Genomic DNA, 230,686 nt, shown 5'->3' on the forward strand with positions numbered 1-230,686 from the left:
CGCTGGATAGCGGCAGGCCGGATCATGATCGGGTGGTCCTGTACCTGAAGCCGGAGCTGTTCGCAGGCATGGGCGTGCCCGCAGATTTGGCCGCTGGTTTGATGCAGCTGTTTCGCGGAAGTCCGCCCGTGCTGCGGTTTCCTTCACGCGTCCATGCTCAGGTGGAACGATTGGCTGTGGAGATCGTGGACGAGATGGTGGACCCGCAGCCGGGCAGCGAGCTGCTGCTCCGCCACAGGGCGGTGGAATTGCTGCTCTGTGCCTGGCGCAACCGGCACCTGGCCGTAGCGGATGCCGAAGATGCAGAGCCGGTCCTTCATCCCAAAACGCAGGCCGTCGTGCATTATTTGAACGAAAACTTTCGCGAATCGCAGTCCCTGACGGAAGTGGCGGACATGTTCCGCATAAGCCCGCACTATTTGAGCCGATTATTTCGGCATACAACCGGATTTTCGTTCAGCGATTATCTGAACTTGCTGAGAATCAAGGAAGCGCAGCGTTTGCTGCGGGAAACGGACGATCCCATTACGGACATCGCTTTGCGATCCGGGTTCGGGAACTTTTCCCATTTCGGCAAAATGTTCAAACGGATGGTGAATGCATCGCCAAGGCAGTACCGCCAGCAGCATACAAAGCAGGATCGAAGGCAGCCATAAGCGTGAAAAGCCCCGGAAACGACGCAGCGATGGCTGCCCATCATGCATTTCCGAGGCTCATTGCTTTCTTCGAGAATGTAAACCTGTTTTACGAGCTGTGCATCGGCGATTCGTTCTCCGGCCGCAACTTCATCCGAAGCTCTTCGTTCCGCGGGCAGATCATGATCCCGTCCACGACGTCGAGCCGTGCTGCCTGAATGGAGCTGCGGCGTGCAGGTTCGCTGGCATGATCCACGCCTTCCCGTCGATCCGGATGCGTGAAATAAAAAATATAGGCCTGATCGTCCTGTACGACGACGTCGGCATGCAATCCGATGACGCCGTCATCCTCCCGGGTGCCCGGCTGATCCAAAATGAGGCTGTTCCACGCCCAGTGTTCCAAATCGTCGGAACGGTAAACAGCCTGTCCTCTCCATTCGTCCACGATCATCCAATAGCTGCCCTTAAAACGAAATACGTTCGGGCCCTCATGAGGTCGACCTGTTATGACGGGACCGATCACTTCCCAATGATAAAGGTCCGCGCTATCCGCGGCATAGGTATGGGAACCGTTCGCTTCATCCTTGTACCACATGCGGAAACGGCCATCCGGCAGCGGGTAGACGCAGGCATCGATCACGTAGTCCGAGCTGAGCTCCAGCGTGCCGTGAAACGTCCATGACAACAAGTCGGGGCTTGTATAATGCAGGATATTCCGCTTATGCCCCGGCCAGTCGTGCGGGACGCCTTGGATGTAGCTCACGTACATGTGGTACGTGCCCTCATGCCAGAAAATTTCCGGTGCCCAAAACGTGTTATGACCCCATTCGTGCTCCAATCCCGTCAATGTGCCGCGGTACGTCCAGGTGCTGCCGCCGTCAGTGGAAGAAGCAACGCCAAGATCGGTGCCGTGCACCCAGGCGAACTTCGGTCCGCCCGCTGTTGCGCGGCGGTTGGTATATACCATCCACCAAGCCTGTTCGGCGTGGTTCCATATCAATACCGGATCTGCTGCACCATCAAAGATGGGATCTCGAAATAAAGGTGCGCCCATGAAACTTCCTCCCTTGTTTTTGTCAAAATGGAAGCGTGTTCTACTATCGTAAAAGAGTTTGATTGAAATTACAATATTATGTTTTCTTATGATTTGAATTCGTATATATATTAATCCGAAGATGTTATAATACGCCCAGCAGTTGACGCATGCCGACCATCGAAATTAAGATTAGGGAACTGAAACCAAACATACCCAAAGAAGGCAGGAGAGCAGAATGTATACATACAAGCCGATGTCGATTGAACACTATGACCAGGCTTTGCTGTTATGGGCCCGGACACCGGGGCTCGGCATCAGCATGGAGGTGGATTCGGAAGAGGGAATCGCGGCATATTTGAAACGTAATCCGGGAATCAGCCACGTTTGCGTGGACGATGAAGATCAGTTGGTCGGTACTGCGCTGTGCGGACATGACGGCAGACGCGGATACATGTATCACGTAGTTGTAGATACGGCCCACCGGGGGAATCAGGTGGCGACGACCTTGGTCAGGCATTGTCTGGAGCAGCTGAAGAAGGCAGGCATATTCAAGTGCCATCTGATGGTGCTGGACAACAACGAGACCGGCAAGCGGTATTGGTCGGAGCATGGATGGCACTATAGGGACAACATATTGCTTTATTCGGCCAATACGCAAACCTTTTCGGAAGCCGGGGCGTAGGGGAAGTGGCGGCAGCGAGCAAATATATAGGTTGACTATATATACCGCAAAAGATACACGCGTTCACGGAGAGGGCAGAAACAAAACGGAGAAGCGGAGCGTTCGCTTCAAAGCAAAGGGGAAGATCTCGATGATTGAACAGCGACTGGAACAGCTTGGAATCGTATTGCCGCGGGCCAGCGCGCCGGCGGCCAAATATGCGAATGCGGTTATTGTGAACGGCATGATGTACGTATCGGGCAAAGGGCCGAATACGGCCGAGCGCGGGAAGCTGGGAGACCCGTTCACGACGGATCAAGGATATGCATTTGCCCGGAATGCAGGCATTGAAGTGCTGGCCGTTGTGCAGGAGGTGCTCGGTTCACTGGACAGGGTGGAACGTGTGGTCAAAATCCAAGGGTTTGTTAACGCTACCGCATCCTATGACGAGCATCACAAGGTGCTGAACGGCTGCTCCGACCTGATGCTCGACGTGTTCGGCGAACGCGGAGTACACGCCCGATCGGTGTTTGGCGCGGCATCGGTCAGGGATGACCTGCCGCTCATCATCGATTCCATTTTCCAAGTAAAGGAGTAGAGGACAAATGACGCAACCCGATCATTCAATCGACCCGATTATGCTTGAATTTCCCGAACGTTTCGAAACGGAGCGGCTGATCATTCGTGCTTCGCAATGGGGAGACGGCCGGATGGTGAACGAAGCCGTCCACGAAAGCGCCGACCAGTTGGCGCCATGGCTGCCTTTTGCCAGAACGCTCCCCACGCTCGAACAATCCGAGATCCGCGCTCGCAAAAACAGGTTGAACTTTATGGAACGCACCGATATGGTCCTTTATTTGCTGGACAAGGAGACCGGCGAATTCGTGGGCAGCAGCGGTTTGCATCGCATGAACTGGGAAGCCCGTTCCTTCGAAATCGGTTACTGGATCAGAACGTCGCGTTCCGGACAAGGATTAATGGGCGAAGCCGTTAGAGGCATCGAGCAGTTTGCCATTCGGCATCTGGACGCCAATCGCCTTGAAATCCGCTGCGATGCCCGCAATCGAAAGAGCGCCAAAGTCGCCGAACGGGCCGGATACACGCTGGAGGGCATTTTGCGGAGAACCGGACGCGATCCGGACGGCGTGCTGGTGGACACGATGGTTTTTGCCAAAGTAAGAGGTGTCGAATTCAACTGATTCCCAATCCAATGGGGGAGGAAACGTTTTGAGGCTGATCGGGCAGGGAAGAACCGCGGATATATATGAATATTCGCCAGGGGAGATCATGAAGCTGTACCATGCGGATTTCCCGGAGGCTGTCGTGCGGCACGAGTTTCGGATCACGGAGATGGTCGGCAGCAAAGGTTTGCACATCCCCGAGGCTCGCTTATTACATAAAGAAGGAAACCGTCTTGGCATCGTTTTTGAACGGATCGAAGGGCAAACGCTGCTTGCTCTGCTGCTCGGACAGATCCTATCTGCGGAGGAGACGGCCAGAATGATGGCGGAATGCCATTACGGGCTGCATATGCAGAAGGATGAAGAACGGGCCCTGCCTGGGCAAAAACATATTTTAGAACAGGCGATGATGCGTGTGCCCATGCTTGGGGAATCGGAAAAACAAAAGGTGCTGGCCGATCTTCGGGCGCTGCCGGAGCACAGCCAAATCTGCCACGGCGATTTTCATCCGGACAACGTCATGCTGGAACGGGTCGGCGGGCGCTGCCGGGTCATCGACTGGATGACAGGCATGTCCGGGGACCCGGCAGGGGATGTGGCGCGGACATGGGTCATATTGAAGAGCGCCAGCCTGCCGGAACAGGCGGCTGCAGAGCTGCATCAGGCGTTCGAGACGGCGCGCAGCCTGCTGCTGGACGGCTATATTGAGCATTACTTACGTTTGTCCGGCATGACATGGGAGCAGCTGGAAGCTTGGATTTTGCCCGTTGCCGCCGCGCGGCTGGACGAAAATTTGCCGGAAGGGGAAGCAAGGCATGTGCTGCGTTTCGTGAGGGAGCGTCTGGCGTCCCATTGAACCTGGATGGTCATGTAAGAATTGGAATAGGTGAATGAGGTGGATGCCGTGTTAAAAGCGTTGAAGGCGATTCAAACTTGGAAATCGGGGGACCTGTCTGTAGCGGGACAGTCTCCGTCGTGGCTGCAATTATTGTTGGCCGCCGAAAGGCCGAACATCAATCTGGAGCGTGTCCGTGCCATCGCCGAGCTCGAAACGAATAATCCGGTGCTCGACTATGTGGAGCGAACGCTTCAGGTGCTGGACGGTTTGCACGTTTCCTTTTGGGTACGCGAGATCGTGGAGGAAGTGCTGGCCTGGTCCGAAACGGCGAAGGCAGGAACATTGCAGCAGCGCAGGATGTGGCTGTCCGAAGGCATCAATTTGTTTGTGCACAACATCGGTTCCGCCCAACTGTACGTTCGGTATGCCGCAGCGCCAAACGCCGGTTCTGCGGTTCTGCGCGAAAATGAGGATGGGGGCACATACGCCGGAGTTCCGGGCGATTCAACGATCCTGGGAACTTCGGGTTCTTCAGCCCAGCATGAACTAGGAGACGATGTCCCGGCATTGTCGCCAAGGCAGGAAATGGTTCGCACGCTGATCGCGACGCATGGTTTGATCGGGCAGTACATCCGCGGGGAAATTCCTTTTGCCGAGAACCTTCCGGTACGTCGACTGTTTGCGGCAGGATGGGTGGACAAAGACGAACTCAGGACACTGCTGCTGGCGCTGAATGAATGCGTGATTGCGGGTGTCGATCCACAGCTTTGGCAGGACGTGCAATCCGAGGTGCGACGTATTGTCGGCTGGATCATCGAAGAGCCTGAACGCCATGAATGGACCTTGAGGGAACGGCTGTCCCGGCTCAGAAGCGCCTCCGTCAAACAGGGCGAACCGCTGGACGAGGCTTATGCACGATTGGAAAAGTCGCTGGACGTCGAGACGGAACTGGCGCCTCTCGCGGATCGCACGTTATGGTACGTGGAGGCAGCTTTGCAGCACTTTTCCTTCAATGAAATGGTGCAGATTTTCCGGCTCGCCCTGAGGGACCTGGAAATGCACAAGTCTGACGGCGGCAGGACGGCTGGACGCGTGCGTCATATCAGCTTCGAACCCCTGATGAACACGATGTATTATGACCACAAAGGTGCCAAAAAGCTGAATGTGTACAAAAAGCGCATGATTGAAAAGTATTTGGAGCAGTGGTCCTGGGAGCAGATGGCATCAGGGGAGGCCATAGACTATCCGCATTTGACCCATCGCGTGCAGCGATACGAGGACGTGCCGGATACGGCGTTCGTGACGTTCGAATTTTCGCCGGCTGCGGAGAAGCTGATCGCTTTCTGCATCGAAGCCGAGAAATCGCCGCTGTACGAACGGGCTGTGCTGATGCTGTTTGATTTGTTCGGCTTAAGGCGCGATGCTTACGACCGTTTCCATAACGAAGAAGCATATCTGGCCGACATGAACGGCTCGGGGGATTACAAAAAAGTGCTGCTGGACTATATCGCGGGCCGGCGGGTGCTGGACATCGGGCCCGGCGGAGGCGTGCTGTTGGATTTGATCGAGCAGGAGAAGCCGGATGTAGAGCCGATCGGCATCGATATTTCAGCCAATGTAATCGAAGCGCTTGAACGCAAGAAACAGCGCGAAGGCCGCCGCTGGCAAGTGATGAAAGGAGATGCTCTGCAGCTGGATCAATACGTGCAGCCTGGCACGGTGGATACGGTCATTTTTTCATCCATATTGCATGAGCTCTACTCCTATATTGAACACGAGGGCAGACGATTCAACCCGAATACGGTGGCGACAGCGCTTCGCAGCGCCTTTGACGTGCTGACTCCGGGGGGCCGGATTCTGATTCGCGACGGAATCATGACGGAACCTGAAACGCAGAAACGGCGCATCCGTTTCATGGAGCCCGACGGGATGCAGTGGCTGGAGCGGTATGCTGCCGATTTTCAGGGAAGGTCCATTGCATTCGACCGGATATCCGATAACGAAGCGGTGCTCAACGTGAATGATGCGATGGAATTTCTGTATACGTACACCTGGGGGCCGGATGCTTACGTCCATGAAATCCAGGAGCAATTCGGCATATTTACTCCGTCCGCCTACGAACGCTGCATCAAAGAAACGCTTGGCGACCAGGCAGACATTATCCTGTTGAAACACTTTTTGCAGAAAGGGTATACGGAAGCGCTGAGCGATCGCATTGTTTTCATGGACGAGGAGGGCATGCCTGCTTCGCTGCCGGACAGTACCTGCTTGATCGTGATCGAGAAGAAGGAGCGTGCAGAGTCGTGAACCCAAATAAGGAAGCATTCAACACAACGTTATATTTTGTCCGGCACGCGGAGTCGGTCTATGTGGAAGGGCAAGAGCGGGAACGCGGGCTCACGGAACGTGGCATGCTGGATGCGGCGAAGATTGCCGATGTGTTGGCCCAGGAGCGAATCCGCCGCTTCTATTCCAGTCCCTATAGTCGTGCGGTGGATACCTTGCGGGTACTGGCCGGCCATTGCGGATGCGAAATCACGATGGAAGAAGATTTGCGGGAGCGAAAGCTGTCGGGAAAGGATTTGGGGAAAGAAAACTTTCGGGAAGCCAAGCAGAGGGTGTTTCTTGATCCCGAATTTGCTTTCCCGGGCGGCGAATCGAGCGTGGAAGCAGGCAAGCGTGCCGTGGCCGTGCTGGAACGGATCTTGCAACAGCATGCGGGAGAAAAGGTGGCCATCGGCACGCACGGGGATATCATGACCCTGATGCTTAACCATTACGATCCCGCCTACGGCTATGAGTTTTGGGAAAGCACCTCCATGCCGGACATATATAAGCTGGAAATGGATGCGGAACGTCGGTTGGTTGGCATCGAACGGTTGTGGGTGAGCTCATGAACATTACGTTTATGCAGGATCGGTATTTCATTGAAGGGCTTCAGGTGTTGGATCTGCAGCGGCAGAAGTATTGCATTTTTGATTTGGAAGGCACGGGCATACGCCCGGAAACGGAAAGCATTACTCAGTTTGGAGCGCTTCATCTGGAGTTGGGGTCGACGGAGCAAGCGGAGTTTACCTCCCTTGTTCGGGCAACGAAGCCCATTCCGGATGCTGTCGCCCGATTGACCGGCATTTCTAATGAGGACATGTGCGGCGCTCCCGGGTATAAGGACGTTTTTTCGTCCTTTTTGCATTTTGTTGGTGATCGAGTGCTGGTTACTCAGGCAGGATATGAGTATGATGTGCCGATGCTAAGACGCCATTGCGCAATGAATGGCTTGCCGATGATGACGAACAAGGTGCTGGATACCAAAGCATTGTTTACCTACATTCATCCGGAGATCGATGCTGTTGTTTCCACTGATTTTCTGGTGAGTTACTACGGCATCGACACGGCGGGTTTGCAGCGGCATGAGGCATTAGCGGATTGCCGCTTGATCGCCCGCATTTTCGAACAGGTGATGACGGAATACGAGCAAATGGGGAAAACGCATTTTATCGCCGATCCGAATGTTTCCATGAGGAGATTTGTTATACCCGCTATGTATCAAGCAGAGGGGAAAGAAGGGGTTGACCTTGAGTAAGGCAGAAGCTGAACGTTTTTTGTCCAAGCTGAAAGAAGGTACACTGATTACGGAACAGACCTTTGCAGAACTGGATGTGGACGATTATTTGGCAGAGAGGGAGGACGATGAGTTCTCCGGACAGTGGATGCAGGCGTTCGAGCGTGTGCAGGGGAGCGGCACCGAGGCAGAAGCTGAGGATATTCGTTCCGGTCGGGAGATGGCGTTTAAACAGGTATTTTCGCTGACAGGTGATCCTGATTTGGCGGGTTACGTGAGCGATGACATCGGTTTGATCTGTACGGCGCTTGCGGGGGACGAGGTGCATGACGGCTTTGTGCACACGTTGCAGGAAAGCTATTTGAGTGGCAGATTGCCTTTGAGGTAAAGGGGGGGCTTGTCTTTCTGTACATGTCGGATGCTCGTTTGTATAAAAAAATGGCTGCATCTGTGCATTGAGACCATGCCTGAGATGCCGTAAAATTCACCTTAGCGACAAATGAGAATGATAATCATTATGATAGAGACATTCTCAGGTCACATACTACAAAGATTACATAGGGGTGAAGGGGATCATGGCAAGACCAGGCAAAGGATTAAAAGGGTGGTTGATTTTGGCGCTGCTGCTGACGACCGTTATTGCAGGTTGTGGAGCAAAGGCCGAACCAACCGCGCAGCAGAATACAACGGCAGAACAGAACACGACGACGGAAAATACGGCTTCAGAACCACAAGCGGCAGCAGTGAATGAGCCAGAGACTCGGGTAGTAAAAGATGAGTTCGGAGAGGTCACCATCCCGACGAAGCCACAGCGAATTGCAGGCATCTACGTGGAAGATTACTTGAAGGCATTGGGAATTACGCCAGTGATCCAGTGGTACCATCCGAATTGGGGAATCCAGGAATACCTCAATCTGGACGTTCCCCAGTTTGACATCACGGGTAACATGGAAGTGCTGCTGGAGTATGACCCGGACCTGATCATCGTAGACGGAGGGGTAAATGCCGAGCAATATGAGATGTACTCTAAAGTGGCGCCTACCTACCGTTTGCCGGAACGTGTGCTGCAGGATTCCAAACAGATTTTGACGACGATTGCGGACGTTGTTGGACAGCCCGAGAAGGGAGCCGAGGTGCTGGCGCAGTTCGAGAATAAAATCGAAGATGCCAAAACGAAGTTGAAAGAAACGATCGGGGACGAGACGGTTGCGGTTGTACGCCTGGATGTACAAGATAAAGGGCTGGCACTCTTTGGCGTGAAGAACCGGTACACCGGGTTTATCTATTCCGATCTTGGATTGAAGCCGCATCCGCTGGCAGCGGATATGGAAGAATATCAACAGGTGATTTCCGAAGAAGCAATTCCAGATCTGGATGCCGACCACATTATTATTTTCCCTTCCAACGGGCACTGGAACTCGCCGGAAAACCAGGAAGCGCTCAAGATGCTGGACAATAAGTTGTGGAAAAACCTGCCGTCTGTCAAAAATAACCATGTGTACATGATGGAGAGATCACACTGGCAATCCGGGGCCGTGACGGCCAACTCGATGAAAATGGACGATTTGCTGCAAAAAATGATGCCGTAATTACGGATCATCAAAAAGAAAGTTCTTCAACGAGGGTTGAAGAGCTTTCTTTTTTCGTTTACACTCATTTAAATGATAACAATTCTCAATTGAGGGCGATGAAATATGAGTTTTACCATGGAACAACGATTGCCCGAGCCTTGGCTCTGCTTACTGGAGCATTTGCAGGAAGTGGACCACGGGCAAGACGAACTAGGCTTCTGCATGAAATACGATGTACTGAATGCACATCAGTTATTTGTGATTACTGCAGGCGAGGGAGCGGCCGTCTGCCCCGATCGATCTTGGAAGCTAAAAAAAGGCGTAATCCTGCTGGTTCCGGAAGGAATAACGATTACGATGGAATCGTCGCGAAAACCGAGGAAGAAGCTTCAATATTTCAAGCTGGATCTGGCACGATCCGGTCAAGCGAGCAAGTCGGAGTCATTCGTTCCTTCGCCGGGCTCCCGTTCAGGAGTCGGTGCCGTGACAGAATTGTATTATAGTCCGTGGAGTTCTTGCATCCGTGCTTTGGAACAAATGCTTGGCAGGCAACAAACGTCTGACTCGTGGATGGCACGTTGGGAACAACAGCTTGCGTTCCAGAATTGGTTCAGCATGCTGATCAAATATAACGAATCATCCCACGAACAACCGGACAGCCGCAGGCGAATCCAGACATCCGTACGTTATATCCACGAGCACTTTGACCAACCTATGACGGTGGATGAACTTGCCGGCAGCATTCAGCTTAACCGCGCCAGCTATACTCGGCAATTCAAGGAAGCGACGGGTCAACTGCCGCTGGACTATGTGAACGAAATTCGGCTGGAGCGGTCCAAACAGCTGCTGCAGATGACGGATGACCGTCTGCATGACATCGCGCAGAACGTCGGTTTCAGCAATGAATACTACTTTAGTCGCCGCTTCAAACAATATACGGGGGTTTCTCCGGGCGTGTACAGGCGACATCAGCGCCAGGACGTTCGCGTGTTTGCGCCATTTCTGGAGGACTTCGTGCTGGCGCTCGGGATCACTCCCGTGATGCAGTATTCGCATCAAATATGGGGCAAACAAGGTTATCTGGAGCTGCATCATGTGCCCGAATTTGACGTAACCAGCCAGGATGCCAAGCTGGATGAACATGAACTACCGGATTTCATTATGTTGGACGATGGTCATGTTCGTTGGAACCTGGAACGTTTGGAGCGGCTCGCACCGACATATTACTTGAAACATCAGGGAGAGGACTGGCGCGGTATCCTGAAATCAACAGCCGATGTTCTGGGTAAGGGCAATCGTATTCAGGAAGTCATTGGTACATACGAAGAGAAGGCATATGAAGCGAAAACAAGACTGCAACGGAAAATAAAAAGTCAAACCGTGGCCTTCCTGCGTATTTCGGCAACGACCATTGCTCTTTATGGTGCAGTCAACGGGTATGTGGGGCCGATTATGTTTCAAGATCTTGGTCTTAAACCGGATTCATGCGTTAGCCAATGGGCCGGACAGCAGCGCCGAATTAACATTGAGCTGGAACAACTACCCGGTTTGAATGCTGATCATCTTTTCGTGACGTTTGACGGGGAAAAGTCGACGTTCCCTGGCGAAGAGCGGGGAATCATGGACAGCAGGGAGTGGAGCCAGCTTAAAGCCGTTAGAAACGGCTGCATATACGAGGTCGATTTCTTGACATGGATGAATTACGGAATCCTTTCGCATGGCAAAAAAATTGACGATATACTGCGATATTTGGGATGAGTGCTGCGCAGGGCGGATCTCCCATAATACCGATGAACGATATCAGCAAATCCTTCTGATCCCCGCAAGCTCATTCGGGACCAATCAGAAGGTTTTTTCATATTTTGAGCCGGCGCAGGGAAAGACCGAATATTGCCAAAGAACAGTCCTTGAGCCGGAGAGTGCGACATACGATAAGAGAAGGTGTGATCATCTACCAAGCACCTTGTCTAAAGTACAGCCATGATGTCAATGGCAGATGGGAGAGCGGCAATGACGAAACGGATCATTCTGCTGGAAGAAGGTACGGCAGCGTTAAAAGAGCTTATGGGCCCGAAGGCGGCGGGACTCGCAGACATGGTACAGGCAGGTTGGCCCGTTCCGGCAGGCTTCGTAGTGGCGGCGTCAGGTTGCGGGCCGGCGTGCGCTCACTCTGGGCAACCGTCCAGCGACATGGACGATGAACTTGCTGACGCCATACGTTACCTGGAGCAGCGCTCCGGTAAAAGGTTTGGTCATGCTGCCAATCCGCTTCTGCTCGCCGTAAGGTCGGGGGGGACGCTAAACGGCCAAACGACGCCTGCCCCGCTGCTGCATATCGGGCTGAACGACTCGACGGTTGAAGGGCTGGCCAAAGCGGCAAACCATCGAATGTATGCGCTTCAATGTTACCGGAATGTGCTGCTGCAGTACGGAAGAACGGTGCGAGGCATCATGGACAAAAGGTTTGAAGAAGAAGCAGGCAGCGATGTCATGCAGGATGAGGCTGAGCTGGAACGGAGCATTGCACGATGCAAAACGTGGATTGAAACGCTGGGAGGAACGCCTTTTCCCCAAAGTCCGGAGGTGCAGCTGGAGGAAGCGCTGCATGCGATGCAAAATTTCGTGCAGGAATCAGGGGAGCGTTTTGCAAATGATGGGAACCAGGCTCTTCCGGATCCTTTCAACAAGAAAAATCCTGCTCTGATTCAAGCTATGGTTTATGACGGACTGGACGTACAAAGCGGCAGAGGCATGCTGTTTATAAACCAACCGGATCCAGGACGGAAAGAAATGCAGGGATTCTATCTGGCGTCGGACGCCGATCGATCGGACAGTACGGCATTGGAGGAGTTGTGCGGGACAAAACCGGACGTATACCGGATGCTGCTGGAGATGCGCAGCGAGCTGGAGCAGGGAGGCGAGTCCGAGCAAGCGGTCGAGTTCGTCGTAGAATCAGGTCAGCTTCATGTGCTGCAAAAGAGCCGAGTTAACGACGCCAATGACGCTTTGGTGAAAATGCTGGTTGAAATGGTTAAACAGGGAAGCATGACAAAGGACGCAGCCCTTCGGTGCGTCAATTCTGTTCAAACGGCGGAGATGCGTAATCGCAACGATACCATCGGGAATATTCCACTTTTCCTGAATCCGAATTGGCGGATCCTGCTGGGTTGGGCTGATGAAATAAGGGAACAAGCGGTGTTTGCGCATATCCGGCACCCGGGCGAAGCCAGGCTGGCCAGAGAGTATGGCGCCGACGGGGCCTTTTGCCGGATCGAAGATTGTCTCCGATCACCGATGAGATGGCCATATGCGCAGAAATGGATACAAGCGAACAACGGCATACCGGATCGCAGACAGGGCATGTGGCGGTTGCTGCCGATGCTGCAGGCCGATCTGGAACAGGTATTGGAACCGATGAACGGTCGCCCTGTCGCGATTCAATTGCTGGATAGAATGTGGATCGAGCAACAAATATCCAACCTGGAGAGCGTCAGCGAGCGTGATGAACAGGGGCGGACTTCGAATGTGCCGGCCATGGACGAGGAATGGTTCCGCGAATGGACGGATATGCAGCTGGAAGCGGTTTTCCGCGCCGCACTAAAGATCATACGCGAGAATTGGTGGGCCAGGCCGGAAATCTTGCTCATGTTCGCGAATCATCATGAAGAAATCCGGGCTATGGCGGAACTGGCTGATGATGTCGCCGAACAGATTCTGGGTATGGAGAAGCGCCACTGCCGATATCGGCTTGGTCATGGCCCGGAGCATGCATCCCAAACCGCCGGCTCGGAAAAACGATCAAACCTGTATTATGGATTGGGCCTGGATCACGACCGGCGGAACGAAACGAATGTTGTAAATAGTCCGGTGGAGCAGCTGCCCTTTACCCGGATCGCGGCTGCCCAAACTACCTTGGCAGAAGAGGCCGCGAAACGATTGTATTCAAACGGTAATATAACGACAACGGCGTAGCAAACGCAGATCGATCTGCTGGATGGAAGTCTCAGCACGACTTCATGGAATAGAGGTCGCGAAACTGTTATACTGGAATATGCGTTATGTAAAATGAACGTAAAATTTCAGATAAGGGTTGAAAGCGACCATGTTTACATTCAAGAGCGAACGGAACTCTTCACGGCTTTTATTTGCCGTATTATTTGTTCTGATGCTGCTGAAGCTGACGCTTCTGCGGTATTTCTTTTTCCAGGGTTTGTCCGGAGTAGGTTTGGTGACGGACGCCCTGGCTGCGCTGGCCTTGGTATGCGTCCTTGATCTCATTGTGCCGAAAAGGTGGAAATGGGTCGTATACGGCGGCTTTAACTTGTTGTTCTCTTTTTTATTATTCGCAGCCACGTTATATAACGTGCATTTCAGTTCCGTGCCGACGTATACGGCGCTGAGCGAATTGGGACAGGTGGCACAGGTGCGCGGCAGCATTGGACCGCTGGTGCGGCCTGCACATTTCCTGTTCTTCGCGGATATCGTGCTCGTGCTGCCGGTCTGGCTGCTGACGCGCCGCCGCCGTTCGGCCATGGGCTATGGCATCCGCAATACCGACGGACTCACGTTTGGCAGCAACCGAAAAAAATATTGGGGCAAGTTGGGCGTGGTCGTTACCGCCGCGTTCTGCATGGTGTTGTCCGGTACGTTTATCGTCAAGGGCGAATCGATCGACAATGAACTGGTGCGTGCGGAGAACCTTGGATTTTTGAATTATCAAGTCTCGTCGGCCATTCTGACCAGCAAGGAAAACGAAGCCATCGCGAATGGCAATATCCAGGATACGATTGCTCGCGTCAACGAATTGGTGAGCCGGTATGGATATCAGAATCCAACGAAACAAGGGCAGGCGATCCAACCGCGTTATTTCGGCCAGGCCAAAGGCAGTAACCTGATCGTGCTGCAGCTGGAATCGTTCCAGAACTTTCCGATCAATGCTTCTCTGGATGGCCAGGAACTCACGCCGGTCCTGAACGATTTGGCCAAAGAGAGCTATTATTTCAATCATTTCTTCCAGCAAATCGGTCAGGGCAACACGTCGGACGCAGAGTTCATGTCCAATACATCGATCTATCCGACAGGGGTTGTTCCGATGTCCGCGGGATACAGCGACCGCGATCTGCCGTCTTTGCCGAAATTGTTGAGCAGCGAAGGCTATCAGTCCGAAACGTTCCACGTCAATGACGTATCGTTCTGGAACCGGAACAAGATGTATCCCGCACTGGGTTTTGACCGTTATTTCGACAGAGCCAGCTTCGAGAATGACCGGTTTAACGATTTTGGCGCATCCGACGAGGAACTGTACCGGGTTGGCGTCGAAAAAATGGTTGCCCATCAGACGGCTAATCAGCCGTTCTATGCGCAGTTTATTACAGCTTCAAGCCACTCGCCGTTCAAAATTCCGGAAGATCGCGCCCGGATCACGATTCCGGCTGCGATCACCAATACGCTGCTGCATGATTATTTGCAGGCGATCAACTACACCGACTATGCCGTCGGCCAACTGATCGAGCAGTTGAAGGCGAACGGTCTGTGGGACAATACAACATTGGTGATTTACGGCGATCACTTCGGTCTGCCTGCCGAGGAAGAGATCACGCAGCAGATCAGGGATAACTTGAACGTGCCTTATGACGGCAACGTGAGCCGATTCAACATCCCGCTCCTGATCCATACGCCGAAACAGGCCAAAGGCCAGGTGATCGAGCAACCGGGAGGCCAGCTTGATATTTTGCCGACTGTCATGAATCTGATGGGCGTCTCGCTATCGGAAGAAAAATTCACGGCATTTGGGCACGATCTGCTGAATATGGACCACAACGCTTTCGGGATTCGGTATTACCTGCCTACCGGCTCGTTCGTCAATAACGAGATTTTGTTCATCCCGGGTGCCGGCTTCGAGGACGGTAAGGCGTATTCGCTCAAAACCTATGAGCCCGTTACCGATCTGGAGCCTTATCGTGCAGATTACGAGCATGTGCTTCAATTGATGAAATTGTCCGACGAGTACGTAAAACTGCTGCCGAAACGGGCACCGTAAATATAGCTCCTTCCATACAGGCTTTCGGAAGGAGCGCGGTTGAAAAATAACGTCATCCTGCGAAACGAAGCATGCAGGCTGGCGTTATTTTTTTCGATTTTGAAACTGTAATCAATAATGTTACAATGGAGGGAAGAGCAAAGACAGAGAGGATGGATCGACGACATGAAGCTTAGCGTATTGGAACACGGCCACATTAATGAAGGAAGAAGCGTACAGGATACGCTGCAGGAGACGGTGACCCTTGCAAAGCATGCGGAGGAGCTCGGATATTCCCGTTTCTGGATGTCAGAGCATCACGGCGGGGGAGCGCTCTCGTTTTCCAGCCCGGAAGTGATGATTGCGCACGTTGCCGCGCATACGGCGCGCATCCGGGTCGGATCGGGCGGGGTAATGCTGCCCCATTACAGCGCCTATAAAGTGGCCGAGAACTTCAGATTGCTGGAGGCGCTGCACCCCGGCAGAATCGACCTCGGCATCGGGCGCGCGCCGGGAGGCATGCCGCTTGCGAGCCGGGCTTTGAATGAAGGCAAGGCATCGAACGTACAATTTTTCCCGCAGCAGATCGCGGATCTGGGCGGATACTTCCACGAGCAATTGCCGGAGGACCACCGTTTTGCTTCGCTCGTGGCAGGTCCCTCCGTCCCAACCGTACCTGAGGTATGGCTGCTCGGTTCCAGTTCCGAGGGAGCCAGAATTGCGGCTGCCCAGGGAACGTCCTATGCATTTGCCCAATTTTTCGGCACGCCTGGCGGAGAAGAAGCCATGAAATACTATCGGAGACACTTTAAACCGTCCATTCATGGAGATCAGCCCCACTCGATGATCGCCGTGGCGGCATTCTGTGCGGATACGGAAGAAGAGGCCGCCGAATTGGCGCGCAGCAACGAACTGTTTTTCCTGCGGCTTGGACGAGGGCTGGAGCAGCGTTCCTTTCCGTCGCTTGAAACGGTGCGCAGCTATCCGTATACGGCTATGGAGATGGAGCAGATTCGCCAGCGCCGCTCCTTTTCGATCATAGGCACGCCGGAACAAGTCAAGGAGAAAATTGAAGCGCTGGCGGAACGGCATGAAGCCGACGAAGTTATCATCGCCTCGGCCATTCATTCGTTCGAAGCGCGCTTGCGCTCATTTGCCTTGATTGCCGAAGCTTTTGGCCTCAAGAAGGAATAATGCCGACGAAGCGGGAATAAATACGATGAACCAGGCCGGAGTCTTGCCAGACGGGACTCCGGTTTTAATTTGGAAACATGTCTTCGTTTTCGGAACGAACTGCCATTGATGCATGAAGTAGCGGGATACGTGTTTATGCATGCAGGCATAAATCCCGAGATCCAGGACCGAGGCAACCCGTGGACCATGTTGAAGATGACACGATTTGAATTGCGCAACCCGTGACGGTGTGCTAAGTTATATTTTTCAGCAGTATTGCAGGAAACGCTCGGAGAAGCGGTTCTGGCGTGCTTATACATACGATTTTTAAGGATAAGGGGATGGACGGACTGGCTATTTATAATTTGGATCATCTGCAGCATCATATATTGCTGTGCAACGGCGGTTCTTGCATGCGTAAAGGCGGAGAAGAGGTTACCCAGGCCGTGCGCGACGAGATTGCGAAGCAGCAGGCCGGCGAATTCATCCACACCACGCGAACGCGCTGCAACGGACGGTGCGATGATGCTTGCGTGACCATTGTGTACCCGCAGGGAGATTGGTACGGGAACATGACGCCCGAATCCGGCAGAGAGCTTGTACGTGCGCTGTGCAGCGGCGAACAATTGGACCGCCATCGGATCGCCAACGTCACAAAAACAGCAGTGAATTAGCACGGTTACTCCAACATTTTTTTTTGGAAAATGAGCATTTGAGAATGAATTGCATTGAATTCGTTGTAAAGGGATTGGAATGAACTCATATTGACGCTATAATCAGTAAAGGTATGATACCTTATAGAATATGGTTATAACGACAAACCATCATTGACGGAGGGCTATGAACATGGAAAAAGCGTTAATCTTCGGACATAAAAATCCGGATACGGATACGATCTGTTCTGCGATCGCTTATGCCGACCTGAAAACAAAATTGGGACAAAACGTCGAAGCGGTGCGCCTGGGAGAAGTAAATGGCGAAACGCAATACGCGCTTGATTTCTTCAAAGTGGATGCTCCGCGTTTGATTAGCACGGCTGCCAACGAAGTGAACAACGTAATCCTCGTCGACCACAACGAGCGCCAGCAAAGCGTTAGCGACATTGCGGACGTTACCGTGGTTGAGGTCATCGACCATCACCGCATCGCGAATTTCGAGACAAGCCAGCCGCTTTATTTCCGTGCAGAGCCTGTCGGTTGCACCGCAACCATCCTGAACAAGCTTTACAAGGAAAACGGCGTGGAAATCAGCGCGCCGATCGCCGGCCTGATGTTGTCCGCGATCATTTCCGACTCGCTGCTCTTCAAATCGCCGACTTGCACCGAGCAGGACGTTGCAGCAGCTCGCGAACTGGCAGCCATCGCTGGCGTGGATGCGGACAGCTACGGCCTGGATATGTTGAAAGCCGGCGCAGACCTGAGCCAAAAAACGATTGCCGAGCTGATCTCCCTCGATGCCAAAGAATTTTCGATGGGACAAGCCAAAGTCGAAATCGCTCAAGTCAATGCGGTTGACGTGAACGACGTGCTCGTGAAGCAGCCTGAGCTTCAAGCTGCGATCGAGGCGATCATTTCCAGCAAAGGGCTGGACCTGTTCGTATTTGTCGTAACGGATATTTTGAACAACGATTCTGTTGCCCTGGCATACGGTGCTTCCGCCCATGCTGTCGAGAAAGCATACAATGTCACGCTGAACGACAGTAAGGCGCTGCTGAAAGGCGTTGTATCCCGCAAATCGCAAATCGTACCGGTGCTGACCGAAGCGTTCAACAACCTGTAATCGGATTCGGTACAAGCGCGATCTGTCGCGTATTTAAGCCTGCTCTGATCCTCAAAGGGTCAGGTCAGGCTTTTGTTTTCATTTCATGAATGATAAGGAGGCTGGACAGGCATGATCAAAAACGAAAAAATCAAAGCAACCGAAGTGGCGTTGACCGGGCTGAACGGAGAAGACCTTGGCATCGTATCCACTCGGGAAGCCCTCGCACTGGCTAAACAGCATAAAGTGGACCTTGTCTGCATGTCGCTGATGACAAGCCCCCCGCCTTGCCGGCTGATTGGAGCAGGCGCGGCCAGGCAGGAAGCTGAGCAAGAGAAGAAAAAGGCCGGGAAATCACCGGATAAACGCAAAGTAAAAGAGATCCGGCTCAATCTGCAGATGGAGGACCATGACCGGGACGTAAAACAGACGCAGGCGGAGCGGATTCTTAAAAATGGCGATTCGGTCAAACTGGTCATTCAAGTGAAAGGCGGAAAGGAAGGTACCGCCGGCAAGGAATGGGCAGAGCAGTTGTGCAAGTCATTGGCAGAGTTTGGCAGCCCGGCAACCGGCATTCAAGTCAGCGGCAAGCAGGTTGCCGTCCAGATCGACCCCCGAACGTAATGGGAGCATTGTGCGAGGCATAACGGATCAACCCCCGGAGGAAGCAGTCGTTTTGCTTTCCGGGGGTCTTTTTCAATATGAACTTGCATCACGTATGCTACACTCTCAAATAACGGCTTCTACCCACGCGTACGTACAGCTGCCCAGGCAAGACCGGGGTGGTTGCCTCCTGGGCGTTGTTCGACGGGTTGCTTTTGGCAAAGCGCGAAAGGTACAGGAAATCCGGATAAATAATCATATCCATCAAATAGGCGGAGGTTCTGCTGCCGGGAACACGGTTCTGGTTCAAAATGTGAATGATGTCTTGGCCCGACGCGATGCCGATGCCATGTCCATAATACCAGTCCTCTCGAAGCATGATGGTATTTTCGCCTTGCCACTCCGGCGTTTCCGGAGAAACATCGGGATTTTTGAAGTATAATACGTCGCCGGGGAGAGCAAACTGCTTGCCGTTTTTTTCGGTCAACCGCAGGTCGCTGTCATAATGCCAGTCGAACAGGAGCAGATCGTGAAATAGCGAATTGAAAGCGTCCTCCCGTATGCTGCCCAGTACCCCGCCATAAAGGACGATAACGGCAGCGGTCGCGCATTCAAATCCGTACAAGTGGCCATTCTGCCAAATATCCCGAATACCGGCGGCAGGGGTCACGTTTGGTTTCAGCTCAAAACCACCTTGCCGGGTACGATTCCAAAACATCGGATTACATCGCGAATTTTCGAACGTGGAGAAGCTGGCGCCGCTGGCATTCAAGCCTTCTGCGGCTTCTACAAGGGAGGATCTGAGGTCCCATTCAAAGTGAAGATGCTCCATGGACTGATAAGCATAGACGTGGGGGCTGTCTTGGAGCTTCTGAAGCCAGTGCCATTGGAAATCCGTCCATTCCTGCCGATCCAGATGGATGGGCCGATTGGCTACGAGAATCATGCGCTTTAACCTCCTTCAATCCCGTAATGTCGATTCATGCAAAAAAAATGCCTTCTGCTCGTTTAAGGACAGCCAGGGATGGGGTACTACTCTATAGATAATATACATACAGGCAAAAATAAATGTGTAAACCGTGTGTTTACAGGGTTTTTATATGACTATTGCAAGTTTAAAATCACGAAAAAATCACAATCTCTGCAAAAATTACATCTGTAGAACACTTGAGAAATGTTCCATGATTTTCTCAGTAGCATTTTTCTTCATGTCTCGAGTAACGTGTGTATAGATCTTTAGAGTTGTTTTAACGTCATCATGCCCAACTCTTTCCATGATTGTTTTCAAATCTACACCAGCTTCTGCCAACATACTGACATGAGTATGGCGAAAAATATGAGGAGTAGCATCCTTTGTAATGGATGTGTGTTTGAGTATTCGTTTCATTCGTTTAAGTATATTTTGAGTGAAAAAAGGATATCCATCAACATGAGAAAAAACAAAATGCTTATCATGATAATCATCAAATTTTTTTATATATATTAGCCGCTGTGAACGCATACGTTCTATGTAACTTTCAATCCCTCGCATAACGTTCTCAATCACATCAAATTCACGAATCGACCCTGTTGTTTTTGGAGGTGTTAACTTATATCCCTTTTTGTTGTTTTTAGGGCTATACAACGTTTTTGTAACACGGAGTTCGTTCGTTTCGAAAAAGAAATCCGTATGGGCGAAGTCGGCCTATGAATGTTACAAGGAATACATTTCAGACACCACTGGCAGTTACGATTCTGGCGGCAACTCGTGATCTCATACCGCAAGGAAAAGGGTATCAAACCCTATAATTTACAAATTCGTATTCATAGTGTAAGATAAAGGAAATTCGGGAGAATCGGTAAACAACCTCACTGCCATTAACAGTGAGGTTGTTTTTTTTGTTTTATAGGAGTAATTTCTTGTCCCGAGTCAAGGATAGGAATTATTCCGATTCCCGAAATGGACTAATAACATGTTCCGATTAACAATTTGATAAACATCTGATTGGAATGCACAAATGGAGGCGGTTGCCTATATATTGTTGTAAAAAAGGAGTTGACGGATGATGTTTAATTATGTTCCGACGTACTATTATCCTGACTTTCGAAAAGCTGATCCCTTGAAATGGACGCCAGCCAGCGTAGATTTAAACAGGAAGCTCAGGTCATTATGGGAACAGCATGTGTTCTGGACGAGATTAACGGTGAATAGTATCGTCGATGGACTTGGTGACGTCCAACCGACAACCGCAAGACTTCTGCAAAATCCAAGTGATTTTGCAATGGTGCTTGCACCGATTTATGGGACTGCTATTGCCAGTCAATTTGAAAAACTGCTCAGAGAACATTTAACGATTGCCGCAGAGCTTGTTACTGACTTAAAGTCGGGTAGCAGTGCAGCAGCAGAAGATGCCCAGAAACGGTGGTATGCCAATGCAGATGCGATTGCAGCTTTTCTGGCACAAATTAATCCATATTGGTCTAAACTGGAATGGCAAAAAATGATGTATGAGCATTTACGTCTCCTTACTGAAGAGGTTGTAAGTCGCATTGCGAAAGATTACGTGAGGAATGTTAATACAAGTCGTTTCATTGAACAACAGGCTTTGGATATGGCTGATTTGATGACAAGTGGAATTGTCCAACAGTTTCCGTCGATGTTTCAGGCTTAAGATCATTCAACTTAAGTTCAGTAAAACTTGAGGGCTGCCATTCAGCTTTAAAAATAATTTTTTTGAAAACGTTAATCTAAAAAATGATTGACGTTTTTTGTGTTTAAAAAACTGATCCTAAGTGTAAGGGCACGATTAACATACTGGGACTTTTGCGATGATTAGCGTTTACTAAATCAATAAATTACGCATAAAACAACTAAAAAGCACACCCTTCAGCATATTGGACCAAGCGTAGGTCATATATTCTGCGTATAATGTGGTTCTTTAGTCATTGATAAGGAGTGATATATTTGCCAGACGTATTTGTAGAACGATCATTAGACGAAATTCGATTCTGGTCACGTATCATGAAGGAACATTCATTTTTCCTTCGATTAGGTTTTAGAAGTGAAGATACACAACTGATTAACGAAGCCAACCAATACCAAGCCATTTTTGAAGATATCGAGGGGAGAGCCAATTCGTTTTCTGTAAACACAGATCCTCAAATCATTAGGGAATTTAATGTAGAGGTACACAATGCAGCGGCTCATATTTGGGCTTTTAAAAGAAAGGTTTTGGGCCTGATCTTGCAGTGCCAGCTGCCAGGACAGAATAATTTCCCTTTGCTTGTTGATCATATCAGCCGGGAAGCCAACTATTTTAGAAACCGATTGGAGGAACTGAATTCCGGAAGGCTTGAACCTATACATGATGCTATTATTGATGAGAATGTTTTCTTCCTCAAAATAATGGCTGACCATGCAAAGTTTATAGGCCACCTTTTAGATCCTTCAGAAAGGAAGCTTGTTGAGCAAGCTAGAGAGTTTAGTCATGAATTTGATACCCTTTTGTATCAAGCGATTGATTTAAGCTCAATGCGGCCTCAATCCCAGACAATTCCATTATTGAGTCAGTTTGTAGATGAGAACCGGGTTTCTGTGAGGTCATTACGGGATTTTAAGAAGACAGCCCGAGATTTAATCGAAGAATGCCGGATAAAAAGCATCATCCATCCTCTATTGGCAGATCATGTATTTCGGGAAGCTGAAAGGTTTTTGTTTATTCTGGATATGTTTGAACGGTCGTTATCCGGAGAGAAGGTAAACAAGAGGGAAATATTGTTCTAACATAACGGTTTGATCAAACAAAACATACAAGATTAATTCTAGGGAGGGAAATATACTGGAAATACCAATCACAGGATTACTGCTTCGTTCTGAAGGTTCTGGCTCTGAACATGCCCATAGTCTCCTTATTACTTCATGGGATGGACAACCGGTTAGGCTTCATGTTCACCCGATTTCGGGGGATACTTCGTTTGATGTCGGACACTTTCATCATTACGCAGGAACCACAGACCCTGCCCCCAGCGGTGTTCCCCATGTCCATTACTACAATGTGGAAACTTCATTTAATGACCAGCATATTCATTATGTTCGAGGAAGAACAGGACCGGCAATCCCCTTACCGACTGGTGGACATTATCACGATTTTGAGGGTTACACAACAGTAAACGGTAGAATTCCTCATTCACATCGATATAAGGGTAGCACAGGGAATGAGGAATAAATTAAAGGTTAAAAATGGTTGTCTCTCCCCTAGTTTCTGTCCCTATCAGCGGTAAGTATTCCTCCATACACTATATTATCTTATTTGAAAGGGACGACAGTAATGAGTGAGGTCAGTTACGGCGGTGGAGGAATGTTTACCAGTGTTGGTGTCATTCTGGTTCTCTTTATTCTGCTTGTTATTGTAAGCCGTACTTGGGGCGTTTAATGATTGATGCGTGGTCCAATTTTTTCGAAACATTTTAAGGCGATCAGTAGTTAGGGATAGTGGCAATCAATAAGAAAATTGAGCAAAAAAGAGAATTTCAGAACTTGGTATTATCCCCTTCATGTAGACATACGAAAAGGGACAACGATAAGATGATCTTAACGTCGTCGACTGGAAGGGGATTTTGCTATTTCACCAGAAAGGGACAATATGATTGGGTATTTTTTCTGCTAAATAATGAACGTATATTCGCATACAATAATTAAAAACAAACAAACGTTCTGTTTATTGGAGGGATGAACATGCCAGTTAAATACTTAGGGTGGTTGGTTGAAATCAATTATCAGGACCAATCGGGCAAAATTACGAAGAGACACATCCAAGTCAAAAGCATCCGATCCGGGCTCATCAAGGCGGACGATTTATTATCTGGCCAGTCGCGTACTTTCCGTGAATCGGGGCTGCTGGCATGGCATCCTATCCAGACAACAGGATAGGGGAGGCAACGGAATGCTGAACGATTATGAACGGAAAGTGTTGAGAATCTTGTATAACTACAGCAACGTGCGGCGAAGATTCCCCACGCTTCAGGAGCTGACCGTAAAGACTGGAAGGAGCAAGGTCGATATTATGGCAGCTCTGGACGGTCTAGTTGCTGCGAATTACATAACGTGGGAAAAGAAGTCGGGCGGCCAAAATCATCATAGTGGAGGGCTGGGAACGTGAGACCGAGAAGCCGAAGCTTCCAAAGGCACCGTCGCCGGAGCGTGGAAATGACTTGAGTTACTGGACCGAATATTAGGGAGCACAAATCGATGGGTAAAAAATTAATAGGTAATGGAATTATTGAATCATTCCGGATGATCCTGCCGGAATTCCGAGAAGCTTATCTGGAAGAAAAGAGGGAACAGGAACGACGTGGCAAACGCAAAACCCACCGCTAAAGATTGACCGCCTGCGGTGGGTTTTGTTGTACATTTACAGATGCGCGCCGTGAGGCACTTTGTTGTCCAAGGTCATACTCATTATTTAGAACTCCTTCTATTTGGTTCAGGTGATATAAATACGTTTAAAAAAATCACAAATAAATCACGATCTCTGCGAATACAGGTGAATGCTTGCGAATGAAAATGCTAAAATCGAAACCGTATAAAGGCTTTGATTAAGGGAAAACGAACGTAGGCGTACGCAGACGAATCGAAATATAATATTCTATAGATGATGTTATGTTTGATCCTGACAGTTGATTACGGAAAAACCGATTCGGAAAGAAGGGGGATGAGCAATGTCGAATTCGATTAGCGAAAACCGTTCGCTCTTTGAGCAGTTATATACGCATGCACCCATCGGCATTGCTGTGGCATCACATGTGAATGGACTGTGGCTTCAATTGAATCCCGCATTCTGTCAAATGCTTGGATATGAGGAAGCGGAGTTGACGGATACTCCGGTTACTGATCTGTTGTTTTCTGAAGATGTCGACATGGAGCGCTTTCGCTGCGAATGCTGGGACATGGCGAACGGACTCACGCAAATGTTTGAAACGGAACTGCGATTGATCCGAAAAAACGGAAGCTTGGTATGGGCGACGGTTCGTGCCTGCATCGTCAAAGATGAAACATCCGGCAAACCGCTCTATTTGCTTGTGCAGGCTGTAGATATCACCAAGCAGAAGGAGGCGGAGAAGCGAATGTGCGAACAACGTGGGCAGCTGGAAGAGAGCGGTCGAATCTCCCGTATGCTCACGGAGGTTTCGCCAGACCTCATTGCCATTCATCAAGCCGATGCACAGCGGACCTTCAAATACGTATCGCCAGCCTGTCGGCATATGCTCGGATATGAACCTGAAGAGATGGTGGGCATGCCCGGCATGTTCTGCATTCATCCGGAGGATATATCGCTTGTGCAAACGTATCTTAATGCGCAAATTCAAGGCCTGGTTCCCGAACGGATTACGTATCGCCTTGTCCGAAAAAGCGGAAGCTGTATTTGGGCGGAGACCATCACCCATTACGTCTACGGTTCAAACGGGGAGCTGAAGGAAATTATAGCGGTGACTCGGGATATTACGGCGAGCAAACAACAACAGCTCAGTCTGGAAGAATATCGGTCCTTGTTCGACTGCAATCCGCTTGGCGTCGCCTCATTGGACTTGGATGGCAAACTGCTCAAAGCCAATATGGGGCAGGAACAGTTGACAGGCCATACCCGCGAGGAATTATTGATGAGCTCTTTCGAACAACTGATCGATCCCGCTGACCTGGACAAGACGAAATACCATTTTGAAGAGACCGTAAAGGGAAAGGCCCAGCGCTATGAAATCGGCTTGATTCACAAGGATGGCCACCGGATTGAAGCGAGCGTGATCAACTTGCCGATTGTGATGGAAAACAGGGTGGTCGGCGTATACGGCATTACCAGTGACATTACCGAATCCAAGCGGTATGTGGAAGAAATCGAAAATTTGAGCTATGAACGGGCGTTGATCCTGAATGCGATGTCTGAAGGGGTCATCGGCCTGGATCAGGATGGGCATTTGATTTTTGCGAATCCGGCCGCGGTTCAAATGATGGAATTTTGCCCCTCAACGCTGAACGGCAGACCGCTTGAGGAAATTATGCTGCAGATGCAAAGCGCGGGCATTCCGTATTCGTCACGCTCCAACCCGATCTTGCAGGCCGTGAAGAACGGCCGGAGCCTGCCTCGGTCGGAGGCGATATTTTGGAGGCAGGACGGGTCCAGTTTCCTGGCCGAATTCCAGTTGAAGCCGATTATGGACCAAGGAAAAGTTCGCGGAGGCGTGCTCGTTTTTCGCGACATGACGTCGGTGAACGAGATTATTCGCGCCAAGGAAGCGGCCGAGCATGCAGACCGGGCTAAATCGGAGTTCCTGGCCGTGATGAGCCATGAGCTTCGAACACCGCTTAACGGAATTATGGGCATGGCCCATCTATTGAAAGACACGGAAATGAATGAGGAGCAGCAAGGCTATGTGGATATTATGATCCAGAGCGGGGAATCTTTGCTGCACATTCTTAACGAAATTCTTGATTTCAGCAAAATCGAGGCAGGTCGGATGGAGCTGATCCACGACGTTGTCGACATTCGAGCGATGCTTCGGGGCGTCGTGAATCTGTTCACTCCCAAGGCGGCCGAAAAGAAAGTCGCCATCGGTTATGAGATCGGGGAGGACGTTCCGGATGCCATGTTCGGTGACGAGACGCGCATTAAACAAGTGCTGATCAACCTGCTCGGCAATGCCGTCAAATTTACGGATCGAGGTAACATTCAAGTGAGCGTAGATCTGCATGGTAATGGCTCGGATGGAAGCAAGGCACGGCTTGTCTTTAAGGTCAAGGACACGGGCATCGGCATTCCGCTGGACAAACAGCACCAGTTGTTCCAATCCTTTTCGCAGCTGGATCCGGCCATTAACCGGAAATACGGAGGAACCGGACTCGGGCTTGCGATCAGCAAAAAGCTGGTGGAATTGATGGGCGGCGCCATCGGCGTGCAGAGCGAAACCAACAAAGGAGCCGAATTTCAATTCACGCTGGAATTGGAGCGAAGGTCCGACGACCACTGCGAAACGGAATCCGTTTCAATAGGTGCGAAGGAATCTGAAGCAGATCGACGGCAAGCTGCTTTGCCTGAGCAAAAGCAAAAATTGGAGTCGCATGCACCCGAACTCCATATCCTTGTTGCGGAAGACCAGTCCTTGAAACGTCCGTCTGAGGAAGAAATGCTTCCCAAACCCGGCGGGATGTATGACATAGATGCAGAACAGCTTTAAGGCACATATGCATATCTGCGCAATCAAAAACCAAGCCGATCGCTGAGGAGATCGGCTTGGTTTTTGCGTGGTCAGTCCGGCATGCAGAATGACGGTTTGGAAGTCAGGATTAGCGCCGCATACGGGCTGCATTGCCCAACGGATCTTGCATATCGTTTGGATAAAGGGACATTGTCCGGCAGCATCTCTCAGGATGCGATCATCGTGGATTTAGGACCAGCCTCCGATAAGCCCGGAGAGCGTTACGCATTCGTCGTCCTCCAATTCCGCGATGAGAGTAAGCTCGTCCTGGTCGTCCGGATCGACTGCAAACAATTCGCGTCGTCCGTCTTCATGTTTGATGATGACCAGCTGGTTGCCGCTTTTGGTGGAGAATTGATACTTTACTCCAATGCCAGGCAATGGGCATTCCCGGATGTTCATGAAAAAGGTTCACCTCTTTTTAACGATTCCTTCATCGATTGACCGTTCACACAGTACGGGTGTATTCTACTATTCCTTACAACGTTTGGCAAGTCGCAAATCGAATGCTGTCATTCTCTTGCATTTTTCGGTTAACCTAGCTTTGATGCCGGCCCTTGTTTCGTTTGCGTCGAACCAGCCACCACGTGAGCAGTCCTGCGATCAGAGCCAAGCCGATGGCGGTGATGATGATGATATTGCGGATGTTCGGGACCTGCACGGTCATGTCCAGTGTATTCGTTCCAAGGGGATCGACGTGCCAGACCAGTGTCTTGCCCCGATCTTCGACTTCATCGGCATTGGAATCCTTGGCTTTGATCGGCAGGGTTAACTTGAAATCGAAGTTGACGTCTTTCAGCAATAGCTTTCTCAGAAATTCGGGCACTTTGCTGATCTGATCCTTGATTTCTCCGTCTGGCATGGATTCCATGGGGTCAGCAACCGCGGAGATATGATAGCTGTTAAAGAAGAAGCCGGGCGTTACGGAATAGTCAATCTGAATTCCGGCAGGCAGGTTCGACAGGTCAAAGTCGGTCGAGCCTTTGCTCTCGTAGTGGGCCTTGGCCGTTAACTGGCTGCGTTCCTTCTCGGTAGTGACTTCGGTGGTGAAACCGTTCCGTTTCAGTGCATCTCCGAGCAGGGGCAGCAAATTGTCCTGTCCGATCTTTCCAAGCGCGGAGTCGGTTACCCCAAGCTTCAGGGTCAGGTCGGAGGAACCGTCCAGATTGACGTTCAAATGAGCCTCGCCGTCGGCGCAGGCCGACAAAAGGATCACCGTCATGGAAAGCAGCATTGCAAAACAACATTGGCGCAGTGATAAGCGAATCGACATTGCATTCACCTTTCTGATAAAATCATTCGTATATAAGTTCGGGGATGAGGAAATGGCCATTTCCCCGATCCAGACATCCAGTATACACCGTTCACGGACCGTATGGAAATTCGCGCATGATGCCGATTTGCTTGAAAACAGGGTAGAATTCCTGCGAAAAGGGAAAGATACATCACGGTCTACCGCATTTTTGCAGCGGATTTTCCGTCTGATTTTTAATAAAATTGCAGATGTCGCATTTTTGTCAATGTTCGGTTAAGCCAGATGTCGTTTCCCCGTGTAAACTGATACTATGTATGTTGAATAAACGGATGCAAGGAGGGTCATTCATGGGTTACATCATTTTTTTGGTTGCCATTATGGTCGTGGGCATGGCTGGTATGGGCTGGTTCTTCCAGATGGTCGACAAGGAGAAACACTAGTGTTATCTGTTTGAAAAGTTGAAACAGGGACAAGCTTATAAAGCCGGCTTCGCGATTCATGCGAGGGTGGCTTGTTTGCTATGCGAAAAGTGCGGGTCTATCGATGAATCTGACATGAAAGCGTAAAAGAAATCACCCTGCATGTCCGAAGATTTGACCTTTGGATAAATATTTTTCGTAAAGATGGGATTTTTAGGTTTCTCTTTTGTATAATAGGGGGAGTCACTCGGGGTTTGCCCGAAATATTCCCATTTGGAAAGGGTGTACATAATGAAATTCAGTGAATATACGTATACACGTCCCGATCTCGAGCAGATCAAAGAGTCCTTTCGGGAACTGTTGAAAGGGTTTGAACAATCGGAATCTTTCGAAGAACAGAGCGGCTACATGGATCGAATCAATGCATTGCGCAGCGATTTCGAGACGCAGGCACAGCTTGTTTACATCCGTCACTCCATTGACACCAATGATGAGTTCTACAAAGCCGAGCAGGATTTTCTGGATGATAGCGCACCGATCATTCAGGAGTATGTAACCGATTTTTACCGCGCATTGGTGAATTCCAAGTTCCGCAGCAAGCTGGAAGAGAAGTGGGGCACGCAATTGTTCCGCTTGGCCGAGCTTTCGCTCAAAACGTTCAGCCCGGAAGTCATTGAAGACCTGCAGAAGGAAAACAAGCTTTCGACCGAATACAACCAATTGATCGCGTCGGCGAAAATTCCGTTCGAAGGCGAAGAGCGCACGCTTCCGCAGCTGCTTCCGTTCGAATTGTCGACGGACCGCTCCATGCGCGAACGCGCTTCGGCAGCCCGCTATGCTTTCATGGCCGAGCATGAATCCGAATTCGACCGCATCTATGACGAGTTGGTCAAGGTGCGGACGCAGATCGCCAAAAAGCTCGGATATCCTTCGTACGTCGAGATGGGATATGACCGCATGAACCGTACGGATTACAATGCCGACATGGTCGCGAATTTCAGAGCCCAGGTCCGCGATTACATCGTGCCGGTGGCTTCCAAGCTGAGAGAGCGCCAGCGCAGCCGGATCGGCGTGGATACGTTGTATTTCTACGATCAGGGATTCAGCTTCCCTACAGGCAATCCGACGCCGAAAGGCGACCCGGACTGGATTATCGAAAACGGCAAAAAAATGTACAACGAGCTGTCGCCGGAAACGGGTGGATTTTTCGAAATGATGACCGAGAACGAACTGATGGACCTGGTCAGCAAAAAAGGCAAACAAGGCGGCGGCTACTGCACGTTCCTGAATGACTACAAAGTGCCGTTCATTTTCTCCAACTTTAATGGTACATCGGGCGATATCGACGTGTTGACCCATGAAGCGGGCCATGCCTTCCAGGTATATGAGAGCCGCAACTTCGAAGTGCCGGAATACAACTGGCCAACCTATGAATCCGCAGAAATCCATTCCATGAGCATGGAGTTTTTCACCTATCCGTGGATGGAATCGTTTTTCAAGGAAGATACGGACAAATACAAGTTCGACCACTTGTCCTCCGCGCTGCTGTTCATTCCGTATGGCGTAGCTGTGGATGAGTTCCAGCATTTCGTGTATGCGAACCCGGACGCTACGCCTGCCGAGCGCAAACAGGCGTGGCGCAATATCGAGAAAACGTACCTTCCGCATATCAATTACAAGGATAACGAATACTTGGAGCGCGGCGGATTCTGGCATAAGCAGGGCCATATTTTCGCCTCGCCGTTCTATTACATCGATTACACGCTTGCGCAAATTTGCGCGTTCCAATTCTGGAAGCGCAGCAACGAGGATATGGCTTCTGCATGGGCGGATTACCTGACCTTGTGCCGAGCTGGCGGCAGCCGTTCCTTTACAGGTCTGGTCGAGTTGGCCGGATTGATTTCCCCGTTCCAGGACGGATGCGTTTCCTCCGTCATTGGCGATATCGAAGCTTGGCTCGATGGAGTCGACGACAAAGCGTTGTAAGGTAATGGAATGCCGAATGCGGCAAGTTGAATGGACGATTATCCCGTATAAAGGGGTGAACGGATACGAAAGATAACACGAAAGCATTCTGAGGCATAGACGGCTGATCAGCCTTTTTTATCCCTGAAGCAGCTCATGCAAAGAATGCGAGGTTATTCGAATGTTAGTTGAATTGATGACTCCTGCCGACCGGACACGGGTACTGCCGCTCATATCGAACACTAATGGTCAAGTGGTCATGGGCGGTGTGGCGTCCGGGTTACAGGCCGGCCGGGTCTATGTGGACGATGCCAGAGCCCCCCAAAGCGCCTTGGTGTGGGCGAGAAATGAAATGTTTTACCTGGTGGGCCGATCTGGTCACGAACGCTTTAATCGGCTTGCAGAACAAACGATCGTATCCAGGCTTTTGCCGGAAGCTCTGCATGCCGGTGAAGATACCTTGAATCTGGAAACATATCCGCTGCCCGGACAGGAATGGGACGCTGTGGTCGGCAGAATGTTCGGGGGAGCACTGCGGCAAGGATGGAGGATCCCGTTTTGTTTCCGTGAGGAGATGTTCGAGAAATTTAGCCATGATTATGAACACAGTCCTATCGAATCATCCCCAAAATACCAGCTTCGCATGGTTGATCCAGAGAGCGTTCGTCAGGATGCTGGTGGTGTGATCGTGACGGAGATCCTGAAATTTTGGCACTCCTTGGACGATTTCTATCGCTATGGATTCGGCACTTGTGTGTTATATCGTGATCAGGTGGTGGGCACCTGCATTTCGGTATTTGTTCACGAAAGCAATCATGAGGTCGGCATTGTGGTGTACGGTACGGAACATCGGGGGCAGGGGCTTGCTACGGCGATGGCTCACGAGTATGTGCGGACTTGCCTGAAACATGGGTGTACGCCGCATTGGACGACAGAACATTTTCGTCACGACTCTGCCGCGATAGCACGCAAATTGGGATTTGAGCAAGGAGCGTCATATCCTGTGCACTATGCGCCGATCCGAGAGTTGTTGGCAAAATAAGAACAGTATTCATGATGGTTTAGCGGCATGGAAGCATAGTCTTCGGTGCCGCTTTTTTCGCGTCTATAAAAACCACAAAAACATAAACACGTTAACGGAGAGGCAGAACCAATCTGGGGAAGCGAAGCGTTCGCCTAAAAGCTTTCTGAAAGAAAGCTGCATCGGAAGAGGGTACTGCACTCGCCAGTGGCCTAGTGTAATTTATGATTGCGGTTTATATAGTACCCATAATTCCCGAAAGTGTAACATTTGCAGCAATGGTTGTGATTTATTTCACTATAGTTGAAAACGGATTCAGGTACAATGAAAACAGTAAATCAGGGGATACAGGAGGCTGGTTCAGATGGCAACCCATGCATATTATGTTCCGCCCGTGAACTTGATGGGCAGAGGCTGCTTGCAGGATGCAGGCAACATGATTCAGGAAATGGGAATTCGGAATGCGCTTGTCGTAAGCGATCGCGGGCTGATGTCTTCCGGCGTAGCTGATCAGGTGCTGTCTATATTAAGAAAAGCCGGGCTAAACTACATCGTATATGATGCAGTTCAGCCCAACCCGACATGTCACAATGTGCATGAGGGGCTGAAAGTGTACCAGAAGCATGGGTGCGATGCCATCATTTCGATCGGCGGCGGCTCCCCGCAGGACGCAGCCAAGGCGATCGGCATCGTGGCAACCAACGGCGGGCATATTCGGAATTATGAAGGTATGCACCAATCGAAGCACAAATCCGTGCCGATCGTGGCGATCAACACAACGGCCGGCACGTCAAGCGAGGTGACGATTAACTACGTGATTACAGATGAAGAACGCAAGGTTAAAATGGTGATGGTGGACCCGAACTGTCTTGCCTCCCTGTCGGTGAACGATCCGGAACTGATGCTCAGCAAACCGTCCAGCCTGACGGCCGCCACAGGAATGGATGCATTAACCCATGCCGTCGAGGCGATGGTCACGCCGGGGGCATTTACGGTCACGAATGCAACCGCTGCTGCGGCAGTGGAACTGATCTTTGAATATCTTCCCCGTGCAGTGAGGGACGGTAACGATCTGGAGGCGCGCGAGCATATGACCTATGCGTGTTTCTTGGGAGGCATGGCCTTCAACAATGCGGGTTTGGGTTACGTTCATGCCATGGCTCACCAGCTTGGAGGCGTATATGATTTGCCTCACGGCGTATGCAACGCCATGCTGCTGCCTTACGTGGAGGAACTGAATGCCAAGCATGTGCCGGATAAATTTCGCCATATCGCCAAAGCGATCGGCATGGATGTGAGAAACAAATCGGACGAGGAATGCTCCGAATACGTGATCGAGGCCATAAGGCAGTTGTCCAGGGAGGTTGGCATTCCGGAAAAGCTCTCAGAACTCGGAGTGAAGGACCCTGATATCGAACTGTTGGCCGATAATGCCATGAAGGACGTTTGCGCACCGGGCAATCCGTACCAGCCGAGCAAAGAAGAAGTGATGGAGTTGTTCCGCAAAATTGTATAAGTGACGCAAGAAAGCTGCCGGGAGAAATCCCGGCTTATATTTTTGGATTACTTATTTTTCCAGTTCAGTTTCAGGATGAACCAAAAGGATTTTGAAATTCCTTACCGAATACTTACATTAATCACCATGGCAAGAAGAAGGGAGTGATCCTGACTGACCCAAACGATTGCCTGATCATCCATCTGCATGTTTATCCTCTGCAAGTCCGGTTTAATGTTGAGAAAGCAAACATCGCGATTTCCCACAATGCAACTACACCTTGTGCTTTGCTCCCCTTTTCTATTTTAAGCGAGTTTCTGTTCCAGGTTTGCTTACCCGATTTTATTCATCCCGATCCACTACAGTCACAAACGCAAAATGGTCCCGCTTTTCTTTGAACTCTTCGCATGGATTATAGACTGCACGGCTCGTGCGGAAAATTCAGATCATCACATCAGCGTCCACACATCGGAAAAACGTAGCAAGGCTTGAAAGATGCGTAAAAATGAACGTGGAGGAGGCTGAACGATGGCAAAAAAAGAAGTTGTAGCCATGCTGCTCGCCGGAGGGCAGGGCAAGCGTTTGAAAGGGTTGACGAAATCTTTGGCCAAACCGGCCGTGTTTTTTGGCGGAACGTACCGGATCATTGATTTTCCCCTGAGCAATTGTTCCAACTCGGGCATTGATACCGTCGGGGTGTTGACCCAATATGAGCCCATGGTGCTTCATTCATATATAGGAATCGGCAGCGATTGGGACCTGGACCGAAAAAACGGCGGCGTCTACGTTCTGCCTCCCCATGAGCGTGAGAACGGCAGCAACTGGTATCGCGGCACCGCCGATGCCATTTACCGCAACCTGAATTTCATCGAACAGTTCGATCCCGAGCACGTGCTGATCCTGTCAGGCGATCATATCTACAAAATGGATTACGAGCGCATGCTCCAGTATCACAAAGAAAAGAATGCCGACTGCACCATCTCGGTGATCGAAGTGCCTCTTGCGGAAGCGAGCCGCTTCGGCCTGCTCAATACGGACGAGACGTATCGCATCCATGAATTCGAGGAAAAACCGCCCGTGCCGAAAAGTACCCTGGCTTCCATGGGAATCTACCTGTTCAAGTGGGACGTGCTGAAACGGTTTTTGATTCACGATGAACAGCAGCCATCTACTTCCTATGACTTTGGCAAAGACATCATTCCATTGCTGCTTGCCCATGATAAATCGTTATACGCCTACCCTTTTAAAGGCTATTGGAAGGACGTCGGTACCATTTACAGCCTGTGGGAGTCCAACATGGATTTGTTGCATGAAGAAGCGCCGCTGAATCTGAATGATCCCGATTGGCGGATTTATACGCGGAATCCCAATCAGCCGGCCCAATACATTTCTCCATCGGCGAAATTGCGCAGCTGCATCGTTAGCGAGGGCAGCGTTGTGCATGGAGAGATCAACCATTCCGTGTTGTTCTACGGGACAGAGGTGGGAGAAGGCAGTTTGATCGTTGATTCCGTAGTGATGCCTGGAGTTCGGATCGGACGCAATGTACGCCTTCACAGAACCATTGTTGCCGAAGGATTGGTCATTCCTGACGGCGCGCGGCTGTCTCCGGAGGATGAGAGCGACGTGCTGCTCGTCGACCAGGAAGAGCTGGAACGACGTTTACGGATAAGCATGGCAGGCAAAGCCTAATTTGATGACAGGGGACGGTGCAAGCGATGAAACCATTGATCGGCGTTATCAATCTGGACCACGAACTGGAAGAGCTGAAGGAATTGACGTACTTTCGCTGCGGTGCCGCGGTACCTTATGCCGGGCGTTACCGTCTGATCGATTTTGTGTTGTCCAACATGATGAATGCAGGCATTGAAAGCATCGGCGTATTCGTGCGCCGCAAATACCGGTCACTCATGGATCATTTGGGAGATGGCAAACCGTGGGATCTGGACCGCAAGCACGGAGGCATGTTCATCCTGCCGCCGGATTGGAACGATCCAACGGACAGCTCGCTGGGCGATTTGCAGCATTTTCACAACAATCTGGACTTCTTCCGTCGGGGAGCGGGCCAATATGTCGTTCATGCCGGCAGCCGGCATGTCACCAAGGCGGATTTGCAGGATGTTTATCAATTTCATATACGCAAAGGCGCAGACGTTACACTGGTTTGTAAAAAAGTAGACCGGCTGCTGCCTGAACACGAAGCTTGCATCAAGGTGGAAGATGACGGGGACGGCAATGTGCTGGACATTCACCAAGAAGCTGGCCACCCGAATATATATACAGAAATTTTCGTCATGGAAAAGGAGTTGTTCCTGCGCCAGGTGCAGCGATGCATCGAGCATGGCGAGAGCCATTTCTTCCGGGACGCGATCCAGAGGAATCCGGATGGCTTGAGCATTGCAGCGTACGCCTATGAAGGCTATCATGCCGTAATCAACTCCGTGGACAGTTACTACCGGAACAGCATGGAATTGCTGAATAACGGGCTGTATGAGCAATTGTTCAAGGAACAATCGGTGCATACCAAAATCAAATACGAAGCGCCTGCAAAATATTTGGATACCGCAGAGGTGAAGCATTCGCTGCTTGCGAACGGCTGCATCGTCGGCGGCGAAGTGGAGGATAGCATACTGTTCCGTGGCGTACATGTGGCCAAGGGGGCAAAAATCAAGGGTTCCATCATCATGCAGAAATGTTATATTGGTGAAGGAACCGTGCTCGAGAACGTCATTCTGGATAAAGACGTCAGGCTCAGCGGAGGGCAGACGTTGATCGGCAACGAGAATAGTCCTTACGTTTTGGCGAAAAGCACCAGCCTTTAAAATTCAGGCCGAACTTGCTGAACCTTTACAAAATAAAATCCTGCATATGCTTGGGAAAGACGAATGGAGGGCGGAGTTCATCCGGCGCACAGCGAGGCGAACCCCCTCCGCATATACAGGGTTTCACCGGGAGGAACCTACTTTTGTTTGACAATAAGGAAGCATTCAAAAGCATTTTTCAACGGAATCTGATCAGCAAATTGGGCAAACTGCCAGAAGAGGCAACGTTGGATGACGTATACCACGTGCTCGGGAGCATGATCCGTGAATACGCAGGCCATGATTGGGCGGCGTCGAATCAGGGATTCAAGCAGCGTCAGGATAAACAGGTGTACTACTTCTCGCTGGAATTCCTGATTGGACGTCTGCTCGGCAACAATTTGCTCAACGTGAATGAATTGGAGCTGGTACGCAGCAGCTTGGCCGAGCTGGGAATTTCGCTCGAACAGGTGGAGGAACAGGAGTCCGATGCAGGGCTGGGCAATGGCGGTTTGGGAAGACTCGCGGCCTGTTTCCTGGATTCGCTGGCTTCGCTCGGTTATGCGGGCCATGGATGCGGCATCCGATATAAATACGGTCTGTTCGAGCAAAAGATCATCAATGGCAATCAGGTCGAACTGCCGGACAATTGGCTGGACAAAGGCAATGAATGGGAAGTGCGCCGTCCGGACAAAAAAGTGGAGGTTCAGTTCTGGGGTCGGGTGGAGGCGTACGAACAGGATGGCCGCATGCAGTTTGCCACCAGAGACGCGGAATCGGTCGTAGCCGTGCCTTACGATACCCCTGTCATCGGTTACGGCCAGCCCCATGTGAATACGCTGCGGCTCTGGAGCGCCGAACCGAAGCGCGAAACTTCTTTGGATACGCCGTCGAACTACTACGGCTATCTGGATTACAGCCGGTCCGTCGAATCGATCTCGGAGTTTCTGTATCCGGACGATTCGCAGTACGAAGGCAAATTGCTGCGGCTCAAGCAGCAATACTTCATGTGTTCTGCCGGAGTGCAGAGCATTTTGCGCACGTTTAACAAACTAGATCTGCCGTATGACCGCTTGCCGGACAAAGTCGCCTTCCATATTAACGATACCCATCCCACTCTGGTCATCCCGGAGTTGATGCGCATCCTGATCGATATTCAGGGTTACGGCTGGGATGAGGCATGGGATATTACAGTAAGGACCGTTTCATATACAAATCATACGACCCTGAGCGAGGCGCTGGAAAAATGGCCGGTGTCCATGGTCAGCAAGCTGCTGCCACGCATTTACATGATCATAGAGGAAATCAACAAACGGTTTTGCGCCATGCTGATCGAGCGTTATCCGGGAGATCAGAACCGCATCGAGCAGATGGCGATCATCGCGAACGATCAGGTACGCATGGCCAACCTGGCCATCGTCGGCAGTCACAGCGTGAACGGGGTGGCCGCCTTGCATACGGAAATTTTGAAAGAGCGCGAGATGGCCCCGTTCTATGCGCTCTATCCCGAGCGGTTCAACAACAAGACCAATGGCATTACCCATCGCCGCTGGCTTATGCATGCGAACCCGAAACTGTCCGCCCTCATTACGGATACGATCGGAACGGACTGGATCACGCAGCCGGGCTTGCTGAATGAACTGGTGCCTTATGCCGGGGATGCGGCTTTTCAGCAGCAATTCCATGCGATCAAGCGGGCCAACAAGGAGCGGCTGGCAGCATACATTCTGGATCATGCGGGAGTTACCGTGAATCCGGATTCGATTTTCGATGTGCAGGTCAAACGGCTTCACGGATACAAACGTCAGCTGCTGAACATTTTGCATGTCATGCACTTATACAATCGTTTGAAGCACGATGCTTCGTATGATCTCGTACCGCGCACGTTCATCTTTGGAGCGAAGGCAGCGCCGAGCTATTATTTTGCCAAAAAAATCATCAAGCTGATCAATACGGCCGCCGATACGATTAATCAGGATCGTTCGGTTCAGGACCGTTTGAAAGTGCTGTTTCTTGAAAATTATTCCGTCTCGTTGGCCGAAAAGATCATACCGGCTGCCGATGTCAGCGAACAGATTTCGACCGCAGGCAAGGAGGCCTCGGGTACGGGAAACATGAAATTCATGATGAACGGGGCGCTCACGATCGGTACGATGGATGGCGCCAACGTGGAGATGGCGGAGCAAGTCGGGGAAGAGAACATGTTCATCTTTGGTTTGCGTGCAGAAGAAGTGTCCGAATATTATCGTTCCGGGCAATATCGGCCGCGCGAGGTGGCACAACAGGACGAACGTCTCGGCCAAGTGGTGGAGCAGCTTGTGCATCCCGGTGCGTTCTGCTGCCGGGACGGCGAATTTTGGGATATCTACGACTCGCTGCTTGCCCATGGCGACGAATACTTCGTGCTTCGGGATTTCGCTTCGTACGCAGACGCGCACGCAGCCATTGATGCGGCATACCGGGATGTTCCTGCATGGACCCGCAAAGCGGTGTTGAATACGGCGAAATCCGGCATCTTTTCGAGCGACCGCACGATCAGCGAGTATGCCACCGATATTTGGGGCATTGAACCCGTGTCCGGATTTTGGAGAGGCTGATGCTAAGCGGTCCACATTGTTGAATGATGGAGCGTATGTCTAAATGTGGTGCATGTTCATATCCCCATATTCCAGCACGCGTTGTTATCGTGTACAGGAATATGGGGATCTTTTTTGCCGGTTAACACGGGGAGGATCGGGATTCGGGTCGCCGGAATCATTTGAAGGTATTGGCAGGTTGATGAGCTCGTTCAATTGGAAAGCGTGTCCCTTTTGCATCCACCTTTTGCATCAACGCAAAAAATGCTCTCTAAGCACGAGTGCATTTTCGTTTCCGATAGGGTGGATTGACTCAGTCATTCATCTTTCACCACAAGGCCAAAGATTTTGGTAAAAAGGATGGCCTGCGGGGGCGAGATGATGCAGCCTTGCAGATCTTCCAGCGTAATGCCGAGATTGTGGAATTCGCAGGTGCTGATGTCGATGTCCCGCAGCGGGGTGCTGGAAAACTGGGCTTTGTCGATATTGATCTCGTGCAGCCTGACCTTGCTCAGCGTGGCACTGTAGAAATCCGCTTGGGTAAACGAACTGTTTTCCATGGCGACCTGTTTCAGATTGGCAAAACGGAAGGTCGAATAATCGGCCAGGCAATGCGTGAACCGGATGTTGCGGAGCGTTGAACCCAACAGGTCGAGCCCGACCATTTTGCAATGGATGAAATGGGTGCGATGCATGATCGCATCGGTCAGGTTCACGTTGGACAGGTCGCATTGCTCAAAGATGACGTCGGTGATCTCCGCTCCGGGCAGGGAAACGTCGTCGAAAACGATATGTTTGAAATGCGTTTGCTCCAGCATCACTTTACCCGCTTCGCCCCCGGATATCGTTCCGTTTTCATACAAGCCAGGCAGGATGGTGCCTTCGTCATGAAGAATAAGTGAGTCTAAGGAGCGCGGCTCAAGCTGGCGCGGCAGTTTGGGGCGCTGGATTTTCATTTCGGCTGCTGCCGCTGCCGGCGAGGCGAGCGAAGTCGATGGTGGACGGGATTTTCGGCTCATGTCGGACTCCTTTGCATTGAAATAGAATTCGGACGCGCGATACATATCCTGTTATTACCATAACAGCAGAACGGATGTTTGCCAATACAGGTTCGCACGCAAAATCAAAAAACGCGTTAAACCATCGGCCATAATGATGTAGAGATCGTTAAACCCATTCGTCCGATACAGAAAGGAACCAATTTGGTATGGACCATTACACCAGAATTCAGCTCGCCATTCACTATTTGGAGCAGCACTTGCAGGAGGAATTCGACATACGGGCCACGGCTGCGGTTGCCGGGTTCTCGGCCTTCCATTTCCAGCGGCTGTTTCAAGCCATTACAGGGTTCACTGTGCTGGAATACGTTCGCAGGAGGCGCCTGTCCGAAGCGGCACGCCATTTGCGCGAATCGGAGCACGGGATTCTGGATGTTGCGCTTGCATGGGGGTATCAATCCCAGGAAGCATTCACGCGTGCATTTGCAGGACATTGGGGGATGACACCTGCGCGGTTTCGAAAAATGCAGGAGGAGCCTTGTTCCTTGAAGAGCCAGTCGGTCATTGATTTTAACGATTATCGCTCACGGCTTGGAGGAGATATGTATATGAGAGCACCCCGTTTATTAACGCTGAATCCGATCCGGATTATCGGCTACGAGTACATGACCAACCTGAACAATGACCAGCATTATGCGGAAATCCCCGGGTTCTATCAGGAGTTCGGCGCATCGCAGAAATTTATGGACATCCCCGAACGGTCGCGTCCCGATCTGGCGTATGGCGTTGCGTGCCGCTTCGCTGACGATGGCGGGTTCTCGTTCATCGTCGGCGAGGAGAGCGGGGCAGCCGATGGGCAGAACCTGAAACCGGGTTTCACCTGGGTAGAACTTCCCGGGGGCCTATATGCCGAATTCACGGTCGAAGGGTCGGGACAGGATATCCGCAAAATGATTTATGGCAGCTGGCTGCCCCAATCCGGTTATGAACGCAGGGAGGGGCCGGACTTCGAAGTGACGGATGTATGGAAATCCACGCCGCAGCAGTTGGACATGAAAATCTATATTCCGCTAAAATGAAGTCAACGGTTTGTTGAAAATTCAGGCAGAAAGGACTTCGCCCCATGCCAAAGAAAACATGGACAGGCTCACGGAGATGGACGCTTTGCGTTGCGCTGTTTGCCGCTGCCTACCTGCTGTTCATGGGCAATCTGCTGTTCGCGAACGGAAGGCTGCCGGGAGAAAGCTATCGATACAATCTCATTCCGTTTGAGACGGTCAAGCCGCTGCTGCTGGAAAAGCATAAATTTTCGACCGAAGCTTGGGTGAAAAACCTGTTCGGCAACATCGTATTATTTATCCCCCTCGGCTTATGGATTCCTGTTCTGTTTCGCAGCTTCCGGACGTTTTTCCGGTTCACGGCAGCGGTGATCGTGCTGCTGCTTGCGGTAGAATTTACCCAGCTGGTCACCCGCGTCGGGACATTTGACGTGGATGATCTCATGCTGAATACGCTGGGTGCTTGGCTGGGCTATGCGATGTGCAGAGGGTGGGTCAGATTAAGGTTCGGCTCGCGGTGATGAAATACCGAAATTAGGCCTCTGCCCGGGAGGTCTTTTTTTCATGCATTCATAAGGGGGTGTTTATACACCAGGCATTTCGGCTAAAACATAATCAAGGGCATCCGATCAGCTCGCGGAGTTCACGCTCTTTTGTTGATTTGCAATCGTTGAAATGAGGTGGCGGTTATCGTTTGGTGGAAGGAAAGCGTCGTATATCAAATCTATCCCATCAGCTTCAAGGATTCCAACGGAGATGGGCAAGGTGATTTGCAAGGCATCATTGAAAAAATGGACTATTTGGTTTCGCTCGGCATCGACGTCATCTGGATCTGTCCGATCTATGAGTCGCCGGGCCACGACAATGGCTATGATATCAGCGATTATTATTCGATCATGCGCAAGTTCGGAACGATGGACGATTTCGATCGTCTGCTGGAGAAGGCCCATCGCCGCGGGCTCAAGATCATGATGGACCTGGTGCTCAACCACACGTCGGACGAGCATCCCTGGTTCGTGGAATCGCGTTCCTCCAAGGAAAATGCAAGGCGCGACTATTACATTTGGCGTTCAGGCAAAAACGGGCAGGTACCGAACAACTGGGAATCGTATTTCAGCGGTTCGGTGTGGAAGCATGATCCGGAAACGAACGAGTATTACCTGCATCTTTATTCCGAGCATCAGCCCGACCTGAACTGGAACAATCCCCAGATGGCACAAGAGATGTACGAAATGGTGCATTGGTGGCTGGAAAAAGGGGTCGACGGCTTCCGCTTCGACGCGGTTGCCCATATCGCGAAGGCCGAAGGATTGCCCAGCGCGCACAATCCCGGTAATCTGCCGGTCGTCCCGGCATACCAACTGTTTTCCAACCTGGAGCAGGTGCATTCCATCCTGAAACAGTTGAACGACAACGTCCTCAAACCTTACGGCCCGATGACTGTTGGCGAAACGTCGGGGCTGGGACCTGAGCAGGCTTTGGCGTATGTGGGCACAGACCGGGACGAATTGAACATGGTGTTCCAGTTCGAGCACATGTTCGTGGACGCCCAATCCTCCGGGACGGGAAAGTGGGAGTACCGCAGCTGGAAGCTGCCCGAGCTTAAAGAAATCATGAGCCAGTGGCAGACGGTGCTGCACGGCCGGGGATGGAACGCCAATTATATGGGCAATCACGACCAGCCGCGGCCGGTTTCGCGTTTTGGCGATGACGGCAAGTACCGGGTTCGATCAGCCCAAATGCTGGCTGTCTGGATGCTCACGCTGGAAGGCACGCCGTACATCTTTCAGGGCGAAGAGATCGGCATGACCAATATTCGGTTTTCCGAGATCGACCAGTATCGCGACATTGAAACACTGAATTATTATCGGCAGCAAATCGGTCAGGGCAGGCCGAAGCATGAGGTCATGGAGGCGATCTGGCGCAAAAGCCGGGATAATGCCCGCACACCCATGCAGTGGGACGATACGGAATATGCCGGGTTTTCGGAAGCGGAGCCATGGATTCAGGTCAATGACAATTACAAGGAGATCAATGTGGCAGAGGCGGAGCTTGATCCGCAATCTGTTCTGCATTTTTACCGCAAAATGATTGCGCTTCGAAAAAAGCACCGCGTGCTGATTTATGGAGAATACGAACTCCTGCTGCCTGATCATGAGCACATTTACGCGTATACCCGCTCGTTGGAGAACGAGCAGATGCTGATCATCCTCAACTTCAGTTCCGAGGAGCCGGTCATGCAATGGCCGGAAGGATGGAGCGAAGGAGAAGCCAAGCTGCTGATCAGCAATGTCGGCAAACGCTATTCCACAGAGGAAGGTGCCATCCTGCTGCAGCCTTACGAGGCCAGGGTATATCGGATGAACAAGGCATGAAAGGTGCCGGCGTTGTCGCTTTTGCGCTTAAAAGGCGTTTTGCACTATAATAAGTAGTGAGTTTGCCGCAAATGTGGCGACAGCGTTGGGTACTGGCCCGCAACTCTCAAATTCACTCAGGTCGGGAGGCTTCAGCAATGTTAAACATTACTTATCATGGACACTCCAGCGTTCAACTGGGCACGGAAGGGAAGTCTTTGCTCATCGATCCGTTCCTGCGCGGCAATGAACTGGCCGTTACGAAGCCGGAGGACGTCAAAACCGATGTCGTTCTGCTGACTCATGCACATACGGATCACATCCTGGATGCAGAACCGATTGCCAAGGCCAATCAGGCCAAAGTGGTGGCGATCGTGGAGCTGGCTACATACATGTCATGGAAAGGGCTGGACACGATCGGCATGAACATGGGCGGAACGGTGGATCTCGGCTTTGCGCAGGCGAAAATGATCCAAGCTTTCCATACGTCGGGCATTGTGCTCGAAGAGGAGCAGCGGATCATGTATGCGGGCGTTCCCGCGGGTTACATCATCAACATCGGGGGCAAAACGGTCCTGCATGCCGGCGATACATGCCTGTTTGGCGACATGAAAATGATCGGCGAGCGCCACTCGATCGACGTGGCGTTTATACCGATCGGCGGCCACTACACGATGGGGCCGGAAGATGCCTTGCAGGCTGCGGAGTGGTTTAATGCCAAGCTGACCATTCCGGTGCATTACGATACGTTCCCGGTCATTCGCCAGGATGCCGAACGCTTCGTGCAGCAATTGGCTGCCAAAGGACGGGAAGGACGCGTCATGGCACCGGGGGACTCCATCACCTTGTAAGGGCTGTAGAATGGATTCGGGTGAACATCCCCAGAATGCGTTTAAAAGGCGAATATCACGTCAGCAATTTTGGCGGATGTTCGCCTTTTTTTCGGATTGAGGTGCCAAAATGAGCATGAAGGAACGGCAACAGCAACATCGAGCGGGCTGTTCAACGGTTGCCTTTTCTCACGCTTCTATGATCATGCGAAAGGGTGGCCATCTCCGGGATCGGTCCGTTCCTAAAGTGCATCTCCGTGCTTGATCCATACTTGAGACAGGTCGATCAGGCCGAAAGAGTCCATTTGCAATCCTTGCAGCGCAGGATGCAGATGGTTTTTTTTGTGGGTATGGCTTCCGTGCAGCAGCCAAAGGTTTTCCTTTAATAGCTGCTCTGCGCGCAGCAGGATGTTCCAGCGTTCCTGCTCGCCTTGCTGCACGAATCCTTCGAGGATCGTTCCCAGCTGCCGCAGTTGTTCCGCCTCCAATAAATGATGGATGTAGTTGGAGCGGTTCATGAAGAAGCTGAACATTCCCCACTGCAGATCTTTTTCCAACAGTTCGTCCGCCTGCATGATGTCCGCCTCCTGCTGAATCCATGATGAATCCACTTGCTGCATGGGATGGAGCGACAGGTGGATGCCCATGTCGGCGCAGCGCTGCCTAAGCCACTCTGCCTCGGAAGTTTCCTCCTCTTTAGCCAGAAAAAAGAGACGGATTTCCTGCCCGTTATACCCGCTTTGTTGAAGTAATTTGCGTGCCTCGTCGGATGAAAAGGTTGGAAATGGCGCCGTTTCGCTAACTTCCGGCAGGAAGCTGTCGGCAGGGCGCATCGTATTTTTTCTTAACTGGCTAACCAACGCTTTCTGATCGTACAGCATGCGTATCACCTGCCTGAATGCGCGGTTATGCTGGATGCCCGGCCTGTTGAAATTAAACAGCAGATAGCGGGCACCGTGGGCTATGGGGAGCATGGTGCGCTGCCATTCCGTCGTTTGCGGCCAATGAACGCGCTCAGCTTGTTTGCCCGAAGTTTCCAGGCTCGTGCCGGGGCCCGGAGTCCGGGGATCGGGCAGCATGTAGTGTCGTTCGTTCGTGTACACATCCGGCAGGAACCAGAGTTCTACCCGGTCGAGCAGCGGGCGAAGGCCGTAATAGCCGTCAAAGGCGTCCAGGCGCAGCATTTGCTTGTCCTGCTCCGCGATGCGGTATGGCCCTGTTCCGATCAACCGGCTTTCCCCGGGCATCCAATCGGAAGGCAGGATGGACATCTGTATGGAGCCTGCGAAATGAAGCCAGAAGCGATTGCTCCGGTGGAAGCGGAATTCAACGGCATAATCCCCATGCAGCTGAACGTTTTTCACGTATTGGCTCTCCGTATACGGCCCAGGCAATGCATCGCACAGCCGTTCCCAGGTGGAACGTACATCTTTCGAAGTCAATTCATGGCCGTGGTGGAAGGACACCTTTTTACGCAAGTAGAACGTCCATGAGGTGTAATCCCCGTTATGTTCCCAGGCATGGGCAAGACGTGGAACGAAGCGTTGTACGTCGGGTTCGTATTCCACAAGCGTGCTGCATATATTATCGATCAGGTAGGCTTCGAATACGGTAAACACCGCGTGAGGGTTCAGCGATTTCAGTTCCCGGTTCTGCATGACCCGCAGCACATCGAGCGGTGCACCGGCCGCGGTTTCTACCCGCAATCCCAGCTGGCGGGCAATTGTGGATTGCGCCATTTGCTTTACGGAGAGAGGGAGCGTCGCATCGGATGCAAGCGCGAAGGCGTCTTTGAAACGAGAATCCAGCAGCAGGGAATGCAGCACGGGAAGGACTACGTCTGCGGGTTCGCCAATCAGGGCAAGCCTCGACGAATTTCCCCTCCCACGGCCGGGCTGCCAACGGATATATTGCTGCTGCTCAAGCTTGCGCAGCACAAGCTTGACGTTTCGCGGCGTGCAGTGAAACAGCTTGGCAAGCTGTTCAATCGTGACGGCATACGAGCCGTCCGGAGCAGTATCGCTATGCTCCCGAAGCTGATGAAGCTGCATGTAATATTCATGAATTTGCATGGATAGATCTCCTGTTATGGGATAAAAGGTGAAATTACGTTGCAATAAGGTACACTTTTTATTCTCCTTTTGCCAGATACAATTATACATTAGAGCGCCACGATGCGCTCGACCTTGTATGTACTTGGCAAAGGAGACTGAACATGAGCTTGAAGCAATTGCACCCCACGATACGTATTCGGATTTTGACGGTATTCATGACACGAACGATCGAAGCGATGATTTTTCCGTTCATGGCCATTTATTTTTCGGAAAAGCTGGGGGAGAAAACGGCTGGCCTGCTGATGGTCTTGCTCATCGTTTTGCGTATAGCCGCAAGCTTCTGGGGTGGGTACCTGGCAGATCGATATGGACGGAAAAAAGTACTGATCTATGCCGAAGGCGTGCTGTTTGCGGCCGCTGTGCTGATGGCGGCAGCCAATGCGCCGGGGATCGATTCGGTCTGGCTGACCTTTGCCATGGTCATGCTGCATGGGGCAGCGAACGGCATTGGAGCTCCTGCGGCGGATGCCATGCTGATTGACGTCAGCACGCCGGAAACGAGAACGCTGATGTACAGCATCAATTATTGGGCCATCAACCTGTCGATCACGCTCGGCACGGCCATCGGCGGATGGATGTTTAAGGATTACCGGTATGAGCTGTTTATGGTCATGGCTTTGGTGAGCCTGTGCATCCTTCTGTTGACCGCGTTTCGGGTGAAGGAGACATATCAACCTCGACCGATGCAGGGAAAGCGGGGAATGCGCTTTGGAGGGGCGGCAATGATGCTCCAAACGTACCAGTCCGTTTACAAGGACAAACGTTTTATGGCATACAGCCTTGGCATGCTGCTGTTGTTATCGACCGAGTTTCATCTCACCCAATATATCGGCGTCCGATTGGAACGAGAGTTTGTTCCCCTTACGGTAGATCTTCCTTTCCTGCCTGCGATGGAACTCCATGGCATCCATATGTTTGGGCTGATCCAAATGGAGAATACGATTCTGATCGTGGTGATGGCGCTGGGCATCAATGCATTGCTCAAACGGTATGACCGGCCATGGCAGCGGGTGAAATGGCTGACGCTGGGTTCGGTGGCGTACGTTGCGGGTTTTGCGGTCATCGCCTATACAAACGAGCCGTTGCTGCTCGCGTTGTTCATGCTGGTTGCCACCGTCGGAGAGCTGATTCACACGCCCTTGCGCCAGCGGGAGCTGGCTGAAATGGTCAGCGTGGAAGCACGCAGCTCCTATATGGCCGTGAACGGCATGATGATGCAGGGTGCGCGCATGATTGCCGCAATGGGCATTACCGTCGGCGCTTTTCTGCCGTCCGCCGGCATGGCTGGGCTCATATTTGCCATCGGTATGACGGGTACGTTGTTGATTAGGCGAGTTGTTGCCAAGCCGCTGAGGGAGTTTTCCCAACCGGAGAAGACGATGCGGAAATATGGAACTTAAAAGTCTCGCTGCATTAATCAAAGGGGACCGGCGTAAATTCCGATGACTGCGGGCTGCGATGCCTTCCATACGAGGAGGTTGGTGTTACGGTTGCCCGGTTTTTGGGGTAAGGGATACCAGAGGCGGAAAATATAACACCCCCACACGGAAATGGAGGCGGCAGCATGAGTTCGGAAAACACAGCACTCTCATCGTGGTGGAGAACGTCCACGGTGTACCAGGTATATCCCAAAAGCTTTAAAGACACCACAGGCTCTGGCACGGGAGACATCCCCGGCCTGATCGAAAAATTGGACTATTTGCACGATTTGGGTATCGATATCGTCTGGCTGCAGCCCGTATACATATCCCCGCAGCGGGATAACGGCTATGATGTAGCCGATTATTACCGAATCAATCCCGAATATGGCAGCATGGAAGATATGGATGCGCTGCTGGAAGGGCTTGACGCACGGGGCATGAAACTGATGATCGACATCGTGGTGAACCATACGTCTACAGAACATGAATGGTTCAAACAGGCCCGCTCGTCCCGGGACAACCCGTATCGGGACTACTACATTTGGCGTGACCCTGCGCCGGACGGCGGCGTGCCGAACAACTGGCAGTCCAAGTTCGGGGGCCCGGCCTGGCAGTATGACGAACAAACAGGGCAGTATTTCCTCACCTTGTTCGACAAAACGCAGGCGGATCTGAATTGGGAAAATGAGCAGGTGCGTTCTGAAGTGCGGAAAATGCTCAAGTTCTGGGCGGATAAGGGTGTGGCCGGTTTCCGCATGGACGTGATCAACCTGATCTCGAAGGATCAGCGCTTTCCCGACGATGACGGCAGCGTGCCGCCCGGGGACGGACGCCGTTTTTACACGGACGGCCCAAAGGTGCACGAGTACATTCGCGAAATGTACGAGGAGGTGTTCGGGCCTTACCAGCTGGTTACGGTAGGGGAGATGTCATCCACGACGCTGGAGCATTGCATCCGGTATTCCAGGCCGGAGTCGCGCGAATTTTCGATGACGTTCAGCTTTCATCATTTAAAGGTGGACTATCCAAACGGGCAGAAGTGGGAGCTGATGCCTTACGATTTCGAGGCGCTGAAGCGACTGCTCAGCGATTGGCAGACAGGCATGCAGGCGGGGGGAGGCTGGAATGCATTGTTCCTGAACAATCACGATCAGCCCAGGGCGTTGTCGCGCTTTGCCGACGATGGCGAATATCGGACGGAAAGCGCGAAGATGCTGGCGACGACCCTTCACGGACTGCAAGGAACTCCATACGTTTATCAAGGGGAAGAGATCGGCCTGCCGAATCCGGTATGGCAGGATGCGAGCGAGTTCCGGGACATCGAGTCCACGAATATGTTTAAGCTGCTGCAGCAAGAGGGCGGCAAGTCGGCTGCCGAGGCGTTCGAGATCGTAAAAAAGCGTTCAAGGGACAACTCGCGCATACCGATGCCATGGGACGACACCGAGAATGCGGGATTCACGACAGGCACGCCTTGGATCAAAATCGATGAACGATACCCCGAGTTGAATGTGAAAAGACAATTGGCCGATCCGGAATCCGTGTATTACCACTACCAAAAATTAATTGCCTTGCGCAAGCAAGTGCAGGTGCTGACGGATGGATTGTACGAACGGCTGGATGAAGGGCATTCGGAGGTGTTTGCCTATGCCCGCTCGAACGGGAAGGAAACGCTGCTGGTCGTTTCCAGCTTCAGCAAACAGGAATCCCGCTTCCGGTTTCCGGAGGAGGTCTGGCAGGCGCATGTGGCAGACAAGCGGCATGAACTGCTGATCGGCAATACGAAAACGATTCCCGAACTGGAACCAACGCTTTGCCTTGAGCCTTTTGCATCTTACATGTGGCTGATTTCCCAAGAGGAACCGCCCACGAATCACGGCACAGGAAAGGAGCGAAGCTGATGGATCGCAAACAAGTCGAAGATATCGTGAAAGCGGTCGGTGGCAAGGAAAACATCGAAGCGGCCACGCACTGCGTGACGCGATTAAGGTTTGCCCTCGTCGACGAAAGCAAGGTCGACAGCGAGGCGCTTGACCGGAACGACCTGGTCAAAGGGCAATTTTCCTCGCAAGGCCAATTCCAGGTGGTCATCGGGCCCGGTCTCGTAGACAAGGTATACGATGAGATGATCGGGATTACGGGCGGCGACCGTGCTTCCAAGGACGACGTAAAAGCCGCCGCGGGCAAAAAACAGCATCCGATCCAGCGCGCCATCAAAACGCTGTCGGACATCTTTATCCCGATTCTGCCGGCCATTATTACGGCAGGTTTGCTGCTCGGGATCAACAACATTTTGACCGGCCCCGGCATCTTTTTCGATGAGCGTTCGCTCGTTGACGTTTATCCGGCCTGGAAGGATCTTGCATCGATCATCAACACCATCGCAAGCACGGCGTTTACGTTTCTGCCTGCGTTGATCGGATGGTCGGCCGTGACGAGATTCGGCGGAAGCCCGCTGCTCGGGATCGTGCTGGGTTTGATTCTGGTGCATCCCGACCTGCTCAGCGCTTACGGGTATGCCGATGCGGTCAACGAAGGCACCGTGCCGACCTGGAACCTGTTCGGCTGGGAAATCGAGAAGATCGGCTATCAAGGTCAGGTGCTGCCTGTGCTGGTATCGGCGTATTTGCTGGCCAAGCTGGAGACGTTCCTGAACAAAAGGGTTCACGATTCGGTGAAACTGCTCGTCGTTGCGCCGGTTACGCTGCTGATCACCGGATTTCTTGCGTTTACGATCATCGGTCCGGTCACGTTTGCGATCGCAAACGCGATTACGGACGGACTCATGTATATCTACAATTCGTATGCGGCCCTTGGCGGATTGATCTATGGCGGATTGTATGCGCTGCTGGTCATTACCGGCATGCATCATACGTTTCTGGCCGTGGACGTGCAGCTGATCGGCAGCCAAGGCGGTACCTTTCTATGGCCGATGCTGGCTTTATCCAACATCGCTCAAGGTTCAGCCGCATTGGCGATGATGCTGGTGCTGCGCGAACGTAAAATGCGCGGCCTTGCCGCCACGTCTTCGATCTCTGCTTTCCTAGGGGTCACCGAGCCGGCAATCTTCGGCGTGAACATCCGTTACAGATATCCGTTTATTTTCGGGATGGTCGGTTCGGCCATCGGCGGCGTGCTGCTGACGATGAACGACGTTCAGGCCACGTCGATCGGCGTGGGCGGCGTGCCCGGATTTCTATCCATTTTTCCGAATAAATGGGGTGTGTTCTTCATTGGCATGGCGATCGTGCTGATCGTGCCGTTTGCGCTCACGGTGGTCTTTGGCAGGATGAAGGTCCGAAGGGAAGGGCGTGTCGCGAACGCTTCGGCAGCTTCGGAAGCGCAGGCAGAAACGGCAACCGCGCCGACAACCGAAACCGGGCGGGCCGAGGTATCGCAGGCCGCGGCAAACGGCGGTGAACGCGAAAAAAACACAAACGACGAATCGATTAACGTGCTTGAAGTACGTGCACCGCTAAGCGGTACGGCCGTGCCGCTGGAACAGGTGCCTGATGCGGCATTTGCGGAGAAGCAGATGGGAGACGGGGTCGCGATCGAACCTTCCGGCAGCAGCGTGGCAGCTCCGTTCGATGCGCAGGTCGCCCACGTCATCAAGAGCAAGCATGCCGTCATTTTGGAGCATGCGAGCGGGGTGCAGATGTTGGTCCATGTCGGCATCAATACCGTTTCGCTCAAGGGCGAAGGCTTCCGAGTGCATGTCCAGGCAGGAGACCGCGTCAAGGCAGGACAAACGCTGCTGGAATTCGATCGCGATGTGATAGAGGCTGCCGGCTATCCGCTCATTACCCCGATCATCGTGCCGGATGGACAGGATATGGTGGAGCGGGTAGAGTCGTTTACGGGCAGTGTCGTTCACAATCGTGAAGATGTACTCCATATTCATCTGAAAAAATAAAAGAGTTTAACCGCAGTCGTACGCAGGCGAACCGGATGGGAGCATATGATTCCCAAGCCGGTTCGTTTTGCGTTGCAGGCATGGTACACTTAGGAACAAGGATGAAGAATCACGAAGGTTCGTCCAGCTTCTCAGCAAGGACCGGAATGTCATTCGGGGCGGAATGTGCATGTTTGTCCCGTTTCGCTCATAAGGTTCAACAAACGCCGATCAGGACACATGAATCGATGGAATAGCGGAGGAGGAGTGCCATGACACGCGTGGCGGTAATGGTCATTCACGGACTGGGCATGCAAAAGGAGGATTATGCCGATACCTTGATCTCCCGGCTGAACAAGGAATTCGATCAGGTCATGGTATTGCCTGGGGCGGCTGCCGCCTGCCTCGATATCGAGCCGGTGTTTTGGGCGGATGTGTTTGCCGAAAAAGAGGAGGAGCTTTACCAAAAGCTTGTCAAGGACCAAGGGTTGAATTATCAGCTTTTGCGCCGCTTCATCATTCACTATCTGGCGGACGCCGTGGCTTATCAGCCTGTAGAAAACCATGGGCATCATTACGATGCCGTACATGCCACGTTATCCAAAGCCATGCACGCCTTATCCGGCCGCAATGGCCCGGAAACGCCGCTTTGCGTCATCGCACACAGCTTGGGGGCGGTGATCGCCAGCAATTTTTTCTATGATCTGCAATTTCCTTCCGGCCGGGTGCCCAGCATCATTGATCCCAATTCTGCGCTGGAACGCGGAGATACGTTAACCGCCTTTTATTCCTTTGGAACAACGCTGCCGCTCTGGAGCCTGCGATATCACGAATTCAATCGGCCCATTGCCGTGCCGTCTCCCCTGGCGGATACCTATCTTCCAGGCATATCAGGGGAATGGGTGAACTTTTATGATCGGAACGATATTTTGGGTTATCCGCTCAAACCGATCGATCCTGCCTATGAAGCGGCAGTCAAGGAGGACATCGAGATCCATGCGGGAGGATGGCTTGTCCAATGGAGTCCGCTTAGCCACAGCGGTTATTTTGACAGCAGTACGATGAATCGCAGGATTGCGCAAGGATTGGCACGGATCTGGACATGGGTGAATCGATCGTAGCCCCTGACGGGACGGTTGACGGTTGACGGTTGATCGACATATGAGGAGAAAGCAGGTACAGCAAACATTTGAAGGAGGCGAGATGATATGGAATGCAGGACAGGTTGTGCCGCATGCTGCATCGCTATTTCCATCAGTTCACCGATTCCAGGTATGGAAGGCGGCAAACCTGCGGGGGTACGCTGCGTGCAGCTGACGGATGACAACCGATGCCGCTTGTTTGGGCGCGAGGAACGGCCTGCTGTATGCGGCGAGCTGCAAGCTTCGATGGAGATGTGCGGCAGTACGGACCAGGAGGCATTCGACATTTTGACCTGGCTGGAACGGGAGACGTCCCCCATCGGACAATAGGACTGAAAACACTCCTATAATGATCATGACCAAAGAGCATCCTTCGGCACGTTCCGGGGATGCTCTTTGGTTATGCCTGAACAATAAAACGGATCGTCACGCCGGGTGTGGGTCTGTGGATCTCTTCATTTGGCGTGACTCCCATGGTTAGTTACTACTTCTGACTGGAAAATGGCCCATGCATTGTTTATGTGTTGAATTTGTACAGGCTCTTGGCCGAAGGTTTGGGCTCTCTGAACATCATGAAGTATAGCAAGGACGAGAGCACGTATAACCCGCCCGTAATGCTGAACGTGACGGCATACCCCCAGTATGTTCCGTACGTGGTGACCAGATAAGATTGCACAGGGCCCATCGTGGCCCAGCCGATCATAAAGGCGGTTTGCATCAGGGAATTGGCAATGCCGCGCCGCTCGTCGGATACTTTGTCCACAAGGATCGCCGAGTGGATCGGGTTGGCCGCATTCATGAGCGCTTGCCGGAACAAGAAGCTCACCGAAGCAACGAACAGCAGGTTGGTGAAACCGGTCAGCAGCAGAAACGGCAGCGACATGACCTGAAAGAGCACGACGGCACGCACGCTGCCAACTTTGGCTGCCAGCGTTGGTCCGATGAGCATCGACACAATCGTCATGATCTGCCCGAGCGAAATAAGCAGACTCATGCCGCTCACGGATACCGAGAAACGGTTGGTGAAATACAGGTTCAGGTAAGGCACGACAAGTCCGGAGCCAAAGCCGATCAACAGCTGCGTAACAACAAACTGACCGATCAGTCGAGAATCCTTCTTGAGCATTGCCTTCTCAGGGTTGATCGATGCTGGATGACGATCCTTGTATCCGGACGTGTCCGGTCCAGCTGCAGAAGAAAGCGGCTCAGGCTCGGAAGCCGAAGGCAGCTCCTTGTTTTCCGTGACAAATAACAGCGGGATGAACGCAGCAAAGGTGGCGATGCCGCCAGCGATCAGCACGGTCTGCAGACCGGCGACCTTGGCCATGCCCATGGAATGAAACAGATCGGCGAGCACTCCGCCGCCCAAGCTGCCGAGCACCTGTGAAGCCAGAACCAAGGATGAATAATAACTGAACATTTTGAGCCGTTCGCTCTTTTTCACGTTTTCGGCCAGAAAAGGAATGGCCAGCACCTGAAACACGGCTGCGAACAGGCCGGAGCATACCGCGAACCACATCAGGCCGCTATCCGAGTAGTCGAACGAGCGCCCGACCAAAAAAATGCCGCTGAACAGCGCGCCGGCAATCAGCAGCAGCTTGCGGCTGAAGCGGTCGCCGCACAGCCCGATCGGCACGAACATGATCGCCGTTGCGAGCGATTGCACGCTAATGATTTGGCCGTTCATCGTATCGTTGTAGCCAAGCCCCTGAATATATAAGTTATACAGGACGGAAAACATGCCGTTTCCGATCTGGTACAGCAGGCTTGCCAGAAAAAAAAGCTGGATGTTGCGGGGCCAACCCCGAATTTCAGATGTAATTTGTCGTGGAATTCTCAAGCCTTCTCCCCCAGTCATCTCCCATGCGATCATTCAAGTGTAACAGGATTAGGGGGATTTCGGAACAATTGACCGGTGTTTATTTTTCGGGGCGGGTCACGTCATCAGATTACGCGTGCTATGACAAAGCCGTCATATCCTTTGCTGCCCACGGTTTGCAATGCCGTTGCTTCCAGACGGGGGTGATTTCCGATCATGTCCAGGAAGGTACGCACGCCTTGCACGCGCGGATCGGTACTGTGTTTATCGGCAACTTCGCCGTTTCGGACGACGTTGTCTCCAACGATCAGGCTGCCCGGACGGGTCATGCGCAGTGCCCACCGGAGATAGTCCGGGTTACTCGGTTTGTCCGCGTCGATAAAAACGAAGTCAAAGGGTTCGCGGTAGTCTTCGCACACGTCCGGTAAGGTCGTTAGCGCAGGTCCGACGCGCATGTCAACTTTGCCTGCGAGTCCTGCACGCTCAAGATTGGTGCGAGCGACCTCGGCGTGATGGGGCTCCGATTCCAATGTGACGATCCGCCCATGCTCCGGCAGTGCCCGAGCCATCCAGATCGTGCTGTATCCGCCCAACGTGCCGATTTCCAGCACGCGTTCGGCATGCTGAATGCTCAGCAGCAGCTGCAGCAATCGTCCCTGATTCGGGGTTACGTCAATGGTCGGCAAGTCGGCCTGGGCATTGGCAAGCAGTGCTTTTTCCAACAAAGGATCAGACGGGATCAGGATATGATTGAGATATTCGTCAACTTGCGTCCAGGTTTGCTGTGAGACAGATTCATGCGGATGGTTCATGGCTCATCTTCCTTTCTGCGAGCAAAGAAGTTGTTTTTGTTTTCCTGATACCACTATATCGCTTGATTGAATATAAATAAAATATATATTATATATGTAAACATATATTAAAGTTATGGTTAAAAGGATGTAAGGAGGCCCAAAGGATGAATCTGCACGGGTTGCGATTGTTTCATGCTGTCGTCAAGCACGGCGGCATTACGAGGGCGGCGGAGGAACTCAGCATTAGCCAACCGGCCGTTTCTTCCCAGCTTCGGAAGTTTGAGCAGGAACTCGGAGTTACGCTTTTTGTTGCCGTAGGCAGAAAGAGGGAGGCCAGCGACGCGGGAAAACAACTGATGGAGTATGCGGAACGGCTGTTCAAGCTGGAGCAGGAAGTGGACGGCTATGTTGCGGGTATTCGCTCAGGCAAAAAGGGACTCGTCCGGATTACGGCAACGTATCTGCCTTCCAATTTTTTGCTGCCGGCCTGGATTGCCCGTTTCAAGCAATTGTACGAAGACGTGGAATTGGTGATCAGCACGACCAACACCCGAAAAGCGTTCGACGAGCTTCTCAGTTATGAAGCCGAAGTAGCGCTGTATGGCGGAAGCGGAATTTCGCAACCAGGCGTGCATTGGGACGAGTTGTTTGAAGACGACATGTGGTTCGTGGTCCATCCGGATCACCGGTATGCCGGGCAGGAGGTGGAGCTTGGCGATATGGTGGCAGAGCCGTTCATCATGCGCGAGGAAGGCAGTGCGACGAGGGAGCGTTTATTTTCCCTGTGCAGTACGTTTAATGTGGCGGCGCCCCGCATCGCGCTGCAGTTCAACGGACTCAACGAAACCATCAGTGCTGTCAAAGCGGGGTACGGAGCCAATTTCATATCTTCACTGGTGGTGAAGGAGGATGTGAGGCACGGGAGGCTGGCCCGCGTGCGGGTAAAGGGCGTACATTTGAAAAACAAACTGGCCGTCTGTACCCGGGCCGGGGAGAAGCTGTCTCCCGCCGCCCAACATCTCGTGGAACTGATCCGGCAGGAGGCAGCCAAGCTGCATCGGAAAGAGTGATGAACCCCGGCATTCTTATGCCGGTGGAATCCAACCTCGTGCTTGGACTGTATATGCCAGCTGCTTCATGCGTAGTCCGTTAGTTGCCCGAACCGGATGGTTGCCGCCGATCCGAGCCAAAGCCCGTTCGGGCCCGGATCGCCACGCCGCCGACGAGCAGAACGGGCAGCCAGACTGCCACTTTTGGAACATGGTGGAACAAAAATGCTGCGATGATGACGCCTGTCAAATAAATGGCTACAGCCATAACGCGCAGGCTGTCGTCTCCTGACAGACGGTTTCGCGCAGTCTCTCTGTCCACCTTGCCGAAACGCCGGAACATGTTGGCCGCATCTTCGACGACCGCAGCCAAATTGTTGGTCAGCACCGTCGTCGAAATGCCGGCCATGCCGATTTTGCGGGCTGCCGTCGTCTGCATGCCCATGGCTGCGCCGAGCACAACAATGACCAGGCCCGGCCAGTGTATGCTGAAATGAGTCGTCATAACGATCGCAAAGAAAAGCAGCAGCAGGCTTTCCGCGATCAATACACGCGTAACGCGTTTGGACCAGCCGCTTTGGCCCGGACCGATCAATTTTGCCGCAAATGCGTTGCCTGCGATAAAACCTGCCAAAGCGAGCAGGGAGCGGATCACGACGATTTCCTGGGCATGGGCAATCGCGATGCCGAGCAGCACGATGTTGCCTGTCATGTTTGCCGTGAGCACGTGTCCAAGTCCAAGATAACCGATGACGTCGACCATCCCGGCTGCCATACATAGGGATAAAAGCGCGAATTTTTGCTGAGCCGTTCGGGACATGCCAATCTTCCTTTCCTGAGAAGCGCTAACCATTCAAGTATACCGCAATGATGCCCAAAATAAAGGCTGGTGCAAACTGTCGGTGATCTCTCTAAAGCAGGACAGGGAGGGCGCATCATTGGCCTTGGCGGGGAGCTGGATGACGCTGTAAATTCGTTTATTGGCTCAAGATGTTTTATAATAGAGCGGGAGAGAAGCGTGCTGGCTTGTCTCCAAACCATTTTGCGTGCTTAGAGAAAGGAAGAGCTATCATGATGAACGCTCCAAATCCGATTGACCAGTTCAAGAAGTTTAAATACGAAATTACGAGATTTATGATGATCTATAAATTCGCCCTGGATCAGATGGAAACGAAAATCGAGGTGCTGAAGGAAGAATTCCAGTCGCTGCATGACTACAGCCCGATTGAGCACACCAAGTCCAGACTGAAATCGCCAGAAAGCATCATGAACAAAATGTTCCGCAAAAATCATGAGCTGACGTTCGAAAGCATCAAAAAGAACATCAAGGACATTGCGGGGGTGCGCATTACCTGCTCGTTCATTTCCGACATTTACCGGATCAAAGATATGTTATGCAACCAAAGCGATCTGCGCGTGCTGGAAGTAAAGGATTACATCAAAAACCCGAAACCGAACGGCTACCAAAGCTTGCACCTGCTGGTGGAAATTCCGGTCTATATGTCCAACGGGGAAGAGCGCGCCTGCGTGGAAATCCAGATTCGTACCATCGCCATGGATTTCTGGGCCAGCCTGGAGCACAAAATTTTTTATAAATACAACAAAGAAGTGCCCGAGCGTCTGCTCAAGGAACTGAAAAGCGCGGCCGATTCGGCGAATGCCCTGGATCAACAGATGGAACGGCTGCATAACGAAATCCAGGAGATCAAGGATGCCGAGAGCGAACGCGACGAAGAACAGATGCGGCGCATCATCATCAACAATCAGCAGTTTACGCTGCCTTCCAATTTGCTGAGATTGCTCGGAGACGGGGAATAGCACAAGCAAGAATGGTGACCGCGGAAAGGAATTTGTAACAATTGATGAAAAAAACGTTGGTTTCATTAGCTCCCCAGCCTGCGTCGCGGGTACGCATGGCACTGATTTTGGGAACCTTGTCCGCCTTTGGACCGTTGTCCCTCGATATGTATTTGCCTGCGCTGCCCGTGCTGGCCGAGGATTTTCAATCTTCGCCGTCCTATGCCCAGCTTAGCCTGACGGCCTGCATGGTAGGTTTGGCCGCAGGGCAGCTGCTGGCCGGACCGATGAGCGACGTTCGCGGACGACGCACGCCTCTTATTTTCGGACTGATTCTATATACGCTCGCCTCCGTGCTGTGTCTGGTTAGCCCAACGATGGGTTCGTTCATCGTACTGCGGTTCATCCAGGGAGCTGCCGGGGCTGCCGGCATCGTCATCTCCCGCGCGGTGGCCAGGGATGCTTACGAGGGACCGGAACTGACCCGGTTTTTCTCGCTGCTGATGCTGGTTAACGGGGTGGCTCCAATCGCGGCGCCTATTATCGGCGGGCAATTGCTCGCATTTACGTCATGGAGAGGCGTATTCATATTGCTGTCGCTGATCGGAGTCCTTACGCTGCTTGCCGTCATTTTCGGTTTGGGCGAAACGCTGCCGGCCGAACGCAGGTCGAGCGGCGGTCTGAAACAAACGCTGTCGACCTTCGGCAATATTACGCGTGACCGCCTGTTTATGGGTTATGCCTTGACGCAAGGTTTCGTGGGTGCAGGCATGTTTGCGTACATATCGGGTTCGCCGTTTGTCCTGCAAAAGGTGTACGGCATTTCTCCGCAGATGTTCAGCCTTTGCTTCGCCGTTAATGGGCTTGGCATCATCATCGCCAGTCAGGTGGCCGGCCGTTTGGCTGGAAAGGTGAGCGAAACGCGTTTGCTCGTCGCCGGATTGGCCATGGCCGTGGTCGGAGGGATTTCCCTGCTTGTGGCGATATTGCTGGGTGGACCGCTGTTCAGCGTGCTGATCCCGCTGTTTTTGGTCGTATCCAGCGTCGGGCTTGTCAACACCGCTTCCTTTGCGTTAGCCATGGCCAATCAGGGGAAATCCGCAGGCAGCGCTTCAGCGCTGATCGGCGTCATGACGTTTTTGTTCGGCGGGCTTGTGGCCCCACTCGTCGGTTTGGGCGGGGAAGGAACGGCGGTGCCGATGGCGATCGTCATTGCCTGTGCGGATCTGGGCGCATTGCTGATCTATGCATGGATGGTCGGTGCTCGCAGCAAGGTAGCGTCCATCCGCTAAACGAAAAGCGTTCCAACTGGCAGCCTGGTCTGCCTGTCGGAACGCTTTTTTTCTCGGCAAAGCGCAAACAAAACCTGCGTGTTGGGCAGCATACCCGTTGTCGGGAAAAGACGGAAACCGAGAACAAAGCCGAATCGATGGATCAACGGCCTTCTCCCCGGACGCCAATGGAGCGGGATTGACAATTCAGTTGATAACAATTATCATTGTCAATGGGTTTGGACAAGAATGATGTACATATAGGAATATATGTGATTAGAACAATCCTGTCCCAATTTCGCATAATCACATTCCAATTTTCGGGGTCATATAGAAGGGGGTCACTACCTTGTTCGGAAAAAAACAAAAGATGATCATGCTGCTGATTACGGTCATGGTCATGTCCATCTGGCTGGCAGCATGCGGGTCGAAGCCGGCAGAGAACGGCGCGGCAACCGGTGAAAATTCGTCGACAGCCACAGAGAACAATACCGCTTCCGAAGGAGAAACGAAGACTGAAGCTCCTGCAGAAAAAACGATGACGGACGCCATGGGTCACGAAGTCGTCATTCCGGCCCATCCGGAGCGCATTATCGCCTCTTATCTGGAAGACCATTTGGTAACGCTTGGCGTGAAACCTGTTGCTCAATGGTCCGTGACCAATGGCACCCAGGATTACTTGGCCAAGGATCTGGACGGCATTCCGACGATATCCTTCGATCTTCCTTTTGAGGAAGTAGCGGGTTACAGCCCGGATCTGATCATTATCGGTTCGGAGAGCCAGGTTGAAGGCGGCAAATATGAACAATACAGCAAAATCGCTCCGACGTATGTGCTTGGCGACGAAATCAACAGTGATTGGCGCAAAGCGCTGCTGAAAATCGGCGAAATTTTGAACAAGAGCGCTGAAGCTCAAAAAGCACTTGATGACTATGATGTGAAAGCCAAAGAATACAAAGAAAAAATCAATGCGGTAACCGGGGGTACGAAATCTGCTGCAGCAGTTTGGCTGGTGGGCGGCAAGTTCTTCATCGTCAGCGACAATGTATCCAGCGGTGAAGTGATGTACAACGAGCTTGGCCTGTCCGAGCCTGACGTGGTGAAAGAAATTTCGGCTACGGCTACAGGCAACTGGTCCTCGATTTCGTTGGAGAAGCTGGCAGAGATGAACGTGGACTACCTGTTCTTTGTGAACAGCGACAAGGATGCGGGGGCAGAAGCGCTGAAAGATCCAGTGTGGCAGAGCATCCCGGCGGTGAAAAACGGCAATCTCTTCGAATTTACGCGTTCCAGCAGCTGGCTGTACAGCGGTTTGCAAGCCAACACGCAAATCATGGAAGATATTCAAAGCAGCATCGTAAAATAAGATGTGTTTCCTGCATGAACGGAACAAACAAAGCGAACTCCTTGGCGCATGACGCCAGGGAGTTTTTTGCGCGAAATGGCCGAATCCGGGCAGCTGCATGTATAATGGTGAGACCATCACTACATAGGCCAAGAAAGGAAGATCACATGACACATACTTTAGATCCACAGCAATTGACGCAGAAGGAAAATTACAAACTGATGAGCGGATCGGTCGTGCCTCGTCCCATTGCCTTTGTCACGACGAGGACAGAGGACGGGCAGACGATCAATGCCGCGCCGTTCAGCTTTTTTAATGTGGTGAGCTCCGATCCGCCGATTCTGTCCATATCGATTCAGCGCAAGGCAGGGGGCATGAAGGATACGGCAAGGAACGTGCTGGCTGGCAAGGAACTCGTTGTGCACATTTGTGACGAATCGATCGTCCCGGATATGAACGAAACGGCAGCGCTGCTCGAGCCGCATGAGAGTGAGCTTGAGCGGACCAGCCTGACGACCGTGCCGAGCAAGGCTGTAGATGTGCCCGGCATCGCCGAGGCATTGATCCGCATGGAGTGCCGCCTGCATCAGCACATTCCGATTTTGAATGATGAAGGCACAGTGGTCACTGACCTGCTGCTTGTGCGGATCGTTCAATATCATTTTGACGAGAAGGTATACGATCCGTCGACCGGGTACATTTTGATGGACCACTTGAAGCCCGTGAGCCGGCTAGCCGGAAACGATTATGCCAAGCTTGGCGAGCGGTTTACGGTGGTAAGACCGGTATAGTTTCAGCGTTCGGATCATGCATCCGAAACGAGAAACAGACTATCCGCATATTAGTTATTGAAGGGGGGAAGCACATGCCGCAAGGCATGTGCTTCCCCCCTTTTTGCGCTGGAAACATAATACGGCTCAAACGCGAATAGACTTGTACCATATCTTACGCACGAGTGATCTATATAGGTTGAACTAGCATTTACACGATAACGGAGAGGACAGAAAGAATCTGGAGAAGCGAAGCGTTCTAAAAGCTTTCTGAAAGAAAGCTGCTTCGGAAGCATAGGCTTATCACCGGATTTTACCCTTGAAAAGGGATTAAAAAAATCTGGGGATAAGGCCGATCGGAAGATGGTTCTGACCACGTAGTAGCTCCGTGTAAAAATCATTGGTTGAACTTATGTGTCAGAATAAGGCGGAATGAAGGGGGACAAGCGACATGAACCAGCATGCAGGGACGGCGAGCGCCGGAATTCTGGGCATTGGGACGGCGCTGCCGGAGCATCGCATCGAACAGAAGGACGTTGCGTCAAGGTTAGCCGTGGCATTGGCGGACGAGCCTGATTCCAGAAGGTGGGCGAAACGGATTTTCAATCAGTGCGGCGTTGAAACGAGGTATACGTGCGAGCCGAATTTGCTTGAACCGGTGGAGGGGTGCCGGTATTTGTATTCAACCTCATCAGAGAACGTTCCGCTGACCCGGGAACGCATGGACAAATACAAGGCGGCGGCCATTCCGCTTGGGATGGAGGCTGCCACCCGCGCGCTGGAGGACGCCGCGGTGGCTCCTGCCGAGATTAGCCACCTGATCACGGTGAGCTGCACAGGGCAGTTTCTGCCCGGCCTGGACGTACGGATCGTTCAACAGCTGGAGCTGCATCCCGGCGTACAGCGCATTCCGCTTGTGTTTCAAGGCTGCGCTGCCGGACTAAAGGCCATTCAAATGGCCAATGCCATCGTAAGATCAGACCCGAACGCCAAGGCGTTGATCGTGTGCGTGGAGCTCTGTACCTTGCATTTTCAGCCATCGGCCAAGCGGGACGACCTGTATGCGGCATCGTTTTTCGGCGACGGCGCATCGGCGTGTATCGTGGGATCAGCGGACTTCGGAAACGGCGACCTGTTCGAATTGGGCGAGGGAGACTCCGTGCTTCTTCCGGCCTGCTCCGAAGAAATGATATGGGAAGTCGGCAATACCGGCTTTGATCTGTATCTGTCTCCGCAAATTCCAAGGCTGTTGGAACATCATCTCGCGAAGGCTGCGGAACGTGTGCTGGCGAGGGGTGAACGACCGGACATTTGGGCGATCCATCCGGGAGGCCGGGGCATCGTGGATGCCGTGCAGAAGCTGTACGGCTTGTCGGACGAGCAGGTTTCGTACAGCCGGAGCATATTGCGGGATTACGGCAACCTGTCGTCGGTCACGATTATGTTTGTACTTCATGCGATCAGAGAGGGCTACAGAAATACCCTCCAAACCTCCCGCGGCATTGCGCTTGCGTTCGGGCCGGGAATTACGGCCGAAATGTTGCCTTTTACCTACGTTCCATCCCGAGTGCCCGAACCGGAGCCTGTCCATCATGGCCGGCTTTAACTGGTTGGCAGAAAGAGCGACCCGACCGGAACTCATGGATGAACCGGCCATGGATGCAGGAACGGAACTCAGGCAGGCTCACCGCCATCTGCGGTGGCTGAATCACATTTTTGCCGCTTCGCGCCCCACCTTGTACGGCATACAACGCCTTTGGGTGCATGCTGGTAAACCGGAGACGTTGTCCATCGCAGATATCGGCGCAGGTGCCGGAGACATTAACCGCCGCATCTTGCGCTGGGCAGACGGCAACCGCATTGACATGACCATCGAGTTGATCGATTTGACCATGGAGGCCTGTGAAGAGGCGAAGGTTTTATTCGCCGATGAACCGCGGATCAGGGTCAGGCAGCATGACGTTTTCGAGCTGGACAAAGGCAGTGCCGATATTGTGACCTGTGCGCAATTTCTGCATCATTTTCATGAGGAAGACGTTCCGCGCGTAGTCACTCGTATGCTGGACATATCCCGGATCGGACTGGCCATCAACGACATTCATCGCCACTGGTTGGCGTGGGCCGCCGTATGGATGACAACCAGGCTGATTTCGCGAAACCGCTATATTCGTCACGACGGTCCGCTATCGGTGGCCAAAGGGTTTCGCGGAAGCGACTGGGAACGATTGCGTGCCGCCATGCCTGACGGTCAAGCCATGCAATACGCTTGGCGGCCGTTGTTCAGATATGCGGTCATTCTGCCAAAGATGAGCACAACATGGGGGAAGGGAGCCGAAATTCAACAGTGAAGGGCGAAAGAAGGGAACCTGGATGACAAAACAGGTGGACGCGGCCATCATCGGCGGCGGCATTGCCGGCAGCAGTCTGGCCATCGATTTGGCTCGCAAAGGCTGGAGCACTATAGTGCTGGACCAGAAGGTGTTCCCCAGACACAAATCGTGCGGGGAGTTCATGAGCCCGGAAACCGGGCAGATGCTGGCCATGCTGGGGCTGGCCGATCTGTCACGAGAACTGCAGCCGGCCATCATTCGGGAGGCTGCCTTGATTTTCGAACATGGAGCCCGCGTCAGCATGCCGCTTCCCGGGAATGCATGGGGCATAAGCCGCTACGCCCTTGACTTGAAGCTGCATGAGGCTGCTTTGGAGGCGGGTGCGGAGATATGGGAAGGATGCAAGGTAGAAGGCATTGCCGAAATCCGGAGCGAACGGAGCAGGTATCCTTTGGAGAATATGGCGTATCGGTTGAACGTTCACCATCATGGACAATCGTGCATCATCGAAGCGCGGGCTGCATTCGGTGCGTGGGGCTCCCGCAGACCGAGCCGTCTGCTTCCGGCCAATGATAAGAACGCCGTAAAGGGAAAAACGGCCCGCAGAACGACAATGGGCCAACATCCCGACCAGGTTGGGGTAAAACTCCATTATGAAGGGATCACGGGCGGCGAGGCCGTCGAATTGTATTTCTGCGAGGGCGGTTACGTCGGAATTGCTCCGATCGAAAAACAGCGGCTTAACGTCGCCGCCCTGCTGGATCTGCGGACCGTTCAAAAATGGGGGAAAAGCGTGGCCGAAATCATCGATGCGGCAGCATCCACGAATAAGGCCCTCGCCAACAGGCTCGAAGGAGGCATTCCGATTGCGGACACGTCCACGGCCCAGGCTCCTGTCCGGATCACCTCCCGCCCGGAGCCATGGGGAACCGTGCCGCATATCGGTGATGCCGCCATGGTCATCCCGCCGCTGTGCGGGGACGGGATGTCGATTGCGCTCCGCTCGGCGCTTCAGGCAAGCAGCATCGCCGAGCTGTATTTAAACGGAAGCATTTCGCATGACGGTTGGAAACGAAAGCATATCAGCCGATTGCAGCGCGAGTTTGGAAGGGTGTTAAAGGTTGGCGGACTGCTGCAAGCAGCTAGCCGGGTGCCAATTCTAACAAAGATGGCTCCCGGAGCCCTTCGGCTGTTCCCGCCTCTGCGCGGCTGGATGGTGAGGGCAACACGTCTGAAAGAAACGGAACGATGAATCTGATCATGAAGGAGCATGGATATGGTTTATCGCCGCCTTGCTTTCTTGATATGCCGATATCCGTGGTTCATCATGGTCTGTTGGGCATTCATTATCGCGATGTCAGCGGTCTGGGCGCTGCGGCTGCCGGACGTTGTGCAGGATCACGGGTTGAAGGTGGTTAATGGTGAGGGGGAACGTGTGCAGCGTGCTTTGAAGCAGGAGTTCGGCATGCCGATGGAGCCCGTCATCGTTGTGTTTGATAAAAATGTCCATACGCCTCATGCCGAATTCGTGGAATGGATCAAGCAGCATATCGAGCGAATGCGCGCTCTGCCGGACGTAAAATCGGTCATTTCGCCTTTCGAGCTTGGCAGGAACCGGATGTTTCAGGAGCACATGGCAGTGGTCTTTCTCGACTATGGCGATCTACCTGCCCGGCAAATGAAGGCACCGCTGGCCGAACTTCGCTCGGTCATGAAACAGGATGCGCATGGAACGATCAGTCTCACCGGCAAAAAGGTGGTGCAGCAGGACGTAAACGCCCTGAGCTTTCGTGATCTGGAGCATGCCGAGTGGTTTGGGCTGCCGCTTGCCTTGCTTGTTCTGTGTTATGCATTCCGTGGACTGCGTGCAGCTTGCTTGGCCGTATCCATGGGGATCGCCGCCGTCGTTGTTGCCATGGGAGCTCTGGCTTTGCTGGGTCATTGCATGGAATTATCGAATTTTGTCATTAACGTCATTCCTATGGTCGGCATGGCGCTGAGTTTGGATTTTGCGTTAATTCTGCTGGGACGGTTGCGGGAAGAGTGGCGCGGGGATCGAGGGCAAGGGCAGACAGACATGGAGCAAATGATGCAGCAGACGCTTCGGACCGCGGGAAGAGCCGTCCTGTTTTCCGCGGCATGCGTACTGCTCGGCCTGATCGGATTGTTATGGATCCGGCTGCCGATGTTCGCAAGTGTTGCCCTTGGAGCCATCGCCGCGTTGATTGTATCGGTGCTGTTGAATTTTACCTTGCTGCCGGCGATCGCATGTTTGTATGCGCGGCATATGTTTGGCAGTAAACGCGGCGTAATCGTTCCTGATAAAACGGCTTCCAAATCCGCATGGCAGCGCTGGTCCGGTTATGTCATGAAACATCCTGTTCGCATGGCGCTGCTTGGCTCGGGCGCGCTGCTGCTGTGCGTGCTGCCGGTTCGGCACATGGAGCTTTCGGTACCCGATGCCGCCTCGTTGCCCGCATCAGCGGAATCCCGCATCGCGGCAGAACGTTTGCAGCAGTCATTTTCGGATCCGGATGTCTCGGTAATCGATATTCTGATCGGAGCAAGGGAAGAGAGATTGACCGCGGCGGACTGGAGGGCAGCTGCGGAGCTGGTGCAGCGGCTCTCCCGGGATCACGGCGTGGTTGAAGTCGAGAGCGCGTGGGGGAAATCGGCCGTCGATTTTCCTGAATACATGACCGGGAAGCCGGGGGTTGCAAGTTCGCGGGAAGTGTCGGCGGAGCAGCGGAAAACTTGGCTGCGCAGCCATGCCTCGACCCATGCCATCCGTATGTCCGCCGTGATTCGAGGAGCGCCCGGTTCCACGGAAGCCACGGATTGGATCGAGCGGATGAAAACGACGGATGCGCAGGGGATCCCCGCAAACGTTAACGTTCTTTACGGGGGAGAAGCCGTGTACCAGGCGGAGATCATGCAGCAGGTGAAGGCCGGTTTGCCCAAGGTGCTCGTGTTTGTCGTCGTTTCCAATTACATCGTGCTGCTCGCGGCATTTCGTTCATTGTTGATTCCGATCAAAGCGATCCTGATGAATTTGCTTAGCCTGGCCGCATCCTTCGGGATTCTTGCCGTCGTATTTAATCAGGGACACCTTGGTATAGAGGCTACGCCGATTGCCATCATGATTCCGGCATTCATCGCCGGCCTCGTGTTTGGCATTTCCATGGATTACGGCGTGTTCATGCTCTCGCGAATCCAGGAAACCTACCGGCTTACAGGGAACAGCGACCTGGCGGTACAGCGCGGACTGGCTTCTTCGGGACGCCTGATTACGTCGGCCGCGACCATTTTGCTGGCGGTGACGATTCCGTTTGCCTTCGGGGACGTGTCGGGCGTGAAGCAATTGGGCGTCGGCATTACGGCCGCGGTAATCATCGACGTTACCGTCGTCCGGCTGATCCTTGTTCCGGCGTTGATGAAACTGATGGGCAGATGGAACTGGTGGCTGCCTGGTCGTATCCCGGGACGTTAAGCTGAATTTTTCATGCTGCAAGGGGAGCTTGGAACAGGAACAAGGATGATTTACGAGAAAAGGCATGGAGTTATGTTGGGGGAAAAGGAGCTGTGTCCAGGCAAGGACATCAAGCTCCTTTTTGCGCGGGATTTCGGGAGAAAAGACGGTGATGGAGCAAAGTGCGTTCCGATGCCATCAGCTAACTTGAATTTACCGGACAAGAGGGCAACGATGTTCAACTTCCGCCGCCGACATCTGTTCTATAATGATTGGAAAAAGAGGGTAGGCCCATGTCTTGATGTTCAAAGAGGGCTTCCGGCCGACCTGAGGAGGGAATGAAAAAACGATGTCGGATATTGAAGCTTACTTGCAAAGACACACTCGTTCAAGCGGACGATTATCTTATCAACCCGAACAGCCGGTTCAACGTTGGAGCAGCCTGCTGCGCGAAAGCCTGGTAGCGAGGCTTGGCGGATTCCCTGCGGTTCACGCCGAGCTGGACCCTGTCCTGCTGGAACGCACGAAGTGTGACGGGTATACGCGGGAACGCATCGAAATCACGACGTTTCAAGGCCTGCGCATGCCGCTGTATCTGTTGATTCCCGACGAAGCCGTCGCTTCCGGTACCCCGCGTTCGGCGATCGTGGCGTGCCACGGGCATGGATACGGGAGCCGTGAAATATCGGGACTGGAACCGGATGGGTCCGATCGGGCGGGGGACCCCGGGCTGCACAAAGATTTTGCGGTTGCATTGGTGCGCAGAGGGCATGTCGTGGCTGCACCGGAGCTGCTTGGTTTCGGCGATCGCAGACTGAAGGAGGATCGGGACGCGCCGCCGGGAACGAGTTCCTGCACGCGGATTGCCCTTCATCTGCTCATGGCCGGTCACACGCTTGCAGGCCATCGGGTGTATGAAACGAGCCGGGTGTTCGATTACTTGTCTACCCGTTCCGAGGTGGATGACCGGAGAATCGGCAGTATGGGCATATCGGGCGGCGGATTGGTCACGGCTTTTACGGCGGCGGTGGATGAACGATGCCGCGCGGCCGTTGTGAGCGGGTATGCCAGCACGTTCCATGGCAGCATCCTGGACAGAAACCATTGTCTGGACAACTATATTCCGGGCATTTTGCAGGATGCGGATTTGCCGGACTTGATCGGCCTGATTGCGCCAAGGCCGCTCTTCATTGAATCGGGCGACGAAGATCGGGTATTTCCGCAAACGGCCGCAAGGGAGGCATATGCAAGATTGAAAGAAATCTATGGTCAGGCGGGTGCCGAAACCGTGCTGGATGCGGATTTTTTTGCGGGCGGGCATGAAATCGGCGGGACAAGGGCATACGACTGGCTTGATCGCGTTTTATGATGCTGACGTGAAATGGAAGTGGAGCAGTCGCGTTATAACGAAAAAATGAGGGGAGATGTTTGGATGAAACGGTTCCGTTGGAAAACATGTTTGCTTGGCGTGGCCATGGCGGCTGTCATGTTAAGCAGTCCATTTGGTGCAGGCAGATCAGGCATTATGCACGCGGCAGCGGGCGAGTACAAGTTCGATTTCGGCGCAGGAAGCGTTGAGAACGGTTACATTGGCGTGTCGGCGACAGAAGCTTATACCGCCGCTAAAGGTTACGGATTCAATACGCCCGGGAATATGCGCAATGTGTCCGCATCCGGAACAGGCGTTGCGAGCGATGCCGTACAGTTCCTGACGTATGGTACAAAGAGCACGAATACGTTTAACGTGGATTTGCCGAATGGATTATATGAAGTAAACGTCGTATTGGGTAACACGGCCAGAGCAAGTGTGGCCGCCGAAGGCGTGTTTCAATTGATCAACATGACGGGCAACGGTGCTGCCGATTCATTTCAGATCCCGGTGACGGATGGCCAGCTTAATCTGCTAGTGACGGAGGGGAAGGCAGGAACGGCGTTTACGCTGAGCGCATTGGAAATCCGGAAACTGTCCGACCAGGCCGTAACCAACCGGACCATTTATATCGGCGGGGATTCGACCGTTGCCAATTATTATCCGTTGGACACCAGCGTGCAGGGCGGGTGGGGACAGTTATTTCCGGCGTATGTGGACGAAAATGTTCTCCAGGTGCGCAACTTGGCCTCAGGGGGACAGATTGCGAGAGGTTTCCGGGATGATGGACAGATGGAGGCGATTCTGCAATATTTGAAGCCGGGCGATGTTTTTATTTTGCAGCTGGGCATCAATGACACCAACGCCAAAAACAATACGACCGAAGCCGAGTTTAAGGAGATCATGCGCGACATGGTGCAGCAAGCGAAGGGCAAGGGCGCAACCGTGGTCCTTTCGACGCCTCAGGGACGTGCGACTGACTTCGACGCGAGCGGCGTGCACAGAGCGGAGGGCCGCTGGTACAGCAATGCCACCCGTGCGTTGGCGCAAGAGGAAGGCGTGATGCTGGTGGACCTGAACAGGCTTAGCTCGGCATATTTCACGGCCATCGGGCCGGATGCCACGCTGGCTTTGTACATGGCCGGAGATACGCTGCATCCGAATCGCGCAGGCGCCGCCCAGTTGGCACGGATCGTTTCGGAGGAGCTGGCTAGGCAGGGGCTAAACGGATTTTAATTTTTATCAACATCGTACCCTTGAAATTTGAAGCACCGGTCACCACCTATCCTTAACAAAAAAAGCTCCAGCCAAGTACCGACGGTTCGTGTCGGCATCTTGCTGGGGCTATCTGTATGACGGAGACTTTACTGCAATTGCAGTATTCCGTTCACTGCGAAATATGGAGATACTGGCCTTGGCCGGGGATGATGGTAAGATGGTCAATCCGGACGTAGTAATTCCAGTGAAAGGGTACGTTTGCGGGATAAACGGTAATGTATTCAGGATGTTCGGCAGCGTAACGTTTATGCAAAATAGCGTTAATCGTTCCGTTGGAGATGCTTAATGCGGTCACAAACAGAATGACAAGCATGACAGCGATCGTGGCGGCAGGAGGTCTTTTTTTCCATATCACCATGCTAATGACCGCAATACCAAACAATATGGAGATGATAAGTTCGTTCATTTCATTCAAAATGCTAAAGTTCTGTTCTTCGTGAACGAACGGATACAACAAATTGACTCCATTACCGAGAAAGTCGATCAACAGATGGCCGATGAACAAGGCAGCCATGGCGCTGACCCAAGCCGCCATCCAGCGGACGTGCAATGTTTTTCGGATAACCCATGCAAAGGCTGCACCGACGAAAGGCACGGTGATCAGCGAATGGAGGTAAACGTCTCCGAAGAACTTTGTGATATCGGGAGTAATGGAAATAAGCGCGCCAAGCATACCGGCAATGATGTACGTTTTGAGTGAGGACAACCATTTATCAAGCGTGAGAAGAAGGATTGCAGCACCCGTAATCAAATGTACTCCCATGTGAAGAATGATGCTCATCGTATTACATGCCTCCGAATATTAACGATATCGAACAATGGTATGCCTCTATCGTACTATACAATTATTCCAAAAGATAGATGATTTGGGATTTATCCTATTGAATCCATATCTCACTCTATCCTGTCTTTCGCTTCATGATTCATCTTTTTGCCTTTGAGCAAAGGCTCCAGTTCATCCTGTACGCTTTGTTCCCATAACGGCACATCGGAGCGGTATGCTGCACGTCCATTCAGATGCCCGGCAACAGGGGCTGTAATGAAAACGAACACGATGCCGAGCACTACACGTGCACTGATGTATCCATCGTAAAACCAGAAGAACAGGAACGTGCCGCCAAGCACGCACAGCACGCCGAGCGTGGTGCTTTTGGTCGCCGCATGTGCCCTGAGATAGACATCAGGCAGACGGATGAGGCCAAAAGCGCTGAGCGCACTGAGAACTGCACCAAGCAAAACGAGAAACCCGATGACGAATCCGGCTATTCCGTTAACGATCCCGTTCATGTTTGAACACCGCCCCTCGTTCAATGTAACGCGCGAAAGCTACCGTGCCGAGAAAAGCCAGAATGCCGATCAGCAAAATAATGTCCAGATATGCCTGCGTGTGCTGCATCATGGACAGGACGGCAACCATGGCGATGACGTTGATGCCGATCGTATCCAGGGCGGTTATCCGGTCTGCCATGGAAGGACCGCGCAGGACACGGTACAAGCATCCCAAAATCGCGAGCGACAGGATAAGCAGCGATATAAATAATACCATCGATAACATTAGCGCGTCACCTCCATGATGGCTTTTTCGAACGTGTCCCGAATGTTTTCTCTCAGCTGCTGTTCGTCCTGAATATCCAGGGCGTGGATGAACAGGGTGCGCTGGTTGCCCGAAATTTCGAGCGGAAGGGAACCGGGAGTCAGCGAAATCAGTAAACAAAGCAGTGTAATTTCCCAATCGGAAGTCAGCTGTGTCTGGTACGTGAAAATCCCGGGTTGGATGCTTAACTTCGGTTTAACGATTTCCCGGATCACCCCATAGCTGGCCCGGATCAGCTCCCTGAGCAGCAGGAACAACAATTTGACGATGGCCCATACCCGCACGATGTAGAAGCGTTGGGGAAAGAAACGGCGCATGCTGCCGATGAGCAGTAGACCGAGCAGGTAACCAGCGAGAAAGCCAACCCCGCTCCAGGAATTGTTGAGAAACATCCATACAAAGGCAATGATCAGGTTTAGTACGATTTGGAAGGCCAATGGCATCTACTCCTTTGCCAGTACGGCATCGATGTAAATATTCGGATGAAGCAGAATGTCGCCTGCGCGTGCCGTCAATCGAAACATGCCTTCGGCACCAATGCCCATGGACAGAATAAACACGAACAGCACCCCTGCAGGAATCAGCAGTCCGTTCACGGCGTAAGGGCGCCTGATGGATCCTTTGGGCGGCTCCCCCCAGAAGGCCTGAATGAAAATGCGCAAGACGGAGTACAGCATCAGCAGGCTGGAGAGCACCGCAATTCCTGTCAAGCCGTACAATCCGGCTTCCAGCCCCCCTTCGAACAGCAGCAGTTTGCCGGGAAACCCGCTAAAGGGCGGAATGCCCGCAAGTGCCAGCGCGCTGACAAAAAACATCCAGCCCAGCAGCGGATAACGACGGATCAGTCCGCCCATGCGGTCAAGCCTGGATGTGCCCGCCACCGCAATCAACGCGCCGCCGAGCAGGAAGAGCAGCGTTTTGATCAGCATGTCATGCAGCATGTAGAACAGCAGTCCTTCCAGCGCCGAGCGGCTTGCCGACGCCATGCCGAAGGCGACGAAACCGACGCCGGCGACGACGTTGTAGATCAGGATTTTGTTGACGTCCCGGTAAGAGATGGCACCGATGACGCCTAGCAGCATCGTTGCTCCTGCCATCCATCCGATGAGGGCATTGAAAAAATCCGGGTCATGGTAAAAAATGAGCGTAAACGTACGCACGATGGCGTAAAGCCCGACTTTGGTGAGCAATCCGGCGAATAACGCCGTGACGACAGCCGGCGGGGCAGCATACGAACCCGACAGCCAAAAAAACAGGAACAATCCGGCCTTGATGCTGAACACGATCAGAAAGAGTACGCCGATGACCGTAATGATGCCGCTCTGGCCGATTTCCACGATGCGATTGGACAGGTCGGCCATGTTGAGCGTCCCCGTGACCGAATACAGGAACCCAATGGAGGCCACGAACAGGGACGAAGAAACGATGTTGATCAGCACGTATTTGATCGTTTCGCGCAGCTGCCTTTCCGTTCCGCCGAGCACGATCAGGGCATACGAGGAAATCAGCATCAGTTCGAAGCAGACGAACAGGTTGAAGAGGTCTCCGGTGAGGAACGAACCGTTTACGCCTGCAACCAAAAATGCAAAGAACGCATAGAAATGGTGCTCCTCCCGTTCCTCGTTCAAGCTCCGGAATGCATAGAGCAAACAAGCCAGCGCGATCACGGAGGCGGCGACGACGAGCAGTGCTGCAACCATGTCCGCGACAAGCACGATACCGTAAGGGGGCTTCCATCCGCCTACCGCGAGAGTCTGCACGCCATGCTTTGCAACTTGCGTAATGAGCATGAAGGAAGCGACAGTCGTCAGGAGCATGCCCGCTGCGCTGAGTAATTTTTGAACGCGAACGCTGCGAAAGCATAAAATGACGGCGATGCCAGTCAGTAATGGCAGCAGGATCGGAAGTACGACGGCATTATTCATAGGCCCGCCCCCTGACCTCTTCCAGGTCGTCCGTTCTCAATTTCAAATAGGATCGGTAAGATAACACAAAGAAAAAGGCGGTTAAGCCGAAATTGATCACGATCGAGGTCAGAATCAACGCCTGCGGCAGCGGATCTACGTATCGTTCCGCTTGCTCCCCAAGCAGTGGGGGCGCCCCGGTTTTGAGGCTCGGCATCGTGATCAGCAGCAGATGCACGCCGTGCGTCAGGACGGACATGCCGAGCACGATCCGGAGCAGGCTGCGCGACAAGATCAAAAACACGGCAACCGCGAACAGAATGCCCACGGCAACACACATCAATAGTTCCATATCAACGGTCCTCCCCAATCTGCAAAATGATGGTCATTGTGACTCCGAGTACGGCAAGGTAAACGCCAAGATCGAATAACATCGCGGTAGTGAGCTCGGTTTCGCCGAGCAGCGGCAGTTCGAAATATCCGAAGGTTTGGCTAAGAAAAGGCGCGCCGAACAGGAAAGAGCCCGTTCCGGTCAACGCGGCGATCCCGAGGCCAATGCCCGTCAACGTCCGAAAGTCGATGGGCAGCGCTTTGCGGATCGTTTCGGTACTGAAGGCAAGCGCAACAAGCACGAGGGCAGCGGCGGTGACCAGCCCGCCAATGAAACCTCCGCCCGGATTGTGATGGCCGGCAAAGAACAGGTGCAGCGCAAACGTCAAAACGATGAATGTCACAACTTTGGTCGTCGTTTTCAATAACACGTCATTGCTTTGCAACGGAACGGTATCCCAAGCTTGGACCCGCTTGTGTTCGTGACGCCCGTATTTGCGAGCTTTGCGGTGTTCTTCTTTGTTCCCTTCCGACGGTTCAACGGTTCTTGTTGCTTTTTCTTTTTTGGGAAACGTGAGTCTTGCCCCAAGGTCCCTTGCTTCCAGATTCAGGTTGACCATGGCATAAATGGCCAAGGAAGCAACACCAAGAACCATGATTTCGAGCAGCGTATCGAAGCCGCGGAAGTCGACCAGCAATACATTGACCACGTTTTTGCCGCCGGCAAGATCGTAGCTCTCCCTGATGAAATAATCGGCGATGCTTTGCGGGGAGGCCGTGCCGCTTGCCGCGAGTGCAACAAAGGTCATCGCCACGCCGACGGCGGCGGATACAAGCAGATTGACCCAAAGATAGCCGCGGCTTGACTTGCCTCGCTTCAGTTCGGGCAAATGATAGAAGCAGAGCAGAAACAACGCGACCGATACCGTCTCGACGATCATCTGCGTAAGAGCAAGGTCCGGCGCCCTGAACAGAACGAACAGCAGCGTGACGAGATATCCGACGGCACCGGTCATAATGACTGCCGAGAGTCGGTTTTTGGCAAAAGGAATCGTGACTGCGGCTGCGATGAGCGCGATAAGCAAAACGGCTTCATAGAAGGAAAAAGGCGCATTTCCCTTGAGATTCCAGACGATGTTTTCACCCGAGCGGAAAAATGCATAGCCGAGCAAAGCGACGGTAAAGGACAAAATGTAAACGAGATAATTTCTGACCGAACCGTTCATATAGGTTTCCGTCCACCGGCGCGCGTAATGCTGCAACGTATCCAGTACGACGCGATATATATGGTTTATGGTCAGTCCTTGAGGATAGTGGTCGTACACGGCGCGCCATCTCGGAAGCATGCTGTACAATATCACGCCGGACCCAATGACGCCGATCGTCATAAAGAGTTCGGGAGTCCAGCCGTGCCATAAGGAAAAATGTACGTCAAACCGCTCCCGCCCTTGCAGAAGGGAAGGGAGTACCGAAGCCAAAGCCGGTTCGATCAAAGGCCCGCCAACGAGGTTTGGAAGCAATCCGCACAGAAGGACCGGGACACCAAGCACCATCGGAGGGACAAGCATGCCCACGGGAGCTTCGTGCAGCTTTCCGGACGGCATGTCGCTGCGAACGCGACCCAGAAACGGTTTGAACGTCAGGATCATTGCGTAAATCAACGTAAATACGCTGGCCAGCCATGCCAAGACAGGCAGCAGCACAGCCCACTCACCAAGCCCGAAAATGCGCAAGTGCGTGACTTCAACCATCGCCTGGAAAAACAACTCTTTGCTGATGAACCCGTTAAACGGGGGAAGCCCTGCCATGGAAAACGCACCAACCAACGCGATCGTAAACGTTACGGGCATAAAGGAAGCGAGCCCGCCCAGTTTGCGGATGTCTCTTGTGCCCGTTTCGTGATCCACAATGCCTGCTACCATAAACAGGGCAGCTTTGAACGTCGCATGGTTGAACAGATGCAGCAAAGCGGCAGAGGTCGCAACCACATACACTGCGGACGAATCTCCTTTTCCGAAATACAAGGCTGCCGAGCCGATTCCGAACAGGGACATGATCAGCCCGAGTTGCGAAATGGTGGAATAGGCGAGGATGGCTTTAAGATCGTTTTTCTTCACGGCGAGAAACGAACCGTAGCACAGGGTAAGCAGACCCACGCCAGTGACCAGCCAGAACCATACGGCCTCCCCGCCAAAAATGGGCGTGAACCTGGCCACGACATAGAGACCGGCCTTGACCATGGTCGCCGAATGCAAATATGCGCTGACGGGCGTCGGCGCCTCCATCGCATCCGGGAGCCAGATATGGAACGGGAACTGCGCCGATTTGGTGAATGCGCCAATGAGGATGAGGACCAAGGCCGGCACAAACAGGGAGCTATCTTGGATATTGCCCCATTCCGAAAAAGTTGCCCTGATGCTGAAGGTGCCTGTCATCAGATACAGCATCATGAATCCGGCCAGCATGGCAAAACCGCCGAAGACGGTAATCAGGAACGATTTTTGCGCCCCGGCGGTGGAGGCTTTGCGTTTGTGGTAGAAGGCAATCAGGAGAAATGAAGTAATGCTGGTCAATTCCCAGAAACCGTAGAGCACGATCATATTATCCGACAGCACCACGCCAAGCATGGCTCCCATAAACATGAGCAGGTACAAATAAAAACGGCTTAGCGCATCTTTGCGGTCCATATAATAAATCGAATACAGCACAACCAGCGTTCCGATTCCGCTAATCAGCAAGGAAAGGAGCAGGCTGAGCCCGTCCAGGTACAGATTCAATCCGATATCGAGCGAAGGAATCCATGGAAGAGACCCGGAAACCGGATTTCGGTTCGATACGTCGGGAACGCGGCTTGCGAAATAAGCAAATAAACCGAGCGGGACGAACATGACCGGCCATCCCGGATGTATGCTGCGGATCAAACGGTAACAAGCGGCAAGCGCAACGCCTGCGACGAAAGGGAATAAAACGGCGATGTGAAGCAGGCTCAAAGTTTGCACCTCCAAATCTGGTATGGGACATGTTCTCAGGGCAACCTGCTGAAGGATCGCATGGAAGGCAGGTTGCTTTCTATATTCATAACCAGGTGGGGCGATACAGAATCTTTTCCATGATCTGCATGGGGTGACCTTTACTTCGGATTTGCATGCGGAGGATCGAGCATAATAAAATCAGGGGAAGATGGAAATATGTTCAGCAAAGGAGGAAAGGGAACATGACAAGCACGTACAAGACGGTTCCTTTCGGTTATGAACCGCCCCCGGCCAGCCGGAAAGGCACGCTGGTGTTTTACGACTCGTTTGAACACATCACCGATGAACAGTTGGAGCGGGCCGCACAACTCGCCGAATCACGTTCGTTCCAGCAGCTGGTGCTGTATCCGCTGCATGAAAGCACCGTTAAACGATGGAGCAAGGAAGAAGTGCGGCCGTATTACAAAAGGGAAGATCGGCTTCACGGCTGGAGAGTTGAGCATAATGACTCCAGCATCAAAGTGGAGGGCCTCGAAGGCAAGCGGAAAAAATATACGCCTATGGATACGGCATTGCGCCATCTGACGGATCTGTATCCTGCGCCGATCTTTTTGATATTAACCACAGACATGGCCAATCGTTTTGCGTCATTTGATTCATTTGAGGAATGGATCAAGCGGCTGCGCATCATCATCGACGGCTCTCCCGAAACGGTTCATCCGCGGCTGGAGCAGTTTCGGAACCGATGGGAATGGGCGGAACCATAATCGGGAAGAGATTCAAAACAAAAAGTTGTGCTGCACACCGTTATTACGGCGAGCATCACAACTTTTTTTGGTGAAAACATTTATGCGCTTTCCAGCGAAGTAACGGTTTTGTTCTTTCCCGTCCGCTTGGCGATGTAAAGGCAGGCATCAACCTCCTCGAACAGCTTGTCCTTGGTTAATTGATGATTATAGCTTTGCAGTCCGGCGCTAACTGTGACGTAAGCTCCTCCGAGTTCCGTGAGAACCATTCTGGCCACGCCCTTGCGGATTTTCTCGATGACCGCATAGGCCTGTTCGAACGATTGCTCGAACATCAAAACCGCAAATTCCTCGCCGCCGTACCGGGCAGCAATATCGCTGGAGGTGATATGTTCCTGAATAACCAGCGATACCTTCTCCAAAATGATGTCGCCGACGCGATGGCCATATGTATCATTGATGGATTTGAAATTATCGATATCGATCAGTGCGAGATGAAGACTCATGCCATCGTTGGCATATTCATATGCTTTTTCGAAATAATCTTTGAAAGAACTTTGATTGTACAGCTTGGTCAATCCGTCCGTCTTGGATTGTTTGGCCATGATGGCATTTCTTACGATCAGTTCCTGCTTGGCGAGCATGCTTTGCCTGAGGTCTTCCAGCACCTCCATTTGACTGGTCACGATCAGTTGGGCCACGTAGGTGCCGATGATGAGGAAGGCAGGTATCGAAACCATGTCAAACGACGAGAGGTACGCTCTGTATCCCGGGTCGAACAACACGATAATGTATCCTGTCAATTGCATGAGAAAAGTTGTCCAGACTCGTTTCTTGCTCAGAAAAAGGACGGAGGAGAGGATCGGCAGCAAACAGATCGCCAAAATAATCCGAATGTCATAATTGACGCGAATAATGGTCCAGGCGACCACCGTGCCGGCGACAGTCATTGCGTAGAACGAAAAGGTTAGCGTTTTGAAACGCCGATTGACCCAGGCGGCCAGCAGATTGGATATACCTCCCGCAAGGGTGGGCCATATCAGCACATTAAGGATGAAATCTTCGGGTGTGCGATCATAGACCATGAACAGATAACATGCTACCTGGATTACCGCATGGCTAATGACGACTACCCAGTAGGAACGCAACATCCTTTTGATCCAAATGGCATGTTTGAATTCGTACTCCGCGGGTATGCGGCTGTTACGCGTATTGGGTTTTCTCAATATATCACCGCTGACTGCATCATAATGATACGACAGAATGGACTCTCGTATAGAGTAATTATAAAGCACAACCGAAGAAACGCAAATGATTATATTTCTTCGTTCGAAGATCGATCAGGGAGACAATTCTCCACGTTCTCATAAAGGACAGACAAAAATCATGATTACCGTCATAACCTAAGATGTAGGCTCCAAGACATGATGATTCCAATTAGATGAAGGGGGGTGGATTCAATTCCTCTTATCGTCCGTTCAACAGTCAATGCAACAGGAGCGATTACATTTACGGGAAATACCCTTGGTCTAAGCCGGTCCGATACGGTTGCGGTTCCAGGTACCCAGGATAGCATCGGCGCGTTTACGACCGTGAATACCAGTTTAACCTATGGCACCTATCCGGCAGGCACGACAAGCCAGTACCAGAGCAACAGCTCTTCTGCAACCCTTGTCCTCCCCGCAGGCAGCACGGTGCTGTACGCCGAGCTCATCTGGGGCGGAAGTTACATTAACGGAACGATCAATCTTAGCGCATTCATCAACAACCCCGTCACCTTCACGACCCCTGCAGGCACAAGCAGCGTCACTCCGGACCCAGCCACGTACAATCAGTTTGATCTTGGAAACGGCGCCTCCGGCTATGTGCGTTCCGCCAACGTAACGACGCTGGTTCAGAATGGCGGGGCGGGTACATATACGACAGGCGGGGTCGTAGGTACGATCGTCGTTGCAAACGATCCGACGGCCAACCATGCCGGCTGGACGCTTGGCGTCATTTACCAGAATCCGAATCTGCCCTTCCGCAACATGTCATTGCGAGCCGGGGGAGTACTGGTTCAATCCACTTCCGCACCTGTAGTAACGACCATTACCGGATTTGCAACGCCCATATCCGGGACGTTGGGCGGAAGAGCCTTGTTTAGCGCACAGGAGGGGGATGCGAACCGAACGGGAGATCAGGCACTGTTCGGTCCGACATCGGCGACTTCCGTTGCTTTGTCAGGTCCTAATAACTTTGCCAACAACTTTTTCGCTTCTCAGATAAATGGGGATACGGGAGCTTTAAACACAACAGGAACGTTCGGAACGAGAAACCAAACCAATGGTGCGCCGGGCACCAATATCATCGGAGGCCGGCAGGGCTGGGACATTACGAATGTGGATGTGTCTGCCCGGCTGGTCAATAACCAGTCGACCGCAGTCCTGACGCTGACCACGTCCGGGGATGCTTACATCGTCAACGGTAACGCCATCCAAGTGGACATCAACGCACCGAGGATCACGCTTTCGAAATCTACGGCAGCGACGGGTGCGGCGGCCGGAGACAGCATACTGTACACCGTGACGGTCAACAACTCGGGAACGGCCAATGCGGCCAGCGTTGTTTTGTCGGATTCGCTCCCGTCCGGACTCACCTTTATCCCTGGAAGCGTTACTGTAGCGGGGGTATCTCGACCGACGTATGACATCAACGCGGGGGTTCCGCTCGGTTCCTTGAATCTGTCCGGCAGCATCGTAGTCACGTATCGCGCGCAAATTGCTTCGGATTCCAGCATCTTGCAGCTGGTGAACACCGCGAACGCGGCCTTCACGTTTCAGAGCGTTGCCGGGGGATCCATCATCACAGGGGTGATCCCGTCCAATGCCAATACGCTTACGGTGTATTCCCCGAACTTGGCGCTGATTAAATCAGCAAACACCACCAACGCAACGGTGGGAGACCAAGTCACTTATACCATCCAGGTCAACAATGCCGGGAATACGGCTGCAACGGTGACCCTGACCGACAATATTCCTAGCGGGAGCTCATACGTCGCGGGAAGTTTTCGCGTCAATGGGACGGTCGTCCCGGGAGCCAATCCCGCGACGGGAGTTAATATCGGCAGCGTTGCGGCCGGAACGACGAGCACGGTGACGTTTCAGGTTCTGGTCACTTCCCTTCCCACACCGCCCACGCTTACGGATCGGGCAACGGCCGCTTATTCATTCACTACACCGGATAGCCGCACCATAACAGGCTCCGTTTCTTCCAATACAATTACCGTTCCAGTAGCGTTGCCGAATGTAACTGTGAGCAAAACGGCGAAAGAGACCGATGTAGCGGTAGGAGAGACGTTTACGTATAACCTGAGCGTATCCAACGCCGGCATTCAGACCATCAACAATGCAATCCTGACGGACAGTCTACCTTCCGGTGCTGCGTTTGTTGCAGGCAGCGTCGTGGTGAGGGGGATTGCAGCTCCTTCGGCCAATCCAGGCAGCGGCATTTCGCTCGGAACCATTGCTGCCGGTGCTTCAGTCGCCGTTTCCTTTCAGGTTGCCGTACAATCGTTGCCTGCTTCGGGCTCGCTATCGAACCAGGCTTCGGTGTCCTATAGCTCTGGCGCGTTCTCCGGAATTTCAAATTCGAATACGGTAAGCACTCCGGTCTATCAGCCGGTCATCAATGTAGCCAAGTCTGCAAATGAAACAAATGCCACATTGGGCGATCAGATTCAGTATACCTTCGTTGTTACCAATAGGGGCAATATCGCAGCGCAAGTTACCGTGACGGATACGATTCCCTCCGGGACGTCGTTCATTACCGATTCGGTGACGGTCAACGGGACGGCCCGTCCGGGCAGTTCGCCGCTTACAGGAATATCTTTAGGGATCGTAAACCCGGGCTCGACGTTTACGGTTACTTTCCGGACGTCGCTTACGTCAATTCCCGAACCGCCGATCCTGCGCAACCAAGGGACGGCCGATTACACGTATCAACTCCCAAGCGGCAGAAATTTATCGGGCAGCGCCGTTTCCAACACCGTTGTCATTCCTGCTTCTGCGCCGAACGTTACGATTGCCAAAACGGTAAATGCCGCAGATGCCACTGTAGGTGATGCACTTACATATACGGTTAACGTTACGAATGCAGGCTCCGGCGCAGTCCAAAACGTCATCCTATCGGATGTGCTGTCAGAAGGCCTTCAGTTCATTTCGGGCACGGTGACCGTCAATGGGGCATCGGTAAGCGCCGCCAATCCGATATCCGGCATTACGCTAGGCACCTTGCCCCCTCCAGCCCAGACTACGGTAACGTATCAAGCCAGGGTTACGTCTGTGCCCGGTACGGGAAACGTTAGCAATCGCGCCAGCGCCGCGTTCACTTCGGGCAGTTTCAACGGTACGTCGTCGTCGGTCGTCGTCACCACGCCCGTGTATCAGCCTGTCATTACGTTGGCCAAGTCGGCGAGCACCACGAATCTGACCGTAGGAGATACGTTCAACTATGCGATCCAGGTCAGCAATACGGGGAACATCGCTGCCAACGTCACGTTGAATGATCCTGTTCCCGCCGGAGCGATCTTCAACACGAACAGCGTGATCATAAATGGCGTTCCGACACCCGGCGTCAGCCCGAACACGGGAATCCAGGTTGGAGCTGTTACGCCGGGAGCAAACGTAACGGTCACTTTCGTGGCAACGGTAACGAGCCTTCCGGCTGCTCGCCAGTTGGTGAATCAGGCTGCGGCAGGATTTAATTACACATTGCCGAGCGGCAGGACTGCTGCAGGAAACGCTATCTCCAATACAGTAACGACCCCTGTATCGTTGCCGGACGTATCGGTCCTCAAAAGCGTTAATGTGAGCAATGCGGTAACCGGTGACGTCATAACGTACACATCGGTGATTCGCAATAACGGAGCAGCGGGAATCGGCAGCGTTGTGCTCGCCGACCCACTGCCAGCGAATGCTACGTTCGTATCCGGGAGCGTCATTGTGAACGGGGTTTCAATCCCGCATTCCAATCCGTCCGCCGGCATTCCAATCGGTACGTTGGCCTCAGGAGCCACGGCTACCGTAACTTTCGAGGTGAGGATAACTATGCCCGTTCCTTCACAGATCAACAACCAATCGACGGTAAGTTTCACGTCCGGCGTATTTTCTGGAACGTCGTCGTCCAACACAACGACGACCCCGGTCATTCAACCCCAGATTTCGCTTGCCAAGACGGCAAACACGAACAACGCTACTGTTGGAGATACGGTTGTCTTCACGGTAAACGTCAGCAACAGCGGAAATTTGGCGGCCAATCTTACATTGACGGATGCTATTCCTTCCGTAACCACGTTTGTGCCCAACAGCGTCGTTGTGGCAGGAACACCATTGCCAGGGGTATCGCCGGTAACCGGCATTCCTGTTGGAACGGTGGCGGCCGGCGCCACGGTGGTGGTGACCTTCGCTGTCGTGGTGGATTCGCTGCCTTCTCCGCAGCAGATCAGCAATCAGGCCACATCCACGTATACATTCACCCCGCCGGACGGGCGGACGCTGACGGGTACGGCTACGTCCAACACGGTGACGTTCCCGGTATCGTCCCCGAACGTTGCCGTGGTGAAGAGTACGGCCTCGACGGCTGCCGCGATCGGCGACACGGTCACGTATTCCATCGTTGTGACGAACAGCGGCATCGCGCCGATCAACAACATTCAACTTTCCGACCCCGCCCCTGCAGGCTCGTCTTTTGTCGCAGGGTCCGTGACGGTCAACGGAACGCCTCAGCCTTCGGCGAATCCGATCGGCGGCATCGCACTTGGATCGCTGGCTCCGGGAGCTTCAACGACGGTTACCTTCAGCATCACGGTCGATGCCATTCCGCCGAACGGCCAGCTGAGCAACCGTTCTTCCGTGACGTTTACGTCAGGGGCCTTCTCGGGATCTGCCTTCTCGAATACGCTCATTACGCCAGTTTTCCAGCCGATTCTTACGGCGCAGAAACGTGCCAGCACAAACCATGCAACGGTAGGTGATACCGTCAGCTATACCATTACCGTAAACAATCAGGGGAACTTTCCAGGCACGATTACGGTAACGGATAATTTGCCGGCCGGCACAACGCTTGTACCCAACAGCGTCATCGTGAACGGCCAACCGCAGCCGGCAGCCGACCCAAGTACAGGCATTCCGGCAGGAAGCGTTGCCGCCGGAGCTGCGACGACCGTGACGTTTTCCGTCGTCATTGTTTCATTGCCAACGCCGCAGCAGCTGGTCAACCAAGCAAACGTAGCCTATTCGTTCACGCTGCCGGACGGAAGAACGTTGACGGGAAGCGTGCAGTCCAATACGTTAACCATTCCCGTATCGGCCCCTGACGTCGACGTCGTCAAATCGACGTCCTCCACGGCCGCATCTATCGGCGATACGGTCGCCTACACCGTCACTGTCACGAATAACGGGATCGCCGCCGTCAACAACGTGGTTTTTACCGATGCGCTTCCGCAAGGCACATCCCTCGTGCCCGGCAGTGTATTCGTCGATGGCGTTCAGCGTCCAGGCGCGAATCCTTCGACGGGAATTATCCTGAATTCCATTGCAGCTGGAGCCACCGTCACCGTTGCCTTTAGTGTTAACGTCAATGCGCTTCCGCCTACGGCAACCATCAGCAATCAGTCGTCGGTCAGCTTTACATCGGGTTCATTCTCCGCTACCGCGTTTTCCAATACGGTCACCACGCCGGTATACCAGCCTATCTTATCGGCAGCCAAAAGCGCGAATCAAACGCTCGCCACGGTGGGAGACACGATCGTTTATACGATCCTGATCTCCAATGCCGGGAATTATGGTGCTTCCGTTACATTGACCGATACCATTCCGGCGGGCACGGAACTGGTCCCGAACAGCGTCATCGTGAACGGGGCTCCCGTTCCCGGGGCCGATCCGGCATCGGGTATACCGCTTGGCACAGTAACCACCTCCGCTACCGTGACGTTCTCGGTGGTCATCGTCTCTTTGCCGTTAAACCAGCAGCTGGCAAACCAGGCGACGGCGACGTTTACGTATACGCTGCCGGATGGACGGACATTGGGCGGCACGATCTCGTCCAATACACTGCTCATCCCGGTGTCTGCACCGGATGTCGAGATTGTCAAAACGACGGCTTCTACGGATGCGGTGGTCGGGGACACGATTGTGTATCAAACGGTGGTTACGAACAGCGGCATCGAGAATGTGGATAATGTGGTGCTGACGGATCCGATCGATCCGTCCACCAGCTTTGTCGCCGGAAGCGTGCAGGTGGACGGAGTCCTGCGGCCTGAGGCCAATCCGGCCCTGGGTATCGCGCTTGGCACGATTGCTCCCGGCGCTTCGGTTACCGTATCTTATGCGGTCAGAGTTAATGCGCTTCCGACCCCGCCGCAAGTCAGCAGCCAGTCGGCAGTCAGCTTTACTTCCGGCGCGTTTTCGGGAACGGCGTATTCCAATACGGTGATCACGCCGATTTACCAGCCCATCGTTGCAGTAACCAAAACAGCCAACACCTCGAACGCCACCATCGGCGATACCATCGTATACTCGTTCACCATCACGAACACGGGCAATTTGCCTGTTCAGCTCACGTTAACCGACTCCATTCCGGACGGGGCCGTGCTGGTCCCGAACAGCGTTCTGGTCGACGGCGTTCCGCAGCCGGGGGCAGATCCGAATACGGGCATCGTCGTGGGTACCATTCCGGCAGGAGGTACAGTCAACGTCACCGTCACGCTTCAGGTTACGGTGGATACGCTGCCTCAGAACCAGCAGCTGACCAATCAGGCGGTAGCCAGCTACACGTATAGTCCGCCGGATGGCCGTCAACTCACGGGTACGGTATCTTCCAACGTGCTTGTCATTCCGGTATCCGCTCCGAACGTGGTTGTCAGCAAAAGCACAAGCGCCGTAGACGCGGTCGTGGGGGATGTCATTACGTATACGATAACTGTAACGAACAGCGGAATCGAAGCCGTCAACAATGTGGTCATGGTCGATCCGATACCTGCGGGAGCGGTGTTCGTGGCAGGCAGCGTAACGGTGGACGGTACGCCTCGTCCGACAGGCAATCCGGACACCGGCATCACGCTCGGCACGATTCAGCCAGGCGCATCCGTAACGGTTACCTTCCAGGTCCGGGTTGTTGTCATATGAGTCCGGAATCCAGATCGTTGTCCTTTAATCTGCAGAACCGCTCGCTCGTTCGTTTCAACACGGATGTGGACGATCCGGAGCAAATTTCGTATTCCAATACCGTGGTTACGCCTTGGATCGGTCCCAAATTGATGATCCGCAAACGGTGCAACTTGTTCAAGGCTGCTCTAGGTCAAACGTTGATCTATGACATCGAGATCGAGAACGAAGGCAATCTTGATGCGAGGGTTCGGGTCATTGACCCGCTGGCCCCGGGTATCGCGTTCCTTCCCAATTCGGTATTGCGGGACGGGGTGCCGCTTCCCGGCGCGTCGCCGGCGGAAGGACTTCCATGGTTGGAGATCGCTGCAGGGGCGCTGCTGCGGCTCCATTTCCAGGCGATCATTGTGGCTGTTCCCCCCGACTTGAAGCTGGTTAACCAGGCACAGGTGCAGTATGTCTTTTTGACGCCGGAGGGCAGGGAAGGCACGGGGGAGGAATACTCCAACACCGTCGAGGTCATGTTGGTTTCGGCAAAATTGCTGATTGCGCTGCAGGTGGACCGCGCCCAAACATTTGTCGGCGATATCGTGAAGTACAGTGTTTCGGTGCGAAATCCCGGATTTGTAGCCGCACAGCAGGCAAGGGCAATCGTTTCGTTGGCACAAGGATTGTCTTTCATTCCGGGGAGTGTCGTGATCGATGACATGTTCGCGCCCGAGGTGACACCTGATGGCGGGATCGATCTCGGGGAAGTGCTGCCCGAGGCCGCCGTCATCATTCAATTCCGCGTGCAGGTTACCGGGGCCGGAACGGATGGGAAACTTAGTGCGCAAGCCATCCTTCACTATGCATCGGGTGGGGAAGCGGAAGCTTCGGATTCCAATGTGGCAGTGCTGCAGGTCGTGAACCCTCACATTTCGTTCAGCAAAAAGGCAACGCCGGCAATTGCCACCTTCGGGAGCAAAGTCCAATATGAGTTGATTGTATCCAATGAAGCTTCGCTCGCCGTAGATGCCTTTATCACCGACGCGCTTCCGCCCGGCATGATTTATGCGGAGGGAAGCACTCGCTTAAATGGCGTGAGACGTCCAGGGCTCGACCCGGGAAGAGGCATACATCTGGGCACGCTCACCGCCCATTCCAACGTGCATGTGGAATTCGAGGCACGGATTGCGGCTGAGCGTCAAAATCCGATTCCGTTCGAGCTGAGCAATCAGGCTCGATTGAATTATACGTTTCGTTTGCCCGATTCCCGTTCCGTTCGCCGGCTGCTAACCTCCAACGAAGCCGTGGTTGAGCTGAAGGGACCGATCATTGGCGTTCATGTGGACGTAGTGCCTGATTTGGTTGAACTGGGAGGAATCGTAACCTTCCATGTAGGTGTGGCTAACCGAGGCAATGTGGCTGCCCGCGTGCAATTGTTCGACTTTCTTCCGCCGGAATCGACCTGGCGCCTTGAACTTGGTCCTAACGAAGGAGGCGGTCCACCCAAACATGTTGCGCCCAAATTTCTGCATGTGGGCGAAGTGCAGCCGGGTTCCGAACGACGCATCAGCTACAAAGTCCAGATGTCTGCCCGTACGCAGCCGGGCTTGGTGCAGGGCGTGCTGCTCGGAGCCTACACCTACGAATGGAACGGGGAGCGGCATGCAGGAGAGGAAACGTCCAATGCGTATTCCATACAGATCGAAGACATGGATGAGTAATCGGTAGGTTTGCATGGGAAATTTGGGAAAAAGTTCATCTCAGCATTACAAGAATCGGGAATGAATGGTATACTTGTACCATATGTCCTCGGCATGTCATTGCAGATCGGGACGTCTGAATAGCTCTAGAGGAGGCTGCATATTGGCAAAAGCAAAAGTGGCAAAAAGACCTACCCGCGATGAATTCGAACTTGAGGAACTGGGCAATCAACTGGTGGAAGCCTTTCGTGAACGGTCGGTCGTGGTGTTAACGGTGTGGGGAAAGGAAGAACAGCTGCAGGGCGTCATCGTTAAACTGGACTCGCGCACAAGGCTCGTGCATGTGGAAGACTTGGAAGAAGAGTTCATGCCGAAGGTGGCCAAAGTCCCTTTCCTTGACATCATGCGTGTGGACTATCCACGGTATTGAAACGACATTTATTTGAACGAATTCCAAACATCTTTTGAACAAATAGGGCATCCGCCCTGTCAACGGTATCTCTCCTGCATATGATAACCCATACCTGTTGCAGAGGAGGTACGTTGAATGAGCGAAGTATTGAGCGGAGACACAAGAGGCTACGGCTATGGTGGTTTCACTTCCGTCGGAGCGATTCTGGTTCTTTTCATCCTGCTGGTCATCATCACCAAAGCGTTCTTGGTATAACGGCCTGTAAACGTAGATGAGGAAGCTGTTACGCCTTGCCGAATTTGTCGAATAAAGCATTAAGGAAAGCGGTGTTCGGGAGAAATGTCCCGGCATCGCTTTTTCTCGTTCAGCAATAAGCAGAATAGGGTAGAATTTACGAACGAATAGTCTTTTTTTGTTATAATATGGTATGGGAGCGCGAGAAAGGAGATATCACCGCAGATGGACGATTCATTGAAAATGCACATTGCGCCCCGCAAAATGAAAGCGTATAATAACTCACAATCTCAGCATTGAAAGCCGTTACATAACCCTGTTGAAGACGTCGTCATGCAGGGAATCCATGAAGGAATGAGGAGTACGAATGCGGCCGGTTACTGTATACGATATTGCAAGAGAAGCCAACGTTTCTGTTGCCACGGTGTCCCGGGTGCTGAACAATACCGCTCCCGTCAAGAAGGAGACGCGCGAAAAAATCGACGCGTTGATCCGAAAACACCAGTTTCAGCCCAATGCGCTGGCACGCAGCCTGCTCCGAAAGGAAACGGGAACGATCGGGTTTATCCTGCCGGACATTACGAACCCTTTTTTTCCGGAAGTCCTGGCGGGATTTGATCGGGAAGCAGGCAAGATGGGGTACACGTTCTTTTTGTGCGATACGATGTCCTCGGATCGGGAAAGTCATTTGCAATACGAACGCGAGTCACGATACCTTAATCTGCTGATGGAAAAACAGGTCGACGGCATTGTCATCATTGGAGGACGGGTGGACCTGGCGAAGCCGGGCCAGACCCTCGTCGACGAAATCCAGGAGGCGGCCAAGCGGGTTCCGGTATTGCTGTTGAACGGCTCGCTTCCCAAAACCAAACTTCCACGGGTGGCCGTAGACCAGAAACGGGGCATGGAGCTGGCCGTTCAGCATTTGATCGACCTGGGGCACAAGGATATTGCCTTGATCGGCGGTTTTGAACAGATGAGCAATACCCAGCAGCGGCTGCAAGGATTTCGTTCAGCGATGAAGCAGGCCAATCTTCACATCCGGAAGGAGTGGATTCTGGTCGGCGGATTTTCGGTCGAACGCGGTCTGGAATTAACCCAAAGGCTGCTGCAGAGGGCCGAGCGTCCCACGGCCATTGTCTGCTTGAACGACCTGATCGCCATCGGGGCGCTCAAAGCCGCACACCAGCAAGGAATCGCCGTTCCTCACGAGCTGTCGATCGTGGGGTATGACGACATTCCGCTTGCTTCGTACAGCATCCCTGAATTGACGTCGGTTTCACTGCGTTCCCAAGAGCTGGGGCGCCAAGCTGCGCATACGCTTGACCGCCTGATTTCCGGCAAAAAGGTGCCGCAGCTGCAGACGATCCTGCCAGAGCTTATAGTCAGGCAATCGACCGCACCATTTACAGGAGCGGGAAATAAAACTTGAATAAAAGTGATTGACAACGGACGCGTGAGGGCTTATTCTCATTTCAAGAAAGCCCTTACATTTTTGACCTCGAGTGAAACCCGTTTCATAAATGGGTGTGGTTTTTGGACGAAATCCGGCAGAGGTTACCTCATTCACTCATTCATTTCCAACGCTGCGCAGACCGAATGATCTTCCTGTTGGCATTGTTGATCCGCCCATTCATGAAATCGGTTTCATTTGTGGTTGCCGTGCAATTACAGAAGGAGGGGAATGCGATTGTCCACAGTATCGGAAAGGGAAATAGGGGTTAGCCGGGAAAGCGTAATGCAGCGACGTTGGAAAAAATGGAGAAACAACCGGACGCTGCTGATCATGTGTTTGCCGGCGATTGTCTTTTTTATCATTTTTGCTTACCTCCCCATGCCGGGCATTTACTTGGCATTCGTCAAGTACAACTACACCGACGGCATCTTCAAGAGCCCGTTTGTCGGCTTGGAAAACTTTCGCTTCCTGGTGATGACCGGAGACCTCTGGCGATTAACGTTCAACACGATCGCGTACAATCTGGCATTTATCCTGCTCGGAAACGTGCTTCAAATTTTTTTGGCGGTCTTGCTCAATGAACTCCGTTCAAAGTGGTTCAAAAAAGTTTCCCAAACGATCATGTTTCTGCCCCATTTCGTGTCTGCCGTATTGATCGGCCTCATCGCGTACAACATTCTGAGTTATGACTATGGTCTGCTGAACTCCTTGCTTCGCACGCTTGGTTTCGAACCGTTCAAAGCATATTCAAGCCCTGAAGCCTGGCCGTTCATCATCGTACTGACGTATCTCTGGCAATCGACGGGTTATGGTTCCATCGTATACTTCGCGGCGATCATGGGACTTGACAACGAAATTGTGGAGGCTGCCGAAATCGATGGCGCCAACGCTTTCCAACGCATTCGATACATCATCCTTCCTTGGTTAAAACCAACATTCATCATTCTGCTGCTGTTCTCGCTTGGAGGTATCCTGAAAGGCAACTTCGGCCTGATCTATAACTTGGTCGGCGCGAACAACACCGCGCTGTACGCAACGACGGACATCATCGAAACCTACGTATTCCGTTCACTCATGACCAACTTCAACTTCTCGATGGGCAGCGCGGTCAGCCTGTACCAGTCGTTGTTTGGATTCTTCATCGTCCTGGGCGCCAATTGGCTGGTCAAGAAGCTGTCCCCGGAAAATTCCTTGTTTTAAATCGATGGGAGAGAGGAGCGTTGTTTCATGGATGAACAGTTCGAGCATGATCGCCTGCGGTCGGATCGCAGCAGTATCTTCCTTCGTTGGTTCAGCTATATTTTCATCGGAGCGTTTGCCCTGTTATGTTTGTTCCCGTTTTTGCTGGTCATAGGGACGTCCTTCACTTCCGAGAATGCGATTAAACAATTCGGGTTTAACATCTGGCCGAAAGAATTCAGCCTGTTTGCCTACAAAATCATTTTCGAGAACCCTAATTTGATTATCGGCTCTTATCTGGTCACGATCGGAATTACGGTGGTCGGTACGGTGATCGGTCTGCTGATTGTATCCATGACGGGATACGCGCTTCAGCGTCCGGATTTTCAATACCGCAACAAAATTTCGTTTTTTATTTACTTCACGACCCTGTTCTCCGGCGGATTGGTTCCGTTCTACCTGCTTATCACCCAATACCTGCATCTAAAGGATAATTATCTTGCCGTGCTTCTTCCCGGCTTGCTCAGCCCGTTCCTGATCATTATGATGAAAAGTTTCGTGCGTTCCATTCCCCATGCCATCACGGAATCCGCGAAAATCGACGGGGCCGGCGATTTCACCATTTTCGTCAAATTGATCCTGCCCATGGCCACGCCTGCGCTTGCCACCATCGGATTGTTCATTGCGCTCGGCTACTGGAACGAATGGTACAATTCGATGCTGTTCCTGTCGGCGGACATGAAATACCGCCCATTGCAGCTTTTCCTGTACAACGTGGTCACAAGCGCCGATTTTGTACGCAACTCCGCAGCGGCCTCCAACGTGCAGCTTCGCGACGTTCCGCTCGAATCGATGAAAATGGCCGTAGCCGTCGTGGCGACGGGACCGGTCATCCTGTTTTATCCTTTCGTTCAACGCTACTTTATTAAAGGCATTACAGTGGGAGCGGTGAAAGGCTGATGCATCGCAGCCGGCAGTCGCCTTGCTTATGCATAGGATTTTCAGGTCATCCATAATAAAGGGGGAGTTCAAATGGGTAAATCCAAAACGTTGTTATCCATCCTCATGGTTGCGGTGCTTTGCCTTCTGGCCGCGTGCGGAAGCAGCGGAACAAGCGACGGCGGGGGCGAGGGGGCTTCAGGCGGAGCCAAAACGTACAACGGGATCGATGTCTCCAAATTTGTGAAGATCAGTTATGTCGTTTTGGGCGATAAGCCGAAGAACGATCAGTTCGACAAGGTGCTCGCCGAAGTCAACAAACTCATGAAAGAGAAGATCAACGCCGAGCTGGAGTGGAAATGGGTGGAGTGGGCAGACTGGCAAACCAAATACAATCTGCTGCTCGCATCCGGCGAACCGGTTGACCTGATTACGATCGGCACAGACTGGCTGGATACATGGGCCAACGCGCAGCGCGGAGCCTTCATGAACCTGGACGAACTGCTGCCGACCTATGCGCCGATCACATGGAAAGAAGTAACTGAAGACCATTGGAACGAAAGCAAATATAACGGCAATATCGTGCTGATTCCGGAAGACCAGTACACGCAATGGGTTAACCATGGCTTTTTCTATCGCGGAGACTGGGCGAAGGAAGCAGGGTTGACGGAACCGATCAAAAACTGGGAAGAAATCGGCCAGTATTTGCAATACATCAAAGACAACAAACCTGATGTCATCCCTTGGGATATGGCTTCCGGCGCAATGACATGGGGCGGTTATGTCCAATCCTACACGGATAATCTGGAGCTTCCGATCTCGACGGGTTACATGCCGGTATTTACGGCCAAATCGGATGCCGAGAAATACACGGTAGCCGAGCCGGTATTCGACGATACGTTCCTGAATTATGCCAAACTGATGAAAGATTGGGCAGATCGCGGCTTCTGGCGCGAAGACGCGCTCAACAACAAAAACAACAACCGCGATGCGCTCAAAGCAGGGCTGTCCGGACTAGACCAGCATCATACCCAAACTTTCTCCGGCCTGCGCGTAGACATGGATAAAGCACAACCGGGTTCCGAGCTGCAAATGTTCCCCTTCAACCGTACGCGCGGCACCAACCTGATGGAGCTGTCGATCACCCATGGCGGTACGTCGGTCGGTTCCCACAGCAAAAATCCGGAACGGGCGCTGATGGCGTATGACCTTATTCGCAACGATGAGCAAATCTATCACCTGATCAACTACGGCATCGAAGGCGTGCAATATGAAATCAAGGACGGAAAACGCACTCGACCGGAAGGCTATGACGAGACCCGCGACAATTTCTACTCCGACTTCTGGGGAGGACGGGTCGACAAATTCGAGATTCCAAGCGATACGACTTGGGATCAAATCGATACATTATACGACGAATACGACAAAATCAAAATTGCGTATCCGTATGGACAATTCGTATTTGACAAAACGCCGGTGGAAAGCGAATTGACGGCGATTTCACAGGTTGCAGGCGAGCTTGGACCGGCGATCAACTTCGGTAAAGTCACCGACCCCGAGCAGGCCGTGAACGAATTCCGCGAAAAGCTGAAGCTGGCGGGGTATGACAAGGTCAAAGCCGAGCTGCAAAAACAACTGGATGCCTACAAGGAAAAAATGGCGAAATAAGCATGCATGAAGCACTCATAACGATTTCTTCAGCCTAACAGCGATCGGAAGATGGTACTGCACACGTAGTGGCCTTGTGTGATTGATTAATGCGGTTTCTACAGATAACCAGAGAAACGGTTCCCGCGAATATGGAAGACTTGTCTTTCATGCCGCATGGGAAACCGTTTCTTTTGCTTTTGAAGGGCATGATTATTTATGCGGTTGCCCAATTGCCCAATATATGAATCCACGGTCAGTCTCCATTGGCGAAATCCATATATAATCCATGTCCGCATGACAGCCGATATGATATGATGTAGCTATTATTACAGAAAGCATGAGGTGTATCTACAAAATGAGCAAAGAGTTGACGGATACTTTGATTGAGCAGATGAACTTTGAGTTTTATTCGGCCCATGTGTACATGGCGATGGCGGCTTATTGTTCCGGCGAAAGCCTGGACGGGTTTGCTAACTTTTTCCTCGTGCAAGCAGAGGAAGAACGTTTCCATGGCATGAAAATCTATAAATTCCTGAACGATCGCGGGCATCGTGCCACGTTTGCCGCACTGCCCGAACCGAAAAACGAGTATGCTTCCATGCTCGACGTGTTCGAACACGGTTTTGCGCATGAGCAGCAAAATACGAAAAGATTTTACCACCTTGCCGATCTGGCGCTGAACGAGCGCGAGCATGCCACGATGTATTTCCTGAAATGGTTCATCGATGAGCAGGTGGAGGAAGAGGCATTGTTCGACAACATCATTCAAAAGCTGCGCCGCATCGAAAAAGACAGCAACGCATTTTACATGCTCGACGCGGAGTTTGCGCAGCGTTCGTTCACTGCGCCTGCGGAGTAATTTCGCGCCTGCAGACGGAAGGGCGCAGCGATCTTTTCCTTTGATAGGGGATCGGGTCGCATGATAGATAAACCGCAAAAAGATACACACGTTAACGGAGAGGCAGAACCAATCTGGAGAAGCGAAGCGTTCGCATTTATCACCGGACTTTCCCTTTGAAAAAGGGAATTTGAAAAAATCTGGGGATAACAGCGATTGGAAGATTGTACTGCACTCGCAGTGCCTTGTGTGATTGTTTAGTGCGGTTTATATAGATACATATGTAAGCAGTGATTCGAACCTTTCATTTCAATGAACAGGAAGCCTGCCTCGCGCAGGCTTTTTTCGTTGCCTGCCATAAATCTCACCCGTGAATCTATCAAAGGACGCCGAACGGGTTAATAAGGATTATGTCAAAATTGATTTATCCTCAGTGAATGTACTTTCGGACAAAATCTATCAAAATCGTTTTATTTTCAGTGCTATTCTGACAAAAGTGTAACTCGAACGTAGCCTTTGAAGCTAGAATGTGGAAAATTCGATTTGCTAGAATTAGGATTATCGCCGAAGGATGCATGACGTGAATTGCAGACAGCTGGGGAAATACACCAACAAGGGAGCTTTATTCTATGCAACAAATCCGCAAATCTTTGATGATCACACTCGCTATTATACTGATGATTCCATTGCTTCTGCCGCAGTCGGTTTCGGCCAAAGCCGCATCCAGCACCAAGCAAGCGAAGACCGGTGCCAAAGTCATCTATCTGACCTTCGATGATGGACCGACGGCTCATACAGGCCAATTGCTGGACATTCTGGACAAATACAAGGCAAAAGCAACCTTTTTCATGCTTGGACCTGAGATGGAGAAATTCCCTAAAGCAACCAAACGCATCGTTGCGGACGGACACGGATTGGGACTTCACGGCGTGACGCATGTTCCTGGCAAGTTCTACCTTTCCGCCTACAGCGGTCTGAAAGAAATGCAGCAGGCGAACAACAGCCTGAATAAAGTGGCTGGCGTCAAAACAACTCTGATTCGAACGCCTTATGGCAGCAAACCTTATTTGAAATCGACTTATCGGGATGTATTGCTGGGTCAGGGCGGGTTCCATTTGTGGGACTGGAATGTGGACTCCGAAGACTGGAAATACAAAAAAGATCACCAAAAAGTGTATAACAGCGTCATGAAGCAAATTCATACCGTGCAAAAAAGCGGCAGAACGCCGGTTGTCCTGATGCATGATCAGGAAGCCACGTTGAAAGTGCTGCCGATGGTATTGAAATCGCTCAAGGCGGAAGGATACAAGTTCGAAATTTTAACCAAACAGGTAGAGCCGGTCAATTTCTGGAATGACAAACGTTAAACGACCAACATCAAGGAGGACGACAACATGAAAAAACAAAAGGTATGGGTAACCATCCCGGTCACAACGGCGGTTCTTCTCGCTCTCGCCGGTTGCGGCGGACAGGATACGAAGCCCGCCGAAGCCAACTCGTCTTCATCTGCTGCGGCAGGACAACAAACATCCGAATCGTCAGCCAATCCATCCGGCAGCTCGGATTCCGGTGCGAAGGATGCCGCGTCGACAAACACAACAGGCACTGCGGGAACAGTGGTTTCGTCAGGCAGTGCCAATACCGGAAAAGGAGAGAGCGGCAGCGCGGGACAATCCGGCGGGAATGCATCGTCTTCCTCCGAGTCAAGCCAATCGAAGGTGATCAAGGAAGTGCGCAGCCAGTTGAAGCTGAACGGTGCGCTGCTGCCGACTTCTTTCCCGCTCGACAAAGGAAAAACCTTGGCGGCTTCGATCGATTCCAATACGTCAAATGCCTTCCAAGTCACGTTCTATGCCGTGGATCAGCCGGTGGCCCTGAACGATTCGTCCCTGACAAAATCGGGCAGCAAGGCGGCTGTCATCGCAACGTTTGAGGTAAACACATACAAAGATCCGAATAGCACGGATATCTTCCCGGATGAGGAAACGGGTAATGTGCCGGACGACATGAAAGTGGATTTGGGGCACAGCATTCAAGGCGTTGCCGAAGGCGCGGCCGGTTCCCAATATTTGACCTGGAATGAGGGCAGATGGACGCTGCGCATCCAGTCGATCTCCGAGGATCAAATGAACAACCCGGGCATTGCGAAAAAAATGGTGGAATTTTTGGAAACGCACAAGCTGCCTGCTCCCAAAGACAAAGGTTTTGTAGACGTACACTATCCAAGCGGAGGCAAGTCCGTAAATGTCGCCATCTCCTGGCAAGCGGGCAAACAGATCTATCAGCTCAAAACCAGTCAGGTGCCGAACGAAGCGCTTGGCATGGTAGCGTCCGTTAAATAGACTTGAGTCGAGTTTCTATGACAGTCGGGTCGCAACGAAAAAGCTTGGCCGGAACATAAACCCCGGCCAAGCTTTTTTTTGGAATTGCATTATTTGAACCAGCCTTTTTCCTTCGAGCGCGTGATGGCTTCGATGCGATTGCTTGCACCAAGCTTACCCAGAATGATGGAGATATAGTTGCGAACCGTGCCTGTCGTAATGAACAAGTGGCCCGCAATTTCCTTGGTGTTTTTGCCGTCGGCCATCAAACCGAGTACGGCATGCTCGCGTTCGGTTAAAGGGTTTTCCTCAACATAGGCTTCGTCTACCAGATCCGGGGCAAAAATGCGCCTGCCGTTCATGACCTGGCGGATCGATTCGGCAAGTTCTTCGATCGGACTGTCCTTCAGCAGGTATCCGCGCACGCCGCCCTTCAGGGCGCGTTCGAAATAACCGGTTCGGGCAAACGTGGTCAGAATGATCACCTTGCAGCTCATGCCTTTCAGTTCCTCCGCAGCTTCAAGGCCGCTTTTCACGGGCATTTCGATGTCCATCAGGCAAATGTCGGGAGCATGCTCGCGAACAAGCTCGAGCGCTTCTTGTCCATTGCTTGCTTGTCCGACGACCTGCATGTCATGTTCAAGATTGAGCAGGGAGGACAGGGCGCCAAGCATCATGCGTTGGTCCTCGGCGACGACGATTCGTATCATGTTTCTTCCTCCTTCATCGGTTTGCGCGTCAGTTTCGGGACGCGGATCACGAGTGTGGTCCCGTCCTGATCCGCACCGGATTGAATATCCAGGCAGCCGTTGACGAATTCAAGCCGTTCCTTCATGCCGAGAATGCCCGTGCCTCTGCGGTCCTTGCTCATGGTGCGTTCGATGCCGACACCATTGTCCTGCACGCTGAGCAGGTTATCCGACGGCGTTTCGTCAAGCCGGATGCGGCAAACGGTGGCCTGGCTATGTTTGACGACATTGGTTACGGCCTCTTTGAGGCACATGCCCATGACGTTTTCGTTGAGTTGAGACGTATCCTGCAATTTGGGATTCCCTTCAAACACATACGTGATCGAAGCGGCTCTCAATATTTGCTCGGCACGATGCAGCTCATCGACCAGCTGTGTGCCCCGCATCGTGGTAACCATCTCGCGCACTTCCTTGAGTGCGGTCGTCGCGGTTTGCCTCAGGTCGTTCAGCTCCGATTCGGCCTGATCGGGATTGATGCGCAGCAGTCGTTTGGCCAGATCGGTTTTCAGGCCGATCAGGGACAGCTTTTGACCGAGCGTGTCGTGCAGATCCCTCGCGATGCGCTGCCGCTCTTCCATTTTCACCAGCTCATCCAGCCGTTTATTGGCGCTCTCCAGTTGATCTTCGAGCTGTTCGCGCTTGTTTTTGTTATACATGTTGATGGGCAGCAGGATGGAGGCCACGAGACTGATAAAGACGAACGGCAGCTGGCTGAGCAGCAGGGTGCTGCGGTTGATAACCGCATAGTTCACCGTCATGAACATGGTCACGAGATGAATCAAATAGAGGGAAATGAAACCGGCCCTGTTTTTGATCGATCCGATAAAAAAGGCCAGAAACAGCGAGAAATACGCATAATCGTAAACAATGGTCATCGTGATGGAGATGGCAATCAGCAGTCCGATCCACATGTAAACCTGCCATCCCCGAGTGATGGAGGCCAGCAGATAACAGGCAAAGAAAACCAGAATCATCACAATGCCCGTAATCATCGTCCATAGCTCGGAATATTGCGATATATAATAGAAGGGTAGGATAAAAAAGACAAGCCAGACGTACGGGTTCAAGCCGGTGTTTTTATAAAAAAGCTGCGTCCACTTCTGAATGAAACTCTCCTCCTCGAAACGTTAAACTGCATCAAACGCAACCGAACTTAGCCTGACTGTAGCATGACTCGGCCTCGAATACAAGCAAACGAAACGGACAGAGATTAGGATTTCTCTGTCAGACTCGCTTGCGTGGTTACGCGTATGGTGGAAGTGGAACGTGCCGGGAGAGCTCGGTTGTTTCGCTTTAGATCGGCAAAGGTCATGAAACGTTTGCTGTCCTCGTCCCATAGACGAAAGCGCAATGCGGCCAGGCTGGTGCGCAGGGTGATCGTTGTTGCTTGCTGCAGCGGCGGCGTGGCATTATGCGCGTCTTCCAGGTAATAATTGGGGACGCGCGGACTCAGGTGATGGACGTGGTGGAATCCGATGTTTCCGCTGATCCACTGCAGCAACCGCGGCAGCTTGTAGTATGAGCTTCCTTCAACAGCGGCCTTCACGTAGCTCCATTCATCCTCATGCTCGAAGTACGTATCTTCGAATTGATGCTGAACGTAAAACAGCCAGATGCCGAAGAAACCGGAAAAGAAAAAGATCGGAGCTTGGACAAGCACAAAAGCCTGCCAGCCGACGGCCCAGCACATCAGCGCGTACAAGGCCACAATCAACACATTGGTCAGATACGTGTTCATCCGCTCTTTGCGGCGGGCCCCCTTGCGATTGAACCGGTAGGACAGCAGAAAGACATAGAACGGACCAAGTCCAAACATGATGAGCGGGTTACGATAAAGGCGGTAACGCAGCCGCAGCCACGGGGAGGCCTCCCGATATTCCTGCGTGGTCATGACCCAGATGTCGCCGATGCCGCGTTTGTCCAGATTGCTGCTGGTCGCATGATGGATGGCGTGCGTTGCTTTCCACTGCTGGTAAGGGACATGGGTTAATACGCCGGTGATCGTTCCGAGCCAATCGTTGGCGCGTTTGTTTTTGAAAAAGGAGCCGTGGCAGCAATCATGGAAAATGATGAATGTCCGCAGCACGAAACCGGAAGCGACGATCGCGATCGGCAGCGTCAGCCAGTAGGACACGGACAGGCTGAAGTAGGCCGCCGCCCATAATAGAAAGAGTGGAAGCAATGTATTGAACAATTGGCGAATGCTTAGATGCATATCATGCTTTTCAAACGGAATGACTTCTTTTTTCAATGCAAGTTCTTTGGTTCTGTTCATGATGAATGCCCTCCTTGAATCGAATCGCTTTCATTGTAAAGGGAAAGGCGTATCATGGGTAAGTCATAAACGTCAGCGCCTGATCATGATAAACATCAAGGACAGAGCATGACATTTGTCATGGGTAGAGGGTTAATAAGAGAAATCCTTTGCACAAATCGCGCAACATTTTGTATTTTGTATACAAATTTTGCGCGGGACATGATAGAATCAATGCTTGGGTATACGTGGTAATATGACAATGGATTAAAAATAACATGACAGCGAGAGCTGATTTTCTGATGATTGGAAGGAATGTTGGATGAAAAAACGAATAACGGATATCGCTTATCTGATGGTCGGTGCTTTCTTGTTTGCGCTGGCCGTAAACCTGTTCATTATCCCGAATGATTTGGGCGAAGGCGGCGTAACCGGAATTACCATCATTTTATATTACTTGTTCGAATGGTCGCCGGGGTTGATGAACCTGATTCTGAACGGCATTTTGCTGGTCGTTGGTTATAAGTTTCTGGACAAAACGACGACGGTGTATACGATTATTACCGTGCTGTTCAACTCGTTGTTTTTGCATCTCACGGAGAGCTGGACGATCGATTCCAACGAGCTGTGGATTAATACGATTTTTGCAGGGGTATTTGCCGGTCTCGGCATCGGATTGATCGTACGCGTGGGCGGCACGACGGCGGGAACGGTCATTCTGGCGCGGATCGCCAACAAATATTTGGACTGGAGCATCAGTTACGCATTGTTGTTTTTTGACCTGATCGTGGCGTTTTCGTCGTTCTTTATTATTGGGGCCAAAGGTTTGATGTGTACGATCGTTCTGCTGTTTGTCGGGACAAAAATGATGGAATTCATCATTGAAGGACTCAATCCGAAAAAGGCGGTAACGATCATTTCGACCAAACAGGACAATATCGCCCGTCAGGTCATCGAGAAAATGGACCGCGGGGTTACGGTGCTTTCCGGGCATGGGTATTACACGAAAAATCCAAAGGAAATTTTGTATATCGTCATCAGCAAACAGGAAGTGCCTATGTTGAAAAAGATCGTGCGGGCAGAGGATACGGATGCCTTCATTACGATCCATGACGTGCGCGACGTATTCGGGGAAGGCTTCATTGAGTTGTCGAAAACGTAAGTGGAACGAAATATAAGTGGATTTTAAGGAAGCCCTGGCGCAATAACGCCACGGCTTTTTTGCTTAAGGGATAGATGGATACGATAATAGCTGCTTGCGGCGTTTTGGGGATGTTTTTTCGCATGATGGCGTCCATTTGTATTATCAATTTCGCCGTTATTCGTTACAATTGTAGCTGTACCGGACTCATCGGCTAAAAACCGCAAAGGACATACACATGTTAGCGGAGAGGCAGAACCAATCTGGAGAAGCGAAGTGTTCGCCTTTATCCCCGGATTTTCCCCTTAGAAAAGGGGGATCAAAAAATCCGGGGATAACAGCGATCGAAAGATGGTACTGCCCTCGCAGTGCTCTTGTGTGAATGACTAGTGCGGTTTATACGAAGGGTCTGGATACGAAGCCCGGATTTTAACCGTAGAGGGGAATGACAATCATGGCCGAGCGAACGATGGAACGGATGTCCAAGGAACAGCAGTATTTGGTGAAACAGTCCATGGCGATGATGGACCGCTTTTATGACGAACAGGCAGGGCTGCTGCGCAGTTTTGAAGAGAATTCCGCGCAGTACAGCACGCGTGCCAGCGCGCATTATGCGCTGGGTTTGCTGATACGTAATGAAACAGCCGACTTGGACCGTGCGATTCGTCTGCTGCATAACGTACTCGATATGCAATTCGATGCTCCCGAAGAAATTTATCACGGAACCTTTCGGACGAGGCCGGATGCGGCAGACCCGCCAAAGGGCAATTATCAATGGAAATCCTTTGCGCCGGGAACAGCACATTTTCTGGAGCAAACGTTCGATCGAATATCGGCGAAGCTGGCTCATGACTTGCAGGCAGAGGGAGTCATCCACGCTGACGCGGCTGATGCCAAACGCCTGAAACAGCTGTTCAGGAAGGCCGTGAATCAAGTACTGCCGCCGGTTTGGATCAGCTATGACCCGAACTGGAGAGAGTTCATTGCCTGCGTCTGCGCGGTCGCGACGGCGGAATTTGCCGATGTGCTGCCTGAATCGCTTTTGCAGCGCATGGACCATGCGATGGAACTGGCTGTGCAGGGTTCCATCGATCGCAGATTGTCCGATGCGATCCCGATGAACACCAACATCGAACTTATGCATATGTTCATCACCCATTATTACGGACATCGCTTCCAGCGGGAAGATTGGATGGAACACGCAGACAGGCAAGCAGAGGCGCTGCTGCGGGAATTTGATCAATACGGATCGTTTGCCGAGTTTAATACAACGACGTATTACGGGGTGGATCTGACCGTGCTGGGCATGTGGAGAAGATACGGGATCACCGAACGTTTCAGAGGGATTGGCGCCAAGATGGAGGCAGGACTCTGGAACAATATCGCGCTTTATTATAATGCCAACCTTGAAAATTTGTCCGGTCCCTTTGCCCGGGCGTATGATATGGAGATGAGGGAACATAGCTCCATAGGCGTATTTTTATATATGGTGCTTGGCGAAGGCTACGAATATCTCGCAGGCATGAATTGCGAATCAGGGCATGATCCGTTAATTGCGCTGGTTGGGGTGAACGTCCCGGATGAAGCGCTTCCATTTCTTCGGTCCCATCCGGGAGACCGCTTGGTGGTCAAGCAGTTTTTGGAGTTATGCGAGCGCAACGATCCAACAGACAATCGCACGCTTTGCACGGCCAAGGCCTGGATCGGCGCAAACCGCATGGTCGGAGCGATGTCCGGGAGCCGCAATACGAATGGCCAGATGCATCCGGCCACCGTCCATTGGCGGACGGATCAGGGCGAGAAATATTATTTGCGACTGATCCGGCGCGAGGTCGGCGAAGGATGGAACACCCATCTCCGAGGCATTACCTTTGATGCCGATGTCAGCGATAGTGCGCTGACGGTCGAGGTCGCGCTGGACACGACGGAGGAGATCGAGGTGTACTTCGAGATCCGAGGTCCCAATCTTCGTCCTGAGGACTTTACGCCGGCACGGTGGAATATGCCTGGCTTGAGCTGTGAGGTGCAGGCGGCCGCACCGGAACCGGAGATGTTGTTTTTTACGGAGCATGCCGAGATTGTTTACAGGTATGTGCCTGGAAAGACAGCGAATCGGATGAATTTTGCATTGAAGTTTTGTTGAGCGAATGGAATGATGTGAGAAACAAGTATGCCAAAAGGGGATGCTGCTGTCTTGATATGTTCAGCACATCCCCTTTTTGGCGTTTACGCATACATGCTGCGTTCAACCTCGTTCAACGCGATGGAGATATCCTCGTTTGAGTTATCGATGTAAGCTACGGAAGAGGAAGGAAGCGGCCATGCAACCTGCTTGCGCGCCAGCGAGGCTGCAAACTTGTCCCAGTTGGCGAGTTTCCATTCATCTAGAGGAGATTGCCTTGCTCTAATCCGTTCTTTGTATAACGCTTCGCTGTTCAAATAAATGTATGCTACGCGCACGTCGGTATCTTGCAGCGAACGCCCGATGCGAGCCAATTCCTGTTCGATCCAGTCCGGAGTCTGTGTTTCTTTGGTAAATGGTCCGACAACGATGGTGTCGATGCCAAGCGCTACGTTGTCTAGAGCGGCATCCATCGTGATGCGATAGCCGAGATCCCGGCAAAGCCGTTTGTATTCCGGCGAATCGCGGTCTGTCGGGTCCAGTCCCTGTAATGTCATGATCGCTTCGGCTGCTGGGCGCAGCAGGATGTCCATATCGAAAAATGCAGCTTTGCGCTGGCGGGACAACGCTTTGGCGAGCGTTGTTTTGCCGCTTCCGGCACCGCCGAGGAAAAAGATCAGTTTGCTCATGGGCATAGGCCTCCCTTATGAATCACACGCGAAGGCACAACGCGAGTTCAGTACCATCTTCCGATGAAGCTTTCGTTCAGAAAGCTTTTAGGCGAACGCTTCGCTCTTCTTCAGATTGGTTATGCCTCTCCGTTAACGTGTGTATGTTTTTTTGCAGTCTATATAATTCGTTTATTATATCAGGACAAAAAGGGGATAGGGTAGTTTTCATGGGGGGCGCGCTGGACAGAAAAGGGAGAATCAGGTAATATCATACCTAGAATATCTATGCATAGTTTTCCGAGGTATATATTTTGGAACTCACTCTGATGAAAGAAGGAACAGAACAAGTGGAGAAAGGGACGTGTGCATACGTTGAACGTAAACAAACAGATGATCAAAGGCAGTACGGAAACGCTTATTCTGACATTGCTGCAGGATAAGCCCTTGTACGGTTACGAACTGATCAAAGAGCTGCATCGCCAATCCGATGGCGTATTTAATCTGAAGGAAGGCACGTTATATCCGATTTTGCACGCGATGGAAATCGCAGGTTGGGTGGAGTCCTATTGGCAAGAGGTCGAGGGCCGCAAACGCAAATACTACTCGATCCGCAAAGAAGGCATTCAGGCGTTGGAGCATAAAAAAGCGGAGTGGCGTCTGTTCCGGCGCGCCGTCGATCGGGTGCTTGGAGAAGGAGGGCTGACATGAGCCATAGAGATGCGAGAATCGAGCATTATTTGGATCAAGTCTGCCGGCAGGTCAAGGCTCGCGAGGTTCATCCGGATCTAAGGGATGAGATCGGCAGCCACCTTGACGAGATTTTTTACGAGCGGCAGCAGGAAGGGGACACGCCGGAGCAAGCGGCAACGTATGCGATTGCACAGATGGGAGACCCGTTGACCATCGGCAAAAGCATGCACCGGCTTCATCGGCATCGCATCCATTGGGGCGTGGTGTTGGGGGTGCTGGCCTTGTTTTCGGTGGGATTGCTGTTAATGTGGATTTATGCAACACGTTTGGCGGTACCGACGTATGAGGGGCTTTACGTTAATTATCTTGCTTATAGCGGCATTGGGATCATTGGATTGTTTTTCTGCATGTTTTATGATTACCGGAAGTGGAAAAAAGCGGCCTGGGGATTGTACATCTTGATCATTGTGCTGTTATGGATAAATCCCTTTGTAACTACTGTTATCAATAGTTCACGATTTGTTATTCTCCCGCTGGGTTTTTCCATAGATCTTTCAACGGCTGCATCATGGATTTTACCGCTCAGTATCGGGGCAATCATGTTGGATAAATTGCAAACTAACAGAAACATAAAAAATATTATTCTATATGTGGGGCTTGTGTCGGTACCTCTTTTTTTATTCGTGCATATGGATGATTGGGTGCGTGCTGGATTATTTGGTGTAATCTCTCTAGTATTATTCGGATGGATCACAAAAAAATGGATAATGAGCATGCTGGCAGGATTACTCTCACTCGCAGCGATAGTCGTTTATTTACTTCATTCCAATTTGTTCAGGCGACTTGAACGTTTTATGGTAGTTATGGATTTACAAAATGATCCACTAGGAAATGGTTATTTTAATCGCTCTATCATTAACATTGTGCAATCCGCAAGTTGGTGGGGGAATGGGATAAACATTGCTTTCGATCAATTTAAATTAAGATTATATGAATACCCCGGTGTTTTGCTTATTCATACATTTGGCTGGATCGCAGGAATTGCATTGTTAACGGGAATTGTTTGGTTGTTGGTCAGTATGCTAAGAGCTAGTTTGCAGATAAAAGATAGGTTTGGCCAAATGATCATCGTAATGGTCACGTTAATGTTTGCAATACAGATGCTTTACTCGCTTGCCTTAACCACAGGATGGGTGCCTATTTTTAGTATTACGTTCCCGATTATCGGTTATGGTGGGAGTCGGTTGATTTTTGAATACGCCATGATTGGCTTGCTGCTCGGCGTATATCGTCGCAAAGACACAATTCCTCTGGTTCAAAGCGATACGAGAGGGTTAACCGAAAGCAAGTAACATTGATGTGAATATTTAGCGTTACATAAGAACATGCGGGCGATGCCAGCTGCAGCAGCAGCGGCTTCACCCTTGCGTCGATGTAGACGGGAACCAAATGTGCCTCAAATTCACCCAGCCTTGGCTGTTAAACGACAACCCTCGTACTGAGGGTAGATAAGCCGTTTCCATTGGTTTTTCGGAAAGGGTGATGAGTAAATGTTCTTTGGCGAGCTCTTCCTCGATCTTATCCAGAACGGACATGCGTTCATCTCCTTCCGGTGAGGTCATGACGAATCGCAGCATGTTCTGGATAACGTGTTTGGCCGTATCGTGCAAATGCTCCGACAACGTGAGGTACAGGTCATACCTGCGCAGCTCTTCGTCCCGGTCGCGGATCAGCGAAAAGAGGATCAGATCCGATTCCAGCCGCAGTTCTCCTTTGAATTGTTCCATGGGCGCGGAACGAACGGTACAGTTGAAACCATGCTGCTGCAGCTTCTCCGCAATGATCGCAGCGTTTTGCCTGTACTGCGGAATGGTTGCAATGACGAGTAGGGGTGCAGAGCCATCGGCAGCATCTTTCGCTGAAGGGAGCTCATCCATGAACTTGTGCGAAGCGGAAGACGATGCTGTCTGAATGTCATTTCTCTCGGATAGAACGCCTGTAAGGCAAGCGTATACGCGTGCCCGTACGGCCGGATCGCGAAGCGGTCCGGTTTTTTGCGTATTGCAGGTCATCAATTTGCGCACGGTTACGCCTGCTCCAACTTGACTCCATTCGTTCCCGGAAGGGTTGGACGGATTATGCACCAGATGGAAAAATGGGGTTTCTTCGTTATGATGCTCTGCCAGTTCATGGCGCGAACTCCAAGGAATTTGCAAGATTTCAACCCGGTCCAGATGCGCCCTGCCTTGAAAATAAGACGGGAATGCTTCCAGCATGCAAACATGCCGGTCCCAGCGGGTGACTTTGAATGGTCCGGTTCCGATGGGGATAGACATGGCGGTCGGATCATCCGCCGCAGTCTCCGCATCCGATGGAAACTGCCCGGAAGGCACGATGGCAGCCCGACTCGTCGATAGAAAGGGCAGGAACAGTTCATGCGCCGTATGTAACTTGAAGCGCACGGTTAAGGGATCAAGCGCATCGATCGTCTGAATCTGCCTGCTCACATCCCGGTAAAGAGTGCGGCGTTCGGTACGCTTTAGCCGTTCGAAGGTAAACACCACGTCGCTTGCGCCAAATGTCCGGCCGTGGTGGAACGTAATGCCTTTGCGCAAATAAAACGTCCAGGTTGTCCGATCCGCGCTCACATCCCAAGTATGGGCAAGGCTAGGAGAGATTTCCCCCTGTTCCCCACGCTGCACGAGGCCATCAAAAATATGGCTCGTCACAAACGATTCGGCCAGCAAATTGATATAGAGCGGATCGAGTGCGTGCAATTGCTGCCTGAGCGGCAGTCTCAGCGTATCAATCGGTTGGTTGTTGCTGCCCGCCTCGGTGTGGTGGCCCAAATAACCGAGCAGCCACTGGTTCAGCTGTTCCTGCAGCAGGCCAGAATCGACAAACGTGCCAATCTGCTCGGCAGCCTGTTTTACATCGCGGCGGTTCATCGCTTGCAGCATGTACTGGGAAGCGATTTGTTCCGCAGGTGCAAGAAGGGTGAGCGTCGATCGTTGTCCACGGCCACGGCGGGAGGCCCAGTCGATCCAGCCGGCGGCTGCCATTTTCTTGACGATCGTCAGGGTGCTCCGATGCGTACAGTCCAGCAGCTCGGCCAGCTCGGCGAGCGTCACTTCATTTCTTGCCGCGTGACCATATCGATGATGCAGCTGCAAATACTGTTGCTCGAGTTTCATGATGGAATGCCTCCAGTCCGAGAAATAGTAGTTTATAAAATAGGAAGTTTTCCGAATCGAATTTTCTATTTATCTTCTTATTTTACCATCTAGAATGGAGAGAAGAACATCTAAATGGAGGGCATTTCCATGATTGAGAACATGTTGTCGTCTCCCAAAAGGGCGCCGATTACGCTATTGGCAGCGATCGTGCTGGCTATACTACACCAGTATTTGTTTTTTGAGAAAACGCCGGGGATATCCTATCCGCTCTTTGTCATCCTGTTTTACGGCTTTATGTTGTCCTTTGCCAAAGACCGGTTGCGGGCGAAGACGTATATGGACTTATTTTTCGCCGGGAGTATTCTACTTTTATCGCTAACGCTTGTGTTATTTGATAACCCGCTGTTCCGCATTTTTAATGTTATGGCCGTACCTGGGCTTGTTTCTTTACATATAGCATATTTGCTTGGACGAAAAAAGCGGAATTGGTGGGAGCCCGGCTTGATCGGAACGGCTTTGGACCATTTGCTGCCGCAATCCATCCGGCACTGGAAAACGCTCGTCCTGATGGCATCCAAAACGGGCGGTAAAGGTAAAGGCATAAACCGGACGCAAAAAGCGATTGTGCTGAAAATATTGGCAGGGCTTGCGATATCTTTTCCGATCCTGATCATCGTATTGTCATTGCTCAGCTCGGCGGACGGCATTTTCAGCCAACTTGTTTCCGGCATTCCGCAATGGCTGGATCAATTATCGTTTGGGGAAGGTTTCCCGAGAATCGTATGGGTGGTCGTTGCAAGCTTGTTGTTTTTCGGATACGTATGGGGATTTGTGCAGCCTATGACGTATGAGGCCGAGAAAAGAGAGAATGCTCATTGGAAAAACGGAATGAAGGTTTACGGACCAATGCCGCTTGAAACGGGAACGGAAACGGATCCAGCGGGAGACGCAGCTACTAAAAAGGCAGTGGCAGGCCAGTTTTATGGAGCTCAGTCAACCAATCCGCAGCCCGTGAAGCTGGATCCGCTGATCATGGGGACAATCCTTGTGGTTATTAACAGCGTGTATGTACTGTTTGTGTTCGTGCAGTTTGCGTACCTGTTCGGGGCGGGGGAAGGGAACCTGCCATCGGGAATGACGTACGCGGAATATGCTCGCAGCGGCTTTGCGGAGCTGGTATTGGTCACGGGCATCAATTTTGTCATTTTGACGATCGCTTTGCAGTTCACCAATACGGTTGGAAGCGTGGGCACGCGTGTCCATCAAGTGCTGTTGTTTATTACGGTTGGATGTTCAGCCATCATGCTCTACTCGGCCTTTGCGCGTCTGCTGCTTTATGAGCAGGCTTACGGCTACACCTACATCCGTTTTCTGGTACATGCGTTTATGATCTTTCTTGCGTTTCTATTGCTGATTGCCAGTTTGCGTATTGTACGCACAACGTTTCCGATGTGGCGCTGGGTTCTGGCGCTCTCCTTGACGGCCTATGTCGCAGTCAACTATGTTGGCATGGATCGAATCATTGCCGAGCGGAATATCGAGCGTTACCATCAGTCCGGGGACGTGGATGCATCTTATCTGGCAGGATTGTCTGCCGATGCCGTTCCGCTGCTGAGTGACTTTGCAAGGAAAGAAAACGAGGAATTGAAAGCATTGCTGCTGGAGCGGCGGCAGCAGCTGGAGGCGGATGGCTCGGTTCATTCATGGCCTTCGTTCAACATTGCCAAATATCGGGCCCTGCATGAATTGCAAACATTGGCAGCAGAAGAGTAACACAAATGTTGTCATGATTTTATGCAAAATCGATATGTAAGTGTTATAATGTAAAAACGAATATATGAAGGGGGTGAATCTCTTGTTTGAGCTTCACGAATGGTTGCCGTATATTTTCTCCATCGGCCTGATCGTCACGGTGAGTTACGCATATATTGCGCATTTGCACTGCGGACTGGCCGAGTTCTGGGTGAAGGGCGGAGCCGGTGATTATTGGGGCTCCGGCCCGCCGGCGATGCCGATCGAAACGCAGCATAAGCCCGAAAGTTTTTGTCGCAAGGTCAGACGCAGACAGGCCCCGGATGACGATGAACCCGATTGTCACTCCTCGTTGAATGGACGGATGGACAACACACAACGAGGAGGATTTAAATGGAGCATCAATCGAACAAGAGATTCACGCTTAATACGGGACGGTTACGTATACTTGGTTTAATGGCGGCGCTGCTGGCGGTATTGGTATTATCCGGCTGCAGCGGCAACGTGACGGAAATCAACTCATCGACGCCTGGCTTTTTCAATCACTACGTGGTCTTCCCGCTGTCCTATCTCATTCAGCATATCGCCACTTTTTTTGACGGAAGCTATGGGGTAGCGATCATTCTGCTTACGCTGGTCATTCGTCTTGCCCTGCTTCCGCTTATGATGAGACAGGCCAAGTCCCAGCAGGGGACACGGGCGATCATGAACAAAATGAAGCCGGAGCTGGACGCCCTCAAGCAGAAATACGAAGGCAAGTCCGATGCGGCCAGCCGCCAGAAGCTCTCGGAAGAAACGATGGCCTTGTACAAAAAGCACAATTTCAATCCGCTGAATATCGGCTGCTTGCCGCTCTTGATCCAGCTTCCGATCTTGTCAGGCATCTATACAGCCATCCGGTTGACGCCGGAGCTGTCGTCGCATTCGTTTCTCTGGTTCAAGCTGGGGTCGCCGGACATTGCGCTCGCCATCGTGGTAGCGGTCATTTATTTGATCCAGTCCAAAGTATCGCAAGCCAACATGCCGCCTGAGCAGCGAAAACAGTTTGCGATCATGGGATACATTTCTCCGCTGATGATGGCCTTCTTTTCGTTCTCTGCTCCTGCCGCAATGCCGCTATATTGGACAGTCGGCGGATCATTCCTGCTGCTGCAGACACTCCTGTTCCGCAAGCTGTATCCGGTGGACGTTCCGGAAGAGCCGGCAGAGGTGCCAACGAAAAAGGTCAAATCGGGAAAAGCGAAACCGGCGAAATCCTAAGTTGTTTGGCATAGGCGCAGTACAATATGAAGAACAAGTAATCCAATGGCTATAGCAAAAAAGCCTGGTCCGTGATGGATCAGGTTTTTTTTGTATCCCCTCATTGCCACCTGGTTTGACTGAAGAATCAGGATCGATGGTTTCGGGATAACATATGTTTCTGGCAATTGACCATCATGAAGACCCGTCGGATAACTGGAAGCGGGAGACAAAATGCCAAATCAGCTCCCGCCGCGAGGAGACGCCCGTTTTGGAAAAAATCGATTTCAGATGATCCTGCACCGTGTATGCCGATATGTGCATGGCTGCGGCAATGTCTTTGGACGAATAGCTGCGCAGGACAAATCCGAGCAGCTCCCGTTCGCGGGTTGTGAGCCCATGACGCTCCGCCAGCAAAGGCAGCAGTTCCTGCGGCATCGCCTGCTCCAGCCTAATGGCAACCTGGTCAGGACCGGACGACGTTTGCATACGGCTTGCTTGCAGCACCAAATAACGTCCGTCCGGAAGCTGAAAACAGGTTTTGGAAGGGGAGGCAGCGGCCTCACGGCAAATGACGTGGGAGCTGACGGCCCGAACCGGGCGAGGCAGGACGTCGGGGCCAATCTGCTCAAGCAGCCGCATCTGGGTTAACCAGTATCGGGCGGCCATGTTAATAGACAGCAGGTCGAGTTTATGCGATACGATCATCAAACCCGGCTCGACGGGGCTTTCACTACGGATTTCGTCCAACAGGGTCAGGCTGGTCAAGCGCAGCATGCGCGCCATCGATTCTGCCGCTGCCGCGATGAACTGTTGTTCTTCTTCGATAAACCATGGTTGACCCGCTCTGCGATAAAGGGTCAGATATCCCCAGCATGCGCCTTCGCTGACCAGTACGGTGCGCAGCTCGTCTCCGAATCCGGCAGGCAGCAGAATGCGGTCATAGCGGGGACTGTATTGCGATCGTTCGTGAACCGCTTCACTCAAGCGGGCCGCGTGTTTCCCCGTACGGATCATATCCGCGTATTTATGGTGGTCCTCTTCGGCATATTCGTTCAGAAACAGTTGGTTATGGATCGATTCGATGCCGGCTTCCGTCACCGCCCCTGTGGACAAAAGCGTCTGGGGATCTACGGTCGTAAAACAGTAGGCATCATAGGGAACGATGTTTTGAATTCGATGCAATACGGTTTCCCGATAGGTGCGCGATGTCCAGGTTTCTTTTTCGAGAGAGGTGATGCGATTTAAACTGCGGTCCGGGTATGCGATCAAACGAAGACCTCCTTTATCGGAAATATCCCAGCCTTCTGGGATGGTTGTTCATATGCATCCTTCTATAATGAATTTAGGGCATATAGCCGTCAAGCCGAACTTACAACCGAAGGAGGGTGACACCCATGAAAGAACAATCTGCCCCGATGAGTTGGGATACCGTTGACGGACGTCGCTACGAGCAATCGATCGCGCATAAAATACCGGGGTACGACCGGATGCATCAGCTGATGGAGCGGCTGCTTGCCGCAACGCTGGAAAACCAAACCGCTGCCAGACTGCTGGTAACCGGAGCGGGAGGAGGGAAAGAAATCACGCTGCTCGGGAAACGGCATCCAGGCTGGACGTTTGTCGGCGTGGATCCCTCGGCTCCGATGATTCGCCTTGCGCAGCAGCGGGTTCACGAAGCAGGCTTGGAATCCCGGGTTCAATTGCACGATGTGACGCTGGAGGAACTGCAAGCGGGCGATCGGTATGATGGGGCAACAAGCATGTTGATGCTGCATTTCATCCAGGGCCTGGAAGCGAAGCGACGATTTTTGAACGAGGTGGCGAATCGGCTTAAGCCAGGTGCACCCTTGATCGTTTCCTCCGTGAATGCAGATCTGGCCTCGCCAGCCTACCCGGCCGTCATGAATGCCTGGAAAAGGCACATGCTTGAAGCAGGTGTTCCCGCCTCGGATTGGGAGCGTTTTGCTGCTTCATTAGGTCATGAATCCGATCCCGTCTCGGGCGAAGAGCTGGTTCGCTTGCTTAGGGACTGCGGATACAAAAATAGTACACGCTATTTTGGAGCGTTCTGGGTGGAGGGGTACTATGCCATCCGTGCATGATTATCAGGCCGAAAAAGATCAAATTTGGGTCATCGGCGGTTATGGCCAAGTCGGCAGCATGGTTTGCACTGTGCTCGCCCGTTCGTTTCCAGGCAAAGTATGGGCGGCAGGCACGCGGCTGGAAAAAGCCATAGAATTCAGCCGCTCCACGGGCGGAGCAGTTCAGCCTTTGCTGTTGGACGTAAGAAAGGGAGTCGATCCCGCCAAATTAAAAAACGTCAAGCTGGTGGTCATGTGCGTCGACCAGATGGATACACGATTCGTGGAAGCCTGCGCGCAGGCCGGGACGGATTATATGGACATATCGGCAAAAGGAGATTTTCTGGCTTTGGTGGAGCCTTTGCACCAAAGATTGCAGAAAGGCAAAGCGACCGCGATGCTCAGCGTCGGGTTGTCGCCGGGGGTGACCAATTTGCTGGTGCGCGCAGCCGGAGCCCATATCGACGAAGTGCTTGAGGTGGATATCACGGTCATGCTTGGTCTGGGGGAGAAACACGGCAAAGCAGCCGTGGAATGGACCGTAGATCAGTTGAATGCCTCGTACCAGGTTATGGAGAACGACAAACTCGTGCTTGTTCGCAGTTTTATGGACGGCAAATCCATTGATTTCGGGCCAAAGCTCGGGAAGCGCAAAGCCTATCGCTTTAATTTTTCCGACCAGCACACGGTTGCCCGCACGCTCGGAATTCCGACGGTATCTACCCGGCTGTGCCTGGATTCCCGCTTCATGACCGGATTGATATCTTTGGCGCGCAATATTGGCATGATCCGTTTGCTAAGCGTACCGTCGATCCGTAACGGCACGGTCAAAGCGTTTGACCTGCTGCCCGGCGGTGAAGAGATGTACGCCGTCAAAGTCGATGCCAAAGGCAAGCTGCACGGGAAAGACGTTCAGGTGGAGCAGCTTCTGGTCGGACGCCGGGAAGCGGATGCGACCGCAGCCGTGGCAGCGGCCGTGGCCGAACGCATGTACAGGGAGAGAGCGCCGCATGGCGTCTATCATCTGGAGCAATGTTTTACGCTGGATGACATTCAGAAGGAGCTTGCCGAACCTCTAGAAGTCACGACTAAGGTAATTTAAGCGCAAACATGTTTTTGCCGCCGTTCCCGATCTGTTATGATGGGACAAAGAAGACAGGGGACGGGGGGAGAACGTGGAACCCATTGCGGTATTGCCGTATTACAAAGTGCAGCGCGAGGTGACGGGCATCTCGCAGGAGGTGCTCCTGAGCCATCGTTCCATGGTGTTATATGCTGATCGAATCGTGACGAAATACCGGGAATTCGACCTCGTCAACGTGTTCGATATGTCTTTCCGGCGAATGGGAAAGGAAGGCGGTTTCTTTTATTTGCACACAAGCACGGGAGTGTATCCCTACATGGTGCATGTAGACCCCAGACCCTTCATTCAACGGTTTCATTTAATCAAAATGAAAAAGCGCCCTTGACCTTTCCGCTGCGTCAAGGTTTATCCTCGGTTTAGAGCATCGACATTCTAAACTAAAGGAGCCGTGAAACGATGGGGATATTGATCAGGCAGGTCAACATTCTGAGCATGAAGGATGAGGAAAGTGCCTATTTGGGAGATATCCGTATGGAGGGAGAACGGATTGTCGCGATGGGTTCACAAGTCTCCGCCGAGCCGGGAGACGACATCCTGGAAGGGAACGGAATGCTCGCCATGCCGGGATTGATCAACGCGCATCAGCATACGCCGATGAGTCTGCTGCGGGCGTTCTGCGACGATTTGAAGCTGATGGACTGGCTGGATCGCAAGATGCTGCCCGCGGAAGCCCGGATGACGCCGGAAGACATTTACTGGGGCGCCAAGCTGTCCTTGGCCGAGATGATCCGGTCGGGGACGACGGCTTTTGCAGACATGTACATTCATATGGACGAAATTGCGGAGGCGGTTGCCGAGACAGGCATGCGTGCTTCCCTTACGCGGGGCATGGTATTTATGGAAGACGATGGGGGAGCCCGGCTGCGGGAGGCGGTGGACCTCGTACAGCGCTGGTCCGGCCAGGCAGAAGGCCGCATTACGACAATGTATGGCCCGCATTCCCCGTACACTTGCCCGCCCGGGCCGCTGCGCGAAGTGATTGAAATGGCGGAGAGCGAACAGGTGCCGATCCATATCCATTTGGCCGAAACCCGGGAAGAAACGGTCAAGATTCGCGAAAAGTATGGCATGACGCCTGCCGAGTATCTGGAGAACACAGGTTTGTTTGAAAAAACGCATGTGCTGCTCGCCCACGGGGTGCACTTGAACCGCCGCGACATCGCCAGGTTAAAGGGCATGCGCGGCGGCGTCGCCCATAACCCGGTCAGCAATTTGAAACTCGGATGCGGCATCGCTCCGATCACGGACATGGTGGCCCAAGGGGTTGCCGTGGGGCTGGGCACGGACGGTGCCGGAAGCGCAACGACGGTGGACATGTTCGAAGGGATCAAGGCTGCGACGTGGCTGCAAAAGCTGGACCATGGCGACCCTACGAAGCTGCCGGCACGGGAGGTGCTGCGGATGGCGACGAGCGGCAGCGCCTATCTGCTCAACCTGCATGAAGACGTCGGCGTGCTGGACGTTGGCCGCAAAGCGGACCTGATCCTGATCGACCTGCGAAAGCCGCACCTTCAGCCGATGCACAACGTCGAATCGCTGCTCGCTTACAGCGTGAATGGAGCCGACGTGGACACAACGATCGTGAACGGACGCGTGTTGATGAGACACCGCGAGCTGCTGACGTTGGACGAAGAGATCGTGCTGCATGAAGCGAGAAAACGGGCAGCGCGGATCGTCGAAGGAATATGATAGAATCATCGTTATGGTGCAATTTCCTATTGTCGCAGAGTATGCTCCGGGCCTTAAAGGCTCGGAGTTTTTTGGTGTTTCAAGTCATAAGCGTTTCAGCGCGAGGTTTGAATGCGCCACATCATGATTTTTTATGCAGGATATATCCCGTTTGTCGAAGCAGAGGATCATCTGATAATATAGATGTGATGTGATGTTGAAAGAATCGTCAGAATGCAATGATATATAAACCGCAAAAACATCCACACGTTAACGGAGAGACAGAACCAATCTGGAGAAGCGAAGCGTTCGCATTTATCACCGGATTTTCCCCATTGAAAAAGGGATTCAAAAAAATCCGGGGGTAATAGCGATCGGAAGATGGTACTGTACTCGCAGTGGCCTGGTGTGATTGATTATTGCGGTTTATATTGATAAAATATTCAATTTCGCAGGACAAGGTTCGTCTGGCGAATGACCGCATCGATAACGCAAGTGATGCACCTCTATGTGAATCGTTGAACATGTTTTTCAAGGCAACCAATGAACACTATTTTATCAAGAATGGAGTTATCCGATGAAATATCGCAGCATGGAAGATTGCATTATCGATTTGGAGCGGCACGGGCATCTTGTCCGGGTCAAGGAAGAGGTTGATCCCCATCTGGAGATGGCTGCCATCCACCTGAAGGTTTACGAGGCGAAAGGGCCGGCGCTGCTGTTCGAAAATGTGAAAGGTTCCAAGTTCCCGGCCGTATCGAATTTGTTCGGCACGATCGAACGCAGCAAATTCATGTTCCGCAGCACGCTGGACGACGTACAGCGTGTGATTGGCGTAAGGAACGATCCGATGAAGGCGCTCAAGTCGCCGTTTCAACACGTTCGCACAGCCCTCGCAGCTTGGCAGGCGCTGCCCAAAGAGAAGTCGATCAGTTTGCCGGTGGCCGCACAAGAGATCCAGATTTCCGATCTTCCGCTGATCAAACACTGGCCCATGGACGGCGGGGCGTTTGTCACGCTCCCTCAGGTGTATTCGGAGGATCCGGACAAGCCGGGCATCATGAACTCGAATCTTGGCATGTACCGGGTGCAGCTGAGCGGGAACGAGTATGAGATGAACAAGGAAATCGGACTGCATTACCAGATCCATCGCGGCATCGGCATTCATCAGGCGAAGGCCGTGAAAAAGGGAGAGCCGCTGAAGGTCAGCATTTTTATCGGCGGTCCGCCTGCGCATACGCTGTCGGCCGTGATGCCGCTTCCGGAAGGGCTCAGCGAAATGACCTTTGCCGGCCTGCTTGCCGGCCGACGTTTCCGCTACAGTTACAAGGACGGGTATTGCATCAGCAACGATGCGGACTTTGTGATTACCGGGGAGATCCACCCAGGTGAGACGAAACCGGAAGGCCCGTTCGGTGACCACCTCGGCTATTACAGCTTGACGCATCCATTTCCGCTCATGCGGGTGCACAAAGTATATGCCAGACCAGGCGCAATTTGGCCATTCACGGTGGTTGGCCGTCCGCCGCAGGAGGATACGTCTTTCGGAGAATTGATTCACGAAATAACGGGCGATGCCGTCAAACAGGAAGTTCCCGGCGTCAAAGAAGTCCATGCGGTGGATGCCGCAGGGGTTCACCCTTTGCTCTTTGCCATCGGAAGCGAGCGTTATACGCCGTATCAGAAAGTGAAGCAGCCTACGGAGCTGTTGACCATCGCCAACCGCATTCTGGGTACAGGGCAGCTTAGTTTGGCGAAGTATCTTTTCATTACGGCCGAGGACGAGCAGCCGCTCGATACGCATCGCGAGATCGAGTTCTTGTCCTATATTTTGGAACGCATGGATTTGCAGCGCGACATCCATTTTCAGACGAATACTACGATCGATACGCTCGATTATTCCGGGACGGGACTGAACAGCGGCAGCAAAGTCGTGTTTGCGGCATATGGGGACAAGCGGCGCGAATTATGCAGAGAGGTTCCCGAATCGCTGAAAGAGATTCGCGGATACGAGAACCCGCGACTCATCATGCCGGGAGTGGTCTGCATGCAAACGGACGCATTCGTCGATTACGCAGACGCGGAGCAGCAAATGCGGCAATTGACCGATGCACTCCAGGAACGGGGAGCGGAAGACGGCTGTCCCATGATCATCCTGTGCGATGACAGCACCTTCATGAGTGCGAATCTGAGCAATTTTTTATGGGCTACATTTACTAGAAGCAATCCTTCCCATGACATATATGGTGTGAACAGCAGATATAGCCACAAACATTGGGGCTGTGATCAGGTCATTATCGATGCACGCGTCAAACCGCATCAAGCTCCGCCGCTGATTCCGGATCCCGCCGTGGAGAAAAGCATTGAACGACTTTTCGCCAAGGGTGGAAGCCTGGCTTCGGTCAACATTTGATTCCGCGAAAAAGCCCAGACATTTAGGTTTGGGCTTTTTCCTATGGTCCCAATGACCTGTGTAGACCCGGGATTTATTTCAAATTCGAAATGAGAATAAAGTCTTACTCGTTCATATTTCCCACCGTGATTAAGGTCATTAGAACTATGGAGAAACCTCGCTGAATATTCGATATTAAGTAATATAGATGTTTCGAGGCCCTGTTGCATTGGGGACTGTACTATAATGATCGTTCAGGGGGAAGCGGATTTGAGAATACATATTTTGAGTTTGCAGGATGGCGATCGTCTCTCTGCAGATACATTTAGCGATGCAGGACTGCACGTTCTGGGCAAGGGGACGGTTCTCAAAAGCGATGACATCACCCTGCTGATGCAGCATCGGGTGGAGTACGTCGACATTGTGGACCGCGAGCAAGGAGAACCTGTTGCAAATGGCGATACAGCAGCTGTGGATGTCCCTGGAATCAGCAAGGAAGAACCGCCGGAAGAGGAAATGAAGCCCCAATTTATTCAAACCGTACATAACTATCAAAATGCTTTTTTGGAAGCACTCACCGTAGGCAAATTCAACGCCACGATGGTGGACGATGCGCTTCAACCCATGGTCGACGGATTGGACGAGCAGAAGGATGTCGTTCATCTGCTGATGATGCTGGAGCGGGATGACGTCAACAACTATACGCACTCGATTCAGGTTGGACTGTTGTCGTTCTATATTGCGACCTGGCTTGGCTATTCGCAGGCAGAGAGCTATGTCATCAGTCGCGGCGGGTATTTGCACGATATCGGCAAATGCAAGGTATCCCACCGGATTCGCAACAAGCTGGAACCTTTTACGCTTGAAGAGCAGCTTGAATACCAGCGTCATACGATCTACGGGCACGATATTATCAAAAGCTCCATGACCGACGAAACAACTGCGCTGGTAGCCCTTCAGCATCATGAACGTGAGGATGGCTCGGGTTATCCGCAGATGCTTGACCACAAGGACATCCATCCATACACTCAAATCGTATCCGTGGCCGATGTGTATATCGGCATGAGATCCGGCAAACACGGCAGCAGCAATCCAAACCTGATCAACAATTTGCGTGATATCTATGCGATGGGTTTCGGCAAACTGAACGGGAAGGCCGTTCAAGCCTTGATGCAGCACTTAATGCCTAATTTCATCGGCAAACAGGTGGTACTGAGCAATGCGGAGAAAGGTGTTATTATCATGAATAACAGCTCAGATATTTTCAAACCGCTTGTCAAGGTCGAATCCGGCCAATATCGCGACTTGTCCAAGGAGCGTAATATCGACATTAAGGAATTGAAGATCTAGCAAAGGAACGCTTCTCGGCACTGGCTACTTGCTTCATATGAAACGGGACTCCTGCACCAAATCAGGAGTCCCGTTTTTGGCTTGCGTGCCTGGGGTTCATTGTGTTTGCTTCAGGGCAAGCACTATACTAGGAGAAACCAGGAAATGGAACCGGTGGAGGGAGTTGTTCCGATGATTGAAGTCCAGACAGAAACGATGATCCATGCTCCGATGGAGCGTTGTTTTGACGCGGCCAGAAACATTGACTTGCATACCCGAACGGTCTGGAAACATACGCGGGAACGAGCAGTCGCAGGAGTGACCACAGGCCTGATCGGCGCAGGGGAGAGCGTCACGTTTGAAGCAACCCACTTCGGCATCCGGCAGCGGCTGACTTCGCGCATTGTAGAATTTGACCGGCCTTTTCTATTCGTGGACCAAATGGAGAAAGGAGCCTTTAAGAGCATGCGCCATGTGCACTCGTTTGAACAACGGGATAATCAGGCCACCTGCATGAGGGATACGCTAATATTTGAGGCGCCTTTAGGCGTTCTGGGTATGATCGCCGAGCGATTGGTCCTTCGGAAATACATGCATGCCTTTCTGAAAAGCCGAAATGCCCGGCTGAAAAACGTTTTGGAAAGTGAATGGTATATTACGTCAAATGATTGAAACGGAGGCTAACCTATGGAAAATGAATATTTCGTCGGTTGGGGTACGTAGCTTTGATTAATGCAGGGCTCGCACAAGGCAAAAACCGAAGCGGTCTGAACCGGTTTCTGATCTCGCGGCTGTGCGGCCCGCTCGCAACACGGTTTATCGTGGTGTGGAACAAACTTGAGAAGCAGGTATGACATCGCATGATGGAGAATGCAGAGCCGTGTTACTATTTTCGTTGGCGTATGCGCTCATAACCCCATACGAACAAGGCTAGGCCGCTTACGGAAGCGCCAAGCCAACTAACCCCGCTCCATCCTGCCCATGCGTACATTTGCGTAGAGGCGATGGAGCCTGTGGCGCTGCCGATGGAATAAAACACCATGTATGCGGCAGTGAGGCGGCTTTGGGCTTCGGGGCGCTCCTTGTAGATCAGGCTCTGGTTCGTCACGTGAATGGCTTGTACGGCGAGGTCCAGGAGCACGACGCCGACAATGAGGTAGCCAATGGAGTGATACAGCAGACCTATTGGCAGCCAAGAGGCCAGAAGAATGAGCACCGCGATCAGCGTGACGCGCTGGCCGTATCCGGCGTCCGCCAGTTTGCCGGCCTGAGCCGCGGCGAAAGCTCCGGCAGCACCGGCGAGGCCGAAGGCGCCGATGGCCGTATAGGATAAAGACAGCGGTGCCGTGCTCAAAGGCAAAACCATCGAAGTCCACAGAATGCTGAAACACGCAAAAATAAGCATGGCGAGCAGAGAACGCACGCGCAGCACCGGCAGTTCGCGATACAGCCGGAATACGGAACGAACCGTCTGTACATAACTCAGCTTTGACTTGGGGAGCTTGTGTTTTGGGAGCAAGACAAACAAAGCGATGCCGCATACAATCGTGAAACCTGCGGAAAAAAGGTAAACCGACCGCCAGCCCAGCCAGTCGTTCAACGTCCCGGCAACGGTGCGTGCCAGCAATATGCCGATGACGATGCCGCTGGTCACCAAACCTACCGTGCGTCCGCGTTTGGCTTCCGGGCTAAGCGTCGCTGCGGCAGCAACCATCGTTTGTGCAGCGACGGCAAGCGTGCCGACCGCGGCGATGCCGATGAGCATGGCGGTTATGGACGTAGAAGCCGAAACCCACACCAGGGCCAGAGCCGATATGCCCATTTGAACGGCAATCAGTGTGCGTTTGTCAACCAAGTCGCCGAGCGGTACCAGCAGCAGCAGACCTGCAGCATAACAAACCTGGGTTACGGTAACAACGATACCGATCGCGGAAGCCGAGACATGAAAGTCGCTGGCAATGGAGTCCAACAGCGGCTGGGCATAATAAATGTTTGCGACGGAAAGGCCGCTGCAGAGGGCTAACAAAAGAACGACGTATCCGGGCAAAGCAGCAGGGGTTTCCCTGGAAATACGAACTTGTCGCACCGAATTGCTCATGATCAAGCTCCCTTCAGGATGTGAAAATAGTAAGGATTCACCTCATAATGTACCGATCGATACATAATAAAGCTGAATAAAACGATAAGGCATGATCGGATATAATGTCAATAAAAATCTAGGTAACCAGTTCTAATCATCAAAAATGGATGGTAAAGACTTGACGGTGAACGTCAAAATTTTTAAAATATGAATTATACTGAACGGTAATAAAAGGTGGGTTGTCAATGGTTAGAACACGCGAGTTTGATACCGAAAAAGCGTTGGATGCGGCCATGCATGTGTTTTGGGAAAAAGGATTCGAAGCTGCATCGCTGAGCGATTTGACCAGCAGCATGGGCATTCAGCGTCCCAGCCTCTATGCGGCTTTCGGGGACAAAAAAGAACTGTTCGAAAGCACGCTGCGCAGATATAACGCCCTGCATGCATCCCGAATCAAAGCCAAGCTGCAGCAGGAGTCCTCCGTTCGAGCTTCGTTCCGCACCTTGTTCGAAAGCATCGGGACTGCTGAGGAAGAAACGGGGATAAATAGAGGTTGTTTTTGCATTAATACGATGGTTGAACTGGCTCCGCATAATCCGAGGTTTGCCGTGCTTACGCGTGAGCATCAGATGTATCTTGCCGCCATTTTTAAAGAAGCGATCGCGAGGGGGCAGGAAATGGGGGAACTATCCGGGACGCTGGATGCACATGCCGTGGCTCAATCGCTCGTCGTTTCGATGATTGGTCTGACGGTCATGATGAAATCCGGACCGGATCAGACGTTTATTCGGCAGAGCATCGATATGGCGCTGTCCGTGCTGGAAGGTGGGGAGCGATGATCCAAACGACGAGCAAGCTGCTTGAGCGATTGAAATCAAACACAGCCCCGGATGCGGCGATCATTGACGCCCATTGCAAAGTGATTTCAAGTTACGGGGATCGGTCGGACGCTGCCGCATTGCTGCGAGTTTTTATGGAGCGGCCCGAGGATTATCGTTATACCGCGCTGCTTGGACCAGTGATGCGATGTGGTGACCGGGATTTGGCGGAACAATTGTACCGATTCGCGTTCGAACACGGAAGATTGAAACCGGAGATGCCGTCGGAGCTTCTGCATGTTCTTGGTTATATGGAATATCCCCTGGATACGAATTACCTGGTAGATTGCGTACTTGAAGGGGATTGGTACCTGTCGAAAGATGCGTGCCTTGCTTTGCTGCATTTGCCTTGCGAAGAGCAACACCACCGGCTGGAAGAGGCGGTGGAACAAGTGGTCGGGCAGGCGATTTTCTCGGAATTTTTGCCTGCATTGTGCGTGAAGTGGGCTCCTGCGGCGAATATGGTTCCCCGACTTGTCGAGTGGGGGAATCGTGCATCGACCGACTGCAATGCAGGATTGGTTCTGGGAATTGCCCTGTACGGCCCCTCCCAGAAAGAGGTGCTTAAACGTCTGTTGTTGGAGCCTGGCTGGGATTTGTGCCAGAACGGAACAGGCAGTCATTGGTGGGCATATATGGCGATGCCATTGACAGGATTGAGTGTTCGTGAATTGATCGCCGAGCTGCGGCTAAACGAAACGAACACGGCCTCAGATCATCCGGCGTCTGCACCCTGTGCAAACAGGAGCGATTCTGCCCAATTTTCGGCAGTGCACCGATATCAGGTGCTTCATGATTTGTTGCAATTCACAATGGAAGCTCCGGATCATCCGCTTCGGCATGCACAAAAGCTACAGGAATCGATGGAAGATCTGTACCAGCAGTTGTTTGCATGGAGCACGCCGCATGAAGATGATTCCATTATGGGCCGGATTGGATTCGATTTGGGCATAAATCATTTCATGATTGACCGTTATAGCGATCTTCGTTCCAAAATGGAAATGTGCATAAGCCGAGAACTGGAACGGGGTGAACGCCGCTGACGCTCTTACCCTTAATCTGTAACTTTATGAAACTTTATGTATATTCAAACGTATGAAAGGCAAAGACGTGTATCTTTCCCGAATAACGTTGAATGCAGATAAGGAGGGGGAACATGCGGCTGGTACTTAACCGAATCATGTTGATTGCATTTTACTTGGTAGGCGTGCTTTCCACGACGTTGGGCAATACGGGCATGGTCACTTTTGGGCTGGTCACGCTGGGCGTGCTGGCGCTTGTCGTGATTGAGGCAACCTTGAGAATGACCGACCAATCCAAACAGGATGCTTTGTATGCCAAGGTTCGTGCCATCGTTCAGGTACTGGTGGCCATACTCGTTACGGCAGCTTTGTTCAAACTGGTTTGGTATTTCTTTTAGATCACAGCAGAACGTTGGAGCAATGCCGATTGCACGACGATCACAGACACAGACCGGGTAGAGCTCAAGTTTTCAATCATTACATAGGTACGAAGGCAATTGCTGCTTTTCAAACGAGTTGGCAGGGGGCCAAGAGAACGCCGTAAGGCATAGCATTTCAAAGTAGAGAGAACGACAAACAAGGTGTTCTTCGACGGGTTGACCCGCGTCGGGAGCACCTTGTTTGCGTGATGACCGGCGTTTTGCCGGGAAGGGCAGCATGAACGCTTCATGCCTTCATCCCCTATTCCCTCAGCGTCGAACGTGTCATGCTGACGCTTGACTCGCGTACGATAAGCCTGGGCTCGAACTGAATCCGTTCGTAGTCGCTGGAGCTCATGTCCCGAATGCGTTTAAGGAGCAATTCCGTTGCCAGCCTGGCCACTTCTTCGCCCATGATCGACACGGAACTGATCTTCGGCGAGCTGACCGTGGTCCATTGGTTGTTATCCACGCCAACGACGGCCACATCCTCCGGAACGCGAATGCCCAATTCCTTGAAACGGTTGACCAGGCCGATGGCCACCATGTCATTGATGGCATAGACGGCGTCCGGCATACGGGTCAGGCCGTAAAAATAGTCCGCCGCATTTGCGCCGGTCTGCAATGAAAAATCCTCCCCGAAGTAAACCAGCGAGATGTCGACATTCCCCAATGCTTGCTCGTACGCCCGATAACGTTCCTCGATAATGTCTTTGGGAGCGCCGGCATAAGCGATGCGGGTCCGGCCGATTTTGATCAGATGGTCCATGATCAGTTTGCCTTCAGGTTGGGAAAGGGAGACGATATCCGCATGAATGCCCTGTTCCAGTTTTTTGCCGTAATTGATCAGGGATATGGGTAATGGCGCTTTGTTGATCAGGGACGGCAATGTTTTGGGGTAGGCCAGGGGCATCATGATCAGCCCGTCGACATGCAGTTTTTTAATATGACGGATCGTTTCCAGCTCCGTGCGTGCATTGCCGGCGGTGTTAATCTGTACCACATGGTAACCATGCTGTTTGGCGGTCTGCTCGACCGACCACGAAATTTCCGGAATAATGGCATTGCGTATATCGGGCACAACGAGCGCGATTTGGTTGGTTTGGCGAATTTTCAGGCTTTGCGCGGACGTATTGGGAATAAAACCGAGTTCTTCAATCGCGAGCATGATTCGTTCCCTCGTTTTGCTGCTGATGCCCTTCGAGTTGTTGATGGCGCGGGAGACGGTGGCGATGCCTACGCCAGCCCGCTCGGCCACATCCTTGATTGTCACTTTATGTTCTTTGCTCACGTTAAAATCTGACCTCATTTCATCGGAAACGATTCCGATTTTTGGTTCGAAGTAATATATGGAACGATGGATATATATAGATTATAACACTTGCCGCGCGAATGTATCCGCATAAATATTGCAGCTGTGGGGAAAATGAATAGGCTTCAATGAAAGTGCTTTATTTCACATGGAGTTCATCGTGAGAATGGTTCAACTTTTAATTAAATAAAAGGAAATTTAAGTTTGACATGTTATCTAAAGTGTGACATATTTAACTACGGAAACGTTTCCGGAATTAATTTAAAACAAATCATCTGGGAGATGAAAGAAATGAAAGCACTTCGTTGGCATGGAGTTAAAGATTTGCGTCTCGAAAACATTGAAGAACCCCGCCCTGTCAAGGGAAAGGTTAAAATAAAAGTAGAATGGTGCGGGATTTGCGGCAGTGATTTGCACGAATATACAGCCGGGCCGATTTTCATTCCCGCGCAGGATCCGCATCCGCTAACAGGGGAGAAAGCACCGATCGTTATGGGCCATGAGTTTTCCGGTCAAGTGGTGGAGGTTGGCGAAGGCGTTACCCGCTTCAAGGCAGGCGATCGCGTAGTCGTTGAGCCGATCTATGCTTGCGGACACTGTGAAGCCTGCAAACAAGGACGATACAATCTGTGCGATGAGATGGGCTTCCTGGGTCTTGCCGGCGGCGGCGGGGGTTTCTCCGAATATGTGACGGCATGGGAAAACATGGTCCATCCGATTCCCGACTCCATTTCGTACGAACAGGGTGCCCTGGTTGAGCCTTCAGCCGTGGCGCTGCACGCAGTACGCCAAAGCAAACTGAAAGTAGGAGACACCGCAGCCGTGTTTGGCGCAGGTCCGATCGGTTTGCTCGTCATCGAGGCACTGAAAGCATCTGGCGCTTCCGAGATCTATGTGGTCGAGCTGTCTGAAGAGCGCAAAGCGAAGGCAGAAGAGCTTGGCGCAATCGTCATCGATCCAACCAAGTTCGACGTGGTGGATGAGATTCATCAACGGACGAATGGCGGCGTCAACGTAGCTTATGAGGTTACAGGCGTTCCTCCTGTTCTGCAGCAGGCGATTAACTCCACCCGCATTGGCGGCGAATTGATGATTGTCAGCATTTTCGAAAAGGAAGCGCCGATCATGCCGAATTCCATCGTCATGAAAGAACGTACCGTAAACGGCATCATCGGTTATCGCGACGTGTTCCCGGCCGTCATCAGCCTGATGGATAAAGGGTTCTTCCCTGCCGAGAAGCTCGTTACCAAACGGATTTCTTTGGATGAAGTCGTGAGCGAAGGGTTCGAAGCGCTTTTGAAAGAGAAAAACCAGGTTAAGATTCTCGTAAAAGCAGAGTAATGTCCTTGCAAGACGGGAATGACGGGGTACAGCTGTCTATCAAGTAGGCGGGTATCACGTATATTGCAATCGTTACAAGAGGCAAAGCTATCGGCGGCAGCGGATAGTTTGCCTCTTTTTTGCGCATCGTGGGCGGACTTTGTTGCAAGCATGTACGGTTTCACATAGTATAAAAGGATACAAAATGTATCGTTTATAGCTCGGAATCAATGAGAATACGCAAGAAGGAGGAAGTGGACATGCAGAGCAATAGCAAGTGGATTGCGTTCATGTTGACCATTGCCGCGGGCTTGGGATGGTTGGCGGCAGGGAAATTTCAGACGAAATCACATGTACCGCAGGAACTGCCGCCGCAGGGAGAGCAGGTAATGGCTAAGGCAAAGGTATCCAGCATTCCGGGGCCTTCGTCCGACGTGACTTCCAAAATCGAATTTCTGGGCAAACCGTTCAACAAAGCGCCTTATGCCAACAACGTTTGGGATATGCAGCTGTACAACGGGAAAATTTATTTGGGCTTTGGGAACAGCAGCAACACTGGTCCATCTCCGAATGCGGGGCCCATTCCCATCATCTACTATGATGCTGCAGGTTCGTCGTTTACGACCCAATCGGTAAAAAGCAGCAACCCGTCCCTGAAGTCTGCGCCCAAAATGACAGTCGACGAAGAGCAGATTGACATATTCAAAGTGCTTGACGGCAAACTGTATATTCCGGGAAATGATTCGGACGGGGAAGAATGGTCATTAGGCAATTTCTATCGATTGGACGGGGACGTTTGGACGAAATACCGCAATTTGCCTTCGGGCATTCATGTATATGACATGGCATGGTATCAAGGAAAATTATTTGCCGCCATCGGTACGGATCGTAAACCGACAGTGCTTGTTTCCCACGACATGGGCGAAAGTTGGCAGGTGTTTGCAACGATGAATGCGCTCGGAATGCGTGCCTATTCGCTATTCGAAATCAACGGCAAGTTGTATGCTTCCGCCATGTTGTATCCGGACAACAAAATTTGGGGCGACAAAACAAACATTCTGGAAATCAACGCAAAGCTGGAAAAGAAAGAAGTGGTGGTGTACGGGAAAAACCTGCTCCCTGGGCTGACGTACCAGCAAGGGACAGTTCCGTACAACAAAATCGGCAAAAAGGTGAATTTCAACGGCAAACTGGTCTACATTATTGGCAGCGTATTCAACGACCATCAACTGCTGCCCAAATCGTTGAACGTTATGACGGATATCCATCAGGCCCGAAGGGTTGCGCTGCCTGATGCAAAAGCTTTGCCGACGGATGTGCTCGCTCGCGACGGCAAAGTGTACGTTTTGACGTATACGCGGTTAAGCGCCAACTCATATATCAACCGGGTATACCAAACGACCGATTTGGACACATGGAACGAGGTGCTGCGTTTTAAACAGGACACGTACGCCAAATCGTTCGAGGAATATGACGGTGATTTCTACTTCGGTCTGGGCACGGATCCGGATGTGCTCTCTCCCTCGTCGGGAAAATTGCTGCGGGTTCGAAGCCAGTATATTCCGAAGATATAATTTAACCCGGATGAAGGATTACGATGGAATTAAAGGAAAACCAACGTACAGCCGCCGTATTGGCGGCTATTTTACGAGACTATAATGATAATTTCAATATATGAAAAATTCATAATAGTAAACCAACCTCCCGCGCACGCTCTTGCCCACATTCCGCCAGGGATCGGTTCCCGCGCTTCGAATAACGTGAATGTCTGCCAGACCGTTACACCCATGCAACGTGTTGGTCAGGTGGAACAAGGGAGATTCGTTTTGAAAAAACGGATACATATGATATGGTAGGCCTGAACCTTTGATTCGCTTCACGATACGCACAAGGAGGCAAACATACATTGAATATGAAGCAAAATGAGCAGAACCACCGCACGAGACAGAGATACAGGGGTTTCGTTCTATTCCTGCTGCTGGGCACGATGATTATGCTGGCAGCTTGCGGACAATCCGGGCAACCCAATCCTTCGGCCAGTCCCGATGCCGGTACAGGCCAGGAAGGAACCGGGAACAGCATCGGCCAAGCCGGATCTGCCGGGAGCGGCTCCCAACCGGAAGCGGGGAACTCGCCCGGGAACGAGCCAGAGGAAGGCACGACGCCATCCCAGGAGAACCATGATCCCGTTCAGGAGCAGTTGGACCAAATGACCCTGGAGGAAAAAGTGGGGCAAATGATCCTCGCCGGCGTTCAAGGCACTGTGCTGGATGACCAGGCTCGCCGCATGATTGCCGACCAAAAGGTTGGCGGCATTATTTTATATGCGAACAACGTGACAACGCTGGATGGAACGGCGAAGTTTGTGCAATCCATTAAAGAAGCGAATCGCTCCAATCCTGTTCCCATTCTGATGGGTGTAGACCAGGAAGGCGGCAAGGTAAGCCGCATGCCCGATGAGGTGAAGTCGATTCCTTCCAATGGAAAGGTGGGCAAAACCAAGGACGCAGGCCTTGCAGAAGAGATGGGCACGCTGCTGGCAAGGCAGGTGAAGCTTGCCGGATTCAATCTCGATTTTGCCCCGGTGCTGGACGTAAACAGCAACCCGAATAACCCGGTCATTGGCGACCGTTCATTCGGCAGCACGGCTGAGCTGGTGTCCCGTCTGGGCGTGGCCGAGATGAAGGGGCTGCGCAGCGAAGGCATCATTCCGGTCGTGAAGCATTTTCCCGGTCACGGGGATACGTCGGTCGATTCCCATTTGGAGCTGCCTGTGGTAAACAAAACGGAGCAGCAATTGGCAAAGCTGGAGTGGATTCCTTTTGAAGCGGCGATCAAGGAGAACGCCGAGGCGGTCATGGTGGCCCATATTTTATTTCCGAAGCTTGATTCCAAGTACCCGGCATCGCTCTCTAACGTCATTATCGGCGAACATTTGCGCGGCAAATTCAATTATCAAGGCGTCGTCATCACGGATGATCTCAGCATGGGAGCCATCGCCAAAAACTTCAAGCTGGATGAAGCCGCCCTGGCAACTGTCCGTGCAGGCAGCGATATTTTGCTCGTCGCCCACAGTTACGAAAGCGCAAAGACGATTTTTGATACGCTGATCGATGCGGTAAAGAAAGGCAAGCTCGACGAATCCCGCATCGACGAGAGCGTCTATCGCATTTTGGCATTGAAACGGAAGGCGGGCCTGTCGGACGAAAGGCAGGCTTCCGGCGATCTGACCCAGTTGAATAAAGACATTACGAACTGGCGCAAACAGGTGGAAGCACGTTGATGTAACATTTGAGGCAATCCGATGAGGATATGGAACGAAGGCATTCGTGCCGGGCAGCTTTCCGCGTGCATGGGGGGCTTGTTCGGCACTTTTTGTTATGCGCACAGGGCTCCTTCGCTTATTTATTTGCGCTGTTAGGTTGCCAGCTGGGACAGTTGTGATATGATTTGTGCTGGAGTGGATTGCGAAACATCTTCCGATCGCTATTATCCCCAGATTTTTTTGATCCCCTTTTTCAAAGGGAAAATCCGGTGATAAACACGAAGCGTATGCTTTCGATGGAGCTTTCTTACAGAAAGCTTTTAGCTCCGCTTCTGCAGATTCTTTCTGCCCCCTCCGTTTTCGTGTAAATTTCTGGTTCAACCTATATAGATGATATAAGTTAAAGGTGGTACTGCTTGATGTATACCATAATGGTTATCGAAGATGATCCCAAAATTGCGGGTTTGTTATGTTCGCATATTGAACGATACGGGGACAGGGCCGTAAAGGCGCTGGATTTCGAAGGAATATTGCAGCAGTTTGAGCAGCTGCAGCCCCATCTTGTGCTGCTCGATATCAATTTGCCAAGCTATGACGGGTTTTACTGGTGTCGGCAGATCCGCACGGTTTCCACATGTCCGATCCTTTTTATTTCGGCCCGGAGCGGCAAAATGGACCAGGTCATGGCGCTCGAAAACGGAGCTGACGATTATATCACCAAACCTTTCGAGCATGAGATCGTCATGGCCAAAATTCGCAGCCAGCTGCGGAGGGTCTACGGCGACTACGCGGCAAGGCATGAAGAACGCACCGTGGAGCTGGACGGTCTGAAATTGTACCTTGAAAGCATGGAGATTCAGTGGGGCGACGCCAAAGTCCAGCTCACGAAAAAAGAAACGATTTTGCTGGAGACGCTGTTGCGCCGCAGTCCCAAACTGGTGAGCCGGGAGACGATTTTGGAGAAGCTGTGGGACGATTCCTTTGTGGACGACAATACGCTTAGCGTTAACGTTACGCGTGTTCGCAAACGCTTGGCAGAGCTTGGCATTTCGGACGCGCTGGAAACGGTAAGGGGTTCCGGTTATCGGTTAATCAACCATTGGAAAGCGGTTCAGGAACCATGAGGCTGTTCATCCGGGAACATATCGCGTTGACGGTTTGGATATTTGCCATATTGCTCGCCGTCATCGCCGTATTCTGGTATGACGGGTATGATCACTGGCTTACCGCTGCATATGCGGCTTTTCTGGGTTTGTTTCTGTATGCGGGCTATCTGTGCTATCGTTATTTATCGCATCGCCAGTTTTATCGGCGCATGTCCAGACCGATGACTTCCTTGCAGGAATTCGTCTCTCTAAACGAAACCGCCCCGTTGACGCAGGCATTGGACCGACTGATGGACTCCCAATACGGCCATTACCATGCAAGGCTGCACGGGATGGAGCAAAGACAGCAAGAATATTTGACGTTCATGAACCAATGGGTGCATCAGATGAAAACACCGCTGTCCGTCATCGAGTTGACCGTGGAGGGTCAGGAGGATGACGATCTGCGGCTTGCAAGCATTCGCGAGGAAGCCGACCAACTCCGGCGAGGATTGGAGAACGTATTGTATGTCGCGCGTTTGGAGACGTTCGAACAGGATTTCAGCGTCGAACCCGTACGGCTGAAGGCGGTGGGCGAAGACGCTGTTCATGAACTGAAGCGTTTTTTTATTCGCAGCCATGTTTATCCCGACATGCAGATCGAAGACGATCTGGTCGTACAGTCTGATGCCAAATGGCTGCGCTTCGTTCTGGTCCAATTGTTGTCCAATGCCATTAAATACTCCGCAGGCAGCGAACAGAAAATAAAGCTGCGAGCTTACCGGGCGGAGCATGCCGTGATTTTGGAGGTGCAGGATCGGGGCGTGGGCATTCCGAAATCGGACCTGAACCGGGTGTTTCAACCTTTTTTCACAGGGGAGAACGGTCGGCACTTCAAGGAATCTACCGGCATGGGATTGTACATCGTCAAGGAAGTGCTGACCCGCATGAATCATTCGGTGGAGCTGGAATCCGTCCGGGGGGAAGGTACATTGGTACGGATTCGTTTTGAAAGTTAAAGCGGTTAGGAAACACGCTGTCCAAGAAGACGTCAGTGCCTATACAAGGCGCGGACGTTTTTCTTTTGTGGCAACCTTACAACAATGTCATGATCGTGAAAGGTTAATCCATAGGAGAATAGCGGAAACTTCGATAGACTGGGATCAGCAAAGAAAACTGCGTTTCGATAAAACGGCGGTTTGAGTCAAGCCGATTTTTGGAATGAAAGGGGTTCTAAATCATGGAAATTTGCTCGGTCAAGCAAATCAGCAAAATTTATAAAGGCATCGTATCTCACGAAGCGTTATCCGGAATCGATCTGAGCATTCAGGAGGGCGAGTTCGTAGGCATTATGGGGCCGTCCGGCAGCGGCAAAACGACGCTTCTGAACATGATCTCGACGATCGACCGTCCGACCTCGGGCGAACTGAACATTGGAGGACGTGATCCGTTTGCGCTGCATGCCGATGAACTTGCCTTGTTCCGGCGCAGGGAATTGGGATTTGTATTTCAATCGTTCAACTTGCTCAATACGCTCACGGTGAAGGAAAACATCGTATTGCCGCTCACGCTGGACGGAGTATCCGTCCAAGAAATGAACGAACGTGCGGCGAGGTTGGCTGACAAGCTGGGAATCGCGGACATTCTCGATAAGCGTACTTTCGAAATATCGGGCGGGCAAGCCCAACGGACGGCGATCGCGCGTGCGCTGATTCACGGGCCCAAACTGATTCTTGCGGACGAACCTACCGGAAACCTCGATTCGAAGGCCGCCCGCGACGTGATGGAGATGCTGGAACGCCGGAACCGCGAGGACCGGGCCACGATGCTGCTGGTTACGCATGATGCGGTGGCCGCGAGTTACTGCAGCCGGGTCGTGTTCATCAAGGACGGGCAGCTATACAACGAAATTCATTACGGGGACAACCGGCCTGCGTTCTACCAGCGAATCATCAATGTGTTGTCTTTGATGGGGGGAACGGGACATGAATTTTCGCCAGTTCGCCATTAACAACGTCGTTCGGAACAAGCGCATCTATCTCGCTCATTTTCTCAGCAGCACGTTTTCCGTCATGATTTTTTTTACCTACGCGCTTTTGTTGTTTCATCCGGACTTGAAAAGCGGATTGCAAGGTTCGAACAGCACGGTTACGATGCTGGCGAATCAGGGAATGATCGTAGCGGAGATCGTCATCTTTGTGTTTTCGTTTCTGTTTTTGTTATATTCGGTCGGCTCATTTCTGAAAACGCGCAAAAAGGATTTTGGAATTTTTCTGATTCTGGGCATGACCAAAAGGCAGATGAATCGGTTGCTGTTTTTGGAGAACATGTGCATCGGGGCAGCGGCTACGGTGGCGGGCATCGGTTTGGGTGTGATCTTTTCCAAGTTGATTCTGCTCATTTGCGGCTCCATGCTGGCCGTGGAGAACGGTCTGCCCTTTTATTTTCCAGGCAAGGCCATTCTGCTCACCGCATTTGCCTTCCTTGCTTTGTTTGCGGTGATTGCGCTGTCCTCTTCGTTGTTGATCCGTAAGGGGACGTTGATCGACCTTGTCAAATCGGAAGAAAAACCGAAACCGGAGCCAAAAGCATCGCCTTGGTTAGCATCACTATCCCTAATGGCCATCCTAGCCGGTTATGCGGGGGTATTTGTTTTCGTATGGGACAATCCTTCCTTCCCGCTGCTGCTGGGCAGCGTGGTGGCCGTAATTGTCGGTACGTATCTGCTCTTTACGCAGCTCAGCGTATATGTGATTCGTGCGTTGAAAAGACGTCCGGGCCTGTTTTTTCGCAAAACGAACCTGCTCTTTCTGTCAGAACTGACCTACCGCATGAAGGATAATGCAGTCATGTTTTTTATGGTGACCGTCATTTCGGCGTCTTCATTTACGGGGATTGGTACGATGCTGGCTTTGGCGGATCCTGGACTGTCGGCCATGACCAATCCATATGGATTCAGTTATGAGGCGGCCGGCGATCCCGCGGCGGAAGCGAAACATATCCGGATGGTAGAGGAAGCGCTGGTGGATCATGAACTTTCTTATGAAAAGGGAAGTTACGTACCTATGTATACGTATGATGGGGAGATCTTTATCAAACTTGAGGATTATAACCGACTATCTTCCGCGCTTGGGTACGGGGAAAGGCAGTTGGGGGAACAAGAGGCATTTTTGACGCCAGGCAGCTTGCAGCAGCGGAAAAAAATTCGGGCTGGTGAGAACAGCTTTACGGGCGAAACGCTTGAATTCAATGTGGAGGACGTTTGGCAAAAAGTAACGTTAACGCTGCCCGGCACGGAGATCGTGCTGCCGTTTGAGGGCAATTCGTCCATCTATGTCATTTCGGATAAGTTATACGACAGGTTGTTCCCCATTTATATTGGCGGCGATTCCAGCGAATATAACGGGGTGACCATCACGCAATTCGTGGTCAAGGACTGGATGCGTACACGCAGCTTTGCAGCAGAATTGCTGGAGCAAATCCAGAACACGCCAACTTCCGAGGGGTACTTCTATCCGACCTCGCTCGTGTTGAATTGGCTTCATTCGAAGCAAACGAACGGGATCATTCTCATACTTAGCAGCCTGGTTGGCATCGTGTTTTTCACCTTTGCGGCCAGCTTTACTTACTTCCGGTTGTATGCGGACCTGGATCGGGACGAGCAGCAGTATCGTATGGTCGGAAAGATGGGGCTGAGCCGTCCCGAATTGCGAAAGATCGTGACCAGTCAGCTCGTATTGATGTTTTTCCTGCCATTACTGGTTGCTGTGTTCCATAGTTCCGTCGCCTTTGTGGCATTGCAGCAGCTGGTCGATTTCTCGGTGCTGGGACACAGCCTGCGCATTTTCCTGGTGTTTGCGTCCATGCAGCTCGCGTACTTTGCGGTTGTGCGCTGGCGTTATTTGAGAAACATGTACACCAAACTGGTTTGAACCCGTCGGGGCAAATGCAGTTGGTAAAGAAAAACATAAAAGGCGCCCATCATGTCATGGCTCTACGCCGCGGCAGAAGTGGCGCCTTTTTGGTTTGCCTTTGAATGGGCGATGGGGATCGGTTTGGGGAAAAGGAATTTGCTAGTGGATTATGTTACAATTATTGGGGAGTTCCGGATATGTTGATCATGATGCCGCTTCATCCAAATACATATAAAAAAAGTAGTAGAATCAAGAAAAAATGAAGGTGAATTCGAACGAAATGGAGAGACTGTCGTGTGAAAATAGGATATTTCAATATTGACACAAAAAAAAGAGAGACCAGACGGACGTTCAAACGTAGAAGACAAAAGACCCGAATGGGATAGGTAAAAAGGATAGATATATAAACCGCAAAAAACATCCACACGTTAACGGAGAGGCAGAACCAATCTGGAGAAGCGAAGCGTTCGCCTAAAAGCTTTCTGAAAGAAAGCTGCATCGGAAGCATAGGCTTATCACCGGATTTCCCCTTTAAAAAAGGGATTGGAAAAAAATCCGGGGATAACAGCGATCGGAAGATGGTGCTGCACTTGCAGTGGCCTAGTGTGATTACTATTGCTGTTTATATAGGAAGGCCATACAGAAAAGAAACGCATTGGCCGATAACCATAAAAAGGATAGCTGGAGGGGAAATGTTTGTTTAAAGGAAATTCATTCGTTCGTATCAGCATCGGACTTGCCCTGGTGCTCATCAACATCTACCTGTTGTCACGGGTGAGCTTTATTTTTCAGCCGCTCGTCACCATGGTGACGGTCATTACAATTCCGATGATGCTGTCGGTATTCTTCTATTATTTGCTGCGGCCGCTGGTGAATTATATGGAGAAGAAAAAGATCAACCGTACCGTCAGCATCCTGCTGATCTATCTGGTCTCCGCAGCCATTCTGGCCTTGTTCATCGTTGGATTGTGGCCGTCCTTAAGGGATCAGCTGAAAAATCTCGTGGACAACGCGCCTAACATGATTAATGCGTTGAGCGCACAATTAAAGGAACTGGAGCAGAGCGGGATATTTACAACCCTGTTCCCTGAAAGCTCCAATCCGTTGTCCCAGATTACCGAATATGTAAACAAGGGATTCAACTTCGTCACCGATTATGTTTCCAGTGCGATCTCGCTCATTTCGAGTTTTGCGATTATTTTGTTTACGTTCCCGATCATTCTGTTCTACATGCTGAAGCAGGGGGAGAAATTCGGGCGCAAGCTGGTTCATATCGTGCCGAAACGGTTCCAGAAGGACAGCCGCGAAGTGGTATTGGAAATCGATCAGGCTCTAAGCGGCTTCATTGTCGGCCGAGTGATCGTGAATCTGGCTCTTGGCGTGCTGATGTATGTCGGGTTTTTGTTCATCGGTTTGCCGTATGCGTTATTGTTGACCGTCATCGCGGTGATCATGAACTTCGTTCCGTTCATCGGGGCGATTGTGTCGGCGATACCGATCGTCATCATCGGTCTCATCCAGTCGCCTTCAGTGGCGATCTGGTCGCTTATCATTATTTTGGTCGCTCAGCAGATTCAAGATAATCTGGTTGCACCTTATGTATTTGGCAAGAAGCTGGACATTCACCCGCTGACAACCATTATTCTGGTGCTGGGCGCCGGGGATCTGGGGGGCATCATCGCCATTCTCATCATCATCCCGGTCTACATGACTTTCAAAATTATTCTAGTTCGCATCTATCAATTATTCTTTAAAGACAAATGGGAAAATGCCTAAACGCAGAAATGGAGTGGATAATCATGAACGAATTAACGCAATCGATCCTTAGCGAAGAAGAGAATACGAATGGACTGGCGGCACAGGAAACACAGCCTTTAAAGGCGGGTACGATCCATGTCACGAATGACGTCGTATCGAAAATAGCGGCCATGGCCGCACAAACGACGGTTGGCATCGCATCGATGTCGGCCGGTTTGTCGGAAGGCATCGCCAAGAGCGTTCTGGGCAAAGGCCTGCAAAAGGGAATCGACATTAAAATGGATGAATCCGGCGTCTCCATCCATCTGCGCGTCGTTGTCGCTTACGGTTGCAAAATGCACGAGGTATGCCGGAAGCTGCAGCAAAATGTCTGCGAGCAGGTTCAGGACTTCACCGGGCTGCACGTAAACGAAATTCGGGTACATGTCGTGGGCGTGTCCATGTAATCTTTCAACTATTCATCAAAGCAGCACCTCCCCGTCAACCGTTTCGTTGGGGGAAGGTGCTGCTTTTTAGTTCACGGTAGCGCGAAGGGGCGCTGCCCATTACTTTTTTGAACATTTTCGAAAAAAGCAGCTGATCGTTGTAACCGACGGAACGTGCGATATCGCCGATCGTGAATCCTTGATCCAAAAGCAATTCCGCCGCCCGGCGCATGCGATAGTGGACGAGGTAAGACTGGATGCTGCTGCCCATTCGCTCCTTGAACAAGGAGCACAAATAACTTCGCTGCAGGCCGACTTGGGAAGCGATGGATTGCACGGTAACAGCATTGGCATAATTCGTTTCAATGAAATCGATGACCTGCGTGACGTAAGCGTCTTTCGTAAAAGGTTCTATCTTGCTCTCATGGCGTTGTTCGGAAGACGCGGCCAAGATGGAGAACAATTGGTAGAGCAAACCAAGCATGCCGATTTCCCAGCCTTTTCGGGTGTCGCGGGCGTGCACGATCCGATGCAGGCAGGAGCGCATTTCTTCATCATGCTCCAGGCTGAACACGGGCTGATGCTCGGAGAGCCTCGCTTGACTGAGCAGCATTTCGCAGGCATTTCCTTCGAAAGCAACCCAGCTGTACTCCCATGGATCGTCGGCATCGGCTTCATAATAAACGACCGAGTGAGGCACGATGAGGAACCCTTGTCCTTTGCGCAGCTCATGGGTTTGTCCGTTGACTCTGAAGATCCCTTTGCCGCCCAGGATGTAATGGATTTTATAATAATCTCTCATCGCCGGACCGAAGTGATGGCGGGGAGTACAAGGTTCTGTTCCGTAATGGAGCAGCTGGAGATCCTGAAATTGATCGTTTCGAAACATGTACGTAATCAAGGCTGCACGCTCCATTATAAAAGTAGTCATCTTGCATTTTGACATATGTATTATCATATAATGTTTATCATTTATCGGTATTATAGTACTTTAACGATCATTTTTCCATATGAATATAGCGTGATGCCATACCGTTGTCCCGGGTGGAATGTCTAAGATAAATAGGTGGCTTCCATTCCGAAAAGAAAAGAGAGATGCTCATGACTTATATTGCCAATGAACAACGATACGATGAAATGAAATACGCCCGCTCAGGCAGAAGCGGCATCCGATTGCCCCAGATCGCGCTTGGATTATGGCAAAATTTCGGCGGCAACCGCACCTTGGATATTCAGGAAGAAATGATTTTGCGTGCGTTCGACCTGGGCATCAATCATTTTGACCTGGCGAACAACTATGGTCCGCCGCCCGGATCGGCTGAAGAAAATTTCGGCATTATTCTCAAAAAGCATTTGCGGCCTTATCGCGACGAATTGCTCATCTCTTCGAAGGCTGGTTATTATATGTGGAAGGGGCCTTACGGCGAATGGGGGTCGCGCAAAAATTTGATTGCGAGCCTTGATCAAAGCTTGAAACGCATGGGCCTGGATTATGTGGACATCTTCTATCATCATCGACCGGACCCGAATACGCCGCTTGAAGAAACGATGGCTGCATTGGACCATATCGTCAGACAGGGCAAGGCGCTGTATGTCGGGTTATCCAACTATAATGCGGAGCAGACCAAGGAAGCGGTAAGCATTCTGCGTAGTCTGGGAACGCCATGCCTTCTGCACCAGCCGAATTATTCCATGCTGAACCGCTGGATCGAGGATGGCCTGCAGGATGTGCTGCACGAGCAGGGCGTGGGTTCAATTGCCTTTTGTCCGCTGGGACGGGGGCAGCTGACGAACAAATACGTGGACAAACTGAAAGAGGAGCGAGCAAACCCGTCGGGCAGCCTGCGTCCGGAAGCGTACACGGATGAACGCATTGCCAAATTCGAAGCGCTTCAGGCTATCGCTGCCCGCAGAGAACAAACGATTTCGCAGCTTGCATTGAACTGGGTGCTGCGCGGGGACCGGGTCACGTCTGCCTTGATCGGCGCGAGCCGTGTATCGCAGATCGAAGAGAACGTGGCTGCCTTGCAGGCGCCGGAGCTGACGACGCAGGAGCTGCAAGACATTGAAGCGGTATTGGACGGAATCGGAAACTATGCATGGTAATTAGAATGACGTGCGTCTAGAACGATTTTGGCGAGATGAATGAGTATTTATCAGAAGCGGCCTGTAACGGCTGCTTCTTTTATGTTGAAACGATGGTTTTCAAATGAATTTCTCTAACATGGCTTTAATATCATTCTTTTCGAAACCATATTTGTAAGATCATGCAGGCATGTATTTGACCGGTGTTTATTTTTTTGCGGATTAGGCACAGTTCATGGCACCAGGTCCTAGCATTTAGGGTATAATGGAACAATGTACACCGATTCATACCACGGAATTACAAAGGAGTGGCTTCACCATGAATTTTCAACAGTGGATTTCACCGGAAATCTATAACATGACCTCGGAGATGGAGAACCACCCGCAGGATCGGGTTGCCCTTCGCTGGATCAGCGATCAGGCTGAAATGGAAGAGATCACGTATGGTGACCTGCTTAAACAGGCGAACCGTCTTGCAGCCGGACTGAGCAGCCTGGGTCTCGTCAAAGGCGACCGGGTGCTCGTCATGGTTCCCAGACGGATCATCGCATACGTTATATACATTGCTTGCCTGAAGCTTGGCATTGCCATTATTCCTTCTTCGGAAATGCTGCGTGCCAAAGATTTGGAATATCGTCTCCGCCATTCTGAAGCCCGCGCCGTCATCGTGTGGAACGAAACGACGTCAGAAGTGGAGAAAATCGACGCCGACTTGCCATCGCTCGCACACCGTATCGTTGCCGGACCGCAAGGAGACGAAGCTGTGCCTGGCGAAGGCTGGCTGCATGTTCAGCAGCTGATGCAGGGGCAGCCGGATGTGCTGCCTGCCGTGGAGACGCATCGTGATGATATCGCGATTCTCGCATATACTTCCGGAACGACAGGTAACCCGAAAGGTGTCGTTCATAGCCATGGCTGGGCATATGCCCACTTGAGGATTGCGTCAACGCTCTGGCTGGACGTGCAGCCTTCGGACGTTGTCTGGGCTACGGCTGCGCCAGGGTGGCAAAAGTGGATTTGGAGCCCGTTCCTGTCCGTCTTGGGAAAAGGCGCTACCGGATTGATCTATAGCGGATCGTTCCATCCGCAGCGTTACTTGCAGTTAATGCAGCAGCAGCGCATCAACGTACTCTGCTGCACGCCGACCGAATATCGGCTGATGGCCAAAACGGATGACCTTGGACATTTCGACTTGTCCAGCCTGCGCAGCGCGGTATCGGCAGGCGAACCGCTGAACCAGGAAGTGATCGAAATATTCCGGCGTCATTTCGACTTGACGATTCGCGACGGGTACGGGCAAACCGAAAGTACACTGGTGATCGGCAGCCTTTCCGGGGCTCCTGTCCGGATTGGCTCCATGGGACAATCCATCGCGCCAGGTTTGGTCGTGGTCGTTGACAAAGACGGCCAGCCGCAGCCAGCCGGCGAGGTAGGGGACATTGCTGTACATAAAGACATGCCTGCATTGTTCCGTGAGTATTATAAAGATGAAGGCCGCAAGGAAGCGAACCTGCGCGGGGACTACTTCGTAACCGGGGATCGCGCGAGCGTGGATGAAGAGGGTTATTTCTGGTTCGAGGGCCGCAGTGACGACATCATTATCAGCTCAGGATATACGATTGGGCCATTTGAGGTGGAGGAAGCACTCATGAAACACCCGAGCGTGAGGGAATGTGCCGTGGTGGCGAGTCCGGACGAAATCCGCGGCCATGTGGTCAAGGCGTTTGTTGTGCTGAAAGACGCTTCCCAATCCTCGCTCGAGCTGGTGAAAGAGCTGCAAAATCATGTGAAGACATGGACGGCCCCTTACAAATATCCGCGTAAAGTCGAATTCGTGGCCGACCTGCCCAAAACCAATTCAGGCAAAATTCGGCGCATCGAGCTGCGCGAGCAGGAAAAACGCAACGGTTAATCTGTAAACAAACCTACACACGTTAACGGAGAGGCAGAACAATCCGGAGAAGCGAAGCGTGGTTTCTATAGACGCAGTTTTTGGGTGTCTTAGCAGCCCAGACTACTACCATCAGGAGTGAAATGATCATGAGTACATTTGAACAAAGCTTTGAACAATCTTTGGAACAATATGCGGAACTCGTCGTGCGAGTCGGCGTCAACATTCAGAAAGGACAGGTGCTGATCGTTACGGCTCCGATTGAAACGTTGGATCTGACCCGGCTGATCGTACAGAAGGCTTATGCCGCAGGCGCGAAATACGTGCAAGTCGATTTCGAGGACGACATCATTACGCGCAGCCGTTTCATCCACGGTTCGGATGACAGCTTCGATTATTATCCGTCCTGGAAAACGGAGATGCTGGAGAAGTTCGCGGCCGAAGGCGGCGCAACATTGACGATCAAAGTCCCTGATCCGGATCTGTACAACGGCATCGATTCGGACAAGGTGTCGCGTGCAACCAAGGCTGCGGCAACCGCTCGCCGCGGATTTTCCAAATACACGCGCAACCACGAAATCAGCTGGTGCTTGATCAAAGCGCCGACGAAAGCGTGGGCGAACAAAGTGTTTGCCGACATTCCGGAAGAAGAACGGATCAGCGTCATGTGGGACACCATTTTCAAAATGAATCGCGTCGACGGCGGCGATGCCGTGGAAAATTGGAAAAATCACCTGAAAACGCTGAACGACATGAACGCTATCCTGAATGCCAAAAACTATAAAAGCCTTCACTATCGCGCGCCAGGCACCGATCTGAAGATCGAGCTTGTCGACGGGCATATCTGGCATGGCGGAGGCGGCGAGAATAAAGAAGGCCACTATTTTGTCGCCAACATGCCGACCGAAGAAGTGTTCACCATGCCGAAGCGCAGCGGGGTCAACGGTTATGTCAGCAGCACGATGCCGCTGAATTTGAATGGCCAATTGGTTGATCAGATCAAGATCACGTTTAAGGATGGACAGGTCGTTGCGTTCAGCGCGGCATCCGGCGAGGAGCATCTGAGAAACCTGTTTTCCACCGATGAGGGTGCGCGTTATCTGGGTGAAGTGGCGCTTGTGCCGCATGATTCCCCGATTTCGAATCTGAACCGCATTTTCTACAATACCGGCGTGGACGAAAATGCTTCTTGCCATCTTGCGGTGGGGAGCGCATATCCGTTTTGCATGAAGGACGGCACCACGATGAACAACGAAGAGCTGTTAAAACATGAATGCAACGTCAGCCTGACCCATGTGGACTTTATGATCGGTTCCGCAGAGCTGGATATCGACGGGGAATTGCCGGATGGCACGATCGAGCCGGTATTCCGCAAAGGCAACTGGGCGTTCACTAACTAATTCTCGCATGCTTGTCACCCAAAGAGCGGATCACGTAGGCCATCCTGCCTGCATGATCCGCTCTTTTTTGATTTAGTGCGGTCTGCGCGAAACGCTTCCTGATCTTCTCTGATGAGAAGAGGCTGCACTATCTATTGGGCAAGTGAAGTTATCGCATGTTCATTTTTCCTTGGAAAGCGGATTTAGGCCCCTGACCGAAGCCTTCGATAAATTCCACAACTTCGCGCGCCTCGATGACTCATGTTTACATGGGAATTGTTCACCTAAGGTTAGCGTCCTTGCGCACCGGAATGCAAAGCTCGCATTGATGCCGCAGAAGAAGTTCCCCTTTATATCGTTCCATCACGGGGCCATCTGCGATCGCATGCCCGTGATCCCGAACCAAACCGGGAATGCTGGTCCAGGCATGCATCACGGCTTCCGCAGTATGCGCGATTCGGTATACGAGATAATCTCCGCCGGCCAATTCTCCTTCCTTTACGGGATCGTTTCCGGAGAAAACGAAATCGTCGCTGATCACGATGCACGCGTCATATCGACATGCCTCAGGTGGAGTTGTTGCAGGGTCATCTTGCGGAATGCCGAACAATACGGAAGCTTCGGATAACAAATGTTGATCGTGAGCCCAGCTTTTCAAGGTTTCCATTGCCTGTTTGTTGGCAGGGCCATAGGGTCCGATTTGACGAACATAAGCCATTCGGGTACGTGAGATGGTTTCGAGAGAAATGGACATGCGTGGTTCAACCCTTTCCGAAAGTATATGGACTTGTGTGTATGTAAGCCCACTCGGATACTAACATGGACTAAAATGAATTTCATGCCCTTTTTTTGAACTCACGACGGCATCGCCATTCAGGGCGCATTGGAACACATTGCGCGCTGCATCCCGATGAGGACGTTGACGAACTGATTTTGGCAGAGGTGGCGTTCGAAGAAAACGGAAATTTCCGGCTCGGATTCGACGCAGGGGAAACGCCTGCGGGGCAATTGTACCTGTTTGCGGAGTTTGACGAAGCATTTCATCGTCGGAGCAGCTTATATATGAAACGTATTAAAGCCACGATGATCGTGGCTTTTTGGCATGGTTTGTTTTCAGTTTGTTATTCATTATTCCACGTTCAATTTGTTGAAACTCACATACTCGTTAATCGGTTTGCGGTAACCGCGCGGACGCTGCTTGGCTTCGGATTTTTTACCGATCGTGATGACCAGGGAGATCACATAGTGATCGGGAATTTCAAGGCTCTTTTGCAGCTCCTCGGCATCGAAACCGATCATTGGACAAGTGTCCCAGCCTCGATCCTGGGCAATCAGCATGAACTGCATGGCAGACAGGCTGGCATTGCGGATGGCATCTTCGCGTTGGAAAAATCTGCCGCGGGCTTCGTAAAATTCGGTGACGCTTTGTGATTCCTGCTCGTATTGGAACGGCGTCATAGCGCCAAGATTCAGCAAACCTTCGTTGATCGTGCGGATGTGATGGTGAGCGTTGATATCGCCGAGTACGACGATGACAGCAGAAGCCGTTTTTACTTTGTACTGCTGGGAAGCTTCATGGACTTTTTCGATCTGTGCCGGGTCCGTCAGCACGAGATAATGGGTGTGCTGCAGGTTAAAGGCCGAAGGCGCGAATTTGTTCAAAGCAAACATCTCGTGGAATTCCGATTCGGGGATGTCGACGCCTTCTTCGAAAATAACGGCAGACCTGCGGTTTTTGATAATGTTCTCCAAATCACTCATCGTATGTACCTCGCTTGGTTGAATTATAAACTCACTATAGCATGCTTGGTTACTTTTTGTATGTATAATTTTTGCATAAGACAAGTCGGTGCTGCCATACGCTGAAAATAAACCGTGGAGGTGACCGATGAAGGCATGGCTGTCTCAAGTTAAAAGCAACGCATTCTCGCGTGAATTTCGGGTATACGTGATCGAATCCTCCACGTTGAAGCGGTTTGTCATCGTGGAAATCGTGCTGGGTACGCTGGCGTACCATGCAGCTTTTTACCTGGTTCATAATGCCCTGCTGGCTGGGGTCGGCTCCTGGGCGGGGACGGAAGGGATGAAACGGCTCCCGGCAGTTGTCAAACGCATCGTCAGTGCGTAGAGTGGTTTGGTTTGACGCACTCTGTCAAAAGAAGCGTTGCAGGAGAGCAGGAAGGCGGATCGCCGACCTTTCTCTCCCTTTTGTTTTGTGGTAACGATCAGACCATCATAGGATCATCTCTATTCACCGAGAAAAGTACTTGATTCACAGTCACTTTTACTTGGCACGCTCCAAATATTGCTCCAGCGTGAGGTTCTGTTTCGTCATTTCGCCTGCGATGTATACGCCGACGTAGCGGACATGCCACGGCTCATACGAGTATCCCGTCAGTTTTTCCTGATCCTTGCCGTAGCGGATAATAAAGCCGTATTTCGGGGCATTGGCTTTCAGCCATTTGCCTTCTTTGGTGCTGCCGAAGCTTTGCTGCAGGTAGTAACCTGCGGATGCGCTGGAAATGTCCATCGCGAGCCCGGTCTGGTGTTCGCTTTGTCCAGGGCGGGCGCTGGTTTTGTTGGCCACGGCTTCGCCTTTGATGCTGGCATTGCGTTCAAAAATCGATTTTTGCGTGGCATAGGAACGGTAGCCGGACACGGCTTTGATATCGATGCCGTCTTTTTTGGCCGCTGCGAACAGCTTCTCCAGCGCGGTGGCGGCTGCTTTTCGCATCTGCTTTTTCGGGCTGGAGCCGGAGAAGCTGAACGGGATGTTCGGCACGACGAGATCCTTCGGTTCATAGCTTGCCGGCAGGTTTCTTTTTTTGTTGACCAGCACGACGGTGCTCGTGAGATTGGTTACCGTGGCTTTGCCGTTGCCGGCTGTTTTGATCGTGCGGGATGGTGCATTGTCGTGCAGGAATTGGGCAAAGCTGGAGCTCGCAGCTTCTGCTGCCGTGCCGAACGTGAAAGGTACGGCGGCGAGTGCCGCCCCGGCAATGACGGATCCGGCCAGAAGGGCGGAGATGATGGATTTATGTTTGCGTGTGCGATTCATTGATGTGGTCATGCTGCATCCTCCTCGGTTCTATCAATCTATAAACCGAGTATACTAGAGGATGATGTCAATAGTTTCTCCAAATGTTTCCGACTTGTAAACAAAATGTGTGAAAATAAAAAAACGGCCATGCGTCGCCGCAAAAGCCGTTTCGTTATGGGCCAGGCCAATGGCTGGCAGAAAGATCATCTGCTGGATGGCAAGGCACAGGCATTCATGGCTGCGGGCGTTCCAACCGCGCTGGCACGAGCGTCCCGTACGCGAAGGTTGCCGTTAAGCACCCCTGAGTCGCTGCTGAGCCTGAACGAAGGATAGTTGGGCTCGGTATCCAGCTTCATGCTCTCCTCCAGGTTAAGCTGTTGTTTGGGGTCCACGTAGAATGTGCCCAGATTCGTTTCGACGGGTTCATCCAATGCTCCAGGCTGGTCTACGATGTCGATGACGAGCACGCCGTTGCATCCGCAATTTTCGGTATCATAAAAAAGCTTGAAATAACCCGGCTGCTCCCCGAGGCCTGCGGTCAGGCGCTCTGCAGCAAGATCGGTAATGGATATGCGCATATTGCCACGCTCCTTTGGATCGGAATCGAAATGTTTTGCTTTCAACAATGTAAAACTAACTATATCTATAGTATACCATTCCTGTCAAAGGCAGCCGCATCACGTTGATGCACACATGCGCGCAGGACATTGGATGGATGGTATACTGAACTTGGGATGTTGGGCAGAAATGCCGGAAGTCGATTGAAGGGATGATGTACATATGTCAATGAATCATTTTGGGCAATGGCCGGAAGCAGCCTGGACAAGGGAGCCCGCATCTTGGGCTCTGCAATCCGATCGGCTGATCGTCGAGGCGGCAGAGGGAAGCGACTTTTGGGAAAACACGTTTTACGGCTTTTGCCACCGGAATGGCCATGCTTTGCTTGCCGCATGGGACGGAGACCGTGCCGTCGAGGTATCCTTTGACTTAAAATCGTTTACCGAATTGTATGATCAGGCGGGCTTGATGTTGTGGCATGACCAGCATCAGTGGATCAAAGCGGGCATTGAGGTCAACGACGGCGTACCCCATGCAGCGGTGGTGGTGACGGACCATTTTTCCGACTGGTCGTTATCTCCTGTGCCCGAGTGGGCAGGTCAAATTGTAACGATCCGGGCTTCCTGGAGCAACGATGCCGTCATTATACGCGCAAGAACGGACAAGCATCCATGGCGCACGATCCGGGTTGCGCGGTTTGCCTATGCGACAGGCAAACAGGCGGGGCCTTTTCTATGCTCTCCGAAACGTGCCGGCTTCAGCGTGGAATTCCTCCGCTGGAAGCAGACGGCACCGGACGTGGACTTGCATGCTGATCCGCCGATCGAGGAGTAGAACCCTCCGTTTGATATAGGTGCACAGACGGTACACGAAAGAAGACAGGCGAGGAATCATCGTACGATTCCGCCTGTCTTCTCTGAGGTTCATGTGGGCTTTGTGCTGTCCGGACTTTCCGCCCTTTCCCGGGTTCAGAAGGCCGTCATTCAGCGTTTTTTTCGCGCTCGGCAGCTTGCTCGGCTTGATTCAACTGCTGCATGCGTTCTTCGTAATCATCGAGAAACCATAGCGGGTCCATGTTGGTTTCATCGCCATTGTAGTTGATCAACACTTCTTCGCCCGCCCGAATATCCCGATAAGCGTAGAAATCGAAGGAATGATTGTCGAAATTGATGACATAAGTCGCGTTGGGTTCATAGGAGTGGTTAATCAAACTGCCGTAACCCAGCAACATCGCAGTATGGTTCGTGCCGTACTCGAATACGTAATCTCCGAGTATGGTCTCATCGATGTGATGGTGGTCTTCATTCGGATAGGCAACGACCGGCGCCTGATGGATCAGCTTTCCTTTTGGAATGTCCTCCGTGGCGAATACGCCGCGGTTAAATTCTCCGCTTCCTCCAATGGGGGAACGTTTTACTTCAATCATTGCTTTTCACCTGATGCTCGTTCAGAAGAGCTCCGTTCTGTATTAGTGTGTATACACCTTATTTATTGTTCCAGTGACAGCTTAACGTATACAAAGAAAAATTTTAACGGATTCCGATGATTTAGGCAAATGGGCAGAGGAATTTCATAGTGATGAAGGTGGAGGGAACGGCGCGATTCTCGACAAGCTTGCCATTTGAAGTTGCCATTGAGTTGAGCGGCCCATAACGCTTATAATATACAAGAATAAGTCTATATAGAAAAGGTGTCATGATGAGTATATTAAACGTGGAAAAATTGAGTCACGGTTTTGGCGACCGTGCCATCTTTAACAATGTATCGTTCCGTCTGCTCAAGGGTGAGCATATCGGTCTGATCGGGGCCAACGGTGAAGGGAAATCCACCTTCATGAATATCATTACGGGCAAGCTGCAGCCGGATGAAGGTAAAGTGGAATGGTCCAAGCGCATGCGCGTCGGTTATCTGGACCAGCATGCCGTGCTCAGCAAAGGACAGTCGATCCGCGACGTGCTGCGCAGCGCGTTCCAATACCTGTTCGACATGGAGCAGGAGATGAACGACATGTACGGCAAAATGGGAGATGTGACTCCCGAGGAACTGGAGCAACTGCTCGAAGACGTCGGCACGATTCAGGATACGCTGACCAATCAGGATTTTTACTTGATTGATGCCAAGGTGGATGAGACCGCCCGAGGACTGGGTCTGACCGACATCGGCCTGGACAAGGACGTTAACGATCTGAGTGGCGGACAACGCACGAAGGTGCTGCTGGCCAAGCTTTTGCTCGAAAAACCCGATATTTTGCTGCTTGACGAGCCGACGAACTATCTGGATGAACAGCATATCGAATGGCTGAAACGTTATCTGCAGGATTACGAGAATGCGTTTATCCTCATCTCTCACGATATTCCGTTCCTGAACAGCGTCATCAACCTGATCTATCATATGGAAAATCAAGATTTGACCCGTTACGTGGGCGATTATGACCACTTCCAGGAAGTTTACGAGATGAAAAAGCAGCAGCTCGAATCGGCGTACAAACGCCAACAACAGGAAATTGCCGACCTCAAGGATTTCGTGGCCCGGAACAAGGCGAGCGTGGCAACGCGCAATATGGCGATGTCCAGACAAAAGAAGCTCGACAAGATGGAAGTCATCGAGCTGGCGGCCGAGAAGCCGAAACCGCAGTTTAATTTCCGCGAAGCGAGAACGTCGGGCAAACTGATTTTCGAAACCAAAGGCTTGGTGATCGGGTACAACGAGCCATTGTCCAGACCGCTTGATCTGCGTATGGAACGTGGACAAAAAATTGCGCTCGTCGGTGCGAACGGGATCGGTAAAACAACGCTCATGCGCAGCATTTTGGGCGAAATCCCGGCGCTGGACGGAACGGTGCAGCGCGGCGACTTGCTGGAAATTGGTTATTTCCAACAAGAGATCAAAGAAGCGAACTATAACACATGCATCGAGGAAATTTGGCAGGAGTTCCCGTCCTTCACGCAATTTGAGGTGCGTGCGGCTCTGGCCAAATGCGGTTTGACGACCAAACATATCGAGAGCAAGGTTGCGGTGCTGAGCGGTGGCGAAAAGGCGAAAGTACGCCTGTGCAAGCTGATCAACAACGAAACGAACCTGCTCGTGCTCGACGAGCCGACGAACCATCTGGACGTGGATGCGAAGGATGAACTCAAACGCGCGCTCAAAGCGTATAAGGGCAGCATCCTGCTGATTTCCCACGAACCGGAATTTTACCGCGACGTCGTGACGGATACGTGGAACTGCGAATCGTGGACGACGAAAGTTTTTTAGTAATACTAAGCTGTTAAAAAATTTGTATATCGTAATCATAAAACCAACATTGACAATGAATTAGATTGTCCATGTTGGTTTTTTATTAAAGAACTGTAACTGGATTTTCGGGAATTGAATATGTAAAATATTAGATTATAAGAGTAAATATTGATTATCATTTCAATATTGTATTAAATGTAGAATTGAAGTGGTAGTTCCGTGTTTTAGTTCTAAAATAAAATCTTTGCATCCAGACTCCTTACATAACTTGATTAACTGAATAAGCAGTTGACGAAAATTAAACAAGAACCCATCAACAAAGAACTGACTACAGAGTGAAATGTTTGCTTAAATATTGACACTGTTTGTTCATATTTTCACAATGTTAAAGGCGCTGAATACTCTTGTTGATTGGGAAATGTTTTTACTATAAGGGGGGCCATCATGCCTGATATTGTTATGGAAGTAAATGGCATAAATAAAGTGATAGGCAAACGTGAGATTGTTCAAGATACTTCGTTTAAATTGGAAAAAGGTAAAATCTATGGTTTTATTGGTCCGAATGGTGCAGGCAAAACGACCTTGATGCGAATGATGACAGGATTGATGCATCCAAGTAACGGCCATGTCAAGATCGATTCATATGACATTAACAAAAACCGAAAAAAGGCATTGGCACAGGTGGGAGCAATTATAGAATCGCCCATTTTTTTTGAATATATGACAGGTAGGCAAGTACTGCGCAATTTGGCACGATTGCATCCTGATTTGTCTAAGTCAGATAGGGAAAATCATATTCATGAGTTGCTTGAAAGAGTAGGGTTGGGAGATCGAGGGGATGATCGAGTAAAGGGATATTCGCTTGGAATGAAGCAACGCTTGGGGATTGCTCAGGCACTGCTTGGAAACCCGAAACTTCTGCTTTTGGATGAGCCTTCCAATGGTCTCGATCCTATGGGAATGAGGGGATTAAGAGATATCATCCTTGGTTTGAGAAACGAATTTAACTACGCTTTTTTTATCTCAAGTCATTTGCTGGATGAACTGCAACAGATGTGTGATGAATTAATAGTTATTAAAAGCGGAAAGGTGATTTGGAAAGGGGCTGCAACCGATTTGATCCGTGATGGCGAAAGGTTGGAAGATGCTTTCCTGGAGTTAATGAGAGCATGATTACCTTATTCAAAAGTGAGTGGGAACGACTTTGGTCCAAACGTTGGACGTGGCTGTTGGTTCTGGCTATTCCTGGTCTTGCATATATGACAGCCCGTTTTTTTGAATCGCTTCAAGTGGATCATGACACGCTTTCTGAACTATTTATTCTTATAGGCTTGCGAAACAACTTATATTTTCCTGTTGATATCATCATGTCTGCATTGGCGGCTTCTATATTCACCGAGGAATATCGAGGTGGTCAGTTGAAATTTGTCTTTCTTCGTCAGTTTACCCGCACGCAAATCTTTTTTAGCAAATTGCTGTTGATTTGTGCTTGCATTGTTCTGATGCTTATTTTATTTGCGGTTTCTTTGATGGTTATTGGTTATTTCTTTCGGTTCCATGACAACAGTTTGCTGATTTATTCTGTGGAAGCTATTGAATACACTTTTGTATATTACGGGTTTGCATTTGTTTCACTTCTTGGGATATCTAGTTTGTTTATTTTTATTTCAATGTACAGCAAAAATGTCACATTTGCGATCGGAGGCTGCGTGATTTACGTTTTAGCATCGTTGCTGCTGGACGGCACCGTCATTCAGCTTGCTGCATTATTCAGCAGCTTTCCTCTATTAGAACTTAGCATTACCTATTCCTTGATCCCTTTTCTGCAGCATACCGGTTTAAACGAAGTTATAGACGGGAATTCGAATGCAATTATAGCTATAGTAACCGTTATCGTTGCACATCTTATTGTTTTCTTGTGGGGAGCCTACCATCGCTTTGTGAAAAGTGACTACTTATATTAGGGGGTAAACATGCTAGGTATATGGATTAGTGAATTGGAACGGGATTGGAAAAAAAAGTATAAAGTTATGATGTTCTCTGCTTTTTTGATGGTCGCTATGTTCAACATTTGGGGTTCAAGTTCGTTACAAAAGGGAGTATTTCGTTTTGGAGAAGGCAGTATCGTGCTGAATAATCTTAACGCTCCGTGGTTTGTAATGGATGGAATGTCGTTATTAATGATGGCGGCACTGCTGCCTATGATTTATATTGATCAGTTAAGTGGCGAATTGAATTCAGGCGCATACAGATTGTATGCACTTCGTCCATACCGCAGGTTTCAACTTTGGCTGGGAAAACTGTTGGCTTTGGCTGCAACGACCGTGGTTGGGGTCGGAATTGTATACTTTGTTTCTATGATTGGCTCCAAAACCTTGTTCGCCAGCAGCGATACTGCGGCGCTGTACGGAATTAAGGGCGAAGTAGGAAGGTTATCAGCAGAATGGTATACGATCAAATTTTATGGTGTTTTTTTACTTACTTGCCTTGCTAAGCTGCTTTTTTGCAGTGCCGTTTGTGTGTTTATCTCAAGGCCAATCATCGCCTTCCTTGTGATTTTAGGATTATCTATTGTGCTTTATCATTATCTAGCAACAGATTTAGTTTTTTTATTTGACCCTTTTCGTCCAATTTTGCTTTCTCTTCAGTCAGGAGGCTCAGGGAGTTTTTGGCTATATTTAATTGGGTCCAGCATTCTTTTTGGAGCAATCAGTTTTTGGGGTTGGCAAAGGAAAGTAATATGACAAGCGGCTCATGTTCTGGCATCTGGTGGGAGAAAAACCTAGTGGAACGTTATTTGTATAAACGCGAATTGAATCATAAATAATGATTGACAGCTTCGTTTTGCCGATACTATAATTCAGGAAAGCACTTACATTTGCATAAAAATGAAACCTGTTTCACGATATAGGCGCAAGGAAAAGGCGGATAATTATTATTTGCACATTGCTACTAGTATGGGAGACAGGTCTTTTTTTGCGCCTTAATGAAACCGGTTTCATGAAACTGGGAGGTGATCGGACCCTCGCCCTTGGCGCGCTTGAGTGTTGAACACAGGCCGGAAACAGCACCGTGCCCTTATATCCATGTTTTGATCTTCCGAGGCAAAGGAGAGATACGGATTTGAACTCATTGAAGAAACCGATTACATTCGTGTTGGCGGCTTCATTGGCACTGTCTTCGGGACCGTGGATGCTGCCAGGCCAGGTTTTTGCCGATGTGGACCGCATGCCCGCAATACTGCTGCAGGATGACTTTTCGGATGGGGATTATACCGTGTCGCCTGAGTGGATCGTGAGTTCAGGAAATTGGAGCATAGCTGCCGATCCGCTCGATGGTTCCAACAACACGCTCTATCAGAGCGATACCGGGGAAGGCATCATTTCGACTGGTGATAGGATGTCCGATATGACCGTGACCACAAGTGTTTATACGGGGGCGGGGCAGGGATATCCAGGCATTTTGCCGCGTTTTCAGGATAAGAACCATTTTTATTATTTTCAAATGCAGGTGCCTGCCAACAAACTTGTGTTTTCCAAGCGGGTGAACGGCACGGATACCACGTTGAAAACGGCGGATTTCACTTTTGCCAAAAACACGTGGTACACGCTCAAGCTGGTGCTGTCGGGCACGTCCATTCGGGCCTATATTACGGAAAACGGAGCCGATCGGCTCGTCTTTGATCTTGCGGACGATACATATGCTGCCGGTACAGTCGGCATTCGCAACAAGTGGCAGACGGTGCAGGTCGACGATGTTATCGTCGCCGAGCCGCCGCCCGCCAATTATATTGCGCTGACTGCCGCCGAGCAGACGGCCTCCTCGGTATCGCTGCAATGGACGGAAGCGGAACGAGCGATCGGCGGTTATCGCCTGTATCGTTCCACATTGCCGGACAGCGGTTATTCCTTTGTGGCAAGCACAATGTCTCCGGGTTATGTGGATGAGGGATTAAGCACGGATACGAACTATTACTACAAAGTGGCTTACGAATATGGCGGCTTAACAGAATCGTTGTGGTCTGCGCCACTGGAGGTTCGGACGGCAGCCACGGCGCCGCAGGCACCTGGCAGCTTGACGGCGGTCGGGCTCGATGCCACCAGCGTAAAGCTGTCATGGTCTGCGGCAGACAAGGCGACCGGATACCGTGTATCACGTGCTTTGCTTGGCAGCGAATCATACGAGCAGGTGGTTGAGGGGACTTCGCTCAGTTACACGGATCAAGGTCTGGAGCCTGGCAGCAGCTACAGCTATCGCGTCACCGCGTATAACGCAGCCGGGGAATCCGCGCCTGCAACAACGGAAGCAAGAACGTATGATATCAACTCCCCGACCGGTTTTGCCGTTTCGGATGTGACGGATACGTCGATTTCTCTTCGTTGGGACGTTCTACCCGGTTCGAACGTGACTTATACGGTGTCCAGAGCAACAAGTGCAGCCGGTACGTTCCAACAGGTGTATCGCGGTGGCGACACTGCGTTTACGGACAGTAAATTATCGATGGGGACCGGTTATTTTTACAACATTCAGGCGGAAGTTGACGGCGTTGTTTCCCCGGTTTCGACGCCGCTTGGGGCCGCCACGATTCGCACGAGCTTTACGCCAGGCCAATTATGGCCGGACCTGGGCGGCAAGGCGATCGATGCCCATGGCGCCGGGTTCTTTTACGATGAGCAAACGGAGAAGTATTACTGGTACGGCGAATACCACACGGGAGGATGGCCGGCGGCGGGAATTCGCGTATATTCGTCGACAGACTTGATGAACTGGACGGATGAGGGAATGGCGCTCACGATGATCCGATCCATGGACGACTTCGACAACGATCCGCTGATCTCGGAACTGTACGCGGGCCGTGAAGACAGGGTGGATATCTGGGCCGATATCCGCAGAGGCCGGATCATCGAGCGGCCAAAGGTCATTTACAACGACAAAACGAAAAAATACGTCATGTGGGCCCACATGGACGGAGACAAGGACCCTTACAACGACAACGCCAACTACGGCAAGGCGCAGGCTGGTTATGCCATCAGCGATTCGCCGACGGGTCCGTTCGTCTACCAGAAGAGTTACCGGATGGATCGCGCTCCCGAAGGGGAGAAGGACTACCAACCAGGCAATCCGGGCATGGCACGAGACATGAACTTGTTTAAGGACGACGACGGTACCGCATACCTGATTTACTCCAGCGAGGAAAATCTGACGTTGTATATTTCCAAATTGACGGATGACTACAGCGACGTCACGGGATGGCACAAGCAAGGGTTGACCGACGAGAAAGGTAATCCCGTGCGCGATTCTACCTATCAGGCTGAATACGGTGTAGACTACGTGCGCGTATTTCCTGGCGGACAGCGCGAAGCTCCGGCCATGTTCAAATATCAGGGCAAATATTATATGCTGACCTCCGGCGCAACCGGCTGGTCGCCGAACGAAAACAAGGTGACCGTGGCAGACAACATTTTCGGGCCGTGGTCTACGATGACGAATCCGTTCGTGCGCACGCTGCCTAGCGACCCTGATCCGGGCAAAGCGTTCGGCACGCAGTCCACGTCAGTGATTCCGGTGGATCCGGCCAAGGGCAAATTCATTTATGTGGGCGATACATGGAACGGCGGAAATTTCTCCAATGACGGGGCCAAATACGTATTCCTGCCGATCGAATTCGGAATAGGTTCCGATATCGCGATCCGGTGGTATGACAGTTGGACGCCTGATTTGCTGAATTCGATGGGGAAGGTGGATATTACAGATCCGCTGCCGGAAGCAGTACCGCTCGGCAAGGTTCCCGCGTTGCCAACAACCGTTAATGTGCGCGACGGAGAAACCTTGGTGCCGACGCCAGCGGTCTGGACGGTGAACGACCGTGTGATGACGGCCGAAGATTTTGCGAAGCCGGGTCCGCTCACGTTACAGGTGAGGACGCCGGAGTTCGGCAACAAAAAACAGGCGGTGCGCGTATACGTCGTCCCCGAGAATGCCCTTTATTTTGTCAATAGCGGGGGTTACGAGACAGCCGATTACAAATTGATGGGTGCTTATATGAAAGGAACGCTGGCCAACCCGGGAACGGCGGACCAGATGTATGCGCCGGGCGAGGGACGCGACTGGGGATATGTCAGCGCGGATGCGCTGCCTTCCGGTTCGAATGGTGGAGACATATTTTCGACCGTGCGTTATTTGAACGGCGGCAATGTGACCAATTCGCCCAAAGGCACGGATCTGACTTATCGCTTTGACGTACCGAACGGAACATACGATATCTATGCCGGATTCAATGATCCATGGACGAACACGTCGCGCCGAGCCAATTTCTATATTAATGGAGAGAATACTGGTGCAGTCACGTATACGCCATCTAGTGTGAGGGCTCATCGAGGCATTGTCGTTTCGAACAACAAGCTGGAACTGACGGTACGCAATACGGCAGCGCAGGATCCGCTGATCAGTTGGATCGTCATCGCCAAACCGGACATTGCACCTTCCGTGGACGAAAGCGCCGGGTTGCGAGCCGAAGCGGTGACGGGAACAGACGTTACGCTCCACTGGGATGCCCGTCTTGGGGCTGCGGGTTACAAGCTTTATCGTTCAGAGCGTGAAGACGGGGAGTACAGCGTCGTTTATAACGGAAGTTTGCGGCAATATACGGATCGCGAACTGACGCCGGGTACGCATTACTATTATAAAGTGGAAGCGCTCGATGCGGTGGGAGAACCACTGGGCGGTTTATCGACGGCCTGCGAAACGGAGACGGTGGAGCTCACTGCCGAGGAAGTCGCCGCTTCCATCACAGCACTGGAGCAGCCCGCCAAAGGCGCGAAAACATTGAAGCTGCCGACCGTTCCGAAAGGGTTCAGGATTGCGATCGCTTCGAGTTCGATGCCGGACGTTGTACGTGTCGATGGCAAGATCGTGCCGCCATCCGAGGAAGCTGCGGTCACGTTGGAATTGGAGATTACACGCATCTCTGACGACAGCAAGGCATTGACGGTACCTCTTATCGTCAAAGTGCCTGCACAGGCTTCTTCATCCGGAGGTACGGGAAGCGACGGTTCAAGCGGCGGCACAGGAGGAAGTGCGGGCGGCAGCTCTGGCGGAACTTCGGGTGGCACGGGAGGTCAAAACGGCAGCTCGAACACGTCAGGAGACCGTTTGGTACCTCAACCGCAAAAAGACAGGGCTATTCTTGAAGTGAAGGCCGAGACCGGCAAGGATGGCGTCGCGCAAGCAGAGGTGAAAGAATCCGCAATGGAAGCGGCTTTTGCGGCAGTGCCTGCCGCAGCTTCGAACAGACCGCTGGTGGAGCTTCGCTTGAAAGCGAGTGCAGAGGCCGGTGCATATGAGCTCCGTCTGCCTGCCGCCTCGCTGGTGGATGACGGCAAGGCCCGCGGGATCTTGATCGTGACCGCTTTCGGGTCGCTGGAGCTTCCGACCGATTTGCGCAAAAACGTTGCTGCAGACGGCGATATCGTAACGGTGCGGTTAACGCAAACAACATTGGCGAAGCCGACTGCACGGCAGCTTGGCACACAACAGGGGCTGCGACTGGATCTTGACGTGAATGGAGAAGTTTGGCCATCTACTAGTGTCTTGACGCTTCGAATGCCTTATGGGAAGCTGCAAGGCGCGCACCCTGACGCCATTGTTGCGTTCAAGATCGGGGCGGACGGAGTGGCAGCACCGCTGCCACAAAGCCGATATGACGAGCAGAGCGGCGAGGTTGTATTCACCACTTCATCAGGTACAGGAGAATATGCCGTAGCACGGGTGGAGAGCACATTTGCCGACGTGGGAAGCGTTCCATGGGCCCGAACAGCGATCCATGCGCTGGCTGCACGCGGAATCATCCGTGCAGATGGAACTGATGATGCAGGGCATCTGCAGCCGAAACAGGATATGACGCGTGGTCAATACGTGCAATGGCTGGTCGCGGCGCTTGGTTTGGATGCCCCAGCGGGCGACGAATTCTCCGATGTGAAGGCAGACGCCCCGTATTACGAGGCGGTTGGAACTGCGCGTTCGCTCGGCATTGCCACCGGTACCGGCAACGGGCGTTTCTTGCCAGAGGCAGCCATTACCCGGCAGGAAATGATGACTCTGACGGTAAGAGCGCTTGAAACGGCTGGACTGCTTCAACCGGGTTCAGTAGAAACAGAGAACGTCCTGACACGTTTCCACGATGCGCATATGATCCGTCCTTATGCCGGGCAAAGTGTTGCAACGCTTGTGCAGCTTGGCGTCGTTGGTGGTTATAACGGCGAGGTCAAACCTTTGGCTACAGCTACGCGTGCCGAGTCGGCGGTGTTACTGTATGCGATGATGAATAAGCTGGTATGGCCTAAGTAACGCGGCAAACGGAATGCCTAAGGCTTATTTCAACCTGATTGCAGGCTGGAATAAGCCTCTTGGCGTTGTAAAAATCATCAAGCATGAATTTGCGGTTTTTTGTCGTTTATCAGCGAAACTGATAAATGGTATAAAAGGTTTGAAATTGACCGCCAACAGCGGGTGTGTTAGGTTCTTAATATCAGAAATAAATGTGATCTTTTTAGTAGGAATTAAAATTGAAGCAATGCGCGAGGTGGCAAATGGTGGAACTTCAAGTGACAAACAGCCCTTTTACTCAGGAACAGGTTGAGCTGCTCAACCGCCTGCTTCCTACCTTAAACGAAGGACAACGGATCTGGCTGAGCGGATATCTTACGGCATCGTTCGGCAGTGCAGCAGCATCGGTTCCGGCGGCACCGCAGCAGTTGGCGGGATCGGCGGCCGCAGCGCCTGAAAGCGTACCTGCAGTACCGAAGGAAGTAACGGTTCTTTACGGTTCGCAAACGGGGAATTCAAGCAGCCTGGCGAAAAAGCTCGCCAAAAGGCTCGAAGGGCAGAACCTTCAGGTAACCTTGTCCTCCATGGGGGATTTCAAACCGAACGGACTCAAAAAAATCAATAATCTCCTCATCGTGGTCAGCACGCATGGCGAAGGCGAGCCGCCGGACAATGCCATTGCGTTCCATGAATTCCTGTTCAGCAAACGGGCTCCCAAGCTCGACGGATTGCAATATTCCGTATTGGCGCTTGGAGATACTTCATACGAATTTTTCTGCCAGACCGGCAAAGACTTCGACCAGCGTCTTCAGGAACTGGGAGGGACGGTGCTTGTGCCGCGCGTGGACTGCGACGTCGATTTCGATGAACCTGCTGCAGCGTGGATCGAGGAAGTGGCTGCATCGCTCGGAAATGCTTCGGCCGGGGCGGTTAGCAGCGCCAATGCAGCTGCGAATCCGATTGCAAGCAACGTGGAGTCGGAGTACAGCCGCACGAACCCTTTCAAGGCAGAAGTGCTTGAGAACCTCAACCTGAACGGCAGAGGATCCGATCGGGAGACCCGCCATATCGAGTTATCGCTTGAAGGGTCCAACCTTCAGTATGAGCCTGGCGACAGCCTCGGCGTATTTCCGGAAAATCACCCGCGTCTCGTGGATGAGCTGATCGCAGCGATGGATTGGAATGAGGACGAGCTTGTACAGGTGAACAAAAATGGAGATCAGGCTTCCGTCCGCGAAGCATTGCTGCGAGTTTTTGAAATAACGGCCGTTACCAAGCCGGTTGTAGAGCAGCTGGCGAAGCTGAAACCCGAGAGCGGCCTGTCCGGGCTGCTGGCGGATGAATCGGAGTTCCGCAAGGTCATGCATAGCTGCGACCTGCTTGATCTCGTGCAGGATTATCAACTTGCCGGCATCCCGGCAGCTTCATTCTTGGCCGTGCTGCGGAAAATTCCGGCCCGCTTGTACTCGATTGCCAGCAGCCTGAAATCATCTCCGGACGAAGTGCATCTGACCGTGCGAACCGTACGTTATGAGTCGCGCGGCCGTGAGCGTTATGGCGTATGTTCCGTACACTTGGCCGAACGGATTGAAGCCGGAGACAGCTTGCCCATCTTCGTTCAGCATAATCCGAACTTCAAACTTCCCGCCAACCCCGATGCGCCTGTGATCATGATCGGACCGGGCACGGGCGTGGCGCCATTCCGGGCATTCCTCGGAGAACGCGAGGAAACGGGCGCCGAGGGCAAAACATGGCTGTTCTACGGCGACCAGCATTTTGCAACGGACTTCCTGTACCAGACGGAATGGCAGCGCTGGTTGAAGGATGGCGTGCTGTCACGCATGGACGTAGCCTTCTCGCGCGATACCGAGCAGAAGGTATACGTGCAGCACCGGATGTTGGAAAACAGCAAGGAATTGTATCAATGGCTGTTGGAAGGCGCTCATGTGTACGTGTGCGGCGACGAGAAAAGAATGGCCCATGACGTCCATCATGCCCTGGCGACCATCATTCAGCAGGAGGGCGGTTTGACGGAAGAAGAGGCTTCGGAGTACCTGACACGTTTGCAGCAAGAAAAACGTTATCAGCGGGACGTGTATTAATCCGCAGTGTAGTTTGACGGAAACGGATCCCGAAGTAGCGAGAGGAGAAAGCGGTATGGCTTATAACAATTTACTCAACCCGCAGCGCCAAAACAGTGATGTGGAAGACATAAAGATCAAGAGCAACTATTTGCGCGGAAGTTTGACCGAAACGCTGGCAGACCGGATCACCGGTTCCATTCCCGAAGACGACAACCGTTTGATGAAACACCACGGCAGCTACATGCAGGACGATCGCGATCTGCGCAACGAACGAAACAAATCCAAACTAGAGCCTGCGTACCAGTTCATGCTGCGCGTGCGAGCGTCGGGCGGTATCGTAACGCCTGAGCAATGGCTTATGATGGACCGGGTTTCCCAAAAGTACGGGAACGGCACGATTCGGTTGACGACGCGTCAATCCTTTCAGCTGCACGGCGTGCTGAAATGGAATTTGAAGCCCACGATTCGTGAAGTGAACGACGCCCTGCTCAGCACGTTGGCTGCATGCGGCGACGTCAACCGCAACGTTATGTGCAATCCGAATCCAAACCAATCCGACGTTCATGCCGAAGTGTATGAATGGGCTTGCCAGGTGAGCAACCATCTCGATCCGCGTACGCGGGCTTACCACGAGCTCTGGCTGGACGGCGAGAAAATCATCGATTCGCGCGACAATGACGAGGAGGTTGAACCGATCTACGGCAAAGTTTACCTGCCGCGCAAATTCAAGATCGGCATTGCCGTGCCGCCGTCCAATGACGTGGACGTTTTTTCCCAGGATTTAGGATTTATCGCCATCGTGGAGAACGGCAAACTGCAGGGCTTCAATGTCGCAGTCGGAGGCGGCATGGGCATGACCCACGGCGATTCCAAAACGTATCCGCAAGTGTCGAAGGTGATCGGCTTCATCACGCCGGAGAAAATGATCGACGTGGCGGAGAAAACAGTCACGATCCAGCGGGATTACGGCGACCGTGCGGTGCGCAAGCATGCACGCTTCAAATATACGATCGACGATCGCGGCCTCGCTTGGTTCGTGGAGGAATTGCATAACCGTCTTGGCTGGGAACTGGAGCCTGCGCGCGAATTCCATTTCGAGCATAACGGTGACCGTTACGGCTGGGTCAAAGGAAGCAATGGCCGCTGGCATTACACCTTGTTCATTCAAAACGGCCGCGTAAAAGATTTTGAAGGTTACCCGCTGATGACGGGATTGCGGGAAATTGCCAAAGTCCATACCGGCGATTTCCGTCTGACCGCGAATCAGAACTTGATCATTGGAAATATCTCGAGCCAAAAGAAAAAAAAGATCGAAGCGTTGATGGAGCAGTACAACTTGACGGATGGAGCGCATTACTCCGCTTTGCGCCGCAGCTCGATGGCTTGCGTGGCCCTTCCGACATGCGGTCTCGCTATGGCGGAGTCCGAGCGCTACTTGCCATCCCTGATCGACAAGCTGGAGCCTGTGCTGGACGAAGCAGGCCTCAGAGACGAAGAGATCGTCATTCGCATGACGGGCTGCCCGAACGGCTGTGCACGCCCGATGTTGGCCGAGATTGCCTTTATCGGGAAAGCTCCGGGCAAATACAATCTGTATCTGGGCGGCAGTTTTACCGGACATCGACTCAATAAGCTTTATAAAGAAAACATCGGCGAAAAAGAGATTCTGGATACGTTGACGCCGATCATCCATCGATATGCGAAGGAACGCAGCGAAGGCGAGCATTTCGGCGACTTTGTCATCCGTTCCGGCTATGTGCCCGAGGTATTGGACGGACAGCAGTTCCATGCCTGATAAAACGTGAATATTAGCCAAGAGAGAATGAGCACTTCCCGAGGGGAGTGCTTTTTGGCGTGTATGTTTTCGTTTCATTCGACCTGAACGGGGTAAGAAGAAAGGAGCAGCTATTATAGACCGCAAAAACGTAGGCACGTAAAACGGAGACGCAGAACCAACTCCGAAGAAGCAAAACGTTCGCTTAAAAGCTTTCAGAGAGAAAGCTGCATCGGAGGCATAGGCGTTATCCCCGGATTTTCCCCTTGAAAAGGGGTTCGAAAACATCCGGGGGATACAGTAGTGCTGGAAGATGGTGCTGCACTCGCAGTGGCCTATTGTGATCGATTTGTGCGGCTTTAATAAATGATCCCCCGGGACAGGAGATGATGAACATGAAAATCATGCAGGACAAAATCGCGATCATTACGGGAGCAGCATCCGGAATCGGCAAGGCTGGTGCCATCCGTCTGGCCCGGGAAGGGGCAAAGGTCAGCCTGATCGACCGAAATGCCGAGCGGCTCGAGGAAACGGTATCCGAACTGAACGAAATGGGGGCCGAGGCGCTCCATTACGCGATAGACATCCGTGATGAGGATAAGTTAAAGGAAGCCATCCGGCATACAGCCGATCGTTGGGGAGGACGGATCGACACAGTGTTTGCCAATGCGGGCATTCTTGGAACCGTTTCGCCGATCGAGCATTTTCCGCCCGGCGAGTTCGAGCGCACGCTGAAAAACAATTTGCTCGGCACGGTGGAGACGGTCAAACATGCCATCCCTTATATGAAAGAACACGGAGGAACGATTACCGTCACCAGTTCCGTCAGCGGCAACCGCCAATTTGCGCAAGCCGGGTTCTCGGCTTACAGCACGTCCAAGGCAGCCATCTCGGCGTTTGCCAAAATGGCCGCGCTCGAGCTTTCCCAATACGGCATTCGCGTCAACGCAATCTGCCCCGGCATGATCGACACGAACATTTTCGAGTCGCAGGAGCAGGAGGAGCATACGTCTGAGATTCGCTTTCCGTTCAACATTCCCGATTACGGCATTCCGCTGACGCGCAAACCCGGCAAACCGGAGGACGTGGCCGGATTGCTGCTGTATCTTGCCTCAGACGAAGCGAGGCACATTACCGGGACCGAGGTATATATCGACGGAGCGGAGGCGCTTATTAAAGGATAGAGGAGAATGTTACCGTTCACGGGTCCGCACAGTCCGCACAGAGAACGGTTTACCGGCCAATCTTTTCCCCTCAGAAACTTGTTGAAGCCCTCTTAACAAGATATAATGACAGAGTAGAATGCAGATTACATGTTGAAAGTGAGCGGAAAAGATATGGGGCGCAAGTGGAATAATATCAAGGAAAAGAAAGCTTCAAAAGATGCCAACACGAGCCGGGTGTATGCCAAGTTTGGCGTTGAGATTTACGTGGCTGCCAAGAAGGGCGAGCCGGACCCGGAAGCCAATCGCGCGTTGAAAGTGGTTCTGGAGCGGGCCAAAACATATAATGTGCCAAAAGCGATCATTGACCGCGCCATGGAAAAGGCGAAAGGTAGCGGGGACGAAAACTATGAAGAACTCCGTTACGAAGGTTTCGGACCTAACGGAGCGATGGTGATCGTTGACGCGCTGACGAACAACGTAAACCGTACAGCGCCTGAAGTGCGCTCTGCGTTCAACAAAAACGGCGGCAACATGGGCGTCAGCGGTTCTGTTGCCTACATGTTCGATCCGACGGCGGTCATCGGCGTGGAAGGCAAAACCTCCGAGGAAGTGCTCGAAATAATGCTCGAAGCGGACGTTGACGTGCGTGACATCGTGGAGGAAGACGAAGCGGTGATCGTATATGCCGATCCGGACCAATTCCATGCGGTGCAGGAAGCGTTCAAAGCAGCGGGCGTGACCGAATTCACGGTCGCCGAGCTGACGATGCTGGCGCAAAACTATGTGCAGCTGCCTGAGGATGCGCAAGTGCAATTCGAGAAGCTGATCGATGCGCTGGAAGACCTTGAGGACGTGCAGCAGGTGTACCACAACGTTGAATTCGAAGATTAAGGCGTATCCTAGCCATTTCTCTAGGCATGAGACGGAAATTTGTTCTTAAAACCGCCAATTGTTTCAATAAGTGTGAGGATGTACATGTCTTTGCTTGGTGGATTTTATGATGATGTACGTTTTGGTGTCCGAGTTATGAGGAACGTGTAACTTTAAACTCACTTTTTGTATGGGATATCTATTACAAAAAGTGAGTTTTTTTATGTTGTTCGCTCTATGTGCTGATGAATCAGCTTGAAAACAGCCCTCTGCCAATTACATTTGCTGATACTGGTTGAATCCCGAGTTCTCTTGCCCATATGGATAGTTGACCCATATGATGAATTTCGTGAGCAATGACATGGCGTAGTATTTCACCTTTGGTATAACGTCCTTCAGTCCATGGAACTATAACCGTTTCGTATTCGAAATTATCTGACCAAGTATCCAGAAATGCCTTTGTTTCTTGCATCCAACAATGAGAAAGTTCTTTTACTTGTTCCAGTGACTTGCAGCTCTCAAATTGGACTTGGAGATCAGGTTGACCTTGTATTCCACGAATCCAGCTATATTCCACATCTGAGATATGGAAAAGGGTATAAAGAATGCTGCCTGGCCCACCAATTCGATGACGAAGCAATTCTTCATTTGAGAGTTGCGTACATCGCTCAAACCATTCATTTCTTACCATCCAGTTATAATTAAGTAACTTTATCAACATACTCGCCCCCTTAACAGCATTCGGCATGGAACATCTTATCACATTCTCTTATTGAAGCCTTCCTTCATGCATTCGAAAAATCATATATTTCCTTAATTTGATTTTCGGGAGAAGATATAGTCTTAAGCGAATGTTCTTGAGGATTATGTAAACAAAGACTGTCTGTTGAATCGGAACAGATAGTCTTTTTGCGTGCGGCTCTATGCCTGATTGCACATGATAGAACCACTCTTCTTATACGCCACAACCGAAGGAAACGGGCAATCTTTCGGGTTGCGGCGTTTTCGGTTACTGTCCCTCGCGGCTAGGCGCCATCGCATTTGGTTTCTCGCTCTTGCCACCGAGCTTGAACAACAGAATACCTGCGACGATGACCAGTACCCCGAGAAGCTGATTCCAGGAGAAGGGGATCTTATCCAGACCAAGCCATCCCATGGAGTCGAACAGCAGCGCAAAGCTCAGCTGGGACGTCAACACAATGGAAATGGCGTAGGTAGGTCCGAGCAGCTTAAGCGCCTGCATGAGGCAGAACACAACGCCGACGCCGATCGCTCCGCTAAACCAGTACCATGGCTTCATATGTTGGATGCTGAACGTATCTTTTCCTTCCACCAATAGGGAGATGGCAAACGAGGCGAGAAATCCGGTGAACAGCACCAATGCGGTAGATGACCAGGGACCCGTTCTTTCGTTGACCTTGCTGTTGAAAATGGTTTGCAGGCTGACAAGCGCGCCAGCGAGCGCTGCCAGCAAAATTCCGGTGATGACCATTGCATTAACTCCTGTCATATATATTGTGCCCTGCCAAGGCTCGCAATCCGTCCTGATCCTTGACCAGCAACAAGCCCTGTTTTCGTTCGATGAGGCCGTCTGCACACAGTTTCTGAATAACCCGATTCAGATGGCGGTAACTTGTGCCGATCAGATGGGCAATGTCCGTCATATTGAAGGCATCAAGCTCTTCGTGGACGATGTTGCCGGCTTCCTCGGTCGAGATGGATAACAGATAACTGGCCAGCCGGACCTCGACGGGATACATCAGATTGAAATTGGAAAAATTGGAATCGATGTAAAATTTGTCGGTCATGATTTTGAGCAAAAATCGGAGCAGCGGCGCATGGTCGCCAGCGTGCTCAGCCAGCCATCGGTAATGGATGCGCAGCATCGTCACGGGCGTCACGGCCTGCACGGTATTCACGATATTGCTTTCGCGCACAAATTCCACGTCCCCGACAACCTCAAGGGGTGTTTTGAAACAGAGAACGAGCGTTTTATCTTGCGCGGACGTCGTGAAAATTTTGATTTTCCCCTGCACGAGCACATAAAGATACTCGGAGATTTCACCGGCTCGGCAGATCAGCTCGCATTTGTCAAAGCGGCATATATCCATGTTCGGCCGCAGTTTCTCTTCAAAAACTTGTTCCAGGTTGAATTGTTTCAAATAGTGAAGCAGCTGCTGCTCATCGTAAAATGCCTCCACGGCTTTGATGCACCTCCGGTCTGAATAGGTTTACCTGTTCACAGTTTAATGATAATCACGCCGGCAACCATCAAGGCAATGCCCAAAAACTGCGGCAGTTTCATTTTTTGCTTTTCCACGCCAAACCAACCGTTGCCGTCCACGACGAACGTGAGGAACAGCTGAGCGATGAGCAGCGCAGAAATGGTGAACGTTACGCCGATGCGCTGAATCGCGGTCACCTCGCTGAAAATAATGAGCGCAGCAAAGGCGCCGCCTGCCAGATACAACGGATTGACCTGTTTCAAGCCCGTCCAATTGGCGTCCCGTACGAACACAAGAATAAGGGCAGCCAGGATAAATCCCGTAAGTTGCGTAATCGTCGCGGCCTGCCAGGTACCTACATCGCTGCTGATTCTGGCATTGGCGACCCCCTGCAAGGTGATGCAGGCCCCGCCGAGAATAGCGAAAATAATTCCTTTCATTGTATAAGCTCTCCTTATCCATTCACTTCGAAATCTATTAAATGACAAATGAGCGCCATTGCCAAGGACATATGTCCTCAGGGGGTTCGATGGGCGTAAAACGTAAAAACCCCCTTAAACAGAGGGTTCCAGTTCCATAACCTTCTTTAGAATACCCGATAAACCGGCTCATTCGGCACGAATTGCACGTTTAATTCCTTAAAGGCGACCTTCAGCCTGTCCGCCAGCATGCGCATGCCCGGGATTTCGCTTTCGGCATGGCCCATCATGATCAGCGCCTTCTGCAGGCCTTGTCCGACGGCATCGCGGACGTATTCTGGCGTTTCCCATTCAAACCCTTCCCCGGCGATAATGAGGTCGAGCCGTTCCTGCTGCATAAGGGGAATCGTCAAATTGCCGTTCCCGCGAAATCCAACGAGTATGGCGGCACGCCTGCAAACCATCCCAGGATCGCCGACTGCCCGGAGGTACTCGATGCCGGTCGCATTTCGGATATGGCTTGCCATGTCCCGCAGGGTCCACTCTTCGGGAAAAGAGAGCACGTGCGCTTCTTTCATCCTCTTTTCAACATGAGGCAGCCAACCGAGCGCGTGCACCAGTCCTTCCGTTATGCCGTCCGGCGACGATTGATGAATGGAGTCATGACAACGGAAAATAGCAATTCCGGCGTCCTCGATGAGCCTGCGTTTATGTTGATAGACAGGATCGTTCGCAAGCCAATCCGTGTGACCATGATGACTATAGAACGGAGATTCGTGCGAGATGATGAGGTTGGCGCCCAAGCGGATCGTTTCTTCGATGACATGATGGGTGGGCATGAAAGCCGTGACCACGCCTTTAACCTGCTGTTCGGGCGAACCTGCAATCAGCAGGTCAACCGTGGTTTCCCGTTGTTCCACTCCGACGTTCAGGTGATTCATGATGTCTCGTACAGTCCAATTCATCCTGATTTCCTCCAGTGAGAGATAATGTTCTGTCCAGTGTACCATGTTCGGGTGCAGAAACGGAGGGGGTGTTGCAATTCCGCCCGATGAATGTCACATCCAAGCAAGCTTTCATTGATAAATGGATCTCGACGAAGCAGGGGCAGATGTTATAATGGGTGTATGGATACACGTGTTCGCATGTTTGCGGGAGAAGGTGAATGATGGAGATGAGAAACAGAGATGCGGGCCAGTTGGAGTTCATGGAGATCGATCTGCGAGAGGAAGGCGAAATACCTCGTGTCCCGATTCCGGATCGTTCCGCTCTGCGCCAGACAGGGGCGTATGCTGCACGTTCGGGCGGAGGAATCTTGTTTTCGGAAAAAAAATTTGTGGAGGAAGCGAAACGGCTGGTCGACATGAATGTCGCGGCCGCCGAGCGGGTTCCTTTCATGAGCTACTGGCCGACGTATGGCGTCATGGACGATGCCCAAAGGCAATGGTATTTTTTCTGGAGATCAGAGGTAAGGCAAGGCAGATATCCCGATACGGATCTTTCCTATGTGTTCGTTCATGTTTACGAGCTGATCAACGGAATTGGCTGGCAGCGACCCGAAGCGGGCTATGGTCAATTGAAGGAGCTGTGGTCCCAATATCAAGCGCGTTTGCCGCAGCTTGATGCGTACATGCAGGAATGGTTGGTGGATTATGCGCTGATCCATCGTCTGGACGGTTCGTTCGGGGAACTGGTGGACCTTGCCGATGGCAGGCTGCCCGCAGAGGTGCTCGATATGGAGATGTGCAGGCTGCTGAAGCAAGCTGAGCCTCATATCCCTTTGAAGCTGCTGCAGCGATATGTTGAATACGACATCACGCTCAGCAAATTTTACAGGGACGGCGGCCGCGAAGCGTTGGCCGAGTTCGTTCCGGGAACGATCGCTGTCGTGAATGCCTACATGACCCGTACCCGGGGTGGGGGAATCTGGGAATTGTACGGACCAAGCGGCGAGAAAACAACGGAACGGGTGTTGTTCCGCAAAGCGGTATACGATGACGGTTTGTATGGAAAAAAAGCGCTGCTCACCTATAGCCCGATTGGAGAACAGCCTGAATTCGTCCGTTTGGCCACGCAAATATTCCGCTCGATCGAGAACAAACTGCGCGAGCTGTCGGGTTTCCGGGGGAGGCTGCGCGGCAATTCCCTTGAACCTGAACTGGCGAAGCTGGTCGAGCGTTACCTGGACAAGGCTTATTCGGCCAGACAGGAGAAGCCCGGCGAGCGAACCGTCATCGCCATTGATGCGGACAAACTCGCGGTGCTTCAGGAAGAGAGCGAGTATGTGCGCCAAGCTTTGACGGTAGAAGGGGCTGGAGACCCCGCCTTGCTTGAGGGTGATTTTGGAACGTTTGCGGAAGACCAGCCGGATCTGCCTGCGCAAACGACGGCAGGTTCTGCTGCGGGTCTTCATCCTGCGGCAGAGGTCTTCGAAGCCGAAGACATACCGGGAATGCATCCGTTTGAAACCCAACCAACGACCGCTTCCGGTCTTGCCGGCGTCGAAACGCTTTGGGACGAAACGACGCTCCGAGAGCTGGATGAAGAATGGAAGCAATTTGCCGCAGCGCTTGCTCCAAGGCATGTGCTGGCGATTTTGGCGCTGCTGGGCGAACAGCCTGACGCTGCCTTGATGCGAGTCGCCGAGCAATGCGGCACGATGCCTGCGCTTCTGCTGGACGAAATCAACGACGTCGCCATGGAGACGATCGGAGACTTGTTGGTGGATGGCGACCGCATTATGGAGGAATATATGAACCCATTTGAACACGTGAAGAGCATGAGGTGAAGCTGAATGACAGAACTTAAAATCCCCAAGCGGCTGACTACCGCGCTGGTGAATTCCTTGACGGCGGGCGTCGTGCCGCGGATCGGCCTGGAGCAGATCGCGGTCGGCCGCAAGCCGGAAGTGGAGGCGATGCTGCGCGACATGGACAACATCGCCGAAGGCGGAGCCGCCTTTCGGTTGATTACGGGCAGGTACGGCAGCGGAAAAAGCTTTCTTTTGCAAATGATCCGCAATTACGCGATGGACCGCGAGTTCGTGGTGGCCGATGCGGACCTGTCGCCCGAGCGCAGGCTGGTTGGAACGAAGGGGCAAGGGCTGGCTACGTATCGCGAGCTTATGACGCGCATGTCCACGCGCACCCGCCCCGATGGCGGCGCTCTGGAGCCTTTGCTGCAGAAATGGATCGCAGGCCTCCAGCAGCAAGCGATGCAGAACTTGGGACTGCGACCGGATGATCCGGCATTGACGAGCGAGGTCGAGACGCGGATCTACGCCGTGACGCAGGAGCTGCAGAACCTGGTGCACGGATTTGATTTTGCCAAGGTGCTGGCCGCGTATTGGACCGGGTACAAGCTCGGCGACGACGAGCGGAAACAAGCCGCCTTGCGCTGGCTCCGCGGAGAATACGCCACGAAGACCGAAGCGAAAAAAGAACTGGCCGTCGGCGTCATCGTCGATGACGACAACTGGTATGACTATTTCAAATTATGGTCCGAGTTCATGGCCCGGATCGGATATAAAGGGCTTTTGTTGTTCATTGACGAGGCCGTGAACCTGTACAAGATCAGCAACAGCATCGCGCGCCAGAGCAACTACGAGAAGCTGCTCACCATGTTCAACGATACGATGCAGGGCAAGGCGGAGCACTTGGGCATTTTCGTGGGCGGCACGCCGCAATTCGTCGAGGATGAGCGCCGGGGCCTGTTCAGCTACGAAGCGCTGCGTTCCAGGCTTGTTGACGGTCGGTATTCAGCCAAGGCGTACGCCAACTACACCGGACCGATCCTGAAGCTGGCGATGCTTTCGCACGAGGAAATTCTGATCTTGCTGCAAAAGCTGCGCCAGATCCATGCCCTGCATTTCGGATATGCGGCAAGCCTGACGGACGATGACCTGGTCGGTTTCATGCAAATGGCCGTAAATCGCCTTGGTGCGGACGAGCTGCTCACGACGCGCGAAGTCGTTCGCGATTTCATGGACGTGCTCCATACGCTGCATCAGAATCCTCACGTGAATTATGCGGAACTGCTGGGGGAACGTGCGGCGAAGGCCGGAAATGCCGGACAGGGGACGAATGCGGAAAGCGACCGGGACGATATGGACGACTTCCTGGCGGAGTTCGAGCTATGAGCGGCCAGAACCAGCGCGAAAACCCGTTTTACAGGCTGGCTCCGTTCGTGCAGGAGTTCATTTACAAAAAACGATGGGAATCGCTGCGTCCTGCCCAGATCGAAGCGTGCAACATCTGTTTCCACACCCCGCATCACATGCTGATTGCGGCCGGCACGGCTTCCGGTAAAACGGAAGCGGCTTTTTTTCCCGCGCTCACGGAGCTATACGAACGTCCGTGCAAATCGGTAGGCATCCTGTACATCGGACCGCTCAAGGCGCTGATCAATGACCAGTTCGAACGGCTCAAGGATTTGCTGGTCGAAGGCAACATCCCGGTGTGGCACTGGCACGGTGACGTGCCGCAGGCGGAGAAGACGCGGCTTGTGAAAAATCCGTCCGGCGTGCTGCAGATTACGCCCGAATCGCTGGAAGGCCTGCTCATGAACCGGCCGAACGCGATTCCTGCGCTGTTCCATGATCTGCGGTACGTCATTATCGACGAGGTTCATGCGTTCATGGGCGCAGACCGGGGAATTCAGGTGCTGAGTCAACTGGCGCGCCTGGAACGGATGGCCGGCTGTGCGCCGCGCAGGGTCGGATTGTCGGCAACGCTCAGCGATTACGATGCGGCTACCGCGTGGCTTGGTGCCGGAACGGGACAAGGGGTTGACGTGGTCACTTCTCCGGGCGGCCGCAAGCTGAGGCTGCGCGTGGAGCATTTCTCCTTTCCCGACGCCAGGGACGAGGAGCAGGCCGAGCAGCTGCATCATGCGCGCAAGGCGTACTACGATTTTATTTATGAGAGCACCTACCGCAAAAAAGCGCTGATCTTTACGAACAGCCGTACCGATGCCGAGGTGACGATTCTTGAGATGCGCCGCGTGGCTGCCCGAAGGGAAGAACGCGACGTCTTCCACGTGCACCATGGCAGCATATCCGCCATGCTCAGGGAAGAGACGGAGGCGGCGCTGCGAAGCGGTCCGGGTCCTGCCGTGGCTGCAGCCACGGTGACGCTGGAGCTCGGCATCGACCTTGGCGAGCTGGAGCGGGTGGTGCAGCTTGGGGCACCGTACAGCGCATCGAGTTTCGTGCAGCGTTTGGGTCGCTCGGGACGGCGGGAGGACATGGCCTCGGAAATGCTGTTTGTCTGCCCGGAAGAAGAGGACGAAGAAGCCCAGCTGCCTGCCCGCATGCCATGGACGCTGCTGAGGGCCATTGCCGTCATCGAGCTGTACGTTCGGCACAGATGGGTTGAGCCGCTGCAGTCGCGACGGATGCCGATCGGCGTACTCTACCATCAGACCATGAGCATGCTGAAAAGCATGGGCGAGGCCGAACCGAGGGAACTCGCCGACGCGATTCTTTCGTTGGCTCCCTTTGCGGAGATCACGCTGGAGCAATATGATGTTTTTCTGAACTATCTGATCGATACCGACCATTTGCAGTGGACCGAAGAGCGAACGCTGATCATTGGTTTGACCGGGGAGAAGACGGTAAACAATTATCGTTTTTATGCGGTATTCAAGGATGATGAGGAGCACAAGGTGCTGAATGGCTCGGAAGAAATCGGCTCCATTACGACCGTACCGCCTCCGGGGTACTGCTTCTCCTTGGCCGGCAAGCTGTGGAAGGTGGAAGAGGTGGATCACAAGCACAAGTCGGTCTATGTGAAGGCGGCCAAGGGAAAAGTGGACACTTTATGGCTTGGCGCGGGCGGCGACATCCATACGGCAGTCATCCAAAAGATGCGCGAGGTGCTGTCGGAATCGGCGATCTACCCGTACTTGTCGCCTCAAGCGGTGAATCGGCTGGAACGCGCCCGGCGTCTTGCGCGGGCAAGCGGGCTGCTGAAGCAAGTCGTCATTCCGGCCGGCGGAGACTCGCTCTATGTGCTGCCATGGGTAGGAAGCAAGGCATTTCGCACGTTGGAGCGGCTGATGAAACATAACCTGTCCGGCAAGCTAAGCTTACGTTCGGTCGTGCCGATGGAGCCTTATTATTTCGTGGTATCCGGCAAAGTGGATGAACGGACCTTGCTGGCGGAAATCATGAGTGAATGCCGGATGGCCTCTGACGCATCTGCGCTATTGGCAGAGGACGAAGCGCCGTACCTTGGCAAATATGACGAATTCGTGGCCCCCCCGCTAATTCGTGAAGCTTTCGCCGCAGATGGGCTCGACTTGCCTGGCTTACGGGATGGGCTGCAGAAAACGCTGGAGTGGGATGCATAACGAGGGGCTTCAAGAAATATTCATCGAATAACATTACGTTATTGCGTCATGTAAACAGGGTTGTGTAATTTAGGCCTCAGAAGCGCCTGTAAATCAAAGCTGCCAGAAGATGCTTGACACCACCTCACCTGCCATGTAATATATGAATCGTTGTCATCAAAGGACTGTGGCCGAAGGCTCGGATAAGCCGATGCAGGCTCAGTCGAACGTATAACAAATCCATATTCCATTCGTATAACCTCGCAGGCCGTCAGTGTACACAGGGCGAGGGTTTCTACAGGAAGCCTTAACTTCCTAACTACGAAGCTGAAGAATTGGCTCACAGCCGATTCCCGGCGACGGAGTTAGGATTTTTTGCGTATTGACATCGAACGAAACGGCAGGAGGTTTATCGGCAATGAAATATTATTTGGCCGTTCTCGCGGGAGCGCTGAGTTACGGCATTTTATCTACGATCGTTGTTTTGGCCTACGGACAGGGGTACCAACTTGGCGAGGTGGTCGGCAGCCAGTTATTTGTAGGCTTCATCCTGTCATGGGCGCTTGCTTTGTATACCAAATTCCGGATGAAACGAAGCGGTGCAAAAGCTGGCAAAGCATCGGCAGCGGCGTCTGATGCCAAATCCGGAGGATTTCAGTCCTTGACGTGGAAGCACCGCCTGATGCTGATGGCTGCAGGTACGCCAACCGTCATGACCGGACTGGTTTATTATCAGTCCTTGCGGTATATTCCGGCATCGCTGGCGATCATCCTGTTATTCCAGTTCACATGGATCAGCGTACTGATTCAAGCTGTAAGCAAACGCGAGCGGCCGGACAAAGTCATGTTTTTGACACTATTAGTGTTGTTCGGCGGCACGCTTCTGGCAGCAGGGTTTCTGGAGCATGGGTTAGGCGAATTCAGCGGCTGGGGTATCGCCCTTGGTTTGATGTCGGCCGTGAGTTATTCATTGTTCCTTCTCTTTAGCGGTAAAGCAGTCCCTGCCGCGCATCCGGCATTTCGCAGTGCCTGGATGGTTACCGGCGGTTTGATTTTGCTCTGCATTCTGTTTCCGCCGACGTTTTTGTTTAACGGATTGATCTGGGGACAGCTGCTGGTTTTCGGCTTGCTGCTTGGATTTTTCGGCGCGTTTATCCCGCCTGTGCTTTTTGCTTTCGGCGTACCGCATACCGGCGGAGGCATGGCGGGCATTCTCGGAGCTGCGGAGCTTCCCGTCGCCGTATTGATGTCTTCCATTGTATTGCATGAGCATGTGAGCAGCTTGCAATGGTTCGGCGTCATCCTCGTATTGCTTGGCATAGCATTGCCGGAGCTGTATAAATTACGGGCGGGACGATCCCGGACGCTGTATTCCTGACAACGGGTTATGTTCCTTTTCCAAAGAAGTCTTGCAAGACCATAGCCCAGTGGGGCCATTTTCATCGGGATGTAAATCCGTTATGCTAATAGGGTTGTGAATCGTTGGATTTGCGTACGTAGAACGGAAAGAGGAGCGTTACCTATGAACATGTTGAAAAAAGGATGGCCTTACCTTGCACTGGGACTTGGTGTCATTGTCGTGCTGGGAGCGTTCGCCGTGTACTTTTTGGGCAAAGATATGTCCCCGGGTACAGGAACGGCGGCAGTTGCCAAAGCGGACACGGCGGAGGATTTGGCCGGATATGAAGTGATCCATGTCAGCGTAAGCAATGACGGCTTCGTGCCGAACGTCATCGAAGTCAAAGCTGGCGTGCCGACCAAAATCAACTTTAACCTGACCCGGAAAGTCACGCATATCAATTCGGTGCTTTCCAGCAAGCTTGGCATGGATTTTTATTTGCAAAAAGGCGACAATTACTATACGATCGATCCCAACGTGAAGCCGGGGGAATACGAATTCAATTGCGGCATGTACATGGAATATGGGACGATCAAGGTCCTCTAAGCAGGACTGGCCAGGATAGGAGCAAAGATTCGGGTTCGCCGGCGCTTTGCTCCTATTTGCTATGCGTGATATCATGGAATGGTCCGGACAATATGCAGGAGGTGGCATGAAATGAAAGCGCTGTTTATCGGTGGGACAGGTACGATCAGCACGGCGATTACGAACCAGCTTGCCCTTGAGGGATGGGACCTTTATTTGTTGAATCGGGGGAATCGGAACGAGGACCTGCCCGGTGAAGTAAAGGTGCTTCAAGCAGACATCAACGACGAGGCCAAAGTTGCGGAGCTGGTTGCAGATCTGGAGTTCGACGTGGTGGCCGATTTCATTGCATTTGTGCCCTCACAGCTGGAGCGGGATTACCGTTTGTTCAAAAACAAAACAAAGCAGTTCATGTTTATCAGCTCGGCATCGGCGTATCAGACGCCTTTGGCGGACTACCGGATTACGGAAGGCACGCCATTGTCGAACCCGTACTGGGAATATTCCCGTAACAAAATCGCTTGCGAGGAATATTTGATGAAGCTGTATCGGGACGAGGGATTCCCGGTAACCATCGTTCGTCCGAGCCACACCTATGGCGATCGGTCCGTCCCGCTGGGCGTTCATGGCGCCAAAGGCAGCTGGCAAGTGTTGAAGCGCATTCTCGAAAACAAACCGGTTATCATTCACGGCGACGGCACGTCGCTCTGGACGATTACGCATAACCGTGATTTTGCCAAAGGGTTCATCGGCCTTATGGGCAATATTCATGCCATCGGCGATTCGGTACATATTACTTCCGACGAGTCGGTCACCTGGAACCAAATTTACGGCATCATCGCCGATGCACTGGGCAAACCGTTGAATGCCGTCCACGTTTCGTCCGCATTCCTGGCGGCATGCAGCGATCAGGACCTGCACGGAAGCCTGCTGGGAGACAAAGCGAATACGGTCGTGTTCGACAACAGCAAATTGAAAAGGCTTGTTCCCGATTTCGTGGCAACGACGCGGGCGGATCAGGGCATCAAGCGCACGATCGAGCATATTTTGGCGCATCCCGAGCTTCAGGTCGAGGACCCGGAATTCGATGCATGGTGCGATGATGTCATTCAGGCGCTGGAGACGGCACTGTCCCAAGTCGGGAAAAGAAGCGAGGTCGTGCAATGAGCCAAACGGCGAACCGATTGACCAAACAGGTTGTCAAAACGGTATCGATCGAATATTTGCTGCATATCCCGAAGGCCGCCAAGATGTCTGCGGACAAGACGTGGCCCGTCATTCTTTTCCTTCATGGATCGGGAGAACGAGGCGATGATGTGGAGAAGGTAAAAGAGCACGGATTGCCGGCCATCGTAAGCAAGGATGATGACTTTCCATTTATCGTCATTTCGCCGCAGTGCCCGGAGGATGACTTTTGGGCGATGCAAAAGGAAGTGGTCATGGCCGTGCTTGAACATGTTCTTGCGAACACGCCTGCGGACCCGAAAAGGGTGTATTTGACGGGACTCAGCATGGGGGGATACGGCGCGTGGGGACTTCCCGCGGATTATCCGGGCGTGTTTGCGGCGGTCGCACCGGTATGCGGCGGCATTTCTCCTTCCAAGGCGGAGCGATTAAAGGATACCCCGATTTGGGCGTTTCATGGCGCGAAGGATGATGTCGTCCCATTGTCCGAATCCGAAAATATCGTTGATGCCTTGAAGGCATTGAATGCCGACGTGCGGTTGACGGTATATCCGGAAGGCAACCATAACGCCTGGGATGAGACGTATGCCAATCCGGAATTATACGAATGGTTTTTAAAGCATACGCTGGCATGAACTCGGTACGCCGGTCAAGGCGAACGGATGATATATCAACAATATACAAGATTGAACAGGCGCCTGGGACGTACAGCACAAGTTGTGCTGGCTCAGGTGTTTTTTTGCATTTCACGGTTTGCTTTTTGGTCCGATGCGAGCTAATCCGAAAATCGTCCATGATAAACCTCTGAATGTCAATGTGCAGGCAGGTGCATGTGCCGTATGATCAGCTTATACGAGGGGAACTATCCCCATTTTCAGTCGAGGTGATTATGAATGAGTTCAGGCATGCACACGGGAGATTCCGTTATCCGTTATACGCTGAATCAACCGGACAAGCAGATTCGCCCGGGAATGATGTCCGGCCGAGGCGGCAGAAATCCGCACGGCGATTTTTATGATTTTACCAACTATTATATGACCCGAAACGGCAAACCCCATATTCCGGTGGTGGGCGAATTTCACTTTGCCCGATTTGCGCATTTGCAATGGGAAGAAGAACTGCTGAAGATGAAGGCAGGCGGGGTCAACATCGTGGCTACCTACGTTTTCTGGAACTTCCATGAAGAAGAGGAGGGTGTGTTCGACTGGGCGAACCACCTGAATTTGCGTCATTTCGTGGATCTTTGCGGCAAACATGAGCTGGCCCTGATCGTCCGCATCGGTCCGTTCTGTCATGGAGAAGTCCGCAATGGAGGCATGCCCGATTGGCTGTTCAGTTATCCTTTCGAAGTCAGATCGAACGATTCCGGATACCTGCACTACGCTGCGCGTTTGTATCGACAGATTGCACGGCAATTGAAGGGACAGTACTTTCAGGAAGGCGGGCCGATCATCGGTGTTCAGTTGGAAAACGAGTACATGCATGCCGGAGCGCCCTTGGACGCTTGGGGATATAAGGCTGGCAAATACATTACTTCCGGGCGGGACGGGCAGGAGCATTTAGCCAAGCTGCGCGAAATTGCGATGGATGCAGGCATTCGCCCATTGTTTTTTACCGCTACGGCTTGGGGAGGGGCCGCCGTGCCTGAAGGAGGCGTGCTGCCCATGCTGGCAGGATACGCCTATACGCCGTGGATTCCCGATCAACCGCCAAGCGGGGAGTATTTGTTCCGCGACTTGCATGAATCTCCGATGGAGCGTGTGCAGTATGACAGCCGCGAATACCCCGCAGCCTATTGCGAGCTGGCGGGAGGAATGCAGGTCAGCTACCATGCCCGGCCTTACGTCGACGCAAGCAGCGTGGAAGCGATGACGGTGGTGAAGCTGGCGAACGGCAGCAACCTGATCGGTTTTTACATGTATCACGGGGGGACCAATCCTGCCTCGCAAAAGGGTTATTTGAACGAGCATGCCTTGCCCAAAATGACATACGACTACCAGGCACCGCTCGGCGAATTCGGACGGGTTGGCGAATCGTATGACCGCATCCGCATGTTATCCATGTTCCTGGAAGCTTACGGCGAAACGCTTGCGCCGATGGGCTGCGTCATTCCCGAAGAGCAGCAAACGTTGACGCCGGACGATACGACAGGGCTGCGCTGGTCCATGCGCCAGCAAGGCGGTTCGGGATTTGTTTTCCTGAACAATTATCAGGATCATGTGCAGATGCCGGATCGGCAGGTACGCCTTGAGTTGGATACACCCCACGGCATTGTGAATTACCCATATGAGGGAAGCCTGCAGCTGAAAAGCGGGTGCGCCGCCATTTTGCCGTTCCATCTCGATCTATATGGCATCAGACTGGTCAGTGCCACGGTGCAGCCGCTTACCCGTTTCGTGTCGGAAGAAAACGACGAGGTTACCGTTGTATTTTACGAGCATGAAGGGATGAAAGCGGAATATGTTTTTGAAGCTTCTTCCATAAGCAGCCTTGAAATGGAGAAAGGAAGCTTCCAGGAACAAGACCGGATGGTTGTGATCTACCCCGAGCTGGGCAAGGATAGTGATATCAAGGTGACCACGGCCGATGGACGCATCATCCGCATGTTCACGCTGACACGCGAGGAGGCGCTGCAAACGTATCGTTTTCGGTTAGGCGGTCAAGAACGTCTCATTATCGGCAAGGGTCATCTTTATGTCAAACACGATCAGTTGATCTGTACTTCGCCGGGGTCGGCAGAAACGGAACTGGCGATATATCCCATGCCGGATCAGGTTGCCGCTTCCGCCTTTGCCGAACTGTCATGCGGAAAACAAGGGCAGTTCGGACTCTACAGACTGAAGGTTCCCGTCTACACCCCCGAATTGCAGATCGAGTATCCGAAGGAGCACACGGCCGTCCTCCATATGAATACCACATGGCCCGAACAGATCGAGGATGTGTTCGTGGAAGTGGATTATGAGGGGGACGTGGCACAGGCTTATCTTCACCGGCGGATGCTGACGGATCATATTCAATACGGGGATACATGGAAAATCGGATTGAAGGAGTTCGTTATGGAGCTGGAAGAGCGCCCGCTAAGATTAATCATTACGCCGATTCGAAAGGGAACGGTAACGAGCTTTGTCAATCAGGCTTACGTCGAACAATTTGATGGGATCGAGCTGGGGGAATTTCGCCGAATCGAGGCTGTACCTCATTACCGGGTTGGTTTGACCGTGAACGGATAATGTGTAAAGTTTTAGAGGGATACGAGAAGGGTGCGTTATTTTTGCTGTGCCTAGATTGGAAAAGTTCAAAATAACAAAACGATCATAGTAGGCAGGCTGCCTGTTATGATATGGTAAAGACATGCCGAATGCATTCGTGCATGTCTTTTGGCTTGGGCAGCGAATGATGAATAAAGAGTGGGGGTGAAATGCATGGAAATAACGCTTGTACGGAATGAAGTTCGGAAACAGGGAGCCTACTGCATGCGCAGCATGCAGCAATCCCCCGGTTACGTGAGAAAAGTCGAATGGACGGAGAAGCAGGCGAGTGCCGGACTGAACTATCTCCAGTTGAAACGAGGGAAAAAAACGCTTGGATTCATCGAATATGCTCCAGGCGAGCAAGCGTGGAGAGTCGTTCATGCGGACGGGTACTTGGTAATCCACTGTTTGTGGGTGGGCGAGACCGGAAGCGGGCTTGGAACAGAGCTGATCCGGCATTGCATCGAAGATGCCCGGCAGCAGGGGAAACGGGGAGTGGCCGTGCTGACCAGCACGGATTCGGGATGGGCGCCCGACCCGGCCATATTTGTCAAAAACGGCTTTGTACCGGCGGATCAAGCCATGGATTTATTCGGGCTATATGTATATCCGTTACGCGGAGATGCGGAAATGCAGCAATCCCCCGCCCGGTTTCCGGACAATTGGCGCGAAAGGCTGGACATGTATCCGGACGGCCTTACCGTGCTGCGCACGGATCAATGTCCTTATCTTGAAATTGCCACCCACAACCTGCTCGCAGCGGCAAGATCCATCGGTATTGAGCCAAACATCATCGAGATCGAAACACGCGAGCACATGATGGAATTGGCCCCAAGTCCTTACGGCGTCTTTCATGTCGTTTATCGCGGGGAATTGATTTCGTACCACCGGATGACGCCGAAAGGTTTTCTGAAACGGATCAGCGAAATCGACCGGCAACAGTCAAAGCAGGCACCTTGACACCCTTGTCAGGGTGTTTTTTGCATTAAAGCGCATACTTCAACGTATTTCTTTTGAATATTTCCGTTTATTTTTAAAATCTATTGTTTTCAAAACAAAACAAAGATGTTACACTCTGATTATGAACAAAACAAACATTATCGGAGGGAAATGAATGGTACAGAGTTTATGGAATTCAGCGCAGGCTTCGGAGAAAACAACGGGGCTCGAACAGTTGGTCTACCGTTCCAACCTGATCGGAGCAGACCGCAGCGTATGTAATATTTATGGCGGCAACACGTCCACGAAAACAACCGTGAAGGATTTCCGCGGTCGCGATATCGAAGTGATGTATGTCAAAGGCAGCGGTTCCGACCTGGGTTCCATGGAAGCGAAGCATTTTACGGGGCTGGCGCTGGAGGATATCCGCCCGCTGATCGAACGCGAAGCGATGACCGATGAAGAGATGGTAGAGTATTTGGGGCATTGCATGATCGATGCGAAACATCCGCGTGCTTCCATCGAGACGCTTTTGCATGCGTTCCTTCCATATAAACATGTGGACCATACACATCCGGATGCGATTATCAGCCTTTGCTGCGCGGATAACGGCAAGGAGCTGGCCAAAGAGATTTACGGCGACCGTTTCGTATGGGTCCCTTACGTGCGCCCGGGATTCACGTTGTCCAAGATGATTGCTGAAAGCGTATTCTCCAATCCGAAAGCCGAGTTGGTGCTGATGGAGAAGCACGGCCTGGTTACATGGGGAGAAACCTCCGAGGAATGTTATGCGCAAACGATCAAAATCATCAATGAAGCCGAAGCGTTCATCGAAGCACGCGTGGATGAAGGCAGCCTGTTCGGCGGCGTGAAACATGCGGCACTGCCCGCAGAGGTACGTCGCCAAATCGTGGCCCAGGTCATGCCTACATTGCGGGGTGCCGTTTCGGACAGTAAAAAAATGATTCTTTCCTTCGATGACCAGGACGACGTGCTCGCTTTCGTCGGCGGTGCAAATTCCCCGAAACTGTCCCAAGTGGGAGCGGCTTGCCCGGATCACCTCGTTCATACCAAAGTGGTGCCTTTGTTCATCGATTGGACGCCAAACGCGGACGACGTGGACGGCTTGAAAGAAAAGCTCGTGCAAGGCGTGGCCGCTTACAAGGAGCAGTACAAGCAATACTTTGAAGAAAACAAAAACGAAGGCGACGTCATGTTCGAAGCGGCTCCGCGCGTCATCCTCATCCCGGGCATCGGCATGATCAACACAGGCAAGAGCTGGGCGCTCTCCCAGGTCAGCGGCGCGCTCTACCATCGCGCGATCGCGGTCATGCGCGGGGCAACGAGCCTCGGCGAGTTCGTGTCGCTTAGTGCGAACGAATCCTATAACGTGGAATACTGGCCGCTCGAGCTGTACAAATTGTCCCTCGCTCCGGCAGAAACCGAATTTTCGCGCAAGGTGGCCTTCATTACGGGCGGCGCGGGCGGTATCGGCAGTGAGACGGCGCGCAGACTCGTGTCCGAAGGCGCTCACGTCGTATTGGCGGACTTGAACCTCGAAGGTGCGCAAAAAGTAGCGCAGGAGATCAATGACCAGTATGGCGCAAACCGTGCTTACGCCCTTAAAATGGATGTAACGGATGAAGCAGCCGTTCAGGCCGCATATGCCGAAGTTGCCGTGCAATACGGAGGCGTGGACATTATCGTGAACAACGCAGGGCTGGCAACGTCGAGCCCGTTTGACGAAACGTCCCTGAAAGAATGGAACCTGAACATGAACGTGCTCGGCACGGGATATTTCCTGGTGGCCCGCGAAGCGTTCAAGCTGATGAAACAGCAGGGTATCGGCGGCAGCATGGTGTTCATCGGTTCGAAGAACTCCGTCTATGCGGGCAAAAGCGCGTCCGCTTACAGCGCAGCCAAGGCACTGGAAGCTCATCTGGCCCGCTGCATCGCGGCGGAAGGCGGCGAATTCGGCATTCGGGTCAACACGATTCTGCCGGATGCCATCCTGCAGGGTTCGGCGATCTGGAACGGTTCGTGGAGAAACGAACGTGCGGCTGCTTACGGCATCGAGCCGGACCAATTGGAAGAGTATTACCGCAAACGTACGACATTGCTCGTGAACATTTATCCAAAAGACATTGCCGAGGGCATCGCTTTCTTCGCTTCGTCCAAATCGGAAAAAACGACAGGCTGCATGATGACGATCGACGGCGGCGTACCGGCAGCATTCACGCGATAAGAAGGGAGAATGATCGGTATGGACAATCAAGTCAAACAGGCTTACGAAGCGGCCAAATCGCTTTATGCCCAACATGGAATCGACACGGACGAGGTGCTCAAAAAACTCGCGGACATCAAGGTCTCGGTGCACTGCTGGCAAGGCGATGACGTTAAAGGTTTCCTTAACAAGGATGGGGAGCTGACCGGCGGCATTTCGGTAACGGGACAATATCCCGGGGCGGCTACGACGCCTGCGGAGCTTCGCAGCGATTTGGAAAAAGCCTTCTCGCTGATCCCTGGCAAACATAAAGTGAACCTGCATGCCATCTATGCGGATACGGACGAGCAGGTGGAATTGGATCGGCTTGAACCGAAGCACTACGAAAATTGGGTGAAATGGGCGAAAGAACAAGGGCTCGGATTGGATTTCAACCCGACGTGCTTCTCTCATGAAAAATCCAGCGACGGCTTTACGCTGAGCCATCCCGATCCGGAAATCCGCCAATTCTGGATTGACCACTGCAAAGCATCGCGCCGCATCGGCGCTTACTTCGGCGAGCAGCTCGGGCAAACTTGCGTCACGAACGTCTGGGTTCCCGACGGCTTCAAAGACAATCCGGTCGATCGCATGGCACCTCGCAAACGGCTTAAGGAATCCCTTGACGAAGTATTTGCGGAGAAGCTTGATCCAAAGCATCATTTGGATGCGGTAGAGAGCAAGCTGTTCGGTCTGGGCTCCGAAGCGTACGTGGTCGGTTCGCATGAGTTTTACATGGGGTATGGCCTGCAAAATGATACGCTAATCTGCCTCGATGCCGGGCATTTCCATCCGACAGAGGTCATCTCGAACAAGTTGTCTTCTCTCGCTTTGTTTACGAGCGGCATTTTGCTGCACGTCAGCCGTCCGATGCGCTGGGATAGCGATCATGTCGTCATTATGGACGATGAGCTGCTGGAAATCGCGCGCGAGCTTGTCCGCCATGATTTGCTGTCCACGACGCATATCGGCCTTGATTTCTTTGATGCAAGCATCAACCGCGTAGCTGCCTGGGTTGTCGGTACGCGCAATACGATCAAAGCGCTGCTGCGCGCCATGCTGGAGCCTGTGGACGCATTGAAACAAGCTGAACTGGAAGGCGACTATACCATGCGTCTGGCGCTCACCGAAGAGTTCAAGTCGTATCCGTTCGGTGCGATCTGGGATTATTATTGTGCACAGCAAGGCGTGCCGGTACGCGAGCAATGGATTGCCGACGTTCAATCGTACGAAAAGGAAGTATTGTCGCAGCGGCAATAAACCGGCCTGAGTTTCTGAAAGGTTTACGTGGTTAGGCAGCAGTTTGCAAAGGATTTGTAAATAGTATACCCGCTATCCTAAATTTTCATTTCGGCCACCTGGGAACATCTTTCCGGGTGGCTTTTTTGCAGCCTCCAAGCCGTATCCCGCGATCTTCATATCCTTCGCCATGCATAGTTGCAGCGGATTTTTCCATAATAGGAATAGGTGTGTCCAGCGATACGTAGCCTGGACCTAGATGAAGAGGAGGCTGTGACGTGAACCCTGATGACAACAAATTGTTCGTTGCCGCGCTTGGCGGCGTAAATGAAATCGGCAAAAATATGTATATTATCCAGTACCGCCGCGATATTATCGTGGTGGATTGCGGTTCGAAATTCCCCGACGAAACGCTGCCGGGGATTGATCTGATCGTTCCGGACGTAAGCTATTTGCTGGAAAACGAAGAGATGGTGAAAGGGCTAATCGTTACGCATGGTCATGAAGACCATATTGGGGGGATCCCTTATTTTTTGAAACAGCTCAACATTCCTGTTTACGCTTCCAGATTGACCAGAGGGTTGATCGAGTTAAAGTTGAGAGAGCATAGAATGCTTCGGGAAACGGATATGCACACCATCGACGCAAAGTCGAACATTACGCTTGGTGAATTCGACGTTTCATTTTTTGCAACGAGTCACAGCATTCCGGATTGCCTGGGTATCTTTTTCCGTACGCCTGTTGGAAATGTTGTGCACACCGGGGATTTCAAGTTCGACATGTCGCCCGCAAGCGGGCCTTATCCGGATCTGCATCGCATGGCCGAAATCGGCAAACAAGGCGTGCATCTGCTGCTTTCCGAGAGCACCAATGCCGAACGTCCCGGATTTACGCCTTCCGAGCGGGTGGTCGGGGATCATATTTTGGATGCATTCATTCGTGCCAAGCAGAAAATATTCATCTCCACGTTTGCGTCCAACGTCAGCCGCGTGCAGCAGATCGTTAACGCTACGTTCCAGACCGGTCGCAAGCTGGCGCTGCTCGGAAGAAGCATGGTGAATGTGGTCGATGTGGCGAGTGAGCTTGGGTATTTGGACGTGCCGGAAGGTTTGCTTATCGAAGCTGTCGATGTGGAACAATTTGCGCCGAGTGAGGTGGTCGTCCTCTGTACGGGCAGTCAGGGCGAACCGATGGCAGCGTTGTCGCGCCTCTCTTCAGGCAAACATCCGCACGTTAGAGTTGCCGCTGGTGATACGGTCATCCTTGCAGCCGGAGCCATTCCGGGCAACGAACGCAATCTCGCTCATGTCATTGACAACCTCTATGTGCTTGGGGCCAAGGTTATCTATGGCTCTGGCGGCAGTACAGGCATGCATGTGTCGGGACATGGCAGCCAAGAGGAATTGAAGCTGATGCTTACGCTGATGAAGCCCGAATACCTCGTTCCCGTACACGGCGAATTCCGCATGCTGTACCAGCATCGGCTGTTGGCCGAATCCGTCGGCATGGACGGGGATCACGTCTTTATCGTCAACAATGGGCAGATGGTGCAGTACAAGGATGGCACCGCTTCGCTGGGACCGAGAATCCCGTCCGGCAACAGTCTCGTCGATGGCCTGATCATGGGAGATGTGGGCAATGTCGTGCTGCGCGACCGCAGGCAGCTATCCTCGGACGGCATGCTCGTGATCGTCACCACGCTGAGCAAAACCGAGAAACAAATGGTGACGGCCCCCGAAATCATTTCGCGCGGGTTCGTCTTTGTCAAAGACTCGGAGGAGTTCATGAACGAGCTGCATGAGCTCGTCACGGGCCGCATGGAAGAGTTGACCGAAGCGGGCGTGAACCAGTGGAACGTCATCAAACGCAAACTGAAGGACGAGCTTGGCAACTATATCTATGCCCAGACCAAGCGCAGACCGATGATTTTACCGATCATTATCGAGGTCTAAGCCTGGGACGGCAGAACCATTTTCCGCGTATGAAAACATGAATGAATATGTAGGTTGGAAGAAGGGGTAGTAGCGATACTGCCTCTTTTTGGTGCGCGGTTATGAAGGAGAGATATGTATATAAAGTCTTATTTTTTATCCTTTTTATTGAAAATAAAGATAAAATATTAATTTATTTACTGATAAAGACGATAAATAGTAAATTAAAACATCTAAGAGAAAAGAAGGTGTTTGGTTTTATGTCCCCAGTAACGATCAGTTATGAGCAATTGCAGATTCAGCCGTTTGAAATCCGGATCCATGAAGTTTCATTCCATGCGAAGGTGCACGAGCACGGAAGGCTTGCTTTTACAGGAGTGATTCCGGAAGAAAAGGAAGAGCAGTATGTGCGAATGGCTGATGAGAGCACGCCTGTGGAATTGTTGTATACGGACGATCAGGGCCGAAAACAACGCTTGTTTCACGGAATCATTCTGAAGCTCCGCGTGAGGGTGGAGAACAAGGTGTATTGGCTTGAGGGGGAGGCGGTGTCTCATTCACACGCCATGGATCTTCGGCGGGAAACCCGTTCCTTTCAGAACGCTTCGCTGTTGATTCCCTATGTGATGCAGAAAATATGCGGCCTCTACCCGGATGGACAAGTCTTCAATACATTTACCGAGAAAAAAAAGCTCGGTGGTTATACGCTGCAATATCAGGAGACCGATTGGGAATTTCTGAAACGGCTCGCCTCGCATTACCACACGGTAATTATTCCCGTATCAACGGAGGAACGCATCCGCATCTATCTCGGACTGCCCGAACATCGCGATGCGGGCAAGCTTGAAGCCACGCATTACCGGATGTATAAGGACATGCTTGCCTATCAGAAAGAAGCCAAATCGGGAAAGGGCGATCTGAACGAAAAAGACTTCATCCGCTATGAAGTCCAGGTTCGCGACCGTGTGCTTCAGCTTGGCGACATCGTTCAGTTCAAAGGAAATTCGCTGCATGTATTCGAGATTCGAACCGAGATGAAGCAGGGGCTGCTTGTCCATCACTATGTGCTGGGTCACCGGGCATCGGCGTATCGTCGGAAGCGGTACAATTCCCGACTGGTCGGCGCGTCCATTTCCGGAAAGATCATGGGCGTGGTGAGGGATGAGGTCCAGGTTCACCTGGACGTCGATCAGGAATGGAGCCTGGCCACGGCCCATCTGTTCCCGTATTCCACCATGTATGCATCGGAAGATCAGACCGGATGGTACTGCATGCCTGAGAAAGGCGACAGCATACGCCTCTATTTCCCTAATGCCCGGGAAAACGAAGGCATTGCACTAAGTTCGGTTCGCCAAAAACTGCCTGCTGAAGAAAGTGCGGGAAGTACGGCATCTCCGGCATCTCCAGCATCTGGCGTGTCATCGCATGCCGGCGGGAGCGGGAGTCCAGGCAGCGGTGCCGCAGGGGGCGGAACCACAACCATCGTGCAGCAGCAGCAGTTGCAACCGATCGTCAACTTCGACAAGGACCTCAAGGAAGATCTGATGGCGAATCCCAATACGAAATTCCTGCTTACGCCGACGGGACAGAAGATTACTTTTGAAGAGGATCGAATCACGATCACCGGGGCGACTGGAGGAGCGACGCTGACATTGACCAGTGCGGGAACCATCATCCTGAACTGTGAAAACAAAATTACGCTGCAGGCCAGCAAACAGGTGGAATTGGTCGCGGAGACGGTGACCCTGCAGGCCAATCAAATCGATATGTCCACAAAGGATGGCAACGGGGGTTTGAAGATTGATCAGGGACAAGTCGTCATTAAAGGCATCGAGATTTTAATGAACCAATAAATACGCGGGGGTTGAACGATGCATCAGGTAGAACTATGGCAGCAATTTCTGGAGCAAGAAGCACTGCCGTGGCGGAATGCCAAAATACGCGAGCTGCATGAATATTATACGGCGAACAGAGGCGAGATCAGGGAAGGTCTCGTTCCGTTATTCGGCGCGTTATGTGAGAATATCAAACTTCAGCAGGCACGCGGAGAGCTTGGAGATTGCAGCACGATCCACGTTTCGCTGATGCGGACCAGGCTTAGCCAAGGGGACCCTGCGTACATGCTGCATGCGAGCGATCGACGCCGGGAAAGCGAAGTCCCTTTGAGCGGATTTCTGTATGATGCCGGCTGGATCTATCGCTTCATGAACGAGTGGTTTGAGGCATGCGAGCTTGGGCGCAGACGTTATATGAATCGCATTGACCAGGCGGCATTGGATTCATGGCAGGCAGGACAGTTGTATCCTTTTCACGTGTATATGGTTCATGCCGTTCGTCATGCCATGGAACCGATTCGGACCTTGGATTCCTTTGAAGGCATCCGAAAAGACGGCCACTTTGAAGTCCGCGTGGGGGAATATCTGGATCATGATGTCACCGAATCCGTGTATCGTGTCAACCGAATCCAGAGGAGTTCCATCACATGTAAAGGCTGGTTGGAAAGCCGCCTGCCGTCCGAATATATTTACGAGCATATTGCCGGAGTGGATCTCCAACACGGAAATTACGCGGAGCTGGATTTCAATTACGCCAGATTCGAGGAAGCGGATCTGAGCGGCAGTCATTTTGAAGGGGCAAGCCTGCTTGGCATACGTTTCGAACGATGTCGCTGCATGCAGGCCGATTATGGGCAAACGCTGCTGTTCGATGCGGATTTTCGGGAGTGTGACCTGACGGGTGCCAGATTCGATGGGGCACTGGGCGGGCGGGATTCTTTTGTGGAGACGCACGGGCTTGTTTATGGCATACATGGTGTTCTGTTTCAAGGTGCCAATCTGAGTCATGCAACATTCAGATATGCCAGAATCGCGGGTGATTTCGCAGGTGCAATACTGGAAGGAACGGATTTTACGGGAGCGGACCTATCCGGCAGCCGGATGCTGGCACAGGATCGATTTCGAGTTGGATTAACCCCCGAGCAGCGGGCTTCCGTAGAGTGGATTGAAGCTTAGGAGAATGAGGAGAGGGAGAGGGATGGGATGGAGCATTACATCATCGAGCATGACCGTCGTCTGCTGCAGCAAGCGCAAAGCATACAATGGCCGGAACGAATGCTTCAAGGGTACAGTGAAGCGGCCAATGAAGAAATCGTGTTTGTGAAATCAGGCAAGGGTTATACGTGTCCCTGTGTCATCGACCATTATCCGGTCCAGCTATTTACGGAGAATATTGCCACAATCATGCTTAAAGCCGAACCTGACCTTCAACGGAAACGAGTGGTCGTCATGAACCTGGAGCAGCAGAATCAAACGTTCTACGACTGGATCGCTCTGCCCAAAGTGTCTGGAATGGACCCGGAGCGAATTCGCGTTCAGGCCGGGCAAGTGACAGGGTTGGAAATGAATCTCCGGAGCTTAGAGGAAAGTTCAATCTGGTGTATTCCTTATTACCGTTCGCATCTGGTTATAGTTCGGCTGGATGTTGCAGAAAAGTTATTAAAGGCGGGAATATACGGCTTAAACATAAGACCAATTCGGATAACAGAAGGGGAAGAGTAGATGGGGATTACAGATACCATTCTAAAAAAGGACACACGGAACAAATTGCTTGCTTCTCCTTGGAGAAGCGAGGATACCTACGTAACTGCAGGTGCCTATATGCATTGTACGTTCGGAACCCATGAAGAGGTACTTAACAAGCTGGAGCCGAATGGAATCTATATTAACGGGAGCCCGATGCTCACGGTGGATGATTGTGTACCGTCGACCTCCGAACCCGGAACCATTCATGGCATTCCTTTTGCAAAAATGGGACAGGAAATCGACGGAAACTTTTATTCATTCGGTTATTGCCGGAGTGAGCTGCATCCCATGAAGCTTGCTGAAAAGATAACAGGACCGATGTCGGATCCGTCTTATATGATTGATCCTGATCCAACAGAACCTACGATGGGAAAACCCATATATCCATGCTCGCCGCAACTGATGCCCACGGTATCGGCCGCGGCTCCGACACAGGCTCCGTTTACGGCGAAGGCAGCCTTGCAGCAAAGTGCCCTGATTGCACTGCCTATGCTTGATTCGCTGGTGGATGCATTAACCGGAGCGAAAGCTCAATGGACCAACGGCAGTCCCAATGTATCCATTCAAGGGGTACCTGCGCTCACGAGCAAGTCCTGCCTGTATTGCAAATGTGGTGGAAAGATCGGTTTGCTCACGAATGGCATGGACCCGGCTCCCCCTGAATTTTCGGTCAGGTAACGGTAAAGGGGGAATGATGGGTGGAGGTTATTTATCAGGGAGATGGATACGAGTTAAGCTGGCCGTATAAAATTAAGGACTTGCGAAGCTTTCGGGTTGAAAGAGCGTTTAACGCACATGCGAAGTGTGTGTTTTCCGTTCGCATGAGTGAAGAAGAGGCAGAGCAATGCCTGTTGCATAGCAGCTTTAGCGACAGTCTGATTTTGCAAAAAATGACGGATTCCAGGCCGGAGAGCTGGTTTGCCGGAGGAATTACGAAGGTAGACATCCAAATGGAGGACGGAATTCCGCTGGTGGAGGTCCATGCTCTCTCGCGGAGTTATGTGATGGATATGACACCGAAGAGCCGTTCCTACCAGAATAAACGCCTGACCTATACGGAGGCGGTTCGCCAATTGGCTGGAAGGTATCCCGGAGGGGACGCCCAGAACATGGCTACGAGCGATCAGTCATCGATCGGCGCCTTGCTGGTGCAATCTGAAGAGACGGACTGGCAATTTCTCCAACGTCTTGCTGCGCGGGTAGGCACCGTGATTTTGCCGGATGTCACGATGGATGCGCCGAGGGTGTTTTTCGGTGTACCCGATTTGTCGTGGGGCACAGAGATTGTGGCCATAAGATATACGGCTTTAAAAGACAGGGAGCTGTATAAGCAGCTGAAAGCCCATGCCGAAGGAGATGACGCCAATCAACTGATCGAGTCCGATTTTGTGAGCTATCGGGTCACGACGGAGCAATTCTGCCAAGTTGGAGATGATGTTTCTTTTAAAGGACAGATCTGGGTGGTGTCCGAGTCTGTGATCAGCTATCGATCCGGCAGGTTGAGATATGAGTATTTGCTGGTCAAACGGCAAAGCTTGCGACGTAAATCCAGGCGGAATGAACAGCTTCAGGGCAGGTCCCTGGAAGGGCGCGTCATCAAACGGGCAAACAACATGGTGAAGGTTCATCTGGACATCGACGACCAGCATGATGATCACGCCAATTGGTGGTTTCCCTATTCGGGCGAAGGCAACAATATCTTTCACTGTTTGCCGGAGGAAGGCGCACGAATCAAAGTGTACTTCCCGAGCGGAACGGAGAAGCAGGCGATGGCCATTAACTCCGTCCGGGGCAGCAGCGAAGAGATGAAAGGCCGAACGGTTTTTCAGAAGCCGGAGACCAAAGTGTTCGAAATGCCGGGAGAAGCCCGGATGCAGCTCGGCGACGACGGAGTCCTGTTCAAGAAGGGAAGCGTCAGCCTGCATTTGGATGCGGGAAACATTAGCCTGAACGCCACGGAAGATTTGCTGGTCGTTGCGAGTAGTCAGATTGAGGTCGGTTCGGGAAGCGACAAGGGTATGCTGGAGTCCTTCCGAATTCAAGCCGAGCAGCAGATTGTGCTGCAAACCAATGTGGACCAATACGTAGTTCTGAATGGAAACCGGGTAGGAATCCAGAGCAAAAAAGTGGATCTGCAAAAGGTCGACGTGGATTTCATGGAACTGCTGACCGAAGAAGAACTGGAAGAATTGTATTTGGACATGCTGGCCGATGGCGAGATCATGAAAGAGGAACTGGATTTGTCGCTGCAATTACGAACGGCAGTCCAGTTAACGGATGCACAACGTGCAGACATTCGCAGCAAAGTTGCCGAGACGGCCAAAAACGATCCCAATCTGTCGGATCAGGCGAAGACCTGGATGAGCAGCAAATCGGCGGAGGAGCAAAAAAACGTCTATCAACAGAAATACGTAAACCAGCCAGCCGCCGAGCCCGAAAAGAAAAGCAAAGAACAAAAGCAAGCAGAGCTGGAGCAGCAGCAGCAGACATACGATCAGATGGATCGCGACCGCACGGCCATTCACAACTGGCAGCAGCAATCCAAGGAGATGTGGGCGAAAGAAACAGCAGCAGGAAAAACGGAAGCCGAAATTCAGGCGATGCTGCCACCCCCTCCGGTACTGAGTACGAAGTCTTCATCTTCTCAAGGGAACGCCAGTGGCAAACCAGGAATGATGGAACGCATCATGGATTCCACGGGGCTAGGGAATGTATTGAATCAGATGAGTCCATGGCTGGAGCAGGTAGAGCTGAATGACGTGATTCCGCAAAAGCCGGATTATTTGAGCAAACAAACGCAAAAAACGGTATACTTATCCAGATACACATTTCAAGTATTGATCATCGACCCGCAAATGCTGATCGCCGAGTTTAACGTTATTTTTGGCGTGGTGGCCATTATTGCGGCCATTCCGACAGGCGGAAGCTCCTTGTATTTGTTGGCTGCCGCGGATGCGGCTCTCGGTGCGGCGATGATCGTCGTCAATGTGAAGAAACTGAACGATTTAAAGAACGGGGATGCGTATACGAACCCCACGTTCTTGGGTATGGACCAGCAGCTGCTGGACAACCTGGGCGTCGCCCTGATGCTTGTCAACCTCGCCATCTTGGCTAAACATGGACTCAATAAAGCAGCAGACAAGCTCGTGAATAGCAAAAATATGGCCGCGCTGGACGAGACATGGACGACATGGAAGCAGCAGACTAAAGATCGTCTGAACAAAAGCGTAGACGATATCACGGATTATGTATCTGATTCGATAGAGCGGATGCGAAATACTCGTTTTGGCCAAGAATTTGCAATGGATGGACCAAACGGTGTCTATTTCACGAAGCCGAAAAAGCCAATTCCGCCCAATAGCCAGCAACAGCGTTTTTGGAGTGAAATGGAAGCAGGCAAGGATGATTTAGCGAAGAAGTTGGATGAGGGGACGGGTGAATTTAACGATCCAGTAATAACGAAAACGAATAAAGGTGTAGAAGTTAAATTTGAAAACCCGTACGGTAGTATAATAAAGTGGGTTGAACAAAACCCTAAGAATATTCCAAATGCAATTGAAAGTGCAAAGAAGAGTAGTGATGTTGGTAAAGCTATTGAGGCTGAAGTTGGAGAACACGTTAAAAAACATGTGGAAGTTATAGGGTTCGGTTTAAAACTAGATAATATTACTACTGGTAAACCAGCAGGAGATATTGATGTTATGACACACAATCAAATTATTGAGGTTAAGAAGTCAATGTCTGCTGTTAAAATGGATCAAATCGATAAGTATGTTAATCCAAGTCACCCTCAATTCTTTAATTATGAGGGTAGAGAGATTATACTATATGTTCATGAGCCTATTGATGCTTCGAATGTTCAAACAATTAAAATGATCCAAGAAATTAATAATAAAGGTGTAACCGTTGTTAATTCGCTTGATGAGTTAGGAGGAGTATTAAAATAATGGGAACGTCATCCTTTTTGTTATTTAAACGCGGAGAAAGCACTCCAGCAAATGCCTTATTGAGGGGCCTTAATAATATATGTATAAAGGAGAATCTTTTTTTTGATAGTGATGAAGAAAATTATAATAGTGAAGGAACGCTAAAATACACTCGAGTATATATAAGTGACATGCCTTTTAGGGAAAACTATTCAAGATCTCTTTGCTTTAGCGTATATGATGAACCGTATGAATTTCAAATAGTTAGTTTTAATTGGGACGATACGAACGATGAATATTTTAAAGCAGTAGTATCTGACGATTTTTATGAAAATGAAGATCTATTATTGCGATTTTTCCATGCGATACTTAAGATCTATCCGACAGCCAAAATATGGATTGAGGGAGAATGGTTTTATACTCTAGAAGACCTGGATAATATTACTAACATGCCGTACAGCAGTGATTGGTGCTACAAAGATCCAGGAGGAATATCTCGAAATTAGTTGTGGATGATGATTTGCCAAAAAAAGATTCGATTTAATGGGGGCTACCCAGTGCCGGAATGAACCTATCATTCAACTAATAACACATCTAACCCATGTAATGCCCGTATAGGGATTTTTTCTTTATGATTGTATGCACATCCAATGCTTTAACCGATAGATCGAACAGGTCGATTATGATCAGATACCACCATAATTGACCTGTTTTTTGTTATCTTCCTTTTCTTGCGTTTTTTAAATATGCTCGCAATTGTAGAATAAGTCGCCCCGATAGGAAGAATGAAATTGCAATAAATTGCATCTCCTTTCAGGGATTGTTACACCGAAGGAAGAATTCTGCTGAGGTGCAGTTGACTTAGAACAGTCAGGGTCGGCTAAGGATAGTCAGAGCCGTTATTAGTTGCCGCGGATGCGGCTCTCGGTGCGGCGATGATCGTCGTCAATGTCAAGAAACTGAACGATTTGAAGAACGGGGATGCGTATACGAACCCCACGTTCTTGGGTATGGACCAGCAGCTGCTGGATAATCTGGGTGTCGCCCTGATGCTTGTCAATCTCGCCATCTTGGCCAAACACGGACTTAATAAAGCGGCAGACAAGCTCGTGAATAGCAAAAATATGTCCGCGCTGGACGAGACATGGACAGCATGGAAGCAGCTAGACTAAAGATCGTCTGAACAAAAGCGTAGACGATATCACGGACTATGTATCTGATTCGATGGATCGAATGCGTAATATTCATTCATATTCATTTTGGCCCGGAATTTGCAACAGAAGGGCCAGCCGGTGTCTATTTCACGAAGCCGAAAAAGCCAATTCCACCAAATAGCCAGCAGCAGCGTTTTTGGAGTGAAATGGAAGCAGGCAAGGATGATTTAGCGAAGAAGTTGGATGAGGGGACGGGTGATGCTACTAAGTTTAAATTTCCTGATGACCCAATGAGAGATGTTAGTGGTTCTGGTAGAATTTCAAACCCAACAGAATGGAATGATATACTAAAAGATGTAGAATCTCAAGGTGGAAAAATTAACTACACAACTGATTCAACCACCATGGGATATGGACCAAATGGCACAAGAGGAAATCCAGGTACTATATTAATAGATCCTGATGCATCTTTTAGTGCCTTGAAACATGAATATCAACATTTTCTTGATGACAAAGCAAGTGGTTGGGAAGGTTGGAGAGTAAAATTAACTGATTATGATGAAGCTTATCGATGGGAGGTAAATGCCTATCAAATAGAAATTGATATGGCAAAAGAGCTAGGAAGAAATGATATAGTTGAGCATTTACTAAAAAATTTAGAAAAAGAAAAATCCAAAATTTATCATCCATGAGGTGATTAAGATAATTAGCAAAAATGAATTAGATGAAAAAATTCGCCAAATAAAGCAAAATGAATTATCAGTACAAGAGTTAATTGATTGTTTGGATTCGAAACAAATGTATATTATCAGCAACACTATTATTCAATTGGTGAAACTAAAAATTAATAATTCGTTAGTTATTGCTAAGCTTCAAAATTTAACTCAATATATGGGTGAACGTTATGCTTTTGCAGAGGGAATTGGAATTGGACATTTTGCTATGGCAACACTATCAATCTTTAATACCTCTGACTCTTTATATGTGTATCATGAAACTTTAAAAAATTTAATGGACATAGATATAGAGAGGATAAAAAAGGCAACTCTAATCCTGAATGACTTAATTGATAATGATATTAAGGAGGATAAAGGATAGAAAGTTTTATTTCGGTGGGGCCACCCAGTACGGAATGAGCCCATCATTCAAACAATTACAGACTTAACCCATGTAATACCCGTACACAGATTTCTTCATTTTCCTTGTACGCACATGAAGCTTTAATTTTATACCCTATTTAACGTAATAGTATTGCATCGAACAGGTCGATTATGGTCAGATACCGCCATGATTGACCTGTTTTTTGTTAGCTTCGTTTTCTCGCAGTTTTTTTTAATTTACTCAAAACTTTAGAATGCCCCCCCCCCCCCCGATAGAGAAAATGAAGTAGCATATAATCGCATCTTTCAGGATAGATACCACCGATATTAAGAATAGGGGCGGATAAAACGAAACTTTTTTCATATCGTCCGTAACTTAACTGAACCTTTCAGCGATTGTTACTTTGAAGAAAATAACTCTGGTGACGGCCAGTTAACATAGAACAGACAGGGAACGTATAAGGGTAGTCACCTGTCCCTAATAAAACCCAAAATTCATCAAAAAATTCGGGAAAGGTGGCACATGAAGGGAGTTACTGTATCCATCGGCCGTATTGTCGTTCACTTTATAGACGTGTACTTGGACTTCTTCAATGAGTTCCATAAAGAATTTGCCACTATTAGAGGGTTAGGACGAAGGTAGGGAAATTTTTAAAAAAGTTACTTACTGAGATACACGTTTCAAGTATTGATCATCGATCCGCAAATGATGATCGCCGAGTGGACGAGACATGGACGGCATAGAATGAGCAGACTAAAGATCGTCTGAACAAAAGCGTAGACGATATCACGGATTATGTATCTAATTCGATGGAGCGGATACGAAATACTCGTTTTGGCCCGGAATTTGCAATGGATGGACCAACTGGTGTCTATTTCACGAAGCCGAAAAAGCCAATTCCGCCCAATAGTCAGCAACAGCGTTTTTTGAGTGAAATGGAAGCAGGCAAGGATGATTTAGCGAAGAAGTTGGATGAGGGGATGGGTAATGATTCTGCACAGATACCTCGAACAGGAGCAGAATGGGATGAGTATTTCCGTTCAAAATATGGCGATAAGAATGTGGACTGGAAAACTAGTTCTGAGTACAAGCTATATGGTGATAAGTATATTCCTTATACACCTAAAATTAGACCCAATGCTGTAATCACTAAGCCGTCACTGCCTAAAGGAGGAAAGCCAGAAGGAAATTATGCCAAGATCCCACCAAAAGGTGATAGAGGCTTAGAAAGACAAAATGAAACTGCTGATGTACTTGCAGAACAAGGATATCGTACTATAATGCTTGATGAGCTTCCAAACGGAAATGGCTATGGTATTGATCCTAAAAAAAGTCCAGATTTTATTATAGAGGGACAAGTATTTGATTGTTATTCTCCTGATTCAATTATTCTAAAAAATACTCTTGACATGCTCAGAGAAACAACTACAAAGCAAGCTAGAAGAATAGTGTTAAATTTAAATGATTATCCTGTTGAGAAAAGAACGGAGCTTATTGATCATTTAATAAGTCAGACACATAAGGACTTGAAATATTTAGATGAACTATTAATTATTGAGGATCGTCAAGTAACTAGAGCGTACTGGAGGTATGAGTAATATGGATTTCAGGTTATCTATTGGTTTTGATTTACCTAGAGAATCCTTGAGAAAGTTGCTTTATGATATGATATGTGAAGTATTATTTGTAGAATTAATTGACTATGAGGCAGAAGTACGAGATAGGTCTGATAATCGAGAAGTGAGTATTGGTTGCACTTATTTTTCAATGAGTATTGATTTAGATAATGAAGATGAATATTTGGAGCGTTTTCGAGAAATGAATTTTGAAGCGTATGGTGTAACTACAAATGTTCTTATTAGTATTCAATTTATAACGAGCACTTTTGATATTGGTTGGTTAAAAATGTTGGAGTTAATTGGTAAAATATTGCGAATGAACAATTTGGATTTAGTTATTGAAGATCATACCTCATATCCACTATTGAAAAGAATTAAAGGGCGTTTAATTATTAATAGTAATTTAGATTATCGGACATGGTATCTGACAAAAGAAAATCTAGCACTATTGAATTATCCATATGAAGAGGAGGATTTTTTAAAAGATAGTGAAGAAGAAAAGTAAAGGCTTGTCTAGATTTTTGAGGTGTATCAATAACCATATTAACCAAGCCACAATACGAGCTAACCGCCCGCGTTGTGGTCTTTTTTCGTTCTTTAATATGGATGGTGGGGAGGGAACAGACCCCACCCAGTGCGGAATGAACCCATTATCTAAACAAGGCTGGTGCTTGCAAACGAATGTGGACCAATGAGTGGTGCTGAATGGAAACCGGGTAGGGAGCCAGAGCAAAATAGTAGATCTGTAGAAGGTCGAAGCGGATTTCATGGAACTGCTGACGGAAGAATAGCTGGAAGAATTGTATCTGGACATGCCGGCCGATGGCGAGATCATGAAAGAGGAATTGGATTGTCACTGCAATTGCGAACGGCGGTCTAGTTAACTTAACGTTATATTTCGCGTGGTAGCCATTATTGCGGCCATCCCGACAGGCGGAAGCTCCTTGTATTTGTTGGCTGCCGCGGATGCGGCTCTAGGTGCGGCGATGATCGTCGTCAATGTCAAGAAACTGAATGATTTAAAGAACGGGATGCGTATACGAACCCCACGTTCTTGGGTATGGACCAGCAGCTGCTGGACAACCTGGGCGTCGCCCTGATGCTTGTCAACCTCGCCATCTTGGCTAAACATGGACTCAATAAAGCGGCAGACAAGCTCGTGAATAGCAAAAATATGTCCGCGCTGGACGAGACATGGACGACATGGAAAGCAGCAGACTAAAGATCGTCTGAACAAAAGCGTAGACGATATCACGGAGTATGTATCTGATTCGATGGAGCGGATGCGAAATACTCGTTTTGGCCAAGAATTTGCAATGGATGGACCGACTGGCGTCTATTTCACGAAGCCGAAAAAGCCAATTCCACCAAATAGCCAGCAGCAGCGTTTTTGGAGTGAAATGGAAGCAGGCAAAGGTGATTTAGCGAAGAAGTTGGATGAGGGGACGGGAAATGCTGACTTAGACAAAATTAGAGAAACTGCTCCAGATTACTATAAAGAATTGATAGACAAGTATGGGGATGAGGGAAAATACTACGCTAGATCTCCAGAAGAGTATGAGAGTTTGGCAAAAGATCCAGCAAAAAACTTTAAAATAAACGAAAAGACAAAAATTGAAAGACTAGCAGGCTTGGAGTTAGAGGCGAGAGGGGACCTACCTGGTCCTATAGTTAGAGATACCAATCCAGCAGGTGCAGAATTTATTGACGCAACAGGTGTATTGTGGGACGTTAAAGGATGGTATTCAAAATTTGCGCCAAAGGGTTATACACTGGAAAAGGCAATTGCTGATATAGAAGAATCACTTTCAAAAGGGGAGAATGTTATCATCGATTCATCAAAAATGTTCCCAGAACATATAGACGAAGTACGCAAAGCGGTAAAAGAATTAGGTTTAAGTGATATGTTGCTGTGGTGGCCATAAAGTATGTGAAAGGAAGAATTACATGGATGATAATATGTTTATAAAACATCATAAATGGGCAGAATCGGATGGTAATATTGGAGAAAAAATAGAAATTGTAAAAGAAGAATTACAACAACTGAATCTTACAGGGATGAATCTGAGTTGTTCAGAGATTGTAGAGTCAAATATGAGTAGTTCGTTTTTTGCTAATAATGATATGAGTGATTGCTATTTTTTAAGTACATCATTTGAAAGAACGATTTTCTCGGAATGCATACTGAGTAAAACGGTATTTGACTACACTTCCTTAAAACATTCAAATATATTAAATTGTGTAGGGATAAAAGCGTCTTTTGATGATGCAGACCTCAGCTTCGCTAATATATCTGGATCTGACTTGAGGCGAGCATCATTTCGAAGAGCAAATTTAAGCTGCTCAAAGTTTTCTAATGTTGATTTAACAAATGCTATATTTGATGGGGCACTTCTCTATGAAACTAGTTTTGAAGAAATAAACGGGATTGATGAAGTGTCTGCCAAACATATTTTTGTTGGAACTGAAGAGGAACCAATAAGGCTGGACGGTGATGATATTAAAAAGTGGTTAATGGAGCAGATGAGTGGATAATATCTTCATTAGCGAAATCTCCCTAACAACGAGATCGCAAAACACAACCAATCACTATATAATTCAAACACTTGTTTAAATTTCAAAAGCTCATTCCAACTTATTTAGTAGGAGAGAGCTTTTTTTCATGTTCAAAATTAAAGGAAGAAAAAGGGGATGGAAAAACGTGGATAAGTAAGGCGAGAAGAGTTGATAAACTAGGGGTGTCTTCAAACTCAAGCAAGCCACACCATAATGGATGCCGGAGTCGAAAAAGCCTTGAACGTACACGCTAATTTATCGTAGCGAGTTGCCAGACGACGATTGCTTTTGACTTTATTGAAAAAAAACACTCCACTAAATGGCGTTCTCTATAGATATCTCGGTCAACGGGTTGTATTTCTCGGCGTTGGAATCACCGGGATCGCTTGTTCCTCGTTCAGAAGCGCCCTGATCGCATTCGTATCATAGACTCGATCAGCTAATACTTGTTTCATCGTCGGTTCGATGGCTTGCAGAAGTTTGTAGCGCTGAACCGAGTCATGAGCTTCACCACCCGTTAATTCGAAACGAAGTGGATTTCCGAGCGCATCGACGATGGCATGAATTTTGGTGCTTAAACTACCCACGGGAACGTTCGATCGCTTGCTTGCTTTGCCCCCGCTCCGTGCTGGTGAACGCGCACAATCGTGGCATCAATCATAATGCTTTCCTCATCGCTATATAGGGAGACAACCTTCAGCACCTTATCCCGAATTCCCGCTTTCTGCCAACGTCAAAAGTGAGTGTAGACGGATTTCCAGTGGGGAAAGTGGCCAGGAAGATCACGCCATGGGGCGTCTGAATGTGCAGCCCAAAGGATGGTTGATTTATGGTTAGATACCATCGTAATTAACCTGTTTTTGTTATTTTCGTTTTTGTCAATGTCAAGAAACTGAACGATTTGAAGAACGGGGATGCGTATACGAACCCCACGTTCTTGGGTATGGACCAGCAGCTGCTGGACAACCTAGGCGTCGCCCTGATGCTTGTCAATCTCGCCATCTTGGCCAAACACGGACTCAATAAAGCGGCAGACAAGCTCGTGAATAGCAAAAATATGTCCGCGCTGGACGAGACATGGACGGCGTGGAAGCAGCAGACTAAAGATCGTCTGAACAAAAGCGTAGACGATATCACGGATTATGTATCTGATTCGATGGAGCGGATGCAAAATACTCGTTTTGGCCCGGAACTTGCAATGGATGGACCGACTGGCGTCTATTTCACGAAGCCGAAAAAGCCAATTCCACCAAATAGCCAGCAGCAGCATTTTTGGAGTGAAATGGAAGCAGGCAAGGATGATTTAGCGAAGAAGTTGGATGAGGGGACGGGTAATACTGAATTTGGTTTAAGCCGTTCAAAAGTTGTTGGCTATGGTGAATCAGATTTAAGTAGAATGGTAATTGATTATAGAATGAAAAATGGTGTTCAGGGGACAAGGAATATTGCGATCTTAGAATACGAGGATAACGGAATACTCAAGTATGAGATTGCTGAAAGTAATAGGGAACTAGGAGTACACTCAGAAGAAATACTTCATCAGAGAGTGACTGAAATGGGAATTGATTCTTCTAAGATAAAAAGGATATATACCGAAAGGCAACCATGTAATCTTGAGCCATATCATCACTGTGATAATTTGATTTATAAAAATTATCCGAATGCAGAAGTAACTCATAGTTTTGAATACGGAGACTATGATTCGAGAAAACGTGGTAATGACGAAATGAAGAAGGCTATTAAGGCGTTATTTAAGTAATGAAAGTAAAGGGGGAATATCTAATGATTGAACTATCAAAGGATTTTTGGAACTGTGATTTTTTTAGGTACAGTATAGATGAGTTGGGGATATACGGTTTTTCAGAGGAAACAATGGAGTTTTTATTGAATTATGGCTTACCTAAAAATCATACAATCTTTGAAATGAAAGGTATCAAGTTCTTTGATTCAATTAATTTTGAAAGAATCACCTTTAACGGAGAAGAGTTCATTAACATAGGACAAAGTCGGGGGGCTTTCATTTCAATTAAGAAAACTACTCAAGAAGTATTTGCACTTCTGGAAAGTCGAGAGGATAGGATATTCATTAATTCAAGTATAAAATTGTTTTTGTTATTCCATCAGCTATTTTATACTGAGCTTAGAAAAGTTGATGACATAGACGATGATGAGCAGTGTGAAAAATTTGGGAAAATGATGCGAGAGGAATTTGAAAAAATCGACTCTACAGCAATGTTGGACAAAGAGAGTACATGGTCAAGACTTGTAGAGGAGTATGAAAACTGCTCTATCTAATCGAAGCTCTCAAATAATTAAGTCATTAGGACTACCTAGTATCGAATGAAACGACTTTTCCTATCCTTACCAACATAACCTTTGTTCTATTTGTAAGAAAATTTTCATGAATTAAGATGTACGTACTGAATGGCTGTAAAAAGTATCTCTATTAACATAATAGCGTTACATCAAACAGGTTGATTATGGTCAGATACCACTATAATCAACCTGTTTTTTTGTTATATTCCGCAGGATGCTACCGACTCGATCGTGAACGGCGAGACGAAGTTCTTCGTTTTCCCGGATGATCGCCATTGGGGCTTCTACGTCCTGCCGGTTGCCCGAAAGAACGAACAGCTCTATCTTGGTCCGCAGAAGCTGTTTCCGTTCGAGCCAGATCTGCCCGAATTGGACTTTTTTGATGGGAGGAAGTAGAGAATCGGACCGAGAGAATGGCGCAAAATGAAGTGCCCGAGAGGATTACCCGGAGTACGTCGTAAGGCGCTGACTCTGGTTCGAAGGGAGGGAGAAGTTGATGTTCACGCATGTGTACCCGCATTTCCAGAAAGGCCGTATTCTCAAAACCGCCATGCTGGAACAGCTTCCAGATTATCCGCGCGACTATCTGGAACTCTGCTACCGCAACTATGCGAACGCATTATTGCCAGGGCGGAGGTCGAAGTAAAGACAGACAAGCTGTCCGTATCCCCCGGAATCGTGCTGTATCTCGGCAAACTGTATATGCTCACCGAGCAAACGGACATGTCTTACGTGGCGACAGGCCGCATGACGTTGCTGAAGGTTCGGCTGCGGAAGCGAATTTAGCTCAGCTAGATATTGCCGGAATGGCGCTTGGAGGCAGCTCGCTAGCCAAGAAGGGCACCATGAAAATCAACAAATCGGGAACTAAGTCGGACCACGGGGATGGTTCGGGGCCAAAAGGTTTCCTTCATGGAAATGGGGATAACCCAGACAATCCCGCCGCTGTAATAAAAGATGGGAAATTTAAGACCAATGCAGCATTATCTCCTCCATCTCTAAGTGAGTTGGGCGAACTTATTGCCAAAACAGTTGGGAAAATGACCGAAGGTGCTGCGGCTAGTGTTCCGTGGCGTATTAGGTACATGCAACTACCCAACGGTGGAAACGTGCCAGTAATTATGAAGATTGACAATCATGGTTCTTCAGGTAATAGTAAACACTCAAAGAGAGAGTCTGAGGGAACGGGTAAAGTTAAAATATCTATAGGAAATGAAAAGAAATTTAAAGAACATTATCGCTAATAAAAAGGGGATATTTGGAATGTGTGCTTGGTACGAAATACTCTAGTGATGCAGATATCCCAAATTTCCTAGAAGATTTATCAAGGGCAATTAATGATGTGACATTTGAATATGTAGGTAAGGCTTCGTATAAACATGGTTTTGAGGGCAATATATATCGAACTAAGGATTATACACTAATTACAAAATATGATGGAGAGTTTGTGACAATATTAGAGCGTGGGTAAGGTATGGATTTAAACTTGATATTTTTAGAATAATGGAGGCAAAAGTATATGTTAAAGAAATTTGAAAATTTGATTCAAAAGAATTTGCTTAACAATGTTTATGTAACAGGCTTTCTTTCATTTGAGGAAAACGGTTCTGCTGAATTTTCTGCTATGTTAGATTTTTTATATTTTGAGTTTGGTGAACAAATCATAGAATTTCAATCAGTTGAGCAGAATTCAAAGCTGAGGATATCAATGGTTGACAAAGTAAGATACGAATTTGATAAATTTGAAGACGATGTAGTTTGCAAGAGTAATGTTAGTGAAATTGTACTAACAAAGTATGATTCAGAAGATAACAAAGTTATAAATGCTTGTTTCTATGGTTTACAAATAAATGAAAAAAGTCTAGTTTGTGATGCGTTACATGTGAAATTATTAAATGGACAAGATATTTTTATCGATCCTACGTTCAACTTTGGTATTAATGTAGGCGGATTAGAGCAAAAAAAATATTGGGAAGAAGACTATAAAGAAAGAATCCTACCAAGAGTGGGTTCGTTTCCAAAAAAGACATATATTATTTTTAATTGATAATTATGGAGATAAATAAGGTGAGAACTCACCTTTCCAAGTGAAGATCTTGCTTAAAAAAGCGTACGATACAACCTCCAAACCACAATGCAATATAGCCGCTCGTACTGTAGTTTTCTTTTGCCTTTGTATCAACTCCCACCCAGTACCGAATAGGTCGGGCGGCTGATTCTAATCAGACATAACCCATGTAATACTCGTATAAAGATTTCTCCTACACCAAATGCTTTAATTTTATAGCCTAAATAACGCTCTCCGATACATCAAACAGGTTGATTATGGTCAAATACCATCATAATTGACCTTTTTTTGTTATCTTCGTCTAGCATATTTTCAAATTTACTCGCAACTTTTAGAATGGGCCCCCCGATAGGGAAAATGAAGTAGCATATAATCGCATCTTTCAGGATAGATACCACCGATATTAAGAATAGAGGCGGATAGAACGAAAGTTTTTTCATATCGTCCGTAACTTAACTGAACCTTTCAGCGATTGTTACTTTGAAGAAAGTAACGCTGGTGATGGCCAGTTAACATAGAACAGACAGGGAACGTATAAGGGTAGCCACCTGTCCCTAATAAAACCCAAAATTCATCAAAAAATTCGGGAAAGGTGGCACATGAAGGGAGTTACTGTATCCATCGGCCGTATTGTCGTTCACTTTATAGACGTGTACTTGGACTTCTTCAATGAGTTCCATAAAGAATCTGTCACTATTACAGGGTTAGGACGAAGGTGGGGAGGAATTTTAAAAGAGATACTTATCCAGATACACGTTTCAAGTATTGATCATCGATTCGCAAATGCTGATCGCCGAGTTTAACGTTATATTTGGCGTGGTAGCCATTATTGCGGCCATCCCGACAGGCGGAAGCTCCTTGTATTTGTTGGCTGCCGCGGATGCGGCTCTAGGTGCGGCGATGATCGTCGTCAATGTCAAGAAACTGAATGATTTAAAGAACGGGGATGCGTATACGAACCCCACGTTCTTGGGTATGGACCAGCAGCTGCTGGACAACCTGGGCGTCGCCCTGATGCTTGTCAACCTCGCCATCTTGGCCAAACATGGACTCAATAAAGCGGCAGACAAGCTTGTGAATAGCAAAAATATGTCCGCGCTGGACGAGACATGGACGACATGGAAGCAGCAGACTAAAGATCGTCTGAACAAAAGCGTAGACGATATCACGGATTATGTATCTGATTCGATGGAGCGGATACGAAATACTCGTTTTGGCCCGGAATTTGCAATGGATGGACCAGCTGGCGTCTACTTCACGAAGCCGAAAAAGCCAATTCCACCAAATAGCCAGCAGCAGCGTTTTTGGAGTGAAATGGAAGCAGGCAAGGATGATTTAGCGAAGGTATTGGGTGAGGGAACGAGTGAAGTTAGTGAAGGGTGGCTAAATCCGAAATGGAAATGGGGAAATCCAGCAAGCAGACCTACCTATGGGCACTCTTTTTTGGATCATGGAAAGAAAGTAACTGATAGGCAACTAATTGACAGAGCTAGAACCGAAGGACACCAGATTGGAAAATGGCTAGATGATCAAGTTGCAGCGGATTTTGTAGCTGAAATAGCGAAAAGAGGCCCAGGAGCTCACTATGTAGATCTTCCGTCCAATGTGAAAGGACGCTGTTTTTTGCCTGATGGTACAGAAATTGTTCCAGATCGAGCTATGGTGGTTGTAAAAAAGGATGGGAGTTTAACAACTTGTTACCCGTATAGCAGTATGTATCCAACGACTAAACCAAAATAGTGGAGGAATTATGGAAAACAGCCCTAAATATATTACTAAATCGGCGAGGGAATCTCTTATTGAAAAGTTAGGGTTGCCTGAACCAGATGAATTTTGTCAAGATTGGCATTACATTGTAGCAGACACATCTCGTATAGAAGAATTTCTTGCATTTTATGATAATAATCTACTTAATATCGAAGAAAAATTTGCTCTTATGGTAATTATTGTGGCTTCATATAATGATTATCTTAGTGAAAATGAATTTAGTCCTTTGATCTGGAAAAGAATCAAGAATCTTCTTGAAGAAGATAGACAGGTCCATGTGAATACAATTTTATATTGGTCATTAGAGGGTGAAGATTTGGAAGATTGTTTTGCAATAACACGTTTCATGAGAGAAATAGAAGCTAACATTTAAGAGAAGAAGCTTGTTAGACATTTTTTCGAAAAAAATAGATTTCAAGCTAGCATGGTGGTGAATAAACCCATCTTCAACTAACAACACACTTAACCCATATTATCCATTTCGGTTATATGCACATCAAATGCTAATTAACCTGAATAACGCTACTCCGATACATCAAACAGGTTGATTATGGTCAAATACCACCATAATTGACCTGTTTTTTTGTTATCTTCGTTTCTTGCGTTTTTTTAAATTGCTCGCAATTGTAGAATAAGTCGCCCCGATAGGGAAGATGAAATAGCAATAATCGCATCTTTTAGGGTAGATGCTACCACTATTACGAGTAGGGCGGCCAAAACGAAGGTTTTTTCATATCGTCCGCAGCTTAATTGAACCTTTCAGCGATTGTTACAGCGAAGGAAGAATTCTGCTAACGTGCAGTTGACATAGAACACTCAGGGACTTATAAGGGTTAGCCACCGTTGTTGGCTGACGCGGATGCGGCTCTCGGTGCGGCGATGATCGTCGTCAATGTCAAGAAACTGAATGATTTAAAGAACGGGAATGCGTATACGAACCCCACGTTCTTGGGTATGGACCAGCAGCTGCTGGACAACCTGGGCGTCGCCCTGATGCTTGTCAACCTCGCCATCTTGGCCAAACATGGACTCAATAAAGCGGCAGACAAGCTCGTGAATAGCAAAAATATGTCCGCGCTGGACGAGACATGGACGACATGGAAGCAGCAGACTAAAGATCGTCTGAACAAAAGCGTAGACGATATCACGGAGTATGTATCTGATTCGATGGAGCGGATGCGAAATACTCGTTTTGGCCCCGAACTTGCAACGGAAGGACCAGCTGGCGTCTACTTCACGAAGCCGAAAAAGCCAATTCCGCCCAATAGCCAGCAGCAGCGTTTTTGGAGTGAAATGGAAGCAGGTAAGGATGATTTAGCGAAGAAGTTGGATGAGGGGACGGGTTATTCTGCACAGATACCTCGAACAGGAGCAAAATGGAATGATTACTACAAGAGCAAATATGGAGACGGAAATTTTACATGGGTAACAGAGTTAAAATCTTATGATGATATTTTAAGTAATCCCAAAGCTCTATGGAGTAAATCAGCTGATGAAGTTGGAAGAACTCTTGGAGATGGATGGACGAAAGGTACTTATGGCTCAGCAGGTACTGGATGGAAATTCACAAACGGCGATAAGTCTGTGCTCTATCCCCTAGGAGGAGGGGGACATGAAGGGTCATACATTGGTTTCTCAAGTGGCAGACAGGCAAAGTCAAGGTAGTAAGAACTGATTATAAACCGTTACCCGGGGATAAGGCTACAGTTATTCAAAAATAAAGGGGATATGTTTAATGGGAAAAATATCCACAGGAAAACTGTTGGAGCTATATGTAGATACGATTGATAAATGTGGAACATACCTGCTAAGTGAGGATGATACGGTAATTGGCTACAATATCTTTGAAGAATTCGATACAGGAGTAATTTCATTTTTACACGTTGATGTCTTACAAAGACTTAATGATGCCGGACTAATTAGTGATGAGATGGTGTATAAAAGTTCTATCTTAAGAGACTTAGTTCTAGAATTACAGCAAGGCGATGAGTGGAATGTTAATGCGGTTAGAAATTCACCAGATTGGAGGAGGGTACTTGAACTATCTGATGAAATCAAGGGTTACTTGGTGGCTGATAAAAAAGCCCTACCCAGTGCCGAATGAACCACTCATTCAACAAATAATACATCTAACCCATGTAATACCCATATAAAGAGTTCTCGTTTCAGGTTGCAGGCCCATCAAATGCTCTAATTTTCAACCTGAATAACGCTCCTCGGATACATTAAACAGGTTGATTATGGACATATACTACCGTAATTTGACTTGTTTTTGTTATGTTCATCTTCTCACAGTTTTTTATTGCAACTGTAAATTACGCCAAGATGATAGAAAGATGAGAAGGTGATATGTTACATATTTGATAATCGTTAGCATGTAAGTGATGATAAAGTTGTTCAAGGCAATCACATTTTGCACCACCCAAATGATCTGAGGTGATTTCATTGGAAGAATATTATTTTTTTTACTAAAATTTTCTTGGATAGCGATGTTGATAAAGAAATGTTGCTAGATGCAGTCTCAAACATTGTTAAGGGCACTATTAGTGGTTCAAGCATATTGACGAAGCATTCAGAAATAATTATTTTCAATAACAGTGATTTCGATAAAGACAAAATAAACCAAGGAAATGATGGCTTTCTATATTACAAGTACTACCTAGAAATTGAACCAACTGAAAATGGGGGTGAAGTTAACTATGTATTAGAAATATCCAATCTGCTGACAAAGTTATGGGATGCTGATTTTAAAGCAATAGCATCGTGCGATTTTGAAAATCTCCTACCAAGAAAAGGCGGTTATAATTTTGATGGCGAGTACTGTTCTACGTGAGGGACGATTTTCCCAGATTACGTGTTACAACCATAATCATTTTGGAGGTCAACTTTATGTTTTACGAAAAAGTACGAGCGGTTTTAGGGGCACGTGCGTTGCTAGACGATAACGATCCTATGATTAAACAAAAGTGGACAGAATTAATTGAACTCCTTAGTACAGATGAGAGTTTAACCTTAGCTTTTTTGAATCAATGTACCAAAACTGAAATTTCGTTTCTAAGTGAAGTATTTGAAGAGGTTGCGTATAATTTGCAAAGCGGAAAATTCATTGATCTATTATATTTGTTAGATGAAAGGTATCCAGATTTAGACTTAAATAGCCATATTCAAATCGCTGAAAGTTATATGGTGTAAACAATTTTGAGAATTTTCTACTCGGACAATTAGAGTGTCTGTAAGATAGTCCTTGTAAACTCTTAAACCAAGTAAAATGGAAATGGTAGAAAGGTTGGAGAGAGTGAGAAAAATGTATCTTGAGAATGCAATAGAAAGAATAAATAAAGTGAACTGGACAGTAATTGGTACAGGAGGTATACGAGAAGATGCAAAATTAATGGCAGAGTTTTTGAGGAGAATGGCTGCTTTTTCTTTATCTTACGACGTAACTCTTCAAAACCCCTTTGTCATTGATATTGCTGAAGAATTAGGCTTCCAAAACAATATAGATACTGAAAAAGTTTATTCCAAAGAAACACTAGAATATTTGAATAATAACATGTATGCAAATTGTTTAATTAAATCATATTTAAAATTATCAGCAATATCAGATGAAAATAAAGAAGTTCAAAAGTATTTAGATATTTATGATCCAATAATAAGATTATTTGAAAAGGGCGTAAATTTTATAGTTAGATCAGGCTTTATTGATGTAACTAATGTTGGATCCTTTCCGGTTAGTAACTGGTTAAGTCGTTCACAAAATGAACCTATTGATGTTAATAATATATAGAGAGTCTTATATCTATTGAGTAATCATCGTCTACAAAAGGAAGAAAAAGAGACGTGACCTTAGAATTTGTATTCCTTGAAAATATTGATAATTTATCTTTCGCGATAAATATTAAATCTGATAAGTTCATATTTATGTGTGGAAACTGTTAGCTTATGTTAGCAGCTTTGTATCCATTATAGAAGCTCAAAGGGGAAGAACGATGATTACGTTATTTTCGAGGGGCTATACAAGTTCTAAAAGAATGTGGAGGGTTAAAAATTCAATTCAAGAATCCTCGAAAACCAGATCAATATTTAACTTTGAATACTGATCCTGAACATGCAGGAGAATCTATTTTTCGTGAGCTTGTCACAAGATATGAGGAACACTGTAATGAATCATTTATAATTCTAGGGGAAATCGCTTCTATTGATATGACATGGTATGTTGGTTCATCAGGAACATTTTACGGAGGTAATGATGATATTCTTATTTATTTAGGAGATACCTTCGAAGAAGCTTTATATCATGTTGTTATGGGTGCAAACCTAGACATGATAACTATAGATAGTGACTGAACCTGTATAACTTGCACAAAACATGGAGGCTACGGATTCAGAAAAATATAATTTGCATTAGACGTCTTTAGGTTCGCATAACAAACGATTTTCTGCACTGTCAATCGTCGCTGTCGGGGAAAACATCTGCTGGGTAACAAGAAGCCACGACGCCAAAAGGTATTATCGAATGATAACCTTTGTGGTCTGGTTGTGGGAATGGCGATGTGCAAGAGGTTCTTGCGTGCGATGGATTCGAATTGCACTCAAGTAGTTAGGTGAAGTAAGGGGTGAAGAAAGTGAGAGTGGATGTGAGTACAATTGTCTTTCCATTGCCCACCGATGAATTATTAGACGAAGTGGAGCGAGGCTTGAGAATTTCATTTCCTGAAACATATAGGAATTTTATCAAAGAAAATAATGGAGCTGTACCACACACAAACGTGTTTAGTTATAATCAGCATGAATATGTGATTGAAAAATTTCTTTGTATATTGAATGACAGCGAGTCTGATCTGACGAATGGTTGGTATGATGTCGAAGTTGTTATTACACAATTAAGTGAAAGATTAACTGATGATGAAGATTTAGTGGGGATACATATCGTTCCTATTGCAGCGTTATTTTCAGGAGATTTTGTTTGTTTGGATTTTAGAGAGACTGAAGAGCCCACTGTCGTAATCTGGTTTCATGAAGAGTCAGAAGAATTTTCTCCTGTAACACAAAAGGTCGCTTCAAATCTATCTGAATTTTTCGGAATGCTAACAGAGGAAGAAATGTGACTACATGAGGAGAGTTGATTTTAAGAAATAGAGGAGGAAATCATTTCATGAAAATTTATGATGTGGTGTTTGGCGAACTCGACTATGATTATATTTGGTCCAAGGATACGACTATGAATTATTTTGGGGTTAAGACTCCAATAACCCTTATTATTGAAGGAGATGAGGACGGGGTATTCGATGATGATCAATATTCGGCGTACCAAAGTTTAATGGAAGATTGGGAGGAAATACAACAGAATTTACTGCAACCTATTTTAAACTATTATCTACAAAAACGTCATGAGTTAGGCTATGACATAGCTTTTAATGAAAGTTATCCTTTCGTGGATACAACTGAGCAATTAAAAAAATGATGACCTTAGATAGTATTGTTGTTTCGTATGGAGATCTTAATAAAGAACGGGATATTGGATTTCTTTTTAGTTGTACGTGGGATTCAGAAAATGGCTTAGGCATTCGTTTATTAGATGAAAAAGTAGTTGATGTAGGATACCAAGATGTTGCGATATAAAACTTAGGGTGAACTCAATTCAGATATTTGAACTAAGACTTATTGAGTTTTACTGAATCGGAGAAAGGCGATGTTGAATGAGAACCAAATTGTGAAAGACATTCGAAATGCCCTCAAGAGCAATCAATTCGATAATATACAGGTTATGTTTGAAAATTTAAGTTTATCTAAAGAAGGAAGGTCAGTCTAATGAAACGTAACTATGAAGCATTATTCGGCTCATTTTATCAAAGGTATCTGGATTGGAAAAATGAAGAAATGAGTGACGCTGAGGCACTCGCCATTACATACGATGCTTACTATAGCATAATGAATAGAGGCGAAATGGAGAAAGCTGTCGTGAACATTGCAGCAGCAACAGTGTCATTAACACATACCAAGGTCTATTGTAAATTTAAAGTGCATGTCATGGAGCAGCTTCTTTCCTTAAATAAGGAAAAACTTCGTAGTGTAATACAGACGGATGAATACAAGGATATCGTTGAACGTATGGAAAAAGTCCTTGAAAAGTTTGAAGACATGGCAATAGATCAGAGTGAATTCGCAAGATGGCACTATTTTGAAATGGAGAAAGCAGTGAAAGAGTGTTTCGCCATACTCCTGAACGTTACTAGAGATGAAGATGAGTTAGTTGGGAATGTCCTGAATCGATTTGAACGTGATTGTAATAATACGCCTTCTGAAAACATGGTGATAAAAACAACCCTTGCAGAGTTGATAATTAGACATCGAATCGAAGTCAAAGATCAGTTTGCCCGTATCAAGCGTGAGTTGGAACGGTTCGATATACATAAAGTCGGTCAAGACTTAACTGAATTTGAAAAAAAGGACTTGTCGCTCCGGATCGGAGAGATATTAGGCTTGAATGGACCGTTTGAGAATACTAGATTTGATGATAAAAATCAGATTTGATCCTGAGCATTTCAAATTAGGATGAACCGCCTCTGTCTTTATTGGACGAGGCGGTTCATTTCTTTTAAAACCCAGTCTACCCCTTCAACAGCCCCGACTCCCTCACGGTGGCGAGGAACTCGTTGAACTGCGGGATGTTCAGCTGCTGCGCTGCATCGGAGAGAGCTACGGCCGGGTTCGGGTGCACCTCCACCATGACGCCGTCGGCGCCTGCGGCGAGAGCGGCTTTGGCGCAAGGGGCAAGGATGTCTTTGCGGCCCGTGGAATGCGTGACATCGACAAGCACCGGCAGATGCGTTTCCTGTTTCAGGATCGGCACGGCCGAAATGTCGAGCGTGTTGCGCGTTGCTTTCTCATAGGTACGGATGCCGCGCTCGATCAGCATGACTTGTTTGTTGCCGCGGGAGACGACGTACTCCGCCGCATGCACGAACTCGTCGATCGTCGCCGCCAGACCACGTTTCAGCAGGATCGGAATGTTGACATCGCCTGCAGCCTTGAGCAGCTCAAAGTTTTGCATGTTGCGCGCGCCGATCTGGATGACGTCGATGTAATCGCCGGCAAGCTCGATATGATCCGGGTGAACGATCTCGCTGATCGTTTTCAGGCCGAACTCATCGGCAACTTCCTTCAGTATTTTCAGCCCCTCAATGCCAAGTCCCTGGAAATCGTATGGCGAGGTGCGCGGTTTGAAGGCACCGCCGCGCATGACGCTGATGCCTGCGGCCTTGAGCGCTGCAGCGACTTCGCGCACTTGTTCGTAACTCTCGACCGAGCAAGGCCCGGCGATCATGATTGGCGTTCCCGCACCGACCTGCACGTCGCCAATGGAGACGATGGTATCCTCTTGCTGGTTTTTGCGGCTGACGAGCAGATGTTTTTTGTGTTCGTCGACTTGCAAATTCAGCGAAGCCTGGAAGATTTGCTTGAATAAGAGCTTGATCGCATCGTTATGGAACGGCCCCGGATTGGCTGCGGTCAGTTCCTCCAGCATTTCTTTTTCACGCACAGGATCGAATTTGGGCACGCCTTGTTTTTCTTTGATTTGCCCGATTTCCTGCACGACGCTGGCCCGTTCGGACAACAGGTGAAGCAGGCCGTGGTTGATTTCGTTCAAGCGGCTTCTTAACGTTTCGAGCTCGGTATTCTGTTCCATGGACAATGCACTCCTTCGACATTTGGATTGGTTCTGATTCGCAAAAAACAAAAAAAGCCCTTCATCCGCAAGGGACGAAGAAGCCGTGGTACCACCCTAATTAGAAACGGCAGCGCTGCCTTGCAGCGAGCTGTTTCTCACTTAACCTTTTAACGCAAGGATACGGATTGTCCTAGGAGCTGTAGAAACCCTGAAAAGGTTAGCCCTTCAGCAATCGGCTCGGGAGTGAACTTCGGCGGCATGCTGCTTTCGGGTGCTTTCAGTCTCCGGCACCGCGTCCCTGTGATGAACATGTAATCCGCGTACTCTTTCCGTCATGGCTTTTATAAAGTAATTTTATTCTGATCCCGTCAATAGGTGACATGAAATGAATTGAAGTCATAATAGCATGCTCCGGAATTGATCGCAAGATGACGGATTGACGCATTCATGTGATAAAGTAAATAGACTCATTCGCCATGGGACAGGGATTCGCAGTATAATATAAATAATGACGATTATTATGCAATTTCTGCAAAAGGGGTAATTATGAACAAAACGATTTCGGATATCGCCCAATTGGCGGGAGTCGCAAAGAGCACGGTTTCCCGGTTCCTCAACGGTGGATCGGTCAGCGAGGATACGCGCCAACGCATTGAGCGGATTATCAAACAATACAACTACGTTCCCAACACCTTTGCCCAAAGCTTGAAGGCCAAGCGGGCAAGCATCATCGGCACAGTTGTCCCGCGCCTGGACTCCTTTGCCACGTCCCAGACGCTGATCGGCATCGATGAGGAACTGCGCAGCAACCAATACCAGATGCTGATTGCAAACACAAGCCAGGACATGCAGCGGGAAATCGATGCCATTTACGATTTTGCCAGACAGAAGGTTTCCGGCATCATCCTGCTTGCAGCAGAGGTGACGGAAGCACATCTGAAAGCGGTGGACGACATCGCCATCCCGGTCATTTTGGTCGGACAGCAGCATGAACGGCTCCATAGCGTCGTACATAATGACGACCAGGCCGGTTATGAAATGGGCAAGCATGTGCTGCAAAACGGACATCGCGAGATCAGTTATTTGGGTGTAACCGAACGGGATCAGGCCGTGGGCATTCACCGGAAGCAAGGGTTTCGGCGTGCCATCGCGGAATGTCCTGGATGTAATGTAACCTACCATGAGTCGAGCTTTAAGATGTCGGAGGCAGCACATACGGCTGAGCAGGTGTTAAACAACGATAGGTCATCGATGGTTGTATGCGCAACAGACAATATTGCGTTGGCCGTGATGAAAACGGCTTTTGCCGCCAAAAGGCAGATTCCGCAGGATATATCCGTGAGCGGTTTCGGTGGATATGACATCACGGAGATGATCAATCCTGCGCTGACCACGGTACGATACCATTATACTCAGGCCGGGAGAATCGCGGCCAGCCACATTATCCGGCTTGTTGCGGGAGAACCGGTGGAGAAGTGCGCCGTGCTTGACGTGGAGCTGATTTCCCGAGAAAGCGTTGACAAATTATAAAAAAATCCTTTATGATAGTCCCATCGAACCGGTTCCAAACTTCTGCGGAAAAGCAGGAACCTTGAGAAGAATTCCTGATGGGATTATTTTTTTGCGTTGTTCGGAACCGGTTCCGTTCTTGGACGAAAACAGCAATGGCAAGGGTGGGAGTACTCGATATGAAAATGACCCGAGAACGGCTTTACCGTCGGCTTGAACAGGCCGATCCAGGTGAATTGCGCAAACTTGAAGCGCTCATCGCCGCATGTCCGTGGCGGCAGCAATATCATATTCAGCCCCAAACGGGGCTGCTGAACGACCCGAACGGTTTTGCCTTTTACCAAGGCTATTATCACCTGTTCTATCAATGGTTCCCGCTTGGAACGGAGCATGGCATGAAGTATTGGTACCACGTTCGCTCCAGTGATCTCGTGCATTGGGAAGACAGGGGAATCGGCATTCATCCGGGCGATCCACAGGATTCACATGGTGCCTATTCGGGCAGCGCCATCGAGAAGGATGGCAAGCTGATGCTGATGTATACAGGCAATACAAGGGATGAACGATGGATCAGGCATCCGTACCAATGCCTTGCGGTCATGGATGAAGATGATGTGGTGATTAAACGCGAAACCCCTGTTATCCCGGCCGTGCCGCCTGGATACACGGACCATTTCAGGGACCCGAAGGTATGGCAAGACGGAGAATGGTATTACTGTATCATAGGAGCCCAGCGCGAGAACGAGACCGGCTGCGCCGTGTTATATCGCTCGCACGACATGTTGGAATGGACGCTTTTGGGCGAGCTGCGGACGAATTTGAATGAATTCGGATATATGTGGGAGTGTCCGGATTATATGGAGCTGGATGGCCAGGGTGTACTGATTTTTTGCCCTCAAGGGTTGCAACCGGAAGGGGATCGATACAACAACATCTATCAATCCGGCTATCTCATCGGTGAAGCGTTCGATCCGGAAACGTTAACATTCAACCACGGCGATTTCAGGGAACTGGATCGCGGGTTTGATTTCTATGCACCCCAGACGATGGCAGCTCCGGATGGCAGACGCATACTTGTCGGATGGATGGGATTGCCCGATCTGGCGTATCCGACGGACGGCAGCGGTTGGGCGCATTGCCTGACGATTCCGCGGCAGCTGAGCATTAGAGACGACAAACTCATTCAACAGCCCGTCGATGAAATGGTGAAGCTGCGCATGACCGAAACGAAGCAGACCGTCGGCGTGACCCTTGAAAACGAAACCAGAACAATCCCTGGCTTCGCCGGCACGGCGTTTGAACTGGACTGCATCATTGACAGCTGCGATGCCGATCGTTTCGGTATCGAATTCCGCTCGAGCGAGCAGGAAAAAACGGTCATATGGTATGACCGGGCGGAGCAGAAGCTGGTGCTGGATCGTTCGTCGTCCGGGGCAGCGCTGGCCGAAGCCAACGGCAGCGTGCGTCGATGCTCTCTAAGCGGCGAAACGATCCGGCTTCGCATGTTCGTGGATACGTCATCGGTCGAAATCTTCGTGAACGAAGGGGAAGAAGTTTTCACGAGCCGGATTTTCCCAAGCCAAACGAGTGATGGCATCCGTTTCTTTGCCCACGGCGGCAGAGCGACATTTAAAGCAAGCAAGTGGGATTACGAGCATCAAAATGCAAAACGTTAAACAATCATCAGGCACGAAGGGAATGAATTCCATGTCCGACAATCAACAGATCGCTCGCGAAGTCATCCAGGCCGTCGGCGGCAAGGATAATATCGCATCGTTTGCGCACTGCGCAACCCGGCTTCGCATCATGGTGAACGACAAGGACAAAATCGACCAAAAACAGGTCGAAACCATCGACAAAGTCAAAGGTGCATTTTTTAACTCGGGGCAGTACCAGATCATTTTTGGCACGGGAACGGTCAACCGGATCTATGAGGAAGTGGAGAAGCTCGGGATCGAAGGCACATCCAAGGAAGATTTGAAAGGCCAAAGCAAAAAGCAGGGCAACGTGTTTCAGCGAGGGATCCGGACCTTTGGCGACGTGTTTGTGCCCATCATTCCGGTGCTGGTGGCAACCGGGCTATTCATGGGTCTGCGCGGCCTGCTCACCCAGAGCGAGATTCTGGCGTTGTTCGGGGCTACGCCTGATGATATTTCGCCAAACTTTTTGCTCTTTACGCAAGTTCTGACCGATACGGCCTTCGCGTTTTTGCCGGCACTCGTGGCGTGGTCTGCATTCCGCGTATTCGGCGGCAGCCCCGTGCTCGGCATTGTGCTTGGTTTGATGCTGGTCAATCCGGCGCTGCCGAACGCGTATGCGGTCGCAGACGGATCGGCAAAGGCGCTGCACATGTTCGGCTTCATACCGGTCGTCGGTTACCAAGGTTCAGTCCTGCCCGCCTTCTTCGTGGGCTTGATCGGCGCCAAATTTGAGAAGTTTCTCCGAAAGCGGGTACCTGAAGCGCTGGATCTGATCCTTACGCCGTTCATTACGCTTGCTGTCATGATCACGCTGGGTTTGTTCGCCATCGGCCCGGTATTCCATTCCCTGGAGGAATGGGTGCTGCACGGCACAACCGCCGTTCTGGATCTGCCGTTTGGCATTGCGGGGCTTGTGATCGGATTTTTGCATCAAATCATTGTGGTTACCGGCGTGCATCATATATTCAATTTTCTTGAGATACAATTGCTGGAGCGAACGGGTGCCAATGCATTCAACGCGATTATTACATGTGCCATTACGGCACAGGGGGCAGCTTGTCTGGCAGTTGGTTTGAAAACGAAAGATACGAAGTTAAAGGCGCTTGCCTTGCCTTCTTCATTCTCGGCTTTTCTAGGCATCACTGAACCGGCGATTTTCGGGGTCAACCTTCGTTTGATGAAACCGTTTATTATGGGTCTGGTCGGCGGCGCGGCAGGAGGCTTTCTGGCATCCCTGTTCCATTTGCAGGGCACGGGCATGGCGGTTACCGCGATCCCGGGAACGTTGCTGTACCTGAACAGCCAGCTGCCAGTGTACATTTTGACCAATGTAGTAGCGATGGGCATCGCGTTTGCGCTGACCTGGATGTTCGGTTACAAAAACAAGCCTGCAGCTTCGGAAAACGGATCTTCGAACGGCATGTCCGGTAACGAGGAGTCGATGGCAGATTCGGTAATTGCCTCGGACTCGGCATCCGCATCAGCTCCGTCACCTGTTCCAACAAACATGGAAAAAGTGCAGGTTGACACGATGGATATAGCGGCCCCAATCACGGGTCAAGCCGTTGCTTTGGCCACCGTTCCCGATCCGGCCTTTGCGGAAGGGCACATGGGAGAAGGAATCGCTATCGAACCATCCGATGGCAAAGTATATGCTCCGTTCGAAGGCACCGTGGCACATGTCATGCACAAAAGCAAACATGCCGTCATTTTAGAGCATGCGACGGGAGCGCAAGTGCTGATTCACGTCGGCATCAACACCGTTGGTCTGAAAGGAGAAGGTTTCACGCTGCACGTGAGCAATGGCGATCATGTCTCGAAAGGACAGCTGTTGTTGGAATTTGATATGGAGCATATCCGGTCAGCCGGATTGCCGCAAATCACACCCGTTCTTGTGCCTGGTGGGAACGAAGAGATCGAGAGTGTGACGGTTGCCCGATCAGGGCCGGTGCAGGCAGGGCAGGATACGGTGCTTATAGTCAAATTCAAGAAGACAACATAGATCAAGAGAACTTGTTCCTTAACGACAGAGACAGGTGTGGTGAGGCATCTAGACCTACAGTAAATGGAACTCATATTCCCGAAGGCAGGGCATGGTCATGCAGTGGACAATCACTGCATTGACCATGCCTTTTTTCTTTATTTGTCAAACTTGCCGCAATGCTGGGGGAAAGGGCTATATAAACCGCAAAAAAGATACACACGTTAACGGAGAGGCAGAACCAATCTGGAGAAGCGTAGCGGTCTAAAAGCTTTCTGAAGAAAGCTGCTTCGGAAGCATAGGCTTATCACCGGATTTTCCCTTTGAAAAAAGGGATATGAAAAAATCTGGGGATAACAGCGATCGGAAGATGGTACTGCACTCGCAGTGCCTTGTGTGATTGTTTAGTGCGGTTTATATAGCTGACCTCGTGCCTACGGCGCTGATTACAACCCCGCAGACCGTTTCAGCCGCTCCGCGATTTGCTGCAGGTCTTCCTGAGAGATGCCCGGAGCGAACTCTTCCGACAACTCCGGAAGTTCAGGGATGGGCCCGCTGTAACCGGGGAGCCCCGCATACGCTTCCAGTTTGCCGCCGTCGCGGGGATGGGTTCCTTTCCAGATCTGCGCAATCTGCTGGTAATCCTTGTCGCTGAACGTATACAATCTGCGGTGTTCGCCCAAGGCCTCCCATTTCCGTGTTGCATCGAACACGCTGTTATCGAGGTTCGGCACAGGCAGCATTTTGGTGACATCCACGCCGGTCGCAATTTCGAGCGCTTTTGCATAAGCCAGAATATGTACGCCGCCCCGGACAAGCAAATAACCGGTCATCGCCCTTGCCGTCGGATGATCCGTCATTTCGTACACTCTCATTTTGTGGGTCCTTGCATTGCATTCCAGAAAAAAGTTATGCAGCAGATCAACGATGAGATTGCCTGTGCTGGTTACGTAAGAGCCGTTCCAGGGTCTGCCCATGGAGTCATAAGGGAGGGCCGTTTGGGCCGATTCGATAAACAGGGAGGACATGCGAAGATCCTTGGTGTTGCGAAGCGGGGTCGCATCTGGATCGCCCGGCGAAGTCGTGCCGACGAGCATCAGGTTGATTGTGTTGGCCACGAGCTCCACATGCCCGAACTCCTCGGCGGTTATGCTGGCAACAATGTCGTAAAAGGGTCTCAGCTTGGTTTTGCCTCTGAAATTGAACGACTGGAACAAGTAATTGTTCAGCGTGGACATTTCCCCGAAACGCCCGCCCATCAGCTCCTGAACCGCAGAGGCTCCGTTAGGGTCGGGATTGCTGCCGATCGGTAGTTCGATGGCAAGACGGTCTACCCGTTTAAACATGCGTTTCCCTCCTTATGCGTAGTTACATTACTGTTAAGGTATGAACCACGACTTGTACGTTATGCGGGAGGCAGATGCATCAAGCCCGTTTCGTGCTGGGGGAGGGTGAAGAGAAAGTCGTTCCGCCAAAAAAAACGCTCCCACGGAACATAAGCTCCGAAGGAACGCTTTTGGCAAAAATATGCTGGGCAGCATCCTCTGCTTTGGTTGAATCAGGCGGGTTCGCCGACAATGCTTGAGCCTTTTTTCGTTATTTTGTACGATACCACATCGCCGTTCCAGAAATGGAACTTCAGAATGATTTCGCCATCGTTGGTTTCCTTGAAAAACGCCGGCTTCAGCTCGATGACCTGACGATCATAATCCGGGCTGAATGTGTAAGCGAACTCCTTGAAGGAGGTCCAGTTTTGCGGTCCGGCGATCTCTCCGTCGGTATAATTCGCTTCCATGGTAGCCAATTGGTTGCCGTTAAAGGCCACCGGAATGGCGAACGATTCCGTCGTACCCGAGGCTTTGCTCAATACAGGCGTGGTCCTCGAAATGATATGGAACGTCCAGTCGGCTCCGTTGTTGAATTTGGCCGTAAGCTTGGCATTAACACCAAGCTCGCCGGAGGACGCAAGCTGTTTCAGGAGGTCGGCCTTGAGCGTCAGCGTGTCGCCTTTTAGGGTATAATGCTTCACTTTGATCAGTGACGTGCTGCCGTTCGTGAGCGAACGAAGTTTGTTGCCGTTCAGGTTCAGCTTAATGGTTCTGTCTTGCACGGCTTCGCCTGCGTTCAGGTAAATCAGATCGGTCTCCGCTGTGGCGGAGCGGCCTTCCCAGCCAGCTTTCATGACATTGTACAGATCCGGGTCTGACCAGGTATAATCCGTACGGCTAAAGTGCTGTCCATTGTCCCACAGCATGGTCGTCATTTGTTTTTGATGCAGGTAATGGGCGATGAATTCGAAAAATTTGAGCTTTTCGCCTTGTTCGATGACGCCCGTATGCTGGTCGAAACCGAGCAGGCCGTATTCGCCGACGATGACGGGAATGCCTTTGGCCGTGAAAGCATTGTACACACGATCAAATGTATCCGTGATATCTTTTTGTACTTCTTCATTAAACGTCGTGTAACCGGCAATGTTCACGCTGAACGGCCAGAAACCGTAATAATGCACCGTTGCAATGATATGGGGATCATTCAATTTGGAGATCGTTTGGTTCAGCGCATCCAGATCGGCCTGGTTGGAGGACGTATGAAGCGTAGGCAGCACCAATGGACGATTGGCGTTGTTGGCGCCGGAAGATCTGACGATCTTATGGAACGAAGTATTTAGCTCGTCGAGCATTCGGTAGGCTACCGCCTCATTGGTTGTCCCACCTTCGGTGAAACGTGGTTCGTTGATGCTTTCGAACATCAGCTTGTTGGACGAATGCTTGAATTTTTCGGCGATTTGCGTCCATACGGCATTGTAACGGGCCAGTACGTTGTCGTGGTCTTTTTCCATGTAACTGACCCATCTCCATGAATCATGGTGAACATTGAGCATGACGTAAAGATTAGCATCCAACGCCCAATCCACAACTTCTTGTACGCGATTCATGTAAGCGGAATCAATTTTGTATTCAGGTGCTTCGCCGATATGGGCTTCCCAGGTCACCGGAATGCGAATGCTTTTGTAGCCTTGTGCGGCGATGTTCTGAATCAATTCTTTGGTGATGCGGGGATTGCCCCAAGCCGTCTCATCTTCGCCGACCGCGTCAAGGGAATTTCCGAGATTCCAGCCTGGTTCCATATCACTGACGTAAGCCTGAATTTTGCTCGGAGCTGCAGTTTCATTGGCACTGCTGTTTTCGGCGGCATCCGCCGAAGCGACGGCAGAAGAGAGAAGGGAAAGGATCATCGCCGTGACCAGGGTGAAGTTCAAAAGTTTGTTCCGTTTTCTTTTCATTCAATTCTGTCTCCTTTGTGGTATATGTATTAGAATGACTGAAAGCGTTTTCGTAATATAACGTAACATAATATGGAAGGGGAAAACACCTTTAAAATTAGTTATGATTTCATATAAAAATTAGTGGTTTTTGACATGGGTATTACACGTCCCGCCAATCATTGAATTGACAAGAGCCCTAAATCTTGGTACAGTTTTATGCAACCGCATAATGCATTCTGGGAATGTTACCGATATGGGCATAACCTGAGCTGGCTTGTTTACATGACATGTGTAGACACGCTGGTTCGGGTTTTTTTGTTGCCTGGAATCGGAAAGGCGTGGTTGGACATACTTCACGAAGAATCGAAAGGAGAACTGGGCATGAGCAATTTCAAATTTCCCGAAAACTTTCTGTGGGGAGGAGCTCTCGCAGCCAATCAAGCGGAAGGAGCATATCTGGAAGACGGCAAAGGACTAAGCATTGTGGACCTGCTGCCTTCCGGGGAGAATCGCAGAAGCATCATGAAGGGCAATGTGCCTGGATTTACGCCGCAGGAAGGAGAGTTCTACCCTTCGCACGCAGCCATCGACTTTTACCATCGTTATCCGGAGGATATCGCTCTATTCGCGGAAATGGGATTCAAAGCGCTTCGTGTTTCCATTGCGTGGGCGCGCATTTTCCCAAGCGGGGAAGACGCGGCAGCGAATGAGGCCGGACTGCAGTTTTACGACAACCTGTTCGACGAAATGCTCAAGCACGGCATCGAACCCGTCGTGACGCTGGCTCATTTCGACGTGCCGGTTAACCTGATCGAAAAGTACGGCAGCTGGAGAAATCGCAAGCTGGTTCACCTGTTCGAAACGTATGCTAAAACCGTATTTACCCGTTACAAGGACAAGGTTAAATACTGGATGACCTTCAACGAAATCAACATGCTGCTGCATTTGCCGTTTCTGGGGGCAGGCCTGGCCTTTAAAGAAGGCGATAACGTCAAAGAAATCCAATACCAGGCGGCTCATCATCAGCTGGTCGCAAGTGCGTTGGCCGTCAAAGCATGTCATGAAATCATTCCGGGCGCCATGATTGGCTGCATGCTGGCAGCGGGCAGCTTCTACCCGTATACATGCAATCCGGAAGATGTGTTCCAGGGCATGGAGAAAGACCGGGAGTCCTACTTCTTCATCGACGTGCAGTCGCGCGGTGAATACCCGGGTTATGCCAAACGTTTCTTTAAAGATCACGGCTTAAACATCGTCATGGAAGCAGGCGATGCCGACATTTTGAAAAACCATACCGTGGATTACATCGGATTCAGCTATTATTCCAGCCGTACGACAAGCACCGATCCCGAAGTGGTCAAAAACATGACCAGCGGCAACGTATTCGGTTCCGTCGCGAACCCGTACCTGCAAAAATCCGATTGGGGCTGGACCATCGATCCGAAAGGTTTCCGGATCACGGCCAACCAGCTGCATGACCGTTACCAGAAACCGCTGTTTGTCGTCGAAAACGGTCTTGGGGCCAATGACGTCGTGGCGGCCGATGGCGAAATTCACGACGATTATCGCATTGATTACCTGAAGCGGCACATTGCCGAGATGGGCGAAGCGATTCAGGACGGCGTCGATATTATCGGTTATACGAGTTGGGGACCGATCGATATCGTCAGCGCCTCTTCCGGCGAGATGAAGAAACGCTACGGTTACATCTACGTGGATCGCGACAACGCCGGTAATGGGGATTTGAAGCGGATCAAGAAGAAAAGCTTCCATTGGTACAAAAAAGTGATCGCATCCGGGGGAACGGATCTGGAGGCATAGGCGATCGCCGGTTCAATTTGGAAGGTTCGTCGTACCTGGCGAATCTTCCGGGTTTCGGACTTCCGGTGAAAGCGTTGACATCCTTGCGAGTTCGCGCTATACTTGACGCAATTATATCGTTATGGGATTGTTACTACACAAGTGTAGGCAAAACCTAAGCATCCAAAAGCAGATGTCGGAGGCTTTTTCAGGCATTTCGGCCGATCTTGGTCTCATGGGTTTGTTTTCCCGTGCAGCGAGTTCGCCGCGCCGTATGAAAGGTTACGACTTGCCGCGAATGACGTTCGCCTGAACGTTTTTTCCTTTGCGATGCTTGAGGTTTTTTTTGCGTGCCCGGGTAACGATGGTTTGCAGTTACGAGTGGATCGTGAATGGGGGATGGAAGTGAAAATAGCCAAGGTCATCAACAACAATGTAATCAGCATCTATCAGGCAGACGGGGCTGAGCTTGTCGTTATGGGGCGCGGAATTGCCTTCAAGAAAAAGCCGGGAGACAGAGTAGACGAGACCCGCATTCAGAAGGTGTTTGCCCTGAAGAACAAGCAGACCTCCGACAATTTCAAAATGCTGCTGCGCGAGGTTCCGATCGAGCTGGTCGAAATCGTCGAAGAGGTCATCACGCACGCGAGAGATAACATGGGCAGAAACCTGAATGAAAACATCTATGTATCCTTGACGGACCACATCAATTTTGCGATAGAACGATACCGCGAAGGCGTCGAGATCAAAAATGCGATGCTTTGGGAAATCAAACAGCTGTACAAGTCCGAATTCGCGCTTGGACTGCGTACGCTGGAACAGATCAAGTCCCGGCTCGGGTATGAGCTTCCGCAGGACGAAGCGGCCTTTATCGCGCTGCATATCGTGAATGCCGAAATGAATGAAGAAGTCGTGACCACGATGAACATGACCAAATTCATTCAGCAAATTATCAATATTGCGAAATACCATTTCAAGATGGAGTTCGATGAGGAATCGCTCAGTTATTACCGCTTCATTACCCACTTGAAATTTTTCTCGCAGCGTGTGCTGAACGGAACGCATTACGACAATAACTACGACCACTTCTACGACATGATCAAGGAGAAGCATCGGGAAGCGGCGGCATGCACGGAAAAGATCGAAATGTTCGTCAAAAAGGAATATGACCACGAGCTGACGAATGAGGAAAAGCTGTATCTGACCGTGCACATTGAACGAGTGGTTAATCGTTAATAAATAATTGTTGACAGAAATGGTTAAATAATTATATTATGTGATTAACAGGAATTAAATACGATTGAACTGGGATTGTTACTGGTTATGCAGGCAAAACCTAAGCCATGAGAAGGTGTATGCTCGTTTGGGCACCTTTCTTCAAGGCTTAGGTTTTTTGCGTGCAAAAAAATCGAAATACGCCTGTCGCAGAAAACATGGGGGTGCAGAGGATGAGTCATGAAAAGCTGGCCAAAGAAATCGTACAGCTGGTCGGTGGGGAGAAAAACGTCGTTTCCCTGGTGCATTGCGCAACGCGTTTGCGGTTTGTACTGAAGGACGACGCCAAAGCCGACAAAGCAACATTGGAAAAAACGGAAGGCATCATTGCCGTGAAAGAAAACGGAGGACAATTTCAAGTCGTCATCGGCAACACGGTGCCTGAGGTGTATAGTGCCATCGGCAAAGTCAGCAACATTCTGGACGATGGCGATTCCAAAGAAAAAAAGGGCAAGTCCATTAAAGGCCTTGGTGGCATTATTGACGTCATTTCGAGCATCTTTGCTCCACTGCTCGGCGTTATGGCCGGAGCCGGGATTTTAAAAGGGCTGCTGCTGATTGCCACCAACGCCGGCTGGCTCGCAACGACGGATACAAGCTACATCATTCTATACGCGGCTGCGGATAGCCTGTTTTATTTCCTGCCGCTGCTGTTAGCGGTTACAACTTCGCGCAAGTTCCAGGGCAACACCTTTGTCGCGTTGACGATCGCGGGCGCACTGATCTATCCGACCATCATTACGTTAAAAAATGAAGGCACGCCAACCGACTTTTTCGGCATTCCGGTGGTCCTGATGAGTTATTCATCCACGGTCATTCCGATCATCATTTCGGTTATCGTGATGAGTTTCCTGGAGAGATGGCTGAACAAAGTCATTCATCAAAGCGTCAAAAACTTCATTACGCCATTGCTGCTGTTAGTGATTATGGTTCCGCTGACGCTGATTGCGTTCGGACCGTTCGGCGTATACGTCGGTAATGCCATTGCATCTGCGCTGGTAGCCGCATTTGGTTTCAGTCCGCTGCTGGCTGGAGCGGTCATGGGTGCGGGCTGGCAGCTGTTCGTCATCTTCGGCGTGCACTGGGGCCTGGTGCCGATCTTCATCAACAACGTTGCGGTTCACGGCCGCGACGGCATCAAACCTGCCGCAACGGCATCCGTATTCGCCCAAACGGGCGCGGCTTTTGGAGTCATGCTTAGAACGAAAAACAAAAAGCTGAGAACCCTGGCCGGGTCCTCTACGCTCACGGCTCTGTTCGGCATCACCGAACCGGCCATCTACGGGGTAACGCTGCCGCTGAAACGGCCATTCATCGCAGGTATTATCGGCGGAGCGATCGGGGGAGCGATCATCGGCCAAGCGGGAACCCAAGCGTTTGCATCCGGTGCGCCGGGACTGCTCACGCTGCCGATCTTCTACGGTCCAGGCGGACAAGGCTTCCCGGGCCTGATTATCGGGATCGTCGTTTCCTTTATCGTTTCGGCCGTATTGACGTATATTATGGGCTTCAAAGATCCGGTGGAGGAAGAAGCGGCCAAAGGCGAAGCAGCCAATAAATCCGCATCATCCGCACAAGCATCGACATTGACTGCTGCGGCAGACCAACTGGTGCTTAGCCCGATCCAAGGTACGATCGTGGATCTGGCGGAAGTTCCGGACCCGGCATTTTCATCCGGAGCGATGGGTCAGGGCGTTGCCATCGAGCCAAGCGTGGGGAAAGTGGTTGCTCCGTTCGACGGAACGGTAACGGTAGCCTTTAAGAAGAAACACGCATTGGCGGTCGTATCCGACAGCGGGGCTGAAATCCTGGTGCATGTCGGCGTGGACACCGTCAAGCTGGACGGACAGCATTTTGTGTCCCATATCAAGGAAGGCGACCGTGTAAAGGCAGGAGACCTGCTGCTCGAGTTCGACATCGCACAGATCAAGGCTGCCGGATACCATACGGTTACGCCGATTATCGTCACGAATTCTGCAAACTATGAACAAGTATTGCCTGCAAGCACGGGAGAGGTTCAGACGCAGGAGCCGCTCTTGAGCCTTCACGCTTCGAAATAGTTAGCATCTCAAATGTACAGCCATTTCCTAACTCGACAAACTTCGGTTTGTTCGGTAGGGAATGGCTTTCTTTATTTGGAAAACGTGATATCATTCAGAAGACCGCTTCAAGGTTGAATCATCTAGCAACTGGACTATTTTACATAAAGGGAGCTATTCTAATGAAGGAATACTTACAAAACATCGAACAGTGGTTAAGTGCGAATGCAGACAAGATTATTGAAAGTTCGTTGCAACCTCCGGCAAGCGAGCTTCAACTGTTAGAATTGGAAGCTGAACTAGGGAAAGCTTTGCCGAACGACTTTAAGCAGCTTTATTTGTGGAAGAATGGATTAACGGACGATGAAAATCTAGGCAGCTTATTTTATGGAATGGACTTTTATCCATTAGATCGGGTTAGGCAAGAATTTGACAGAAGAAGGGAATCTGACGGGAACTCCAATTTTGAACTGTTGACCGTCGACAAGGAGATTGATCCTTCCAACATGTATAATTCCGATTGGCTGCAGCTGGGCTTTGACGGATCGCACACCGGGTTGTTTCTGGATTTAGCACCCTCGATAGATGGACAATATGGACAGGTTATATTCATTGATGATGAATACCGCGTGGGGATTCTGGTAGCATCTACGATTAGAGAACTGGTAGCCCACTTCTCAAATGACCTCGTGAATGGACTATATCGTTTGGATGACGACGCATTGGATGAAGAGAATCATTATTTGGTGCCCGATGGGAAAATCAGCCTTGTGAACTGGAAAAATAGCGAAAGATGGGCTCGTTCATGAACGGCTTTTGACTTTTTTTCGCTGGAAAAATATAATATAGTTATTATTTCAATTGACATACGGAAGGAGCATAGACCGAAAATGACACATGCGATGAGACTGCGTTTCCTGACTTTGACCCGCTAATTAAATATGGTCAAGGCTCTGTTCGTTTGATCGGATCAGAGTAAACGGGATCAGTCTGTCCTTTTTTTCGGAAATGCTCATTTTAAATATAAGGGATAACGATGTCTTATTCCCGTTTACGTTGAATCGCAGGCGATGGCTTGCGATTTTTTGCGTTTTTTATCCATGCAGCGTTAAAAGCTCAAAACAAGTCCAAGGACAGGAGGCACGTAAATGTTCAAAATGATGTTGTTGTTCTATTGATACGGGTCGGCACGAATCGGCTCGTATCGATACAGCGCTATCGATACGAAATATCAAACATTTCGGAGGTAGCGAAGATGGAAAAAATGTGTTTTGAATTGGAACAAGTAGAGATTTCCTTGCAGGATAGAGTGTTACTGAATATTGAACGCTTGGCCGTGCATCAGTTTGACCGGATCGGGATCGTGGGGAGAAATGGCCAAGGCAAGAGCACGCTGCTTAAATTGCTTGCAGGACGGCTCATGCCAACAGCGGGCAGGGTAAAGCGTTATGTGGACTTTGGATACTTGGAGCAGATGGCCGCACCTGAAGATAAAAGTGAGATGGAGATTGATGCCAAATTGCTTTCGAGGCTGGCGATCCCGTCCCATTCTGGTTTAAGCGGTGGCGAAGAAACGCGGTTGAAGTTGGGGAATTTGCTGGCGCATTACCATGAGGCTTTACTGATCGATGAGCCCACCACGCATCTGGATCGTGACGGCATTGCTTTTATGATGGATGAGCTGCGGTTCTACTATGGTGCATTGATTCTCGTCAGCCATGATCGCGCGGTGCTCGATGAGCTCGTAACAACGATCTGGGAGGTCGAAGACGGCCAAGTGCATGTGTACACCGGAAACTATAGCGACTATAAAGCCCGGAAACAGCTGGAACATGAACAGCAAAATCAGGCATACGACCAATACGTGAAGGAAAAGAGGCGGCTCGAACGCGCTGCGCAGGACAAAATGGAGAAGGCAGCGAAAGTGACCCAGCCAGGCCGCACTTCAAAACGGGAAGCCAAGGCCAAGGCCAATCGCATGTTTGAGACAAAGTCAAAAGGAACAAGCCAAAAAGCGGTTCATCGCGCGGCCAAAGCCATCGAGCAGCGAATGGATCGGCTGCAGGAGGTTCACAAAGTTCAGGATCGCCAGCCCCTTGTCTTTCGTCAATCCGCTGCGCTGAAGCTGCATAACCGTTTTCCGATCATGGCAGATCGTTTGACCCTTTCGGTGGAGGGTAAAATGCTGCTACACAATGCAAGCTTCCAGATTCCTTTGGGGAGCAAAGTAGCCATTACGGGCACAAACGGCAGCGGCAAGAGCACGCTGCTTAACCATATCGCCAAGGGAGGGCAAGGAATCATGCTGTCCCCCAAAGCCCGGATCGGGTATTTTCGGCAAATGAGTTATCGTTTTACGGCCGATGAAGGTATCCTGGCATTTTTGCACAAACGGACTACGGCCGAGGAAAAGCAAATCAGATCCGTGCTGCATGCGATGCGATTCAGTCATGCGGACCTGCAGCGCAGCGTGATGACCCTGAGCGGAGGTGAAGCGATCCGGCTTCAGCTGTGCCGGCTCTTTCTGGAGGAGTATAATATTTTACTGTTGGACGAACCGACGAATTTCCTGGATGTAGACGCCCTCGAGGCATTGGAGAACTTCGTGAAAGCTTATGAAGGAACGCTGATCTATGTGACGCACGATCAAGCGTTTGTACGCCATACCGCTGATATGGTTCTCCACATGGAGCAGGGCAGGTTAAGACAGTAGGAACGAATAAGCTTCATCAATGCTTGTCAGACATGGAAGCCGCCAGCGTGAGTGCTGTCGGCTTTTTATGGCGATGTTCGCTGGAGGGTCCCTCCATCGTTCATGAAACATCGGCTGCGTCTGTCCGGAACCCGTATGTTTCTGTATGGAATCCGCAACGATTGGGATAAAATGGTTGACTCGATCCTGTGAATTAACTAATGTAGGGTTATCGCGGGTTGGAACATAGAGGAGGCGCAATGAAGCTAAGGTCCCTTTCTTTCTTATGGAAACTGTTATTGTTCTCGGTTGTAATAGGCACGCTGCCCGTGATTGTGCTGGGCGCTTTTTCATATTACAATTCTTCGCAAACCGTGCAAGAAAAGGTGAATGAGGGCAACAAACTGTTGTTGCGGCAAATGCAAACAGGCGTCGAGCAGATGCTCCGGACGGTGGATAACTCGGCAACGCAGTTTTTGCAATCCCCGGTGGTTAATCAGGTGTTTGCGAAGCCCATTACCAATCAGGATTTTGAAATGGTTCATGAACTGTACAAAGGCATTGCCACGATTCAAACCTATGAGCTGGGCATCCGGGAAATTTATTTGTATAGTCTGGATCATCATTGGATGGTGACGAGCACCGGCGTGAATGAATATGCATCTCCGGGCTTTGGACCACAGCTCGAATCTTTCTCCCGTGAGCAGCCAGGCTCTTTTTGGAGTATGGTGCGATCCAATGATGCGGTGGATTCTGCGGGAGCCGTGTTTTTTGTAAAAAAGGCACCGTTTAATGCAGCGAATCCGAAAGGCATCATTGGCGTTGAACTGTCTCCGGACGTCATCCAAAGAAGGATGGCTGTTCAGAATGGTAATTTGGGAAACGCTTTCATATTGGATCAAAGCTTTCATCCGATCACGGTAGGAAATAGGGACATGGTACCCGCAAATGGCAGCGACGAATCCTATTTGCAGCAGCTTCAGGAAACGAAGTCGGCCGCAGGGCAGTATGTTTCCAAGCTGGAAGGCAAGGCGGTAACCGTCACTTATCGCAAATCGTCCTACAATGGCTGGATTTACGTGTCTGTTGCATCGAACGAACAGATCAATGAACAGAACCGGATTATCGGATGGATTACCTTGCTCGTCTGTTTGGCTATTTTGGCCATGACGTTGATTCTTGCCTGGTTTGGTTCCAGACGGATGTACCGTCCGATCCGTTCCATCCACGCAGCGCTGGCGGCCATTGGCACTGCGCGAGAGCGGGAGGAGCCTCTCGGGGAGCTGCAGGTGATCGGAGAACGCGTGAATGATTTAATACGCAACCAGTCACATATGATGAACGAGCTCCAAGGTCAGCAGATACAGCTCAAAGAATTTTTCATGCATAAGCTGTTGGCTGGAGAGATCGGTCATGCAGACTTTGAAGAAAAATTGGGTTGGTACGGAATCGGCCAGGCGTGGCCGTGCATGAGTTTGCTCGCGATTCAGATCGATACGTTGCAGGATACCCGTTATGAAGAGGCAAATCGGGATTTGCTTATGTTTGCCATCAATAACATGGTTGGTGAACTGGTACCGCAGGCGAACCGATTGGAGCCGGTTGTTATAACGGACATGCAAGTCACTTTGCTGGGTTCAAGCAAAACAGGCCAAGAATTGAAGGAAGAACTGTTCATATTGGCGACGGAAATTCAAAGGACAGTCTCCAAGTATTTAGGGATTAAAGTGAGCATCGGAATAAGTCGACCGTTCGGTTCGTTTGCACGAACTCGGGAAGCATTGCATGAATCTGAGACGGCGCTTAAATTCAGCGTAGGACTTGGACAAGAATCGATTTTGTTCATTGAGGATGTGCAGCCGAAGACCCATGATGTGGGCATGTACCCTCAAGACAAGGAACAAGCTTTATTTGATGCCATGCGGTCAGGCAACATCGTGCAGGCAGAGATCGAATTGAAACAATTCATTATGGAGCTTTTTCCGTCAAATACGTCATTCCAGGATTACCACTTGTCTTTGCTGCGTTTGTTGGTCGATATTCTCCGTTTCGGTAATGAACTGTCCATCTCGGCGGAAAGCACAACGGAAGACGAGTCTTCGCTGATTCAATCCGTATTCAAACTGCGTAATGTCAAAGAGATTGAGCATTGGTTCTGGTCAATGTTCGTTAAGCCCTATACATGTGAACTGGAGCGTCGTCGCGAAACGCAATTCAAACATATTTCAGAAGCCGTCATCGATATGATTCATCGTGAATATGACCATGATCTGACGCTGGAAAACTGCGCTGCCCGGATCAACTACCATCCTCATTACGTGAGCCGTGTGTTCCGTCAGGAGACAGGAATCAATTT

At 50.8% G+C, this 230,686-nt stretch carries 197 protein-coding genes, 3 pseudogenes and 1 riboswitch (2 of these 201 only partly in view); of the genes and pseudogenes, 159 read left to right on the top strand and 41 right to left on the bottom strand.

The window, feature by feature from the left end; all coding sequences use genetic code 11:
* Positions 1 to 656 carry the 3' portion of an AraC family transcriptional regulator gene (locus tag SNR34_RS12070; protein ID WP_236418557.1) on the top strand. Its footprint begins 223 nt before the window's first position, so the window shows 656 of its 879 coding nt (coding positions 224-879); the start codon falls outside the window, past its left edge; the stop codon is at positions 654 to 656.
* An 88-nt stretch (positions 657 to 744) separates the two neighbouring features.
* On the opposite strand, the gene SNR34_RS12075 is transcribed toward SNR34_RS12070, so the two are convergent.
* A complete protein-coding gene (locus SNR34_RS12075; RefSeq protein WP_486181971.1) occupies positions 745 to 1,689 on the bottom strand; it encodes a glycosyl hydrolase in 945 nt (314 codons plus the stop codon).
* A 217-nt stretch (positions 1,690 to 1,906) separates the two neighbouring features.
* On the opposite strand from SNR34_RS12075, the gene SNR34_RS12080 reads away from it, so the two are divergent.
* The 16 genes from SNR34_RS12080 (at position 1,907) to infC (ending at position 19,058) form a co-directional block, all read left to right on the top strand.
* Positions 1,907 to 2,353, top strand: a complete 447-nt coding sequence (locus SNR34_RS12080; RefSeq protein WP_339277725.1) for a GNAT family N-acetyltransferase — start codon at positions 1,907 to 1,909, stop codon at positions 2,351 to 2,353.
* 130 nt (positions 2,354 to 2,483) lie between these two features.
* Complete coding sequence (locus SNR34_RS12085) at positions 2,484 to 2,930, top strand: RidA family protein (RefSeq protein ID WP_339277727.1); 447 nt, start codon at positions 2,484 to 2,486, stop codon at positions 2,928 to 2,930.
* A 7-nt stretch (positions 2,931 to 2,937) separates the two neighbouring features.
* Positions 2,938 to 3,531, top strand: a complete 594-nt coding sequence (locus SNR34_RS12090) for a GNAT family N-acetyltransferase (protein ID WP_236418608.1) — start codon at positions 2,938 to 2,940, stop codon at positions 3,529 to 3,531.
* Positions 3,515 to 4,369, top strand: coding sequence for a phosphotransferase family protein (locus tag SNR34_RS12095; protein WP_486181972.1), 855 nt, complete (start codon positions 3,515 to 3,517; stop codon positions 4,367 to 4,369). The genes SNR34_RS12090 and SNR34_RS12095 overlap by 17 nt, the downstream gene beginning before the upstream one ends.
* A gap of 48 nt (positions 4,370 to 4,417) precedes the next feature.
* Complete coding sequence (locus SNR34_RS12100; RefSeq protein WP_486181973.1) at positions 4,418 to 6,658, top strand: class I SAM-dependent methyltransferase; 2,241 nt, start codon at positions 4,418 to 4,420, stop codon at positions 6,656 to 6,658.
* Positions 6,655 to 7,248, top strand: coding sequence for a histidine phosphatase family protein (locus tag SNR34_RS12105; RefSeq protein ID WP_486181974.1), 594 nt, complete (start codon positions 6,655 to 6,657; stop codon positions 7,246 to 7,248). The genes SNR34_RS12100 and SNR34_RS12105 overlap by 4 nt, the downstream gene beginning before the upstream one ends.
* Positions 7,245 to 7,934 carry a 3'-5' exonuclease gene (locus tag SNR34_RS12110; RefSeq protein WP_486181975.1) on the top strand — a complete coding sequence of 230 codons (690 nt, stop codon included), beginning with the start codon at positions 7,245 to 7,247 and terminating at the stop codon, positions 7,932 to 7,934. The genes SNR34_RS12105 and SNR34_RS12110 overlap by 4 nt, the downstream gene beginning before the upstream one ends.
* Entirely contained in the window at positions 7,927 to 8,301 is a 375-nt protein-coding gene (locus tag SNR34_RS12115) for a hypothetical protein (protein ID WP_486181976.1), read from the top strand. The genes SNR34_RS12110 and SNR34_RS12115 overlap by 8 nt, the downstream gene beginning before the upstream one ends.
* A gap of 187 nt (positions 8,302 to 8,488) precedes the next feature.
* Entirely contained in the window at positions 8,489 to 9,502 is a 1,014-nt protein-coding gene (locus SNR34_RS12120) for an ABC transporter substrate-binding protein (RefSeq protein WP_486181977.1), read from the top strand.
* 105 nt (positions 9,503 to 9,607) lie between these two features.
* Entirely contained in the window at positions 9,608 to 11,242 is a 1,635-nt protein-coding gene (locus tag SNR34_RS12125) for a helix-turn-helix domain-containing protein (protein WP_486181978.1), read from the top strand.
* 252 nt (positions 11,243 to 11,494) lie between these two features.
* Entirely contained in the window at positions 11,495 to 13,456 is a 1,962-nt protein-coding gene (locus tag SNR34_RS12130) for a putative PEP-binding protein (protein ID WP_486181979.1), read from the top strand.
* 130 nt (positions 13,457 to 13,586) lie between these two features.
* A complete protein-coding gene (locus SNR34_RS12135; RefSeq protein ID WP_486182445.1) occupies positions 13,587 to 15,524 on the top strand; it encodes an LTA synthase family protein in 1,938 nt (645 codons plus the stop codon).
* A 165-nt stretch (positions 15,525 to 15,689) separates the two neighbouring features.
* Positions 15,690 to 16,697 carry an LLM class flavin-dependent oxidoreductase gene (locus SNR34_RS12140; protein WP_486181980.1) on the top strand — a complete coding sequence of 336 codons (1,008 nt, stop codon included), beginning with the start codon at positions 15,690 to 15,692 and terminating at the stop codon, positions 16,695 to 16,697.
* A 329-nt stretch (positions 16,698 to 17,026) separates the two neighbouring features.
* Positions 17,027 to 17,350, top strand: a complete 324-nt coding sequence (locus SNR34_RS12145; RefSeq protein ID WP_236419627.1) for a (2Fe-2S) ferredoxin domain-containing protein — start codon at positions 17,027 to 17,029, stop codon at positions 17,348 to 17,350.
* A 172-nt stretch (positions 17,351 to 17,522) separates the two neighbouring features.
* Positions 17,523 to 18,455 carry a manganese-dependent inorganic pyrophosphatase gene (locus tag SNR34_RS12150; protein WP_236418689.1) on the top strand — a complete coding sequence of 311 codons (933 nt, stop codon included), beginning with the start codon at positions 17,523 to 17,525 and terminating at the stop codon, positions 18,453 to 18,455.
* 111 nt (positions 18,456 to 18,566) lie between these two features.
* The gene (infC, locus tag SNR34_RS12155; protein WP_343259403.1) at positions 18,567 to 19,058 is read left to right on the top strand and encodes a translation initiation factor IF-3; all 492 of its coding nucleotides are present in this window, start codon (positions 18,567 to 18,569) and stop codon (positions 19,056 to 19,058) included.
* Positions 19,059 to 19,155: 97 nt separating this feature from the next.
* Here infC and SNR34_RS12160 read toward each other — a convergent pair whose 3' ends face one another.
* Positions 19,156 to 19,983, bottom strand: a complete 828-nt coding sequence (locus SNR34_RS12160) for a protein-glutamine gamma-glutamyltransferase (RefSeq protein WP_236418702.1) — start codon at positions 19,981 to 19,983, stop codon at positions 19,156 to 19,158.
* Positions 19,984 to 20,187: 204 nt separating this feature from the next.
* Positions 20,188 to 20,661 (bottom strand): tyrosine-type recombinase/integrase, encoded by a 474-nt coding sequence (locus tag SNR34_RS12165; protein WP_486181981.1) that lies wholly within the window; start codon positions 20,659 to 20,661, stop codon positions 20,188 to 20,190.
* 559 nt (positions 20,662 to 21,220) lie between these two features.
* On the opposite strand from SNR34_RS12165, the gene SNR34_RS12170 reads away from it, so the two are divergent.
* From SNR34_RS12170 to SNR34_RS12205, 8 genes are all read left to right on the top strand, one after another.
* Positions 21,221 to 21,688 carry an acetylglutamate kinase gene (locus tag SNR34_RS12170; RefSeq protein ID WP_486181982.1) on the top strand — a complete coding sequence of 156 codons (468 nt, stop codon included), beginning with the start codon at positions 21,221 to 21,223 and terminating at the stop codon, positions 21,686 to 21,688.
* 293 nt (positions 21,689 to 21,981) lie between these two features.
* Positions 21,982 to 22,800, top strand: a complete 819-nt coding sequence (locus SNR34_RS12175) for a DUF2935 domain-containing protein (protein WP_486181983.1) — start codon at positions 21,982 to 21,984, stop codon at positions 22,798 to 22,800.
* 55 nt (positions 22,801 to 22,855) lie between these two features.
* Positions 22,856 to 23,242 carry a YmaF family protein gene (locus SNR34_RS12180; protein WP_486182446.1) on the top strand — a complete coding sequence of 129 codons (387 nt, stop codon included), beginning with the start codon at positions 22,856 to 22,858 and terminating at the stop codon, positions 23,240 to 23,242.
* Positions 23,243 to 23,344: 102 nt separating this feature from the next.
* Positions 23,345 to 23,449, top strand: a complete 105-nt coding sequence (locus tag SNR34_RS12185) for a YjcZ family sporulation protein (RefSeq protein ID WP_486181984.1) — start codon at positions 23,345 to 23,347, stop codon at positions 23,447 to 23,449.
* Positions 23,450 to 23,751: 302 nt separating this feature from the next.
* A complete protein-coding gene (locus tag SNR34_RS12190) occupies positions 23,752 to 23,946 on the top strand; it encodes a hypothetical protein (RefSeq protein WP_486181985.1) in 195 nt (64 codons plus the stop codon).
* A gap of 13 nt (positions 23,947 to 23,959) precedes the next feature.
* The gene (locus SNR34_RS12195; protein ID WP_486181986.1) at positions 23,960 to 24,175 is read left to right on the top strand and encodes a hypothetical protein; all 216 of its coding nucleotides are present in this window, start codon (positions 23,960 to 23,962) and stop codon (positions 24,173 to 24,175) included.
* A gap of 89 nt (positions 24,176 to 24,264) precedes the next feature.
* Positions 24,265 to 24,393, top strand: coding sequence for a hypothetical protein (locus tag SNR34_RS12200; protein ID WP_486181987.1), 129 nt, complete (start codon positions 24,265 to 24,267; stop codon positions 24,391 to 24,393).
* 341 nt (positions 24,394 to 24,734) lie between these two features.
* Positions 24,735 to 27,242, top strand: a complete 2,508-nt coding sequence (locus SNR34_RS12205) for a PAS domain-containing protein (protein WP_486181988.1) — start codon at positions 24,735 to 24,737, stop codon at positions 27,240 to 27,242.
* 210 nt (positions 27,243 to 27,452) lie between these two features.
* Here the strand turns inward: SNR34_RS12205 and SNR34_RS12210 are convergent, their stop codons facing one another.
* Positions 27,453 to 27,665 (bottom strand): cation:proton antiporter regulatory subunit, encoded by a 213-nt coding sequence (locus SNR34_RS12210; RefSeq protein WP_236419223.1) that lies wholly within the window; start codon positions 27,663 to 27,665, stop codon positions 27,453 to 27,455.
* A 136-nt stretch (positions 27,666 to 27,801) separates the two neighbouring features.
* Positions 27,802 to 28,485, bottom strand: a complete 684-nt coding sequence (locus tag SNR34_RS12215) for an LPXTG cell wall anchor domain-containing protein (protein WP_486181989.1) — start codon at positions 28,483 to 28,485, stop codon at positions 27,802 to 27,804.
* Between SNR34_RS12215 and SNR34_RS12220 the strand changes: the two genes are divergently transcribed.
* The 7 genes from SNR34_RS12220 to SNR34_RS12250 all read left to right on the top strand — a co-directional run bounded on the left by SNR34_RS12220 (position 28,484) and on the right by SNR34_RS12250 (position 38,816).
* A complete protein-coding gene (locus SNR34_RS12220; RefSeq protein WP_486181990.1) occupies positions 28,484 to 28,795 on the top strand; it encodes a hypothetical protein in 312 nt (103 codons plus the stop codon). The genes SNR34_RS12215 and SNR34_RS12220 overlap by 2 nt on opposite strands.
* 433 nt (positions 28,796 to 29,228) lie before the next feature.
* The gene (locus SNR34_RS12225; RefSeq protein WP_486181991.1) at positions 29,229 to 30,923 is read left to right on the top strand and encodes a M3 family oligoendopeptidase; all 1,695 of its coding nucleotides are present in this window, start codon (positions 29,229 to 29,231) and stop codon (positions 30,921 to 30,923) included.
* A gap of 160 nt (positions 30,924 to 31,083) precedes the next feature.
* Positions 31,084 to 31,944 (top strand): GNAT family N-acetyltransferase, encoded by an 861-nt coding sequence (locus tag SNR34_RS12230; protein WP_343259400.1) that lies wholly within the window; start codon positions 31,084 to 31,086, stop codon positions 31,942 to 31,944.
* Between the two features lie 343 nt (positions 31,945 to 32,287).
* Positions 32,288 to 33,439, top strand: coding sequence for an iron-containing alcohol dehydrogenase (locus tag SNR34_RS12235; RefSeq protein WP_486181992.1), 1,152 nt, complete (start codon positions 32,288 to 32,290; stop codon positions 33,437 to 33,439).
* Between the two features lie 507 nt (positions 33,440 to 33,946).
* On the top strand, positions 33,947 to 35,110 hold the full coding sequence (locus SNR34_RS12240; RefSeq protein ID WP_236419283.1) for a glucose-1-phosphate adenylyltransferase: 1,164 nt from the start codon (positions 33,947 to 33,949) through the stop codon (positions 35,108 to 35,110).
* A 26-nt stretch (positions 35,111 to 35,136) separates the two neighbouring features.
* On the top strand, positions 35,137 to 36,240 hold the full coding sequence (gene glgD / locus SNR34_RS12245; protein WP_236419313.1) for a glucose-1-phosphate adenylyltransferase subunit GlgD: 1,104 nt from the start codon (positions 35,137 to 35,139) through the stop codon (positions 36,238 to 36,240).
* Between the two features lie 143 nt (positions 36,241 to 36,383).
* The gene (locus SNR34_RS12250; protein WP_486181993.1) at positions 36,384 to 38,816 is read left to right on the top strand and encodes a glycogen/starch/alpha-glucan phosphorylase; all 2,433 of its coding nucleotides are present in this window, start codon (positions 36,384 to 36,386) and stop codon (positions 38,814 to 38,816) included.
* Positions 38,817 to 39,112: 296 nt separating this feature from the next.
* On the opposite strand, the gene SNR34_RS12255 is transcribed toward SNR34_RS12250, so the two are convergent.
* Positions 39,113 to 39,814, bottom strand: a complete 702-nt coding sequence (locus tag SNR34_RS12255; RefSeq protein WP_343259398.1) for a pentapeptide repeat-containing protein — start codon at positions 39,812 to 39,814, stop codon at positions 39,113 to 39,115.
* A gap of 188 nt (positions 39,815 to 40,002) precedes the next feature.
* Between SNR34_RS12255 and SNR34_RS12260 the strand changes: the two genes are divergently transcribed.
* The 4 genes from SNR34_RS12260 to SNR34_RS12275 all read left to right on the top strand — a co-directional run bounded on the left by SNR34_RS12260 (position 40,003) and on the right by SNR34_RS12275 (position 44,056).
* Entirely contained in the window at positions 40,003 to 40,872 is an 870-nt protein-coding gene (locus SNR34_RS12260) for an effector binding domain-containing protein (protein ID WP_486181994.1), read from the top strand.
* A gap of 44 nt (positions 40,873 to 40,916) precedes the next feature.
* Positions 40,917 to 41,372, top strand: coding sequence for a VanZ family protein (locus SNR34_RS12265; RefSeq protein ID WP_486181995.1), 456 nt, complete (start codon positions 40,917 to 40,919; stop codon positions 41,370 to 41,372).
* Between the two features lie 159 nt (positions 41,373 to 41,531).
* Complete coding sequence (locus tag SNR34_RS12270) at positions 41,532 to 43,226, top strand: glycoside hydrolase family 13 protein (RefSeq protein WP_486181996.1); 1,695 nt, start codon at positions 41,532 to 41,534, stop codon at positions 43,224 to 43,226.
* A gap of 137 nt (positions 43,227 to 43,363) precedes the next feature.
* Positions 43,364 to 44,056 carry a metal-dependent hydrolase gene (locus tag SNR34_RS12275; RefSeq protein ID WP_236419341.1) on the top strand — a complete coding sequence of 231 codons (693 nt, stop codon included), beginning with the start codon at positions 43,364 to 43,366 and terminating at the stop codon, positions 44,054 to 44,056.
* A 221-nt stretch (positions 44,057 to 44,277) separates the two neighbouring features.
* On the opposite strand, the gene SNR34_RS12280 is transcribed toward SNR34_RS12275, so the two are convergent.
* Positions 44,278 to 46,107 carry an ABC transporter substrate-binding protein gene (locus SNR34_RS12280; protein WP_486181997.1) on the bottom strand — a complete coding sequence of 610 codons (1,830 nt, stop codon included), beginning with the start codon at positions 46,105 to 46,107 and terminating at the stop codon, positions 44,278 to 44,280.
* A 143-nt stretch (positions 46,108 to 46,250) separates the two neighbouring features.
* Between SNR34_RS12280 and SNR34_RS12285 the strand changes: the two genes are divergently transcribed.
* The 5 genes from SNR34_RS12285 to SNR34_RS12305 all read left to right on the top strand — a co-directional run bounded on the left by SNR34_RS12285 (position 46,251) and on the right by SNR34_RS12305 (position 52,937).
* Positions 46,251 to 47,549 (top strand): MFS transporter, encoded by a 1,299-nt coding sequence (locus SNR34_RS12285; protein ID WP_486181998.1) that lies wholly within the window; start codon positions 46,251 to 46,253, stop codon positions 47,547 to 47,549.
* 164 nt (positions 47,550 to 47,713) lie between these two features.
* Complete coding sequence (gene treC / locus SNR34_RS12290) at positions 47,714 to 49,471, top strand: alpha,alpha-phosphotrehalase (protein WP_486181999.1); 1,758 nt, start codon at positions 47,714 to 47,716, stop codon at positions 49,469 to 49,471.
* Entirely contained in the window at positions 49,471 to 51,486 is a 2,016-nt protein-coding gene (gene treP / locus SNR34_RS12295) for a PTS system trehalose-specific EIIBC component (RefSeq protein ID WP_486182000.1), read from the top strand. The genes treC and treP overlap by 1 nt, the downstream gene beginning before the upstream one ends.
* A gap of 251 nt (positions 51,487 to 51,737) precedes the next feature.
* A complete protein-coding gene (locus tag SNR34_RS12300; RefSeq protein ID WP_486182001.1) occupies positions 51,738 to 52,586 on the top strand; it encodes a chemotaxis protein in 849 nt (282 codons plus the stop codon).
* Positions 52,587 to 52,673: 87 nt separating this feature from the next.
* Positions 52,674 to 52,937 (top strand): YkgJ family cysteine cluster protein, encoded by a 264-nt coding sequence (locus SNR34_RS12305; RefSeq protein ID WP_236419388.1) that lies wholly within the window; start codon positions 52,674 to 52,676, stop codon positions 52,935 to 52,937.
* 187 nt (positions 52,938 to 53,124) lie between these two features.
* On the opposite strand, the gene SNR34_RS12310 is transcribed toward SNR34_RS12305, so the two are convergent.
* Both SNR34_RS12310 and SNR34_RS12315 read right to left on the bottom strand, forming a co-directional pair.
* Positions 53,125 to 54,465 carry an MFS transporter gene (locus SNR34_RS12310; protein WP_486182447.1) on the bottom strand — a complete coding sequence of 447 codons (1,341 nt, stop codon included), beginning with the start codon at positions 54,463 to 54,465 and terminating at the stop codon, positions 53,125 to 53,127.
* Between the two features lie 86 nt (positions 54,466 to 54,551).
* Entirely contained in the window at positions 54,552 to 55,238 is a 687-nt protein-coding gene (locus SNR34_RS12315; protein ID WP_236419407.1) for an O-methyltransferase, read from the bottom strand.
* Positions 55,239 to 55,384: 146 nt separating this feature from the next.
* On the opposite strand from SNR34_RS12315, the gene SNR34_RS12320 reads away from it, so the two are divergent.
* Complete coding sequence (locus SNR34_RS12320) at positions 55,385 to 56,290, top strand: LysR family transcriptional regulator (RefSeq protein WP_339277776.1); 906 nt, start codon at positions 55,385 to 55,387, stop codon at positions 56,288 to 56,290.
* Between the two features lie 79 nt (positions 56,291 to 56,369).
* On the opposite strand, the gene SNR34_RS12325 is transcribed toward SNR34_RS12320, so the two are convergent.
* Positions 56,370 to 57,089 (bottom strand): YoaK family protein, encoded by a 720-nt coding sequence (locus SNR34_RS12325; RefSeq protein WP_486182002.1) that lies wholly within the window; start codon positions 57,087 to 57,089, stop codon positions 56,370 to 56,372.
* Between the two features lie 254 nt (positions 57,090 to 57,343).
* Here SNR34_RS12325 and SNR34_RS12330 point away from each other — a divergent pair, with 254 nt between their 5' ends.
* From SNR34_RS12330 to SNR34_RS12375, 10 genes are all read left to right on the top strand, one after another.
* Positions 57,344 to 58,087: a GTP pyrophosphokinase gene (locus SNR34_RS12330; protein WP_236419636.1), complete on the top strand. Its 744-nt coding sequence runs from the start codon at positions 57,344 to 57,346 to the stop codon at positions 58,085 to 58,087.
* Between the two features lie 44 nt (positions 58,088 to 58,131).
* Positions 58,132 to 59,358: a multidrug effflux MFS transporter gene (locus tag SNR34_RS12335; protein ID WP_486182003.1), complete on the top strand. Its 1,227-nt coding sequence runs from the start codon at positions 58,132 to 58,134 to the stop codon at positions 59,356 to 59,358.
* A 349-nt stretch (positions 59,359 to 59,707) separates the two neighbouring features.
* On the top strand, positions 59,708 to 60,703 hold the full coding sequence (locus SNR34_RS12340) for an iron-hydroxamate ABC transporter substrate-binding protein (RefSeq protein WP_438286763.1): 996 nt from the start codon (positions 59,708 to 59,710) through the stop codon (positions 60,701 to 60,703).
* 146 nt (positions 60,704 to 60,849) lie between these two features.
* Complete coding sequence (locus SNR34_RS12345) at positions 60,850 to 61,473, top strand: flavin reductase family protein (protein WP_236419431.1); 624 nt, start codon at positions 60,850 to 60,852, stop codon at positions 61,471 to 61,473.
* A 430-nt stretch (positions 61,474 to 61,903) separates the two neighbouring features.
* Positions 61,904 to 63,058 carry a type III polyketide synthase gene (locus SNR34_RS12350; RefSeq protein ID WP_236419433.1) on the top strand — a complete coding sequence of 385 codons (1,155 nt, stop codon included), beginning with the start codon at positions 61,904 to 61,906 and terminating at the stop codon, positions 63,056 to 63,058.
* Positions 63,045 to 63,800: a methyltransferase domain-containing protein gene (locus SNR34_RS12355; RefSeq protein ID WP_486182004.1), complete on the top strand. Its 756-nt coding sequence runs from the start codon at positions 63,045 to 63,047 to the stop codon at positions 63,798 to 63,800. Before SNR34_RS12350 ends, SNR34_RS12355 begins: the two co-directional genes overlap by 14 nt.
* A gap of 22 nt (positions 63,801 to 63,822) precedes the next feature.
* A complete protein-coding gene (locus SNR34_RS12360) occupies positions 63,823 to 65,034 on the top strand; it encodes an NAD(P)/FAD-dependent oxidoreductase (protein WP_486182005.1) in 1,212 nt (403 codons plus the stop codon).
* Between the two features lie 18 nt (positions 65,035 to 65,052).
* Positions 65,053 to 67,272 carry an MMPL family transporter gene (locus SNR34_RS12365; protein ID WP_486182006.1) on the top strand — a complete coding sequence of 740 codons (2,220 nt, stop codon included), beginning with the start codon at positions 65,053 to 65,055 and terminating at the stop codon, positions 67,270 to 67,272.
* Between the two features lie 328 nt (positions 67,273 to 67,600).
* The gene (locus SNR34_RS12370; protein ID WP_486182007.1) at positions 67,601 to 68,620 is read left to right on the top strand and encodes a dienelactone hydrolase family protein; all 1,020 of its coding nucleotides are present in this window, start codon (positions 67,601 to 67,603) and stop codon (positions 68,618 to 68,620) included.
* Between the two features lie 63 nt (positions 68,621 to 68,683).
* On the top strand, positions 68,684 to 69,856 hold the full coding sequence (locus tag SNR34_RS12375; protein ID WP_486182008.1) for a rhamnogalacturonan acetylesterase: 1,173 nt from the start codon (positions 68,684 to 68,686) through the stop codon (positions 69,854 to 69,856).
* A gap of 151 nt (positions 69,857 to 70,007) precedes the next feature.
* Here SNR34_RS12375 and SNR34_RS12380 read toward each other — a convergent pair whose 3' ends face one another.
* The 7 genes from SNR34_RS12380 to SNR34_RS12410 form a co-directional block, all read right to left on the bottom strand.
* Positions 70,008 to 70,679: a metal-dependent hydrolase gene (locus SNR34_RS12380; RefSeq protein WP_236419444.1), complete on the bottom strand. Its 672-nt coding sequence runs from the start codon at positions 70,677 to 70,679 to the stop codon at positions 70,008 to 70,010.
* Positions 70,680 to 70,792: 113 nt separating this feature from the next.
* On the bottom strand, positions 70,793 to 71,185 hold the full coding sequence (mnhG, locus tag SNR34_RS12385) for a monovalent cation/H(+) antiporter subunit G (RefSeq protein WP_343259381.1): 393 nt from the start codon (positions 71,183 to 71,185) through the stop codon (positions 70,793 to 70,795).
* Positions 71,169 to 71,453 carry a Na(+)/H(+) antiporter subunit F1 gene (locus tag SNR34_RS12390; protein WP_236419448.1) on the bottom strand — a complete coding sequence of 95 codons (285 nt, stop codon included), beginning with the start codon at positions 71,451 to 71,453 and terminating at the stop codon, positions 71,169 to 71,171. The genes mnhG and SNR34_RS12390 overlap by 17 nt, the downstream gene beginning before the upstream one ends.
* Positions 71,453 to 71,929 carry a Na+/H+ antiporter subunit E gene (locus SNR34_RS12395; protein ID WP_236419450.1) on the bottom strand — a complete coding sequence of 159 codons (477 nt, stop codon included), beginning with the start codon at positions 71,927 to 71,929 and terminating at the stop codon, positions 71,453 to 71,455. Before SNR34_RS12395 ends, SNR34_RS12390 begins: the two co-directional genes overlap by 1 nt.
* Positions 71,930 to 71,935: 6 nt before the next feature.
* Positions 71,936 to 73,417, bottom strand: a complete 1,482-nt coding sequence (locus SNR34_RS12400; protein ID WP_343259379.1) for a Na+/H+ antiporter subunit D — start codon at positions 73,415 to 73,417, stop codon at positions 71,936 to 71,938.
* The gene (locus SNR34_RS12405) at positions 73,410 to 73,748 is read right to left on the bottom strand and encodes a Na(+)/H(+) antiporter subunit C (protein ID WP_236419454.1); all 339 of its coding nucleotides are present in this window, start codon (positions 73,746 to 73,748) and stop codon (positions 73,410 to 73,412) included. Before SNR34_RS12405 ends, SNR34_RS12400 begins: the two co-directional genes overlap by 8 nt.
* Position 73,749: 1 nt before the next feature.
* On the bottom strand, positions 73,750 to 76,716 hold the full coding sequence (locus SNR34_RS12410) for a Na+/H+ antiporter subunit A (RefSeq protein WP_486182009.1): 2,967 nt from the start codon (positions 76,714 to 76,716) through the stop codon (positions 73,750 to 73,752).
* A gap of 224 nt (positions 76,717 to 76,940) precedes the next feature.
* On the opposite strand from SNR34_RS12410, the gene SNR34_RS12415 reads away from it, so the two are divergent.
* Positions 76,941 to 77,465: a hypothetical protein gene (locus SNR34_RS12415; protein ID WP_236419470.1), complete on the top strand. Its 525-nt coding sequence runs from the start codon at positions 76,941 to 76,943 to the stop codon at positions 77,463 to 77,465.
* 80 nt (positions 77,466 to 77,545) lie between these two features.
* On the opposite strand, the gene SNR34_RS12420 is transcribed toward SNR34_RS12415, so the two are convergent.
* Positions 77,546 to 78,670, bottom strand: a complete 1,125-nt coding sequence (locus SNR34_RS12420; protein WP_486182010.1) for a GGDEF domain-containing protein — start codon at positions 78,668 to 78,670, stop codon at positions 77,546 to 77,548.
* A 225-nt stretch (positions 78,671 to 78,895) separates the two neighbouring features.
* Between SNR34_RS12420 and SNR34_RS12425 the strand changes: the two genes are divergently transcribed.
* The 11 genes from SNR34_RS12425 (at position 78,896) to SNR34_RS12475 (ending at position 96,326) form a co-directional block, all read left to right on the top strand.
* Complete coding sequence (locus SNR34_RS12425) at positions 78,896 to 85,609, top strand: DUF7507 domain-containing protein (RefSeq protein WP_486182011.1); 6,714 nt, start codon at positions 78,896 to 78,898, stop codon at positions 85,607 to 85,609.
* A complete protein-coding gene (locus tag SNR34_RS12430; RefSeq protein WP_486182012.1) occupies positions 85,606 to 87,297 on the top strand; it encodes a hypothetical protein in 1,692 nt (563 codons plus the stop codon). Before SNR34_RS12425 ends, SNR34_RS12430 begins: the two co-directional genes overlap by 4 nt.
* Positions 87,298 to 87,439: 142 nt before the next feature.
* Positions 87,440 to 87,706, top strand: coding sequence for a YolD-like family protein (locus tag SNR34_RS12435; protein ID WP_236419478.1), 267 nt, complete (start codon positions 87,440 to 87,442; stop codon positions 87,704 to 87,706).
* Positions 87,707 to 87,823: 117 nt separating this feature from the next.
* Positions 87,824 to 87,943 carry a YjcZ family sporulation protein gene (locus tag SNR34_RS12440; protein WP_236419480.1) on the top strand — a complete coding sequence of 40 codons (120 nt, stop codon included), beginning with the start codon at positions 87,824 to 87,826 and terminating at the stop codon, positions 87,941 to 87,943.
* Between the two features lie 346 nt (positions 87,944 to 88,289).
* Positions 88,290 to 89,354 carry a LacI family DNA-binding transcriptional regulator gene (locus SNR34_RS12445; protein ID WP_236419482.1) on the top strand — a complete coding sequence of 355 codons (1,065 nt, stop codon included), beginning with the start codon at positions 88,290 to 88,292 and terminating at the stop codon, positions 89,352 to 89,354.
* 306 nt (positions 89,355 to 89,660) lie between these two features.
* Positions 89,661 to 90,578, top strand: coding sequence for an ABC transporter permease (locus SNR34_RS12450; protein ID WP_236419640.1), 918 nt, complete (start codon positions 89,661 to 89,663; stop codon positions 90,576 to 90,578).
* A gap of 27 nt (positions 90,579 to 90,605) precedes the next feature.
* A complete protein-coding gene (locus SNR34_RS12455; protein ID WP_236419484.1) occupies positions 90,606 to 91,517 on the top strand; it encodes a carbohydrate ABC transporter permease in 912 nt (303 codons plus the stop codon).
* A gap of 72 nt (positions 91,518 to 91,589) precedes the next feature.
* Complete coding sequence (locus tag SNR34_RS12460; protein WP_236419486.1) at positions 91,590 to 93,164, top strand: ABC transporter substrate-binding protein; 1,575 nt, start codon at positions 91,590 to 91,592, stop codon at positions 93,162 to 93,164.
* A gap of 337 nt (positions 93,165 to 93,501) precedes the next feature.
* On the top strand, positions 93,502 to 94,005 hold the full coding sequence (locus SNR34_RS12465; protein WP_486182013.1) for a ferritin: 504 nt from the start codon (positions 93,502 to 93,504) through the stop codon (positions 94,003 to 94,005).
* A 608-nt stretch (positions 94,006 to 94,613) separates the two neighbouring features.
* Positions 94,614 to 95,351 carry a polysaccharide deacetylase family protein gene (locus SNR34_RS12470; RefSeq protein WP_236419490.1) on the top strand — a complete coding sequence of 246 codons (738 nt, stop codon included), beginning with the start codon at positions 94,614 to 94,616 and terminating at the stop codon, positions 95,349 to 95,351.
* Positions 95,352 to 95,378: 27 nt separating this feature from the next.
* Positions 95,379 to 96,326, top strand: a complete 948-nt coding sequence (locus tag SNR34_RS12475) for a hypothetical protein (protein ID WP_486182014.1) — start codon at positions 95,379 to 95,381, stop codon at positions 96,324 to 96,326.
* An 89-nt stretch (positions 96,327 to 96,415) separates the two neighbouring features.
* Here the strand turns inward: SNR34_RS12475 and SNR34_RS12480 are convergent, their stop codons facing one another.
* The 3 genes from SNR34_RS12480 to desA all read right to left on the bottom strand — a co-directional run bounded on the left by SNR34_RS12480 (position 96,416) and on the right by desA (position 99,329).
* Positions 96,416 to 97,015: a response regulator transcription factor gene (locus tag SNR34_RS12480; protein ID WP_236419494.1), complete on the bottom strand. Its 600-nt coding sequence runs from the start codon at positions 97,013 to 97,015 to the stop codon at positions 96,416 to 96,418.
* Entirely contained in the window at positions 97,012 to 98,160 is a 1,149-nt protein-coding gene (locus SNR34_RS12485) for a sensor histidine kinase (RefSeq protein WP_236419642.1), read from the bottom strand. Before SNR34_RS12485 ends, SNR34_RS12480 begins: the two co-directional genes overlap by 4 nt.
* A gap of 104 nt (positions 98,161 to 98,264) precedes the next feature.
* Positions 98,265 to 99,329: a Delta(5) desaturase DesA gene (gene desA / locus SNR34_RS12490; protein ID WP_339277813.1), complete on the bottom strand. Its 1,065-nt coding sequence runs from the start codon at positions 99,327 to 99,329 to the stop codon at positions 98,265 to 98,267.
* Positions 99,330 to 99,630: 301 nt separating this feature from the next.
* Here desA and SNR34_RS12495 point away from each other — a divergent pair, with 301 nt between their 5' ends.
* The gene (locus tag SNR34_RS12495) at positions 99,631 to 100,470 is read left to right on the top strand and encodes a YitT family protein (protein WP_236419495.1); all 840 of its coding nucleotides are present in this window, start codon (positions 99,631 to 99,633) and stop codon (positions 100,468 to 100,470) included.
* Between the two features lie 424 nt (positions 100,471 to 100,894).
* Entirely contained in the window at positions 100,895 to 102,592 is a 1,698-nt protein-coding gene (locus tag SNR34_RS12500) for a hypothetical protein (protein WP_486182015.1), read from the top strand.
* An 83-nt stretch (positions 102,593 to 102,675) separates the two neighbouring features.
* Here SNR34_RS12500 and SNR34_RS12505 read toward each other — a convergent pair whose 3' ends face one another.
* Positions 102,676 to 103,260, bottom strand: a complete 585-nt coding sequence (locus SNR34_RS12505; protein WP_486182016.1) for a P-loop nucleotide/nucleoside kinase family protein — start codon at positions 103,258 to 103,260, stop codon at positions 102,676 to 102,678.
* Positions 103,261 to 103,614: 354 nt separating this feature from the next.
* Between SNR34_RS12505 and SNR34_RS12510 the strand changes: the two genes are divergently transcribed.
* Together SNR34_RS12510 and SNR34_RS12515 are read left to right on the top strand one after the other, a co-directional pair.
* A complete protein-coding gene (locus SNR34_RS12510; RefSeq protein ID WP_339278376.1) occupies positions 103,615 to 103,950 on the top strand; it encodes a PadR family transcriptional regulator in 336 nt (111 codons plus the stop codon).
* Complete coding sequence (locus SNR34_RS12515; protein WP_486182017.1) at positions 103,947 to 105,284, top strand: FtsW/RodA/SpoVE family cell cycle protein; 1,338 nt, start codon at positions 103,947 to 103,949, stop codon at positions 105,282 to 105,284. The genes SNR34_RS12510 and SNR34_RS12515 overlap by 4 nt, the downstream gene beginning before the upstream one ends.
* A gap of 66 nt (positions 105,285 to 105,350) precedes the next feature.
* Here SNR34_RS12515 and SNR34_RS12520 read toward each other — a convergent pair whose 3' ends face one another.
* Entirely contained in the window at positions 105,351 to 107,126 is a 1,776-nt protein-coding gene (locus SNR34_RS12520; RefSeq protein ID WP_486182018.1) for an ABC transporter substrate-binding protein, read from the bottom strand.
* A gap of 129 nt (positions 107,127 to 107,255) precedes the next feature.
* Between SNR34_RS12520 and SNR34_RS12525 the strand changes: the two genes are divergently transcribed.
* The 3 genes from SNR34_RS12525 to yidC all read left to right on the top strand — a co-directional run bounded on the left by SNR34_RS12525 (position 107,256) and on the right by yidC (position 110,120).
* Positions 107,256 to 108,881 (top strand): DUF4153 domain-containing protein, encoded by a 1,626-nt coding sequence (locus SNR34_RS12525; RefSeq protein WP_486182019.1) that lies wholly within the window; start codon positions 107,256 to 107,258, stop codon positions 108,879 to 108,881.
* An 82-nt stretch (positions 108,882 to 108,963) separates the two neighbouring features.
* Positions 108,964 to 109,317 carry a hypothetical protein gene (locus SNR34_RS12530; protein WP_236419508.1) on the top strand — a complete coding sequence of 118 codons (354 nt, stop codon included), beginning with the start codon at positions 108,964 to 108,966 and terminating at the stop codon, positions 109,315 to 109,317.
* Positions 109,254 to 110,120 (top strand): membrane protein insertase YidC, encoded by an 867-nt coding sequence (gene yidC, locus SNR34_RS12535; RefSeq protein ID WP_236419511.1) that lies wholly within the window; start codon positions 109,254 to 109,256, stop codon positions 110,118 to 110,120. Before SNR34_RS12530 ends, yidC begins: the two co-directional genes overlap by 64 nt.
* 174 nt (positions 110,121 to 110,294) lie before the next feature.
* Here yidC and SNR34_RS12540 read toward each other — a convergent pair whose 3' ends face one another.
* Positions 110,295 to 111,371 (bottom strand): helix-turn-helix transcriptional regulator, encoded by a 1,077-nt coding sequence (locus SNR34_RS12540; RefSeq protein WP_486182020.1) that lies wholly within the window; start codon positions 111,369 to 111,371, stop codon positions 110,295 to 110,297.
* A 125-nt stretch (positions 111,372 to 111,496) separates the two neighbouring features.
* Between SNR34_RS12540 and SNR34_RS12545 the strand changes: the two genes are divergently transcribed.
* From SNR34_RS12545 to SNR34_RS12580, 8 genes are all read left to right on the top strand, one after another.
* The gene (locus tag SNR34_RS12545; protein ID WP_236419514.1) at positions 111,497 to 112,204 is read left to right on the top strand and encodes a class I SAM-dependent methyltransferase; all 708 of its coding nucleotides are present in this window, start codon (positions 111,497 to 111,499) and stop codon (positions 112,202 to 112,204) included.
* The gene (locus SNR34_RS12550; RefSeq protein WP_486182021.1) at positions 112,188 to 113,285 is read left to right on the top strand and encodes a saccharopine dehydrogenase family protein; all 1,098 of its coding nucleotides are present in this window, start codon (positions 112,188 to 112,190) and stop codon (positions 113,283 to 113,285) included. The genes SNR34_RS12545 and SNR34_RS12550 overlap by 17 nt, the downstream gene beginning before the upstream one ends.
* A 73-nt stretch (positions 113,286 to 113,358) precedes the next feature.
* Positions 113,359 to 113,652, top strand: coding sequence for a hypothetical protein (locus SNR34_RS12555; protein ID WP_236419518.1), 294 nt, complete (start codon positions 113,359 to 113,361; stop codon positions 113,650 to 113,652).
* 71 nt (positions 113,653 to 113,723) lie between these two features.
* Entirely contained in the window at positions 113,724 to 115,016 is a 1,293-nt protein-coding gene (locus SNR34_RS12560) for an amidohydrolase (RefSeq protein WP_486182022.1), read from the top strand.
* A gap of 556 nt (positions 115,017 to 115,572) precedes the next feature.
* Positions 115,573 to 117,408, top strand: a complete 1,836-nt coding sequence (locus tag SNR34_RS12565; RefSeq protein WP_486182023.1) for a UbiD family decarboxylase — start codon at positions 115,573 to 115,575, stop codon at positions 117,406 to 117,408.
* A 249-nt stretch (positions 117,409 to 117,657) separates the two neighbouring features.
* Positions 117,658 to 118,737, top strand: a complete 1,080-nt coding sequence (locus SNR34_RS12570; protein WP_236419524.1) for an HD-GYP domain-containing protein — start codon at positions 117,658 to 117,660, stop codon at positions 118,735 to 118,737.
* A gap of 144 nt (positions 118,738 to 118,881) precedes the next feature.
* Entirely contained in the window at positions 118,882 to 119,388 is a 507-nt protein-coding gene (locus SNR34_RS12575) for an SRPBCC family protein (protein WP_445259755.1), read from the top strand.
* 53 nt (positions 119,389 to 119,441) lie between these two features.
* Positions 119,442 to 119,570 carry a hypothetical protein gene (locus tag SNR34_RS12580; protein ID WP_486182539.1) on the top strand — a complete coding sequence of 43 codons (129 nt, stop codon included), beginning with the start codon at positions 119,442 to 119,444 and terminating at the stop codon, positions 119,568 to 119,570.
* 32 nt (positions 119,571 to 119,602) lie between these two features.
* Here SNR34_RS12580 and SNR34_RS12585 read toward each other — a convergent pair whose 3' ends face one another.
* Positions 119,603 to 120,814, bottom strand: a complete 1,212-nt coding sequence (locus tag SNR34_RS12585) for an MFS transporter (protein ID WP_486182024.1) — start codon at positions 120,812 to 120,814, stop codon at positions 119,603 to 119,605.
* A gap of 227 nt (positions 120,815 to 121,041) precedes the next feature.
* Here SNR34_RS12585 and SNR34_RS12590 point away from each other — a divergent pair, with 227 nt between their 5' ends.
* The 3 genes from SNR34_RS12590 to SNR34_RS12600 all read left to right on the top strand — a co-directional run bounded on the left by SNR34_RS12590 (position 121,042) and on the right by SNR34_RS12600 (position 123,094).
* The gene (locus SNR34_RS12590; RefSeq protein WP_236419530.1) at positions 121,042 to 121,635 is read left to right on the top strand and encodes a TetR/AcrR family transcriptional regulator; all 594 of its coding nucleotides are present in this window, start codon (positions 121,042 to 121,044) and stop codon (positions 121,633 to 121,635) included.
* Positions 121,632 to 122,717: a hypothetical protein gene (locus SNR34_RS12595; protein WP_486182025.1), complete on the top strand. Its 1,086-nt coding sequence runs from the start codon at positions 121,632 to 121,634 to the stop codon at positions 122,715 to 122,717. Before SNR34_RS12590 ends, SNR34_RS12595 begins: the two co-directional genes overlap by 4 nt.
* Before the next feature lie 113 nt (positions 122,718 to 122,830).
* Positions 122,831 to 123,094, top strand: coding sequence for a hypothetical protein (locus SNR34_RS12600; RefSeq protein ID WP_236419535.1), 264 nt, complete (start codon positions 122,831 to 122,833; stop codon positions 123,092 to 123,094).
* Positions 123,095 to 123,377: 283 nt separating this feature from the next.
* Here the strand turns inward: SNR34_RS12600 and SNR34_RS12605 are convergent, their stop codons facing one another.
* Positions 123,378 to 124,406, bottom strand: coding sequence for a LacI family DNA-binding transcriptional regulator (locus tag SNR34_RS12605; RefSeq protein WP_236419537.1), 1,029 nt, complete (start codon positions 124,404 to 124,406; stop codon positions 123,378 to 123,380).
* Positions 124,407 to 124,718: 312 nt separating this feature from the next.
* Between SNR34_RS12605 and SNR34_RS12610 the strand changes: the two genes are divergently transcribed.
* The 9 genes from SNR34_RS12610 (at position 124,719) to SNR34_RS12650 (ending at position 136,215) form a co-directional block, all read left to right on the top strand.
* The gene (locus tag SNR34_RS12610; RefSeq protein ID WP_236419539.1) at positions 124,719 to 125,768 is read left to right on the top strand and encodes a 2,3-butanediol dehydrogenase; all 1,050 of its coding nucleotides are present in this window, start codon (positions 124,719 to 124,721) and stop codon (positions 125,766 to 125,768) included.
* Positions 125,769 to 126,007: 239 nt separating this feature from the next.
* Positions 126,008 to 127,321, top strand: coding sequence for a hypothetical protein (locus SNR34_RS12615; protein ID WP_486182026.1), 1,314 nt, complete (start codon positions 126,008 to 126,010; stop codon positions 127,319 to 127,321).
* Between the two features lie 338 nt (positions 127,322 to 127,659).
* Positions 127,660 to 129,030 (top strand): beta-N-acetylhexosaminidase, encoded by a 1,371-nt coding sequence (nagZ, locus tag SNR34_RS12620; protein WP_486182448.1) that lies wholly within the window; start codon positions 127,660 to 127,662, stop codon positions 129,028 to 129,030.
* 401 nt (positions 129,031 to 129,431) lie between these two features.
* Positions 129,432 to 130,136 (top strand): response regulator transcription factor, encoded by a 705-nt coding sequence (locus tag SNR34_RS12625; RefSeq protein WP_339277836.1) that lies wholly within the window; start codon positions 129,432 to 129,434, stop codon positions 130,134 to 130,136.
* Positions 130,133 to 131,116: a sensor histidine kinase gene (locus SNR34_RS12630; protein WP_236419545.1), complete on the top strand. Its 984-nt coding sequence runs from the start codon at positions 130,133 to 130,135 to the stop codon at positions 131,114 to 131,116. The genes SNR34_RS12625 and SNR34_RS12630 overlap by 4 nt, the downstream gene beginning before the upstream one ends.
* A gap of 221 nt (positions 131,117 to 131,337) precedes the next feature.
* On the top strand, positions 131,338 to 132,108 hold the full coding sequence (locus SNR34_RS12635; RefSeq protein WP_339277839.1) for an ABC transporter ATP-binding protein: 771 nt from the start codon (positions 131,338 to 131,340) through the stop codon (positions 132,106 to 132,108).
* Positions 132,083 to 134,029, top strand: a complete 1,947-nt coding sequence (locus SNR34_RS12640) for an ABC transporter permease (protein WP_486182027.1) — start codon at positions 132,083 to 132,085, stop codon at positions 134,027 to 134,029. Before SNR34_RS12635 ends, SNR34_RS12640 begins: the two co-directional genes overlap by 26 nt.
* 678 nt (positions 134,030 to 134,707) lie before the next feature.
* Entirely contained in the window at positions 134,708 to 135,787 is a 1,080-nt protein-coding gene (locus SNR34_RS12645) for an AI-2E family transporter (protein ID WP_339277843.1), read from the top strand.
* A gap of 23 nt (positions 135,788 to 135,810) precedes the next feature.
* On the top strand, positions 135,811 to 136,215 hold the full coding sequence (locus SNR34_RS12650) for an Asp23/Gls24 family envelope stress response protein (RefSeq protein WP_236419553.1): 405 nt from the start codon (positions 135,811 to 135,813) through the stop codon (positions 136,213 to 136,215).
* 34 nt (positions 136,216 to 136,249) lie between these two features.
* Here SNR34_RS12650 and SNR34_RS12655 read toward each other — a convergent pair whose 3' ends face one another.
* A complete protein-coding gene (locus tag SNR34_RS12655) occupies positions 136,250 to 137,125 on the bottom strand; it encodes an AraC family transcriptional regulator (RefSeq protein WP_486182028.1) in 876 nt (291 codons plus the stop codon).
* A gap of 170 nt (positions 137,126 to 137,295) precedes the next feature.
* On the opposite strand from SNR34_RS12655, the gene SNR34_RS12660 reads away from it, so the two are divergent.
* The 3 genes from SNR34_RS12660 to SNR34_RS12670 all read left to right on the top strand — a co-directional run bounded on the left by SNR34_RS12660 (position 137,296) and on the right by SNR34_RS12670 (position 141,570).
* On the top strand, positions 137,296 to 138,300 hold the full coding sequence (locus tag SNR34_RS12660; RefSeq protein ID WP_486182029.1) for an aldo/keto reductase: 1,005 nt from the start codon (positions 137,296 to 137,298) through the stop codon (positions 138,298 to 138,300).
* A gap of 298 nt (positions 138,301 to 138,598) precedes the next feature.
* Positions 138,599 to 140,191, top strand: a complete 1,593-nt coding sequence (locus tag SNR34_RS12665; RefSeq protein WP_486182030.1) for an acetate--CoA ligase — start codon at positions 138,599 to 138,601, stop codon at positions 140,189 to 140,191.
* A 128-nt stretch (positions 140,192 to 140,319) separates the two neighbouring features.
* A complete protein-coding gene (locus SNR34_RS12670; protein WP_486182031.1) occupies positions 140,320 to 141,570 on the top strand; it encodes an aminopeptidase in 1,251 nt (416 codons plus the stop codon).
* A gap of 259 nt (positions 141,571 to 141,829) precedes the next feature.
* Here SNR34_RS12670 and SNR34_RS12675 read toward each other — a convergent pair whose 3' ends face one another.
* Positions 141,830 to 142,303 (bottom strand): AraC family transcriptional regulator, encoded by a 474-nt coding sequence (locus tag SNR34_RS12675; RefSeq protein ID WP_236419563.1) that lies wholly within the window; start codon positions 142,301 to 142,303, stop codon positions 141,830 to 141,832.
* A 374-nt stretch (positions 142,304 to 142,677) separates the two neighbouring features.
* Positions 142,678 to 143,310: a nitroreductase family protein gene (locus SNR34_RS12680; protein WP_339277851.1), complete on the bottom strand. Its 633-nt coding sequence runs from the start codon at positions 143,308 to 143,310 to the stop codon at positions 142,678 to 142,680.
* A gap of 127 nt (positions 143,311 to 143,437) precedes the next feature.
* On the opposite strand from SNR34_RS12680, the gene SNR34_RS12685 reads away from it, so the two are divergent.
* Positions 143,438 to 143,677, top strand: a complete 240-nt coding sequence (locus SNR34_RS12685; RefSeq protein ID WP_236419567.1) for a hypothetical protein — start codon at positions 143,438 to 143,440, stop codon at positions 143,675 to 143,677.
* Positions 143,678 to 143,833: 156 nt separating this feature from the next.
* Here the strand turns inward: SNR34_RS12685 and SNR34_RS12690 are convergent, their stop codons facing one another.
* Both SNR34_RS12690 and SNR34_RS12695 read right to left on the bottom strand, forming a co-directional pair.
* On the bottom strand, positions 143,834 to 144,619 hold the full coding sequence (locus SNR34_RS12690) for a M15 family metallopeptidase (RefSeq protein WP_486182032.1): 786 nt from the start codon (positions 144,617 to 144,619) through the stop codon (positions 143,834 to 143,836).
* A gap of 173 nt (positions 144,620 to 144,792) precedes the next feature.
* Positions 144,793 to 145,167, bottom strand: coding sequence for an iron-sulfur cluster biosynthesis family protein (locus SNR34_RS12695; RefSeq protein ID WP_343259350.1), 375 nt, complete (start codon positions 145,165 to 145,167; stop codon positions 144,793 to 144,795).
* A gap of 208 nt (positions 145,168 to 145,375) precedes the next feature.
* Between SNR34_RS12695 and SNR34_RS12700 the strand changes: the two genes are divergently transcribed.
* The gene (locus SNR34_RS12700; RefSeq protein ID WP_486182449.1) at positions 145,376 to 145,981 is read left to right on the top strand and encodes a DUF1349 domain-containing protein; all 606 of its coding nucleotides are present in this window, start codon (positions 145,376 to 145,378) and stop codon (positions 145,979 to 145,981) included.
* A gap of 145 nt (positions 145,982 to 146,126) precedes the next feature.
* On the opposite strand, the gene SNR34_RS12705 is transcribed toward SNR34_RS12700, so the two are convergent.
* Positions 146,127 to 146,573: an SET domain-containing protein gene (locus SNR34_RS12705; RefSeq protein WP_236419576.1), complete on the bottom strand. Its 447-nt coding sequence runs from the start codon at positions 146,571 to 146,573 to the stop codon at positions 146,127 to 146,129.
* Between the two features lie 272 nt (positions 146,574 to 146,845).
* Between SNR34_RS12705 and SNR34_RS12710 the strand changes: the two genes are divergently transcribed.
* The 10 genes from SNR34_RS12710 (at position 146,846) to SNR34_RS12755 (ending at position 162,624) form a co-directional block, all read left to right on the top strand.
* Positions 146,846 to 148,402 carry an ABC-F family ATP-binding cassette domain-containing protein gene (locus SNR34_RS12710; protein WP_236419650.1) on the top strand — a complete coding sequence of 519 codons (1,557 nt, stop codon included), beginning with the start codon at positions 146,846 to 146,848 and terminating at the stop codon, positions 148,400 to 148,402.
* A 426-nt stretch (positions 148,403 to 148,828) separates the two neighbouring features.
* On the top strand, positions 148,829 to 149,557 hold the full coding sequence (locus tag SNR34_RS12715) for an ABC transporter ATP-binding protein (RefSeq protein ID WP_486182033.1): 729 nt from the start codon (positions 148,829 to 148,831) through the stop codon (positions 149,555 to 149,557).
* The gene (locus SNR34_RS12720; protein ID WP_486182034.1) at positions 149,554 to 150,348 is read left to right on the top strand and encodes an ABC transporter permease; all 795 of its coding nucleotides are present in this window, start codon (positions 149,554 to 149,556) and stop codon (positions 150,346 to 150,348) included. Before SNR34_RS12715 ends, SNR34_RS12720 begins: the two co-directional genes overlap by 4 nt.
* Positions 150,349 to 150,357: 9 nt before the next feature.
* Entirely contained in the window at positions 150,358 to 151,128 is a 771-nt protein-coding gene (locus SNR34_RS12725) for an ABC transporter permease (protein ID WP_486182035.1), read from the top strand.
* Between the two features lie 379 nt (positions 151,129 to 151,507).
* Positions 151,508 to 156,730: a fibronectin type III domain-containing protein gene (locus SNR34_RS12730; protein ID WP_486182036.1), complete on the top strand. Its 5,223-nt coding sequence runs from the start codon at positions 151,508 to 151,510 to the stop codon at positions 156,728 to 156,730.
* Positions 156,731 to 156,743: 13 nt separating this feature from the next.
* The gene (locus tag SNR34_RS12735) at positions 156,744 to 157,022 is read left to right on the top strand and encodes a hypothetical protein (protein ID WP_339277855.1); all 279 of its coding nucleotides are present in this window, start codon (positions 156,744 to 156,746) and stop codon (positions 157,020 to 157,022) included.
* The gene (locus SNR34_RS12740; RefSeq protein ID WP_486182037.1) at positions 156,976 to 158,811 is read left to right on the top strand and encodes an assimilatory sulfite reductase (NADPH) flavoprotein subunit; all 1,836 of its coding nucleotides are present in this window, start codon (positions 156,976 to 156,978) and stop codon (positions 158,809 to 158,811) included. Before SNR34_RS12735 ends, SNR34_RS12740 begins: the two co-directional genes overlap by 47 nt.
* 55 nt (positions 158,812 to 158,866) lie before the next feature.
* A complete protein-coding gene (gene cysI / locus SNR34_RS12745; RefSeq protein ID WP_236419582.1) occupies positions 158,867 to 160,588 on the top strand; it encodes an assimilatory sulfite reductase (NADPH) hemoprotein subunit in 1,722 nt (573 codons plus the stop codon).
* Between the two features lie 374 nt (positions 160,589 to 160,962).
* Positions 160,963 to 161,751: an SDR family NAD(P)-dependent oxidoreductase gene (locus SNR34_RS12750; RefSeq protein WP_343259345.1), complete on the top strand. Its 789-nt coding sequence runs from the start codon at positions 160,963 to 160,965 to the stop codon at positions 161,749 to 161,751.
* A 153-nt stretch (positions 161,752 to 161,904) separates the two neighbouring features.
* A complete protein-coding gene (locus SNR34_RS12755; RefSeq protein WP_236419653.1) occupies positions 161,905 to 162,624 on the top strand; it encodes a YebC/PmpR family DNA-binding transcriptional regulator in 720 nt (239 codons plus the stop codon).
* A gap of 229 nt (positions 162,625 to 162,853) precedes the next feature.
* On the opposite strand, the gene SNR34_RS12760 is transcribed toward SNR34_RS12755, so the two are convergent.
* The 5 genes from SNR34_RS12760 to SNR34_RS12780 form a co-directional block, all read right to left on the bottom strand.
* Complete coding sequence (locus SNR34_RS12760; RefSeq protein ID WP_486182038.1) at positions 162,854 to 163,351, bottom strand: DinB family protein; 498 nt, start codon at positions 163,349 to 163,351, stop codon at positions 162,854 to 162,856.
* A gap of 261 nt (positions 163,352 to 163,612) precedes the next feature.
* Positions 163,613 to 164,095 (bottom strand): DMT family transporter, encoded by a 483-nt coding sequence (locus SNR34_RS12765; RefSeq protein WP_343259343.1) that lies wholly within the window; start codon positions 164,093 to 164,095, stop codon positions 163,613 to 163,615.
* A 4-nt stretch (positions 164,096 to 164,099) separates the two neighbouring features.
* Positions 164,100 to 164,804, bottom strand: a complete 705-nt coding sequence (locus SNR34_RS12770; RefSeq protein WP_236419588.1) for a Crp/Fnr family transcriptional regulator — start codon at positions 164,802 to 164,804, stop codon at positions 164,100 to 164,102.
* A 38-nt stretch (positions 164,805 to 164,842) separates the two neighbouring features.
* Complete coding sequence (locus tag SNR34_RS12775; RefSeq protein ID WP_339277859.1) at positions 164,843 to 165,268, bottom strand: DMT family transporter; 426 nt, start codon at positions 165,266 to 165,268, stop codon at positions 164,843 to 164,845.
* A 146-nt stretch (positions 165,269 to 165,414) separates the two neighbouring features.
* Entirely contained in the window at positions 165,415 to 166,188 is a 774-nt protein-coding gene (locus tag SNR34_RS12780; RefSeq protein WP_486182039.1) for a Nif3-like dinuclear metal center hexameric protein, read from the bottom strand.
* A 233-nt stretch (positions 166,189 to 166,421) separates the two neighbouring features.
* On the opposite strand from SNR34_RS12780, the gene SNR34_RS12785 reads away from it, so the two are divergent.
* The 26 genes from SNR34_RS12785 to SNR34_RS12910 all read left to right on the top strand — a co-directional run bounded on the left by SNR34_RS12785 (position 166,422) and on the right by SNR34_RS12910 (position 198,225).
* Entirely contained in the window at positions 166,422 to 168,035 is a 1,614-nt protein-coding gene (locus SNR34_RS12785; RefSeq protein ID WP_486182040.1) for a TerB N-terminal domain-containing protein, read from the top strand.
* Between the two features lie 6 nt (positions 168,036 to 168,041).
* A complete protein-coding gene (locus SNR34_RS12790; RefSeq protein WP_486182041.1) occupies positions 168,042 to 169,385 on the top strand; it encodes an ATP-binding protein in 1,344 nt (447 codons plus the stop codon).
* Positions 169,382 to 171,598, top strand: coding sequence for a DEAD/DEAH box helicase (locus tag SNR34_RS12795; RefSeq protein WP_486182042.1), 2,217 nt, complete (start codon positions 169,382 to 169,384; stop codon positions 171,596 to 171,598). Before SNR34_RS12790 ends, SNR34_RS12795 begins: the two co-directional genes overlap by 4 nt.
* Positions 171,599 to 171,808: 210 nt before the next feature.
* Positions 171,809 to 171,919, top strand: a riboswitch (purine riboswitch).
* A gap of 76 nt (positions 171,920 to 171,995) precedes the next feature.
* Positions 171,996 to 172,955, top strand: a complete 960-nt coding sequence (locus tag SNR34_RS12800; RefSeq protein WP_486182043.1) for an EamA family transporter — start codon at positions 171,996 to 171,998, stop codon at positions 172,953 to 172,955.
* Between the two features lie 144 nt (positions 172,956 to 173,099).
* Positions 173,100 to 173,522: a cupredoxin domain-containing protein gene (locus SNR34_RS12805; protein WP_236419602.1), complete on the top strand. Its 423-nt coding sequence runs from the start codon at positions 173,100 to 173,102 to the stop codon at positions 173,520 to 173,522.
* Between the two features lie 111 nt (positions 173,523 to 173,633).
* On the top strand, positions 173,634 to 174,668 hold the full coding sequence (locus tag SNR34_RS12810) for an SDR family oxidoreductase (RefSeq protein ID WP_236419604.1): 1,035 nt from the start codon (positions 173,634 to 173,636) through the stop codon (positions 174,666 to 174,668).
* Positions 174,665 to 175,321, top strand: coding sequence for a carboxylesterase family protein (locus tag SNR34_RS12815; RefSeq protein WP_236419605.1), 657 nt, complete (start codon positions 174,665 to 174,667; stop codon positions 175,319 to 175,321). Before SNR34_RS12810 ends, SNR34_RS12815 begins: the two co-directional genes overlap by 4 nt.
* 258 nt (positions 175,322 to 175,579) lie before the next feature.
* A complete protein-coding gene (locus SNR34_RS12820; protein WP_486182044.1) occupies positions 175,580 to 177,916 on the top strand; it encodes a beta-galactosidase in 2,337 nt (778 codons plus the stop codon).
* Positions 177,917 to 178,108: 192 nt separating this feature from the next.
* Positions 178,109 to 178,897 carry a GNAT family N-acetyltransferase gene (locus SNR34_RS12825; RefSeq protein ID WP_486182045.1) on the top strand — a complete coding sequence of 263 codons (789 nt, stop codon included), beginning with the start codon at positions 178,109 to 178,111 and terminating at the stop codon, positions 178,895 to 178,897.
* Positions 178,898 to 179,051: 154 nt separating this feature from the next.
* Positions 179,052 to 181,121 carry a bifunctional aldolase/short-chain dehydrogenase gene (locus SNR34_RS12830; protein WP_486182046.1) on the top strand — a complete coding sequence of 690 codons (2,070 nt, stop codon included), beginning with the start codon at positions 179,052 to 179,054 and terminating at the stop codon, positions 181,119 to 181,121.
* A gap of 18 nt (positions 181,122 to 181,139) precedes the next feature.
* The gene (rhaA, locus tag SNR34_RS12835; RefSeq protein ID WP_339277870.1) at positions 181,140 to 182,399 is read left to right on the top strand and encodes an L-rhamnose isomerase; all 1,260 of its coding nucleotides are present in this window, start codon (positions 181,140 to 181,142) and stop codon (positions 182,397 to 182,399) included.
* A 257-nt stretch (positions 182,400 to 182,656) separates the two neighbouring features.
* On the top strand, positions 182,657 to 184,330 hold the full coding sequence (locus tag SNR34_RS12840) for a ribonuclease J (protein ID WP_236419616.1): 1,674 nt from the start codon (positions 182,657 to 182,659) through the stop codon (positions 184,328 to 184,330).
* Positions 184,331 to 184,569: 239 nt separating this feature from the next.
* Entirely contained in the window at positions 184,570 to 186,162 is a 1,593-nt protein-coding gene (locus SNR34_RS12845; protein WP_486182047.1) for a contractile injection system protein, VgrG/Pvc8 family, read from the top strand.
* An 18-nt stretch (positions 186,163 to 186,180) separates the two neighbouring features.
* Positions 186,181 to 187,320, top strand: a complete 1,140-nt coding sequence (locus SNR34_RS12850) for a pentapeptide repeat-containing protein (protein WP_486182048.1) — start codon at positions 186,181 to 186,183, stop codon at positions 187,318 to 187,320.
* A gap of 27 nt (positions 187,321 to 187,347) precedes the next feature.
* Positions 187,348 to 187,866 carry a hypothetical protein gene (locus SNR34_RS12855; RefSeq protein ID WP_236419621.1) on the top strand — a complete coding sequence of 173 codons (519 nt, stop codon included), beginning with the start codon at positions 187,348 to 187,350 and terminating at the stop codon, positions 187,864 to 187,866.
* Positions 187,867 to 188,568: a PAAR-like protein gene (locus SNR34_RS12860; RefSeq protein ID WP_486182049.1), complete on the top strand. Its 702-nt coding sequence runs from the start codon at positions 187,867 to 187,869 to the stop codon at positions 188,566 to 188,568.
* Between the two features lie 143 nt (positions 188,569 to 188,711).
* Complete coding sequence (locus tag SNR34_RS12865; RefSeq protein WP_486182050.1) at positions 188,712 to 191,837, top strand: hypothetical protein; 3,126 nt, start codon at positions 188,712 to 188,714, stop codon at positions 191,835 to 191,837.
* Positions 191,837 to 192,322, top strand: a complete 486-nt coding sequence (locus SNR34_RS12870; RefSeq protein WP_236421544.1) for a hypothetical protein — start codon at positions 191,837 to 191,839, stop codon at positions 192,320 to 192,322. Before SNR34_RS12865 ends, SNR34_RS12870 begins: the two co-directional genes overlap by 1 nt.
* Positions 192,323 to 192,751: 429 nt before the next feature.
* A complete protein-coding gene (locus tag SNR34_RS12875) occupies positions 192,752 to 192,988 on the top strand; it encodes a hypothetical protein (RefSeq protein WP_486182051.1) in 237 nt (78 codons plus the stop codon).
* Between the two features lie 38 nt (positions 192,989 to 193,026).
* Positions 193,027 to 193,662 carry a hypothetical protein gene (locus tag SNR34_RS12880; RefSeq protein WP_486182052.1) on the top strand — a complete coding sequence of 212 codons (636 nt, stop codon included), beginning with the start codon at positions 193,027 to 193,029 and terminating at the stop codon, positions 193,660 to 193,662.
* 1 nt (position 193,663) lies between these two features.
* Positions 193,664 to 194,068, top strand: coding sequence for a hypothetical protein (locus SNR34_RS12885; RefSeq protein ID WP_048031438.1), 405 nt, complete (start codon positions 193,664 to 193,666; stop codon positions 194,066 to 194,068).
* Positions 194,069 to 194,922: 854 nt separating this feature from the next.
* Entirely contained in the window at positions 194,923 to 195,669 is a 747-nt protein-coding gene (locus SNR34_RS12890) for a CdiA C-terminal domain-containing protein (RefSeq protein ID WP_486182053.1), read from the top strand.
* A 1-nt stretch (position 195,670) separates the two neighbouring features.
* Positions 195,671 to 196,195, top strand: a complete 525-nt coding sequence (locus SNR34_RS12895; protein WP_343262889.1) for a hypothetical protein — start codon at positions 195,671 to 195,673, stop codon at positions 196,193 to 196,195.
* Between the two features lie 555 nt (positions 196,196 to 196,750).
* Entirely contained in the window at positions 196,751 to 196,912 is a 162-nt protein-coding gene (locus tag SNR34_RS12900) for a hypothetical protein (RefSeq protein WP_486182054.1), read from the top strand.
* Positions 196,913 to 196,973: 61 nt separating this feature from the next.
* Positions 196,974 to 197,615: a hypothetical protein gene (locus SNR34_RS12905; protein WP_486182055.1), complete on the top strand. Its 642-nt coding sequence runs from the start codon at positions 196,974 to 196,976 to the stop codon at positions 197,613 to 197,615.
* Between the two features lie 22 nt (positions 197,616 to 197,637).
* A complete protein-coding gene (locus SNR34_RS12910) occupies positions 197,638 to 198,225 on the top strand; it encodes a pentapeptide repeat-containing protein (protein ID WP_236421564.1) in 588 nt (195 codons plus the stop codon).
* 365 nt (positions 198,226 to 198,590) lie between these two features.
* Here the strand turns inward: SNR34_RS12910 and SNR34_RS12915 are convergent, their stop codons facing one another.
* On the bottom strand, positions 198,591 to 198,833 hold the full coding sequence (locus SNR34_RS12915; RefSeq protein ID WP_236421565.1) for a transposase: 243 nt from the start codon (positions 198,831 to 198,833) through the stop codon (positions 198,591 to 198,593).
* 356 nt (positions 198,834 to 199,189) lie between these two features.
* Between SNR34_RS12915 and SNR34_RS12920 the strand changes: the two genes are divergently transcribed.
* From SNR34_RS12920 to SNR34_RS13005, 18 genes and pseudogenes are all read left to right on the top strand, one after another.
* The gene (locus tag SNR34_RS12920) at positions 199,190 to 200,005 is read left to right on the top strand and encodes a nucleic acid/nucleotide deaminase domain-containing protein (protein ID WP_486182056.1); all 816 of its coding nucleotides are present in this window, start codon (positions 199,190 to 199,192) and stop codon (positions 200,003 to 200,005) included.
* A gap of 23 nt (positions 200,006 to 200,028) precedes the next feature.
* Entirely contained in the window at positions 200,029 to 200,541 is a 513-nt protein-coding gene (locus SNR34_RS12925) for an SUKH-4 family immunity protein (protein ID WP_343262860.1), read from the top strand.
* 225 nt (positions 200,542 to 200,766) lie between these two features.
* Positions 200,767 to 200,958: pseudogene (locus tag SNR34_RS12930) on the top strand (hypothetical protein); the annotation flags it as partial.
* Between the two features lie 100 nt (positions 200,959 to 201,058).
* Entirely contained in the window at positions 201,059 to 201,208 is a 150-nt protein-coding gene (locus SNR34_RS12935; RefSeq protein ID WP_236421556.1) for a hypothetical protein, read from the top strand.
* Between the two features lie 199 nt (positions 201,209 to 201,407).
* Entirely contained in the window at positions 201,408 to 201,806 is a 399-nt protein-coding gene (locus tag SNR34_RS12940) for a hypothetical protein (protein WP_236421557.1), read from the top strand.
* 23 nt (positions 201,807 to 201,829) lie between these two features.
* Positions 201,830 to 202,033 carry a hypothetical protein gene (locus tag SNR34_RS12945; RefSeq protein ID WP_236421558.1) on the top strand — a complete coding sequence of 68 codons (204 nt, stop codon included), beginning with the start codon at positions 201,830 to 201,832 and terminating at the stop codon, positions 202,031 to 202,033.
* Between the two features lie 48 nt (positions 202,034 to 202,081).
* Positions 202,082 to 202,609, top strand: a complete 528-nt coding sequence (locus SNR34_RS12950; protein ID WP_486182057.1) for a hypothetical protein — start codon at positions 202,082 to 202,084, stop codon at positions 202,607 to 202,609.
* 837 nt (positions 202,610 to 203,446) lie between these two features.
* Positions 203,447 to 204,370, top strand: coding sequence for a hypothetical protein (locus SNR34_RS12955; RefSeq protein ID WP_486182058.1), 924 nt, complete (start codon positions 203,447 to 203,449; stop codon positions 204,368 to 204,370).
* A gap of 10 nt (positions 204,371 to 204,380) precedes the next feature.
* Entirely contained in the window at positions 204,381 to 204,770 is a 390-nt protein-coding gene (locus tag SNR34_RS12960; protein WP_236421562.1) for a hypothetical protein, read from the top strand.
* A gap of 473 nt (positions 204,771 to 205,243) precedes the next feature.
* Positions 205,244 to 206,062 (top strand): hypothetical protein, encoded by an 819-nt coding sequence (locus tag SNR34_RS12965; protein ID WP_486182059.1) that lies wholly within the window; start codon positions 205,244 to 205,246, stop codon positions 206,060 to 206,062.
* 70 nt (positions 206,063 to 206,132) lie between these two features.
* Complete coding sequence (locus tag SNR34_RS12970) at positions 206,133 to 206,501, top strand: hypothetical protein (protein ID WP_236421548.1); 369 nt, start codon at positions 206,133 to 206,135, stop codon at positions 206,499 to 206,501.
* A gap of 375 nt (positions 206,502 to 206,876) precedes the next feature.
* A complete protein-coding gene (locus tag SNR34_RS12975; protein ID WP_486182060.1) occupies positions 206,877 to 207,230 on the top strand; it encodes a 1,4-dihydroxy-6-naphthoate synthase in 354 nt (117 codons plus the stop codon).
* Between the two features lie 56 nt (positions 207,231 to 207,286).
* On the top strand, positions 207,287 to 207,589 hold the full coding sequence (locus SNR34_RS12980) for a hypothetical protein (RefSeq protein WP_486182061.1): 303 nt from the start codon (positions 207,287 to 207,289) through the stop codon (positions 207,587 to 207,589).
* A gap of 112 nt (positions 207,590 to 207,701) precedes the next feature.
* Entirely contained in the window at positions 207,702 to 208,184 is a 483-nt protein-coding gene (locus SNR34_RS12985; protein ID WP_486182062.1) for a hypothetical protein, read from the top strand.
* A 224-nt stretch (positions 208,185 to 208,408) separates the two neighbouring features.
* Positions 208,409 to 208,744: pseudogene (locus tag SNR34_RS12990) on the top strand (SUKH-3 domain-containing protein); the annotation flags it as partial.
* Positions 208,745 to 209,013: 269 nt separating this feature from the next.
* On the top strand, positions 209,014 to 209,505 hold the full coding sequence (locus SNR34_RS12995; protein ID WP_486182063.1) for an SMI1/KNR4 family protein: 492 nt from the start codon (positions 209,014 to 209,016) through the stop codon (positions 209,503 to 209,505).
* 47 nt (positions 209,506 to 209,552) lie between these two features.
* Positions 209,553 to 210,019, top strand: a pseudogene (locus SNR34_RS13000) (DUF6985 domain-containing protein).
* Between the two features lie 189 nt (positions 210,020 to 210,208).
* Positions 210,209 to 210,931 carry an Imm3 family immunity protein gene (locus SNR34_RS13005; RefSeq protein WP_486182064.1) on the top strand — a complete coding sequence of 241 codons (723 nt, stop codon included), beginning with the start codon at positions 210,209 to 210,211 and terminating at the stop codon, positions 210,929 to 210,931.
* A gap of 76 nt (positions 210,932 to 211,007) precedes the next feature.
* Here SNR34_RS13005 and SNR34_RS13010 read toward each other — a convergent pair whose 3' ends face one another.
* Complete coding sequence (locus SNR34_RS13010) at positions 211,008 to 212,087, bottom strand: bifunctional 3-deoxy-7-phosphoheptulonate synthase/chorismate mutase (protein ID WP_236416751.1); 1,080 nt, start codon at positions 212,085 to 212,087, stop codon at positions 211,008 to 211,010.
* 528 nt (positions 212,088 to 212,615) lie between these two features.
* Between SNR34_RS13010 and SNR34_RS13015 the strand changes: the two genes are divergently transcribed.
* The 3 genes from SNR34_RS13015 (at position 212,616) to SNR34_RS13025 (ending at position 217,280) form a co-directional block, all read left to right on the top strand.
* Positions 212,616 to 213,599: a LacI family DNA-binding transcriptional regulator gene (locus SNR34_RS13015; RefSeq protein ID WP_339277882.1), complete on the top strand. Its 984-nt coding sequence runs from the start codon at positions 212,616 to 212,618 to the stop codon at positions 213,597 to 213,599.
* A 158-nt stretch (positions 213,600 to 213,757) separates the two neighbouring features.
* Positions 213,758 to 215,254: a glycoside hydrolase family 32 protein gene (locus tag SNR34_RS13020; protein ID WP_486182065.1), complete on the top strand. Its 1,497-nt coding sequence runs from the start codon at positions 213,758 to 213,760 to the stop codon at positions 215,252 to 215,254.
* A gap of 31 nt (positions 215,255 to 215,285) precedes the next feature.
* On the top strand, positions 215,286 to 217,280 hold the full coding sequence (locus SNR34_RS13025; RefSeq protein ID WP_486182450.1) for a sucrose-specific PTS transporter subunit IIBC: 1,995 nt from the start codon (positions 215,286 to 215,288) through the stop codon (positions 217,278 to 217,280).
* A 425-nt stretch (positions 217,281 to 217,705) separates the two neighbouring features.
* Here the strand turns inward: SNR34_RS13025 and SNR34_RS13030 are convergent, their stop codons facing one another.
* Entirely contained in the window at positions 217,706 to 218,605 is a 900-nt protein-coding gene (locus tag SNR34_RS13030; RefSeq protein WP_339277885.1) for a manganese catalase family protein, read from the bottom strand.
* A 212-nt stretch (positions 218,606 to 218,817) separates the two neighbouring features.
* Entirely contained in the window at positions 218,818 to 220,542 is a 1,725-nt protein-coding gene (locus SNR34_RS13035) for a cellulase family glycosylhydrolase (RefSeq protein ID WP_486182066.1), read from the bottom strand.
* 363 nt (positions 220,543 to 220,905) lie between these two features.
* On the opposite strand from SNR34_RS13035, the gene SNR34_RS13040 reads away from it, so the two are divergent.
* From SNR34_RS13040 to SNR34_RS13065, 6 genes are all read left to right on the top strand, one after another.
* Complete coding sequence (locus SNR34_RS13040) at positions 220,906 to 222,345, top strand: 6-phospho-beta-glucosidase (protein WP_339277887.1); 1,440 nt, start codon at positions 220,906 to 220,908, stop codon at positions 222,343 to 222,345.
* A 384-nt stretch (positions 222,346 to 222,729) separates the two neighbouring features.
* Positions 222,730 to 223,560 carry a BglG family transcription antiterminator LicT gene (licT, locus tag SNR34_RS13045; RefSeq protein WP_339277888.1) on the top strand — a complete coding sequence of 277 codons (831 nt, stop codon included), beginning with the start codon at positions 222,730 to 222,732 and terminating at the stop codon, positions 223,558 to 223,560.
* A 212-nt stretch (positions 223,561 to 223,772) separates the two neighbouring features.
* On the top strand, positions 223,773 to 225,659 hold the full coding sequence (locus tag SNR34_RS13050) for a beta-glucoside-specific PTS transporter subunit IIABC (RefSeq protein WP_486182067.1): 1,887 nt from the start codon (positions 223,773 to 223,775) through the stop codon (positions 225,657 to 225,659).
* A gap of 161 nt (positions 225,660 to 225,820) precedes the next feature.
* Positions 225,821 to 226,447, top strand: coding sequence for an SMI1/KNR4 family protein (locus SNR34_RS13055; protein ID WP_236416763.1), 627 nt, complete (start codon positions 225,821 to 225,823; stop codon positions 226,445 to 226,447).
* 446 nt (positions 226,448 to 226,893) lie between these two features.
* Positions 226,894 to 228,351 carry an Msr family ABC-F type ribosomal protection protein gene (locus SNR34_RS13060; RefSeq protein ID WP_486182068.1) on the top strand — a complete coding sequence of 486 codons (1,458 nt, stop codon included), beginning with the start codon at positions 226,894 to 226,896 and terminating at the stop codon, positions 228,349 to 228,351.
* 239 nt (positions 228,352 to 228,590) lie between these two features.
* Positions 228,591 to 230,686, top strand: partial view of a helix-turn-helix domain-containing protein gene (locus SNR34_RS13065; RefSeq protein ID WP_486182069.1) — the 5' portion only. 175 nt of this gene lie beyond the right edge of the window; the window shows 2,096 of its 2,271 coding nt (coding positions 1-2,096); the start codon lies at positions 228,591 to 228,593; its stop codon lies off the right edge, out of view.

The organism is Paenibacillus sp. XP01 (assembly GCF_057364885.1).

Coding starts and splice junctions, on each gene's coding strand:
- SNR34_RS12390 (WP_236419448.1), bottom strand. CDS start 71,453: ATGTTATCGATGGTATTATTTATATCGCTGCTTATCCTGTCGCTCGCG.
- SNR34_RS12680 (WP_339277851.1), bottom strand. CDS start 143,310: ATGAGTGATTTGGAGAACATTATCAAAAACCGCAGGTCTGCCGTTATT.
- SNR34_RS12760 (WP_486182038.1), bottom strand. CDS start 163,351: ATGCCGAATGCTGTTAAGGGGGCGAGTATGTTGATAAAGTTACTTAAT.
- SNR34_RS12160 (WP_236418702.1), bottom strand. CDS start 19,983: ATGATTCTCGTAGCCAATCGGCCCATCCATCTGGATCGGCAGGAATGG.
- SNR34_RS12610 (WP_236419539.1), top strand. CDS start 124,719: ATGAAAGCACTTCGTTGGCATGGAGTTAAAGATTTGCGTCTCGAAAAC.
- SNR34_RS12085 (WP_339277727.1), top strand. CDS start 2,484: ATGATTGAACAGCGACTGGAACAGCTTGGAATCGTATTGCCGCGGGCC.
- SNR34_RS12650 (WP_236419553.1), top strand. CDS start 135,811: ATGAACGAATTAACGCAATCGATCCTTAGCGAAGAAGAGAATACGAAT.
- SNR34_RS12075 (WP_486181971.1), bottom strand. CDS start 1,689: ATGGGCGCACCTTTATTTCGAGATCCCATCTTTGATGGTGCAGCAGAT.
- SNR34_RS12950 (WP_486182057.1), top strand. CDS start 202,082: ATGTTAAAGAAATTTGAAAATTTGATTCAAAAGAATTTGCTTAACAAT.
- SNR34_RS12600 (WP_236419535.1), top strand. CDS start 122,831: ATGCGGCTGGTACTTAACCGAATCATGTTGATTGCATTTTACTTGGTA.
- SNR34_RS12380 (WP_236419444.1), bottom strand. CDS start 70,679: ATGAGCATCATTCTTCACATGGGAGTACATTTGATTACGGGTGCTGCA.
- SNR34_RS12785 (WP_486182040.1), top strand. CDS start 166,422: ATGAGAAACAGAGATGCGGGCCAGTTGGAGTTCATGGAGATCGATCTG.
- SNR34_RS12695 (WP_343259350.1), bottom strand. CDS start 145,167: ATGCGCATATCCATTACCGATCTTGCTGCAGAGCGCCTGACCGCAGGC.
- SNR34_RS12325 (WP_486182002.1), bottom strand. CDS start 57,089: ATGTCCCGAACGGCTCAGCAAAAATTCGCGCTTTTATCCCTATGTATG.
- SNR34_RS13020 (WP_486182065.1), top strand. CDS start 213,758: ATGAAAATGACCCGAGAACGGCTTTACCGTCGGCTTGAACAGGCCGAT.
- SNR34_RS12150 (WP_236418689.1), top strand. CDS start 17,523: ATGGAAAAAGCGTTAATCTTCGGACATAAAAATCCGGATACGGATACG.
- SNR34_RS12750 (WP_343259345.1), top strand. CDS start 160,963: ATGAAAATCATGCAGGACAAAATCGCGATCATTACGGGAGCAGCATCC.
- SNR34_RS12480 (WP_236419494.1), bottom strand. CDS start 97,015: ATGATACGAATCGTCGTCGCCGAGGACCAACGCATGATGCTTGGCGCC.
- SNR34_RS12805 (WP_236419602.1), top strand. CDS start 173,100: ATGAACATGTTGAAAAAAGGATGGCCTTACCTTGCACTGGGACTTGGT.
- SNR34_RS13040 (WP_339277887.1), top strand. CDS start 220,906: ATGAGCAATTTCAAATTTCCCGAAAACTTTCTGTGGGGAGGAGCTCTC.
- infC (WP_343259403.1), top strand. CDS start 18,567: ATGATCAAAAACGAAAAAATCAAAGCAACCGAAGTGGCGTTGACCGGG.
- SNR34_RS12090 (WP_236418608.1), top strand. CDS start 2,938: ATGACGCAACCCGATCATTCAATCGACCCGATTATGCTTGAATTTCCC.
- SNR34_RS13050 (WP_486182067.1), top strand. CDS start 223,773: ATGAGTCATGAAAAGCTGGCCAAAGAAATCGTACAGCTGGTCGGTGGG.
- SNR34_RS12660 (WP_486182029.1), top strand. CDS start 137,296: ATGACTTATATTGCCAATGAACAACGATACGATGAAATGAAATACGCC.
- SNR34_RS12705 (WP_236419576.1), bottom strand. CDS start 146,573: ATGATTGAAGTAAAACGTTCCCCCATTGGAGGAAGCGGAGAATTTAAC.
- treC (WP_486181999.1), top strand. CDS start 47,714: ATGAGTTCGGAAAACACAGCACTCTCATCGTGGTGGAGAACGTCCACG.
- SNR34_RS12725 (WP_486182035.1), top strand. CDS start 150,358: ATGCTAGGTATATGGATTAGTGAATTGGAACGGGATTGGAAAAAAAAG.
- nagZ (WP_486182448.1), top strand. CDS start 127,660: ATGAAGCAAAATGAGCAGAACCACCGCACGAGACAGAGATACAGGGGT.
- SNR34_RS12415 (WP_236419470.1), top strand. CDS start 76,941: ATGACAAGCACGTACAAGACGGTTCCTTTCGGTTATGAACCGCCCCCG.
- SNR34_RS12350 (WP_236419433.1), top strand. CDS start 61,904: ATGAACCAGCATGCAGGGACGGCGAGCGCCGGAATTCTGGGCATTGGG.
- SNR34_RS12985 (WP_486182062.1), top strand. CDS start 207,702: ATGTATCTTGAGAATGCAATAGAAAGAATAAATAAAGTGAACTGGACA.
- SNR34_RS12445 (WP_236419482.1), top strand. CDS start 88,290: ATGCGGCCGGTTACTGTATACGATATTGCAAGAGAAGCCAACGTTTCT.
- SNR34_RS12585 (WP_486182024.1), bottom strand. CDS start 120,814: ATGAGCAATTCGGTGCGACAAGTTCGTATTTCCAGGGAAACCCCTGCT.
- SNR34_RS12360 (WP_486182005.1), top strand. CDS start 63,823: ATGACAAAACAGGTGGACGCGGCCATCATCGGCGGCGGCATTGCCGGC.
- SNR34_RS12890 (WP_486182053.1), top strand. CDS start 194,923: ATGGATGGACCAACTGGTGTCTATTTCACGAAGCCGAAAAAGCCAATT.
- SNR34_RS13005 (WP_486182064.1), top strand. CDS start 210,209: ATGAAACGTAACTATGAAGCATTATTCGGCTCATTTTATCAAAGGTAT.
- SNR34_RS13035 (WP_486182066.1), bottom strand. CDS start 220,542: ATGAAAAGAAAACGGAACAAACTTTTGAACTTCACCCTGGTCACGGCG.
- SNR34_RS12625 (WP_339277836.1), top strand. CDS start 129,432: ATGTATACCATAATGGTTATCGAAGATGATCCCAAAATTGCGGGTTTG.
- SNR34_RS12525 (WP_486182019.1), top strand. CDS start 107,256: ATGATTGAGAACATGTTGTCGTCTCCCAAAAGGGCGCCGATTACGCTA.
- SNR34_RS12925 (WP_343262860.1), top strand. CDS start 200,029: ATGATTGAACTATCAAAGGATTTTTGGAACTGTGATTTTTTTAGGTAC.
- SNR34_RS12735 (WP_339277855.1), top strand. CDS start 156,744: ATGCCTAAGGCTTATTTCAACCTGATTGCAGGCTGGAATAAGCCTCTT.
- SNR34_RS12335 (WP_486182003.1), top strand. CDS start 58,132: ATGAAAAAAACGTTGGTTTCATTAGCTCCCCAGCCTGCGTCGCGGGTA.
- SNR34_RS12545 (WP_236419514.1), top strand. CDS start 111,497: ATGAAAGAACAATCTGCCCCGATGAGTTGGGATACCGTTGACGGACGT.
- SNR34_RS12340 (WP_438286763.1), top strand. CDS start 59,708: ATGATCATGCTGCTGATTACGGTCATGGTCATGTCCATCTGGCTGGCA.
- SNR34_RS12465 (WP_486182013.1), top strand. CDS start 93,502: ATGAGCAAAGAGTTGACGGATACTTTGATTGAGCAGATGAACTTTGAG.
- SNR34_RS12455 (WP_236419484.1), top strand. CDS start 90,606: ATGGATGAACAGTTCGAGCATGATCGCCTGCGGTCGGATCGCAGCAGT.
- SNR34_RS12225 (WP_486181991.1), top strand. CDS start 29,229: ATGAAATTCAGTGAATATACGTATACACGTCCCGATCTCGAGCAGATC.
- SNR34_RS12860 (WP_486182049.1), top strand. CDS start 187,867: ATGGGGATTACAGATACCATTCTAAAAAAGGACACACGGAACAAATTG.
- SNR34_RS12475 (WP_486182014.1), top strand. CDS start 95,379: ATGAAAAAACAAAAGGTATGGGTAACCATCCCGGTCACAACGGCGGTT.
- SNR34_RS12320 (WP_339277776.1), top strand. CDS start 55,385: ATGAATCTGCACGGGTTGCGATTGTTTCATGCTGTCGTCAAGCACGGC.
- SNR34_RS12870 (WP_236421544.1), top strand. CDS start 191,837: ATGGGAACGTCATCCTTTTTGTTATTTAAACGCGGAGAAAGCACTCCA.
- SNR34_RS12220 (WP_486181990.1), top strand. CDS start 28,484: ATGGAAAGCAGCATTGCAAAACAACATTGGCGCAGTGATAAGCGAATC.
- SNR34_RS12280 (WP_486181997.1), bottom strand. CDS start 46,107: ATGCAAATTCATGAATATTACATGCAGCTTCATCAGCTTCGGGAGCAT.
- SNR34_RS12190 (WP_486181985.1), top strand. CDS start 23,752: ATGCCAGTTAAATACTTAGGGTGGTTGGTTGAAATCAATTATCAGGAC.
- SNR34_RS12775 (WP_339277859.1), bottom strand. CDS start 165,268: ATGAAAGGAATTATTTTCGCTATTCTCGGCGGGGCCTGCATCACCTTG.
- SNR34_RS12205 (WP_486181988.1), top strand. CDS start 24,735: ATGTCGAATTCGATTAGCGAAAACCGTTCGCTCTTTGAGCAGTTATAT.
- SNR34_RS12685 (WP_236419567.1), top strand. CDS start 143,438: ATGAAGGCATGGCTGTCTCAAGTTAAAAGCAACGCATTCTCGCGTGAA.
- SNR34_RS12670 (WP_486182031.1), top strand. CDS start 140,320: ATGAGTACATTTGAACAAAGCTTTGAACAATCTTTGGAACAATATGCG.
- SNR34_RS12635 (WP_339277839.1), top strand. CDS start 131,338: ATGGAAATTTGCTCGGTCAAGCAAATCAGCAAAATTTATAAAGGCATC.
- SNR34_RS13025 (WP_486182450.1), top strand. CDS start 215,286: ATGTCCGACAATCAACAGATCGCTCGCGAAGTCATCCAGGCCGTCGGC.
- SNR34_RS12575 (WP_445259755.1), top strand. CDS start 118,882: ATGGAACCGGTGGAGGGAGTTGTTCCGATGATTGAAGTCCAGACAGAA.
- SNR34_RS12815 (WP_236419605.1), top strand. CDS start 174,665: ATGAGCCAAACGGCGAACCGATTGACCAAACAGGTTGTCAAAACGGTA.
- SNR34_RS12370 (WP_486182007.1), top strand. CDS start 67,601: ATGTCGGATATTGAAGCTTACTTGCAAAGACACACTCGTTCAAGCGGA.
- SNR34_RS12310 (WP_486182447.1), bottom strand. CDS start 54,465: ATGACTGGGGGAGAAGGCTTGAGAATTCCACGACAAATTACATCTGAA.
- SNR34_RS12845 (WP_486182047.1), top strand. CDS start 184,570: ATGTCCCCAGTAACGATCAGTTATGAGCAATTGCAGATTCAGCCGTTT.
- SNR34_RS12920 (WP_486182056.1), top strand. CDS start 199,190: ATGGACCAGCAGCTGCTGGACAACCTAGGCGTCGCCCTGATGCTTGTC.
- SNR34_RS12235 (WP_486181992.1), top strand. CDS start 32,288: ATGGCAACCCATGCATATTATGTTCCGCCCGTGAACTTGATGGGCAGA.
- SNR34_RS12655 (WP_486182028.1), bottom strand. CDS start 137,125: ATGACTACTTTTATAATGGAGCGTGCAGCCTTGATTACGTACATGTTT.
- SNR34_RS12330 (WP_236419636.1), top strand. CDS start 57,344: ATGAACGCTCCAAATCCGATTGACCAGTTCAAGAAGTTTAAATACGAA.
- SNR34_RS12210 (WP_236419223.1), bottom strand. CDS start 27,665: ATGAACATCCGGGAATGCCCATTGCCTGGCATTGGAGTAAAGTATCAA.
- SNR34_RS12405 (WP_236419454.1), bottom strand. CDS start 73,748: ATGGAACTATTGATGTGTGTTGCCGTGGGCATTCTGTTCGCGGTTGCC.
- SNR34_RS12460 (WP_236419486.1), top strand. CDS start 91,590: ATGGGTAAATCCAAAACGTTGTTATCCATCCTCATGGTTGCGGTGCTT.
- SNR34_RS12910 (WP_236421564.1), top strand. CDS start 197,638: ATGGATGATAATATGTTTATAAAACATCATAAATGGGCAGAATCGGAT.
- SNR34_RS12505 (WP_486182016.1), bottom strand. CDS start 103,260: ATGAGCAAACTGATCTTTTTCCTCGGCGGTGCCGGAAGCGGCAAAACA.
- SNR34_RS12900 (WP_486182054.1), top strand. CDS start 196,751: ATGGACCAGCAGCTGCTGGACAACCTGGGCGTCGCCCTGATGCTTGTC.
- SNR34_RS12345 (WP_236419431.1), top strand. CDS start 60,850: ATGACACATACTTTAGATCCACAGCAATTGACGCAGAAGGAAAATTAC.
- SNR34_RS12080 (WP_339277725.1), top strand. CDS start 1,907: ATGTATACATACAAGCCGATGTCGATTGAACACTATGACCAGGCTTTG.
- SNR34_RS12560 (WP_486182022.1), top strand. CDS start 113,724: ATGGGGATATTGATCAGGCAGGTCAACATTCTGAGCATGAAGGATGAG.
- rhaA (WP_339277870.1), top strand. CDS start 181,140: ATGGACAATCAAGTCAAACAGGCTTACGAAGCGGCCAAATCGCTTTAT.
- SNR34_RS12520 (WP_486182018.1), bottom strand. CDS start 107,126: ATGAAACTCGAGCAACAGTATTTGCAGCTGCATCATCGATATGGTCAC.
- SNR34_RS12640 (WP_486182027.1), top strand. CDS start 132,083: ATGAATTTTCGCCAGTTCGCCATTAACAACGTCGTTCGGAACAAGCGC.
- SNR34_RS12875 (WP_486182051.1), top strand. CDS start 192,752: ATGATCGTCGTCAATGTCAAGAAACTGAACGATTTGAAGAACGGGGAT.
- SNR34_RS12260 (WP_486181994.1), top strand. CDS start 40,003: ATGGACCATTACACCAGAATTCAGCTCGCCATTCACTATTTGGAGCAG.
- SNR34_RS12195 (WP_486181986.1), top strand. CDS start 23,960: ATGCTGAACGATTATGAACGGAAAGTGTTGAGAATCTTGTATAACTAC.
- SNR34_RS12765 (WP_343259343.1), bottom strand. CDS start 164,095: ATGGTCATCACCGGAATTTTGCTGGCAGCGCTCGCTGGCGCGCTTGTC.
- SNR34_RS12810 (WP_236419604.1), top strand. CDS start 173,634: ATGAAAGCGCTGTTTATCGGTGGGACAGGTACGATCAGCACGGCGATT.
- SNR34_RS12755 (WP_236419653.1), top strand. CDS start 161,905: ATGGGGCGCAAGTGGAATAATATCAAGGAAAAGAAAGCTTCAAAAGAT.
- SNR34_RS12450 (WP_236419640.1), top strand. CDS start 89,661: ATGCAGCGACGTTGGAAAAAATGGAGAAACAACCGGACGCTGCTGATC.
- SNR34_RS12355 (WP_486182004.1), top strand. CDS start 63,045: ATGGCCGGCTTTAACTGGTTGGCAGAAAGAGCGACCCGACCGGAACTC.
- SNR34_RS12595 (WP_486182025.1), top strand. CDS start 121,632: ATGATCCAAACGACGAGCAAGCTGCTTGAGCGATTGAAATCAAACACA.
- SNR34_RS12400 (WP_343259379.1), bottom strand. CDS start 73,417: ATGAATAATGCCGTCGTACTTCCGATCCTGCTGCCATTACTGACTGGC.
- SNR34_RS13030 (WP_339277885.1), bottom strand. CDS start 218,605: ATGTTTAAACGGGTAGACCGTCTTGCCATCGAACTACCGATCGGCAGC.
- SNR34_RS12780 (WP_486182039.1), bottom strand. CDS start 166,188: ATGAATCACCTGAACGTCGGAGTGGAACAACGGGAAACCACGGTTGAC.
- SNR34_RS12110 (WP_486181975.1), top strand. CDS start 7,245: ATGAACATTACGTTTATGCAGGATCGGTATTTCATTGAAGGGCTTCAG.
- SNR34_RS12550 (WP_486182021.1), top strand. CDS start 112,188: ATGCCATCCGTGCATGATTATCAGGCCGAAAAAGATCAAATTTGGGTC.
- SNR34_RS12710 (WP_236419650.1), top strand. CDS start 146,846: ATGAGTATATTAAACGTGGAAAAATTGAGTCACGGTTTTGGCGACCGT.
- SNR34_RS12275 (WP_236419341.1), top strand. CDS start 43,364: ATGTTAAACATTACTTATCATGGACACTCCAGCGTTCAACTGGGCACG.
- SNR34_RS12820 (WP_486182044.1), top strand. CDS start 175,580: ATGAGTTCAGGCATGCACACGGGAGATTCCGTTATCCGTTATACGCTG.
- SNR34_RS12140 (WP_486181980.1), top strand. CDS start 15,690: ATGAAGCTTAGCGTATTGGAACACGGCCACATTAATGAAGGAAGAAGC.
- SNR34_RS13055 (WP_236416763.1), top strand. CDS start 225,821: ATGAAGGAATACTTACAAAACATCGAACAGTGGTTAAGTGCGAATGCA.
- SNR34_RS12935 (WP_236421556.1), top strand. CDS start 201,059: ATGTTCACGCATGTGTACCCGCATTTCCAGAAAGGCCGTATTCTCAAA.
- SNR34_RS13010 (WP_236416751.1), bottom strand. CDS start 212,087: ATGGAACAGAATACCGAGCTCGAAACGTTAAGAAGCCGCTTGAACGAA.
- SNR34_RS12470 (WP_236419490.1), top strand. CDS start 94,614: ATGCAACAAATCCGCAAATCTTTGATGATCACACTCGCTATTATACTG.
- SNR34_RS12880 (WP_486182052.1), top strand. CDS start 193,027: ATGTATCTGATTCGATGGATCGAATGCGTAATATTCATTCATATTCAT.
- SNR34_RS12305 (WP_236419388.1), top strand. CDS start 52,674: ATGGAATGCAGGACAGGTTGTGCCGCATGCTGCATCGCTATTTCCATC.
- SNR34_RS12125 (WP_486181978.1), top strand. CDS start 9,608: ATGAGTTTTACCATGGAACAACGATTGCCCGAGCCTTGGCTCTGCTTA.
- SNR34_RS12130 (WP_486181979.1), top strand. CDS start 11,495: ATGACGAAACGGATCATTCTGCTGGAAGAAGGTACGGCAGCGTTAAAA.
- SNR34_RS12500 (WP_486182015.1), top strand. CDS start 100,895: ATGACAATCATGGCCGAGCGAACGATGGAACGGATGTCCAAGGAACAG.
- SNR34_RS12905 (WP_486182055.1), top strand. CDS start 196,974: ATGCGAAATACTCGTTTTGGCCAAGAATTTGCAATGGATGGACCGACT.
- SNR34_RS12940 (WP_236421557.1), top strand. CDS start 201,408: ATGAAAATCAACAAATCGGGAACTAAGTCGGACCACGGGGATGGTTCG.
- SNR34_RS12960 (WP_236421562.1), top strand. CDS start 204,381: ATGGAAAACAGCCCTAAATATATTACTAAATCGGCGAGGGAATCTCTT.
- SNR34_RS12375 (WP_486182008.1), top strand. CDS start 68,684: ATGAAACGGTTCCGTTGGAAAACATGTTTGCTTGGCGTGGCCATGGCG.
- SNR34_RS12800 (WP_486182043.1), top strand. CDS start 171,996: ATGAAATATTATTTGGCCGTTCTCGCGGGAGCGCTGAGTTACGGCATT.
- SNR34_RS12285 (WP_486181998.1), top strand. CDS start 46,251: ATGAGCTTGAAGCAATTGCACCCCACGATACGTATTCGGATTTTGACG.
- SNR34_RS12700 (WP_486182449.1), top strand. CDS start 145,376: ATGAATCATTTTGGGCAATGGCCGGAAGCAGCCTGGACAAGGGAGCCC.
- SNR34_RS12675 (WP_236419563.1), bottom strand. CDS start 142,303: ATGTCCATTTCTCTCGAAACCATCTCACGTACCCGAATGGCTTATGTT.
- SNR34_RS12365 (WP_486182006.1), top strand. CDS start 65,053: ATGGATATGGTTTATCGCCGCCTTGCTTTCTTGATATGCCGATATCCG.
- SNR34_RS12230 (WP_343259400.1), top strand. CDS start 31,084: ATGTTAGTTGAATTGATGACTCCTGCCGACCGGACACGGGTACTGCCG.
- SNR34_RS12825 (WP_486182045.1), top strand. CDS start 178,109: ATGGAAATAACGCTTGTACGGAATGAAGTTCGGAAACAGGGAGCCTAC.
- SNR34_RS12970 (WP_236421548.1), top strand. CDS start 206,133: ATGGGAAAAATATCCACAGGAAAACTGTTGGAGCTATATGTAGATACG.
- desA (WP_339277813.1), bottom strand. CDS start 99,329: ATGAACAGAACCAAAGAACTTGCATTGAAAAAAGAAGTCATTCCGTTT.
- SNR34_RS12590 (WP_236419530.1), top strand. CDS start 121,042: ATGGTTAGAACACGCGAGTTTGATACCGAAAAAGCGTTGGATGCGGCC.
- SNR34_RS12430 (WP_486182012.1), top strand. CDS start 85,606: ATGAGTCCGGAATCCAGATCGTTGTCCTTTAATCTGCAGAACCGCTCG.
- SNR34_RS12515 (WP_486182017.1), top strand. CDS start 103,947: ATGAGCCATAGAGATGCGAGAATCGAGCATTATTTGGATCAAGTCTGC.
- SNR34_RS12720 (WP_486182034.1), top strand. CDS start 149,554: ATGATTACCTTATTCAAAAGTGAGTGGGAACGACTTTGGTCCAAACGT.
- SNR34_RS13060 (WP_486182068.1), top strand. CDS start 226,894: ATGGAAAAAATGTGTTTTGAATTGGAACAAGTAGAGATTTCCTTGCAG.
- SNR34_RS12440 (WP_236419480.1), top strand. CDS start 87,824: ATGAGCGAAGTATTGAGCGGAGACACAAGAGGCTACGGCTATGGTGGT.
- SNR34_RS12495 (WP_236419495.1), top strand. CDS start 99,631: ATGAAAAAACGAATAACGGATATCGCTTATCTGATGGTCGGTGCTTTC.
- SNR34_RS12315 (WP_236419407.1), bottom strand. CDS start 55,238: ATGAACCATCCGCATGAATCTGTCTCACAGCAAACCTGGACGCAAGTT.
- SNR34_RS13015 (WP_339277882.1), top strand. CDS start 212,616: ATGAACAAAACGATTTCGGATATCGCCCAATTGGCGGGAGTCGCAAAG.
- SNR34_RS12215 (WP_486181989.1), bottom strand. CDS start 28,485: ATGACGGTGATCCTTTTGTCGGCCTGCGCCGACGGCGAGGCTCATTTG.
- SNR34_RS12265 (WP_486181995.1), top strand. CDS start 40,917: ATGCCAAAGAAAACATGGACAGGCTCACGGAGATGGACGCTTTGCGTT.
- SNR34_RS12830 (WP_486182046.1), top strand. CDS start 179,052: ATGGTACAGAGTTTATGGAATTCAGCGCAGGCTTCGGAGAAAACAACG.
- SNR34_RS12795 (WP_486182042.1), top strand. CDS start 169,382: ATGAGCGGCCAGAACCAGCGCGAAAACCCGTTTTACAGGCTGGCTCCG.
- SNR34_RS12865 (WP_486182050.1), top strand. CDS start 188,712: ATGAGTGAAGAAGAGGCAGAGCAATGCCTGTTGCATAGCAGCTTTAGC.
- cysI (WP_236419582.1), top strand. CDS start 158,867: ATGGCTTATAACAATTTACTCAACCCGCAGCGCCAAAACAGTGATGTG.
- mnhG (WP_343259381.1), bottom strand. CDS start 71,185: ATGAACGGGATCGTTAACGGAATAGCCGGATTCGTCATCGGGTTTCTC.
- SNR34_RS12185 (WP_486181984.1), top strand. CDS start 23,345: ATGAGTGAGGTCAGTTACGGCGGTGGAGGAATGTTTACCAGTGTTGGT.
- SNR34_RS12630 (WP_236419545.1), top strand. CDS start 130,133: ATGAGGCTGTTCATCCGGGAACATATCGCGTTGACGGTTTGGATATTT.
- SNR34_RS12120 (WP_486181977.1), top strand. CDS start 8,489: ATGGCAAGACCAGGCAAAGGATTAAAAGGGTGGTTGATTTTGGCGCTG.
- SNR34_RS12715 (WP_486182033.1), top strand. CDS start 148,829: ATGCCTGATATTGTTATGGAAGTAAATGGCATAAATAAAGTGATAGGC.
- SNR34_RS12690 (WP_486182032.1), bottom strand. CDS start 144,619: ATGACCACATCAATGAATCGCACACGCAAACATAAATCCATCATCTCC.
- SNR34_RS12980 (WP_486182061.1), top strand. CDS start 207,287: ATGTTTTACGAAAAAGTACGAGCGGTTTTAGGGGCACGTGCGTTGCTA.
- SNR34_RS12850 (WP_486182048.1), top strand. CDS start 186,181: ATGCATCAGGTAGAACTATGGCAGCAATTTCTGGAGCAAGAAGCACTG.
- SNR34_RS12200 (WP_486181987.1), top strand. CDS start 24,265: ATGGGTAAAAAATTAATAGGTAATGGAATTATTGAATCATTCCGGATG.
- yidC (WP_236419511.1), top strand. CDS start 109,254: ATGGAGCATCAATCGAACAAGAGATTCACGCTTAATACGGGACGGTTA.
- SNR34_RS12615 (WP_486182026.1), top strand. CDS start 126,008: ATGCAGAGCAATAGCAAGTGGATTGCGTTCATGTTGACCATTGCCGCG.
- SNR34_RS12790 (WP_486182041.1), top strand. CDS start 168,042: ATGACAGAACTTAAAATCCCCAAGCGGCTGACTACCGCGCTGGTGAAT.
- SNR34_RS12255 (WP_343259398.1), bottom strand. CDS start 39,814: ATGAGCCGAAAATCCCGTCCACCATCGACTTCGCTCGCCTCGCCGGCA.
- SNR34_RS12855 (WP_236419621.1), top strand. CDS start 187,348: ATGGAGCATTACATCATCGAGCATGACCGTCGTCTGCTGCAGCAAGCG.
- SNR34_RS12300 (WP_486182001.1), top strand. CDS start 51,738: ATGACACGCGTGGCGGTAATGGTCATTCACGGACTGGGCATGCAAAAG.
- SNR34_RS12565 (WP_486182023.1), top strand. CDS start 115,573: ATGAAATATCGCAGCATGGAAGATTGCATTATCGATTTGGAGCGGCAC.
- SNR34_RS12665 (WP_486182030.1), top strand. CDS start 138,599: ATGAATTTTCAACAGTGGATTTCACCGGAAATCTATAACATGACCTCG.
- SNR34_RS12135 (WP_486182445.1), top strand. CDS start 13,587: ATGTTTACATTCAAGAGCGAACGGAACTCTTCACGGCTTTTATTTGCC.
- SNR34_RS12240 (WP_236419283.1), top strand. CDS start 33,947: ATGGCAAAAAAAGAAGTTGTAGCCATGCTGCTCGCCGGAGGGCAGGGC.
- glgD (WP_236419313.1), top strand. CDS start 35,137: ATGAAACCATTGATCGGCGTTATCAATCTGGACCACGAACTGGAAGAG.
- SNR34_RS12895 (WP_343262889.1), top strand. CDS start 195,671: ATGGATTTCAGGTTATCTATTGGTTTTGATTTACCTAGAGAATCCTTG.
- treP (WP_486182000.1), top strand. CDS start 49,471: ATGGATCGCAAACAAGTCGAAGATATCGTGAAAGCGGTCGGTGGCAAG.